Below are 230,686 nucleotides of genomic sequence, written 5' to 3' on the forward strand. Positions count from 1 at the left end.
CAGGCCGAAGGCCGACGGGCTACCGATACCATCAGTTGAATTGACGGCCGGCCTCTGCAAGCAGGTCGGAAACTTCGTGACGCTCGAAGTCTCCAGCATTTCCTGCACCGCGAGCGACAAGAACGGCAAGAAATACGAGCTGCAGTATCAGTCCGACGGCGCGCCGATGGCAGTGCGCCGCATCAAGCGGACGCGCATTGGCCGTCCCGCGGTGTCGCCGTTCGACGATGTTAAATGAAAAGGCCAGCGGCGGAAGACCGCCGGCGGCCGGTGTCGATCCACACATGGCTCGCGACTGCGCCGGCTTTACCGTGCCCTGCTTCGCTCGCGCCCGCTCCGCGTCGGCAGAATGGCGGCTGCGATATCAAACGCGATCGCCCATCTCGGCTTTTCTTCCTCCGCGCCGGGCACGTTGATCTGAACGCCACCGCCGTCGCTGACGGTATAGGAGGCGGCCAGCACGGCGGCCTCGAGGGCGGCGCCCCGCGAATCGTAGACGCCGCCGATCTTGACGTTGTCGGCAAACACCGACCAGCCCAGCGGCGCCTTCACGACTTCGAACACCGATCGCTCCATGTGGCCTCCTATACGCGTCACCTGTATCGCTTCCGCCCCTCGCCGACGCGGCGAATCCGGACGAAGGGAGCGTGGCGTCGGGACGCTGGCTTGTCGCCCATGGTCTTCGCTCTTCCCTCGGAGGCCCGCAGCTCCGTCAGCGAATTCGCCGCCGGCGCCAGCGCGATTTCCTTCCGCACAGCATCGACAATTCGATCGAACTCAACTTCGCTCATCGCACGCTCCATTGCTCCGGGCCGGCATTCTGCCGCCTGGACGATAAGAGGGACCGCGCTGACCACAGATCGCCACGCAAGTTTGTTGTTAGAAGGCTCGCCCGCGGTCGCTTCGATGGCAAAAAAGGGTCGAAATCGGGAAGCGGCCGCCTCCCGCCATGCGAAATCGGTGGGCCCGATGCCCCGCCGGGGGCCCCCTTGGCCCAACTTGCCCCATGCGTGCTAGATTCGGCCACGAATCAGGAGGGTTTGCATGCCGGTAGATAGTGACAGCGCCATTGCGTGGCACCGCGCCCAGCTCAAGAAGCTTCGCGAGACGTTGAGGGGCATCGAGACCGCCAGGTTCACGGTGGGCGAGTCCGCACAGTCGAGCAGGACCGGCAAGACCCAGAAGACCATTGCCGAGCTCGAGCAGAAAATCCGGCAGTCGCAGCACATCATCGCCGCCTATGAGCGGCAGACCCGGCGGCCGCTAGCGACCGACCAGCGAAGCCTCGCCAGTGTGAGCTGGAGCGCCTGGAACGCCCAGACTGCGGCCGCAGTTCGCGGTAGGCGTTGAAGGAAGTGGGGGCGCAGTCGTTTCTAATTCTTCGCCGTCTCTTTCTCCTTCGCCTTGGCCCTGCAGGAAATCAGAAACGTAAACCCCCGCGCATTGCGGGCGATTTCGGCCGTCTTCACCTCGGCCTTGGCGTCCGAGATCTGGCGCGATAGCGGCAGTCCGGGCCATTTTGGTACCCTTTGGCGCGGCCGTACGGGAAACGAGCGGTGCCGGCGCCCGCGGGAACGACCATACGCCCCAGGGACTACGACCATTTTCCCCCGGCCGGCCGCTCATTTTGATGGATCGCGCCTGGCATCTTGCATACGGTGCGGGCTCGTTGCCCTGGCCGTCTCCGGAATAAAGCCGGAATCAGGGACGTAAAAGACAATCGCGCCGCCGAGGGCGGACGCCAATTTGCAATACCCGGAGGAGAATACCGTGAAGTCAAGAGTTGTCCGGTACGCCCTGTTTACAGTTCTGGCGGCGGTATCCGCCGTGGCCGGTCAGGCCCAAGCCCAGTCATGGCCGGAGAAGCCGATCACCTTCATCGTGCCGTTCGCGGCCGGCGGCGGCACCGACGCCTTTGCCCGCCCGCTCGCAGCCCAGCTCGACAGCCAGTTGGGAAAACGCGTGCTGATTGAAAACCGCGCCGGCGCGGGCGGCACGGTTGGCGCATCGCTGGCGTCGAAGGCCGCGCCGGATGGCTACACCTTCTTCATGGGCGCAGCGCATCACGCCATTGCACCGTCGCTCTATCCCAATCTCGACTACAATTTCGAGAAGGACTTCGTTGCAGTTGCCCTGGTCGCGCGGCCGCCCCAGGTCGTCGTCGTCAATCCCGAGAAGGTCGCTGCCAAAACGCTGGCTGAATTCATCACCTACGCCAAGGCCAATCCGGGCAAATTGAACTACGGTTCTGCCGGAGCCGGCACCACGCATCACCTAGCGGGTGAGTTGTTCAAAATCCTGACCAAGACCAACATCCAGCACGTCCCCTATCGCGGGGCCGGGCCCGCGATGCAGGACCTCATCGCCGGCCACGTGCCGGTCGTGTTTGACGGGCTCGGCTCGTCAGCCGGGCCCGTCAGGGCCGGACAGTTGCGCGCGCTTGCGGTCGCCGCGCCGAAACGCGTGGCTGCATTCCCCGATCTTCCGACCGCCGCGGAAGCAGGCCTGCCCGGTTATGAAGTATCGACCTGGTATGGCCTGTTCGCACCAAAGAACACGCCGCCGGCAATCGTCCAGCAGATGGCCAAGGAAGTGCAGAAGGCCATGCAGACCGCCGCCATCAAGGAAGCCTGGGAGCGCAACGGCTCCGACGTCCCCGATGTCACGGGTCCTGCGTTCGCGAAAATGGTTTCATCGGAAATCGAGCGCTGGCGTAAGGTCGTGACCGAGGCGAACGTGAAGCTGGATTAGCCTAGTAGCGCAGGCGCGGCACCCGCTTTCATGGCGAGTTCGCCGCGCCGAGCGCGCTGATCAGTTATCAGCGCTCACCCCATAGCGCACGAAGTCGTCGTCGACACCGGACTGGATTGCCTTTGCTGCGGAAATGTCGGCGTCGCCGCCAGCCTTGTCGCCGCTCCTGAGCTTGGCAAGCCCGCGCCCATAGAATGCACTCGCCAGCTTCGGATCTACCCGCAGTGCGGCACTGAAATCGTCTATTGCCGCGGCAGCTTCCCCTATCTTCAAGTGAATCAGTCCGCGCGAGTCATATGTGGCGGCGTCGTTCGGCCATGACTGAAGCACCTTGTTGCAGTCCTCAAGCGCCGCCTGCAACGAGCCGAGGATGGCCCGGGTCCAGCAGCGCCCGCTCCACGCGGCTTCCAGATTGGGCTCAAGACGAATTGCCTCGTCGTAATCCCGTGCCGCGCGATCGTACTCATGCTTTTTCAGGAAGACCCCGGCCCGGTTGACGAAAGCCCGGCCATAGTTCGGCTTCAGCCTGATCGCCTCGTCAAGAGCTTGGAGGGCGAGGTCGTATTCACCCTTCCGTAGGTAAGCCCCGCCGCGGTTATTGAATGCCTTGGCGTAAGTTGGATCGAGCTTGATCGATTTATCGAAATCCAGGAGGGCGCGGTCGACTTCTCCGTTTATCGTATGGGCATTGCCGCGGTTGTTATAGGCAGTAGCAAGTGCGGTCTTTGTACCTTGCCCGGAATCGATGAACGCCGTGCAACCACCGATCCGGGCTGCAAGCGAAGTGTGTCCCGGGCCGTTGCACAGCGCGATGTTCTCGAGATAGTCGCTCTTCTTGGGACTCTGCGCCGCAGCGAGTGAGCCGAGCAGCAGCAAGGCAAAAGCGGGCGCGAAGCCGTGGACGATGCGCTTGCTTGCACTAAATTCCATATCAGGCCTTCCGATGTTGGAACTAGCGAATGGGCCCCATTGACGTGATGGTGGCACGCCCGGACTGGTTAACTGATGAATTTCTCGCACCGCAAGCGGCTTGCACCGGAGCGGCGCTTAGCACCCCCGACAGATATTCAGATTTGACTTCGGGAAAGGCTTTTGATCGGGTTGCTGCGCCGCTGGTGCCGTCGGCTTTCTTGCGACTCTGCTCTTGCCTTCTTCAATGAGAGTAGAAAATCTGACTGTCCCGTCATCCGAAATTTCGACGCGTGGCGTGGTGCCTCGAACGCCCATGGTCGCGACCGGGGTGTCGACCTTCATGTCGCCGGTCTTCGCGACTTTGCCTGCGACAAAGGTGAAGGTGCCCTTTGTCAGATTGAACAAGGACGCGTTGGACGTACTATTTGGATCGTACACGAACTCGTTCAAAACCATGCGCGCGTTGTTCGACAGATTGAAGGAAGTGCCATCGGTGAAGTTGATACCGACCCGGCCGTCGGCGCCGGTTGCAACTGCATCGCCCTGATAGACGAGATCACCGACCTTCGCCTGACCGGCTTGACCTGAGGTGCTGGCCTGAACGACCATCGCACTCGCGCGTTCAAGCGTGACCGAACCTGTGGCGACAACAATTTTTCCAATTGGTTTTGACGCTAGATCCTGAACGGCGGGCCTGGCGGAATCGCGTTGCGCGTGAGCCGGCCCAGCAAAAAGCCCGGCGGTCGCCAGAACGAAGCCTGTCACCAATGCAGCAATAGCATGCGTGCACATGATCCCCCCTTCCTGAGAAGATCTTGTCCGAGAGAGCGCTCACGGTCGCTTTGAACCGTCGGCCAGGGCGACATTAGACCCGATGTCGGGGGAAGGCATTATTCTATTACCCGCTCAAAAGGATTACTCCTTTTGAGCCTAAAGCCTACCGCCCATGGACTGGGGTAGCTTGGAGTCTTGGCGGCTAGCCTTCGGCTGGCCGCGCTAGGCTATTTTGACCTGAATATTTTGACCTCATGGGCTGGGCAAAGCCAGACCACGAAAATTTCGCACGAGGGGCGGGGTTGAAGCCATGCTTGTCGGGTCCCACGCCGAGACTGGGGACGAACGTAAGGCCGCGGCAGCTCCGCTTCCCCAAATTATCGGCAACGTTCAGGCCGCGGCCGGCTTCGGCACCGTTAGGCGCGCGGCCTGCACGGCCGCTCAAGCCGCGGCGGGCGATCCGCAAACTCGAACGCATGCCGGCAGGTTCGGCATGCTGTGGCTCACGGCACTGACCTTCTCGCTTGTGAAGGAGGCCCGGGCCGCCGATCCGAACGTCACGCTCCTGGACGACGGCAACATCACATACAAGGACCTTGAGCACGGCGCATTCGAGCTGGTCACCAAGGATGTGATCCCTCGACATATCCTCGTTGACGATCCCGGACAGACCATCATCCTGCGTTCGCAAGGGTCCACGATCAGCGTCAGTCAGAGCACAAACTCCGCTGCGCGAATGGCTGAACTGCAGGCGGCCCAGCAGGAGGCGCTCGCCATCTACGAGAAGGGACTGGGGTCGACGGGATCGAGCACGCCTCCTCCCCTTGAGCAGCTACCGGTGCAACCGATCAATTTCATTCAGATTGATGATTCTTCCCCGGAGCAGGAACTGCCTGCTTTGCCCGCGGTGATCCTCGCATCGGCCCCGGAGATGATTATCGGACAACTGCCGCCTCCGCAGCCGACGCCACCGACGCTGAATGCGGTGATCGGGCCGACCGAAATCGACACCACGGTCTTTGACCTCTTCACCGCGACAAGCGGCACTTTCCTTGCCAGTAGCCCCAACAGCGACGCTACGCTGACCTTCGGCATCAGCGGGGGAACCCCCGGCAGCACCGTCATCGACGGGGTGACGTACGATGTATCGAAACCTGGTCCCTACGGCACGCTTTACGTCGACAGCACGACCGGCGCCTATACGTTCGTTCCGGACAATAACGCGATCAATGCGCTGACCGAGCCCACCAGCACTGACTTCATGGTCACCGTATCCGACGGCACGCTCTCGGCCAATCAACTCTTTACGATCGCCATCAACGGCAGCAACGACGCGGCCATCATCTCCGGCGCAACCGATGGCACGGCGATCGAGGCCAGCGGCGTCGCCAACGTCGCGCTCGCCACGCTGAGCGCCACCGGGACGCTCACCAGCGCCGACGTCGATGACGCGCCCAATACTTTTACGACGGTTGGCACGCCGACCGCGAGCGCGCAGGGCTTTGGCACCTTCACGATGACGGCGGCCGGCGTATGGACTTACACGGTCAACGACTCCAACGGCGCGGTGCAGGCACTCAATGTCGGCGATAAACTGACCGACTCCTTCACGGTGACCACGATCGACGGCACCCCCCAGGTCGTGACAGTCACCATCAACGGCACCAACGACGCAGCAGTCATTTCCGGCACCACGACCGGCTCCGTGACCGAGGACGGCGGCACCAAGTGCGATCTGCCGACCGCGACCGGCACGCTGACCGCTACCGACGTCGACAACGCGTCCGGTTTTACGGCGGTCAATTGCCCGACGGCCAGCGACGCCGGCTATGGCACCTTCACGATAACGCCGGACGGCGTGTGGACCTACATGCTCGACGACAGCAATTGCGCGGTGCAGGCACTTAATGTCGGAGACACGTTGACCGACACTTTCAAGGTGACCGCCCTGGATGGCACCGAGCAACTGGTGACGGTTACCATAAACGGTACCAACGACGCCGCCATCATTTGCGGAACCAAGCAAGGCTCGGTCATCGAGGCTGGCAGCGTGGCCAATTCGGTATCTTGCAAACCAACCGCGACCGGCACACTCACCGACACTGATGTCGACAACGCTCCCAACACATTTACGGCGATCGATTCGCCGAAGCCGAGCGATGGCGGCTATGGCACTTTCACCATGACGACGGATGGCGTCTGGACCTATACGCTCGATAACACCAGCTCTACAGTGCAGGCACTCAATGTCTGCGACAAGCTGACCGACTGCTTTACGGTGACCACCATCGACGGCACCCCGCAGGTGGTGACGATCACCATCAACGGCGCCAACGACGACGCCGTCATTTGCGGCGCCACGACCGGTTCAGTAACCGAAGCTGGCGCCTGCACATACGGTACGCCGATCGCGACCGGCACGCTCACCGACACCGACGTCGACAACACGCCCAATACGTTCACGGAGGTGTGCAGGCCGAAGGCGAGCGATGGCGGCTATGGCACCTTCACAATGACGGCGGATGGCGTCTGGACCTACACGCTCGACAACGCCAATTGCGACGTGGAGGCGCTGAACGACTGCGACACGTTGACCGACACCTTCACGGTAACCACCATCGACGGCACCGCACAGGAAGTGACGATCACGATCAACGGCGCCGACGACACGTTCCACTTCAAGGACAAGATGTCCGACGTCAAAACTTCTGACGTCATCGACCTTTCAGGGGACATCTCATCGTCTGTCAGTTCCCCCGAAGACGCTTCAGGAGCCAGTGTACCGCCGGCGACGACAGAGACAGCCCAAACGATCGAACTGTCTGCACAATGGTCCGACGGTTTCAGTTGGAACCAGCCGGGTATCGCTGTCACTACCCAAGCGCCGCACGATCTGATCGTGTGACGGAGCTGCGCCGGATTCTAGCGCAGCCGTTCCACGCCGCACGCCCTACTTCGCTTCGCTCGCCTTGATTCCCGAGCTTTCAACGAGCTTGGCCACCCGCGTCAGATCGCTGGCGAACAGGCGCGCGTGCGCCTCGGGCGACAGCTCGTTCTCGGGAAACGGCAGCGTACCGAGCTGTTTCAGCTTTTCCAGCAGCGTCGGGTCGGCCAGTGCTGCGCGGAGCGCTGAATTCAGCGCGCCGATGGTTTCCCTGGGCGTGCCCTTCGCGACGTAGAGTCCATGCCACATCGAGTAGCTGACCTCGGGCATGCCAAGCTCGGCGGTGGTCGGCACGTCCTTCAATTGTTCGAGCCGTTCCGGCGAGGTAATGGCGATGCCGTGAAGCGTTCCGGCCTGAATCTGCGGCAGCGCGTTGGTCACCTGATCCCACAAAAGATCGATCTGCCCCGCCAGCAGATCGGAAATCGCCGGCGCCGATCCGCGATAGGCCGCGAGCGTGGGCTTGAAGCCGAGCACGTTGCCCATCATCACCGCGCACAAATGACTGTTGGTCCCGAGACCGCCATGCGCGAAGTTCGCCTTGTCGCGTTGCGTCTTGATCCAGTCCACAAAGTCCTTTGGTTCCGCGCCGGGGATCGACTTGCGGCCAATCAGAACCATCGGCGCGTTGTTGACGAGGCCGACCGCCTCGAACGCCGTTTTGGTATCATAGCGCAGGTTGGTGAACAGGCTGGGAGCCGCAAGCAGCGCAACGTGATTGATGAGGATCGTGGTGCCGTCAGGCGCCGATCGGGCCACGCGATCATTGGCCAGCGTGCTGCCGCCTCCGACCACGTTCTCGATAATGACGGACTGGCCGAGCGTGCGCGACATCCGCTCGCCGATCAGACGCGCGACGGTGTCGGTGCCGCCGCCGGCTGCAAAGGGCACCACCAGCGTCACCGTCTTGGCGGACGATTGCGCGTGCGCCTGCGGCGAGAGTGCCGCAATCAGCAGGCCAAGGCCCATGATTACACGTCTGAAGGAGAAATTGATCACGACGGCGTCCTCCCAAGTCATTCTTTTTCAAGTCATTCTTTTTGTTGTGATGCCGCGTTGTCGCGGACGTGTGCTCGTTGGCAAAGCCACGCCGCAGCAACTGCCTGGCTTCGCATGACCTCGGATCATGCTGATTGCGCTTCCGCAAAGCAAATGGAAAGCGAGCGTAGCTCGCCGGCGGATTGGCGTGATACGATGTCCTCGAGGCGCAGATAGCATCGGGACGGATCTGAAATGAGCGAGGCTGCATATGTTGCGGTCGATTGGGGCACGAGCAGTTTTCGACTTTGGCTGGTCGAGCGGACCGGCAACGTGCTGGGGGAGCGGCGCAGCCACGAGGGCATGATGGCGGCAGGCAAGCTTGGCTTCGCAACCGTGCTGCAATCGCATCTGGAAGCCGTCGGCGCCGCGGATGGGGTGCCCGTTGTCATCTGCGGGATGGCCGGCGCGCGGCAGGGTTGGGTCGAAGCCGGCTATGTCGAGACGCCGGCGCGGCTTGCATCGATCCTGAAGCAGGCCGTGGCGGTACCGGGACAGGACCGTGACATCCGCATCCTCCCGGGAATAGCGCAACGAGACCCCAAGGCGCCGGACGTCATGCGGGGCGAGGAAACACAGTTGCTCGGCGCCTTGGGCGTGGACGCGGCCGACGAGGCGCTTGTCTGCATGCCGGGCACCCATTCGAAATGGGTCAGGGCGAGTTGCGGGACCGTCGAGCGCTTCGCCACGTTCATGACGGGCGAGCTGTTCGACGTCGTGTCGCGCGAGACGATCCTGTCCCACGCGGTGGCCGGCGCCGATGAAGCCGAAGATGTCGACGCATTCAAGTCGGCGGTCACCGCCGCGTTCGAGACGCCTGCGCACGCTGCCAATCTGCTGTTTCAGGTGCGATCGGGTCAGCTCCTCTACGGCGGCAAGCCATCCTCGGCCCGCGAAAAAATATCGGGCACCTTGATTGGTCTTGAACTGGCGGCGGGGCTCGCCGGCGAAGCTCCCAAGGCGGGCATCACGCTGGTGGCGTCAGGAAGGCTCCAGATGCTTTACCAATTGGCGTTTGACACGGTTTCCGTTCCCGTCCGATCAATCGGTGCCGAGGATGCGGTCCGTCGCGGTCTTGCGATGGCCGCTCACTCGATTTGGAACGTATGAAGGATCAGACGAATGAACGTTGTCCCATTTCCCCCGATGAAGCGTCCGCTGGTCGCGATCCTGCGCGGCGTGAGGCCCGAGGAGGCAACGGATATCGTCAGCGTGCTGATCGACAGCGGCATGACGGCGATTGAGATCCCGCTCAACTCGCCGGAGCCGTTCCGCTCCATCGAGATCGCCGTCAGGAAGGCGCCCGCCGAAATCCTGGTTGGGGCTGGCACGGTCTTGACGCTGGAAGCTGTCGAGCGGCTCCACGATGTTGGCGGCCGGCTTCTCGTAACTCCCAACGTCGATCCCGAAATCATAGCCGGCGCCCGGGCACGCGGCATGGTCACGATGCCCGGCGTCTTTAGTCCAACGGAGGCGCTGCTTGCCGCCAAGGCTGGCGCCTCAAGCCTCAAATTCTTTCCCGCGAGCGTGCTTGGCGCGGCGGGCATCACCGCGATCCGCGCCGTTCTCCCCGCGGACCTGATGATCGCCGCTGTCGGCGGCGTCTCCGACAAGAACTTCGCGGATTACACGAAGGCCGGCATTCTGGCGTTCGGCCTCGGCAGCAGCCTCTACAAGCCCGGCATGACGGCGGCGGAGGTAGCCACACGCGCCAAGGCGACGATTGAGGCGTACGACATGGCTGTTCAACAGGTAGCGTAGATTAGCGAGAGTCGGTCCCGCCCGCCGTCGCTTGCCCTCCGTCGCGGACATGCCGCGTGCCGAAGCGCACGCGACGGCGGGCTGACGGAGAGAGTGTCAGTCGTCGAAAGGACTCCCGTATCGCCTCGATCCAACTAGGCCAGACTCAAGGCTGATGACCCAACTTCACGATCATCTTCGGGTGACGTTCGCTCAAGGCCTTCAACGCGAGCAAACTCTTCCGATTGCGTTCCCGGTCGTCAATGAAGCTTCCCGGCTCAACGCCGTTCTCCCAACCCCAGCGCGTGTGGCAAGTGTCGCCGGTCAGGAGCACCGGACCTGTCGTGGTGCGCGCGACAAACGCCATGTGGCCCGGAGTGTGTCCCGGACTCTGGATCGCAAAGAACGAACCGTCACCGAAGACGTCGATCACCCCTTCGAGCTTCCCGCCCGGGTCTTTCGAGAACTGGAATTCCTGAAGTGCGGGTCTTCCCTCAAGGAAGCGATCTTCCATCCCCTGGACGAACATGTTCTCGAAGTTCGAGTACTCAGGTTCGCCGGGTCCCGTGTAAATCGGAACGTCCTTGGGAATATCCGGCATCCCGGAGATATGGTCGAAATGGAGATGGGTCATGAAGACACCTTTGAGGGGCATACCTGCCGATTTGATAACCGACAAAGTGTCTTGCCGGACTTGCATCTTGTCTATTTTAGCGAACGTTCTCAGCACCCATCCGACCCCGACACCCGCGGGATTCTCCACCAACCGCTTTGAAACACCTGTGTCGATCAGGAACAATCCCTGCGTCGGGTGCCGCAAGAGATGCGCATAGATCTTGATCGGCTCCTCGCGATCCTTGAGCCCCGCTTCAACGGCTTTTGGATCTTTCAGATTGAGCAGTCCCGAAAGATCGGCAACCCAATCCGCGCCGACGACCGTCTTGAGTTCAATTGGTCCCGGCTGATCAATCAAAGCCTCCATGGCGGCCGAGCTGATTGGCTTGCCGATATCTGCGGGCTTCGCCGGATGGGTCGTCTGCGTGCATGCCGAAAGCGCCGAGATGGCAAGGGCGCCAATGAAAAGCAGTCCAGACTTACGGAGCATGATGTTTTCCTCATTTCTGCTGCCGCTTTTGCCCTGGACGGGTAGAATAGCAATCGTCTAAATTCCTATATAGCCATACATAAATGAATGGCCGCTAGCTGGGAGGAGTGAACGTGGACCTCCAATGGGATGACCTGCGGATTTTTCTCGCCGTTGCGGATGCCGGCAGCCTGAGCGGCGCCGCGCGACGCCTCAAAGTGAGCCAGCCCACCTTGAGCCGCAGGATCGCGGATATGGAGTACGGGCTGGGCCAGCCGCTCTTCGTCCGCAAGAACCAGGGCATCTCCTTGACCAAGACCGGAAGCAGGCTGCTCCCCGCCGCCCAAGGCATGGCGCAATGGGCGACGGAAGCCAATCGTTCACTCGACGCGAAGGACTCGCCCGTGAGCGGCCGCGTGCGCATCACGGCGGCACCATCGTTCGCCTTCGATTTCCTGGCGCCGATCGCGGAAAAGCTCAAGAGGAAGCATCCACAGATCACTCTCGAGGTTCTGGCCAGCACGGAGCGCCTCAATCTCTCGCGCGGCGAGGCGGACATCGCGCTCAGGAAATACCCGTCCGATGATCCTGATCTGATCACAGTCGATGAAGTTATCGTTCCGATCGGCGCCTACGCGAGCAGGGACTACGCACGGAGACTGCCCGCGAAATACGATTTCCGCGACCTCGACTGGATCGCATGGGCGGGAGAGCGCGAGATGGTGAGCCCGAATCCGGAACTCGCGGCCCGGATCCCGGACTTTCGTCCTGCTTTCACATCTGACGATTACAGCGTGCAGGTCGCAGCCTGCCAGGCCGGTGCCGGTGCGATGATCCTTCTGAAGACTTCCCATCGGCTCAAGCGACCGGGCGAGCTCGTGGAACTCAAGCTCGAGCTTCCAACCTCGCTCCGCGCAGAACTCACGATCGTTTGCCACAAGCGCATGGCAGATCTCCCCAAGGTCAGAACCGTCGTGGACCTGCTCAGGCAAGAGTTTGCCGACCTGAGGAAGAGCCAAGTTGCGGAGAGACTTCGAACGGTGACGCCAACAATCCCAAAGCAAGCCAGAGATAAGAAGGAAGCCTCATCCAAACATTCGAGGCGAGAAGTTGAGACAGGAGCGGACTTGAACGCGCCCCAATCGAGACCAGTTGCGCGCAATCGTGCGAAATCGTCCAAAATCGTAGGCTGGCCGAGGGAGAGGACCTGCGATCCAATATTCTCCACCCCCGGGCGCTCGTTTATCCCCCCGGCAGAGACCGCGCTGGCGAAACGTGTGAGTCTGAGAAGTGCCCACCAGACATTCGGTCCCGGGCGCCTATCTGTTTGTCGCCGTGGAATTGCTTTTCTGCCTAATTGTGCATCGCAATCCTGAACCGATCGCCGCGGCCATTCATCCGCTGGCACCCGGACGGCCGCTAAGCTAGCATTGGGATCATTTGAATGGAGCGGTGGCGCGCACTCCTATAGGGAAGTCCAAGGCCGGGCGCCGTCTGGGCATACTGCAATGGCCAACATATCTGCTTCGCCAAAGCCCATGCCACCGCGCGGCTATTTGGCCGTCATCCGTAGCATCGACAAGTTCACGGAATTGACCGGGTACCTCTTCGTCCTCTCGATCATTCCCCTGATTTGCGCCAATGTGGTCGAGGTTTTTGCCCGCTACGTCCTGGGGGATCCGACGATCTGGGCCCTCGATGTGACGACGATGTCCTACGCGACCTTGTTCATGCTGGGCTCGGCGTTGGCGCTCCTGAAGGGCGCTCACATCCGCACCGATGTACTGTGGGAAGCATTCTCGGATCGCACGAAAGGCATGATCGACAGCCTGGCGTTCCTGCTGTTCTTCCTGCCGACAATGGTCGTGCTGTTCTTTCTCTCGATAGACGATTTCCTCTACTCGCTCTCGATCAACGAACGCGGAAGCTCCGGCGCGTGGACGCCGGTCCTGTGGCCGCTGCGCGGGGTTATTCCGCTGACGGCCTTCATGCTGTTCTTGCAGGGCATCTCGGAGTTGATGAAGAGCCTCTGGGCTTGGCGAACCGGCGCATTCCTGGCCAAACACGAGAAGATCGAGGTCTGAACAACCATGACCGCCGCCGAAGCTCTCGGACTTGCCATGCTCGTCGGTATGGTCTTCGTCATTTTCATCGGTTTCCCGATTTCCTTCACGCTGCTGTTTCTCGCCCTTGTTTTTGGTGGCATTGGCCTCGGGTGGGAACAGACTTTCAATCTCGGCTACCTGCAGATCTGGGGCACGATGAAAGACGAGATCTTTCCCGCCGTGCCGCTGTTCATCTTCATGGGTTACATGACCGAACAGGCCGGACTCATGGAGCGGCTGTTCGTGGCTTTGCGCAGCGTTCTCGCGCCGGTGCGCGGATCGCTCTATTTGGCCGTAATTCTGACGGCGACTATTTTTGCGATGGCGACCGGCATCGTGGGCGCCGCGGTGACCGTGCTCGGCATCATGGCCGGATCGATGATGATCAAAACCGGTTATGACGCGCGGCTGTCAGCGGGTGCAATCGCCGCCGGCGGTACGCTCGGCATTCTGGTCCCTCCGAGCGTAATGCTGGTAGTCATGGGCCCGGTCATGGGTGTGCCCGTCAATCTTCTCTATTCAGCGGCGTTCGGCCCGGGCTTTCTGCTCGCTGGCTGTTATATCACCTATACACTCGTCCGCAGCTTGATCAATCCGAAGCTCGGTCCAGCCATGACCATGGAGGAGCGCACAGCCACCTATGACGCGATGACCACTGAAAAGGTAGGCTCTCCTGTAGTCGGATTGGGCCTCGTGTGCTTGGTCGCATTGGCGTATTTGCTGCTCGATTTGTTGTTGAGCCAAGTGCGTGTGCCGCGTCTGGCGTTTACGATCGGACCGTTTAGCCTATCGGCCGTCGCTTCGGTGTTAGCGATTCTGACGGCTTACCCCTACTTCCGGAACGCCTACTTCCGCGCCGTCATGCTCGGCGTTGCGCCTTTGAGCGCGCTGATTGGATTTACCCTGGGAACCATCGTCGGTGGAATCGCCACGCCGACCGAGGCAGCCTCGTGCGGAGCTTTCGGCGCTGTCCTCCTTGCACTCTTTTACGGCCGGCTCAGCATGCAATCGATCACCAATGCGGCCATCGGCACGATGGTGACTTCGGCCATGGTGCTGTTTCTGGCGGTGGCCTCGACGGTGTTCGGCGCTGTCTTCACCAAGCTGGGTACGGCGAACTTGATTACCAACTATCTGCTCGCCCTTCCGTTGAGTGACTGGTGGAAGCTGGCGTTGATCATGGTGATCTTTTTCGTCCTCGGCTGGCCGTTTGAATGGCCCGTGATCATCCTGGTCTTTCTTCCGATCGTTTTGCCGGTGGTCGAAAAGCTTCAGTTCGGCTTGAACAAGCTCGACCTGCTGATTTGGTTTGGCGCACTGACCGCCGTCAATATGCAGACGTCGTACTTGAGCCCGCCCGTTGCAATGTCGGCGTACTACCTGCGGAACGTCGTTCCGCAATGGAGCTTGAGCACGATTTACCGGGGCATGTCCGACTATATGGTGATTCAGGTCGTAGTTCTGGCGCTGCTGCTGTTGTTCCCGCAAATCGCACTGTGGTTGCCGAACCTTGTCAGGTAAGCGCGATCGGCTGCTTATCATACCAAGAAGGGCGGCCGAGGCCGCCCTTCCAGCTATGTCCTCCATTCGCCTGAACATGATCCGGAATAGTTGGTACCGGCTCTCCCTCGGGACAAACGCGAAGCGTTTGCCCGGATCATGCTCAATCAACCTGGAGCGCGATGGCGATTCAATAGAATGCCATCGCGTTCAAGGCCGTCTTATTCTTTAACGGGCCAATAGTGGTCCGCCTGCAAAGCGTAGGGCGGGAACATGAAGCGCTTGGCGGGCACGACCTTGGCGGCATAAGCCTTCTGAGATTCGTAGACTTTCTTGAAGAACGGGTTCTTCGCGACCTCCGCCGCGGCAAACTCATCCCAGGCCTTGAGGAAGGCCTGATTGACCTCGGGCGGTGTAGTCAGGAGCTTAACTCCGTGCTTCTCCCTAAACTCTGCGATCGCGTCCGCGTTTTGTCTCTGGAAGCTGGCCCACCAGCGCAGGAACGTCTCTGATGTGGCCGACTTGATGGCTTCCTTGTTCTGATCCGGCAAGCTGTCCCACACGTCCTTGTTGATCGCGATCTCAGCGACAGAGGCGCTCTCATGCATGCCGGGAGTGTAGTGGTATTTCCAGACCGTATGCAGACCGAGGCGCTGATCCTCAATTCCGCCGACCCACTCGGCACAATCGATCGTGCCGCGCTCTGCGGCGGGCAGGATCTCACCACCCGGCATGTTGACAACCGCCATACCCATTTTGGCGTAGAGCTGGGAGACGATGCCGGTCTGGCGGCACTTCATTCCCTTGAAGTCGGGCAGGTCCTTGATCGGACGCTTGAACCAGCCGAGTGCCTGCGGGCTCGGCGGAATGCTCGGAAATGCCACCAGATTGAGCTTGAGCTCCTTCTGGTAGAACTCGTTCCACAGATCGAGGCCACCGCCCTCGTAGACCCATCCAATGAAGTCGACGGCATCCATGCCGAAGATGCCGGCCGGTGTATTGGCGAACAGCGTCGCGGTGACGCTCTTGCCGTACCACCAGTAGGAGATGCCATAGGCACCGTCGATCACCTTCTTGTGCGTGGCATCGAGGATCTCAAACGGCGGAACGACCGCGCCGCCCGGCAGCGCCTCGATCTTGAGGTTGCCGCCGGTCAACTTGTCGACGCGGTCGGCAAAAAACTTGAGAGCATCGTGCGTGGTGGACGATGGCGGAACCGCCGATTGTATCTTGAGGACTCGTGGCTGTTGGGCGAGCGCTGTGCCCGCAAACGCCAACGTGGCGGAGGTTGCTGCGATCAGAGCGAATTGACTAAGCGAACTCATTTTCATCGGACGTCTCCCTCCCTTTTGCTTTTCTCCCTTTTGGCAGAGTGTGGGGGCGAGCTCAGTGGCTGGCCAGCACACGAATAGCCTACAGCGGTAAGGAGCTGTCAGCCAGTGCGGCGCTCTGGAGTTCGCTGGCCTCCAATAAGATGAACCCGCGGGCCGTTAAAACAGCCGTCCGGCCACCCCGGTTGGTGATTAGGCTAGACAGCCGCTTGCGGTGGCAAAAAGGGCCCTCTGGGCAGCGGCGAAGCTGTTCGAATAGATGGGCCGGACATTTTGAGGGCTGGCGGAGAGAGTGGGAACGAACCCCAGCCCCGTACCTTGCCTTTGATTTATTTAAGATTTTAGGCTCGCTCGGCTTAAATCGTGCACATAAGCGTGTTCGCTTGTCAACGCTGTCACACGGAACACCTGTCGCGCCGATTAACAGTCCTGGCGCACTCCCGTTGCGCACAGGGCGGCGAGAACACGTGGAAAAACCAGAGCCCCTTCGCTTTCGAATGCCGCCCTCTATTGGCAGCCGGAACGCGGGACGATCGGCGAGCCATCGGGAGGAGCGTAACGAGGAAGCCTCCGCATCAGTTCTGATTCATAAAAGCTTCGCGGCGAAGCTTCTTGGGACCCTCCTTGAAATGACCCGGCACCCACTTCGTCCAGTCCTCTTTCAGGAAGCCTGCATCGGGATCGTGGCTACCTTGTTCCTTAATTCTCTTCACCACGTATCGTGAGTAGAAGTGATCGAAAACACGCATAAACTCGCCAAAATAGACATCCGCGACACGTTGGTTGCCACGGATGACCAGCATATTCTCGTCGTTAACGTTTTGGGAAGGCCTGCTGAAGTTCGCGGTGCCCGTCACCACAATCGGATCCCTGCCGAGCGGATCAATCAGCATGAACTTGTCATGGACGTAATAATTCCGGTTGAAGCCCGTAAGCTTCTCGCCAAGGAAAAACTCGAGATCTCCCTTCGACAGCTTGGCGCCTGGGGCTATGACGGTATTCCCGATCACCTTGATCTCGTCTGCCAGCTCATCACCCGGATCCTTGTCGAAAAGCGCGTAACGCAAGGTGCTGTCTTTCCTGACAAGAACGTCATGAAAGTACTGGTCCAGATTGAAGGCAAAGGTGACACAAGCGATGCGCTTGGCGTCCGCGATCAGGCCCGCATACCACTCTAGCGTCTTTTCGTCCCCCTTGTTGTCCCGCGGCGAATAGAGCGTGAGCATGCGATCATCCGGCGGCAGGGTATGGGGTGCTGGTGTCGGCTCTGCGGCAAGGTTGGCTTTTTTTAGGGGAGCGAGCGTTACTTTCGGATTCGCAAGACGCTCCCAATACTCAAGATAGCTTCGAGCCAGATCACGATCCCAAATCACATGGCCAACGTTGGAGTGGCCGAAAATGCCGCCTGCCGAAATATTCGTTGATCCGGTCCACACCGCGACCGGTACGTTTTTGTGAATAAGGATGATGAACTTGTTGTGCCGTATGCCTTCGCGGGATTTCTGCGGCTTGCAAATGCTCTTGATGCGCGCCGCCGCTATCATCTCTTCGTTTTCTTCCTTGTAGGATTGCGCCTCATAGCGAACATCGACGTCAGCGCCAGCGTTCTTCGCTTCCTTGAACGCCAGGCCGACCGGCTTATAGCGAAATTCATAGAGCATCGCGCGCAGCTTGTAGTCGGCAGCGTCTTCTCCGGCTGCGACCCCAATGAATTTGATCAATGCCTCGAACAGGCCGCGGGAGAGCCAAGCCATCGGCTCGGAAGCCGGATCGTCTTCGTCCAGTTCGGCTTTGCCGAACTTGCGAGCAAAGGCCTGAGAACCCGCGGCGCCACGGTTAAAGTAGATGTCGTGCGATGGTTTGGCTACGTTTTCACCGCCCTGCTCGGCTTCGGTGGTTATCTCTATGGTAGTAGCCGAACCCTCATCGAGTTCAAGGAGCTTTGGCTTCCCGTAGACCGGTATAACTTTGAACTCGTACGTGGTAGAGGGCCTGGCTGTGTAGTCACCCCACTGAAATGTCTGGATCGGGTGTTCGGAGGTGGGCACTGGCGTACCAGGAGCCAGCCCCTCGTCCTTGTGCTTGAATCGTTTGATGCCGCGAATGAAATAGCGCTCGACGACCTGGCCATCCTTGATCTCCGATCGTTCGATCGCAAAGCCCAGCAGCCCCTCATGTTTGGCTTCCTGCGCTGGCACGAAGTCCCACGCCAGCGTCACGACGTGCAATCCTCCGATTGCACGCACGTGCAATACGTCGCCCTTAACGAGATTGCGCATGAATGCCCCTCCCGCCTGCTCCGACGTATGCACGCGGAGCCGCAACGTTGTCCAACGTAAACGATTGCATCTTTTCACGACGGCAATTGAAAGTCGATGGCATATTCGAGGATATTGATTCCACACTTTCAGTGTTCACAAACCCACAATCATGCGCCGACAGTGATCGCCTGCACGACGAGCAAGTTCTGCTATTGTATCAACGCTGACTTTGAGAGCGCGATCGAATGTTGCTCAGATGCGCGAGAGGATCGCGCAGCAGAGAGCGCTCGGAAAAAGCAATCGGCTACCTCAGCATCCGCTCTCAAGGAGAGGCGGAAGCTATATCGGACTCAACGCCAACTTGGCCGAGCAGTCGGATAAAACCTCTCAGACGATGAGGCAAAGGGGGATCATTCTTGCATCAAGTGCACGCGAGCACATTGGAAACACGCAACTGTAGTCTATTGTTGGCCCAGTCTCTCAATGCCGTCCCAATTGTCCGGCGGAGGCTGCTGGCGGTAGCGTGCACAACGCTCTAGGAATAGGGTGGGCAGAACGTCCTCGGGACTTTCGGAGCGAGCTCGCTCGAATGCAATTCGGGCGGCGTTGAAATCGCGGCAAAAGTACTTCTCCATCCCTGACCGGAGTAGCTCCACCGTCTTGAGCTTGATTGCACGTCGCTCAGGCGTCTCGGCGTCAAGAACCTCATATATATCGACCCCCTCGTTTTTACCCTTCACCGACACACGGTCAACCATACGGATCGCAAAGGCATTCGGGTCCTTGAGTCCCTGGAGCGTATGCTCGCTGATAAGTAGACGCGCCCGATAGACCTTGGTCAACTGCTCGATGCGCGCCGCCAAGTTTGCGGTGTCACCGATGAACGAACATTGCATGCGGTTGCGGCCGCCGATGACGCCGAGGACCATGAATCCTGTGTTTAGGCCGATCCCCATATGCAGTTGTGGTTGGCTCAAATACACCGAACGTCGATTGAGCTGGTCCAGCGCACGCCACATTCCGACGCCGGCACGCACAGGAGCGTCCGCAGGAGCGTCGAAAAGTGCCTTGATTCGATCCCCATCAAACGAATCGATAAAGCCGCCGACTTGCGAAATTTCTGGCTCCATACTTAGGAAATAACCATTGAGCAGTTCAATCACGGCCCGCGGGTCGAGGCGCTCTGCGAGCGGAGTGAAGTTACGCAAGTCTGCGAATAGAATGCTCATCGTCTTGGCCACGTACTCGCCCGCTTCGACGCGCGCTATATCGGGGCGGTGCAAGCTTTCCAGAAATTCACTTGGCACGAACCTTCGCTGGGCCTCGATCAAACGTTGCTGATCCGCGTACAGCTTTGCGTTTTCGATCGAGATGAAAACCTGTGCAGCCAGCAACTTGATGACTTCTATGCGTTCTTCTGTGAAAGCGCCGGCAGCCAATCGATTTTCCATGTAAATGGCGCCCTCGAGCTTTCCCTGACGCATTAGAGGAATGCACAGCAGCGACCGCGCCTTTCGTGCGAGCAGGTAGGCGTCTTTGGCAAAACGGCCCGCGCGCGCCACGTCGTGCACTATGACCGGGCTGTTCGTATGCAACACGTGATAGACGATCGAGATTGGCAGCGAGAGCGCGCCAGCGGCGCCGTCGATGGGAATCGATCCCGCCGCTTCAGCAACATCGCCCCCAACTTCGCTCAAGCCCTCCATCACAAACTGCCCGCCTTTGCGAACCACAAAACAGCCGCGCTGACCGCCGGCGTTCTCGAGCATGACCCGCATCGTCGTCGCCCATAATCGCTCCAACACGATCTCGCTTGAAATCGCCTGCGACGCCTTTATCACCGAGGCCATGTCAAGCGAGGCGGAATCGAAGCCCGCCGCGGTCGTCGCGGACACCTCGACGGAGCTCCGCGCCGCCTGCGGCGTCAGCAGCTGCGCAAATTCTTCGTCCATGTGCTCGATTTTGCGCTGCGCACCCCAGCGCTCGTAGAGATGTCGCGCCGCCCGGAGATACCCTTCGGCCGCTTTTGGACGCTGCGCGGCAAGCAGATGCCGCGCCGCCAACTCGTTGGCCATCGCTTCGTCACGATGGAATGCACTGGCGCGCGCGGCATCCATCGCCCGCTCGTACAGCCGCAAGGCCGGCTCAACCCGGCCGTCCAACCGCGTCAACTCCGCTTCCATGAGCAACTGCAGATGCAGGAAATTCGCTGGGCAGTGGTTCGCCCAGCGGGTCATTCGCCTGAGATCGGCCTTCATCCGCTTAAGCGTCTGGGTTTTCTCAACCGACTTCATGGCGGGCAGACACACCGCCAATGTTAGGAACGCCACGAAGTAGAAGCGCACGAGTTGGGGGAGCGACATTGCTGATGCAATCAGCTTATCCTGTTCGCGTACGTGGCTTAGTGCTTCGGCATAGTTGCCGTAAAGGAAGCAAATCTCGGCCTTGTATATGTGATAGTTAGCGACGCCAGTCATGAACTGCCGCTGCAGCATGCCCTCCACACAACGTTTTTCGTCGAAGTCGGCGTCGCTCATCGAGCAGAGGTCGTTGGTCCAACCCAAGAAGTTGCGCTGCATTTGCAGGAACAGAGAACCCGAATCAAACGAGTCCTGGTATGCGCAATCGCGAACGACGCTCATGTAGTTGGCGTGCTCTTTCACAGCCGTCTCGAGATCCAGCTTCGGGTCCCAGATTATGCAATCCTGCGCGCTGTAAGCGAGGTACAACAGGTCCCCCGATTGGTAACCGGACTCGATGCCTCTGCGGAACCATGGCGTCATGCTCGACCAGTGGTTGCTCCAGTGATGAATGAACATTGCGTATACGTAGATCACACGTGACTTCAGCGCGATGTCGTCGAAGCGGTCGTTCATCGCCACTGCGAGCTTGCCGAACTCGTAGCCTTGCGCGGGATCTTCCAGCGCGCCGCAAAGTAGCATGCCGTAGCCGGCATAGGCGAAAGCTGATTCCGGGCTGTTCCCATAGCGCAAAGAGATATTGACCGATTTCAGCACCAGGAACGGGAACAGTTCACCGCTTCCGGAGAGGAAAGCAGCCGGAAATATCTCCATCAGGAGTCGGATTGAAACCATCTTGGCGGGATCCGACAGCGCGGGCGCGTTGATCAGGTCGGCGATCCGCCGGCCGGCCAAATTGCGCTTGACCCGCATCCTTTCGCGCCGAATCGCAGCGCGGTCGGGTGATTTGGTGATGCGCACGCCGAGCAAGGACAAGCCAGTTATCGCCGCTTGGATCGAAGCCTCCATCTTGCCGGTGGTGGAGTACTGCCTTGTCCTCATCGACAAGAGTTCGGCCTTCTCAAGGTTGGTGCGCGCCTGCATGAGGAGTTGCTCGATCCATGCCTCGGCCTCGTCGTAGCGCTTGGTGAGGTAGGCGCACTGCTGGTACTCCGTCGCTAGCGCCATGGTGAGGTTGTACTCGGTAGCCCACCTATCGGCCGGTAAGAGTTCAAGACCGATGCATAGATATGACAGCGCCGTCTCGTAAGCCGAGGCTCGCTGTGAGCGAATGCCAGCAGCCAGGTTCAAGCGGGCGAGCTCATTGCGCTCAACCGGATCATCAATCAGCCGACGACCCTCGTTCAGATGGCCTACGATATCGATTAGCCGCTGCTCGCGCTCTTGCGGACTCTCGTGACGCTGCATCAGCCGTCCAACCCTGAGGTGAACCGACTGCTTATGCTCTTGGTCGATCAGGGCATAGGCAGCCTGCTGTACGTGATCGTGCTGGAAGCGATACGTCGGATTTGCTCCATCCGTTAATCCCATATGGTCAGTCGTAGTCGGCGCCTCGCCAACGAGTTTGTAGTCCTCTTGCAGAGGAACGATCACATGCTGCCGTAGTGCCGGCAACAAATGCTCGCTGGCCACACCAATCGAGCTCTCATAAATGATGGCCAAGGTCCGCAGATCGAACGTGTTGCCGATGCACGCAGCCAGCTGCAGGACACGCTGCGTCGCTGGTGGAAGCCGACGCAAGTTGACCACCATGAGCTCAATGACATTGCTTGCAAGCCCACTGCGTCGAACCGCTTCCATGTCCCAGCACCAGCGCCCCCTCTCCGGAGCGAATGCAATCGCCCGCTCCCGCTCGAGCGCCTTGAGCGTCTCAGTGAGGAAGAACGCATTTCCCAACGTCCGCTCATACAACAGCTTGCTAAGGGCCTGACATGAGGCGATGTCGCTCCGCAGGGTTTCTGCGACCAGCTGGTCAACGGCCACGAGGTCCAGCGGCTGCAGCGGAAGCTCGTGGATCGAGCGGGTTTCCTGCAACTCGTTCAGTGCTATCCGCAGCGGGTGACCCATGTCGATCTCGTTACTGCGAAAAGCGCCAATGACCAGGAGATGCGTAAGGTCGCGGGCAGTACCGAGCCAACGGATCACATTCAGCGTTGAGATGTCGCCGAACTGCAGATCGTCAAGGAAGATCACCAAAGCCTGTTCGTTGGCAATCACTTTGACGAAGTTGAGAAAGGTGATCTGAAATCGATTCTGGTCCTCCGTCCGCGGCAGCTCGGGCACCGGCGGTTGCGGGCCGATGATTAGTTCGAGATCCGGAATGAGATCAATTAGGAGCTGAGCGTTCGGCGTAAGGGAAGCCAGCAGTTTTTGGCGCCATTCTTGCTGCCGCTCGTTAGATTCGGCCAGCAACTGCTGGACGAGATCACGGAATGCGAACGCGATGGCGGAATAGGGCGTGCTTCGCTGAAACTGGTCGAATTTTCCTTGAATCAGGTAGCCCTGCCTGCCAACGAGTGGCTTGCTGATCTCGTTGACTAGGGCCGACTTGCCGACGCCCGGGTATCCCGAGACCATACAGAATTCGGTACCTCCCGCAGCGACGCGTTCGAAGAGGGCCAGCAGGACAGCGATTTCCGGCTCGCGTCCATATAGTTTTTGTGGGATCTGAAACTTGCGCGACACGTCGTGCTGGCCCAGCGCGAACATCGGGAGGACGCCAGTATTCGCGAGTTCGCGTTGGCAACGGCCGAGGTCCGAGAGCAGTCCGTAGCTGCTCTGATAACGTTCCTCGGCGTTCTTGGCCATCAGCTTCAAAACGATTGCCGACACGGCCTCTGGGATAGTCGGATCGATTTCGCTCGGGGACGGAGGTGACTTGCTTATGTGACTATGGACCCACTCTAGGACTGAATCGGCCTGGAACGGCAACCTGCCCGTCAACAGCTCGAACAGAGTGACGCCGAGCGAGTAGTAGTCCGAACGGTAATCGAGCTCACGATTCATTCGACCGGTCTGCTCCGGCGACATGTAAGGCAAATTACCTTCCCGCCGCTTGGGCAAAGCATACTGCTGGCGCTCAAGTGCGAGCTCCGACGAAATGCCGAAATCGATTAATCGCAAGGTACCCGCGGCGTCTACTAGGACGCTGTGGGGCTCAATATTCTTATGCACTACGTCAAGCTCGTGTACGCCCGCGAGCGTCTCGGCGAGCGACATCGCGATCTTGAAAAAGCCGTCGAGCGGAAAACGTTCTTTCCTCGCCGCGATCTCTTCCGCCAGTGAATGACCAAACGGCTCGAGCACAAGTGCGATATTGCCGTTCCCGTACGTTTCTAGGGCATACACGCGAATGACGCCTTCGATGGACTGCAGCCGTTGAGTGATCTGAAAATCACGCTGCAACCTCGCGACGTCGTGCTTGCTCGGATACTCAGCATTAAGCGTCTTGATGATGACCGGCAAATGATCCGCAACGCGAACTGCGGAATAGATCGATCGCACATGCGATCGATGGACAGGTGCACGGATCTCATACCCCGCTATCGTCACCATGGTGTCGTTCGTCCGGGGGCCATGCCCCACCGTCAGTGGCCGAACATTTCCTGAATCCGCGCCGTGTACGCTTCCTTGGCGGTCTCCCGCAATGGCGCGCCGTGTCCGCACAGCGCGTGCCGAAATGACAATTTGCAGAGCCGGGCGAAGTCATCCGGCTGCGGCTCGTTGATCCGCATCCACAGCGGACCTAAATTGGCCGGCTGGAAGAAGCCCATCTCCGTCATAAGCTGCCGCGACTCGTCAGAGAAGAATTCGTCGGACTCCAACCAGTTCTGCAGCGAATCAGACGAAACGAGAATGCCACCGGCACGGTCGATGCTCAGGATGCACTCCGGCCGTTTGGTTGTTTGAAAAACGAACACGCCGCAGCCCGCGAAGGGCATCTCGCCGTCCGGTCGGAGCTCCCGATCGGCCACAAGACCGTGTTCGTGCGTCATGCCAGCCAGGGCCCAAAGTTTGGCGCCGTAGCGTTGCCGGTAAAATGCATCGTCTCTACCATGCATCGAACCGATCTTAACCACGTTCGCTACGCGGCCAAGCCCTTCAAGTCGGGTCAGGCCGGTCTCGTCGAGACGGATCGAATTGATCAAGGTCAGTGCGTCGCCGTCGCGCACCACAACCATGTTGCGGTTGAATTGCCATGGGACGTCCATTAGCACCGTCTTCATCATGCCGGTGACGAAAAAGACGTCGGGAAAAACTTCCTCGAGCAAACCGTGGGGCAGGGCTGGCGGCAATTGGTCCATGGCCTATCCTCCAACACGCGCGGCTAAAGTACTTTGATCCTGTGACTACCGCAAGTGACATTGCCCAGCGCAGGACCTCAAACTGAGAAACGCATACCCTCGTCAGTCGTAAAGGTATCGGCCGGCATAGGCGTACTCGGTACTGTATTCGTGCAGATATTCATTGAGATATCGCCGCTGAGTCGGCGTCAGGCGATCATACTTGATGTCGTCGAGGGTCTCGCTGCCGTCGGAAGTATCGAGCCGCTTGAGGTGAAACAGCGTCATGTCCTTGCCGCCGAACAGACCGCGGAGGAAATGATGCTGCCGGCGTGCCCCGGCCATATCGAAGACGGCACCGGCCAGCGCCGTCAGCGTCGGGTGTCGCATCAGCGTCGCGGCCGTGAATATGGGATACTCGCCGGGAGGAGGCACGAAAACAGGAACGATTGGCGGCTGATGCACGGGATGCCGGCGCAAGGCATCTACATAGTCGGAATCAATTCCGGCTTGGGTCGCCCCCCTTACTAAGATGTTCAGGTATCGCCGGGAAGGACGGTATCCTTCTTGGACGAAAGACGGATCTCCGACATAGGTAACGGCTTCCTGCTCCCCTCGTTGGGTGAACACCCGGATCTTAATCCTATGATAGCCATGGCCGCTTGCCTCTGCCGCGTCGAGCAGCGCCAGATGCTCGTCTTCGCATAGATGAAGCACACCCCAGACGGCGTCGGTGCGATCGTTGGAGCACTCTATGTTGGCGACACCGCCTTCGTGGTCAAAAAAATGACGAACGTTGAAACGCAACCGCCAACCGGGCAAAACGGCACGCTTGGAGGCACGCGGCTCGACGCCTTTGGCGCGGAGCGAGATCAAATCCATGTTGGAGGCGTAGCCGAAGTACCAGGCCATATCACTCCTCCACGCACCCAGTTTACGTAGCGACGCTTCGCTCGATCGTTCTCGTCGACATTACCGCAACATTCCATTCGGTGAGTTCACCCGATCCCCGACGTCACACCCATTTGGGCCTATCGGGTAGCACGCCAAAATGGGTCGATATCGGCGCAAAACGCCCCTGTGATTTCCTTCACATCCTCCGAACCGTCGCCGATGCTATAATCGTACAACACTATTCAACATCTTGCGACGCTCTTGGTAATCGGCCCAAAAGCGGCCGAGAGCGCAGGGAAAGCAATTGGCCGCGTTGCGACAGCAACGCGGGTTCGTCTGCCGTCATATCCCAGGGCGCCCGACAGCGACTGTCTAATTTTCCATTCGACCGAGAGCGACAACCATGGCCTCTGGTACGTCAACATCGACAGTGGGCACTCTCTATAGACTGATTTCGGATCGAGCGAAGATCCCGCTGAAGTTTGGCGGCCGACCCAAATGGTCACTTTGCGGCTTATTCGGATCTGCGCAGCAACCATGGCGCAACGGTTTGAGATTATTGGGAGATGGCACATTGCGATCAGCCGATTGCATTATCGCCTCGTCTCGGCAAGGACAACAGAACACGCGCCATTGCGTACCAGCATTTCCTAATCTCAATTTTGGCATACAACGACATGACTGGGAGTGAACCATGCCCTTGGACCACTACGGGGTCGCGATAGGCGACCTTATCCGCTTCTATCGCGATCCGCCGGACAGCTTCGGTCGATGGTTTCACGGGCACGTTGAGATCTCGACGCCTTCCGGGATGTGGACGAGCGCGCTCGACGTCGATACGCCCACAGGGCTCGGGATCAGTTACCGGCTTAGCGGGAATCTGACGCCGGCCGATCTCGGTCCCGTCGCAAGCCTGCCAGACGGCTTTCATCTGTTACCATCGTCACCAGCCTCGGGCGCGATTGACTATCTCCGATCCGCGTTCCTGCAGGACAATTTCCTGTGGTTCTTGAAGGCAAACGCAGTGGGCCTTCCGAGATCCCCACAACCGCTGCCGCCGAAATGGCCGCCTCCGACGGCGATGAAGCCAAAACCGCCGGCGCATGAGGTTCTCCAGCAGAGATTCTTGAACTCGATGCACCGGTTCGACTATTGGCTGCCAAAGGCAATCCCGTTGCACATTCGACCGTGGCTTAGAAGCGACGGCAACAACGCTTTGACCGCACTCGAAGCGGAATTGGTCGGGAACCGAAAAGTCTATCTTTTCGGCGAACGATTCGACACTGGCCAGGGCGTGCACGACGTCCATCAGAACCAAGGCGACCCTGCCGGATCTCAATGGTGGGACGACAATGGAATCTGGCAGGACGGCGCGGTCGCCGTTCAGCGAGAGGACGCCACGCTGTTCCTCTGGCAGGTCCGCTTCAACTCACAGGCTACAAAAACCGACAATGCCGGCCACCCCGCGTAGCGTGTCGGGCGGGCTTGGGTCGAGTATGGCGTTTCTAGTCTAGTAGGCAGTGTGCAGCACGTCGAGCTCCGCGCCGCTGACGGAACGAATCATGTCAGGTCCGACATTCGTGCAAAGACATTTGGCCTCGTCCGTGGTCTTACTGAATACCTGCCGATAGGACAGCTCGCATATGTCCTTATCACGTCCGGACCAGACTTGCTTGCAGAGTGACAAGGTGGGCTCTGGGCCAGCTGTCGCGTCCATGCCCATTTTCACTTGCCAGCATGCGGCGGTGAGATCTTGCTGCATCATGAACATTGCCCGTGCGAGTTGCCTGTTGGGATCGTCCTTGACGTGCCAGATCGCGCTAGGGTGATTGGCGCCGAGTACCTGCACCTTCATCCCCGATGCCAGCGTCATCACACCCAGTTTAAGCGGCGCAAGGTCGACATTGTGTACGGCCTTAAGCCAGTTTCGCGCTGGAGCGCCGAACGCGATCATGGGCCGGCTGCCTGCTTGCCCAGATGGCGGCAGCCAGAGATTCAGAAGCGCGGTCACGTAGTCGTCGAAATGGGGATAGACGCCGGACCGCGGTGTGGTTGGATCTGCGGTTGCGCATTTCGGGGGACGAGGGTCAAGGAAGCAGGATTCCCGGTCTGGCAGCGCAATCGGCACGATGTCGATTATATTCTGAAAGAGGCCGATATCATCCGAGGCTGCGTTATTCTCTATGAGCAGCTCCGTCCACCGCTTGGTCGTGTTCGCGGCGAGATAATCCTGCTTGTCCAACAGTACGGAATCGGGCGGAAAGTGGAGAAGCTGGACGGTGCGATGCCGGACCATGGCCACGCCATGGGGCAAGAAGAAACGCCAGTTATAGCGCCAGAGCTTGCGGCCGTCGGGGCCAAGGGCGTCGAGCAGCTCACGCGCTCCCTTGAGGCCGAGTGCGCCGGCCTTCAGATATTCTGGCAGCGCTTTGGCATATTCGGCAGCGCCAGCGCCGTTTAGCCGGACGCTGATGCGTCCCGCAGATTCCGAACACATCAACTGTGGTCGCGTCAAAGCCGTCCCGCTTCAAAGAGTGGCTAAGGTAGTGTTCGATGGTTTGCGGAAGCGTTCGGTAAGCCGGGCAGACCTCGGCGCAGTTCGGATAGGAATAAAGGGTCGCGACCTCCCCGATGGGACCAAGATCGATCGTGACCGGTGTTTGGGCAAACGATGCCGTCGCGGGCAAAAGCGCCAGACAGATGCCGAGCAGAAACCGCTGCATGATGTCCTCCTCCACATGTGTTCAACTAACACCACTCCGTAGAGAACGCTCATCGATCTGGCGATGCGGTCCATAGCGAATGCACGATCGATCTCCACATGACTCGACAATGGAAAACGTTATTTCATTTGCCTTGCCAGGTCTTTAAGCATCATATTCAGCACCTTCTCGTCGGTTGCGCTCTCGAGGATTTTGTTCGCGACGTCACTCGTCTCGCGAGCGGTCCGCTTTCCTCCGACAATCGAATCGACTAGTCGCGGCACGATCAGCTGATGCAGATCGCTCAGCCCTTCGGCTGGAGTACCCGCCGCCCTCTGGGCCTCCTCCGGTGGAGACAATATCGGCGCATCTGTCCTCGGCGATTGGCATTGAAACACGCCTTCAAAGGTCGGAGCATGCTGCGTGCGGTCGCCCAAGCCCCAGCGCCCCTTGGGGATGCCGTACCACGTCAGCAGCGTCGCCAGGATTGACGTTGAGTCGTAGGCAACCTCCGTAGGCGAACGGAAGACAGTTCGTTCCTTTATCCAGGGTGAGACGAGTATCGTGGGCACCCGCACGCCCATGATGTCGTATCGGAAGCCGTCGACCATGTCATTCGGCCATGGGTTCCGGGCGTAGGGCGGCGGGACATGATCGAAAAAGCCGCCGTGCTCGTCGAACGTAATGATAAGCAGCGTCTCGTTCCAGTTTGGCCCGGTTCTCAGCGAGTCATAGATCTCGTTGAGCGCCCTTTCGCCGGGCGTCGTGCCTCCCGCCCCATGGGGATGGTACGACGTGGCCGGTTTGTCCGAGGCGATCCAAATCGGTTCTAGAAAACTGAACGCCGGCAGGCGTCCTTCGCTGGCATCTTTCTTGAATTGCTCGATATCGGCAATGTACCTTGCGCTCTGGTCTTTATCGACGGTCGGGATTTGACCTTGAAGAAACAGGTGGTAGGTCAAAACGAACTTCTGCCATTCCACCGAATTGTAGATCTTCCAGTTCTTGAAGCCATTGGCCCACAGCACCTTCCAAATCGATGCGCGGCGGGGCAGATCCGGCCAGTAAGTGTACTCGGGTCCATTCATGAAGTTGTTGAGCTCGCCGAGCGCCGAGCCGGTGAGCGCAAAAGCGCGTTGTGAGTCGGTGGCGCCTGGCATCGAGCAGAACCAACGGTCGGAAATGGCGAACGCCTTTGCCAATCCGTTGAGCACCGGGAGCTGTTCGGGCGTGAAGGTTGACATGATAGCAGAAGTGCCGTTGTTCCAAACGAAGCCGCCCATGTCCGGCGTTGCGCGCCTTGCATAGCCGTCGCGATCTTCGAAAAAGAACTGACGCATCGTGTCGGTCATGTCATGATATGGATCGGACGGTATGATGAACTCGCCTCCCTCGTGCTTTTTGAGGTGCACCTTCTTGGGAGGATCAACGTCGACGTCGAGATTGAACATGTCGGTACTGGCGCCATCGAAGGGCCCTTCGGCCCCTACGAAATTGATGTTGCCTTCACCCTTTTCATAGAGCCAACCGCAGACATGATCGAACGAGCGGTTCTCGACCATGTAGTAAACAACATGTTTGATCTTCGAGCGCATGAAATCGATCGTGCCCGGGACCTCCCTGTTCGTTTTGTCGATCGGGCGCAGCCCTTGGATTGCGGTCAGAGTCGTTTTTGAACCAAACTCCTTAGGCATCGAACCTTTGCGCACCGGACCGGTCAGAGGATTATGTTGTTCTGGATCAAATCCCCACAGTCGATACGAACCCTGCTCTACATCCCAATCGAGCAAATACTCGCCGATCGGAATTAGCTGATGGGTGTTGTCAATGTCACTCCAGTGACCTTGCTGTCTGGCCGGCCGTGCCAGTGGAGTGTCGTTCATCGGATCGAAACTCCATAGCCAATAATCGCTGCCGCCCTTTTTTCTTTTCGCATTCAGCCGATCGAGAACGTAGTTGCCCATAGGAATCAGTTCGTGGCCGAAATTAATCGTTTCGAATGCGCCAGCGACCCAGGTCGGGAACTGGTACAAAGGGTCGACTGATTGCGGATCGAAGTAAAAAAGCTTGAACGTGCCTCGTCCCGTGGTCGGGATGACATTGAGGATGTAAGAGCTGAGCGGCAGGAGCATCAGCTTCTCACCTTTGTCGAACTCCTTGGCGGGGCCCTCGGGATTGCCGAAATCTGGCCGCGATCCCCAGAACTTCTTTTTTTCCCACGTGCCAGTCTTCACCGAAGTGAGCTCACCAGGGCTGACGGCCCTGACGCCTAGAGGATTCTTGATGCTCGGGTCGAACTTGAACAGGCGAAAGGGAAAGCTGGGCTTGTAATCTCGAAGAGTGAGTGGCCCCCATTCCAAAACGTAGTCGCCTATCGGGATCAGTTGGTGGTTTCGGTCGAATTTGGCTCCTTCATGTCCCGGCATGAGCTTCAACAATTGCTCATCGTCGTCAAGGTCGACGTACCAGACGCTGTAGTCGTCGACCTCGCTTGAGCGACAGATCAGGTAATCGTTGGCGGGTGCGCCGCGATTGGCTTTGGCCGGGCGGCCTTGCGCCGAGCTGGGGCTCGGTCCGAGCGCCAGAGCGCCCAATCCGGCCATCAGGGTGCGTCGACTAAGCCCTTCGTCCGCGATGTTTTGCAGTTTGATGTTTTCGGCCATAACTGTCCTCCTCCCGAGAGTGTGCGGCCGACAGCGGATCGTGTGAGTTGAGTTTCTTATCGCGCGTTTGTCCTTCCGACCCGTTTTGGCGCCGGTCGCCACAATGCAACAACTTCGGCGGCCTTAATGGCTCGCTCCGAGGTCATGAACCCACACACGCAATGATAGCACAGTTCGGTAGCGAGTATGTGAAGGGCTTCACACTGGGAGCTGCACCGCTGGGCATTAGATAATCCTTGATCAATTGTCCCACGTGTGCGCAGCAATGGTTTTTGGCTTTGCGGCACCGAAGCCGAGCAAATCATTGAAATACCCAACATAAACTGTCGAAAAAGGCGAGCTTCGCTGGGGTAGTAAATTCTACCGAGATTTGGCATCCGAACACGTTGCAACCATCTGGATATTTGCGAATAGCAAGCATAGCCCGCCTACCTGCATTTCGGGGGGCTCGTTATTGCATGCTACTCCATATCGCTTTGGTCTCCCTCACTAGGGAAGTCTCACTGGCGCAGCCATCGCCGGTGTCTGACGCCATTCGGAAGCAGATCTCGCGCGATTTCGATCCAAAGCTCATCATAGGCCATGGCATCCGACCGCCATTGCACGCAGCTCGATCGACTTTCGCAAGCCGTCCAGCCCCGGTGTTCTGGAAAACTGAGGCGATTAGGCCTCGGCGTCGGAAATGGGTGTGCGTGGTCAGAACGCGAAGCAGGCAATTAGCAGACTTAACAGAAGCAGCCGCAAGAGTGTCAGCACAGCGCCGGTGCGGGACACAGGACCGACCGCAGTCCCGAAGCTCAATCGCCCGGGTCAGAAAACCTTGGGCGGCGGCAGGTACGGCTTGCCCCAGATGTCGAGGATGTCGACCAAAGTCCAATTATCGCGTTCGTCGGAGGCTAAGGCCAGAGCTCGCCCTGCGCGCGCCTCCTGGATGCTCATCGCAACCCGCATAAGGTGATCAGCGCCCCAAAACGCTACTCGTGGATTTTGGGCCATGAAGCACAGCGCCGCCTGCGCGATCGCGATCCGACTCTCGGCCTGCGCCTTGCGTTCGATCGGGGCGGCTTGATGCCGAGCCTGCTCGACTTGGAATTTCCGCTCCTCGCTCTCAAGCGCATGTTTCGCTCTGGTGTGATACGCGCGGGCGTAGAGGGCCTGGCGCGCTGCAATTGCTCCAGCCGAGTTTCGAGCGCTTGCCGGTCCGAATCCTTAGCCGGCCCCCAAAGCCGATGCCACATGGACTGCTTAGGGTAGTCCATTAGCTGCTGTGCCGAGGCGTCGGCCTCGGCCTCCGCGGCGCCTAGGCGTGCGGTCTCCTCTCGGAGCTTCCTCCGGGCGGCGGGCAACGATGTTGGCTCGAGGAGTTCCGTGAATTGACAGGCCGCGTTCTCTCGTTGAATGACCTCGTTGAGATCGCCCATCGTTCGCTCAAGCGGCGGCAACGCCGCACGTCGCGCCTTTGCTAAGAGGTTGATCAGCGTGCCGCTGCGCCCAGCGAGGCTGACCGAGAGGATTTTCAGCCGTGAATCCCGGCTTTGATCGCCTTGAACACTGCCGGCTCGTCCAAACGTGCCTCGAGCCTCTCCAGCCGGCCGTGAAGCCGCCCGACTCCGCTCACCACCTGCTGCAGCAGTTCGATGATTGTGTCCATCGGGTTCGGCTGGTTCAGTGCCTCCGTATCTTGCGCGAGGCGCGAAATTGGCTCTATCTGATGCGCGAGGTTGGGCAGAAGTTTGTAGGTGGCCTCATGAATGTTTAGCCGGGCCTGGGTTGGTCAGATCTCCTTCCAAAAAGTGGTTATTGCGGCTCCAAAAAACTCTGATGCTTGGAGCTTCGACCGCAAGAGCGGGTCTTTTGGGGGAGTCGAAAGAAGTTTGTTCCTTTCTCAACAAACGCGCCTGACATAAATTTGGCAGCGTAATCATCGCGCGATGTCCGCTTCGCTCCGAATGACCGAAATGCTGCGTTGCCCGAAATGACGCGATGGGCCACTTCCGGACTCATTCATCGCAACAAAACAGCATACTATTCGATCACGTCGTCGGCACGGGCGAGCAACGACTCCGAAATCGCGAGTCCAAGGTCCTTGGCAGCCTTCTGACTGATGACGAGTTCGAATTTCGTCGGCCGATAGTAGGGAATATCACCGGGCTTCGCACCCTTGAGGATTTTGTCGATGGAACGAGCGGCCTGGTGAAAAAGCTCCACAAAATCGACGCCATAGGCCATGAGCCCCTCGCCGTCTTCTATATACGAACGAAATGGATAAATGGCCGGCAACCGGTATTTCTTAGCCAACTCGCCGATCAGTTGTGCCTTCGTAATGAGTTCCGGACTCGTGTCGACGAAGAGCGCGTCGGCACCTTCCTGCGACATGAAGGCGAAGACACGCTGATATTCCGCTTCGCTTGCATCCTCGAGATAGGAGGGCCCAACGACTACTACGCCCGCTTTCTCTGCCGCCTTCTGCATTAAGGCTACTTCCGGGCTTTGGCGCAGCCCCAGAATTGCGAGCTTCGATATTTTTGGGACGACTTCCCGGAAAAGCTCAAGCCGTTTGCCCCAAATCTCGGATCCGGCATCGATGCTGACGCCCGTGATGTTCCCGCCCGGCCGTGCGATGCTCGGCATAAGGCCAAGATCGACCGGATCACCGGTCATCGCAACGATCGGTATGGTGGACGTTGCCTCTTTGAGAGGCACCACCACCCTATTCGTAAACGCAACAACAAGATTGGGATTGCTGGCTACGATATCGCGGGCGAGCTTAGGATAGATCTCCGCATGACCCTCGCCGGAATAACGCTCGATTACCAGGTTCTGTCCCTCGACGTAGCCGAGCCGGCGAATTTCCAGGAAAAGCTCGCGCCAATACCGGTTGCTGCTACTTGCGGTCAGCTCGGCGACCGGCCACAATGGATGCAGTATCGCGATCCGGTACGCCTTCGTCGATTGCTGCGCTCGTGCGCTAAGCGGCAGCATGACTCCTGACCCCATGAACGCGATGAACTCACGCCGTCGCATGTGTCCCTCCCTACAAGGATCACGTCTGTGTGGGTGGACGAGAGCCTAGCACCTTTCTGCGACGGCCGCTTCGGGCCAAAAGCGCCGTTTAGACGGCGGGTTGCCCACTTCCGGTCTTCCCCTGGAAACGGACATCGTCAGGGCCGGACGCCATGTCTCAAAGGTGCCAAAACCGGACTCATGCGCCACAGCAAGAAAACGCTATTCGATCACCTCATCCGCGCGCGTAAGCAGCGACGGAGGAATGGTGATGCCAAGCGTTTTGGCGGTCTTGAGATTCACGATTAGCTCAAACCGGGTCGGTTGCGCGACTGGCAAATCGGCCGGGCGTAAGCCCTTCAGTATCTTGTCCACGTATATGGCCACTTCCCGCCACTGGTCGGGATCAGAGGCGCCGTACGACATCAGACCGCCCGAAGAAGGAAACGAACCAACCATCGAGAACGAAGGCATCTGATGCTTCAGTGTGAGTTCGATGACATCCCTCCGTACCAAGGTTGGTTGAATAATAACTGCATCCACCTTGCTTTGGCTCATTCCCTCAAAATGACCCTCGGCATTCTCCGTTGGATGCATCATTACCCGATTGATCTCGATGCCAAGGGCCGGTGCTGCGAGCTCGATCTGACTGAGAAAGGGCTTGCTGAAGGGGTCCACCGTGTTCGCCAGAACTGCAACGCGGCGAGCGGCCGGCAACGTCTCACGAATGAGTTCGACGTTCTTAGCCATGACTTCTGCAGCGATAGCCGTATTTCCGGTGATGTTACCTTCAGGCCGTGCCAGGTTCTTCACAAGTCCGGTAGCAACCGCATCGCCGACTGCCGCCATGATGATGGGAATGCTGTTCGTGGCTTGCTTCGCCGCCATGGCAGATGGCGTTTGCCAAGCGACAATAACGTCGGCTTTGAGGCGAACCAATTCACTAGCCAAATCTCCAAGGGCTGCCGCATCGCCACCCGCGGATCGCAGCTCTAGGCGAAAACTCTGGCCTTCGATGTAGCCAATTTTTCCCAGCGCTTCTCGAAGAGCTTTCAAAAAGGGACCGGGATTAGGATTCCCCAAAACGAGTACGCCGATTGTCGGAACTTTGATTTGCTGCCCAAACGCAGCAAAGGGACATATTACGGCTCCGCCGAGGCTTAAGAGAAATTCACGCCGTTTCATCCTTGTCCCTGAGAGCAATGAAGCGCGGCTATTCATTTAACTGCCCGAAGCCCAACGTGGTTTCCGGTGCCTGTTTTAGCCGCTTAACAGCTACCTGTATATCCAATTGGACCCTGCGTGATGTCCGAGTCGGGTCAATCTCGTCATCCCGACCATGCGCCAGTCACTTCCGGTCTACCCCTGAGAGCAGATATTCTTGAGCCGGTCGGCATGTCTCAAAGGGTGCCAACTCCGGACTCATGCACCGAACTACGCCCTCATTGGATCACGTCGTCGGCGCGGCTAACGCATGCGACGGGAGGCTCTGGGTGGAGCGCTGTCAGTGTCTCCAAATTACCAAACGTCCGGGCCGAGTTTGGCTTCGAGATTGGATTGCTGCCGCACTCGCCGCAGGCAAGCGCTCGCCGTGCTGCCAAGGAATGAGATGAATTCCTTTCGTCACATGCGCCCTCCCCTCGAGGACCACGCCTATGGCACAAAGGCTTAGCAGCTTGGTGGTTGGCCGCCAGGGGTTGTAGCTTTCGGTAACTCTCAGCTGGGCGAGCAACCTCGGGTTCCATCACCGCCTGCCGGCGCCCGATCCGCAGGATGGGACAAGCTGCAGCATTGCTGCTAGATTTGAGCAATGAGCATCTCCCTCCACCCGGATACGCCACGGGGTCGGACGCTAGCGGGATCGCCGGTAGCGAGCGCGGGGTTGGGAGCGGTTTCATCCGGCGCGAGGAACCGCAGCGGGCTCTTCATCAAATACGTTGCGCTGTTTGTCGCCGTGGTTGGCGTCGCGCTGCTAGCCAACGGAAGTTTCGAGGTTTTCTTCTATTACCGCGAGCACAAGGCCTCGCTGATCCGGATTCAGCACGAACAGGCGGTGGCTGCGGCGGCCAAGATCAGCCGGTTCATCAAGGAAATCGAGAGCCAACTCGGATGGACCACCCAATTACCGTGGTCGGCGGGTTCAATCGAACAGCGCCGCATTGACGCGCTGCGATTGCTGCGTCAGGTGCCAGCGATCACCGAACTCGCGCAGGTAGATTCTGCCGGCAAGGAGCGGCTGCGCGTCTCGCGCTTGGCCATGAACGTGATCGACAGCGACCTTGACCTTTCAAAGGAGCCGAAATTCACGGAGGCCGTCGCCCACAAGGTCTACTACGGGCCGGTCTACTTCCGCAGGGAATCCGAGCCCTATATGACGTTGGCGGCGGCCGGCACCCGTAAGGATGCCGGCGTCAGCATCGCCGAGGTCAACTTGAAGCTGATCTGGGACGTGGTGTCCCAGATCAAGGTTGGCGAGCACGGCCGTGCTTATGTTGTTGCCGCGCAGGGCCGGCTGATTGCGCATCCCGACATTAGCCTTGTGCTACGCAACACCGACATGTCCAAGCTCACGCAGGTGCAGGCGGCGCAAGCTGGGCAGGCGGGCGGCACAGCCGACGAGCTGCAGGGCGCGCGCAACATCCAGGGGCAAGAGGTGTTGACCGCATCCGCGCCGATCTTGCCGCTCGGTTGGACCATGTTTGTCGAACTGCCGGTCGAGGAAGCCTATGCCCCGCTTTACACCGCCTTGCAGCGGCTAGCGTTCGTGCTACTTGCGGCATCAGTGTTTGCTGTGCTTGCAGGGATCCTGCTGGCGCGACGCATGGTCGGCCCGATCCAGGCGCTGCGCGCGGGCGCCGCACGCATCGGCGCCGGCGATCTCGGCCAGCGCATCTCAATCAAGACCGGCGACGAACTGGAAAGCCTCGCTGACCAGTTCAACGAAATGGGCGCGCGGTTGCAGGAATCTTATGCCGACCTGGAAAACAAGGTAGAGCAGCGGACAGCAGAATTGCGGGAGTCCCTGCAGCAGCAGACGGCGACCGCGGAAGTGCTCAAGGTAATCAGCCGGTCGGCCTTTGACCTGCAGACGGTGCTCGATACGCTGGTCGAATCTGCCGTACGGCTGTGCGAAGCCGATTCCGCGCTTATCTCCAACCTCGAGGGGGAAGCTTATCGGGTGGTAGCAGCCTTTTCCTTTGCGCCCGAATACTACGCGCTCATTCGAGGTCGCGTTTTGCCCGTTGGCCGTGGGAGCATGACCGGACGGGTTGCATCTGAGGGACAGGTCGTCCACATCGCCGACATCGCTTCCGACGAGGATTACTCCATAACCGAGACGGTGACGCTGGAAAAAACTCACACCATGCTCGGCGTGCCTCTACTGCGCGAGGGGGTCGTGGTCGGTACGATCAATCTCGGACGACAGCGGGTGCAACCCTTTACTGACAGGCAGATCGAGCTGGTTCGGACTTTCGCCGACCAGGCCGTGATCGCGATCGAGAATGTTCGGCTGCTCGATGAGCTTCAGGCGCGAACGGAGGAGCTCGGGCGCTCGGTCCAGGAGCTGAAAGCGCTCGGCGACGTCACGCAGGCGGTGAACTCGACGCTTGATCTCGAAACCGTGCTTGCGACCATCGTCGCCAACGCGGTGCAGCTCTCGGGTACCGATGCCGGCGCTATCTACGTGTTCGATGAGGCGCAACAGCAATTCCGGCTGAGCGCCACCTACGGAATGGACGAGGCGCTGATTGCAGCGATCCGCGACCAACGGATCGGCGCCGGTGAGAGGCTGATGCAGCAGGCCGTTTCGGTTCGCGGACCCCTGCAGGTCCCCGACCTGCGTCAGGAGCCCTCCTCGCCGACGCTGGAGCTCATCCTACGCGCCGGCTATCGATCGCTGCTGGCTATGCCGTTGCTCAGCCGCGACACCATCGTCGGCGCCCTGGTGGTACGGCGGCGTGACACCGGTACGTTCTCGGCCGGCAAGATCGACCTCCTGCAGACCTTCGCGGCCCAATCGGTGCTGGCGATCCAGAACGCCAGGTTGTTCCATGAGATCGAGGACAAGAGCCGGCAGCTCGAGATTGCGAGCAAGCACAAATCGCAGTTCCTCGCCAACATGAGTCACGAGCTGCGCACCCCACTCAACGCCATCCTCGGCTACACCGAGCTGATCCTGGACAACATCTATGGTGACATGCCCGACAAGATGCGAGCGGTGCTCGAGCGCGTTCAGAGCAACGGCAAGCACCTTCTTGGTCTGATCAACGACGTCCTTGATCTGTCCAAGATCGAGGCGGGTCAGCTCACTCTGTCGCTGACCGACTACTCACTTAGAGACATCGTACACGCCGTGGTCATCGCGGTCGAATCGCTCGCGACCGAAAAGGATCTGGCGCTCAATGTTGAAGTCGCCTCGGATCTGCCCATTGGCCGCGGCGATGAGCGTCGCCTCGCGCAGGTGCTGCTCAACCTTGTCGGCAATGCCATCAAGTTTACGGACCGGGGCTCGGTGTCGATCAAGGCTTCGGCAGCGGATGGCACATTTACGGTCGCCGTTCGTGATACCGGGCCCGGAATTTCGGCAGACCATCAAGTGAAGATCTTCGAGGAGTTTGCTCAGGCCGACACATCCTCGACCCGCAAGAAGGGCGGAACGGGGCTCGGCCTGTCGATCGCCAAGCGGATCATCGAACTGCACCACGGGCGGATTTGGGTGGAATCGGTCCCTGGCGAGGGCGCGACATTTTCCTTTACGGTTCCGGTGCGAGTCGAGCGACAGGCGAGGCAGCCATGACCAAGCGCATCCTGGTGATCGAAGATCAGGAGGACAACCGGCGAATTCTGCGGGATTTGCTTTCGAGCGTCGGATACGAGCTGATCGAAGCCGAAAATGGCGAGGACGGCGTTGCGGCCGCCGCCGTGGATCGGCCCGATCTTATCCTGATGGATATACAGCTGCCGCTTCTGGACGGCTACGAGGCGACACGCCGGATCAAGGCTCAACCGGCACTCTCCGCAATCCCCATTATCGCGGTGACCTCCTACGCCCTGAGCGGAGACGAGGACAAGGCGCGGGCTGCGGGCTGCGAGGGCTATGTCACCAAGCCCTTTAGTCCGCGTGAGCTGCTCGCCAAGATCCGGGAATATCTGCCCTGACGAGCCGAGCTCCGATGCACCATCCTCCGCGCATTCTAATCGTCGACGACAGCGAGGCGAACCGCGACATTCTCAGCGCGCGGCTGGCGCCACACGGCTATGAGCTCATGCAGGCGGCCGACGGAGAGGAAGCGCTCGCTGCCGCGAGAGAAAGGGTCCCGGATCTGATCCTGCTCGACGTCATGATGCCCAAGATCGACGGCATCGAGGTCTGCCGCCGACTCAAGCAGGACGCCGAGTTGCCGTTCACGCCCATCATTCTGGTGACGGCCAGGGCCGATACCAGGGATGTCGTCACTGGGCTCGAGGCCGGGGCCGACGAATATCTGACCAAGCCGATCGATCAGTCCGCGCTGGTAGCGCGTGTGAAATCGGTCCTGCGCCTCAAGGAGCTTCATGACAAGGTGCAGGGGCAGGCGCACGAACTCGCCAACTGGAACCGCACGCTCGAGCAGCGCGTCACTGAGCAAGTCGCCGAGATCGAACGCATGGGCCGGCTCAAGAGCTTCCTGGCGCCGCAGATTGCCGAGATCGTCCTGTCCTCGGGCGAAGAGCTCTTGGACAGCCACCGCCGAGATGTGACCGTGTTGTTCTGTGATCTGCGGGGGTTCACGGCCTTTGCGGAGACGGCCGAGCCGGAGGAGGTAATAGCGGTTCTGCGCGAGTACCACGCGGACCTCGGTGGGCTCATCCACGAGTTCGAAGGCACGTTGCACCGCTTTGCCGGCGATGGCATCATGGTCTTATTCAACGATCCGCTGCCATGTGTCGATCCTGCGTTGCGCGCCGTTCGTCTCGCCGTCGCGATGCGCGACCACGCTGCCGCGCTTGCGACCAACTGGCGCAAGTTGGGTCACGAGCTCGGGTTCGGGGTCGGCATCGCCCACGGCTACGCCACGCTCGGCCGCATCGGTTGCGAGGGCCGGTTCGACTATTCGGCCACCGGCTCGGTCGTCAATCTCGCCGCGCGACTGTGCGCCGAGGCGAAAAACGGACAGATCCTGATCGACAGCAAGGTGTTCGCGGCGATCGAGGAGCTTGCAGAGACCGAGCCTGTCGGCGGGCTCGTGCTCAAAGGCTTTCACCGTCCGATCCAAGCCTTCAATGTGAAGGTGTGCGCTTGACCGGTAAACGAACTTCAAGATTTGGTCGACTGAATCTCCCGACCGGTCGCAATTGTGTCGCTACGCCGATCTGAATCCCCATAGCCCACGCCGCGCCATTTACATGCCCTCCCCTGGGTCCCTTGGAGGTTTGCGGACGCCGGCGCCGTGTGTGCGGCACCACCATCATGGGGCCGGCATCCGAAACCCTTCGCAAACCCGGAAGTGCCGAACTTATTCGATCACCTCGTCGGCGCGGACGAGTAACGAGGGCGGCACGGTGAGGCCGAGCGCCTTGGCCGTCTTCATGTTGATCACCAGCTCGAATTTGGTCGGCCGCTCTACCGGCAAGTCGGAAGGCTTGCCGCCTTTGAGTATCTTGTCCACGTAGTCGCCCGCACGCCGGAACAGATCGGCTATATCGGCCCCATATACTGACAATCCGCCATTGGCGTAGTGTCGGAACAAGTAGATTGCTGGCAGATGATACTTCGCCGCAAGTGCGATAACTCGCGGAGCCTGGACAAAGGTCAGAGGATCGCCAAGATCAACTATGCCATCAGCGTGCTGGGCGGCGGCCGAAGCAAAGGCGGTGTCGAGTTCCTCAGCCGTGCTCGCCTCAACTGTCAGCAGAGCCACACCGAGCCTCCGGGCCATGCGGGGTATCTCTTCCGCTAAGTGCAGCATTTGCATTGGGTTGTCCGGATTGACCAAGAGCGCGATTTTCGAGGCGCCGGGGACGAATTCCCGAAGGATCTCGAGACGTTTCGCGAGGAAGTCATCGGGTACCATGGTCGTAAGACCCGTTATGTTGCTACCTGGTCGCGACAGGCTTTGCACGAGGCCGAGCCCCACGGGATCGGCCACAGCCACGAATACAATTGGAATGGTGCCAGTTGCCGATTTCAGGGCTAGGGCTGCCGCCGGTGCCGCGGCTATGAGCACATCGGGATTGAGAGCAATCAGGTCGGCGACTGAAGCTGGCAGTCGATCCGGGGGGTGGGAAAAACGAGACTCGATAATCAGGTTTTTTCCATCTATCCAGCCGTGGTTTCGCAGCCGGGCAAACATCGCTCGCTCGGCTTGATTGAGGGCCTGCCCGCTCCCATCACCTACGGCAAGAAAGCCAAGTCGACGGCGAGCCTCCTGCGCCCACGAACGCCGTAGCGAAACGAGCAGCGCCGCAGTTCCCGCTATGAACTCCCGCCGCTTCATTCAATCCTCATCGCAGCTTGAGGAGGCGGCTGCACGGTATCATGTCTCGATGGTCGTCGCACTCACTGGGCGTGCAAATGTTGCGCCGCAAATGCGGGCGCGGGGCGCATGCCCGCAGTGAGTCATCTGCGTCGATTTGGCCGAACGCAAGACATTTCCGGTCTACCCCTGACAGCCGACAAGTGGACGAATGCTGGATTTCGTCGGGCCAACAAACGGACTCATGCATCGCAGCAAGAAAGCTCTATTCGATCACCTCGTCGGCGCGAACGAGCAACGATGGCGGCACGGTGAGGCCGAGCGCTTTGGCAGTCTTCATGTTGATCACTAACTCGAATTTGGTCGGCTGCTCTACCGGCAGATCAGAGGGCGTGGCTCCTTTGAGTATCTTATCAACATATGTGCCTGCACGCCGAAACAGATCCGGTAAATCGGGGCCATAGACGACTAATCCGCCGGGGGCAAACTGCCGGAAAAAATAGATCGCGGGCAGATGATATTCGGCAGCCAGCGCGACAACCCGGGGACCTTGGAAGACGGTCAGGTAGTCGCCCAGAACGACAATTGCATCGGCATGTTGGTCGGCTGCTGAGGCGAAGGCGACTTTCAGTTCCTCCGGCTTGGTCGCCTCCACCGTCGGCAAAGCGATGCCCAGCTTCCCGGCCGTGCGAGGCAACTCGTCCGCCAATGCCAGTCTTTGCATTTGGTTTTCGGGATTGACGAAGAGCGCAATTTTCGAGGCACTGGGCACCAGTTCCCGAAGGATTTCGATTTGCTTCCCGAAGAAATCCCCGGGCACCACGGTGGTAAGACCGGTAAAGTTGCCACCCGGCCGCGATAGGCTTCGCACGAGACCGGCCCCCACAGGATCAGCCACAGCCACAAACACAATTGGAATGGTGGTGGTTGCCGCTTTTAGGGCTAGGGCTGGTTGCGGTCCCGAGGCAATTATCAATTCGGGAGTTAAGGCCAACAACTCGACGGCTAAATCTGGCAGGCGATCCGGGGCATAACGATATTCGACAAGCAAGTTCTTGCCCTCGATCCAACCCTTTTCGCGCAAGCCGCTGAGCCAAGCGGCGTGAACTCGGTCGCGAGCCGGCTCGTCTGCCCAAGCACCGAGGAAACCAATTCGCCGAGGCGTCCCCTGCGCCCACGAACGCCTTGGCGAAACGAGTAGCATCGCGGCACCCGCTATGAACTCCCGCCGCTTCATTCGATCCTCACAGCAGCTTGAGGACGACGGGACTCTCAGTATCACGTCTCGATGGTCGTCGCACTCATTGCGGGTGCAAATGCTGCGTCGCAAACGCTGCGCGTAGCGCAAACTGCTATGTGTCAAAAGCGCCGCTTTACGCCCGCGCCGATCACTTCCGATCGACCCCCTTATAAGCAGACAATTTTATAGCCAGTCAGCACTTCGCATTTCTGCCAGGAACGGACTCAGGCACCGCGGCTATTATCGTCGCTATTCGATCACCTCGTCGGCCCGGCCGAGCAGCGCAATTGGAATGTCGAGGCCGAGAGCCTTGGCGGTCTTGAGGTTGATATTCAGGGTAATGTCCGTTGCCTGCTCGACGGGAAGCTCCGCCGGACGCGCCCCTTTGAGGATGCGATCAACATAGCCCGCGGCGCGTTGCCATAGCTTGAAAAGGTTGGTCGAGTACGACATTAGTCCCCCTCGCCGGACCGAGTCGCTGAATGGATAGATCGCCGGCAAGCGCCGCTCTGCGGTGAGCGCGATCAGCCGGGGGATGAGGGTTATCAGAGATGGATCGTCGGTGACGATGAGGCCGTCGAGGCCCGTCTCTGCCAGAGCGGCGAAGCTGTTCTCGATGTCCGCCGGCCGCACCGAGAGCGCTGTCAGCTCAAGACCGAGCGCGGGTGCCGCTTTCTGCACGAGTTCGATTTGGTTAGCATTCGTCGGATTGTCAGGATTCCACAACACGGCGACACGATGCACCTTCGGTGCCGCCTCCTTCAGCAGTTCCAGCCATTTGACGCCATATTCACCGGAGAGTGGCGACAGCCCGGTGATGTTGCCGCCCGGTCGAGCAAGACTGGCCACGAGACCGGTTCTGACGGGATCTCCGCTCAGGCAGACAATCGGCACCGTGGATGTTGCACGTTGCGCAGCCAGCGAAGTGGGTGTGCCTGGAGTCACGAGAACATCGACATTGAGCGTGAGAAGTTCGGCGATCAGCGCAGGCACGTGCTCCGGTTTTCCGTCGGCGTAGCGTTCTTCTAAAATCAGGTTGCGCCCGACGACGTACCCCCGGTCCGCAAGTCCCTGACGGAATCCGGTCTGATAGTACACGTCCGTGCCGCGGGCGCCGCTCCAGACGTAGCCGACCCGTGGCACGGCTGGTCGCTGCGCGCGGGCTGCGTGGGGCAAGGCTACCACCGCGCCGCCGAGAAACGTGATAAAATCGCGGCGTTTCATTCAGTCACTGCCAGATGCGGACTCAGGCGTCGCAGTAATGTGCCACTTCATTCAATCACCTCGTCGGCCCGGGCGAGCAGCGCCGGGGGCAGGGTCAGGGCGAATGCTTTTGCCGTCTTCAGGTTGATTAGGAGTTCAAATTTGGTCGCCTGATAAATCGGAATGTCACCCGGTTTGGCACCTTTCAGGATTTTGTGCACGTCATCGGCCAACTGCCTGAACAGCTCCGTGAGATCGAGCGCATAACCCATCAGCACGCCGGCTTCGACGTAATCGCGGTACGGACATATCGTCGGCAAGCGTTTTTTCACTGCGAGCTCGGCGATGAGCTGGCGGTTGGCGTAAAGGTCGCCCTCTCCGCTCACCAGCACCGCGTCCGGTCGTTGCTCCGCTATCGCATCGAAGACGCGCTCAATCTCCGCGGGCTTCCCCTCCTGCGGGAAGACAAAAGCCAACGAAATTCCCAAACGCGCGGCGGTATCCTGCAAGACTTGCCCCACAGACCCTTCCCATCCGCCGCGCATCCCCAGGAATACGGCCTTCTGCATCGAAGGAATGGCTTCTTTCAAGAACTCCAGCCGCTTGCCCCAGATCTCGATGCCGGCATCGAGCGTGATGCCGGTGAGGTTGCCGCCGGGCCGGTGCAGGTTGGTCACCAGCCCCGCCTGCAGCGGATCCAGCATGAAAGCAACAATCGGTATCGTACCGGTTGCCGCCTTGAACACGCTCACGACGGGATTCGTTCCGGTGACGATCACATCCGGGTTGCGGGTCACGATTTCACGGGCCACTTCGGCATAACGGTCATGACGTCCCTCGGCCCAGTAGCGTTCGATGATCAGACTTTGTCCTTCCACGTAACCCAAACGGCGCAGCTCGCCGAAAAAGGCGCGCCATGCGCTGCCCCCGCCGGTTTCAGTCAGGAGCGCGGGCGGGATTGCCGGATGGAACATCGCCAGCCGCGGCGGTCTCGCCGCTTGCTGCGCGCGCGCCGCCAGCGGCCACACCACCGCCGCGCTGCCGAGCAGAGTAATCAACTCGCGTCGCCTCACTGCCATCGCCTCCCACGCTGACCAAAACGATAGCACACCTCAGTACGGTGAGAGACTGCTGCGCTGCGGAATTCCGGCCCAGCTTAGGACCGGATTGGGTCAAAATGCTAAGAACTCAAGCTAAGCAAATGTCCGCCATGCCTCACTGAGCGGACCTCAATGAGGCGGGTCGCCACTTCGCTGATGTGCCATGAGCTGACGTCCATATACCCAACGGCATCTATCCTTACACATCAGGCGACATCGATCGCTTGATCAACCTAGCTTGTTTGGATTGCGAGTACCCGAGCTGCTATCGTCGCTAAATGTGGGCACTTCCAAAAAGGGAGGTGATCATGTCAGATCATATTGCCAGCGCGAACGCTGATCCGAAAGCGAGCCGCCCGGTGGTTGGCAAACTCGAGGAAGAAGATTTGCCGGAAGCCGCGCGGATATTCCGTCTTGCCTTTGGTACCTTCCTTGGGGCTCCCAACCCGGACATGTTCTGGGCCGATCGGGACTACGTCTATGGCCGCCAGCAGGCGGCTCACGTGGCCTCGTTCGGCGCGACGCTGGATGGAAAGTTAGTCGGCTCCAACTTTGCCACCAATTGGGGAAGCGTCGGCTTCTTCGGTCCATTGACTGTGCGTCCTGATCTCCAGGAGCAAGGTATCGCCCGAGCACTGCTTGCGGTCACCATGCAGCAATTCGATATCTGGAAGACGCAGCATGTCGGGCTGTTCACATTCTCAGACAGCGCGAAACATATCGCCCTGTATCAAAGGTACGGCTTTTACGCGCGTTTCCTCACAGCAATCATGTCGGCAAGAGCGGTGCGGCAAACGGCAGCCGGATGGCTGCGCTTCAGCGAGTTGAGCCAAGTGCAGCGAGAGGAAGCTCTCCAGTCGTGCCGGGACGTAGCTGAGACAGTTTACCCAGGTCTCGACCTGTCCGGCGAGATAGGCGCCACACACGCGCAAGGTTTGGGTGATATAGTCTTGGTCGAAGGTGCCCATGGCATCGCGGCGTTCGCGGTGTGTCACTACGGGCCAAGCAGCGAAGCCGGCACAGACACTTGCTACGTTAAATTCGGCGCGGTCCGCGACGCACGATCGGCCGAACACGATTATCTTCGGCTGCTCGACGCGTGCGAGGCGTTGGCGGTCGCTGTCGGCATGTCGAATTTGTTGGCTGGTGCGAACATGGCACGCCACGAAGCCTATCGGCATCTCGTCGCCCGCGGATTTCGCACCGAAATTCTGGGCGTGACCATGCACAGACAGAACGATCCCGGCTATTGCCGCCCCGGCGCCTACATCATCGACGATTGGCGATAACATCCAATAGGCATGACTTCCGGAACGGGTCAAAATGCGACGAACTGAAGGTAAGCAAATCTAGTCCGCCATGCCTCACTGAGCGGACCTCAATGAGGCGGGTCGCCACTTCGCTGATGGGTCAGAAGAGGAAAGCCGGCTCATTCGATCACCTCGTCGGCAAACGTCAGCAGCGCGGGCGGTATTTCTAGGCCAAGCGTCCTTGCCGCTTTGAGGTTAATCACGAACTCGAATTTTGTCGGCTGCCAAATGGGAATATCAGCGGGTTTTTCACCCTTTAGGATACGACCAGTATAGATGCCGCCCTGTCGGAAAGCGTCGCTGAGACTGTTGCCATAGCTCATCAAGCCACCAGCGTCTGCGAAATCACGCCACGGATATATTGCAGGTATTGCATTTCGCGCGGCTAACTCTGCAAGCTGATGGCGCTGGCGGTTAAAAAGCGGATCGGACGTCACGAGCAGTGCCTCTCCGCGTTTTTGGACTAGCGTTGCAAACGCCGCATCAAAGTCAGACGCGCCTCGGGCCTCCAGAATGTAGAGTTGCAGCCCCGATGGCGACGCTGCTGCTCTCAAATCTCTTACATGGCTCTGGGCATTTGGATTATCTGGATTGACCAGCGCGCCAACCGACGACACTTGAGGCAAGAGATTGCGCAGCAGCTCGAACCGCTTCGGCTCTAGTGCGCTGACCCGGAATGAGACGCCGGTGGCGTTGCCGCCCGGCCGATTTATCGATGATACAAGCCCATGACTACCGGATCGAGACCGACGACAAATACGATCGGGATTCTCGACGTTGCTGCCTTGGCCGCCAGCGCCCCAACATTATTACCAGTGAAGATTATCGAAACGCCCCGTCGAACCATATCTGCCGCGAACTCCGGTAGGCGAGGAGGGTCGTCTTCGGACAGGTACTGGATTGCTACGTTCTGGCCGTCAACAAACCCCGTTTCCTTGAGGCCGCGCCGGAACGCGCTAAGCAATGGCTCTGTCTCGGAACGCCAGCGGCCGAGAACGCCGATCACTGGAACTGACGATTGCTGCGCGCGGGCCGCCAACGGCGAGGCGAGAGCCATACCACCAAGCATTGTGATCATGAACTCGCGCCGTTGCATCGCGGCTCCCGCTGAACGTACCTCTCTATACCATAGGGGCTCAAAACTGCTGGGGAGCGGTAATTGCATCCGCAGACGTCCAGTTTGGGTCAGAGGCGGACATGCTCACAACCGACGAGGCGAAACACTTCGTCGACAGGCCGCCCCTGCCCTTAATCGATGACCTCGTTCGCCGACACCAAAAGTGCTTGCGGCACGATCAGCCCCAGCGCCCTTGCGGTCTGAAGGTTGACGACGAGATCTATATTGTCTGATTGCTCGACGGGAATATCGGCCGGGCTCGTTCCCTTGAAAATCTTGTCGACGGATATCGCGGCATACCGCCAAGTTTTCGTGATGTTCGGACCGTACGACAAAAAACCACCAGCCCGAGCGAAGTCGGTAAAACCGGAAATCGCAGGAATTTTTTGCTCTGCCGTCATCCGTGCGAATTCCGCAAGATGGACATTGAATATGGGCGACGGGAACAGGATGAGCGCCTCGACCCGCGCACGACTCGCCGCCCGGAATGCGTCGGGGAGATCGTCAGGCCCATTCACCGCAATAGCGTAATGCTGCAACCCGAGCGACGGCAGCGCCACCTGCATCGCCTGGAAGCTTGGTTCGAGCGCTTGCCATAGGCGCGCATCCCACAATACGCCCACGCGCGATACGCTCGGCACCGCCTCTTTCAGTAAGGCCAGCTGTTTCGGAATCAGATCAGCATAGCGATCAACTAATCCGGTGACGTTGCCGCCAGGCCGAGAGAAGCTGGAAACGAGGCCATGCTGAACCGGGTCTTCGCCAATGCCTACGAATATGATCGGAATCGTCGTGGTCGCGTTTTTTGCAGCCAAGGCTCCGGGCAACCCCCCACCGGCCATGATGACGTCGACCTTGGCCCGGACCAGATCGGCGGCAAGGTCGGGTAACTTCTCATATCTTCCGTCTGCCGAGCGGTACACGAAGGCGATGTTCCTGCCTTCGACATAGCCGCGTTCGCGCAGAGCCTGGCGAATTGGTGCGTGCCTCGACGGGGCCTCCTGATCACTGCACCCACCGCACAGGATACCGACGCGATAGGTCTTTTCCGCCTGCTGCCCCGCCACGGGTTGCGCGGCTACGGGACTGCCGAATGCAATGCTTAGCGCGGCGAGCCAACACCCAAAACCTTGCTTCATTGCGTGCTCCGCATATTCGTGGATCGCAGCGAATGATCTCGAATGCATGCAGTACCGCCGCGGACATAGTACGGCCAATCATGTGATGACGACAAGGTCGAAGCGTCGATTAAACACCAGCGAGCATCGTGGCGTAGCTTCATCGCGCCGTACGGGGAGGCGCGGATCTGGCGCTCGGTCCGCTCAGGGTCCAGACTCGGAAGTCTCTAACAGCGCAAACGTAGTCCGTTTTTCCTCCAGCAACCGACGTAGACCCGGACTTAGCTAGTTCGTCAGGTTCATGTTGGCTTCCGGGGATGGAATAGCTCTTCGACGGACTGTTTCGGGTCCTTGATCCGAGAGCGGTCCCTGCGATCGTTCTTTTGTGCTTCGAGCTTCTGCAGGAAGCGGAAACGCGGCGATCGGGTCGCGTGCCCTGATCGGCCGTGCTTGGTCATGCCGAAGCCCTTTTGGCCGCTGTGCGCCATTTGATCACCAACGAAAGCTGTGCGGCTCATTTCTTGCCATTCACGCGCTTCGCCGAAACCACGATCGGAGAGAAAGAATAGCCCTGATCATCAAAAGGCGCGAGGGGACGGTCGGTTTGCGGGAGCGAAATGCTGCAGTGCGGCGCTCGACGAGGTGATCGAATAGAGCTCTCCTGCTGCGACGCATGAGTCCGGTTGTGTGAAGGGTTTCGGATGCCGGCCCCATGCAGGTGGTGCCGCGCACATCGGGGCCGGCGTCCGAAAACCTCCAAGGGAGGAAACCGCGCTGGGGGACGTAGGACGGAAAGACCGACCAGGCGATGCGCGACATCAAAGTCAACACGGTTGGCATCACCACCCATATGCCGATAGGCACGCCAAGCGGAGGCGCCGCCCCTCTCTCGACGACGCCTACCTTGCTGACCATCGAACAGCTTGCACCGAAGACCGCGGTCCTGATCGATCGTTATGAGCCCATGACCGATGGCGACTTCATCACGTTCTACAACGCCGCATTCATCGACCAACTGAATCAAAAGCAAATCATCCGCGCTGCGATCGGACCAGGCGGCCCCTCCGCAAAGTTCGTCGCGGTGATGGCGTAGCAGAGACGCTTCCCTCAACTCACCAACCGTATGCCGGCCGGCCGTCCAACGACAGAGATCAGTTCGCTCTTCAGGGAAACCGGGTTTGCGTACTTAAGCCTACCTAGCGGCTAGTCGTGCGATGAGAAGTATGGGCCGGGATATGGGCTGCCAAACAATCAACCTCGTGAAGCGCTGATAAATAAAAGCTTTTCGGCCTGTATGGCGGAGAGAGTGGGATTCGAACCCACGGTACGGTTTCCCGCACACACGCTTTCCAAGCGTGCGCCTTAAGCCACTCGGCCATCTCTCCGGAGGCCCTCTCTTGAAGGGGCAGCACTGATTTTGCAAGGGACGCTGGGCACAGCCGTCAAAATTTCCCCAATCCCTTGAATTTATTTGGCAATTTGGCACGTTCAGCGTCGGACGATCAGTGCTTTCCGGGCCCTTGAACCGGAATCCGGCCACGATCGACGACCACAGTGGCAACGCAATCGGTGGAGGACGGCATGATCATCGCGCGGGCGCTTCTGTTCGCTATCCTTTTATCGGCGTATGCGGGCGCCGCGGCGGGCCCGGCGATGGCACAGGCCTGCACGCGTCAGGGCGTGGATGTAAGCTGCGATGACGGCCGGCGCGGCATCTTCGCGGGCGACGCCATCGTGTGGGCCGACGGCTCGCGATCGAGGCTGGCCTCGCCGCATCCGAGCGTCATCATCGGCAACAAATCGTCCGTCGTCATCGGCCCCGGCGTGTTCGCCGGCTCAGGCAAGGGCGGCGGCATGGTGCCGATGGAAAATCCGAGCGCGCCGAACAAGGCGCGCTGCCCGGTGCTGGATGGCGTGTCATATTGCCATTAAGTGCGGCTTGGGTTGCCGGGCACTTTCATTTCGGACCTCAGGATGAGACGTTGGCTCGGTTGAGCCGGGTCCCAGAGCCTTTTCGGTTCTGATTGAATCAGAGCCGGGCTCTAGATTCCTGTTTTGACGCGTTTTCTTGACGCGAACCGGTGTCCACTTCGCTGGAAAACGCTCTAATGATACCGCGCGGTGTTGTTGCTGGCGGAACGAAGCGGCCATAGCGAGGGCTCCGCCAGGACAGGCGCCAGTTCGCTGCGATCGAGCTGACTTTCGTGCAGCGCGTCGGTGAAGTCGGCGAACCATTGCTGGATGGTATGGCCGCGCAGCTTCGCCATCATCGCCTCCCAGCGCATCCGCCGTTCTGTCAGCGGCATCGACAGCGCGATCGCAATGGTGCGCGCCATGCCGTCGATGTCGTGCGGATTGACCAACAGCGCAGTGTCGAGTTCGTTGGAGGCGCCGGCGAATTTCGACAGCACGAGCACGCCGGGGTCGACCGGGTTTTGCGCGGCGACATATTCCTTTGCGACGAGATTCATGCCGTCCTGCAGCGGCGTGACCACGCCGACCTGCGCAGTGCGATAGAGGCCGGCGAGCACGGCCTGGCCGAAGCCCTTGTTGAGATAACGGATCGGCGTCCAGTCGACTTCACCGTGAACACCGTTGACGTCGCTGACCAACCTTGCGACCTCGCTCTGCAAATTGCCGTAGGCCTCGATCGCACCGCGCGACGGCGTTGCGATCTGCAGCAACGACACCGTGCGCGCCAGCGACGGGTGCAAGGTCCACATCCGGTCGAATGCCTTGATGCGGTTGATCAGACCCTTGGAATAATCCAGCCGGTCAACCCCGATCGCGAGCTTCTCGCCATTCAGGCTGCGCCGCAGCCGCGAGACATCGGGATGGGTCGACGCCTTCGTTGCCAACTGCGCGAATAGCTGGGGATCGATGCCGATCGGAAATACCGCAGCGCGCGTTCGGCCGTAGCGCGAAATGATGACGCCGTCATGCACGACGAGGCCGAGGTCGGACTGCGCGTAAGCCAGGAAATTCTCGCAGTCTTCCTCGGTCTGGAAGCCGATCAAATCATAGGCCAGCATCGCCTCGACCAACTCGCGATGGTGCGGCACGCCGCCGATCACCGAACGGGCCGGCCATGGCGTATGGAGGAAGAAACCGATCGGCTCGGTGACGCGGAGATCGCGCAGTTCGGCGCCGAGCGCGAGGAAATGGTAGTCCTGAATCCAGAACGCGGAATCCGCTTTTCGGAATCGCAACAGCGCGCGCGCCATGAAGGCGTTCACTTCGCGATAGCTGAGATAGTCCTCATGCGACGCGCGGATCAGATCGGCGCGCGAATGCAGCGCCGGCCATAATGCGGAATTCGCAAAACCTTCGTAATAGCCGCCGTAATGCGCGGCCGGCAGGTCCAGCATCGCCAGTGCGCCGGCGCCAAGCGCTTCGATCTCGGCAAATGGTTCCTTCTGGTTCCCGTCGCGAACCCGTCCGCTGGAACCAACCCAGATAGCACCCGACTTCTCTACGATCGGCAACAACGCCGCCGCGAGTCCCCCCGTCATGGGTTCGTTGGGTTTTCCGCGCGAAACGCGGTTAGAAACGACGACGAGGTTCACAGGTCCCCTCCCGTTGGTACGCTCGCGTTAACAACCGTTCATCAATATGGTTCCTGATCACCCTTTCAACGAATTGAAACCAAATTCGGGCTGCAGCGTGCAGGAACTCACCGGAACTCACGAAAAATAAAATTTGCCGCGAACCTCGGCGCCAAGCGCGAGAATCTATGTTCGAAACTCGACGGGACGAAAAACATTATGGCAGAGATGCGTCCCTTTCGTCATCAAGCAGGTGTGTAAGGAATTCCCTGACGTCGCTGGGCGCATCGAAGTGTCCGGCCACGCCTTTGGCACGGCGGCCGACGGAGAAGGCGAGGCCATCCAGGTCGGGCATGATCGCAAAGACGCTCTCGTCGGTAACGTCGTCGCCGATGAAGAACGGACGGCGCCCCTTGAACGGCTCGCGCGTCATCAATTCGCGCACCCCGCTCGCCTTGGTGAAGCCGGAGTGCTTGATCTCGCAGACACATTTGCCGGGCAACACTTCGATCGGCGCATTGGGCAGATCGGCCCGGATCAGCGACACCGCGGCATAAATCGCCTTCTCGGCATGCGGCGCGAGGCGATAGTGCAGCGCCAGCGAGTAGCCCTTGTCCTCCAGCAATATTCCCGGGCTCAGCTTTGCGATCGCCGCCAGCCGGCGCTTCAACTCCTTGTCCATCGGCGGAGCGTGGGCGGCCACCGCCTCGCTGTCCGGTTCGATCCGCATTTCGGCGCCGTGGCCGCCGACGGCAGGGAATTGATCGGGCGCGAAAATCAGGTCGATATCGTTGAGCGAACGGCCGCTGACCAGCGCCAGCGCGCCGTTGGTCCTGACCAGCAGGCGGTTCAATGTCTTCGCCAGCCCCGGCGGCACCCACACTTCGCGCGGCGTCGGCATCAGATCGAGCAGCGTGCCGTCAATGTCGAGCAGAATGGCGGACTCGCTTAAGTGCGGCACCATCGAGCGTGGCACCGGAACTGTTTCCAGCGCGGCATCGTCTTCGCGGGCGATATCGTCTTCCAATGACATTTCGGCCAGATCCTGATTCATGTCGTCCATCTCATCCTACTCCACACATGCAAGCGGCCGTGCGACAGATTCGAGCGATTTGCGCTCGGCCGCAACGGCATACCGCCACGCGACAGCGGCGGCCACGATCATCAATGCCGACCCGAACAGGTAGCCGGCGAAAACGCTGTTGCGCGATCCGGTATCGACCAGCGCACCGAACAGCGCCGGTCCCGCTACGCCGCCGATGCCCGTTCCAATCGCGTAGAACAGCGCAATCGCGAGCGCGCGCACCTCCAGCGGAAACGTCTCGCTGACGGTCAGATAGGCCGCACTCGCCGCTGGCGAGGCAAAGAAGAAGATCACCATCCAGGCGATGGTCTGGGTCTGCGCGCTCAAGGCGCCAATCGAGAACAGGTAGCCCGATAGCGCTAGCAACAGGCCGGAAATGCCATAGGTCGCCGCAATCATCGCGCGGCGGCCGAGCGTATCGAAGAGACGGCCGAGCAACAACGGCCCGAGGAAATTGCCCGCCGCAAAGGGCAGGATGTACCAGCCGACGTCGTTTGACGGAATGCCGAAGAAATCGGTCAGCACCAGCGCGAAGGTGAAGAAGATGGCATTGTAGAAAAACGCCTGCGAGGCCATCAGCACCAGTCCAACCAGCGAACGCTGCCGATAGGTCGTGAACAGCGTTTGCGCCACCTCGCCAAGCGGCGTGTGGCTGCGCATCCGTAAGCGGATCTTCGGGAATATTTCGTCGGCCTCATGATCAGGATGTCTCTTCGACGACCTCTCGATGCCGTCGACAATCGCGTGCGCCTCCTCGGGACGGCCATGGATCATCAGCCAACGCGGGCTTTCCGGAATCCACATCCGCATCACGAAAATGACCAGGCCGAGCGCGGCGCCGATGAAGTAGGCCATCCGCCAGCCGAGATCCGGCGCGAGCACGTTGGGATCGAGCAGCACGATGGCGGCGACCGCGCCGATCGCAGCCCCGATCCAGAAACTGCCGTTGATCACGAGATCGGTCCAGCCGCGATAGCGCGCCGGCACCAGTTCCTGGATCGTCGAATTGATCGCGGTATATTCGCCGCCGATGCCGGCCCCGGTCAGGAAACGAAACAGCGCGTAACTCGCGACATTCCACGACAGCGCGGTGGCCGCGGTTGCGCTGAGATAGACCGCGAGCGTGATGAAGAACAGTTTCTTGCGCCCGATCCGGTCCGTCAGCCAACCGAAGCCGAGCGCGCCGAGCACGGCGCCGGCGAGATAGGCGCTGTTGGCAAGACCGACATCGAAATTGGAAAATTGCAGCGTCGGGCTTTCCTTCAGCGCGCCCGACAGGGCGCCCGCCAACGTGACTTCCAGCCCGTCCAGAATCCAGGTGATGCCGAGTGCGGCCACGACGCGGGTGTGAAAGCCGCCCCAGCGCAGGCAATCGAGCCGCGCCGGTATGCTGGTCTCGACGATGCGAGCATTATCCTGCTGCGTAATGGACGCGCTTTCAGCCACCGCCGCCCCTCGCCGTATCGCTTTCACATCCATCGGATTTGGCCAATGAAAAAACACCCCGGAACGCCCCAGCCCCAGGGTTTTCACGCTCAATTGCGGCAAACATGATGCCCGCCGCAAAGATAACGCCCTTCGGAGGGTGCGGTTCCGGAGACTTTCACATGGCGAAATTGCATAGCTGTTGCCGTGTGCTGTGCATGCGCGAGGGTTTCACGCCGGCCTACCCACGTCATTGCGAGCGAAGCGAAGCAATCCACCTTTCCTTATGCCGCGGCATGGATTGCTTCGCTGCGCTCGCAATGACGACGAGTGCCGAAACACCACAAGCTGTCATCCTCCGCGAAAGCGGGGGATCTACCGTGATGTTCGTCAAGAGGTCGATCATGGGCGAGAGTGCGGCATCGTGCTCGCCGGTCAAGGCGACCGCTGCGCGGCGGCGATGCCGGCCTTGACCGGCTGCGCTCGCTGCCGCGTTGGCTTGCCATGATCGAAGGCTCATGCCGCAGGCCTGGCTGCGTGTCTCCAATCTGATCGGTCACGGATCATGGCGTTGAGCGTCACCAGCATTTTGCGCATGACGGCGGTGAGCGCGACCTTGCCCAGGCGATGATTGTCATCGACCAGATGTCGGTAGAAGGCCTTCATGACCGGATTGTGCTGGATCGCGCTGCGGGCGCCGTTGAAGAGCACTTTGCGCACGCTGGAGCGGCCATGACCAATGGACGCATGCCCGTGCTGCTTGCCGCTGTCGCGCGTGTGCGGGGCAAGGCCGCAAAGGGCCGCGATTTTCTTGCCTGACAGATGTCCGAGTTCCGGCAGGTCCGCGATCAATGTTTCCGCGATGGCGGGGCCGACACCGCAGAAGGTTTGCAGCCGCCGGCTGGTCTCGGCATGCGCGGAGCTTGCGATGCGTTCGGCGATGGCCTTGTCGACCGTAGCGAGTGAACGCTCAAGGGCGGCAATGACCGCCCGCAGGCTCTTGCGCACAATGGCGCTGTCTGCCACGTCGCAGCGGCAGGTCTCGGCATGCAGCAGAGCCTGTAACTGCCGGCGCCGCGATGCGAGTTCACGTAAGACCTCATCGGCCTCTGGAACCGACTCGATGTCGCGGCGAGCGAGCTCCTCGGCGGCAAAGTCGGCCAACAATTTGGCGTCGATGCGGTCCGTCTTGGCCTTGATGCCACGCCGCCTGCGATAGGCGACGACTTCGTTCGGGTGCACCTGCTTGAAGGCGACCTTCGCGCGGCGGAGACACCGTCGCAGAAGCCGCTCATAGCCGCCCGTCGGCTCGAACGCGACCAGGCCGATCGAGCCGGCCCCGATCTGCATAAACCAAGCGTCAATCGCTCGCTCACTGTTCGCGATCCGCTTGACCCGACTGTCACCCGCGATCGCAATGTCGATCCACTCCTTGGCAACGTCCACCCCGATCACCATCTTGTCCATGTGGCTGTTCTCCGACAGAATATGCATCTGGTCGGCACGCCGGATTGCAATGCGGGCTCAGGCCCTCTCTACCGTGCGCGTGTCAGACCGTAACGCCGGCGGTCCTAAGATTCCCACGGTCTTGCAGGACCTGACCAGTACTCGAGGGGCCGCCGGCGCCCCATCCAACAGGATGGCGACGCCATCATGCAATCCAGTACGCCGCGGCTTATCGATTCGATCACTGCCGTCTCTGGGGGTCACCCGCCGGAGCCTGTCATCGGGCGCGCATTCGCGCGACCCGTTCGCGCGTGACGACGACCCAGTATGGGTTCGCGATCTCGGCGGCATCGCAACTGAAGGGAACCGAATAATCTGGCGGCCGTTTTCGGCAAAACAGCAATGGAGTCGAACATGGCGGAACGACGAAGAACCACACCACGGAAGACCGCAGCCCGGAAGAGCAGCCGCACGACAACGGCGAAGAAATCAACGCCGAAACGGTGGTCGCAACGCGTGACACAGGAAAGCGACGCGCTCGATCTGAAGCGCGGCGTCTTCAAGCAGACCAGCGCGAAGAAGATCGCGGCATCGCTCAAACGCTCCGCCGAGCACAGTACGCGTCGCAAGTCAGGCGCCTATCGCTCGGCACTCTCGATGCTGACCTTCTACATCAACCGCGCCGGCAAGACCTTGCCGAAAACGCAGCGCGCGCGGCTGGAGCGCGCGAAGGTGGAGCTGAAGCACCAGTTCGGCAGGGAGTAGTTTCGCGTCGTCCCTGCGAACGCAGGGGACCCATACGCCGCGGCCGGCGTAAGGGGCACGCGGAGAGACGGCTTTGCTTCAACGACTCCGAGCGGTGGTTATGGGCCCCTGCTTACGCAGGGGCGACGATGACGATAGAGAGTGGCGACGGCTACGCCGCCCTGATATTCGCCATGAAGCGGTCGAGCTCTTCGCGAAGGCGCGTGCTTTCGCCGGATAGCGTGCGGGCCGAATTCAGCACTTCCTCGGACGCCGATCCGGTTTCGGTCGCGCCGCGGTTGACGTGCATGACGTTGGCGGCGGCCTCCTGCGTGCCTTCCGCGACGTTCTGGACGCTGCGCGCAATTTCCTGCGTTGCCGCGCTCTGCTGCTCGACGGCGCTCGCGATCGTCGCGGCGATGTCGGAGATCCTGCCGATGGTGCCGCCGATCTCCTTGATCGCGGCGACCGATTCCTGCGTCGCGTCCTGCATGCCCGAGATGTGACTGGAAATCTCGTCGGTCGCCTTCGCGGTCTGGCTGGCGAGCGATTTGACTTCGGATGCAACCACGGCAAAGCCGCGGCCGGCATCGCCCGCGCGGGCGGCCTCGATGGTGGCGTTCAGCGCCAAAAGGTTGGTCTGCTCGGCAATCGCCGTGATCAGCTTGACCACGTCGCCGATCTCCTGCGCGGCACGCGACAGCTTGCCGATCCGCCCGTCGGTCTGTTCGGCCTGACGGACGGCGGCCTCTGCAATCTGGCTGGATTCCTTGACGCGCCGCCCGATCTCGTCGACGGAAGTCGACAGCTCCTCGGTCGCGGAAGCCACCGACTGCATGTTGGTGGAGGCTTCTTCCGAGGCGCCGGCGACCTGGCTCGCGAGGCTCTGGGTGGTTTCCGCCGTCCGCGTCAATTTGCCGGCAGCGGATTCGAGCTGCACGGCCGAGGACGACACGTTGGAGACGATGGCGCCGACCGCGGCTTCGAATTCGTCGGCGAAGCGAATGAGTTCGGCGCGGCGCGCGGCACTCGCCGCCTTGTTCTGCGCTTCCTGGGTGGCGGCGTCGCGCTCGGCGCGGGCGATCGCCTGCACCTTGAACTCCTCGACCGCGCTTGCCATCTCGCCAAGTTCGTCCTTGCGGCCGAGGCCGGGCAGCACGACTTCGAAATTGCCGGCGGCGAGTTCGCGCATCGCGTTGCACATCGCAATCATCGGCCGGGAAATACCTTTGCCGAGGAAGAAGGCCCAGACACAGCCGAGCAGAAAGCCGCCGGCGGCAAGGATCAGGATCAGCCGCTCGGTCTCGCCGATGGTCGCGTCCGACTCCGCTTCGAGCCTCTTCTGATCGGCCAGGAGGTCCGACTTCATGGCGCCCGAGCCCTTGTTGATAGCGGTGGCCGATTCCGTCATTTCCAACGTCAGCTCGTCGATCTCCTTGGAATTGTCGACCAGCTTGGCGAGCGACTTCTGGTACTCCTCCAGCATGCCGGAGATTTCCTTGATCCCCTCGCGGATCTTTTCGTTGTTCGACGAAATCGCCTTGAGCGCGTTCTCGACGAATTTCAGGCGCGCCATCGCACTGGCAGCGACCGTCTTGTCCGAATTGACCACGAACGTATTGGCAAGCGCAGTGACCGCCTGAAACTGCTCGGTCACCTTCTTCGTGCCGAGCGTGATCACCGGCATTTCGTCATCGTCGGCATTACTCGGGAGATCGTCCAGCTTGTAGCGCAGCGAGTTGCCGGTGCGGGTGAGCTGGTTCTGCGTGATGCGCGCACTCTCGTCCTTGACCTTGACGATGTCGGCGAAAATCTTGGTGAAGGCGCGGAACTCCCGCTCCAGTTTCGCGACCTGCTCGAGCCGCGTCGGATTGGTGGTCCCCTTCATCGAGGCAATGATTGCGTCCTTCAGGCCGGCTTCGGCGGCTAGCGCCGTCTTGCCGTCCTCTTCCTTTCCGGTCGCCACGAAATAGCGGGCGAGAGACCGGTACGAAATCAACTCGCGGTCGATGTCGCGCGACAGGTCGGCCTCCAGCACGCTGCGCCGGTAGGACTCCACGCCGGCCGAAACCCGCTCGAACCCGAGATAGGCAAACCCCATGCTGGCGGCCGAAATCGCCAGCACGACGGCAAAGCCGAGCATGATCTTGGCGCGGAACCGCAGGGTCGGGAGCTTGAAAGACGAGCCGCCACGCTTCAGAAATCGCACGTCACCCCCCGTTTTCGTTCTGAAAAACAGGCATCGGAGGCCCTAGCCCGATCCGGTGCGCAAAGTTAAGGCAGAATGGATAAGGGCGGGTAAATCTGGGTAAAACTTGCAAGGTGCCGCCGTCGCCTACCCTCCCCTGGAGGGGTCCGAGGCGAGCAAAGCTCGCTCGTGGGTCGACGCTCATGTAATGAGCGGCGGGGTGGGGTGACGGTCTCTCCTGCGAGCAGTACCCGAGTGGAGAGACACCCCACCCCGTCCCACATTTCGCTGCGCTCCATGCGAACCGACCCTCCCCGTCCAGGGGAGGGTAAAGAAATTCGCGTCGAGATTCTTCGGCACGAAGCACGCCGCGCCAATGTCATCACAATGACAGCGCCGACCAAAATCCTAGTTGCAAGTTCCTTCGCCGCTGTTTCTAATTGGAATAATTATAAAACATCGGGAGGTACCACGCGTGTCTACAGTCAAGCTGACGGTAAACGGCAAGGCCGTCTCGGCCGAGGTCGAAGACCGGACCCTTCTCGTCCATCTCCTTCGCGACCATTTGAACCTGACGGGCACGCATGTCGGCTGCGACACCAGCCAGTGCGGCGCCTGCGTCGTCCATATCGACGGCCGGGCGGTGAAATCCTGCACCGTGCTGGCCGGCCAGGCCGCGGGCTCGACCGTCACCACCATCGAGGGCATCGCCAAGGGCGGCGAACTACACCCGATGCAGGCGGCGTTCCGTGACAATCACGGCCTGCAGTGCGGTTACTGCACCCCGGGCATGATCATGTCGGCGATCGATATTGTGCACCGCCACAACGGCAATCTCGACGAGGCGACCGTCCGGCGCGAGTTGGAAGGCAATATCTGCCGCTGCACCGGCTACCACAACATCGTCAAGGCGGTGCTCGACGCGGCCGGACGCATGAAGGTCGCGCAGGCGGCAGAATAGCCGCCGCAGGCCAGCATTTTCCGAATTCAATACGCGTTTCGCTGGAAATCGCGGAAACAACAATTCCGGTCGGGAGGACACAATGGGCGTTGAAGGCATTGGCGCAAGCGTCGTGCGCAAGGAAGACCGCCGTTTCATCACAGGCAAGGGCCGTTACGTCGACGATATCAAGCTGGTGGGCATGACCCACGCACACTTCATCCGCAGCCCGCATGCACATGCGAAGATCAAGAGCATCGACACCTCGGCGGCGATGGAGATGCCGGGCGTGGTCGGCGTGCTGACCGGCCAGCAGGTCGTCGACGACAAGATCGGCAATCTGATTTGCGGCTGGGCGATTACCTCCAAGGACGGCACCGGCATGAAGATGGGTGCATGGCCGGCGATGGCGCCGGAGACCGTGCGCTTCGTCGGCCAGGCGGTCGCGGTGGTGATCGCCGAGACCAAGAACCAGGCCCGCGACGCGGCCGAGGCCGTGGTCGTCAACTATGAGGAATTGCCTGCCGTTCCTGACATTCGCGCCGCGATCGCGCCGGGCGCGCCGCAACTGCACCCGGAAGCGCCGGGCAACGTGATCTACGACTGGACCATTGGCGATGAAGCCGCGACCGATGCGGCCTTCAAATCGGCGGCGAATGTCGTCTCGCTCGACATCACCAACAACCGCCTGGTGCCGAACGCGATGGAGCCGCGCGCGGCGATCGCGGAATATAACGAGCCCGAAGAGCACTTTACGCTCTACACGACCTCGCAGAATCCGCATGTCGCCCGCCTCGTGCTGTCGGCGTTCTACAATATCGCGCAGGAGCACAAGCTGCGGGTGGTGGCGCCTGACGTCGGCGGCGGTTTCGGCTCAAAAATCTTCATCTACCCCGAGGAGATGGTGGCGCTGTGGGCCTCCAAGAAGGTCGGTCGTCCGGTGAAGTGGACCGGCGACCGCACCGAGGCCTTCCTGACCGACGCGCATGGCCGCGATCACCTCACCAAGGCGGAGATGGCGTTCGACAAGGACAACAAGGTCACCGGCTTGCGCGTCAAGACTTACGCCAATCTCGGCGGCTACATGTCGCTGTTCTCCTCCTCGGTGCCGACCTATCTCTATGCGACGCTGCTGTCGGGCCAGTACAACATTCCCAACATCTTCGCCGAGGTGATCAGCGTCTACACCAACACTGTTCCGGTCGACGCCTATCGCGGCGCGGGCCGGCCCGAGGCAAGTTTTGTGGTGGAACGGCTGATGGAGACGGCGGCGCGGCAGTTGAAGGTCGATCCGGCCGAGTTGCGGAAGAAGAATTTCATCACGCAGTTTCCGCATCAGACGCCTGTGATCATGGCCTATGACATCGGCGACTTCCACGCCTCGCTAGATGCGGCGATGAAGGCGATCGACTATGCAGGCTTCGCAGGCCGCAAGGCGAAAGCGAAGTCCGAGGGCAAGCTGCGCGGCATCGGCATCTCCTGTTACATCGAGGCCTGCGGCATTGCGCCGTCAAAGGCGGTCGGCAGCCTCGGCGCCGGCGTGGGCCTGTGGGAATCGGCGGAAGTGCGCGTCAATCCGGTGGGGACCATTGAGATCCTCACGGGATCGCACAGCCACGGCCAGGGCCACGAGACGACGTTCTGCCAGCTCATTGCCGAGCGGCTCGGCGTGCCCATCAGCCAGGTCCAGATCGTCCATGGCGATACCGACAAGGTGCAGTTCGGCATGGGTACCTACGGCTCGCGCTCGGCGGCCGTCGGTCTCACCGCGATCCTGAAGGCGATGGAAAAGGTCGAGGCGAAAGCGAAGAAGATCGCAGCGCACCAGCTCGAGGCCTCCGAGAACGACATCGTCATCGAGAACGGCGAGTTCAAGGTCGCCGGCACCGACAAGTCGCTGGCGCTGCCGATGGTCGCGCTCGCCGCCTACACCGCGCACAACCTGCCTGATGGCATGGAGCCGGGCCTGAAGGAGGGCGCGTTCTACGATCCGACCAACTTCACCTTCCCGGCCGGCGCCTATATCTGCGAAATGGAAGTCGATGCCGGCACCGGCAAGAGCACCTTCGTCAACTTCGTGGCGGCGGATGATTTCGGCCGGCTGATCAACCCGATGATCGTCGAAGGCCAGGTCCATGGCGGCCTCGCCCAGGGCATCGGCCAGGCGCTGCTGGAGGGCGTGGTGTACGACGCTTCCGGCCAGCTCGTGACCGCGTCGTTCATGGATTACACCATGCCGCGCGCGGATGACCTGCCGTCCTTCAAGCTGTCGCACACGACGACGCTATGTCCGGGCAATCCGCTCGGCGTCAAGGGCTGCGGCGAGGCGGGCGCGATCGGCGCTTCGGCTGCCGTCATCAACGCGATCACGGATGCGATCGGCAACAACAAACTCGAAATGCCGGCGACGCCCGATCGCGTCTGGCATGCGATCCACGGCAACGCGTAAGAGGGAGCACAGCCATGTACCAGACAACCTATCACCGCCCCTCTTCGGTCGACGAAGCGGCAAGCCTGTTCACCAAGGGTTCGGATGCGAAATATTTGGCGGGCGGCCACACGCTGATTCCGGTGATGAAGCAACGGCTAGCCTCGCCATCCGACGTGATTGATCTCTGCAAGATCAAGGAGCTGGTCGGCATCGAGCCAACCGGGGACGGAATCATGATCAAGGCGGCGACGACCCATTCCGACGTGGCCTCAAGCGAAACCGTGCAAAAGGCGATCCCGGCATTGGCTTACCTCGCCTCGCTGATCGGCGACCCGGCGGTGCGGCATCGCGGCACCATCGGCGGCTCGCTCGCCAACAACGATCCCGCGGCCGACTATCCGGCGGCGGTGCTGGCGTGCGGGGCCACCGTGAAGACCAACAAGCGTTCGATATCGGCGGATGATTTCTTCAAGGGCCTGTTCTCGACGGCGCTGGAAGATGGCGAAATCATCACTGCGGTATCGTTCCCGGTTCAGGACAAAGCGGGCTACGCGAAGTTCAACCATCCGGCGTCGCGCTTCGCGCTGACCGGCGTGTTCGTCGCAAGAACCCCGGCGGGTGACGTCCGCGCCGCAGCCACCGGCGCATCGCAAAACGGCGTGATGCGGGTGCCCGCGATCGAGGCGGCGCTGAAGGCCAACTGGTCCGCCGCCGCGCTCGATAGCATCAACATTTCCGCCGACGGCCTGATGAACGACATCCACGGCACCTCGGACTATCGCGCCAACCTGGTTAAGGTGATGGCGCAGCGCGCGGTGACCGCGGCGGGCTGATCAGCACCTGGACGCGACGTTGATATTGAGCGGCGCGCAGCGATGCGCGCCGCTTTCGTATTTTGGCTCGATTTTCGGCAAAAGAAGCTTGCCAGGGCCTCGCTTCGGCGGGACAATTTAGCTAATCAACTAATTAAGACGTTCCCTTCGACGTTCCTTTGGGAGAGAAAACAACGTGCTCGATCAACCAGCCACCCAATCCGCCACCCGCACCTCCGGCCCGCTCGCAGGCTTCCGCATCGTCGAATTCGCCGGCATCGGCCCGGGCCCGTTCGCCTGCATGATGCTGGCCGACATGGGCGCGGAAGTCGTGACGCTCGACCGCATCGGCGCGAAGAAGAATTTGAAGTCGGTGGCGGGGCGCGGCCGGAAAGTGGTCGAGCTCGACCTCAAGGACAAGGCCACGGTCGCGCAGGTGCTCGATCTGCTTAGCCATGCCGACGCGCTGATCGAAGGCTTTCGCCCCGGCGTGATGGAGCGGCTGGGCCTCGGACCCGATGTGGTGATGGCGCGCAATCCGCGGCTGGTGTTCGGCCGGATGACCGGCTGGGGCCAGGAAGGCCCGCTGGCGCACGCGGCCGGCCACGACATCAACTACATCTCGGTCACCGGCGCGCTTGCGGCGATCGGCACCAAGGAGAAGCCGGTGCCGCCGCTCAATCTGGTCGGCGATTTCGGCGGCGGCGCGCTCTATCTCGTGGTCGGCGTGCTGGCGGCGCTATTGGAAGCGTCGAAGTCCGGCAAGGGCCAGGTGGTGGATGCGGCGATGTGCGACGGCGCGGCGTCGCTGATGTCGATGTTCTTCGACATGACCGCGATCGGCCGCTGGGTGGAAGGGCGCGAGCAGAATTTTCTCGACGGCGGCGCGCATTTCTACGGCATCTATGAATGTTCCTGCGGCAACTTCATTTCGATCGGCTCGATCGAACCGCAGTTCTACGCGCTGCTGCGCCAGCATGCCGGCCTCACCGACGCCGATTTCGACGCCCAGATGGACCGCAAGGCCTGGCCGGCACTGAAGGAAAAGCTGATCAAGGTCTTCAAGAGCAAGACGCGCGAGGACTGGTGCAAGATCATGGAAGGCACCGACATCTGCTTCGCGCCGATCCTGACCATGACGGAAGCGCCGAAGCATCCGCACATGGCGGCGCGTCAGGTGTTCGTCGAGCGCCACGGCGTGACGCAGCCCGCGCCTGCCCCGCGCTTCTCGCGCACGCCGTCGGCGATCAGGGATGCGGAGATGGTGGAGCTGGCGGAATTGGCGAGCGCGTGGAAGGTGGGGAGGTAACTCTCTCGTCGTCCTCGCCTAGTGCGCAATTGCGCACGGGGCGCGGGGACCCATAACCACAGGATTTGATTGTTGGACGAAAGCCGTCGAACGGCGGCTCTCAATACAAGCGACACGGCGTATGGGTCCCGGCTCAAGGCCGGGACGACAACAGCTTACGCCGCATTCCCCACCTTCAACACGCCTCGCCGGATCTGATCCTCCTCGATCGATTCGAACAGCGCCTTGAAATTGCCCTCACCAAAGCCGTCATCGCCCTTGCGCTGGATGAATTCGAAGAAGATCGGCCCGATCGCGTTCGCGGAAAAGATCTGCAAGAGCACCTTGGTGTGGCCACCATCGACCACGCCCTCGCCATCAATGAGAATGCCGTCGCGTTGCAGGCGGGCGACATCCTCACCGTGCTGCGGCAGGCGCGCGTCGATCTTCTCGAAATAGGTGTCCGGCGGCGACGGCATGAACGGTAATCCGGCTTCGCGCAGCGTCTCGACGGTGCGGTAGATGTCCCGCGCGCCGCAGGCGATGTGCTGGATGCCCTCGCCGCGATAGATGTTGAGATATTCCTCGATCTGTCCGGAGTCACCGGCATCCTCGTTGATCGGGATCCGGATCTTGCCGTCCGGGCTGGTCAGCGCACGCGAGAACAGGCCGGACGCGCGGCCCTCGATGTCGAAGAAGCGAATCTGGCGGAAGTTGAACAGCTTTTCGTAGAAGCCGGTCCAGACGTCCATGCGGCCGCGATGGACGTTGTGGGTGAGGTGATCGATGTAATAGAGCCCGGCGCCGGCGGGCCGAGGATCGCGGGTATCAAGCCATTCGAACTCGAGATCATAGGCCGATCCCTTGGCGCCGTAACGGTCGGTGAAATAGAGTAGGCTGCCGCCGATGCCCTTGATGGCGGGAACGTCGAGCGTCTTTTGAGCGGACGAAACATCAGCCGGCTCCGCGCCGAGCGAGAGCGCACGCTCGTAGGCTTGCTTGGCGTCGACCACGCGGAACGCCATCGACGGCGCGCAAGGCCCATGCGCGGCAACCAAGCCATGGCCATGGGTGCCCGGCTCCTCGTTGACGAGATAATTGATGTCGCCCTGGCGATAGACCGTGATCTTCTTGGTCTTGTGGCGGGCGACAGGCGCATAGCCCATCAGCTTGAACAGCGCGTGCAGTTCTTCCGGGTTCGGATGCGCATACTCGACGAACTCGAAGCCGTCGGTGCCCATTGGATTGTCAGCGCTGATGGTGGCGGCCGGGGCATCGTGCGGAAACGGACCCATGGCTAAACTCCCGTAAATTGATCTAGATCAGTATCGGGCGAAGCGGGCGCAAAGTGCATGCAAACCGAAGAGCGTTAGGCTATCATCTCGCACAATTCGTGCACGAAACCGGCAATTGACGCATGATCCCCGTGGACGCCTTCGACCTCAAAATGCTGGCCGCGCTGCAGGATGACGGCCGGCTGACCAACCAGCAACTGGCCGACCTCGTCGGCCTGTCCGCCTCGCAATGCTCGCGGCGGCGGATGCGGCTCGAGGAGGAAAAGGTCATCGCCGGCTACCACGCCGACCTCGCCGGCGAGGCGCTCGGCTTCAACCTCATCGCCTTCATTCACATTACGCTGGCGACGCATTCGCCCGACAACGCCAAGAAATTCCGCGCACTGGTCAACCGCGTCGACGACATCCAGGAGGCCTATTCGCTCACGGGCGACGCCGATTATGTGCTGAAAGTGGTGCTGCGCGACCTCAAGGACCTCTCGGATCTCGTCAACAACGTGCTGATGCCGCACCAGAGTGTCGCGCATGTCCGCTCGTCGGTCGTGCTGGACCGGCTGAAGGAGAGCGTACGGCTGCCGTTGAAGTGAAGCGGTTCGATGAGGCACTGGGGCCGCATGGCCCAAATCGAGGGAATTTCGTCATTCGCGTTCCCGATCCCATTTGCGATGATCTGCAGGAATCACCCCACGAGACCACGCATGGCGCTGCAACTCCGACCGAACTGCGAATATTGCGACAAGGACCTGCCGCCGAATGCGATGGATGCGCGCATCTGCTCGTATGAATGTACGTTCTGCGCGGATTGCGTCGAGACCAAGCTGCATAATGTCTGCCCGAACTGCGGCGGCGGTTTTGAGCGGCGGTCGATCCGGCCCGCGACCGAGCGACGGCCGGGCGTGTGCGTCGTCAAGCACCCGCCGTCGGACAAGCGGGTGCATTTGAAGTACAGCCTTGAGGATATTGCCGCGCACTGTGCGCGGCTGCGGGATATACCGCCGCAGGAGCGCTGAAGTCTCCACGTCATTGCGAGCGGAGCGAAGCAATCCATCCCACCGCGCGTGAGGAGAGATGGATTGCTTCGTCGCTTCGCTCCTCGCAATGACGGGGAGGGAGTTACCCCGCCGCCAAGATCGTCCCCTCGACCTCGCCAAAACCGACGCGATAGCCGTCGCCCTGGCACCAGCCGCGCATCACGAGCGAGTCGCCATCCTCCAGGAACGAGCGCTTCACGCCCTCGGCCAGTTCGACCGGCTCGGTGCCGTTCCAGCTTATCTCCAACAGGCTGCCGCGCTGGTCCTTCTCCGGACCGGAGATGGTGCCGGAGCCTAAGAGATCGCCGACATTCATGGCGCAGCCGGATGAAGCATGGTGCACGAGCTGCTGCACCGACGACCAGTACATGTATTTGAAATTGGTGCGGCTGATGTTTTTCGGCGCGTTCATCGGCGCGGCGCGCAAGTCTACCTCTAGCGCCATGTCGTAATTGTTCGGCTGCGTCTGCTGCAGGTACGGCAGCGGCTTCGGATCCTGCGCAGGGCCATGAAGACGGAACGGCTCCAGTGCCTCGCGCGTCACCACCCACGGGCTGATCGAGGTCGCGAACACTTTTGCCTGGAACGGGCCGAGCGGGACGTATTCCCACTGCTGGATGTCGCGCGCGCTCCAGTCGTTGAGGATGACGAAACCGAAGATCATCTCTTCGGCCTGCTTCTCGGTGAGCATTTCGCCCATCACCGATGGCTGGCCGATCACCACGCCCATTTCCAACTCGAAATCGAGCCGCTTGCAGGGGCCGAAACTCGGCATGTCGGCCGTCGGCGGCTTCAATTGGCCGCGCGGCCGGCGCACCGGCGTGCCGCTGACGACAACCGTCGATGCGCGGCCGTTATAGCCGATCGGCATGTGCAGCCAGTTCGGCTGCAGCGCATTGTCCTTGCCGCGGAACATCACGCCGACATTGGTGGCGTGCTCCTTGGACGAATAGAAATCGGTGTAGCCGGAGACCGCGAACGGCAGGTGCAGCTTCACGTCCGCCATCGGCACCAGCGCGCGCTTGCGGAGTTTCTCATTGTCACGAAGTTCGGGATGATCATCCCGCAGAAGCTCGCTGATCCGCGCCCGCGCGCTCGACCAGACCTTTGGCCCCATCGCCATGAACGCATTGAGCTGCGGCGCGGCGAATACCGCCGGCTCAACGAGATCGAAGCGGCAGTCCTGCGCGAGCTGCCAGAGGTCGAGCACGTAATCGCCGATCGCTACACCGATGCGTGGGGCGAGCCCGTCCTTGGCGGAGAACACGCCGTAAGGGAGATTCTGGATCGGGAAATGGGAAGTGGGATCGACGGGGATGAAGGAGCGGAGTTTGGGATCGTTGGGGTGGGGCATGGTTTTCCCGAATATCACTAGGGCTGGTTCTTTCACCCTCCCCTGGAGGGGTCCGAGACGAGCGAAGCTCGCTCGTGGGTCGACGCTCATGAAATGAGCGGCGGGGTGGGGTGACGGTCTCTCCTCTCGAACAGTGCCCGTGTTGAGAGATCACCCCACCCCGTCTCGCATTTCGCTGCGCTCATGCGAGCCGACCCTCCCCCTCCAGGGGAGGGTAAGCGATCACGGCTTGTTCGGATCGAACCGCTTCTCGAGGCCCTTCCAGCAATCGGCGTAGTCGTCCTGCAAGGTCGCCGACGTCGCCGCGTGCTGGGTCACCCGCTGCGGAAAACGCGTTTCGAACATGAAGGCCATGGTGCCCGTCAGCTTTACCGGCTTTAGCTCGCCGTTGCTGGCATGGTCGAAGGCCTCGCGGTCGGGGCCGTGCGGCAGCATGCAGTTGTGCAAGCTGATGCCGCCCGGAACAAAACCCTGCGGCTTGGCGTCATACACGCCGTAGATCAGCCCCATAAACTCACTCATGATGTTCATGTGATACCAGGGCGGGCGGAAGGTGTTTTCGGCGACCGCCCAGCGCTCCGGGAAAATCACGAAATCGATGTTCGCGGTGCCGGCCGTTTCCGACGGCGAGGTCAGCACCGTGAAGATCGAGGGATCGGGATGGTCGAAGCTGATGGCGCCGACCGGCGAGAAGGTGCGCAGGTCGTATTTGTACGGCGCGTAATTGCCGTGCCAGGCCACCACGTCGATCGGCGAATGCGGCAGCGTCGTCTTGAACAGCGAGCCGCCCCATTTCACGTACAGTTCCGTCGGCGTGTCCTTGTCCTCATAGCTAGCGACCGGCGTGAGGAAGTCGCGCGAATTGGCGAGGCAGTTGGCGCCGATCGGCCCGCGTTCCGGCAGCGTGAAGGCGCCGCCGTAATTCTCGCAGAGATAGCCGCGCGCAGGTCCATTCGGAATCTCCACCCGGAATTTCACGCCGCGCGGAATCACCGCGATCTCGCCCGGCTCGATATCGATGCGGCCGAATTCGGTGACAAGGCGCAGGTTGCCCTGCTGCGCGACAAACATCATCTCGCCATCGGCATTGTAGAAATGCTGATCGACCATTGACTTGGTGATGAGATAGACATGCGCGGCCATGCCTCCTTGCGTATTGGCGTCGCCCGCCGTTGTCATGGTCTGCACGCCCTGCAGGAAAGTCTTGTCTTCCTTCGGGATCGGCGCCGGACCCCAGCGCAGTTGCGAGATCGGCAAGTCATACTCGTGGCACGGCGCGGTGCGCCACAGCCCGGCATCAACTTTCGCAAAGCGGCCCGAATGCTTCACCGACGGGCGGATGCGATAGAGCCAGGAGCGCTCATTGCTGCCGCGTGGCGCGGTGAACGGCGAGCCGGAAAGCTGTTCAGCGTAGAGCCCGTAGGCGCAGCGCTGCGGCGAATTGCGGCCCATCGGCAGCGCGCCGGGCAAGGCCTCGGTTTCAAAACTGTTGCCGAAACCGGACATATAGCCCGGCGTCAGTTGTGCGCTGCTGCGAACGATCTGATCAGGCGAGGTGTTGATCTTCATGGTCTATCCTCCTCCTTGCAGGGCGGCCCACATTTCCTGGTCGCGCTTGTCGGTCCAGATCACGGGATCGTCTATTCCCGAAGCCTCGTCGAACGCGCGCGAGACGTTGAACGGCAGGCAGTGCTCGTAAATGGCGAAGCTGGAAAATTTTGGATCCATCACCTCGCGCGTCGCGGCAAAGGTCTCTTTCAGCGTGCGGCCCTTGGCAACCGAGCTTTCCGCGGCGCCATAGAGCGTCGTGACGAAGTCGCGCGTCATCGCGATCGCGTCGCGCCCGGTCGACAGACCTTTCAGCGCGTCGCCGCGGCCCGGCGCGATCGCCTTCGGATTGAAGGCGCGGATTTCGTTCAGCGTCATCGGCCATTCGCGCAAATGCGCATCGCCGCAATAGCAGGCCGAGTGATATTCGATGAGGTCGCCGGAAAACATCACTTCGGCATCCGGCACCCAGGCTACGATATCGCCCGACGTATGCCCGGCACCGAGTTGCATCAACCGCACCTCGCGTTTTCCTAAGTAAATCGACATCTCGCCTTCAAAGGTCAGCGTCGGCCAGGTCAGCCCGGGAATGCTCTGTGCATCCTGGAACAGGCGGGGAAAGCGGCCGTATTCGGAATCCCAATCCTGCTGGCCGCGCTCCGCGATCAACCGATAGGTTTCGGCCGACGCCACGATGCCCTGCGCCTTGTAGGCGGAAGCGCCGAGCACGCGCACGGCGTGATAATGCGACAGCACGACATATTTGATCGGCTTATCGGTGACGGTGCGGACGCGCTCGATCACCTTGTTCGCCATCGCCGGCGTCGCCTGCGCGTCGAACACAAGGCAGCCATCGTCGCCAACGATGATCGCGGAGTTCGGATCGCCCTCGGCGGTGAAGGCGTAGAGATCAGTGCCGATTTCGGAGAAGGTGATCTTCTTCTCCGCGAGATCGGTGGTGGACGCGAAACCTTTAGCCATCAATTCGATTCCTGACTTCGTTTTAAGACGCGAGTTATTATTGCTGTTGCTGCTGCTGTTGCTGGTGGCCAGCATCGAGCATCCGCCGAGCGGCGAGCGCAATCGCCTCCTTCAGCACATCGAGATCGCCGATGTGATTGGCGAGGATGAGAACCAGTGCCGCATCGAGATCGGCGCTTTGCTCGTCGTTCAGTCCACGATGCGCCTCGACGATGGCGCGGAACGCGTCATCAGGCTTGGCAAAGTTCGAACTGGTCGATAGCGCCATGACGAAACCTCAGTTGTAGCCGGCGGCACGCGCGAGCGCGGCATCGAGTGCCCCCCGGGTCGGATGCCGAAAGCGCGCCGCGACGTAGCCATCGGGACGCAGCAGATAGGCCGTGCCTGGCTCGGCGTCGTAACGCGTGGCAGCAAGACCTGCAGAATCGGCCAGACCGCCTTTGCCGCCAATCCGGATTGTGGCTATTTCCTCAGGCGGCTCCGGCATAGCTCCATTGCTAAACTCCAGCAGCGTGAACCCCGTTCCCGCCCCGATGAAAGCATCGGTGAGATACATCGGTTCGCCGCTCCGGCCTGCAACCGGCGCGTCCGGCATCGAGGCGCCGGGACGCGGGCCGCCGCGCCAGGAATCGCTATCGGCGGTCGAAAGCGGCGTTTCGTAGATCGAGGGCGTCGAGAGACGGCCCGCATTGACCATCCGCTTGCCGAACTCGGTTTCCCGGGCGAGCGATAGCACCGCCTTGCGCAGCCGCGCCTCCTGGTGGGAGTTGGGCGCCATGAAATCGGTCGAGCGGGTGGATTCGCGGATGTTCTCGTCGGCCGCGGCGCTGCGCTCGATGTGGTAGCTCTCGAGCAGCGCCTCGGGCGAGATACCCCGCAGCACGCGATCGAGTTTCCACGCCAGATTCTCGGCGTCCTCGAGCCCGGAATTGGCGCCACGCGCGCCGAACGGCGAGACCTGATGGGCGGCATCGCCGGCAAAGATTACCCGGCCATGGATGAACTTGTTCATCCGCCGGCACTGGAATTTGTACAGCGATATCCATTCGAAATCGAACTTGTCGTGACCGAGCATCCGGGCGATGCGTGGCCGCACGTTCTCCGGCAGCTTTTCAATGGCCGGATCGGCGAAGCGATTAAGCTGCAGGTCGATCCGCCAAATGTCATCCGGCTGCTTATGCAATAGCGCGGAGCGCCCGGCGTGGAACGGCGGATCGAACCAGAACCAGCGCTCGGTTGGAAACGCCGCGGTCATCTTGACGTCGGCGATCAGGAACTGGTCTTCGAACACCTGGCCCGCAAACTCCGCTCCCACCATTTGCCGCAGCGAGGATCGGGCGCCATCGCAGGCGATCACGTATTGCGCCGCCAGCCGATAGGGGCCGTCCGGCGTCTGGATCGACAGCACCACATGGTCGTTGTGCGGCTCGAGCCCGGTCACCTTGTTGCGCCAGCGCAGGTCGATCTCGGGGAGTTCCTCGACACGATCGACCAGATAGGCTTCCGCGTAGAATTGCTGCAGGTTGATGAAGGCCGGCCGCTTGTGCCCCTCCTCGGGCAGCAAATTGAATTGATAGAGCTGGGAGTCGCCGTGAAAGATCTTGCCGACGCTCCACACCACGCCCTTGTCGACCATGCGCTGGCCGATGCCGAGCCGGTCCCAGAATTCGAGCGAGCGTTTCGAGAAGCAGATCGCCCGCGAGCCCTCGCCGATCCGGTCAGCGTCGTCGAGCAGCACGACCGCTTGCCCGCGCTGCGCCATACCGATCGCAAGCGACAGCCCCACTGGACCAGCGCCCACAATGACGATCGGGTGCTCGGCCACGTTCGCACCCGCCCGATCCTGGTCGGAGTGGCGACGATAGCCGAATTGGGTCTTAGTCAGCGCCATGCGGGTCAACCCGTGACTAGAGATCTTGTTTTGACGCGTTTTCTCGACGCGAACCGGTATCCACTTCGCTCGAAAACGCTGGCTAGCGGCCTGCAACCCTGCTAATTAGTCTCACATGCAACTATCTTAAACCCCCGGCCGGGTCCGGCGTCAACTCAAATCGAGGCGATTCTTGCCAAAAGCGATGTCAGGCGAAATGGCGGCTGGTCCGCGGGAAGAGAGCGCGCAGAAAAGGGCCGCACGACTGGACCTCTTCAAGTTCGTGCCGTTCCGGCTTAACCGACTGGCGGCCGAAGTTAGCTCCGCACTCTCGGCCGAGTATGCGGCGCGCTATGGGCTCGATATTCCGGAATGGCGCGTGCTGGCGACGCTCGGCTTCCGCCACGATGCCTGCAGCGCGCAATACATCGCCCACTGCACCCGCACCCACAAATCCACCATCAGCCGCGCAGTCACGTCGCTGATGAAGCGAGAGATCATCGAGCGCGTCGAGAACGAGGACGACCGCCGCGAATTCCGCCTGCGTCTGACGCACAAGGGCGAAGCGCTCTATGAGGAGTTGATCCCACGGCTGCTGCGCAGGGAACAGGAGATTCTCTCCTGCCTATCCACGCAGGAGCGCAAGGATTTCGCAAGGCTGCTCGGAAAGGTCGAGGCGAGCCTCGACCTGGTGCAGACCAGCGAAGAGGCGGACGCGAAAGAGGCTTACTGACCCGCTTGAGCGCTGTGCCGAGGCTCACTTCACGGCCGTCACCACGATCTCCACGATATGCGGCGGCTCGAGATCGACGCCGATGCAGGCGCGCATTGGCGGATTTTTCGTATCGACCCATTCATCCCAGGCACGGTTCATCTCGCCTTTGCGTTTGATATCGGTGATGTAGACGATAGCCGAGAGAATCTTGCTCTTGTCCGTGCCGCACAGCGCGAGGCTTTCGTCGATCCGGGCGAGCGCCTTTACGCTCTGCTCGTACATCGACGGGGTGACCGGGTCGGGCGCGACAGCCACCGTGAATACCAGATCGTCGTGAGCGACGGCACGGCTGCGGGTTGGTGTAAGCCCGGCAAAGCGTTGAATCATGATCGTCTCTCCGATTAGCGGCCGCCAATATGTTTCGCGATGACAGTGAAATAATTGTCCCCTGAGCCGGCATCGATCGCTTCCTGCAGAATCGTGCCGACCAGCTCCGCACCACGGATTTTCAATCCCGCATCAGCCGCGAGCTCCAGCGCATAGGAAAGATCCTTCAGCGCATATTCGGTCGAGAACGCGCGCTCCGGAAAATTGCCCGGCACGATCGCTTTCATGCCGTGATTGCGCAGCGCAAAACTGTCGGCCGAGCCCTTGGAAAGCGTATCGAGCAGCAGCTTTGGGTCGACACCATTATGCTTCGCGACAGCGACCGCTTCGGCCAGCGCGTTGACGGTTTCGAACAGCACCATGTTGTTGAGAATCTTCGTCACCTGCCCCGCACCAACGTCGCCGCAACGGGTGACGTCAGTGGCAAAGCAGCGGATCAGTGGCTCGATATCGGCATAAAGCGCGGGCACCGCGCCAACCATCACGCTCAGCGTGCCGTCCTGGGCCGCCTGGCGCGTGCGCGCGATCGGCGCGTCGGCCCAAGATGCACCCTTGGCCTGCAGCAGCTTGGCAAACTCCCGCGTTTGGCCGACTGACGACGTACCGAGATCGACGACGACCTTGCCGCTGCGGATGTTCGCCAGGATGCCGTCGCCCTCGAACACCGCGCGCACATGCTTGGCGCTGGGCAGGCAGAGGAACAGCAAGTCGCTTTGCCGGACGACGTGGGCGACGGAGCCTGCGGCCTCCGCGCCCTCGGCCTGCAGCCGCGCCAGCGGCTCGGCCGCAAGATCGAACGCGATCACGCGCTTACCGCTCTTCTTCACCAGATTGCGGCAGATCGGCTCGCCCATCACGCCGAGGCCGATGAAGCCGATCGTGTTGTACGCTGGCATCATGACCGTCCGCTATTTCGCGAAAGAACGCGACGGCGCCAGGTGCAGCGCGAACGCATCGACCTTGTCGCTGGCGCGCGGGTAGATCTCGCTCACGATCGGATCGTGGCCGGGAATGAAACGATCGGGATGGCCGGCCAGGCGCTCGACGATTTCCCAGCCCTGCGCCATGTCGCCGACATTGTAGACGATCGGAAACGGGCTGCGCTTGTGCAAATTGGCGTAGTAGTGCGAAGCGTCCGACGCCAGCACCACCGGCCCCCGCGCAGTTTCGACGCGCACGACCTGCAGGCCATCGGAATGGCCGCCGACGCGATGCACCGTCACGCCGGGGACGATCTCGCCGTCGCCGGAATGGAAGGTGACGCGCTCGCCATAGACGTGGCGCACCATGGTGGTGACGTGCTCGACCGAAAACGGATGCCGCAACATGCCGTTGCACATGCAGCGCCCGGTTGCGTAGCTCATCTCGCGGTCCTGCAGATGAAACCGCGCGTTCGGGAAGCGATCGAGATTGCCGGCGTGATCGTAATGCAGATGGGTGACGATCACGTCGCGAATCGTATCGGCGGCAACGCCGAAATCCGCCAGTGCGTCGACCGGATTGAGCGTGAGTTTGCGCGAACGCGCCTTCGCCTCCTCGGCGTTGAAGCCGGTGTCGACCAGGATGTCGCGGCCGCCCCCTCGGATCAGCCAGACGAAGTAATCCAGATCCTGCGCCGTGGTTTCGTGCGGATCGGGGATCAGAAAATTCAAATGAGGAGTGCGGGGCGACATCGTCGCATAGCGCAGGGCGTAGATCTCGTAGGCGTTTCCCATCGGTGTCGCTCTTCTTTTGTGCTGAACTTTTCTTTGCTGAACTTGGCCGGTCCCGGCAGCAAGCCATTGTCATCTGCGAAGGTCAAACGCGGTGCGCGAATGACGACCGCGTGGCATTGCAGAGCATTATGTGAGAAGAGTCACATTTCCATGGTGGCCGTCAACCGCGGGTGACCCAGGTATGACCGGCATATTCGGACGCAGCCGGGCATCACGAAAGGATGGTCGAGCAGATCGGGAACCGATCGCGCGGACCAGGTCCGCGCGCCGAGGTGTTGCCGCCCGTCAACATTGTTTATTCCCCTTCATCCACGCGGTGCGGTCGCGGTTAATTGCCGCAATTAGTGCCGAGATCGCAAGCGGTTGACGAGCTGTGCGCGCGGTTTGATAATGCAGAGTGCGTAGAGTAAGGTCGCCGCGGCGCAAGCTGGTATCGGCGCCATTTTGGCTGGATTGCCGTCAATATGAAAACCCGCCTTGTATTGCTCCTTTCCCTGATTTTTGCGGTCGCGTCGGTAGCCCCGTCGCTCGCAGCCGGCGAACGTTATGCGCTGGTGATCGGCAACGCGAAATATCCGGACGCCGAGGCGCCCCTGAAGGAACCGATCAATGATGCGCGCGACATCGCCGAAGAGCTCAAGCGCGACGGCTTCAATGTCGATATCGGCGAGAACCTGACCGGCGAGCAGATGCGCCGCGCATTCGAGCGGCTCTACGGCAAAATCAAGCCCGGCTCGGTCGCGCTGATCTTCTTTTCGGGCTTTGGCGTGCAGTCGAGCCGCCAGAGCTACATGATCCCCGTCGATGCGCAGATCTGGACCGAGGCCGACGTTCGCCGCGACGGTTTCAGCCTCGAAACCGTGCTGGGGGAGATCAACAGTCGCGGCGCGGGCGTCAAGATCGCGCTGATCGACGCCAGCAGGCGCAATCCGTTCGAGCGCCGGTTCCGCAGCTTTTCCGCTGGCCTTGCGCCGGTTATCGCCCCGAACGGCACGCTGGTGATGTATTCGGCCGCGCTCTCGTCCGTCGTTTCCGACAATGGCAGCGACCGCAGCCTGTTTGTGAAAGAGCTGCTGAAGGAAATCCGCACCCCCGATTTGATGGCGGAGGAAACGCTGAACCGCACCCGCGTCGGTGTCACCCGCGCCTCGCGCCAGGAGCAGGTGCCGTGGATCTCGTCGTCGCTTGCCGAGGATTTCTCCTTTATTCCCAGCGGCGGCCCGCGGCCGGCGAGCCCGCCGCCAGCTCCGGTGGCCGCAGCGCCAACCACTCCCGCGCCTGCACCCGCTCCTTCCCCTGCTCCCGCTGCCGCGCCCCAGGTGGCCGCGCCTGCTCCGCCACCGCCTCCTCCGGCGCCGCCGAAGCCGGCTGAAGCCGCGATTCCTCCGCCTCCGCCGCCCGCCAAGCCAACCGAGAGCCCCAGCCCGACGGCGGTTGCGCTGGCCGACGACCCGACCATCAAGAACCTGACCACCAGGCTCAACGACAATCCGGACGATGCCGCCGCGCTGTACCGGCGCGGACAGGTCTATGCGAGCAAGGGCGCCTACGAGCTCGCCATCAAGGACTTCAACAATTCGCTGCGGCTGAATCCGAAGGATGTGGAAGCTTACAACAACCGCTGCTGGGCCCGCACGGTGATCGGGGACCTGCAGGCGGCACTGAAGGATTGCAACGAGGCGTTGCGGCTGCGGCCGAATTTCGTCGACGCGCTCGACAGCCGCGGCCTCGTTAACCTGAAAAGCGGCCAGAACAAGAATGCAATTGCTGATTTCGACGCCGCCCTCAGGATCAACCCGAGATTGACGTCGTCGCTGTACGGCCGCGGTCTTGCCAAGAAGCGCAACGGCTCGATTTCGGAAGGCGATCTCGATATTAACAATGCGAAGGCGATGGACCCCAATATCGTCAAGGAATTCGCCGATTACGGGGTGCAGTGACGATTTTTTAGGTATGAAGGCTGGCGGCGCCTCGAACCCTGCGGCGGGCGCCCAGACTAAAGTAAAGCAGCCGGCCGCAAACCAAGGTGCGGCAGCTCATTTGGATGACCTTAGAACCGCGTGCCCGCAGGAGGGGACTGGCAATGGCAAATTTCTCAGCAACGAAGATCCTTACAGCAATCGTCTCGGTTGCGGCGCTGGGCGCCGCAATCGACTTAAGTGCGGGAACTGCCCTCGCGCAGGAGAGGAACGTCACCGAAGATCAGATCGTCCGCGCGCTGGCGCCGGAGAAGAAGCCGCTCACCCGCGGCCTTTCGGTCGGCCCGCACCAAACCGTCGATCCGACCGCGGCCGCTACCGAAACCAAATTCGTCCAGAAGATCCGTGGCCGCTCCACGCGGTCGCTCTCGACCGCCGAGCGCGAGGAAATCGCCACCATCGTCAAGGACAAGCCGAAGATCGATCTGGAGATCAATTTCGACTACAACTCGGCCGACATCAGCGCGAAGTCGCTGCCGTCGGTTCAGGCGCTCGGCCGCGCGCTCACCAACAATGATCTGAGGGGCTCGACCTTCGTGGTCGCGGGCCACACCGACGCGGCCGGCGGCGAAGCCTACAACCAGGATTTGTCCGAGCGCCGCGCCGACGCGATCAAGCGCTATCTCGTCGACAAATACGGCATCAACGGCACCGATCTCGTCACCGTCGGATACGGCAAGAGCAAGCTCAAGGACCCGAGCCAGCCGATGGCGGAAGTGAACCGTCGCGTTCAGGTCGTCAACATGGAAAACAAGGCCACGGCGTCGAACGCATCCAAGTAAGGGCGTGGCGCCGAGCATTGGTTTCCGGCTACAATAACGTCCCGCAGCACCCGTGCGGGACGTATTCGTTTTGGGCGAGATCGCAGGCCTTCGGCCAGCCAATGCGCCTTGTTTGATTTGACTTCCAGTCTGGATTGATCCGGCGATGAAATTCTCCGAATACTTCAAACCCGCGCTCGGGGTGGCCTTCGTTGCCGTTGTGGCCGTCGGCTATTACTGGTTCGAGCACCGTCCGCGCGCGGAAGAAAAGGAAACGCCGGGCCAGGCGTTGGTGATCGTGACCAAATCCACCAATGCCTGTTTCTCCGACATGGTGCGCGTCACCGGCTTTATCGTGCCGCGGCGCGAGGCCCAGATCGGCGTCGATCAGGAGGGCTCGAGGGTCACTGATCTGTTCATCAAGGAAGGCGATACGGTTACCGAAAATCAGGAGATGGCGCGCCTCACCCCGCCGCCGCAACAGCCGGGAGCCCCGGGAGGCCGGTCTGGACCGATATCTCTTCGCGCGCCGGCTGCCGGTCTCGTTACCGAAGTCAGGACTGCGGTCGGCGCGCCGGCTTCGCCGCAGGCCGGCCCGATGTTCCGTGTCTCCGTGAACAATGAAATCGAGCTCGAAGCCGAAGTGCCGAGCGTTCATCTGCTCAAGCTCAATCCGGGTGCGACGGTACGCATCAGCCGTGACGATGCGCCCGATGTCGTCGGCAAGGTCCGGCAGATCTCGCCGCAGATCGACCGCACCACCCAACTCGGCAAGGTCCGGATTTCGCTGAACAACAATCCCTCGCTCAAGGTCGGCATGTTTGCCCGCGCCAATATCGATGCCAAGCGCTCCTGCGGCGTAGCTGTCCCGCGCACCGCCATCGACCGCCTGACCCTGCAGGTCGTGAAGGGCAACACCATCGAGACGCGAAAGGTGCGGGTCGGCCTGACCTCCGAAACCTCAACTGAAATTCTTGAAGGCCTCGACGTCGGCGAAACCGTCGTGGCCGATGCTGGCACCTCGCTGCATGACGGCGACCAGGTCAAGACCATGTTCGCCGATGAACTCGAGCGCACGCGGGCACGCTAATGGCTTTGAACATCTCGGCTTGGTCGATCCGGAACCCGCTTCCTTCGATCGTCTTTTCAATCATTCTCCTGGTCTTGGGCTGGGTCAGCTTCACCAAGCTCGCGGTGACGCGGCTGCCGAGCGCCGACATCCCCGTGATCTCGGTCGCTGTCGCGCAATTCGGCGCTGCTCCCGCCGAACTGGAAGCGCAGGTCACCAAGACCATCGAGGACGGCGTATCCGGCGTCGAAGGCGTTCGGCACATTTCGTCCTCAATCACCGACGGCCTGTCGGTGACGACGATCCAGTTCGCGCTCGAGACCAACACCGATCGCGCGCTCAACGACGTCAAGGATGCCGTCACCCGTGTACGCGCCAACCTGCCGCAGAACGTCAACGAGCCGCTGATCCAGCGCGTCGACGTGATCGGCCTGCCGATCGTCACCTATGCCGCGATATCGCCGGGCAAGACGCCGGAGCAGCTTTCCTATTTCGTCGACGACGTCGTCAAGCGCGCGCTGCAGGGCGTCCGCGGCGTTGCGCAGGTCGAGCGCATCGGCGGTGTCGAGCGCGAAATTCTCGTTTCGCTCGATCCCGACCGGCTGCAGGCGGCGGGGCTCACCGCCGTCAATGTCAGCCAGATCCTTCGCGGCACCAATGTGGACCTCGCCGGCGGCCGCGCCGAAATCGGCAAGAACGACCAGGCGATCCGCACGCTGGCCGGCGCCAAGACGCTGAACGATCTCGCCGGCACGATGATCCCGCTGTTCGGCGGCGGCGAAGTCCGGCTCGACGACCTCGGCACCGTCACCGACACCATTGCCGATCGCCGGACCTTTGCCCGCTTCAACGGCGAACCGGTGGTGGCGCTCGGCATCAAGCGCTCCAAGGGCGCCAGCGACGTAGTGGTGGCGGAGGCCGTGCAGAAGCGCATCGATGCGCTGAAGGTCGCCTATCCCGACGTCGACCTGAAACTGATCGACACCTCGGTCAACTTCACCAAGGGCAATTACGATGCGGCGATCTCGACCTTGTTCGAGGGCGCGATCCTCGCGGTGATCGTCGTGCTGCTGTTCCTGCGCGATATCAGAGCCACCATCATCGCCGCGATCTCGCTGCCGCTGTCGATCTTCCCAGCGTTCTGGGCGATGGACCTGCTCGGCTTCTCGCTGAACCTCGTCTCCTTCCTCGCCATTACGCTGTCGACGGGCATTCTGGTCGACGACGCTATCGTCGAAATCGAGAACATCGTGCGCCACATGCGCATGGGCAAGTCGCCCTATCGCGCGGCGCTCGAGGCTGCCGACGAAATCGGTCTCGCGGTGATCGCGATTTCGCTGACGATTATTGCGATCTTTGCTCCCGCCAGCTTCATGTCCGGTATCGCCGGACAGTTCTTCAAGCAGTTCGGCATCACCGTGTCGGTGCAGGTGTTCTTCTCGCTGCTCGCCGCGCGCTTCGTCACGCCGGTGCTCGCCGCTTACTTCCTGAAGGATCACCCGCACGAAGACCCGCCGCCTGGGCGCATCCTGCAGACCTACTCCAAACTCGTGACCTGGTCGGTGAAGCACTACTTCATCACGGTGTTGATCGGCTTCGGCGTCTTCGCCGCTTCGATCTGGAGCATCACGCTGCTGCCGCAGGGCTTCCTGCCCGCGCAGGACACCGCGCGCTCGCTGCTGGCGATGGAGCTGCCGCCGGGCTCGCAGCTTGCATATACCGAGAAGGTGACGGAAGAAATCGTCGCCCGTCTGCGCAAGCGTCCCGAGGTGAAGAGCATCTTCGTCGATGGCGGCCGGGTGCCGCCGGGGACGCAGGAAGTCCGGCGCGCCGCGCTGATCATCAACTACACGCCGAAGGCCGATCGCAACATCACCCAGCGGCAGCTCGAACTCGAGATCGGCCAGGAGCTGGAAAACGTTCCCGATATCCGCTTCTGGTTCCTCGACGAAAACGGCCTGCGCGCGATTTCGCTGGTCGTGACCGGCACCGACAGCAACATTGTCAACAACGTCGCCAGCGAGCTGGCGACGCAGATGAAGCGGATCCCGATCATCGCCAACGTGATCTCGGAAACCGCGCTCGATCGCCCCGAGCTTCGCATCCGGCCGCGGGCCGAACTGGCGGCACGTCTTGGCGTTTCGACGGAGAGCCTGTCGCAGACGATTCGCGTCGCCACCATTGGCGACGTCGGTCCGGCATTGGCAAAATTCGACGCCGGCGACCGTCAGGTGCCGATCCGGGTCCAGCTCGAGGACAGTGCGCGCAGCGATCTGCAGATGCTGCAGCAATTGCGGGTGCCGCTCGGCCAGCGCGGCGAACGCGGCGGCGTGCCGCTGTCTGTCGTCGCCGACATCCAGCTCGATCAGGGCCCGACCAGCATCAACCGCTATGATCGGGAACGGCAGGCAACCGTCGCCGCCGACCTCGTCGGCACTGCGGCACTCGGCGACGCCACAAAGTTGATCTACGATCTTCCGGTCATGAAGAGCCTGCCGAAGGGCGTGAAGGTGAGCCCGTCGGGCGACGCCGAAAGCCTCAACGAATTGTCGGAGGGCTTTGCGACTGCGATCACCGCCGGCCTGATGATGGTCTATGCGGTGCTGGTGCTGTTGTTCGGCACTTTCCTGCAACCGATCACCATCCTGTTCTCGCTGCCGCTGTCGATCGGCGGCGCGATCGCAGCCTTGCTGCTGACCGGCAAGCAGCTCACCACGCCGGTATGGATCGGCATCCTGATGCTGATGGGCATCGTCACCAAGAACGCCATCATGCTGGTCGAATTCGCGACTACGGCGATCCGCGAGGGCAAGAAGCGCGAAGACGCCATGATCGACGCCGGCATGAAGCGCGCGCGCCCGATCGTGATGACGACGATTGCGATGGCGGCGGGCATGATGCCGTCAGCGCTGGCGTTCGGCGCCGGCGGTGAATTCCGCTCGCCGATGGCGCTCGCGGTGATCGGCGGCCTGATCTTCTCCACCATTCTGTCGCTGGTGTTCGTGCCCGCGATGTTCATGGTGATGGACGATTTCGGCGCCCTGTGCTGGCGCCTCGGCAAGAAGCTGATCGTCTCCAGCGCGGAGACGGAGCACGGTGATCACGGCAAGCCGCCGGCCAAGGGCCCACCCGCGATGTCGCCTGCGGCGGAGTGAGAAGCAGTCTTGGCCGATCCGAGCGCTTCCCGCTACCTATTGTCCGCGCGGTCGGCTTCTGTCAGTCCCTTCCATCATACCACAGCAGGCAATGCCTGACGATGGATGGGAACCTACTCGTTCCTCGCCACCGCCGTCAGCTTGGTCATATTCTGCAGCAGGATTCTCCCTCGCTGCAGGTCCAGGATGCCGTCCTTGCGCCAGAGCTGCAGTTGCCGATTGACGCTTTCGCGAGCGGCGCCGACGAAGACGCCTAGCTGCTCCTGCGAGATGTGAACTTCGGAACCGAAATCGGAAGCGAGCGCAACGAGCCTCCGCGCCAGCCGGACCGGCAGCGGCTGCAGCACGGATTCTTCCATCCGTTCGCTCTGCCAGCGGATGCGCTGACACAACAGCGTGATGATCTTGATCGCGACCTTGGGCTCGCGCTCCAGGAAGGCGAGGAAATCCTCGCGCCGCAGCACGAACAGTTCCGACGGCTCGCCGGCGGTAGCGTCCGCGGTGCGGCTCTGGCCGTCGAGCACGGCGACTTCGCCGAAGAGATCGCCGGAGCCCATGAAATTCAACGTCAGGCGGCTGCCGTCGGAGGCGCCGGTTTCGATCCGAATCTGGCCGCGGCGGACGCCGTACAGGGCGTCGCCGGGATCACCCTTCTGGAACAACATTTCGCCGACGCCGAGCTGCTGGGTATGGCAAAGGCCGGAGATACGCTGCAATTCGTCGGCGCCCAAATCCGCAAACATCGGGTTCATTTTCAAAATGACCGCAAATTCGGCCTGTTTAGTCATTGTATCGCCTTCCAGATCGGCTCCACCGCCCCCGAACGCCGTTAGCAGGATTCCCCTGCCGGCAAGTGTGTCATAAGTCACATAACTTTGCAGTACCCCCGGTTATTTTTGGCTGCTTTGGGCGCTATCCCTTTCCGGGATAAGCTCGCCCGACCGGTTGCGACGGCGTGTCGAGCCACCGAAATAAGAGCCGTTTGTGCGGTCTGGAATGTCGATATGAGAGCACTGAAAATTGCCGGCGCCATCATTGCCGCCGTGATCGTCGTCATCGCGCTGCTGCTGGTGATCGGCATCCCCTCGGGCTACCTGAAGGCCGAGATCCAGGAGCGGATCGAGCGCGAGACCGGCTACAAGCTCGCCATCAATGGCGGTGCCAAGATCGGCCTGTGGCCACAGCTCAACATCCGGCTGAACGATGTCACGCTGCAAGATCCGAAGGATCGCGACATCAACCATCGTTTCACCGCCTCGAGCATCGAGGCGGACGTGACGCTGGCGAGCCTGTGGGCCGGCCGGCCGCAGATCACCGAGCTCGTGATCATTCGCCCGGTGGTGAATTTGCCCCTGAAGCGCGAGCGCGTGAGGGAGGCCAATCCTCCCTCGAAGCCCGCCGGCGGCAAGGCGGCGGATGCCTTTTCGATCGAGCATGTCAGCGTCACCGGCGGCACCATCGTGTTCTCCAATTTGCGCGACCGCGTCGAGAACAGGATCGAGACCGTCAACGCCGACATCACGATTGATGCCGACCGCAAGGTTACGCTGACCGGCAGCGCGCGCAGCGGCGGCCATCCGCTGAAAGTCGAAGCCAAGGCGGCGCTGCCCGCCGCGCCGCTCGAACGGCAGAATATTCCGGCCGAGATCAAGATCGACGCGCCGGGCCTGTTGCACGCGCAGCTCATGGCCAAGGCCGAAGCCCGGCTCAACGGCTCGGTCGTGATGATCAACGGCGTCACCGGCGCCCTCGGCGACGGCGCGTTCAACGGCTGGGCCTCGGTCGATCTGTCGAGCAAGCCGCTGGTCAAGCTCGACCTCGATTTCCAGAAGCTCACGGTCGCGATGTCGCGCAGCACCGATTCTTCCTCAGGCCAGCCCTGGAGCAACGCGACGATCGACGTCAATGGGCTCAACTACGTCGACCTGCAGGCGCGGATTTCCGCGGCCGAACTCAAGATCGGCGACGCGCGCTTCACCCCTGCCGCGATCGACGCCACGCTCGCAAGCGGCATCTTGAAGACGCAGGTTTCCAACCTTGGCGCCTATGACGGCAACGCCAATGGCGACCTGACCGTCGATGTCTCCACCGCCAATCCCATTTATGCGATGCGGGCCGATCTCACCGGCGTGCGCGCGCTGCCGCTGCTGGATGGTCTTGCTGATTTCGACAGGATCGACGGCAGGATGCAGGCGAAGATCAGCGTGCGCTCCTCCGGCACCAGCCAGCGCGCGATCATGTCGAACATGGCGGGCACCGCCTTCGTCGTGTTCCAGGACGGCGCCATCAAGGGGCTCAATGTCGCGCAGATGATCCGCTCGCTGACAGCAAGCACCTTGTCCGGCTGGCAGGCGAGCGATGAGAAGGCGACGGATCTTTCGCAATTGTCGGCATCGTTCAAGATCGACAAGGGGCAGGCGCAGACCACCGATCTCAACCTCGTCGGCCCGCTGGTGAAGATGACCGGCGTCGGCACCGTCGATCTCGGCACCAAGCAGATCGGCTTCCGTGTCGAGCCGAAACTGGTGATGACCACCGAAGGCCAGGGCCGCGTCAGCGATCCGGTCGGGCTCGGCATTCCCGTGATGCTCGAGGGCCCATGGGGGAGCCCACGGATCTATCCGGAGATGCAAGGCATCCTCGACAATCCGGAGGGTGCCTATGCCAAGCTGAGGGAGATGGGCAAGGGCCTGTTCGGACCGAACGGCGCCGGGCTTGGCGCTGCGATCGGCAACCTGCTCGGCGGCGGACAACAGGGTGCGGCCGGCGGACAGGGCACTGCGCCCGGCAGCGGCCAGACGGGCGGCAAGCCGAATGATCCGCTCGGCGGACAGCTTGGTGAGACCATCGGCAATCTCATTCAGGGCTTGGGTGGATTGGGCCAGAATCAGCCTCAAGGCGGCGCACGCCCGGGCGGTCAACGGAGCCTGACGCCGACCTCGCCCGCCGAGGCGCCGACGCAAGTCGCGCCGGCCGAACCGGCAACTCCCGCGCCGCCAAGCGATACAACCGCGCAGCAGGACAGCCAGCCGATGAACGAGGTGTTGCGGCAGTTGTTCAATCGGTGAGTTTGATACTCCCTCGCCCCGCTCTTCGCGGGGGGAGGTTAAGCGGGGCCTGCGCATGACGACGAATCTGCGGATTCCTGCCTAAAATCGGGGCTAACCATGCTGGCGGAGGGCCCCGCCGGCCCCCTCAATTCGTGCTAAACAGGCCTCATCCGGGGCTCCCCAATAGCGCCCCGTGGCAAGCGACGAACGGATGCGCATGCTTAAGGGCGTGGCGCATGAGGGTCCGGATGAGCGAGGGCAACGATAGAGCAAAGTTTCTGCGCGAGGGGCTGTTTGCCAAATACGTCGTCGCGCTGGTCGGGCTTGTCGTGTTCGTGCTGGCCATCAACGGCGCGATGGAAATCTGGATCACCTATCGCGGCATCAAGAGCTCGCTCCACGACGGCATGTCCGACAAGGCGGAGGCGACCGCGAAGCGGATCGCGCAGTCGATCTCCGAGCTGGAGCGGCAGATCTCCTGGGTGACGCGCGCTTCCACCAAGACGATCGAGGATCGCCGCGCCGACTACTCCCAATTGCTGCGGCAGGTGCCGCAGGTCAGCCAGCTCTCGCTGCTTGGCAGCAACGGCCGCGAGCAGCTCCGCCTGACGCGACAGACCGTCACGCTCGGCAGCAACGCCGATTTCTCCCGCGATGTCCGCTTCACCGAAACCGTCTCGCGCGGCACCAGCTTTGCGCCGGCCTATCTGCGCGACCAGCAGCCATTCATGTCGATCGCGCTGTCGCATGCCGACGGCAGCATCACGATTGCCGAAATCGATCTCGATTTCCTCTCCGAATTCCTGATCGACGCCCAGGTCGGCAAGGTGGCGTACGCCTATGTCACTGACGCCAAGGGCGAAGTGCTGGCCAGGTCCTCGAACGGCCCCGAGGTCGGCAAGAATCTGTCGGCACTGCCGCAGGTCGCCGCTGTCAGCAAACCCGGCGGCGTGGCGCCAGCGTCAGGCCTGGATGCCAATGGCGACGCCGTGCTGACGACGTCGAGCCTGGTGCCGAAACTCGGCTGGCGCGTGTTCTTCGAACAGCCGACGGCGCAGGCGCTGACGCCGATCCGCGATCAATTGGTGCGGATCGCGCTTCTGATCGCGCTTGGCCTCGTGGTCGCGATCATCGCCGGCACCATCATGGCGCGGCGCCTGCTGGTGCCGATCACGGCGCTGCAGGCCGGCGCGCGGCGGCTCGGCGCCGGCGATTTCGGCCACCGCATCGAGGTGAAGACATCAGACGAACTGGAGGAGCTCGCCAACCAGTTCAACGGCATGGCCGGGCAGCTCGCCGAAACCTATTCGAACCTCGAAGCCAAGGTGAACGAGCGGACGCGGGACCTGGCGCAATCGATCAACGAGCTCAAGGTGCTCGAGGAGGTCGGCCGCGCGGTCGCCTCCTCGCTCGATCTCGACGCCGTGCTGCCCACGGTTGCCGCGCGCGCGCTCGAGATCACCCACGCCGACGCCGTGCTGATCTATGGCTATGACGCCGGCAATCACCAGTTCAGCCTGACCGAAGCCATCGGCATCGACAAGGCTGCCGAAGGCCGCCATCGCGCCATCGACGCCGACCATTCGCCGCTCGGCGAGGCCGCGACCAGCGGCGAGCCGATCGCGATCCCGCAGCTCGGCGCGACGCCCGAACATCCCTTGCGCGATGTCGCGATGGAAGCCGGCTTCCACTCGGTGCTGGTGGTGCCCTTGGTCGACCAGACCGGCATTTTGGGATCGCTGGTGGTGCTGCGGCGGAACGAGGGCGAGTTCTCCGCCAACCTGATCGGCCTGATGAAGACGTTTGCGCACCAGGCGGTGCTGGCGATGCGCAATGCGCGCCTCTTCACCGAAGTGGACCACAAGAGCCGCGAGCTGCTCGCCGCCAACGACATCGTGCGCGAACAGGCGAGCAAGCTGCAGGAGCAGACCGACCAGCTCCGCGACTGGAATCGCTCGCTGGAGGAGCGGGTGGAGACGCAGCTCGGCGAGATCGAGCGCATCCGGCGGCTGGAGCGTTTCCTGGCGCCGCAGGTGGCGCAGCTTATCGCCTCCTCCGACGGCCATGAGGGCCTGCTCGACAGTCACCGCCGCGAGGTGACGGTGGCGTTCTGCGACTTGCGCGGCTTCACCGCGTTCACCGAGACCACCGAGCCGGAAGAGGCGATGAACGTGCTGCGCGAATATCACGCAGCGCTCGGCGAGCTGATCTTCAAGTATGAGGGTACGCTCGACCGCTATGCCGGCGACGGCGTGATGATCCTGTTCAACGCGCCGATCCAGTTCGATGACCACACCGCGCGCGCGGTGCGGATGGCGGTGGAGATGCGCGACACCATCGGCGGCCTGACCGAGAAGTGGCGCAACCGCGGCCACAATCTCGGCTTCGGCATCGGCATCGCCCTCGGCTACGCCACCCTCGGCCAGATCGGTTTCGAGCAGCGCCTGGAATACGCCGCGATCGGCAGTGTCACCAATCTTGCCTCGCGTCTCTGCGACGAGGCCAAGGCCAACCAGATCGTGGTGAGCCGCCGCGTCTATGGCATGGTCGAGCCTTGGGTCGAGGGACGGCCGATCGACGATTTGAATTTGAAGGGATTCAACCATCCGATTTTAGCGGCCGAGATCACCGCCTGGCGCGAGTCGGTCGACAACGTGGTCGATGCCGCTGCGGCGCGACGGAAGAAGATGCAGTAGCCGCCGTCCCCTCCTGTCGCCCTGCGAACGTTTCCGTCGTCCCTGCGAACGCAGACCCATAACCACCGCTCCCAGTTATTGAAGCAAAGCCGTTTCCCCGTGTGCCCCTTACACCGGCCGCGGCGTATGGGTCCCTGCCTTCGCAGGGACGACAGTGAATGTGCCGCGCGTTCGCTTCGAAATTTCAAACCGCGGAAATCCTCCCGCAGCGCCGTTGCGCCCGAGGATTTGCTTCATCAATCGCCCCATGAAAATCAGAGGGCGCTGGGAACGACCGGGTGCTTGCAACCGTTGCGGCCGCCTGACAACAAGCCACGTGGACGCGCCCGCCTGTCAGTGCCAACCGGGCTGCTGCATTCGCGCGCGGGTCTGCGCCAATTCTTCGAGGCTGCTGTCGATCTGCGTGCGGTACATGCCGAGATCCTCGAGATGGCGATCGTCGAGCTTGCGCAGGGCCTCGCGCATGGCGTGCCGTTCGTGGCGCGCAATGACCGCTGCGAGGAAGCTGTTGACGAGACGGCGCAGGCGCGCGAGCCAAATCGCAGTTCGCCAGGCAAATGGCCTGATGGCGGAGGTCGGAATGGTGGTCAGCATAGTCATGGCTATTTTCTTTCAAACGGTAGCCGGAACCCGGTGAGCTTGCCGGGCACCCTTTCTATCGAAGGCCTGCTGCCAGCATGGTGTCAGCAGGCTTCGGTACGTACGCCCGAAGGCGCGAGGAGCACTGACCTCGCGGCAGCGAGGGCAGCGTCAAACATGCCCGTTGCGACCGGCCAAGACTTTCAGACCGCTCTGATTTACCGTCCAGACTCTCTTGAGATATCGCCGCGAAGCTATTGCAGATCTCAATTATCGCAGGCCCGCGCGCCGAAACCCTTCCAGGTAATGCGCCTTGTCAGCCTCGTGCTCGAACGGCAGTCCGCTGGCCAGCCAGGCGAGCGAGAAGTTGGGCTGGGCGCCGCGGAGGCCCTCGACGGCTGCTTTGGCGGCGTCAGTGTCGCCGGCCATGCCGAGGGAGGCCGTCAGCACGCGGTGGGCGCCGACGAAGTCGGCGCGCTGCCGCAGCGCTTCACGCGACAGGCGGATCGCCTCTGCGTAATTTTTGCCGACATACTGGCAATAGGCGGCGACGCCGCAATAGATCGCGGCAAAGGGATCGCGGGGTGAGAGTTTCAGCGCCTCGCGCGCCGCGCGATCACCGTCTTCCCAGCGCCCGCGATAGGACAGCGCAACACCATAGATGCCGCGCGCGGGCGAAAAATTCGGATTGAGCCGCAGCGCCAGCTCGAATTCGGCGATGCAATCATCGAAGCGCCGGTTGAACAGATAGACGCTGGCCAGCGCATAATGCGCCCACGCGTCCTCGCTGTCGGCCCGGATCGCTGCCAGCGCCGCGCGCTCCGCCGTTGGTACGGCCCTGGACATTTCCTGCCAACCCATATGGGCGCCGAACGTATGGCAGGCAGCCAGCAGGCTGAGCGCCTGGCCGTAAGAAGGATCGACGCTGATCGCCTTTTCCAAGAGCGCCTGCGCGACCAGATTGTCCTGCCGCGTCACGCGCCAATAATGCGATAGCGCCCGCATCACCAGATCCCAGGCATCCATGTTGTCAGGCGCCTTGCGCCGGGCCCGGAAATCCTCGGCAGCGTAGAGTTGCGGCTCGATCGCCGCGACGACTGCCTGCGTGATTTCGTCCTGCACGGCGAACACGTCGGCAAGATTGCGGTCGTAGCGCTCCGCCCAGAGGTGACTGCCGCTCGCCACGTCGACGAGCTGGGCCGTGATGCGCACATGGTCGCCGTCCTTGCGCACGCTGCCTTCGACGACATAGCCGACGCCGAGCTCCTCGCCGATCTGCTGGTGGTGGACGGATTTCCCCCGGTAGATGAACGAGGAATTCCGCGCGATCACATAGAACCAGCGCAGCTTCGACAGCGCGGTGATGATGTCCTCGCTGATGCCTTCCGAAAAATACTCCTGCTCCGGCTCGCCAGAGAGATTGGCAAACGGCAGCACTGCAATCGCGGTGCGATCGAGCGCCGGGAGGGGCGGGTGCAGCGGTTCGCCGGTGAGGTCGAGCGGCCGGGGCGCACCGGCACGCGCCTCGCGGCCGTTCGCGGCTTTCGGCTGCACGTCGCCGACGAAACGAAAACCCTTTCGCGCGAGCGTGCGGATCATGATTTGATCCTTGCCGCTGTCGCCGACCGCCCTGCGCGCCGCGTTGATCCGGCTCGTCAGCGTGGATTCGGAGATAATGCGGCCGTCCCACACCTTCTCGATCAGATCGTCCTTGGTGACGACGCGGTCGCGGTTTTCGATCAGATGAACCAACAGATCGAACACCTGCGGTTCGACCGCCACGCTCTGGCCGCCGCGGGTCAGCTCGCGAAGGTCGACATCCAGGACATGGTTGGAAAAGTGAAATTGCACGGCGTCATCCCGGTTAAATCGTCATAAGTCATTTCGGATCGGCACGTAAATTTCCGGTCACTTTGTCCCGCACTTCTTGTTTGACCATGATCTCCGGGCAAACCCTCCGCGCTTGTCCGAGGGAAAACCGGTATCCACTTTTCCGGATCATGCTCCCGGAAGAGGTCGAGCGAATTTCCCGGCGGGACGCTGTGAAAAATCTCACAGAAACAGGCACCTCACTGAAAAATCAGGGTCCCCTCAAGGCAAAATCAGCCCCGCATCACAGTCTTTAGGTCCGCCCAAGACCATGTTTGGTTCATCGCGGCCCTCTTCCGTGGCCGCGGCATCCCAAAAGGAGACATCGATGGCCGCCCAGAGCGCGATCGCAGCGACCCAAACCCAGGCCGATTCTGCCCAAGCCGATTCTGCCCAACCTGCCCCCGACCTTGCAGCCCTCAAGACGCGTCAACAGGCCGCATGGTCGTCAGGCAATTACGCCATTGTCGGCTCGACGCTGCAGATCGTCGGCGAAGAACTCTGCGAGGCGCTCGATCTCAAGGCCGGCTCAAAAGTGCTCGATGTCGCCGCCGGCAACGGCATGGCGAGCCTCGCTGCGGCCCGGCGGTGGTGCGACGTCACCTCGACCGACTACGTACCGGCGTTGCTGGAGCGCGGTCGGGCACGCGCCGCGGCGGAAGGCATGCCAATCGAATTCAGAGAAGCTGACGCGGAAAACCTGCCGTTCGATGATAACAGCTTTGACACGGTGCTCTCCACCTTCGGCGTCATGTTCACACCGAACCAGGACCGCGCGGCCGCCGAGCTGATGCGGGTCTGCAAGCCCAAGGGCCGGATCGGCCTGGCGAACTGGACGCCGGACGGTTTTATCGGACAGGTCTTCAGGACGCTCGGCAAATATCTGCCACCGCCCGCCGGGACCAAATCGCCGGCGCTGTGGGGAACGAGCGCGCGGCTGACCGAAATGTTCGACGCTGACGCGCGCTCGATCCGAGCGGAATCGCGCCTGTTCAGGTTTCGCTATCGCTCGCCGGCGCACTTCCTCGACGTGTTCAAGACGTATTACGGCCCGGTGCTGAAAGCGTTCGCAGCCCTCGATCCGGCGAAACAGGAAGAACTGCATAACGACCTGCATGCCCTGATCGTTCGCATGAACCGCTCCGGCGACGGCACGATGGTGGTGCCCAGCGAATATCTCGAGGTCGTCATCACCAAGCAGTGAAACGTCGCGCCAGCAATATCTTAGCGGAGCCATTGGCGTGGCTCCGCCGGTGGCGTCCCGCATAAAAATCAGCAGCATTTCAATGACCAATGTGATTCCAATCTCGCGCGCAGAGCGCGAAAAGGCTTGCGTCGTGGCGCTGCATTGCTCGCTGGGCTCGGGCCGTCAATGGAAGACGCTCGCCGATGAACTCGGGCGCGCGCATCGATTCTTCGCCCCTGACATCGCGGGCTATGGCACCAATAGCTGCTGCGCGGCGGATCTGCCGCTGACGCTCGCGGAGGAAGTTCGATGCCTGAGCGGCCAGCTCCACGATGCGGACGGCCCCATCCATCTCGTCGGCCATTCTTACGGCGGCGCGATTGCGTTCAAGATCGCGACCTGCTCCCCGTTCGCGCATCGCCTGCGCAGCCTGACGTTGATCGAGCCGGTGCTGCCGACACTGCTGTGCGAAAGCGAGGCGGACCGGCGGCTTCACGCGCGTTTCGCCCAGGTCGCGCGTGACGTTTCCGAGGACCTCTGGAATGGATCGGCGCTGGAAGCGATCGACATGTTCATCGAATTCTGGAACGGCTCCGGCCCGCAGGATCCGCTGCCGGCCAGCGCGCGCCTGCGCATGATCGAGCGCGCCGACAAGCTTGCATTCGATTTCACGGCGGCGTTCGCCGAAGCGAATGTCGCCACCGCGGCGGCCTCGCTTCGCGTGCCGACGCTATTGTTTTCGGGAGGGCTGTCGCCCTATCTCACCCAACGCATTGTGCAGCGGCTCGGCGCGATCATGGACTGCGCCGAGGTGCAACATTTGCCGGCTGCCGGCCATATGCTCCCGCTTACCCATGCCTCGTCAGTCAATCCCGCGATCGCGAAACACATCGCCCGCGCGGACGAACTGGCCGGCGTTCCGCTGGCGCTCGAAACGGCGCTGGCAGAGGCCGGCAGCCGGGCGGAGGGGTGACATTCTTGGCGCTTGGCTCTCCCGCCGGCCTTCTGGTATCGGTTAAGGCCGAAACCGGGAACGAAATGCAGATGACCATCTTCCGCACGCGCGGCCTTTCACTTACGCTGGCCCCCCTGATTGCCGCAGGCTTGATCTGCCTTTCGAGCTCCCTCCGCGCCGCCGAGGACACCGACCCCGCCGCCCCGAAGGGCGCCGCGGTCACCGTGCTCAAGGCGCAAAAATCCTGCTTCGCCAATATCGTCGAGGTGTCCGGCACCATCATTGCGCGCGAGGAGACGCAGGTGCGGCCCGAGCGGATGGGGCTGAAGGTGGCCGAGGTGATGGTGGATGCGGGCGACAGCGTCACCGCGGGGCAGGTGCTGGCGCGGCTAGCTTTGCCGGAAGGCGGGCAGATTTCGGTGCAGGCGCCGGTGGGCGGCGTGATCTCGGCCACGACGGCGTCGGTCGGCGCGATGGCGTCGGGCAAGGGCGAAGCGCTGTTCTCGATCATCGCGCGCGGCGAGTTCGACCTGGTCGGCATGGTGCCAACGCGCGATATCGCCAAACTGCAGATCAACCAGACCGCGCGGATCAAGGTGATCGGCGCCGGCGAGGTCGATGGAAAGGTGCGGCGGCTGTCGACCACGGTGGAGCCGAACAGCCAGCTGGCGCAGGTGTTCGTCGGCGTCACCACCAACCGGCGGCTGCTCATCAATTCGAGTGGCCGCGCGCAGATCAGGACCGGACAGAGCTGCGGCGTCGCGGTGCCGCTGACCGCGATCCTCTACGGCACCGCCGGCACCGTGGTGCAGGTGGTGCGGCGCGCCCGCGTCGAAACGCGGCGGGTGGAGACCGGGCTGATGTCGGCCGGCCAGGTCGAGATCACCTCGGGCCTGCAGGAAGGCGACATCGTGGTGGCGCGCGCCGGCGCGCTCTTGCGCGAGGGCGATCCGGTGCGCGCGGTGACGGCGAGCGCCGACGCGAAGTAGCTGGGCGGCAGCAACTCTCACCGTCGCCCCTGCGAACGCAGGGGCCCATAACCACCGGCTTTCGTTGTGTGATAAGGTGTCTGCTACCGCGCTTCCTCGGTAGATCACGCGGTATAGGTCCCTGCGTTCGCAGGGACGACGAGAGCCGCGCATGTACTACGTCTACATCCTCGCGAGCCGGCGTCATGGGACGCTGTATATTGGGGTGACCAATTCGCTGGCGAAACGGATGGAGCAGCATCGCAACGGCGAGGGGTCATCGTTCGTCAAAACCTACGGCGTTTACCGGCTGGTTTATGTCGAGGCGTTCGAGCGAGCGGATGAAGCGATTGCGCGGGAAAAGCAGCTCAAGCGCTGGAAGCGCGATTGGAAGATTGAGCTGATCGAGCGGGAAAATCTGGAGTGGCGGGATCTTAGTGATTTGATTGTTTAAGGCTCGCTATCACCACATTATCCGTCGCCCCTGCGAACGCAGGGGCCCATAACCACTGCACTTCGTCGTTGAAGCAAAGCCGTCTCGCCGTGTGCCATTTCCGCGGGCCGCGGCGTATGGGTCCGTGCGTTCGCAGGGACGACGGGAGATTGGCCGACACTCTATCCGTCGCCCCTGCGAACGCACTAGTGGATGCACACATGTTGCAGTGCGATTCAGGCTTCATATGCAATTTTAGAATCGAAGATGCGAGCTCATCGAAATTTTGGAATCAAGGCTGGCGTTTTCGCGCAAGATCGGAATCTCCAGCGCTTCGGTGGGGTGGAGAGCGCGCGCAGCAAAACTACGTCGCAACACTTGAGAAGTGCAAAAACCCTTGGCTTTTCATGAGTATTTGCGGCGCAACAAGTGTGCATGCCCTAGTGCGAACGCAGGGGCCCCATAACCACTGCACTTCGTCGTTGAAGCAAAGCCGTCTCGCCGTGTGCCATTTCCGCGGGCCGGGGCGTATGGGTCCCTGCGTTCGCAGGGACGACGATGTGGAGAGGTCTTGGCCTTACCCCCCGAGGCGGACGTCTTCCAGCAAGGACGATGACACCTGCGGCACCTGCTCGCCGTCGGAGGCGCGGGAGATGGAGATGCGGGTCTTGTTGAATGCGCTGGCGACGCCGGACTGCGAATTCAGATTGTTGAGCAGCTCGGTGACCAGCACGCTGTACTGGCCCTTGCCGTCGTCGGCCACCTTGCCCGGCGTGGCCGAGGTCAGGATCAGCGCGTTCTCCGGCGTGGAGATCGGGGCCAGCCCATGGGAATAGGAGCGGAAGCGGCGCTCGTAAGGATTGCGGCGGGAGGCGTCGACGACGACGAGCTTGGCGCTGGCGCCCTTCTCGGTCATCGCATCAAGCACCTGCTCGATCGAGACGCCGTCGCGGCGGACGTCGGCTTCCTTCCAGATCGCGGCGTCGACCGGGATCATAAAGCTCTCGCGTCCGACCTGGACGCCGTAGCCGCCGAAGAACAGCAGCGCGACGGTGTCCGGCTTGATCTTGTCTTTCAGGCGAGCGACGGCGCGAGCCATGTCGTCCTTGGTGGCGTCTTCGACCACGTCGACATCGAACCCCTTGGCGCGCAGTGCGGCGGTGAGGCCGCGGGCATCGTTGATCGGCTGGGACAAAGGCGCTGCGGCATCCGGATAATGGCCGTTGCCGATCACCAGGGCGACGCGGGCGGAGGTGCCGATCACGCCGGTCTGCTCGGTGCCGATTGCCTTGGCGGCGTCGAGCGAACGCTTGTTCAGCGCGGCATGGGCGCCGATCGCCAGCGACACCAGGCCGATAAAAGCAACGGCAATGGTGACGGTGCGGCGGGAAATGCAGAGCTGACCAAGGTTCATCGCGTTTCCATTCCCAAGTTTGTCCATAGCGCCAAGCAAGACCGCGCCAGTTAGTCGCGTGCGGACCGTTCAGGTTTGATGGGGTTGCCGGATGTGTGCCGTCTAATTGCGCTCAATTTGCGGCACCGCAACAACGGTCTTTTAGCCTGTCGGGCCCATCCGGACAACCTCATTCGACGCATGGAACCAATTGCAGCCGATTATGGGAGAGGGTTAACGCCAGGTAAGTGACCCATATCACATTGTGTTCCCCGCCGGATTTGGTTAGTTCTCAAGGGCTTGCAGGCCCATCCGGCCGGCGGTGGCTGCGTGGACTCCCCATCGAGCCCGTTCCAAAACCCCGGGACTACCGGGGTTTTACGGATCGTGCTCAACGTGGCCCTCCCTTCACCGTTCCGGCGGAAAGAAACTGCATGGGCTTTTCTACCATCGCCGGCGCCGCATTTCGGGCGCTGACCGCGCGGAAAGACGGCCCGTCGCTCTACGACGTCTGCGACCCCGTGCTGCTGAAATACCGCGGCGGCGACCCCCATCTGGGAAAATTCTATCGCACGGCGCTGGGCAACCCGGCGCTGCGGCCGCTGTTGCGGCGGACCGGGCACCCGGCCTTGCGCGACCAGAAGCGGCTCGGCGCCTTGCAGGAGGCGCTGCGAAGGGCGCGCGACGATGCCGAGCCGGACTGGGCCGCGGTGGGGCAGCCGATTGCCGAGCTGATGGCGGGTATTAATGTCCGCCACCCCGCCCCCGGGCCGGTGGCGGCGCGGGGGCGGGTGCCCGATGATGCCGAGATCGACCGGGTGATCCGCCACTGCGGCGCGCATCTGCTCGGCTCATTCGCCAAAAACGGCTTCATCCCGACCTATGCCGCCTTCAACCTGATCGGCGACGCCGACATGGGCGGGCGCGAGATGCTGATGGCGCTGACCGGGCTGAACTCGCGCGGCTACAAGAACTCGACGCTCCTGTTCAGCCTGGCGCGGATCTTCATCGCGCATTCGCCAGCGCGCGCGCTCATCAACCCGCCCTGGCGAGGGATTGCAGAGCCGATGTGGCAGCCGATGCAGATCCGCCACCGCTCGGCCTATTACGACGCCTTCTTCACCGAGGCGCTGCTCAGTTACGTCGAGACCGGGCTGGCGTCTTCGGACGAGGCCGCGGCCTCAAGGCGCGCGATTTCGGAGATGGTCGATTTTTGTCTCAAGACCTCAGCCGAGGAAGTGCCCGCGCATGACGGCACCACCGTGAACGTGATCACGGCCTTGGCGCCGCTGCCGCATCCGCGCTTTTCAAAATTCTTCTCGCAGATCAAGCAGGATTTGGGCTTCGGCATCTACGTGCCGGACTGCGACACCACGGCGTGCTCGTTCTCGGCCGCCACACAAGCCGGCTGCACCGATCCGATCCTCGACCAGCCGCTGCTCGACTTCTATCGCGGCTACCAGGTGCGCGAGGGCGCCAACGAGCCGCGCGTCACCGTGCCCTTGAACGACAATATCGATTACGAGGGCGGCGTCGTCACCTGGATCGATAATCTCGCGGGCGACCGGCCCTATGGCAACGATCTAGATCCGACGCTCAACCTCGATATTCTCGAGGTAAGTTTCCGCAACCTTTCGCGCTGGAAGATTTTGGAGACGCCGCAGCGGCTGCAGACGGTGCATCGCATCCTGGGCTTCCAGCGGCGGCTCGCCGAAAGCGGCGCGTTCAAGAACCCGCGCTCGCACATCTATTACCTGCCGGAACTCTACTCCGCCTATTTCGGCCGCTGCCATGCCGCGTTCATGGCATTGCCCGAGCCCGCGCGGCAGGCGATCGATCCGGACGGCACGTTTGCGTTGATCCGCGAGAAGGTGCTGGCCTATGTCGAGGGTGAACTGATCGCGCGCGAGATGAACCCGTTCGACGCCGCGCTGGCGCTGATGGCGCTGGCGCATCTCGGCGCCGACGTTTCGACATTCGCGCCGGCGCTGCACTGCATCGTCGCAAGTCTCGGCGAGGGCGGCAGGCACGGGCCGTACCGGGCGTACGAGTGGAACAAGATGAAGACGCCGACGCGGATTCTGGTCGGCGGCCCGGAAGTGACGTCGGCGTTCGTGCTGATGGGGCTGGCGTTGGCGCGGCGGGCGATGACGAAGGGCAATGCGTGACACGCGGTGCTTACCCTCCCCTGGAGGGGTCCGAGACGAGCGAAGCTCGCTCGTGGGTCGGCACGGATCGAGCGAAGCGAGATGGGTGACGGGGTGGGGTGATCTCTCCACTCGGGCACTGATCGAAACGAGAGACCGTCACCCCGCCCCGCCGCTTCGCGGCGACCCTCCCCCTCCAGGGGAGGGTGAATATCTCGCGGGAAGTTGAAAGCGGTGCGACACCCCTGCTCTGGCAAGACGGCTCCATTGTCCGCACAATATCATTTTGCCACCGGGATTGCCGATGAAACTACGGACGTTGCTTTCTGCGTTCCTGCTGCTGTCACTGCCCGTCACCTCACACGCGGCCGACATCACCGGCATTCCAAAAATCCGCGAGGGCGATCAGCTCCAGATCGGCAACCATCGCATTCGCCTCGGCGGCATCGACGCGCCGGCCGTCGATCAGCTCTGCCTCAACACGAGGGCTGAGCGCTGGACCTGCGGCGCCGCCGCGCGCGACGAGCTGATCAAGCGTTTCGGAGCCAGGAGCTGGACCTGTCACACACGGGCGGTGGCGGATCGCCGCGGCCGCACGGTGGCGCGCTGCGAGGCGGACGGCGAGGACATCCAGAAATGGCTGGTGTCGAACGGCTGGGCGCTGGCGCAGACGCGCCTCTCGCGCGACTACGAGGCAGACGAGAAGGCCGCGCGCGAGGCCAAGGCCGGCATGTGGCAGGGCGCGTTCATCGCGCCATGGGATTGGCGCATCCGCAACAAGAAAACCGCCGTTCTCGGCGCCGTCCAGCCGCCGGAGAATGCGCGGGCCGTCCTCTTGGCCTCGGCATCCGGACCGGTGGCGCCCTCGCCCGACTGCACCATCAAGGGCAACGTCAATCGCTCCGGCGAGTGCATCTATCACCAGCCGACAAGCCGCTGGTATGCGAAGATCGAAATGAAGATCTCAAAAGGCACGCGCTGGTTCTGCTCGGTCGAGGAGGCCGAAGCCGCCGGTTGTCGCGAGACGCGGCGGTAGCGGTGCTCTTCAACCGCGGCCCCGCTTGCGGGGAGAGGGAGCGGCATCTACGGTGTCCGATCAACGCATCGAAAAACGAATGCGGCAACGACGCGGCTTGCGGCGGGCAATGTTGCTCGCGCTCGTCATCCTCGGCGGTTACGGCCTGCTCGCCTATCTGGTGCTGCCGGGCTTCTGGACGCATTACGAGCATCAGCGCGGGCTGACCAGCATGCCGATGGTGACGCGCACCGCGCAGGGCATTCCCGGCGATCCCATGAATGTCGGGCTTATCGGAGACCAGCGCGACGTGGTCTGCGCCATGCACGCGGCGGGCTGGTATCCGGCCGACCGGATTACGCTGAAATCCTCGATCGAGATTATCGGCAGCGTACTGCTCGATCGCCCCTACAAGGAGGCACCTGTGAGCAACCTCTATTACCTCGGCCGCCGCGAGGATCTCGCCTATGAAAAGCCGATCGGGAGCAGCGCCGACCGCCGCAACCATGTGCGCTACTGGAAGGTGCTGGAGAGCGGCGAGGAAAAGCGACCGGTCTGGCTCGGAGCTGCGACGGAGGATCGCGGCGTCGGCGTCAGCCGATACACCGCCGCCGTCACGCACCACATCTCGCCCGATCTCGACGCCGAGCGCGCGCTGCTTGCGACTGACCTGGAAAATGCCGGCATGGTGGACGCGAAATACCAGGTCACCGGCATCGGCCCCACGATCGCAGGGCGGAACGGCGGCGGCGACGCCTATTACACCGACGGCGAAATCTGGGTGCTGCGGCTGGTCGAGGCCTGCCGAAAGCGCGAGGGGCCCGCGGTGACGATCCCGAGCCCGCGGGCGACCGAACTCAAGGATCAAATCTGGCGCGCGATCGCGAATGCCGTCGGCAAATAGCCCGCCAGGCGCGGAGCAATCAGAGCAATTTGATCTTTTTGCGACTCTGGATTGCTTCGCTGCGCTCGCAATGACCGCTGCGATCCAATATTGTGTTGCCACGTCTCCAACGCCTCCATTTCGCGTATCTGCCGATTAAGGAAAACCAACAAATGACCGTTCGTGCGGGCCGGGAATTTCTGGCCATCCCGGGACCTACCACCATGCCCGACGAAGTGCTGCAGGCGATGCATCGCCCGGCGCTCGACATCTATTCCGACCAGATGCTGGAATTGACCGACGGCCTGCTCGGCGATCTCTCAAAGCTGTTCGCCACCAAAGGCAAATCCTACATCTACATCGCCAACGGCCATGGCGCGTGGGAAGCGACGCTTTCCAACGTGCTGTCGCGTGGCGACAAGCTGCTGGTCCTGGAAAGCGGACGGTTTGCGATCGGCTGGGGCCAGGCGGCGGCGGCGATGGGCGCCGAGGTCGAGGTGCTCAGGGGCGACTGGCGCCGCGCGATCCGCGCGAGCGAGGTCCAGGCGCGGCTGCGGCAAGACAAGGACCGCACCATCAAGGCCATCGTCGCCGTGCAGGTCGACACCGCGTCCGGCGCCTATAACGACATCGAGGCGATCGGCAAGGCGATCAAATCGACCGGGCATCCCGCGCTGTTCATGGTCGACACCGTGGCTTCGCTCGGCTGCATGCCGTTCGAGATGGACGCGTGGGGTATCGACGTCGCGATGTCCGGCTCGCAGAAGGGCCTGATGACGCCCCCCGGCCTAGGCTTTGTCGCCGCCAACGACCGCGCCCGCGAGGTGCATAAAAAGGCCAACCTGCGCACGCCCTATTGGGACTGGACCGAGCGCGAGGGCAGCGAGCATTACCGCAAATATGCCGGCACTGCCCCGGTGCATCTATTGTTCGCGCTGCGCAAGGCGATCGACATGCTGCAGACGGAAGGGCTGGAGAACGCGTTTCAGCGCCATCGTTTGCTCGCCGAGGCGGTGCGCCGCGCGGTCGCGGTCTGGAGCGAGGGTCAGGTGATTGGCTTCAACATCGCGGAGGCCAATGAGCGCTCCAACACCGTGACGACCGTGACCATGAACGGCTACGATCCAGCCGCGCTGCAGCGCTACTGCAAGGAGAAATGCGGCGTGGTGCTCGGCACCGGCATCGGCGATTTGTCCGGCCAGGCTTTCCGCATCGCCCATATGGGCCATGTCAATGCGCCGATGATCCTGGGCACCCTCGGCGTCGTCGAGGTCGGCCTCAACGCGCTGAACATTCCACACGGCAAGGGCGGAACCGAGGCCGCAATCGAGTATCTCGGCGAAAACGTCGAGGCGTAGAAACTGTCGTCCCTGCGAACGCAGGGACCCATAACCACGACTGTTTGTTGTGAGATGAAGCCGTCTCGCGTAGTGCCATTTCCGCGGGCCGCGGCGTATGGGTCCCTGCGTTCGCAGGGACGACAAAAATTGCTGGTCGTCCTCCAAGCCAACTCTCTTTTCCAAGCCGCATTAGTGCGTATACTGGCATACCAAGCCGGGCGCTGATCCGTGCAAGAACAAGAGTGGGAGTGAGGCGATTGGCGTCCGTTGATTTGCGCGGCCTGACCAAGCGATTTGGCTCGCTTGCGGTGGTCGATAACGTCTCCCTGAAAATCGATCACGGACAACTGGTCTGCCTGCTGGGGCCGTCGGGCTGCGGCAAAACCACCACGCTGCGGCTGATCGCGGGGTTTCTGGAGCCTTCCGACGGCGAGATCCATGTCGGCGAGCGGCTGATGTCGTCACGCGCGCGCACGCTGCCGCCCGAACAGCGCAACATGTCGATGATTTTTCAGAGCTACGCGCTGTGGCCGCACATGACGGTGACCGAAAACATCGTCTACGGCCTGCGCCTGCGCAAGCTCGACCGCGACACCATCGCGAAAAAACTGGCGGCGATCCTGGCCACGACAAAACTCGAGGCGTTGGCGCAGCGCTATCCCGGCGAGCTCTCCGGCGGGCAGCAGCAGCGCGTGGCGCTGGCGCGCGCTCTGATCGTCGAACCGGAGACGCTGCTCCTCGACGAGCCGCTTTCGAACCTCGACGCGAATTTGCGCGAGGAGATGCGGTTCGAAATCCGCCGCCTGCACGACGAATATCGCTACACCACCGTCTACGTCACCCACGACCAGTCCGAGGCCATGACCACGGCCGACCTGATCGCGGTCATGAACGGCGGCCGGATCGACCAGCTCGGCACGCCCGAAGACATCTACGCACGGCCGGAGTCCGAATTCGTCGCCCGCTTCATCGGCGCCAGCAATGTCATCAAGGGCACCGCGCGCGATGCCAACCATGTTGCCTTCGCGGGCGCGACGCTGAAGGTGGTCGGCGCACCGCTCACCGCAGGTGAGGGCGCCGTGGTCGCGATCCGCCAGCACGATATCAGGCTTTCGACGCAGGCGCCGGCTTCACCAGAGAATGCGGTCAAGGCGGTCGTCACGCGGCAGGTCTATCTCGGCGCAGTGCGGGACTACATGGTCGAGGTGGCCGACGGCACCAGTTTGCGCGCCACCACGCCGACCGAAACCAGCGTGCAAAAGGGCAGCGAGGTCTGGCTGACGCTGCCGCCCGAGCGCTGCCGGGCATTGAGCCGATAGCCACGAAACGAGACGGGAGGACGCGATGAGGGGACGAAAGCTTTCAAGACGCGACATCCTGCAAGGCTCGGCGGCGCTGGCGGTTGGCACGGTATTCGCCTCCCCTGTTCGCGCCCAGGCGCCGGAGCCGGTCGCGATCACATCAGCGCTGGTGGATGCGGCGAAGAAGGAAGGCAAGCTGATCTTTTATTCGTCGATGGACCTGCCGGTCGGCGAAAAGCTCGGCAAGGCATTCGAGGCCGCCTTTCCGGGCGTAACCATCCAGATCGAGCGCTCCGGTTCGGAGCGGCTGTTTCAGCGTATCGACCAGGAATTTGCGAGCAACATTCGCGCCGCCGACATCGTCAACTCCTCCGACGCCTCGCACTTCATCAGTTGGAAGAAGAACGGCTGGCTGATGCCGTTCGTGCCGGAGGACGTCGCAAAACATTTTCCGGAAAGCTATCGCGATCCCGACGGCATGTTTGCGACCTCGCGGGTGTGGCTGTCGTCGATCGCCTACAACACCAATCTCGTCAAAGCGGAAGACGCGCCGAAGAGTTTTGCCGACCTGCTCGACGCCAAATGGGCGGGCAAGATGGTCAAGGCCCACCCGGCCTATAGCGGCACCATCATGACCGCGACGTTTCAGCTCGTTCGCGAACTCGGCTGGGAGTACATGGAAAGACTGGCGAAGCAGCGCGTGATGCAGGTGCAGTCGTCGACCGATCCGCCGAAGAAGCTGTCGCTCGGCGAGCGCGCCGTGATGGCCGACGGCAACGAATACGGCATCGTGCTGTTGAAGGAAGCCGGCCAGCCGGTCGAGCCGGTGTACCCGACCGAAGGCACGCCGACGATTTCGGGGCCGACCGGCATCTTCAGGAGCGCGGAGCATCCCAATGCCGCGAAGTTGTTTCAGGCATGGCTGCATACGCGCGAGACGCAACAATTCTTCATCGACTTCAGCGCGCAATATTCGGTTCACGCACAGGTGCAGTCGAAGCCGGGCCGGCGGAAGATTTCCGACATCAAGCTGATGAAGGAGGATGCCGAGGGCGTGGAGAAAATGACGGAAGAAATCAAGACGCGCTATGCGCGGCTGTTCAGGGTTTGAGGATGCAAGTGGCGACGCTCTCTGTCTTGCCTCGCCCCGCTTGCGGGGAGAGGCCGACGCGCATCGCCAGATGCGCGGCGGGTGAGGGGGCTCTCCGCGAGTCCGAATCCGCGGATAGAGCCCCTCACCCCAACCCTCTCCCCGCAAGCGCGGGGCGAGGGGGCTGCACCGCGCCTGTGGGAATAACATGACCACCATCGCCACCGACACCCCAAGATCCCGCCTCGACCTCACCCGCCCTATCCTGTGGCTGTTCGCAGCGTTCATGATCGTGCTGATCGTGCTGCCGCTGTCGTGGCTGGCGGTCTTTGCATTCACCGACAAGGCGCGGCATCCGACGCTGCAGAATTTCGTCACGCTGTTCACCGACCCCGCTTTCCTTGATCCATTGCTGACGACAGCGATCATCGCAACCACTTCCGCGGTGGCCTGCTGCCTTGTCGCCGCCCCGATCGGCTGGCTGGTGTCGCGCACCGACATGCCGGGGCGGCAGATCATCCGCGCGCTGGTGACGGCTTCCTTCGTGACACCGCCGTTTCTGGGCGCGGTTGCCTGGGAACTGCTGGCGGCGCCCAACAGCGGCATGCTGAACCAGCTCTATCGCTACCTCACCGGCGCCGAAGATCCCTTGTTCGACATCTATTCGCTGACCGGGCTGATCTTTGTGATCTCCTGCTACACCTTCCCATTTGTGTTCGTGCTGGTCGCCAATGCGCTCGACAACATGCCGGGCGAACTGGAAGATGCCTCCGCCATTCTCGGCGGCAAGGCTTGGACCACGGCGCGGCGCGTCACCATTCCGCTTGCGATGCCGGCGCTGGTCGCTGGCGCATTGATCGCGTTCCTGCAGGCGATGACGCTGTTCGGATCGCCGGCGATCCTGGCGCTGCCGGCCGGTTTCCACACCATGACGACGAAGATCTGGAGCCTGTTCCAGTATCCGCCAAAGCTCGAACTGGCGGCTGCCGCCGCCGTGCCGCTATTGCTGCTGACGATCCTGCTGCTGCAGGGCCAGAAAGTTTTGCTCGGCCGCCGCGGCTACTCCGTGCTCGGCGGCAAATATGGCCCGCCGCGGCCGATCGAAATGGGAGCATGGCGCTGGGCCGCGCTGGCATTCTGCCTCCTCGTGCTGCTCAATCCGGTGTTCCTGCCCTATTTCGCGCTGCTCAACGCAGCGTTCTCGCCGAACGCGACCACGCTGGTGACGCCGGCGACGGCGACGCTGCACAACATCGTCTTCGTGTTCACCGAATTGTCGTCGACCCAGCTCGCGCTGAAGAACACGGTGATCCTGGGTGCATCGACGGCGACCATCGGCACCACGCTCGCGCTCGTGGTCGCCTATGTCACGACCCGCCGCGTCATCGCAAGCCACCGGGTGCTCGGCTTTCTCGCCACCGCCCCGGTGGCCGTGCCCGGCATCGTGCTCGGCGTCGGATTGTTCTTGAGCTACACGCGGCCGCCCTTCGTGCTCTATGGCACGCTGTGGATCCTGCTGCTGGCGTTTCTCACCATCACCCTCCCTTCGGCCTATCAGCAATTGCAGGCGGCGTTCGCGACCATTCATCCCGAACTGGAGGACGCCAGCCGCATTCTCGGGGCGAGCCGGCTGCAATCGCTGCGCCAGATCACCGCGCCTTTGTTGCGCACCGGCGTGATCGCGACTTGGTGCTTCATCTTCATCGGCGTGATGCGGGAGTTATCCGCGGCGATCGTGCTGTTCACCTCGCAGACCAAGGTGCTGTCGGTTTTGATCTACGACCTCAACGAAAGCGGCGACCTCGCCGCGATCTCGGTGCTCGGCATCGCGATGCTGGTGATCACCTTTGCGGTGGTGCTCGCGGTGAACCGGATCCCGATGTTCGGCGGCGGCGCCGGGGCGAAGCTGCGGAATAGTTAGGATCGGCTCTGTCGGCTCGTCGTTCCTGCGAAAGCAGGGACCCATAACCACCGCTCAGCGGTGTGAGAGAAACCGTCTCCCGTTGTGCCACTTTCGCAGGCCGCGGCGTATGGGTCCCTGCGTTCGCAGGGACGACGGTTAGCACATCTGGTAATCCGCCACATTTGCCCCGATATAAGGCGCACCATTGAGCCATGTGAGGACCGCGTGACACAAGCCGCCGCCAAAAAGCCCGCCCTCTCGCCGCCGGTCGCCCCGCGCCGGCCGCATACTTTCACCACGCACGGCATCACCGTGCAGGACGACTATGCCTGGCTGAAGGAGCCGAAATGGCAGGAAGTGCTGCGCGACCCCTCGATCCTCGACCCGGACATCCGCAAATATCTGGAAGCCGAGAACGATTACACCGAGAGCCTGCTCGGCCACACCGCCGTCTTGCAGAAGAAGCTGGTCGCGGAAATGCGCGGACGGATCAAGGAAGACGATTCCAGCGTGCCGTCACCGGACGGCCCGTTCGCCTATTTGCGAAAATTCCGCGAAGGCGGGCAGCATGAAATGTTCGGCCGCACGCAGCGTGATGGCGGCGCGGTAAGAATCGTGCTCGACGGCGACGCCCTCGCCAAGGACCATGAGTATTTCAAGTTCGGCGGCGCGCGGCATTCGCCTGACCACACACTGCACGCGTGGAGCGCCGATACCAAGGGCTCGGAATATTTCTCGATCCGCGTGCGCGACTGGGAGACGGGGATCGACCGCGACGATCTTGTCGAAGAGACCGACGGCGGCATCGTCTGGAGCAAGGATTGCCAAAGCTTCTTCTATGTCAAACTCGACGACAACCATCGCCCGATGCAGGTCTGGCGCCATCGGCTCGGCACCAGGCAGGCGGACGACACGCTGGTTTATGAGGAGCAAGACTCCGGCTGGTTCACCCATCTGCACGAGAGCTCTTCCGGCCGTTTCTGCGTGATCGCCGGCGGCGATCATGAGACGTCGGAACAGCGGCTGATCGATCTCGCCAATCCCGAAGTGCCGCCGCGGCTGGTGGCGGAACGCGAAGAAGGCGTGCAGTATTCGATCGCCGACCGCGGCGATGAATTGTTCATTCTAACCAATGCGGATGACGCGATCGACTTCAAGGTCGTCACCGCGCCGCTCGCCTCGCCCGAACGCGCCAACTGGCGCGAATTGATTCCGCATCGCGCCGGCATCTATGTGCTCGATGTCGAACTCTATGCCGGCCACATGGTGCGGCTGGAGCGCGCCAACGCGCTGCCCGCGATCATTATCCGCGATCTCGGTAACGGCGAGGAACATGCCATCGCCTTTGACGAGGCGGCGTATTCGCTGGACACCATGGGCAGCTACGAATTCGAGACCACCAATCTGCGGTTTTCCTATTCGTCAATGACGACGCCGTCGGAAGTCTATGACTACGACATGGCGAAGCGAACGCGCGTCTTGCGCAAGCGGCAGGAGATTCCGTCCGGCCATGACCCGGCCGACTATGTCACCACGCGGATCATGGCGAGGTCGCATGACGGCGCGTCAGTGCCGGTCTCGATCCTGCACCGCAAGGACCTCGCGCGCGACGGTAGCGCGCCGCTGCTGCTCTATGGCTACGGCTCCTACGGCATGGCGATGCCAGCCTCGTTCTCAACCAACCGGCTGTCGCTGGTCGATCGCGGCTTTGTCTATGCGATCGCGCATATCCGCGGCGGCGCGGACAAAGGCTGGGGCTGGTATCTCGACGGCAAGCGCGAGAAGAAGACGAATTCATTCGACGATTTCGCTGCCGCCGGGCGCGCCTTGATCGAGGCAAAATACACCAGCGCCAAGCGCATCGTCGGCCATGGCGGCAGCGCCGGCGGCATGCTGATGGGAGCTAGCGCCAACCGCGCCGGCGAATTGTTCGCCGGCATCGTCGCCGAAGTGCCGTTCGTCGACGTACTCAACACCATGCTCGACGACACGCTGCCGCTGACGCCGCCGGAATGGCCGGAATGGGGCAACCCTATCGAGAGCGAAAAGGATTTTCGCACCATCTTGTCGTACTCGCCCTACGACAATATCGCGGCGAAGGAATATCCCGCTGTGCTCGCGATGGGCGGCCTGACCGATCCGCGCGTCACCTACTGGGAGCCGGCGAAATGGATCGCGCGGTTGCGCGCGACCATGACCGGTGGCGGGCCGGTGCTGCTGCGCACCAACATGGGCGCCGGCCACGGCGGCGCGTCGGGCCGCTTCAACCGGCTCGATGAAGTGGCGATTGCTTATGCGTTTGCGCTATGGGCGGTGGGGCTGGCGGAGAAGGGTGAGGCGTGAGGCGCTCGTGTCCCGGACGCGATGCGGCGTGCAACGTTGCATCGCAGAGCCGGGACCCACCAACGCATGGGCCCCGGCTCTGCAGCGCATCGCTTTGCGCTGCGCTGCGTCCGGGGCACGCAGTTAACGCCCGTTCTTCTTTCGCCACTCCGCGAAATCGGTCAGCGTCTGCGGATCGGTCGCCGGATAGAGCCCGAAAATGCCGCGGCCGTTCTGGACCTGCTCTGTCACGAAATCCTCAAACGCCGTCATCTCGACCGCCTCGTCGGCGATTTCGTCGGCCAGATGCGCGGGGATCACGATCACGCCGTCGGCATCGCCAAGAATAACGTCGCCGGGAAACACCGGCGCGTCGCCGCAACCGATCGGCACGTTGATCTCGATCGCCTGATGCAGCGTGAGATTGGTCGGCGCGCTTGGGCGGTGGTGATAGGCAGGGAAGCCGAGCTTAGCGATCTCGGCGGAGTCCCGAAAGCCGCCGTCGGTGATGACGCCGGCGCAGCCACGCTGCATCAGCCGCGTCACCAGGATGGCGCCGGCGGACGCGGCGCGGGCGTCCTTGCGGCTGTCCATCACCAGCACTGCGCCGGGCGGGCAATCCTCGATCGCCTTGCGCTGCGGGTGGCTGCGGTCGCGAAACACGTCGATCTTGTTGAGGTCCTCGCGCGCCGGCATGTAGCGCAAGGTAAAGGCCTCGCCGACCAACGCCGGTTGATCGGGACCCAAGGGGTGCACATCCTGGATCATCTGAATGCGGAAGCCGCGCTTGAACAACGCGGTGGCGACGGTGGCAGTGGAAACGGTCTTGAGTTTGTTGCGGGTAGCGTCGCTCAGTTTTGTCATTGTGTTCTCGCTTTCTTGGTCGTCATTCCGGAGCGCTCGCGTCAGCGAGCGAATCCGGAATCTCGAGATTCCCCGGTGCGCAATTGCGCACCTGAGGTCTGGTCCTTCGGACCATCCCGGAATGACGGGATCAATCACACCGCCCCGTGCGACTCCACATACAGCGCATAGACCGAGTGGCAGCTCGTCATGTAGAGGCGGTTGTTCTTCGGGCCGCCGAAGGTGAGATTGGCGCACCGCTCCGGCAGGCGGATGTGGGCTAGCGGCTTGCCGGCCGGGCTGAATACCATAACGCCGTCGAGATCCTCCGGCTTGCCCTTGAGCTGATACACCCGGCGGCCGCCAACCTCCGTCGGCTCGGGCTGCAGCGCGCCGTTGGAGCCCCAGCCGCACCATAGATTGCCGTCGCGGTCAACGCGGAAGCCGTCGAGTGCGCCTTGATCGGCGGCGTCGATCAGCTTGGTCTTGCCGCCCACCGTGCCGTCGGCGTTGACGTCAAAACTCCAGATGCTGCGGTTCGGCGTGCCCTTCCATTCCACGACATAAAGCTTCTTCTCATCCGGCGAGAAGGCGAGCCCGTTGGGATTGACGATGTCGGTAATGACGGCGGTGAGCTTGCCGTCCTTGGTCAGGCGATAGACGTTGGTAGTCGCCTGCTCGGGCTTTTCCTTTTTGCCTTCCCACTCGCCGTTGATGCCGAACAGGGGATCGGTGAACCAGATGGTGTCGTCGGATTTCACCACGATATCGTTCGGCGCGTTCAACCGCTTGCCCTCGAACTTGTCGGCCAGCACGGTGATCTTGCCGTCCTTCTCCGTGCGGGTGACGCGGCGAGTGACCGAATGCTCGCAGGTGACGAGGCGGCCCTGACGATCGCGCGCGTTGCCGTTGGCGTAGTTGGCATTGGCGCGGAAGACCGAGGTCTGGTTGGTTTTCTCGTCGAACTTCATGATGCGGTTGTTGGGAATGTCGGAGAACAAGAGATAGCCTCCTTCCGGAAAATACGCCGGCCCTTCGGCCCAGCGCATGCCGGTCGCAACCTGTTCGATGGTCGAGGAATAGATCCGATACTTTGCAAAACTCGGATCGAGGATCTGCACCGCCGGATCGGGATAGCGCTGGTTCGGCGTGAACGGGAACGATTGCGCGAGGGCGGTGCGCGCGAGCAGCGTCGTGGCGGCAGCGGTGCCGGCGCCGGCGCCGGCGCCGGCGAGCAGGTTGCGTCGGGTGATGTTCATTTGTCGTCCTCCCCTGTGATGCTTTTTGTTTGGTGTCGTCTATCCCGTCATTGCGAGGAGCGAAGCGACGAAGCAATCCATTCTTTCTTTGGGTCGTGAGATGGATTGCTTCGCTGCGCTCGCAATGACGGAGGGCTAGTAAATCGGCGGCTCACTCACCGGTGCTCCAAATCCGGTCTCCAGAAAATCGAAGTCGCAGCCTTCATTGGCCTGCTTGATGTGGCGGGTGAACATCCAGCCATAGCCGCGCTCGTAACGCGGCTCCGGCGCCTTCCACTCGGCGCGGCGCATTGCGAGCTCCGCCTCCGGCACATCGAGGTTGATGGTACGGGCGTTGACGTCGAGCGTGATCTTGTCGCCGGTTCGCACCAGCGCCAGCGGCCCGCCGATGTAGGATTCCGGCGAGACGTGCAGGATGCAGGCGCCATAGCTGGTGCCGCTCATGCGCGCATCCGACAGCCGCACCATGTCGCGCACGCCCTGCTTCACCAGTTTGGTCGGGATCGGCAGCATGCCCCATTCCGGCATACCCGGCCCTCCCTGCGGACCGGCATTGCGCAGGATCAGCACGTGATCCGCCGTGACGTCGAGATCGGGATCGTCGATCGCTTTCTTCAGCGAAGGGTAATCGTCGAACACCAGCGCCGGCCCGGTGTGCCTGAGGAAGCGCGGCTCACAGGCACTCGGCTTGATCACGCAGCCATCGGGCGCGAGATTGCCCTTGAGCACCGCAAGCGCACCTTCCTTGTAGATGGGATTCTCGATGGTGCGGATAACGTCGTCATTATAGACTTCGGCGCGCGCGATGTTCTCGCCGAGCGTCTGGCCAGTGACCGTCATGACGTCGAGATGCAGATGCTCCTTGATGCGGCTCATCAGGCCCGGCAGGCCGCCGGCGTAGAAGAAATCTTCCATCAGATATTTGTCGCCGCTCGGCCGCACATTGGCGATCACAGGCACCTTGCGGCTGGCCTTCTCGAAATCGTCGAGCCCGATGTCCTGGCCGGCACGGCGCGCCTGCGCGATCAGATGGATGATCGCATTGGTCGAGCAGCCCATCGCCATCGCGACCGTAATCGCGTTCTCGAAGGCTTTTCGGGTCTGAATCTTCTCCGGCGTCAGGTCCTCCCACACCATCTCGACGATGCGGCGGCCGCATTCGGAGGCCATGCGGATGTGGCCGGCATCGGCTGCGGGAATCGAGGAGGCGCCCGGCAGCGTCATGCCGATCGATTCCGCAATCGCCGTCATGGTCGACGCCGTGCCCATCGTCATGCAGGTGCCGTAGCTGCGGGCGATGCCGGCCTCGACGTCAACCCAGTCCTTGTCGGAGATTTTTCCGGCACGGCGCTCGTCCCAGTATTTCCAGGCATCCGAGCCCGAACCCAGCGTCTTGCCCTTCCAGTTGCCGCGCAGCATCGGCCCGGCCGGCAGATAGATCGTCGGCAGGTTCATGCTGGTGGCACCGAGCAGCAGGCCGGGCGTGGTCTTGTCGCAGCCGCCCATCAGCACCACGCCATCGACCGGATGGCCGCGCAACAATTCCTCGGCATCCATCGCCAGCATGTTGCGGTAGAGCATGGTGGTCGGCTTCAGGAACGATTCCGACAGCGACAGCGCCGGCAGTTCCATCGGGAAGCCGCCCGCCATCAGGATGCCGCGCTTGACGTCGTCGACGCGGCTCTTGAAATGCATGTGACAGGGCTGCGCATCCGACCAGGTGTTGAGGATCGCTATGACAGGCCGGCCCTTCCATTCCTCCGGCGCGTAGCCCATCTGCATGGCGCGCGAGCGGTGGCCGAAGGCGCGGAGATCATCAGGCGCGAACCAGCGCGCGCTGCGGAGATCAGCGGGGTTCTTCTTGTTGCTCATGACTGAGTCCCCCATTTCTGGACGGTGTTGCGCTCGATCGTGCGGAAGATCAGGTTCTCCACGATCAGGCCAATGACGATCACGGTCAACAGGCCGGCGAACACGGCGGGGATATCCAGCAAGTTGCGGTTCTCGAAGATGAACCAACCGAGGCCGCCCTGCCCCGACGACACGCCGAACACCAGTTCGGCGGCGATCAGCGTACGCCAGGCAAACGCCCAGCCGATCTTCAGGCCCGTCAGAATCGAGGCGAATGCCGCGGGGATCAGGATGCGGAATACGTAGGGCAATCCGCGCAGGCCGTAATTGCGGCCGACCATGCGCAGCGTGTTCGAGACGCTCTTGAAGCCGGAATGGGTGTTGAGCGCGACCGGCCACAGCACCGAATGGATCAGCACGAACACGAGGCTGCCGTTGCCGAGACCGAACCAGATCAGGGCCAGCGGCAACAGCGCGATTGCCGGCAAGGGATTGAACATCGCCGTGATGGTTTCGAGGAAATCCGTGCCGATCCGGGTCGAGATCGCGAGAATCGTGAAGATGGCGGCCAGCGCAATGCCTGCGGCATAGCCCATGAACAGCACCTTCAGCGACGCCCAGGCACGCAAGGGGATGGTGCCGTCGCGCACCTTGTCGAACATGGTGACGATGGTGTCGTGGAAGGTCGGGAACAGCAGCGGATTGTTCAGGATGGTGCCGTAGGCCTCCCAGGCCGCGGCGAGGAAGATGATGATCACGGCCTTGCGTACAAAGCCGTCGTTCCACAACAGCTCCAGCACCGTCAGCTTGCGCTCGACCTCGGCCGGCACCGCCGCCGTCAGTTCGGCGGCATCGCGCAACAGAATTCTGGCCTCACCCATCGCGCGCTCCTTTAGTGTGCCGTGACAGCGTCGGCGAACAAGAGATCATGGATCTGCTTTTCCAGCCGCGCCGCGCTGCCGTCCTCGCCGGAAACCTTGTCGACGTCGATCACCTCGGCCTTGACCCGGCCGGGATGCGGCGACAGCAGCAGGATGCGGTTGCCGATCTTGATCGCCTCCGCGATCGAATGGGTGACGAACAGCACGGTGAATTTGGTCTCCGCCCAAAGCTGCAGCAGTTCGTCCTGGCAGGTGCGCCGCGTCAGCGCATCGAGGGCTGCGAACGGCTCGTCCATCAGCAAAATATCCGGCTCCATCGCCATGCCGCGCGCGATCGCGACGCGCTGCTTCATGCCGCCGGATAGGGTGTGCGGATAGGCATCGACGACGCGGGTGAGGCTGACTTTTTCGATATAGGCGCGCGCCCGCATCTCCGCTTCCTTGCGCGGCAGTTTCCGTGTCATCAGCAGCGGAAACATCACGTTCTCCAGCACCGTTTTCCACGGCAGAAGCTGGTCGAACTCCTGAAAAATCATCATGCGGTCGGCGCCGGGCTCGGATATTTCGCGGCCCGAGATCCGCATCTTGCCCTCGCTCGGCCTCATGTAGCCGCCGACGGCTTTCAACAGCGTCGACTTGCCGCAACCGGAGGGGCCGAGCAGCACGAAGCGATCGGAACGATCGACCGTGAAGCTGACCCGCTCGGTCGCGGTCACGACCGCGCTCGAGGTCTTGTAGCGCAGTGTTACGTCACTGACGTCGAGAAGCGCGGCCATGTCGATCAATTACCCTTCAGGTCGTGCGCGACCGGCAGGTAATAATCGGTCCACGCCTTGGGCATGGTCTTCAGCGTGCCGACCTTGAACAGATGCGCGGCGAACTTCATGGTACCCTGCGGCTGCAGGTTCCATTCCATCATGCCGGGCTCCTTCAGCCAGGCCAGCAGGTCCTCGACGCTGGTCTTGTCGCCGGTGACTTCCTTGTAGATCTCGACCGCGGCCTTGGTGTCGCCGCGGATCAGATCCTGCGCTTCCTTGGTGGCGTCGCGCACGGCCTGCACGATCTTCGGATTGGCGTCGGCGAATTTGGTCGTGGTGAAGAACTGCGCCTGGCTGAGCGGGCCGCCCATCACGTCCGACGACGACAGCACCACATGCGCGCCGGGAACGTTCTTCAGTTCGAGGAAGGTGAACGGCGGGATCGCAAAATGGTTGCGGACCTCGTGCTGGGCATTGGTCATCGCCACATAGGCGTCGGGATGGCCGAGCTGTACCGTGCTGGCATCGAGCTTCGACCACTGGTCGGCGCCGAAGATCTCGCTTGCCGCGATCTGCAGCACGATCGCCTGCGTCGAGACCTTCACCGTCGGCACCGCGATCTTGTCGTTCGGGCCGAAATCCTTGATCGACATGATATTCGGATCGCGGCTGATCAGCGTCATCGGTTGCGCCGAGGTGGCGACGATGCCCTTGACGCCGCCGCGGGTGCGATCCCACAGCAACAAGAGATTGCCGGTCCCGGTGTTGAGGATATCGACGCTGCCTGCCAATAGCGCGTCGGTCTGCGCGCCGCCGCCGCTTAAGTTGATCCACTTGGTGGTGACGCTGGGCACGCCGAGCGAAGCTGCGTGCTTCTCGATCAGCTTGTGTTTTTCCATGATGTGCGAAGGCATGTAGAAAATGCCCGGCTGCCGCGACAGCGAAATCTCCGTTTTCTGCTGGGCTGCGGCCTGAGAGCCCGGCAGCACCATGGCAAGCGCCGCGACGGCGCCCGCGCAGGCGCTCCACATTCTGTTTCTCATTGTGCATCTCCTCCGGCGTTTCATTGACGCATCGAAGGAAATGCACTAATGTATTAGTGCATTTGAAGCAAGCGCCTTCTGAGGCCGATTCGTTCGATGGCTGCATCCCAGATCGTTTCCCGCCGGACCGTGCCGCGCTCCGCCGATCGGCTCGATCGCGATCGTCAGGCCGCGCCGCAGGTGTTCGAGCGCCTGCGCGGCATGATCATTTCGCTGGAGCTGCCGCCGGGATCGCCGCTATCGCGCGCTGCGCTGGCCGGGCAATTCGGGGTGAGTTCGACACCGATCCGCGATGCGCTGATGCGGCTCGAGGAGGAAGGGCTGGTCGACGTCTTTCCGCAATATGCCACGGTGGTCAGCCGGGTCGACGTGCGGCTGGCGCAGCAGGCGCATTTCCTGCGGCAGGCGGTCGAGCTCGAAATTGTCCGCATGCTGGCAATGCGCCATGACGAAGCCTTGGCGGCCGAGCTCCATGCGACCATCGTCCGCCAACAGCAATTCGCGAAAGCCGGCGACTTCGAAAAATTCATGGCCGCCGACAACGAGTTCCATGCCCAGCTCTACGCCGCCACCGACAAGCAGGACATCTGGTCGCTGGTGCGCAGCCGCAGCGGACATATCGACCGGCTGCGCCGGCTGCATCTGCCCTCCCCCGGCAAGGCGCAGGATATCCTGCGCCATCACAAGCTGATTGCAAAAGCGATCGAGGCCGGCCAACCCGAAGAGGCGCAGAAGCACCTGCGTACCCATTTGTCGGGAACACTGAGCGAACTCGACCAAATTCGCTCGCGCTATCCGGAATATCTCAGCAACTGACTGCTGCGACATCAGGAATCACGCTCGCAGGCGCGAGGTTCCGAATCTGCTTGCCATACCGGCATTTTGCGCCGGCTTTTTTGACCGCCCACCCGGAACGTTCCTGCCGGGGGAGCAGTTGCGGCAATACGAGGATTCGGCAAAACTCGCAGCCTGCCGTGACTTGATTCCAGCGGGGCCCGGAGAACCTTTCAATTTGGCAAAGATTCTCGTCGTGGATGACGATGTGGCGGTCCAGATGACCGTCCGCCTGCTGCTGGAGCGCGCCGGGCATAGCGTGGTCACCGCCGGTGACGGGCGACACGGCCTCGCATTGTGCCAGAGTGGCGATTTCGATTTGCTGTTCCTCGACATTTTTATGCCTGGAATGGACGGATTTGAAACCATGCGGATGGTTCGCCAGCAGCGGCCGCACATGCCGATCATTGTCATCTCCGGCCGGCCGATCTCGCCCGAAGCGGAATCGGCGCCCGACTTCCTGACCATGGCGACCAAGCTCGGGGCGATTTCGAGTCTGCAGAAGCCGTTCCGGCCGGCCGACCTTTTGGCTGCCGTCACGGGCTGCCTGGAAGCCGTTGAACGTGGCTCGCCGCCACGCCCCGCGGTGTTGCGTCCTCCCCGTAATGCGCCATAGCATCCGATTCGTCCGGTGGATTGCTGGATTGGAGCGGGAGGGCGAGCGAACACCGACATGACGCTCACAACCAGGCTAGCCATCGCGATGATTGCGTTGGTCGCGATCGCGGTTACCGCGGTCGGATGGCTGAGCTATCACAACCTGGAACAGGCGCTCCTGCAGCGTGCCCGCGACCGCATCGAGACGCATTCACGGCAGCTTGCGACCGATCTGGAATATTACGCGGCGAGCGCGACCGGAGATGTTGCTGGCTTTCGCTCGGCGGTGGCGTTGCACGGACTGGTCCGCGCCCGCCAAGCGGGCGGCATCGATCCGGTCGATGGCGTCTCCGAAAAGATCTGGCGCGACCGGATAGCGTCACGTTTCGCTGCGGAACTTGAAGCCAAGCCGACATACGCGATGTTTCGAATTGTCGGCCTCGACGACGACGGCCGCGAGCTGGTCCGCGTCGACCGCAATGGACCGAACGGCACGGTTCGGATCGTCCCTGAAGCGGGCCTGCAGAAGCGAGGCGATCGCGGCTATTTCCAGGAAACGATCCGGCTCGGTCCTAAACAGCTCTACGTCTCGCCGCTCGATCTCGGCCGCTTCAACGGTCTGATCGAAGAGGTGCACCGGCCGACAGTCCGCGTCGCGACGCCGATTTTCACGACCGACGGCAAGCCGTTCGGAATTTTCATGATCAATGTCGACATGCGGCGCGCGTTCGACCGTATCAGAGCATCGGCGTGGCCGGGCGAGACGATCTACGTCGTCAATCGGCAGGGCGACTATCTCATTCACCCCGACCGGTCGCGCGAATTCGGCTTGTTGCTCGGCAAACCCAACGACTGGAAAGCTGACTTCCCGCATCTGGCGTCGCAGGCCGGAGCAAAACAAGGCAGTGCCGAAATCGTTGCGGACCAGGCTGGGCGGTCCAACGGTGTCGCGTTTGCTCCCGCCGTCCTGGCCGGTTCCGAATGGGTTGGGGTCATCGAGACCGCCCCGAATGCCGTGATCATGGCCCCGGCAGCAAGCATCCAAAATACCTCGTTTCTGGTCGGGGCGATCGCGGTGTTGTGCGCAGCAGTGCTGGCGCTGCTGATCGCGAGGTCGCTGGCCCGGCCGATCGTCCGGCTGACCGAAGCCGTTCAGGGCGTGGCCAAAGGGAAGGCGGCCATCCCGGTCGATGCGCGCGGCGAGACCGGCGTGCTCGCGCGGGCGTTTGCGCACGCGATCGAGGAGATCAATGCAAAAACCGCAGCGCTCCAACAGGAGGTCGAGGAGCATCGCCGCACCGTAGCTGCGCGCGATCATCACGCGGAACGGGAACGGCTGTTCAGCGCAGCGGTCGAATCCTCCAGTGACGCCATCGTCACGACGTCGCTCAATGGCACGATCACCGGCTGGAATTCGGCCGCGGAGCGGCTGTACGGGTACACGGCTGCGGAAACTGTGGGCAAGAGCATCACCCTTGTCGTTCCGATGGACCGGCTGCCCGAGTTGCATGACACGTTACGCCGGATCGGCTCGGGCGAACGCATCGAGCAACATGAAACCGTCCGCCTGAAAAAAGACGGCAGCCGGATCGAAGTGTCGCTCAGCGTCTCCCCGATCAAGGCCCCCTCAGGCGCGACCATCGGCATCTCGAAGGTGGCACGCGACATCACCGAAACCAACAAGACCAGGCAGGTGCTGCGGCAACAGACCGAAGAGCTTCGCCGCATCTTCGAGACCTCGCAGGATCTGATCATGGTGATGGATTCCCGAGGATTCCTGGTTCAGATCAGCCCGAGCTGCGAGGCCATATTGGGTTATCGGCCGGAAGAAATGATCGGACGCAGCGGCGAGGATTTCATCCACACCGACCACCTCGAGACCTCGCGTCGGGAAATGCGTGCAGCACGGCGCGGGCTGCGCCCGAAGATGTCCGATACCCGCTGCATTCACAAGGACGGACGAGAGGTGTGGTTGTCATGGCTCGGGACATGGTCCGAGCCGGTCAAGCGCTTCTTCTTCGTCGGCCGTGACATGACCGAGGGCCGGTTGGCGCAAGAGACGTTGCGCGAAAGCGAACAGCTCGCGCGCGGCATCATCGACACCGCGCTCGATGCCTTCGTGCAGATGGACGATCAGGGCATCGTCACCGACTGGAACTCGCAGGCGGAGAAGATATTCGGCTGGTCGCGCGCGGAGGCGATCGGCACCAAACTGAGCGAGCTGATCATTCCCGATGTCCATCGCGCCGCCCACAAGGTCGGCCTGGAGCGGTTTCTGCGCACCGGCGAGGCCGCCATCCTCGGCCGCCGCTTCGAAATCGAGGCGATGCGGCGAGATGGAAAGGAAATCAAGGTCGAGCTCAGCATTACCGCGCTTCGGCGACGCAACGGATTCGTGTTCAACGGCTTCATGCGCGATCTCACCGACAGGATCGCGGCCGAGGACAGGATCCGGCAGGCCGAGAAGATGGAGGCGATGGGACAGCTCACCGGCGGCATCGCGCACGACTTCAACAATATCCTGACGGTGATCACCGGAACGATCGAAATTCTGGCCGACGCCGTCAAGGGCGAACCGCAGCTTGCCGCCATCACGCGAATGATCGACGAGGCGGCCTCACGCGGCGCCGACCTCACCCAGCACCTGCTCGCCTTCGCGCGCAAGCAGCCGCTGGAGCCGAAGGTAACCGACGTCAACACGCTGATCATCGACACGGCGAAACTGCTACAGCGGACGCTCGGCGAGCATGTCGAGATCGAATCCGTGTTCGAAGACGAAACGTGCGCTGCGATCGTCGATCCCAATCAACTCGCCACCGCGATCCTCAATCTGGCCCTAAACGCCCGCGACGCGATGCCCGATGGCGGCAAGCTCATCATCGAAACCGGCTTCGTCATGCTCGACGACAATTATGCGAGGATGCACAGCGACGTCCGGCCCGGTCGCTACGCCATGATTGGGGTGAGCGATACCGGAACCGGCATTCCGACTGCGATGCTCGACAAGGTATTCAATCCGTTCTTCACCTCGAAGGGGCCCGGCAAAGGTACCGGCCTCGGGCTGAGCATGGTGTACGGCTTCATCAAACAATCGGCCGGCCACGTCATGATCTACAGCGAAGAAGGCCATGGCACGACGATCAAGATGTATCTGCCGCCGGCCACGGGCGCATTGCCGGCGGCCGAGGCTACACTGGCGCCGGCTGTCGAGGGCGGCCATGAAACAATTCTGGTAGTGGAGGACGACAAGCTGGTGCGCGACTATGTGCTGGCGCAACTGCATTCACTCGGTTACGTCACGCTGGATGCGGCGAACGCCACTGAAGCCCTCGCGTTGGTCCATACCGGCCGTCCGTTTGATCTGCTGTTCACCGACGTGATCATGCCCGGCATGAACGGCCGCCAGCTCGCCGACGAGATAGCGAAGGCCAGGCCCGGACTAAGGGTACTGTTCACCTCGGGCTATACCGAGAATGCCATCATTCATCACGGGCGACTCGACGAAGGCGTATTGCTGCTCGCCAAGCCCTATCGGAAATCGGATATGGCGATGATGATCCGCAAAGCGCTCGCCGATTGATCGCAACGGTGGCACCTGCATCCAGCGCAAGGCTACGGTGGATCCGGCCTGCGATCAGCCTTGACCAGCCTTGGATCAGATCTGGCCCTGTCGCTGGGTGGTCATCACGATGCGAACCAGATCGGCGGCATTCCGCGCGCCGAGTTTCTTCATGATATTGGCGCGGTGGTCCTCAATCGTGCGCGGGCTGATCCCGAGATGCCGTCCTGCTTCCTTGTTGGAAGCGCCGGCGGTGAACTGCTCCAGCACCTCGCGTTCGCGTCGCGTGAGCGGTTCCCGTCCCGGAAAATGCAGGGCCGCGATGCGCGACGACGTACTTTGCGCCTGCCGGCGAGCATAGGCCTCGATCGCCTCATCGAGTCTTGCTACGATTTCGCTGCCGCGAAACGGCTTTTCGATGAAGTCCAGCGCGCCGTTCTTGATGGCGCTGACCGCCATGGCGATATCGCCCTGCCCCGAGACCATGAAGATCGGTGCAGGGTAGTCCTCACCATGAAGCTCTTTCAGAATATCGAGGCCGGACTTACCGGGGATATGCACGTCGAGCAGGATGCAGGCTGGCGTCCGTGTTCGTGCAATCGCCAGCAGCGCGGCGCCGTCGGCGAAACAGATGACCTGATAGCCGGCTGCCGACAGCACCATCGAAAGCGTGTCGCGAACGGCTGGATCGTCATCGACTACGAAAATTTCCCCGCGGGAGGGGGCTTTTTCAGCCATGTTCCATCGTCCATGCGTGGTTGAATGTGACGCACACTCGGATAACGGTATTGAACTTCATACCGGACCGTATTTGTACGGGACCGCGGCATAACGCACAAGTAGCAACGCATCAACTTGGTCGAACACGTCCAGAACAGCCTGCGACTGATTGAACAAATGATTGGAAGTTTCGCCCGGCGCTCCCGAGAGTTCCATCAACGTCATCGTGCTTGACGACGTATCTCCCCGCTACACAAAGGCGGCAGGCACCGCCTATCGCGACCTCGGACAATACGGATCGAAACTGCTGACCAAATCGTCTGCGCTCTCCGGGGGGCCTTTGGCCCCGCAGAGCCATCCGCTTCAGCTCATCGCCTCTTCGGATTTTGACGACGCGCCTGACTTTTTCTTGCTGTGCTTGCCTCTCAGGAAGCGGATGTCCATTTCCGTGCCGTTGACACGAACGAGCTCGCACCGGCGATAGGCGAGGCCGGTCGACGACAGCAGCAGGAAGAACTCCTTGAGATTGAGGCCTTGAATGGAGCCTTCCACAGTCAGTTCGGCGTCGGTGTCCGAGATCGCGTTGAGCTGGCAGTCCCTGCGCCAGGTCCCGTCGATCGCCATGATGCAGACATCATAGCCGCGGCTGAATGTAACCCGCTCCGTGCCTTTGCCGTCCTCTGTCATCGCTCACCGTCCCGCCATTGCCGCGATTTTTGGCATTGCCGCTGCGCCCTGCGGAGATGCGGCACACGCGCCGCTCGGCCGATAGAGGCCGCGCCTGTCCGGGAACGGCTTGAAGACATCAGTCAGGCCGACGACCGTTTCCGCCGCGCCCAGCACCAGGAAGCCATCGCCTTCCATTGTCTTGGCGAGGCGGCCAAAGATATTGATCTTGGTCTCCTGATCGAAATAGATCAGGACGTTCCGGCAGAAGATGACGTCGAAGGTGCCGAGCTGGGAGAAATCGTGCAGCAGATTGAGCTGGCGATGCTGCACCATGCCGCGCAGTTCCGGACTGATCTGCCACAGTTCGCCGTTCTGCTTGAAATATTTGACGAGAAGCTGAATCGGAAGGCCGCGCTGGACCTCGAACTGGCTGTAGACGCCCGACTTCGATTTTTCGAGCACTTCCTGCGACAGGTCGGTCGCGATGATCTCGATCCGCCAGCCGGCAAGCGCCGCGCCCATTTCCTTCAGCGACATGGCAAGCGAATACGGCTCCTGGCCGGTCGAGCCGGCGGCACACCATATCCTGATGCTCCTGCGGCTGGCGCGCGCCTTCAACAGCTCCGGCATGATCGTATCGCGGAAGTGTTCGAATGGCACCTTGTCGCGAAAGAAGAAGGTCTCGTTGGTGGTCATGGCCTCGACCACCTGGACGGTGATCGATGACGATCCGCCCTTCATTTTCTGCACGAGTTCGCCGATGCCCGACACACCGCATTTGCGCGAGAGCGGAAGCAGGCGGCTTTCGATCAGGTATTGCTTGTCTGCGGACAGGTCGAGACCGGAATGATCCTTCAGGAGCTTACGCAGATACTCATAGTCTGGCGGGGTCACGGGAGCCTCTCAAGGACAAGCGATAAGATTTAGATCGGGCTCTGTTCCGGGAGCGCGACGAGGCCGACTTCCTGGAATTTTGCCGCGACGATGTCCTTGTCGAACGGCTTCATGATGTATTCATTGGCGCCGGCATGCAGCGCGCGAGAAATATGATCCATGCCGTTCTCGGTGGTGCAGAACACCACCTTGGGCGCGTCGCCGCCGGGCAGGCGGCGCAGATGGCCGAGGAATTCGTAACCGTCCATGACCGGCATGTTCCAGTCGAGCAGAACTGCCGTGGGCATGGCACTCTTGCAGGCTTCAAGCGCCTGCTCGCCGTCCTCGGCTTCAGTAATTTGGAAGTCCAGCTCTTCCAGGATGCGGCGCGCGATCTTTCGCACGACGCTGGAGTCATCGACGACAAGACAGGTTTTCATCTCGGCCTCCTTGCTTGACGAGCGCTACGCTGCGAGGGTTGTTTTCGGTATGATTTCGAGAACGCGATCGACGTCGAGGACGACCATGAGCTGGCCGTCGAGGCGGTGCACGCCGCCGGCGAGCTTGGCGAAGCGGGGGTCGAGGTTGACGGGGTTTTCCTCGCGGCCATTGTCGGGCAGCCGCAGCACCTCGCCGATCTGGTCGATCAAGAGGCCGTAGGACTCGCCGCGCAAGTCGACGCCGACCGCCATCGGCGGCTTGCCGTCGTCGTTCTTCGGCAAGCCGAGCCGGGCGCGCATGTCGACCACGGTGACGATGCGGCCGCGCAGATTGAGCACGCCGGCGATCTCGGCGGAGGACAGCGGCACCCGCGTCAGCCGTTCCGGCATGAACACGTCCTGGACGCGGGAGATCGGCAGGCCGAACAATTGCCCGCCGATCACGGCGGTGACGTATTCGGCCACGGTGCCCTCGATGGTCTCGGTCTTGGTTGTCATGGTCTGTTACCGTTCTCTCGTTTTGAGCATGATCATTTCGGAAAACCGGTTCCCACTTTTCCGGATCATGCTCTAGGCCGCGCGCCGGGTCTCGGCGGTCTGTTCCTTCAGCGCCGCGATCAGGCCGGGGCGGTCGAACTTGGCGACGTAGTCGTGGAAGCCGGCCTGCCGGCCGCGCTCGATCGCCGCCGGCGACACCAGCGAGGACAGCGCGATGATCGGCAGCGTGCCCAGATTGTTGTCGGCGCGGATGACTTCCGCGAACTCGAAGCCGTTCATGTCGGGCATCTCGATGTCGGTCAGCACCACGTCGAAGGTCTGGCCCGAGCGCAGCGCCGAGAGCCCCTCCTGGGCGTTGACGGCGACCCGCACCTTGTAGCCGGCGGCCTTCAAGACCGGCGCCAGCATGTTGCGGAAGAAGGCGGAGTCGTCGACCAGCAGCACCGATTGCGCGGTCGAGGAGGCCCGCATCTCCTTGCGCGAGAACCAGTCGGCAAACGCCATCGGCAGGAAGTGGCCGACGTCGATCACCTCGGTGGCCTGGCCCTTGATCACGGCGGAACCCAGAATGCCGTCCTGCTGGCCGGCGACCTCGATGTGCAGCCGCTCCTCGACGATGTCGATGATCTCGTCGACCACGAGCCCCATCGAGCGGCCGTCGTCGGCGAACACCAGGATCGGCTGCGAGCCGGTGCTCTGGACCGTGACGCCGGCCATCTGCACCAGCGGCATGAGCTGGTCGCGGTACTGCACCATGTAGCGGCCGTTGGAGAGCTCGATCTTGTCGGTGGCGATCTCTTCCAGCCGGGTGACGAGGCCGAGCGGCACCGCCTTGGGCTGCGAGGAGCCGGCGCGGAACACGAGCAGCGAGGTGAGCTGTTCGCCGGACATGGCATGCGCCGCGGAGGCTTCGTCGGCCATCTCATGGGCCGAGGCGCCGGAGGCGCCGAGCGCCTTGGCAATGCCGTTGGGGTCGATGATCATGATCACGGCGCCATCGCCCAGAATGGTGTTGCCGGAGAACATGTCGATGTGCCGCAGCTTGGTCGACATCGGCTTGACCACGATTTCTTCGGTGTGGAACACGCCGTCGACCACGATGCCGAAGGTCTGGCTGCCGACCTGCGTCACCACGATGAAGCCGTTCTCGGGGTCGCTGGACGAGCCGTCGTCGATCTTCAACAGCTTCTTCAGGTGCATCAGCGGCAACAGCTTGTTGCGCAACCGCAAGACCGCGGTGTCCTTGATGCGCTCGATGCGGTGTTCGGAGTTGGCGCGGGCGCGCACCAGCTCGACCACCGACAATTGCGGGATCGCAAAGCGGTCGCCGGCGGCTTCCACGATCAGGGCCGAGACGATCGCCAGGGTCAGCGGGATCTTGATGGTGACGGAAGAACCTTCGCCGGCCACGCTCTTGATGTCGATGGTGCCGCCGATCTGGTCGATATTGGTGCGCACCACGTCCATGCCGACCCCGCGGCCGGAGACCGAGGTGACGGCGGCGGCGGTGGAGAAGCCCGGCGCGAAGATGAACTTGTGGATCTGGGCTTCGGTCATCTTCTCCAGTTCGGCCTCGGTGACGAGACCGTTCTGCAGCGCTTTGGCCTTGATCCGCTCGGTGTTCAGCCCGCGGCCATTGTCGGCGATGCAGATGATGATGTGGCCGCCCTCGTGATAGGCGGAGAGCCGGATCGTGCCCTGCTCGCCCTTGCCGGCCGCGAGCCGCTCGGCCGGGGTCTCCAGGCCGTGGTCGGCGGAGTTGCGCACCATGTGCGTCAACGGATCCTTGATCAGATCGAGCACCTGGCGGTCGAGCTCGGTGTCGGCGCCGTGCATCTCCAGTTCGATCTGCTTGCCGAGTTCGCCGGAGAGGTCGCGCACGATGCGCGGCAGCTTCTGCCAGGCATTGCCGATCGGCTGCATCCGCGTCTTCATGACGCCTTCCTGCAGCTCGGCGGTGACGTTGGAGAGCCGCTGCAGCGGCACCTTGAACTCGGTGTCCTCGTTGCGGCGGGAGATTTCCAGGAGCTGGTTGCGGGTCAAGACCAGCTCGGAGACCATCGTCATCAGATGTTCGAGGGTGTCGACGTTGACGCGGATCGACTGGTTGGCGATCTTGTCGGCGACCTCGCCGTCGACTTCGGCGGCGGCGGCGCGCTTGGCCGGTTTTGCCTTTACTTCCTTAACCTCCGGCGCCGGCGCAGCCTTGGCGACGGGTGCCGGCGCGGCTTCGGTCGCGGTCTCGCGGAAGGCGCGCTCGAGGTCGTCGAGCGAGACTTCGCCCGGACGCAACGGGCGTTCCAGCACCTGCTCGACCAGCGTGCCCTTGGTCATCGCGGGCGCAACCGGCGGCGCCGCCACGACGGGCGCGGGCGCGGGCTCGGGCGGCGCTGCCGCCGCATGGTGACCGCCTTCGGCCATCGCGTGCAGCTTCTCGATCAGGTCTTCGTCGGTGCCCTCGGGCTCGGTCTCGGTGGCTTCCAGACCTGCGAGGATTTCCTTGATGCGGTCGATGCTCGACAGGATCAGCGTCACGGCTTCGGCCTTGACCGGCATGCCGTCGCGGAATTTGCCCATCAAGGTCTCGCCGGCATGGGCGAGTGCTTCCAGCCGCGGCAGGCCCAGGAAGCCGCAGGTGCCCTTGATGGTGTGGACCAGGCGGAAGATGTTATCCAGGATCTTCGCGTCGCTCGGGTCCTGCTCGAACCGCACCAACTGATTGTCGACCGTATCCAGGCTCTCGCTGGTCTCCGTCAGGAACTCCCGCAACAGATCATCCATATGAGCACGCCCTCTAAATCAGATACTGGCCTTCTGTAGAAATAACCCTTCGGTTTTCACGGCTGCGTTAATTTCACCGTCCGTGCTAATACGGATATGGTGAATAATTTCGTGAGCTGTGCGTTTGCGGTGATGCGACTGCGCGATCGAGAGACGATCGACGACGCGCATCCCGTGCGGGATGACAATATTGAACGCTCATAAAAAAACGGCGGGGAGATCCCCGCCGTTTTGATCTTGTATTTGCCGCTTATTAGCGGAGCAACTGCAGCACGCTCTGCTGGCTCTGGTTGGCCAGCGCCAGCGCGGACACCGCGATCGACTGGCGGGTCGACAGCGCCTGGCTGTTCGCCGCTTCCTCGTTGGTGTCGGCCAGCGTCAGGTTGGACGAGCCGGTCTGCAGCACGTTGATCAGGTTCTTCGAGAAGTCCTGACGGATCTGCACGATCGAGAGGTTCGAACCCAGGGCAGAAGCCTGGGAGCGCAGCAGGGTCGAGGCCGAACTCAGGTTGGCAATGACCTTGTTGGTGGCGGAGTTGTCGATGAAGTCGACGCCGCTCGTCAGGTTCGCCAGACCGAGACCGGCGGCATCGAAGTTGACGCCGGTGATGCTCAGGGTCGACTTGCCGGTTTCGTTGAACGTCAGCTTGAGCTGATCGCCGCCGAGCAGGTTGACGCCGTTGAACGACGCGTCCGCTGCGGTGGTGGTGATCTGGGCCAGGATGCCATTGAACTGGTTGACCAGACCGCTGCGAACCGTCTGCGCCGCATTATCGACGACGGGAGCCGACGCGGTGGTGAAGCTGATCGCGCTGGTGAGCGTGCCGCCGATAGCACCACCCGATGTCGCCGAACCGATGGTGGTCGACGCATAGTCGTTGGTGGCCGAGATCGTCAGCTTGCCGGTCGAGTCCAGCGTCGCACTGAGGTTGTTAGCCAGCAGCGCGGCGTTGAGCTGGTCGAGCGTCTTGACCGTGCCGTTGGAGCCGTCGCCGAAGGTGACGTTGACCGCCGTGCCGCCATTGAAGGAGGTGAAGGACAAGGTCTTCCCGGCGACGCCGCCAGCGAGAGCAGTACGGGTGGCCTCGAAGCTCGTAGCCGTGCCCTGGTTGCCGCCGAGGCCGAGCGCGGAGAGCGCATTGCCCGTGCCGGTGATGTTGAGGTCCGAGGCAGTGCCGGTGCTGATCTGCAGCTGGCCGTTGGCGGCGATCGAGGAGGCTGTCACACCTTGTGCGGTCGACAGCGTCGCGGTGCCGCCTGCGTTGACGGTCGTCTTGACGCCGGTCGCCAGGTCGATGGCGTTTAGCACGTCAGAGATCGCCGCGCCCTGCAGGTAGACGGTCGAGTTACCGGCGCCATCGGTCACGATGTTGCCGCTGACGCCGGAGCCGGCCGGGACGGCCGCTGCGGCAGGCGCCTTCGCCGACGTAAAGGTGATGGTCCTGCCGTTGACGTTGAGCGTCGAGCCGTCCTGCACCAGGTTGGCCGTCGTGTTCGAGCTGGTCACGCTGCCCACCGTGACGGTGCCGGTGCTGGAACCGGTCGCGCTGGTCAAGCCGAAGAACTTCAGAATGTCGTTGGCGCCGGTGATAGTGGTGGTGCCGCCGCCTGTGGACGAGATCGCCAGTTCGCCTGCCGCGGTGACGCTGCTGGCCTGGGTGTTCGAAGCCGTCGTATATGCCGCCACACCGGCGGTGTTGACTGAGGTCTTGACGCCACTGGCAAGGTCGATCGCGTTCAGGATGTCGCCAACGGTCGTGGCGCTGGTCGCGGCGGTGCCGAGATGAACGGTCGAATTGCCGTTGCCGTCGTTCACGACGTTGCCGAGCACACCCGAACCGGCGGGGAGAGTGGCGGCAGCGGGGGTAGCCGTTGCCGAGAACGTAATCGTCTTGCCATTAACGGTGATGCTCTTGCCGGCCAGGCCGGTCGCCGCAACGGTATCAGCAAGGGCGTCCGACGCAGCGGCGGAAGTCGCAGCAATCACGGTCGCGGAGGTGATCGCGCTCGGCGACGTGTTGTTGTTCAGCTTAACACCGAACGCAGTCGATCCGCCGACACCGCCGATCAGAGCTGTAGAGCCGGCTGCAGTGGTGCCACCCGCGGCACCGGTGTACAGCACGTTGCTGCTCGCGGTCGCATTGGTGTAGCTGTTGGTGCCGCGCAGGTCGGTGGCGGTGGCGCCGGCGATCGTCGCGGAGACGTTCGACTTGGTCGAGTAGCCGACCGCGCTCTGCAGCGCCTGGTTGGCGATCGACTTTGCGGTATCGACCAGCTTCTGCAGCGAGGTAATGCCGGTGTTGGCGGCCTGCAGCACCTGCACGCCGTTGCCGATGCCGTCGAGGAGGTTGTTGATGTCACCGGCGCGCGAATCGAGCGACTGCGCGGTGAAGAAGTTCGTGGGGTTGTCGAGGGCCGTGTTGACCTTCTTGCCGGTGGCAAGGCGGTTCTGCGTGGTGGCGAGCAGATCAGCGGTCGACTGGAGGGAGAGGAGGTTCTGGCGAACCGACGCGGAGAGGACAATGCCTGACATGTCTATTTCCTTCTGGTTTCGAAGCCATTTCTTTGGCCATGCCAGCAATACAGAGCGAGATTTAACAATGCCTCAACTTGACGGCTCTGATTTGCAGCAATCGGACACTGAACTGCCGATGGTTAAAGCTGAGCTAAGCAGCAAACCGTAAAAGTACGGTTAAGTGGCCGTGACCGCGGCTTGCAAAAATTCTGGCGATTGCTGCGGAGAGAAATTCGCCGGCCGCTAGTTCGACTGGGCGATGCCGCTGATACGGGAGCGGGCTTCGGCGAGACATTCGTTGACGACCGCCAGCAGCGCGCCCGGCGTGAACGGCTTGCGCAGGCAGCGCGTGGCACCGAGCTCGAGCGCCATGCGCAGGAAGTCCGGCGCCGGCGAATCGAGATTGGCAAAGGCGTATCCCGACATCGCAACCAGGGGAATCGTCGGCGCACGCTCGTGAAAAATCCTGATCGATTCGAAGCCGCGCATGTGCGGCATGAAGATATCGACGAGCATCAGGTCGAAGCCGGAATCTTCCAGCGCACGCAGCCCAGCTTCGCCGCCATCGGCGATGGTCACCTCAAAGCCGTGACGTTCGAGATAGACCTCGATGGCCGAGCAGACCATGGGATCGTCATCGACCACCAAGATGCGACGCATGACCCATCTCCCTCGCGGCGTAGGACGCGCTCCGTCCACCGGCGGTTCCACAAAGGGAACCTCTCGGCTGATCGTGCGGCAGTTTTATCTTGCGAATCAGTGCACTACCGCATTTCCGCTAAAAACAGGCCACTCTGTCTGCCCTCTACAGTGTATAAGGCCGGTTCCACAACCTGGGCTGATCCGGATTGCGAATTTGTAGCTCGCCAGCCACGTGGCAACTCGCGCGGTCGCTGCTCCGAAGATGTTCGCAAGGTTGCCGGCGGCGAGTTCGCATCGCTGTGCCGACATAGCAAAGCGTCGCAGCGGTTAAGGCCCACCTGGCCGACCCGATGCCCGGTGCCACCAACCTACGTTTGCCAGTTTTTCTTGCCAATATAATGTGCGAGGATCATCCTGCAGTTCGGACTGTACGCAGCAGACGCCAGAGACCGGCTTGGCCGTAAGGCAGGAGACTGCTTTGGATTCAGCCCCTCGTTCTCCAAATGGATTCTTGTCCTCGCTGACCACGGACGATTTCGAATTGATCCGCCCGCATCTGCGCGCCGCCGATCTCAGCCAGGAGATGGTGCTGGTCGAAGTCGACGAAACGCTCAAGCGTGCGTACCTTCCGCACAAGGGCGTCATCTCGCTGGTCGTGAAGCTCGCGCGCGGCGAGCACGTCCAGATCGCGATGATCGGCCGCGACAGCATCTTCGGTGCATTCGCTGCCCTCGGCGACGCCGTGGCGTTGAACACCGCCGTGGTGCTGGTGCCGGGCGCGGCCTCGACGATCGATCTCGACCAGCTTCGTGCTGCCGCCGACCAGAGCGCGACGTTGCGCACCGCGCTGACGCGGCATGGCCTCGCCGTCTATGCGCAGATCCAGCAGACCGCCGGCTGCAATGCCTCGCACACGGTGGAATCCCGGCTGGCGCGATGCCTGTTGCATACACGCGACCTCTCCGGCAGCGACAAGCTGGTCCTGACCCAGGAAGCGATGGCCCAGATGATCGGCGCACGCCGCAACAGCGTTTCGCTGGTGGCCCATACGCTGCAGCAAGCGGACTTCATCCACTACAGCCGCGGGCATATCGAAATCACCAACGTGGACGGCCTGATCAAGACGTCCTGCGAATGCTACGCGACGGTCAGGGCGCAGTACACGAGGCTGCTGCATCCGCGCATCCACAGCGCGGCCGCGTAATCGCTTTGCTGCGATCGACCACGGCCGCAGCCCGATCTGCGGTACGCCTCGCATCGCCGTTGCGCGCGAAGATTGCGACCCCCCCCTGCCTCACCGTATTACTACGGCCAATCGCGACTTCTGCGGCGTTTCGGTCCCGCAGGGGATTAACGCGCTGTTCAACGAGCCCTGATAGTTGTCACGGTGCTGACGGGTGCGGGTTCGAGACTCTTTCGCGTGCAACGCGCATTCACCTGTGTTCGGCGGCATATTGTTTGCTTGTTTGCGCGGAGTACGAACATGGCTTTTGATCTGTCGATGCCGATCCTGGTGGTCGATGACTACAGCACCATGATCCGCATCATCCGCAACCTTCTCAAGCAGCTCGGATTCGAGAATGTCGACGAGGCCAGCGATGGATCGGCTGCGCTCGCCAAGATGCAGACCAAGCGATACGGCCTCGTGATCTCCGACTGGAACATGGAGCCGATGACCGGTTACGACCTGCTCAGGGAAGTCCGCGCCAGCCCGGAATTCTCCAAGACGCCCTTCATCATGATCACCGCTGAATCCAAGACCGAAAACGTGATCGCCGCGAAGAAGGCCGGCGTCAACAATTACATCGTCAAGCCGTTCAACGCCGCAACGCTGAAGACCAAGATGGAAGCGGTGTTTCCCGACGCAGCCGGCTGACACCATCCCGGAAGAGCGCGCTGCACACCGCAGACGCGCAGTTAGCCGTACTTCTACGGTTTGAGATTTTCACCTCCGGATAACGTTGACTGAGGATAGTTGCGTGGACCAAGGGAGTGCCCTCATGTTCACGTTTGAAACGAGCGATCAGAAAGAAGTGCGGCGTCTCCGTATCGCCCAGTTCAATGGCAGGACTGCAACCGTGCATTCGGCCGGATCGGCGGTCACCGGCCACGTTCGATCGATCGTGGCAAGCAAGTCGAGCGTTCCGGCGGCGTGGACCATCACGATCATCCCGGAAGAGCCCAAGCCGACGCGCTCGCCGCGCCCCGCGGCGCGCAGCCGCTCCTTGATGGAAGATTTTTGCTGAACGGCAGAACGGCCCGATCGCGCAGAATCGCAAGCCCCGATTCCGGCAGCGCAAAACCGCGCCGCTCAGCCGCGCATCGCAAGCTTCGCTTCGGGATAGATCAGGCGGGCTGCAGCAGCGCCTTGCGAACCAGATCCGCGGTGTTGCGGGCGCCAAGCTTGCGCATGGCCTCGGCGCGATGGCTCTCGAATGTTCTTGGGCTGATATTCATCCGCAAGGCGCCTTGCTTGTTGGAGCAACCTTCGCTGATCAGGCTCAGCACCTCGCGCTCGCGCCTGGTCAGAGGCTTCTGGCCTGACCCCGGGGCCAACATCAGGCCCGGCCTGCGGGCGCCATCCGCGGAGCGGCCGGGCTGGCCCTCGCCCGCCTGCTTGCGAACGGCGTCGGACACCGGATGATTGTCCGACATCTGCTTCACCAGAGCGCAGACGCGCTCGGTTTGCTGAAGCGCGTTCTCCACCACCTGTTGCAGGTAGAGCCGGTTGCCGGATCCCTGCGAAAGCTGGTGGCTGTGCTGCTTGATCTCATTCATGTAGAGCAGCAGCGCTGTCAGCGGTCCGTTCAATTGCCGGGCGATCGCCGCTCCCGCCTCTTCCGCGGCACGCGAGCGCGCGGCGGATAGCTGCACGATCTCAGGATTCTCTTCGAGAGGTGTGACGTTTTCCATCCACTTCGTGAAGTGCGAATCAGCGGCGCGATGATCTTGTCCCGACATATAACTATTTTATCGGTTCCACCCTCTTTCATGGTTAACTTCTTAACCGGTAAGAATACGGAGAAGTCCGCCAGCCCGTCTCGCCGCCGGACTAAATCGGGCTAAAATCATTCGAAATCAGGTGTCTTCAGCCGAAATACATGCTCCGAACATAAAAGCCGTTGCACGCCAGCCCCGTATTTTAACGGTGAGCGCATTTGCTTTGTTAATAGACCTCCGCCGGTTCTCGGTGTGATTTCCTGTCGGCGCCCCAAGCCGGCGTCTCCCTTCCCCCTCGACGCCCGTTGCGCGCGACGGCTTGCTCGCGGCATCGCCCTGATTACATGCGCCGGCAGCCCCGCAATGATCGAGGCCCAAATCATCCCGCAACGAATCCAAAAAGGGAGACCGCGATGTCGCAGGCAAAGGGATTATGGATGGCGATGGCCGTGCTGGCCGGCGTCCTGACGTTCAGCTCGGGCGTGGCGGCGCAAAACCCACCGGCAGCGGCGGAGAACGCCCCGCCGACGGCCGACAACGCCGTGATGCTCACCGTATTCCTCAAACATGACCAGTCGCGGCCCCTGAGCGAACTCAACGCGCAGCTTCAGCGGCAGGGATACTACAAGGCTTTCCCGCCTGACGGCGTCGAAGTCGTGAGCTGGTATGTCATGATGGGGATCGGACAGGTGGTCACGCTGCGGCTGCCGGCGTCGCGATTGCGCGAGGTCAACCGCATCCTCGAGAACACGGCCTGGGGCAGTTACCGCACCGAGTTCTATCCGACCTACGATTACAAGGCGATCGGCACCGCAGCGCACGAGAAGGCGCAGTAGGCTTGAGGTCAGCCGAGCCTGGAGATCTGCTCCTCGGTCACGACGCGCTCGACATTCTCGGATTTGCTCCTGATGCGATAGCGCGGGCGGCCGTCGGCTTCGATCGGCAGGCAGGAAACGATGGTGTAGACGCTTCGTTCCTTCGCCACGGCGCGGCCCTGCGGCCCCTGCTGCTGGTGATGAACGTCGTCGTTGATCGCGAAATTATGGGCCATCGTCGGTCTTTCCGCTGAAAAAGCGCTTGTAGTCTCAACGGCCTGGCAACGCAACACCTTGTGCGCCTGATGTGCTTCGGATTTCGGGGTCCACCGCGTCAGGCCGTCAGGAGCGCCTTTCGCTTGCCGACGCGCGCGATCGATTTCTCGATCGCCGAACCGGACAAGGTTCCCTCGCGCAGGCTGTCTGCGATGTATTCGGCAATCCCGGCCATCTGCTGTTCCTGATCGAACAAATTGTTGCCGATGCAGAGCATGTCCATGCCGGCTTTGAGCGATTGCAGGCTGGCTTCCCGCGTGCCCAACGCCTTCTGCAATCCCTGCATCTGCATATCGTCGGTGATCAAGAGCGTATCCGGAAGGCGCTTGCGCAAGCGGCCAAGCCCCGCCGCGGACAGCGTCATCGGGCAATGTTCGTCCCATTGTCTGACGATGGCGTGGCTGACCAGCACCGCATCGCCGAACATTGCTGGTGCAAGCGAATAGAACAGCTCTTCCTGCTCCCCGCGAAGGGCCTCGGAGATATCCATGAATTCCTGATGCGAATCCACCACCGCGCCGCCGATGCCGGGGAAATGCTTCAGGCACAGGCCGATGCGCTGCGTCCGCGCCACCTCGCTTGCCAGCAACGCATTGGCTTCCACCTCGGCGATGTCGGCGGAGTAGGAACGCTCGATCCTGCCGATATTGGGGCTGTCGGGATTGTAGTCGACGTCGATGACCGGCGCGAAATCATAGTGGATGCCGAGCCGCCGCATCTCGGCAAAGCTCGTGGTGAGGATCGCGTGCTTTTGATCCGATGCGAGGAGATTGAATTCCCTCGCACTGGGAAGCGGCGCAAACCCGCGGTTTTCCTTCAGCCGCCGTACCAATCCACCTTCCTGGTCGATGAACACCATCGGCCGCGACGGCAGCGCGGAAATCTCCGCGCAAAGGCGTTGCACCTGTTCAGGCGATTCAATGTTGTTGTCGTATTCTCGCGTCCGGCAGGAATAATCGAACAGGATCACCCCGCCGAGACCGTAGCGGGCCGCAAATTCCTTCAGCCAATTGGGAACGATCTTGCCGAAGAAGCCGAGAATGAAGAGTTCGCCGATGGGCATGCTGGCAGCTCCAAGAGCAATCCTGCCAATACTGCGTCCTGAAGTCGACCATCTTGGTCGCAATTGCACCAACGCAGTCACGTTAGGGACCACGCCTTAGGTTCCAGCCGCGGCTAGCTGGATATGTGATGGGTCGCACATTTGTCAGCGCGCGAATGGGCTAGGCTTTTGGTCGCGAGAGGTGCTGTGCCAGGCGCGGCTTGGGCGCTTCTGGGGCGAAAGACACAAGCTGAAGGCGTGTACGCAATGTGGCGCATTCTGAATTTCCCATCGATCAATCCAGTCTCAACCCGCTCATGTCGGCCGGGCGTTCGTGACGCGATTTCGAGGCCCATGAAGCGAGCCGTCGTCGTTATGGCTTGCTGCCTCGCTGTGCTGACGGCCCCCCACGCCGCACTTGCCGACGCCGCGTCCGATCGGGACATGGCCACTCGCTACGAGCAGGCGGCGCAAGCGGGCGATGATGAGGCCCAGTTCTATCTCGGGGCGCTCTATTCGTCAGGCGTCGGTCGTCCGCGCAGCGACCAGGAGGCATTTCGCTGGTTCTTGCGCGCGGCCGATCAGGGGCATGCCCACGCCATGCTGATCGTTGCCGGCCTCTACGCGAGCGGGCGCGGCGTAGCGAAGGAAAATGTGAAGGCCTATTCCTGGGCCCACATCGTCGCTTCCGCCAGCAAGCTCGACGAGGACCGCAACGGTGCGCGGCAACTGATGTCCCTTCTCATGAAGAAGATGACGAGCGACGAGATCGGCCGTGCCGTGGTGGCCGCAAGAGAATGGCGCGCCGTTCGGGTTGCTGGCGCGCCAAAGGACTCCGTCAAGGCTTCCGACAAGGCGTCGAAAATCGAAAGAGCACTAGACAGCCCGGACCAACCCGCGCCGGCCGCGCCCCCACCTGCGCCCGCCGTCGTGCAGCCAGCGCCCGCCGCCACGCCGTCGCCTGCTATCCCGCAGCCGGCGCCATCCAACACCACGGTATTGCAGGCATCTCCCAAGGCCACGTCGGCAGCTCCAATGAAGAATGCAAAGAAAGAAGACGTTCGTGATCTGCTCGACCAGGTTCCATCGGGCCTGCGCAAGCGGTTTGGTTTCTGAGTCAGGGGAGGCACCATGAAGTTGCAGCATCTGATCGCAACCGGCATTCTGGCCGTCGCCACGGCAGGGGTTGGCTATTACGCCTATCCCCACTTGCTTCGTGCACCGTTGGTGACCACCAGCATTGCGGGCCTCGCGCCGGTTTCCGAAGCGGTTTACGGAACCGGCACCGTCGAGCCCGAGCGCTGGGCCAAAGTAGTGCCGCTGCAGCGCCGCCGGCTGGTCGAGCTTTGCAGATGCGAGGGACAGGTGGTGAAGGCCGGCCAGGTCCTCGGTCGCCAGGACGACGCCGAGGAGCGCAGCGCGCTGGATCAGATGGAAATCAATCGCGGCCAGCTCGAACGCGATCTGGCGCGCGCCGAGAAGGATCGCGACAAGAGCGACGCCGCGCGCACCGACTACGAGCAGCGCTGGACCAAGCTCGAGGAAACAAAATCGCGGATCGCCGCGCAGAAGGTACGGCTCGACTCGCTGCTGCTGAGAGCTCCGCTCGACGGCATGGTGCTGCGGCGCGACGGCGAGGTCGGCGAGATCGCCGGCCCCACCGATGTCTTGTTCTGGGTTGGACCGCCTGCGCCGATGCAGGTCGTTGCCGAAATCAATGAGGAGGAAATCAACCGCATCGCGACCGGCCAGAAGGCTTTTCTGCGAAGCGAAGCTTTCCCCGGAAGGGCCCTGCGAGCCACGGTCTCCCAGATCACGCCAAAGGGCGACCCGACCCGCAAAACCTTCCGCGTCTATCTGCGGCTGCCGCAGGACACGCCGCTGCGAATTGGCATGTCGGCCGAGGTCAATATCATCTTCCGCGAGAAGCAGGCGGCCATTGTCGTACCGGCGGAGGCCGTCGCAGCCGGTTCGGTTCAGATGGTCGATGACGGCCGGATCAAACGTGTGCCGGTGACGGTCGGCATCCGTGGCAACCGCAATATCGAGATCCTCGGCGACATATCCAAGGGCACCGCGGTGCTTTCGCCCGCCCGCACGGATCTCGCCGAGGGCGCCAGGATTCGCATCGACAGCAACTCGGCCAAAGTTGTGGAGCCGGCGCCCACGAGTGAACCGACCGATCAGCCAGCCGGGACACCCGAATCTGTCGCGGTAGCTTCGGCCACCACAGCTCCTTCGGATCCCGATGATGCGGTGATCTCGGCAGCCATGACCGCCCACATCGATTCCGTCGTCAACGACGCCCGTCGCAACCTCATCAGCAACAGCCGGTAAGTGCCGTGAAGCTTCTGTTCAACATCGCATGGACCCATGTCAGCGCCCGGGTACGCCAGACTCTGGTGGGTATGGCCGGCGTCGCCATGGGGGTCGGCTTCACCATCATGATGGCCGGCCTGATGCAGGGCTCGCAGATCGATTTCCTGCGGCAGCTCGTCGACACCATGCCGCACATCACGGTCGATGATGAACGGCGCTCCGTGCCCACGCAACCCGCAGAGCAGGAATATGCAGCGGTCCAAATGGCCGACATCGCCAATGTCGGCAAGCGTCCCGGCATCAAATATCCGGAATCGGTGATGAGCTCGCTGCGCTCCTGGATACCCGGCGACGTGACGCCCTCGGTGGCGACCAGCGCGATCATCGATCATGGCGGCGCCCGCATCGGGATCACCTTGACCGGCATCGACCCCCGCCGTGAGATCCAGGTCTCGAAACTCGGCTCGCAGATGCGCGAGGGAAAGCTCGACGATCTTTCACGCGCGCCGAACGGCATCATCGTCGGCGAGGCGCTCGCCGAAAAACTCGGCGTGAAAACCGGCAACACTGTCCTCCTGGTCGGCGGCCAGGGCACCCGGCTGAATTCGACGGTGGCCGGGCTGTTTCGCTCCGGCTTGAAGCGCGTCGATGAGAGCCAGATCTATTCGCTGGCCGGGACGGCGCAGCTCATGATGGGGCAAAGCGGGGTCGTCAACCAGTTGCGGCTGCGGTTGAACGATCCGATGTCGGCGCAAAAGGTTGCCGCCCAGGTCGAAGCGCAAACCGGTTACAAGTCGGTGTCCTGGCAGGAAGCCAATGCCGACTTGCTGTCGACCTTTACCGTGCGTGATTTCATCGTGCTCACGGTGATGGCAGCGATGCTGCTGACATCGTCCTTTGCCACCTACAACATCATCTCGACGATCACGCACGAGAAGCGTCAAGACATCGCAATCATGAAATCGCTGGGCATGCGCGAGTATGCAGTGCGGCGGATCTTCATCATCGAATCCATCATTATCGGCGTGGTCGGCATCCTGTTCGGGTGGATCCTCGGTTACCTGCTCTGCTACGGCTGGTCGAAGATCACGATCTTCAATCCGCTGACCGGCACGACCGTTCCGCTGCAAATCTATTACTCTGCGATGCACTATGTGGTCGCCGGCGGCATATCGCTGCTCTGCTGCGCAGGCGCGGCCTATTTCCCCGCACGCAAGGCAACGCGCGTGCATCCAGTCGACATCATCCGGGGGGCATCATGACCGAAGTCGCTTTGCAAGCAGTGGAGCTGGTTCGCCGCATCGAAGGCGTCGTTTTGCAAACCCTCGTCAACGGCATTGATCTTGCGGTGAACAAAGGCGAATTCGTCGCCATTACCGGGCCGTCGGGATCGGGCAAATCGTCGCTGCTCTATCTCCTGGGCCTGCTCGATGCTCCCAGCGAAGGCGAGATCATGATCTGCGGCCAACCGACCTCGAAATTGTCGGAGACGGAGCGAGCCGACGTTCGCCTAACCAAATGCGGTTTTGTGTTCCAGTTTCATTTCCTGCTGCCGGAGTTCACCTCGCTCGACAATGTGCTGCTGCCGATGCGCGCAGCCGGCAGGATGACCGAAGGCGAGATGCGCGAGCGCGGCCTTGCGCTGCTGGGCTCGCTTGGGCTTGGCGAGCACGCCAACAAGCGTCCCAACCAGCTCTCCGGCGGCCAGCGCCAGCGCGTCGCGATCGCCCGCGCGCTTGCCAACCGCCCCGATATCATCGTCGCCGACGAGCCGACAGGCGCCCTCGACACGGCATCGACGGAACAGGTGTTTTCGATCCTCCGCGACATCGCCGACCAGGGCCAGACCGTGGTTGTGGTAACCCACGATCCAGCGCTCGCCGCCCGCGCCGACCGCCGCATCCACATCGTCGACGGCAAGGTTGCGGAGATCATCGGACGGGGTGAAGGCGGGCGGGTGTGCGAGATGGCGAGTTAGTCGGAGGCAGCCCACCGTCGCGGCTCCGTCGCCATGGTACGGCCAGCTTCAGCCTGGCTCGTTGCGCCGAAGAGCAAGCGAAGGAGGGTAGCGGACCGAGGGATTCTCAAGCTCCTCTTCGGATGAAACGCTCGCTATCGAGTCGTTGCACGTCCAGGCGGAGATAGTGCCTGCGACCATCAACCTTGATCCAATTCCCCGGTCCACCGATCTCGTCCCTTCCAATACGGGCATCGGGGGCAAGATTCGCCCATCGGATAATCGATCCCTTCTTCGTGAGGACAGCCCATGATTCCATCCGCCATCGCTACCGACCGCGCCGAATGCTGGCGCAAATACGCGGTGATCTCGGCGAGAATAGTCTTGTCCGTCCGCACATCGCCGGCTTCCGAAAACCACCGGTGCAGTTTGGGCTCGGCTCCTTCCTGCGGAATGACAGAAACGGCAACTTTCGAAGCGCGCTGGTTGTCAGGACCATAGAAGGCGATCGTGCCGACGGGATAGCCGCGCATGCCTTGCTTGGCTTTCTTTCGGAGCCATTTGTCCGGCTGCGGTCCAATCTTCATTGCCGCTCCGTGCATTCGGCTCGGACAATTTGCTTGGAAAGAACCAGCGCGCTGGCGGAGAGGGAGACAAACTTAATACATATCACCCTCATTCGCTCACGTTCGCCGAAATTCACGAAACTCCTGCGTGACAGGCATTTGATGTACGTCAACCGTCGCGCGCGTTCGTTCCAATTCGTTTGCAATCCCAGCGCAAATATGGCCTGGAGTATGGGCAAGACCGTTCGACGGAAGGTTTGGATTGGTTGGAAATAATCTAGTCACTGAATTGCCGACTTCAGCTCTTCGGCCTGTGCTCCCCTGCCAGATTGAGCGGCGACGGGATCATGGTAGAAGAGGTAGAAAGCGCCACGTATCCGCGATCTTCAGTTGCAATACGCGAGAGCTAGTAACGGGCCAATTTATGGAGGCCAAGAAAGCAACAGGGGCGTCGCCGCACCTAATTACCTCTGGCGAGTGGGGCCATTCGCCAAGAAAGCCCTTCTCTCGATTCAATTCTGTGGCCTGTGTGAACTAGCTCGCAAATACGTTGCAAGTTGCCCGCTATAGCTACAACCTCCGACTGCAATCAACGAAGTTGGGAGTAGCAACCCTTGTTGTTCTCCACAGCAACTCTCAGCTGCATTGTGCGCGTTTGCGGCATGTGTTCGCCGCGCGCGGAGCCCCGAGCAGCGAAGGGATTAACAGGGGACATTTCGATAGCTCGGTGTGCACTTATTAGTGCCGGCGCGCTACCCTGGCCGGAACCCGATGTCGGTAGCGCAAATGGGGCGGCGCCACATGGAGATTGATCGGCCTACAGAGCTTCGCATTAACGCGTGGGACGGATCTCAAAGCCCAACGCTCGAATTTCCTGACCGGACTCCGGGCGACGCCTCGAAAGAAGTGTTGAGACTTCCCACGCTCGCGCCAGCTCGCGTCGCCGAGATGCGCGATTGGCGATCGCGGGATGTGGGCTGGGGATTAGTGCTCCGTGACAACGATAGCATTCCGGCCAAGGACAAGGCCGTTGGCGCAGATGCGCCGGAACCATTGCGCCGCTTGCTTGGTGCACGGGCACACGCGCCTGCGGAAACTGCGCCGGTCCTGCGGTACCGTGCCAACAAGCCGCCCGGTCTCTTGTATCGCTACTACAAAGACGGAGAGTGCGAGCCACTGTCGACAGCGGCCCCCGATCGCGGCGTGCGCGCGGGACAAATTCCTCAGTATCTACTGCTCTATGGCGCGCCCGCGGAAATCCCCTGGGCCGTACAATACGGGCTTAATCTCTCGGCATTTGTCGGCCGACTCGACCTCTCTGTCGAAGAGGGACTGGGCAACTATGTCGACGCGCTTATCGACGATTGGAAGGCCGCCGGCACCACCGACCTCGCCCGGCCGGTCGTCTGGAGCACCAACTGGGGAGTGCCCGACATCACCTTTCTAATGGCACGCATTATCGGCGCCGAGCTCGAAGGCCGGTTTGCGCAAGATGACGAGACCCAAGGCCGCACCTGGATCACCGGCAGGAGCGCGACTTGCGAGGCACTTGTGAATGCTCTTCAGGAGCGCAAACCGGGGTTCATCTGCACGACCAGCCATGGCATGACGGGTCCGTTAAAGGACAGTGCCGCGACCATTGCCAATCTCGGGTCGCCGGTGGACGCGTTCCGACAGTGCCTGGCAGCAGGAGCGCTCGATGCTTGGTCGCCCGGGGGGGCGATCTGGTATTCGCACGCCTGCTGCTCGGCCGGCTCCGACGGCGTCACGCGCTACCTGGATCTGTTCACGCCAAACGAGAAGAATGCTGCGCTGACGCGTGGCGTGGCGACGGTCGCTGGGGCGCGTGTTGCGCCGCTTCCGCGCAATTTGCTCGGGAGACCCAACCCCCTACGCGCATTCATTGGCCACGTCGAGCCGACCTTCGATTGGACGCTACGGGACCCGCTGACCAAGCAGGAGCTAGCTCACACAATCGTGCGCTGCCTCTACGACAGCCTCTACGCAGCCGTTCGACCAGTGCCGACGATCGGTTGGGCGCTGGCGGACATCTTCAAGGAGTCGGGCAGTTTCTTCGGCCTGTTTCAGCCTCCGCCTGACGCCGATGATCGTAACACATTGCAGGTCTATCGTCGGCTAGCTGCAATGGATCGCCAGAATCTGGTGGTTCTGGGCGATCCGACTGTCTCTCTGCGTCGAATGCCTGATGAGACCGTCTGACCATCGCCGTCAAACTCGAAAGGGGCGATCATGGAAATCGTGATATTCGTACCGGGAATCTTCGGCTCCAAGTTAAGAGCGCCTGACGGAGAGGAGGTTTGGCCGCCGACCCCCATCGAGGCGATGAGTGGCTACCGGCGTATCGAAAAGCTTCTGCAGACGAATCTTCAGGCGGCCGGTGTGGTCGAAAACGTCTGCATCGACGTCTACGGCTCGATCGTCAAGGCGATCGAGCGGTTTGGATATTCCGAGACCCACGCGCGGCGGCGCTTCGCGAAATTCGACTACGACTGGCGGCGCGATTTGAATCAGCTCTCCGACCAGTTCGGTCAGATGCTGGCCGACCTTGTGAAACAGCATGGCGCCGACGTCGAGATCAAGCTAATCTGTCATTCGATGGGCGGCTTGGTGGCGCGCGGCTGTCTCGAAAAGCCCGGCACGGCTGCCGAGCCGTGGGCAGCCGCGGTCAAGATGGCCGTGTTTCTGGCGACGCCGCATGAGGGCGCGCCACTCGCCTTCGCGAGGGCTGTTGGTGTTGGAGGCTCCACCATGGGTCTTTCCGCGGAGCAGCTCAGCCGAATTGCAGCCGCAACCGGCTTCCCGGCGTGCTTTCAGCTCTTCCCCTCCGCAGCCCTCCTGCCGATCTGGAAGCTCGACGATCCTTCGCCATTCAAGGCGATCAGCGTCTTCGATCCTGCGGTCGTCGCCAACTACCGGCTGAACTCGGACCATTTGGCGGCAGCGACGACATTCCAGGCGCGCCTGGATCCGACACGGCGCCCACCCAGCTGCCGATATTTTGCGGTGGCCAGCGCCGCTCACGAGACCGTCACGCGACTCGATCAGGACCACAATGTGGCGGCCGCGGTCACGGTCAAGAGCTCGGGCGATGGTACCGTGCCCATCCAAAGCGCATGTGCCCTTCGCGTGCAGACAGCCTATGTAGAGGCCAATCATCTTGGTGTGGCGCAGAAGTCGCTTACGCACAAGATCGTCGGAATGCTGCTTGGCGCGATACCCGTCGAAGCGGTCATCGCGACGTTCGGCGTCGAGGACGCCGCCCTGAATCTTTCGCTAAGCGAACGCACGATCGAGGAGGACGCGCACTACGAGATTGTCGTTACTATGCTGCCCCAGCCCGAGTTGCGAGCGCGCATCCGCGTGCAGAGAGATATTGGAGGCAACCAGATGGAGGCCGTCACGGACATTCCGCTTGAAGCTCGGGCGAACGGGCTCGAACGGCTCTCGATCCAGGGACCGCCGCTGAAGCGCGGGAAGTATGTGTTCGAGCTCCTGTCCAGCGACGACCAGATTGCGGATCAAGAGGAACTGCTGGTTTCGTCGGTGCCGACATAACCGAAATATGGGAGGCCGTCTCGGAAGCGGTGGGGTTCCGTCGTCGGCGCGTTGAAGAGAGTCTGGCATGACCATCAGAGCGGTGATCGTCGGTATCGAACAGTACAAGATCGACGACATGAAAGTGTCGGCCCCTGCAGCGAATGCCGTTGCGGTCGCGAACTGGGCACTCACGACGGGCGTTGAGCCCAAGGACATCTATTTCTTCGCAACAGCGCTTGGCGCAGAAGCGACGACGGAAATTGAGAAGGCCGGCGTCGAGGTCAGGGGTACGACCTTGCGCGACATCGATACCGTCTTGCGCGAGGAACTGCCTAGCGCGGAAGACGGATCAGCATTGCTCTTTTACTGGTCAGGCCACGGCATGACCGACAACAAGGGGCAGCGGCTGCTGTTTTGCTCCGATTACACTGAAACCCTGCGCGACCGTGTGTTCAACGCCTCGCTTTTCTTCCGCAAATTGCGGACCGATCAATATCCCGGTCTACGGCGGATGCTAGCGCTCCTCGACGTGTGCGGCACAAACAGCAGGTTGCCGGTGGAACCCGCATCTTACGAGATCGACCAGGTATTTCCGCGCCATCATCACATCTTCTTTGCGACGCCCGAGGGCGGCTTCGCGATCGCCGCTACCGGCCAGGGCGCCTTCACCTACTGCGCGCTACAGGCGCTGAAGACGTTCTCCGGCTTTCCGAACCTGAAGACTTTCAAGACGCGACTCGACGCCGAGTTGGACGGCTCTCAGCTCGATCGCTTCCTTCTGTCGGTCGACACCGAAGAAGGCCAGCACGAGAAATTCGTTGGCATCGCACGCCGTAGCGATGACCAGATAGCCGACGATCTGACCGAGTTGGTCATTAAACTGGGCATTTCTCGCAGTGCACTGGAACGTCAATTCCGTGCAACGGCCAGGGCCATGAAGAACGATCGCCTCCTGCTGGCGCAGGGTATCGCTGGCATGATTCGCGAACTTAACGGCGTGGGCGATCGTGCGCCGCGCGCCACCTATGCGACTGTGCAGTTCGTGCTTCGGCTCTGTGACGATCCGTCCGTCGCAAACAACAAATCCGCGCTGAAAAACTGGCTGGAGCTCAATGCCAGGAAAGCCGTGATCGCTGACGCAGGGCATGAGCTTGCGATTGAGAGGAGTCGCAAGTTGCTGATCTTCGACGTGCAGGCCGACTCGAACGGGGAGCTCAGAAATTTGCAGCCATTCCTGCGAAATCTCGACCTGACCGAAGTGCAAGGTCGCGTCTTCGACCCAATTCCGGTTCAGTCTTGGGACGACACCGGGCGTGCGGTCCTTTCGCTACTGGAGAGACTCAGCGCCGAACAACTTGCCAACGATCTGGAAATTCATTTTGTCCTCGAGCCGGTCGCGTTCGATTGGCCCTTTCATCGACTTCCTGGGCTCAAACAAGGTTATGAGCTTGGTGAGGAGCACGCGGTCATCCTGCACCATGGCCCACGGGTAAAGCCGACGCCGACCGCCGCAAAACGCGCGTGGGTCGAGCGGTTCAATGACATAAGCAAACTGTCTGTGTCAGAGCTGTGCTGGACACTATGCCGGCCGGGGCAGTCGCTACCTCGGCAACCCACGCTGTGCCTCGCGGCTACGGCGATCAAACGAGGTCCAGTGGGGTCTTCAGGCAAAAAGGTGCTGAACGGCCTGATCCAACTCGGAGCGCCATATCTCTATTGGCCGCACGATGACGATGAGCCAGATGCCGAACAGCCCCTTACGGAACTCGTTCGTGGCTTGAAAACACTAGCCGAGATGCCGCAGGCCATTTCGCAAAAGCGGATTGCCGATGCCGGAGTTGTGCGATCGGGATCGCTGCTATGGGATCAGCCGACATTCCAACCGTTCGCCAAGCATTCGGAGAAAGTGGATGAGTGACCAGGATTGGAAGATTTTTCGCGGACGCGGAGAGCCGCATGATGGACTCGACGGCCTTCCCGATCCACCACCCTGGCGATTTGCGCGCGCGATGGCGGCTATCGGCCCGCCGGACGCCGACCTCGACTTGAAGGCACCGGCTTCCAAGGCGACGACCTTTCTGCCGAGTGAAGCGATGATCATTGCGGTCAACACCGCTCTCTATCTGCGAAGGCCTTTGCTCCTCACTGGCAGGCCAGGGACAGGGAAATCGACGCTGATCAGCAAGGTTGCCTACGAACTCAAGCTTGGGCCGGTCCTGAAGTGGTCGGTCAGCTCGCGCTCCACGGTGCGAGGCGGCGTCTATGAGTATGACGCGGTTGGACGGCTGCAGGCCGGCAAGGGTATCGACCCGCCGGTGGAGGAATATTTGACACTGGGTCCGCTTGGCGCCGCGCTTATGGCTCACAGCCGCCCTCGTGCGCTATTGATTGATGAGATCGACAAGTCGGACTTCGACTTTGCAAATGACCTCCTGAATGTAATCGAGGATGGCGAGTATGATATTCCGGAGCTTCAGCGCCTTGGAGGGCGGCCGTTGGTCACTATCAAAGACGCGTCCGGGCGGAGCGTCCAGATCGAGAAAGGCCGCTTGATCAGTCAGCAGTTCCCGTTCGTCGTCATGACCTCGAATGGCGAACGCGAGTTTCCCGCGCCATTTCTCCGGCGTTGCGTGCGATTGACGATCGATCCGCCAACAAAAGACGAACTCACTGCGATTATCTATGCACACCTGGAGAAATTCATTTCGATGGAGAAGCGAGAGGAGATGACCGCGTTGATTGACAAATTTCTGGAGGATCGTCAGCAGAGCGATGTCTCGACGGACCAGTTGCTCAACTCGATTTTCCTGACGGTCGCGATGCGGAACAGAGATGCCCGCAGTTTCAGCCACGAAGAGCTGGTGGCCGTCCGAACAGCCCTCGCCCGACCGTTGAGTGGCGCGACCGCGTGAGGGTCAAAGCTGACCAAAGGCTCACGGAGTTCATCACGATCCTGCGTGATGCCGACTTTGATGCGAGCTGGGAGAATGTGCTCGACGCGCTCTGGCTCGCGAGCCTCGGCCGCAAACTTGATCTTGGCGGTGCGTCTTCGGCGATCAAACCTGGGGGCGCCGCTCTGCGTGACGGCCCCGGTTCGCACAGCGGACCTTCCTTCAGCCAGAAGGCAGATGCGCGAAAGAACCGCGAGCGGGGTCGGCAGCGGGAGGAGCGCGCAAATGACAAAACAGACGGAGATGAGGCTCGCGCCCACGCCGGCCTTTATGCCCATGGAGACGTCACGTCGGAAGATCGGACCGTAACGGCTTCCCCGATCCTGTTACCGGCAGCGCGAACACTTCCGGACCGGCTTGCCGTTGCGCGTGCGCTGAGGCCATTTCGACAACGTCGACAGTCGGACGTACGACTCGAACTGGATGAAGCACGTACGGCGGAACTCACCGCCGAACTGCGGCTAGTGCTCGGTGAAGGGCTCTTCGCGGCGCTGCGTCCGCAGCAGGAGCGTTGGTACGAAGCTCACCTTGTGTTGGAGGACGAGCCGGCGGTCGAAGTCTGGGGCGCGCCACTGCGCGAGTTTACCGATCTGCTGCGTCAAACCGGGGCTTTCCGGCTCGTGCGCATTTGGCGGCTTCGATTGGATCAGGCCAAGCCTCGCGATCCACAAAAGGCGCGGCTCGAAACTCCCGCCGGTGCTCTGATTTCGCCGCGAATTCTCGCTGGCGACGAGCGGCGCCTAGTACTTTTTGCCAGTCACGGCGACTCCCTGCATTGGGTCGACGGAACCTATGCCAGTCTCCTGAAGTCCTGGTCGGCGGCAAGCCTCGTGTTGCTGCATCTGCTGCCTCGGCATCGCTGGACATACACGCTATTGGGTGAGCCACAGGCGCTCGCGCGCGCAAGCCGTCCGGGCAGTGCGGCAGAAGCTCTGGACGTAGAGACGTTCTGGTGGCGGCTCAGTCCGGATCCCTCGCAGCCTCGAATACTTCGTTTGCCTGCGGTGCCGATCGTGCCGCAGGCCCTTCGTGCCTGGTCGCGGATGCAGATGGGATTGGGCCAGGGCAGCGAAGCGTTCCTGATCGATCCGGCCGAGGCGTTGACGGATACTGAACTCGCCAAACTCCTGCCGGAAAAGCTCGAGCCCGCCCGCGCGCTCACCAATTTGCGTGAAAGATCGGTCGCTGCTTTTGACCTCGCAGTCATGCTTGCCAGCGCGCCTTTTACATTGCCGGTCGCGCGGCTGGTTCAGGAGGTGACTCAGGGAGGGCGAACTGATTTCTCGGTTTTGGCCGAGCTTATGCTCAGCGGAGTTGTGGTTGCCTGCGGCAGCGAGGAGGCCAGTCGGAGAACCAGCGAGACGACCTACTTCGAAATAAGCGGCGCGGTACGCCCGCATCTTCTTCGATCGCTCCGCAATGCTGACGCCGTCGCGCTGGCAGTCGCGCTCGATCAGCGCGTCTCAGCACACCTCAGCGCGATCGCAGGTCGCAACCTTCAGTTCTCCGCCCTCCTTGTGGACGAACAAGGCGATACCAGGCTGCCAGTTTGGGCCCGCGCATTTGCGCACCTGACCACCGCCCTGCAAGGACGTCGCAAGCCCCTTTCCGATTGGAGCCTCCAAGAAGCGCTTGAGGTGCTCGACCAACTGAGCAGACCGTTGCTCGGTCAGCTTGCACGCCTCGCCGCCACGGACGCTTCTTTCGCCGCTGACAATGTCCGGCCGGACCTTTGGCCCCTCGTCAAGGACCCTCGCTTCGTTGCGGCGACGCCCATCGGGCTCAAGTTCCGACCGGCGGTCGCCGCCTATCTTGCGGATCGGTTGAACGAAAAGCCCTTCCTTGGGTTGCGCCTACTCTGGGTAGACGACAATCCCAGCAACACCGCCGGCCCGGCTGCAATGCTCGAACAGGGAGGTGCAGAGCCGATCCAGTATGCGCTCACAACGGAACAGGCCTTGCAACACCCTGCCCTTGATCAGTTTGATGTGATCCTGAGCGATATGACGCGCAATGACGACCACGATGCGGGCTACGAACTCTTGCGGGAGCTGCGCGCGAGCGGACTCACGACCCCACTGATCTTCGCCGCCAGCACGATGAACACTGAGGAACTTCGCGCACGCGCTGTCGCCGCTGGCGCATTCGGCGGCACTAATGGCACCGATACACTTCTTCAGTTAATAAAGCAGGCAGCGCGAAGCGCAACGCTTCCCCGCAAAACGGACGCCTCTACGTCTAAAACCCGGGTCGACGACGAAGCACAGGCGGCCAAAGGTATCAAGGCGCCACCCGCGTCACCGCGAACATCGACACCCTTGCGTGACGCCGCGATCCTGTGGGTCGATGATCGTCCAGACAATAATGTCACGGAACGCGCATTTCTGGCTCGCAGCGGCGTTTTTGTGACGTTGGCGCTCTCGACCAATGATGCATTACAAGCCATCTCAGAGCACCGATTCGACGCGATTATCTCGGATCTCGGTCGCCCGGAGGGGAACCGCGCCGGCCTCGACTTGTTACGGCGTGTGCGCCAGAGATCCAATCTGCCTTTCGCCATCTATGCGGGTGCCCGCGGCGTGCAGCTTGCCGAGGAAGCCAAGCGGCTCGGGGCGACGATTTCAACCGATCATTTCGAGTCAATAACGGAAGCGCTGAGTGACGCCCTCGGTTCTGGCGTGTCGCACGCAATGTTGTCCGAAACGCAGTCAGCGCGGCTTCGCGAACTCCTGAAGCTCTACGACACAGCATCCTGGCCTGATCAGCACGGACTGATTGGCGCTGCAGACCACTGGGTGTCGGTCTGGCAGACTATGGAGCCGTACGATCGCATCGCGGCGCTTGCGGTAGCGGTCGTCGATGCGGTCGCAAACACCGGTTATTGTCAGCTCTTCAGAGTGAGGAACGACCGGATCGTCTTGACGGCAAGCCGTATCGCGACGCCCAAGGCGGAGTACAGCGAGGCTTCCTGGGAAGGTGTGATCGGCCGGGCTGCACGCACGGGCACAACGATTCACCTTCCTGACGTCACCGAGGATCCGGGATACATCCCAGCAGAGTCGTCGACGCGGTCTGAACTCGCAATTCCGATCATCGGGATCAATGGCAGGGCGATCGGCGTCATCAATATCGAGTCGCCACGCCTTTCAGCATTTTCCGGCCATCAATCACAATGGCTTATGGCATTCGCCGCCACCTTAATCGACTATCTCTCGGGAGAGGCTTCTAGCAGCCCAAGCAGGTCCACACGGTCGACGAATTCGGCCCATGAGTCGCCAATGATCGACGGCGGCGGCCTCAGTGAGGGTCGCGGCGATATCGCCCGCTTAGTGGCAGAGGAGCCTGACCTCGATAAGCTCTTCAAAGGATTGATGGCGATAGTAAAGCCCTTTGTCGACTTTGACGAAGCCAATGTAAGCATCCTTTCGTCGGACCAAGAGCATTCACGTGTAATCTGTGTACTCGGTGCGCCTAAGCGCCATACGGCGCGCCGGTTGCGAATGAGCCCAGAGTTTGTCAACTGGATTAAGCAGCCGCAAACCTGGGTGGCGGATTTCGGAGATGTCCTCAGCGCCGCGCCGCAGATGCTCGATGCACCAGATGCGACGGCTGCGATCGATGCCGGATATCGCGCGTTGATTGCGCTACCCGTGCACCAGGGGAGTGAAACGAGGGGATGGCTCTGCCTGCTGTCGCGAAAGCCGGGGATCTACAACAGCGAGACTTTGAGGACACTGCAACAACTCGTGCCCAATGAGGCGCTCGGAGCGGTGATCTATGCGGCGGAGCGCGCGGAGAACCTGTTCGTCGCCAATCTGTTGAAAAAAATGGAGGCAAGCAGTCTACTGGATGCAGCTCAAACCGCTGTAAAGGATATTGGAGACTTCTATTCCTTCGAGAACACCTCAATTTTTAGAGTAGATGAGTCGCTTGGGCGGTTCGAACTTCTTGCCCAGGCCGCCTTCGATGGCGCGTTTGTAGTTAAGCATGGCTATACGCAACGGCTGGATCTGGGGTTGCTCGGCCTGGCTTATCGGCGCGGCGAGCCGGTCATTCTCGACGATGTGGATGATGACAGTGAGGATGCCAAACACTATGTGCGAGTCGCGTCTGAAGTGCGATCGGTACTATGCAATCCGATCCGTCAGTTCGGCCGAATTGTTTGGATTCTATCTGTGGAGGACCGACGGCGCGCCGCGTTCACCCCGATGGATGTCGAGACGTTGCAGCGCATCATCCAACAAATGGAGATGGCACTCGAGCGTAGAGAGAACAGCACCTATGTAGCGGACGTGCACGAGGCTCTCCATCACGCGACGCAGCCTCGGGTCTCGGACCAGCCGGAGCGCCGGGAGTATCTAATCAGCGGTCGCGTACAGGGCGTCGGATTTCGTGCTTTCGTCAAGAAGCAACTTGCAGCGCTGGGACTCGCGGGCATCGCCGAGAACCTGAGCGACGGCCGCATCCGTGTGATAGTGACTGGTCCCGCCGTGCAGCTCGATCAGTTGGAACCTCGGTTACGTCAGGGGCCACCCGCCTCAAGGATCGACGACGTGTTCGTTCAGCGTGACGATAACGTAGGAGCGCCTGAATCGTCACGCGCGACGCCGACACCTCAGCGTCCGGCTCCTCCGCACGGCAACCGGCGGGCCGTGATCGCGATCGGAGTCGATCGGGTCGCGAGCTTACCCACTCTTAGAGCTGCGGCCTCGGGCGCGCGGCAATTCGCTCGATGGTCGCGCGAGAACCAGAAGATACCCTCCGAGAGAGTGTGGCTGTTCACCGACGAGGATAAACCCGTCGGCGTCAACGAGATCCGCAAAGCCGTCACAACCTGCGTTCTGGGTGGCGACCTTGACCAAATCATTGTGTACTTCTCCGGTCACGGTACCAACATCGCGCAGCAAGACTTGTGGCTGCTCTCTGACGCGTCGCAGGATCTCAATGAGGCCGTCGGCGTCGAGCAGAACGTACAACTGGCACGCTACTCGGGTATCCCACACGTCGTCTTTATTTCGGACACATCACGCACGGCCGAAGCAGGTGCGAAAGCGTTAGTAAGCCCGATGGGCTCTCTCATCTTCCCGAACGTTCCTGAGCATCGGACCACAAGCGTCCGGTGCGTAGTCGATCGCTTCTTTGCCGCCAGGGTGGCGCAGCTGGCATACGAGGTCGAAGGCGAGTCGGTGTTCACAAGCGTTCTGCTGTCGGCATTGTCGGGAAACGAGTCGTCTGTGCTAACAGAGCACGACGGCCGGCAGGTCGTCACTAGCCGGTCGCTCTCCCGCTTGCTCCGGCAAGCTGTTCCGGAGAGGCTAGCGCAGGTCGCCGTCTCGCTGCATCAGGCTCCTGATACGATCATTGAGTCCGGCGACGACTCCTGGCTTGCCGCCTTCGAGAGCTAGCAACCATCCGTGCCGCCAACCGATCAAATTACCACCCGCCGCCGCGCGCTGCTTGATGACATTTGCAGCTCAAAGGTTGAACCACGTTTTGCGCCGGTGCAGATCGCCGCCGCGGAAGCGATTGATGTAAATGCTGATCGAAAAATGGTCCCATCGGGATCATGGCAAGCCCGCCAGGCCATTGATTTTATTGTTTCCAAGTTAAGGGGTACCCTGCGCCGATCAGGATTGAGACTCCGCGCCGAAACACATGACGCCGTCCCAAACTAGGGCAGCATTCATCGACAGCTCCGCTACCATGCAGATGGCTGTATCACTACGCCGTGGCTGAAGGTGATTGGCAGAGGCCTCCAGCGTCGTAAACAGAATCTACCACTAGCGTCCTCCAAGCCACCAGGCTCGAAACTTCCTCGGCCCTCGACTGAATCCAGCCTCCTATATGGGCTCGGACAAGAGGCGGAAGTTTTGGAATGGCTCGCATACGAGTGCTCACCGCACTCAAAATTAGACAGAATCTCAAACCGGGCATGTATGCCGATGGGCTTGGTCTTTACATGAAGATCCGCCCCGGCAACTCCAAAAGCTGGATTTACCGATATCGCATCGGTGGCAAGCTGCGGGATATGGGCCTTGGCCCGCTTCATACGGTGTCGCTTGCCGAGGCCCGCGAGAAGGCGGAGGTCTGCAGGGCTATGCGCCTCAAAGGCCTCGATCCGCTGGAGGAACGCCTCAAGGAGAAGCAAGCCAAAATCACCGAAGCGACTGACGCCATCACCTTCGAGAAGTGCGCCGAGACTTATCTCGCCACCCACAAGGACGGCTGGAAGAACAGCAAGCATGCAGATCAGTGGACGACGACCCTCCAGACGTATGTCTATCCCATCTTCAAGGACCTGCCAGTCGCCGCTATCGATGACGATCTGGTTCTGAAGGTTTTGCAGCCAATCTGGAAGGAAAAGACCGAGACAGCCTCCCGCATCCGAGGCCGCATCGAGCGCATTCTCGATTGGGCTCGCGTCATGAAATACCGCACCGGCGACAATCCGGCCCGCTGGCGCGGACATCTCGACCACCTTTTGCCAAAGCGGTCGAAGGTGGCAGCCATCATCCACCACGCGGCTTTGCCCATCGATGAGACGCCCGCATTTATCCAAATCCTCCGCCGAGAAGCAACTGTCACCGCCCGAGCGTTTGAGTTCTGCATCCTGACGGCGACTCGAACCAGCGAGACCCTCGGCATGCGGTGGGACGAGGTCGACGAAAGTGCCCAGCTATGGACCGTTCCGGCCGCCCGTATGAAAGCCAATCGGAATCACCGCGTTCCACTGGCGCCCGAATCGCAAGTGATCCTCGCTGAGATGAGGGAAATCCGAACGAGCGAATTCGTATTCCCCGGCGGTCGCGCGCATAAGCCTCTAAGTAGCATGGCGTTTCTCATGATGCTCCGGCGCCTCAACCGCACGGACATCACTGCGCACGGGTTTCGTTCGACGTTCCGCGATTGGGCAGCCGAGCGAACCGCATTTCCGAACGAAGTGGTCGAGATGGCACTTGCACATACCATTGGCAACAAGGTCGAGGCCGCCTACCGGCGTGGCGACCTGTTCAACAAGCGACGACAGCTCGCAGAAGCCTGGGCCTCCTTTTGCAGCGGGACCACAGGCAAGGCTTCCGATCTCTGACACCGGATTTCGGTCCGGAAACGCTGGCAGCTAGGCGCGTCAAACCAATCCGCAGGCGTCCGCTCTCGTGCGTACCGCAATTTATATCCTTCCGGAGCCAATTAAGGCCTTCAATAAGGAGCGTCAAATGTCCCAACAACTACAGCCACCGGTCGGCGCGATGTCCGTCAACGCGTTCGCCATATGGGCAGGCATCGGCCGCACCACGGCATGGAAAGAAATCCGCGACGGCAACCTCCGAGCGGTCAAGGTCAGCGCCCGAACAATCGTAAGATTTGAGGACGCAAGCAGTTGGCTCGCATCCCGACCGCCGCTGCAAAGCCGACCTGAACGATCGAAGCGCTGATAGGCAGGGGCCAGAAAAGCCCATCATTCAACACCCAGCAGGATAGTCTCGATGAACAAACGCATTGGCCCCCTTTTCTTTGAAAAAGATCCGCCGGAGTGGCGTAGGTGGATTTCCATCCTGAGGGTTGAGCTCGGTTACTATGTGAAAAGATGCAGCGAACATCACATCAAAATCTCCAAGATCAATTTTTGGCCGGCTAAAGGCACGATCACGTTGGATGGCCGCGAAGCTGTCGAGCACGGCGATTGGCTCGGATTCCTTCATATCGTGCTCAAGACGTACCCTCGCCGCCCGAACAAGAAAAATCGAGGCGAACTGATCGCCCCGCCGATTGATAGGCCGCATGCACTCAATCCTTTCTCGGCTGCATTGCTAAGTGACGTGCCCACTGATCAGGACGAAACAATCGTTTGCGTCGACCTCGATTCCGGCGAGCTGCCGTAAGACGGTGAGTGGCCATGCCCGTAACGGGAGTGAGCCACGAAGATCCGAGCAACTTCCGAAGCTCGTCCATACGCCCTTCACTCTGAACGATCCCGGGACAATTCCAATTTGGCCGAGATCTAATTGTTCTTCACTACCTACATAGCCGGCCCCCTATGGGCACCGGTCCTCGGCGCTAACCAGGCGGAGCGGGGGTAGCCGGTCGATCTTGAGTGGCATCAGCAGAAGCTCAACATTGTTGAGCAGGAGCGGGCTCCGGGACGCCCCGACCCACAGATGACAAGTTCGCTGATTGATTGTGCGAGATTGTCCATCCGCGTCAGAATGAAGCAGCGCATAAAGGCCGACCGCCTGACCCCGGCCTCCCCGTAGAAGGGTTGCGTTCAATCAAACAGCTTACCGACGGCGTGGCTCCGAGGTTCGGATACAAAGGTAAGAAGGCTTCGCCCTCGCAGGCGAAGCCTTGCCCTTCGGTCAAGAACAGCCCCTCAAGCGTTCACCAAGGTTCGATTGATCGCTCCTCTGCAGCGCTGCTCCTACACCTCTCGATGAAGAGAGGTATCCCTGCAGAGCAATTCTTGCCTGTCAGGCAGAGTGAAATGGGGGTGACGGACTGCAGCCCCGAAACGGATTCCTTGGCGGGGGGCCCTGCGAACAGAACGGGACTTTCGGTCAGCTAGCTTTGATGCGGCAGTTCGGCGTCTCCTTTAGAGCTGCCCGCTCACGCGGCAGATCTGGAGCGAACGACTGATCCGGCCTTTGGCCCGAAATCGCCAGCCGCTTTCTTCTCGTCGGACGCACTCTAACCGCTTCATTTTCAATCATAATTCTTTGCGCACCGGGCCAGCACTTCCAAAAACACAACTTTTTCCTTCCGAAACCGAAAGGACCGCGCCTTCTGGCACGCAGTCTCGCCCCTCAAATAAGGCAATGCGGCCCCGGGGAACCATTTATTGCAGCACCTCGGGTAAAGTCCGGCCCCTATCGCTTCATAGCTGCCGCTCGCGTAAACGATCTATAGTCCAATCGAACAGATCGGTGGACCTCGAAAAAGATGGCGGCGGCTGCTCGCTGGGAAAAAGAACGGCCTTGAGCAGATGGGACACCACTTCAAGGGCAGGACTGTCCGCTGAGGCGCCGAAGTATTGAGAAATGCGCTGCACCCTTACATGCGCTGGCGGGTGCTCGGGCGCTCCGCCGGGTGGCTCCATCAGTAATAACCATGCTAGGGCAATGCCCGCGACAAGGATCCGAAACTCACGCTGACGCGGATCAGCCACGTCGGCGAAGATCCAGGATCCGGCGAAGTCGTCCGCCTCGTTCTCTTGACCAATCTTCAGGTTCTCCGGAAGATGGATCTGGTGTCGCTTGCTCATGTGCGCGATCTCATGAAGCAAGATTAGCCCCATTGCGCCAAAGAATATGTTGTTCACATCTGCCAGTAAAGGATCGCTCAAAGAGGGACGAACAGCGAGATTGGAAGGCCAATCTAGATCGTTCAGACGAAGCTTCCGTACGAACTCGATGTACTCCTGAGCCTCAGCAAGAGCGCGGCCTAGATCAACCGGGCCTTCGTGCGTCCCGCTAAGTGTACTGACGATGCGGATGAGACAGGCGGCATAAAGGCTCACGCACCAAACCGACGTTAAGCCAGCATAGGTCACCCACAAGTATTTCTTGGGCGGGTTCGAACCGAAATGCTGAACTTGCGAAGCAGGTGAACTTTTCAACGCTTCAAACGTCCACTCCTGGCCATTAAACACCAATCTTGCAAGCTGGCCGCTCTTTTCTGAAGCCAAAAGGAATGGGACGCTTCGCAGCTGATCTACGAAGGGCTCCATCAATACAGAAGTGGCTATTCGCGTAGCCGCAGTCATTGGCTCACCTTAGAATGATGTCCATCTCTCTGAGTCAATTCTAAACTCATGCCTGCGATTTCCCCAGGCGCCTCAAGCAGCGGTGTATCCAAACTCGCGATTTCCGGCAGTGCCTTGCCAGCAATGCCCTGCAGGTCGCCATACATGCCTGCGGTCGTCTCGATCACGCTGATGATCTGCCCTTCGCGCTTCGCCCACTGCTTGGTCATGAATTTGCGCTCTTTGTCGAGATCGTCCTTCATGTCGCCGAATTTCTCGATCGCCGCCTCGATTCGTTGGCGGAAGCGCGGGCCGGTCAGATACTGGTAGACCTGCTCCATCTTGGTTTGCTGGCCCTGCTGGGCGGTGCGCGAGGCGGCAACGCCGATGAGAGTTTGGCGAAGCGAGACTGCCACGGGAATGGCGCAGCGAGTGTGAGCGACCCATACGCCGTCGACTAGGTCAAACGTTTCGACATCCCTGGGAAGGGCTTGCGAGATGATGAGCGCGACGTCGGCCTTCGCTGCGCGCTGGTCCTCTCTTAGCTTAGCAAGCCAGCCATCGCTCCAGTTTTTGGTCCGTTTGAATTCCCACAGGATGACGCCGGCAGTGTCACCAAGGGCGGCATTGACACGCTGCACGATATCGCCGCCAAACTCGCCCTTGCCAACCGGCTCGATAATGTCGGCTGGGAATTTGTTCTTGAGCAAAGCCTCAAGCTCAAGCTCAAGGACTTCGCCCTGCGCCTGCTGCGAGCCCTGTTCGGCCCTGCGCTTGAGTTCCTCGATCTGCTTGGTCATGGCTAGCAGCTGCTGGTCTTTCTCGGAGAGCTTGAGTTTGAGCGAGTCCTCGGCCTCCAGCTTGGCCTTGGCTAGAATTTCAGTCTGGGTCGCCTGGACGCGCTTCTCGATCGTAAGCTCCAACTCGCGCCTTTCATCGTCAAGTGCGCGCTGTTTGCGGAGCAGTTCCGCCTGGGCCTGCTGAGCCTCAGCGAGCTTCTGGTTGTTTTGGGCTAGCGTCTGCTGAAGTTCGTTCAGCTCCTTGCTTTTAGTTTCCAGTTCAGCCGCCGTCGCTTCGCGAGCCTTCTTTGCCTCAATCGCCACGATCTGGCTGCGTTCGGTCTTTAGTCGACCGTTCACCTGGTCCTCAATCGTCTCGCGGGCTCGCGCAATCTCTTCTTGCTGCTGACGAAGCGCTTCCTCCTTCTTCGAAACCTCGGCGTCCTTGGCCGCAAGTTGCTCCTGATGTCTCCGCTGCATAGCATCAATGAGCGGAGCCGCAAGAGACTCGGTTAGTTTGATAGGGTGATGGCAGTTCGGGCAGTGTAGAGTGGGCTCATGTGCCGATCCCGCCGCGGTCGCTTTAATATTCATGAGCCCTCCTTTGATTCGCGCGTTCTAGGCTGCCGGAACAAAGGTGATCCGGCCAGTCTCATCGCGCTTGTGATAAGGCTTTACCGCGATTTCCACATCCGGGTCGAAGCCGGTCAGCATGCCCATGAGCTTTTCCACCGAAACCAGCCGGAACAGCTGCGCATCAGCTTCGGCAAGTCAGGCTACTCGAAACGCATAGAGGGCCCCCACAGGTATGCCATCAAATCATCGCGGATCCCTTTCAGGCCCATCAGGGAATCGGCATTGAATCTCTACGATGGAGCAAGCGTCGGTCGACGATACTGGTACGACGAGAGTGGCTGGCTCAGGTTTTCGGCGGGACGTCGAATCATTGGAATGGACGATGCGGCGTCTTTGATCCGGTCGACTTTGAAGACCGCAGGGTAACTTCCTACAGCGCACGGATGACGCGGGGCACGACGGCAATCGAAAACGACTTCCTGACCCCCGCCAGGGTCCGAGCCAGATTGGGTGTCCCTAGGCGGCCGCCAGGACCGTTTCTACAGAGAACTACTCGAGTGAGCCCGTGATCGGTGAGAGTCCGCTTTGCCACCAGGCGGCCATTCAGTTGGGCGCGGCGGAGTGGCCGGCCTCACCCAGATTGATCGATCATCGGCCAAACGTGTAATCATACAAGTTGCACTATCTCTCCGACTCAAGAGACAGTACATCTAGTTAGTGGCCATAGGTATCTTCATGCGCATCAGCCGTATCGTCATCCGTAACTTCAGATCGTTCGAGCACTTGGATGTCAGCCTCAGTCAGAACACGACCTGCGTCATCGGCGAGAACAACGCGGGAAAGTCGAACCTCCTCCATGCACTGCGCCTGTGCTTGGACGTGAACCTGCCATCTTCCTACCGGGCTCTGGCGCTGAAGGATATACACTCGGACGCCGACATCAGCGAGCCGACGCAGGTCCTGATCGGGGTGGAGATCACCGACTATCAAGGCAAGATCAACGAAGAGGCACTAGCAGGCGCGTGGCAGATTAAACCCGACCTCGCTCGCCTCATCTATCGGTTCAGGCCCAAACATGGGGTCCGCGAAGACCTGGAGGCGGAGGAGCGCCACGCCGGCGACCTGACACTCGACGATTACCAATGGGAGATCACAGGCGGCGGCGATCCCAAGTTGGATATGGCGGAGGCCGATTGGCGCGACGACATTGGCATGTCTATACGATTCCCCGACCTCCAGTCTTTCCTAGTCGTCTTCCTGCCAGCTCTGCGCGACGTCGAAAGCGACCTACGTCAGACTCGGACGTCGCCACTGGCGCGCCTAATCGACGTGAGCGACATCGGGTCGGCCGAGCAGGAGACATTGATCGACGCTCTACGAAAAGCGAACGCGGCGATCGCAGCCTCCCCCACCATCGCCAGCTTGGCAGAGGCTATTGACAAGTCGTTCAAGGCCGTTAGCGGGCCGGCCTTCGAGATGGACGTGGGGCTCGGTCTTGCCGAACCCTCGTTCCCAATCATCGTCCGCGCCCTACGTATCCTGCTGACGAACATCGCAGTTGAGAACTTTGACCCCGCCAACAATGGGCTCGGCCTCAACAACATCCTCTACATCTCTATCCTGATCGAGTATTTCCACAAGCGGCTGGCCCAGCAGAAGTCGGCCGGACAGATCATCCTCTTCGAGGAGCCGGAAGCACATCTTCATCCACAGCTGCAGCTCGCGCTTTACAACGCGCTAAGTGCGCTTCCCTTCCAGTCGATCCTCACGACCCACAGTACGCACATCACCGCACAGGCGGGGCTCAACACATTCGTGGTGCTGACTCACACTGGCGATCCGGCGACCGCGTCAGGTGTGCCGGCTCTCAATCCATCGCTCTCACCGACAGATGTGCATGATCTGGAGCGTTTCCTAGACGCCACCAAGTCGAACCTGCTGTTCGCGCGCAAAGTGATGCTCGTCGAAGGACCGGCCGAGCTCTTTCTGATACCGCCGTTAGTCAAGACAGTGCTGGGTCTCGATCTCGACCGAGCGGGCATCTCGGTGATTCCAATCTATGGCGTACATTTCGATGTCTACAGCAAGCTTTTCTGCGAAAGCTGCTTGCCGAAGAAATGCGCTATCGTTGGTGACGGTGACTTGAAACCCAGCGACGCAGTCCTCTCGGGGGACGATGGCGAAGATGATCTTCCGCCCCCGCCCGATTTGAAGTCTTTGGAGAGCGATCACGTCAGGGCGTTCGTCTGCCAGACCACATTCGAGCGGGCGATCACGATGACGGGCACACTGCCGATGTTCATCGCAGCGGCCGAGGAGCTCGGGCTTCCGGGGGTTAAGTCTAAGCTCAAGAAGGGCCTCAAGGCGCTCCAGGCCGATGGGCTTGGCCAGGAAGCCAAGTTTGAAATCCTTGACCCGCTTCGCGCGACGGTCCTCAGCACCGCTAAGCGCGTCGGAAAGGCCCGTTTCGCGCAGATCGCCGCCCGTCATACCGAGAAGGCTACGGCGCTTCCCAAATATCTTAAGGACGCCGTCGCCTGGCTAGGTGAAGCATGAGTCTCACCGCGGAACAGCGCACCGCCATCGACCACGATGGTCATGTTATGCTCTCAGCCTGCCCAGGCAGCGGCAAGACGCACGTAATTGTCTCCAAGCTCCTACGCGCGGTCGACACATTGCGGGGCACTCCGCGCGCAGCGGCCTGCATCACGTACACAAACGCGGCAGTGTTGGAAATCGAGGCGCGACTGCGTCGGCAGCTGCAAGTCGGCGATGAAACGCATTTCGAGATCAGCACCATCCACGCATTTTGTCTGCAGTACGTGTTCCGGCCATATGCCTATCGAGTAAAGGGCTATGCGAAGGGCTTCGAAGTTCTGAGCCAGGATAATCCGGCATTCGCTAAATTCGTCGAGGCGACAACGCGGGAAAGTGGCCGTTACAACCTTCGTCAAACCGATTACGACGAGTTCGCCCAGATCCAGATCAACGAGACCGGCACCCCCATTGGCTCTGCGCTCACCAACGGCGCCATCTCTACCCGAGAGGCAAAGCGCTATTGGCAGATGGTCCGCGAAGCAGGGTACGCGGACTTTGCGCTTATCGTCTACTTCTCGCTGCTGCTACTGAAAAAATTCCCAGAAATAGCCGATCATCTTGCCTCGCGCTTCGCGTTTATCCTCATTGACGAGTTCCAGGATACGAGCGATCTCCAAGTCGAGATCCTGACGCTGATCGCCTCGCGCCAACGAACCCGCTTCTTCTTGGTCGGCGATCCAAACCAATCGATCTTCAGCTTCGCCGGGGCGCGCCCCGATCTTGCCGATGTCTTCGCCAAACGGATCAACGCCAGGACCGACCTGTCGCTGTCCGGAAACTTCCGCTGTAGCCCACAGGTCATCGCCCATGCCGAAACGTTGATCCCTCGTGCACCCCCAATGACGGCAGTCGGCAAGGCTAAGGTCTATACGGAAACGCCAAAGCTTCAGAAGACAGCGACGCCATTCGAACTTTTGACGGACTATTTTCTCCCTGCGCTTGACGAGCTAAAAATCCCACTTGGTCAAGCTGCCATCCTTGCTCCGACCTGGTTCAGCCTATTCCCGCTCGGACGCAAGCTACGTGAGTACGGCATAGCCGTGGTCGGGCCCGGCGCTAGACCGTACAAACGCAACCGGCTTTTTGCGCCTTTGGCTGAGCAGATCTGCGGCTATCTCATCGAGCCGAAGCCCGACGCGCTAGTCGGCATCGAACGCCGCCTTTTCGAGACCGTGTTGAACGCAACAGCACAGCCGCGGTTTGATATCTTTTCTTATGACGGGCGGGCGGTCGTATTTCGACTGCTCGCTGAGGCTCGACGTCTGGAAAAACTCCATACAGGCGCGGAGGATTGGCTCAAGGCCGCTGTCGAGACCTTTGGTATAATTCTCCGTGAAGGCGGGCTTCTAACTGCGCCCGCGACCTCACGCCTAACCTCCTCAGTTGACGAAATCCTAGGCGATATACGCTCAAACAGGGTGGATGTCGCGAACTTGACCTTGGCCGATCTCGGTCTATACGCAAGTCATGGTGCTGCCTTGAAGCTCTCGACGCTTCATAATGCCAAAGGTCGTGAGTTCGATGCTATCGCAATGATAGACCTGCACAATGGACGCATCCCGTTCTTCCGTGCCGAAACGCAAGAGCAAATCGAAGAAGCGCGACGGCTCTTTTACGTTGGAATCACGCGCGCGAAGCGGTACTTGCTTTACGGCATTGATCGCACGGATCTGAGGAACGCCCCATCTCCATTCCTCACTACGGCCGGGGGGCTCGGTCTTTGCTGATTTCTGATATCGACAAGGCTTTCAGCATAAAGTCGGGACTCAAGAGTCGGAAGCAGCGCGACACTGCGGCGGAAATCACTGCCGGTAGGGCGCAACATCATAGGCTGCAGAGTGGAGCTCGCGATTTACGTCTTTCTTTCAGAAAATAGCGTACTGCGTCATCCAGCTGGCAATTAGATCAGCACTTCGACGTCCATCCGATCTAATTTGCATCAGACCGTCAGCATCGCTAAGGTGCTACCGGCATCCACAGGCTCTAGGCAGGGGGAGCTGCCGGTAATTGGTCGATGCTTTGCGAACTAGCCCATTCCTTCTCACCCCGGATCGCCGAACTGCTGGAGCGTGACCGAGGCCTCACTCGCAACTTCCGCGAGGAGACTGTTACCGATCTGTTCATGGCCAGCCTCGTCGGGCTCGAAGCCTTTGGCGTTCGGGTCGACTTTCCAGACGAACCAACCACGGGCGGCGACATGGACTGGATCTATGCCGCCCCACTCGAGCTCAACGGAGGCCGCTACCTCCGCCTGATTCTTCAGGCCAAGCGCGCGCAGTTCGCGAAGCTAAAGAGCGGCGGCTACTGGTACTACCACCACCTCGACCACGGTTCCCCTTCTGGTCAGCAGGCCCAAACGCTCATTGCATACGCGTCCACCACGCCGGCCGGTATGGCCACACTACCGCTTTATATCCTTTACCACCCGACCTCCGCCCTCGCTCCCGCCACGCACAATCGCCCCGCGATCGAGGGCGTGAACTTGGTTTTCGCGCATCACGTAGCACCGGTTGTCTTCGGTGGTTGCGCAAGGACGCAGAAGAAGGTGGACTATTGGCGCGACCGCTTCATGCCGCTCTCCGAGATCCTGTGTTGGCCGGCCGCTGTGACGGAGCAGCGCGACCCCGCCGCTGCCGGCACAACGCAGTTCATGGTCGGGCTAGAGCGAGCGGTTCTGCCCGGTCTGACGGGCGCTTTCCATCCTGACGTGGTCGCCCGTCGGCTCGGAGAGCAGAGGGCGCGAACTGCAGTAGCTGCGGCGCCGGACGCGCCTACCCCGCCCCCCATCAAGCCGGTCGACGGTATTCCCGAGGACATCCGGCGCGCGATCGAGGGGCAAGTGACGAAAAAGGACAGAAAGGAGCTGAAGCGCCCGCGAGTGATTCTTTCGACACGAATGCGGCGCGACAGCCCAAACTTCGATCTGGCTGAACAGCTCAGTCGGCGCCGAGACTAAGCAGCGCCCGATCCGTCGCCGCCTGTCCGCTTTGCGCCGATACTGTTGACGAAATCTTTTCAGGTTGAAGAACAAACTTTCGTGGCTCCGCTCGCGAGCTTCTGATGTGGCGACCTCCGTACCGGCCTGCGAAAGCTTTCAGCGGCGGACCGCTGAAACACTCTTCTCGGCGCGATTTTAGAAACCGGCCAGTCTTCACCTTTTTCGGAATTTTCGTCAAAAGGGGAAGCTAGCCACGTTGCGACGATCAAATCTGTAAAGTCTTCAGCAGTTCTTCTTGCTCAGCCTCTTGCTCTCGGTAGCTCTTGCCCTCTTCCAGTTCCAGTCCAGCGTACAGATTGTCGATATCGGATCGATAGAGTCTGGATCTGAACCCATCCTGATCTCGAGCCTTCTTACCGATATTGTGTGACGCGCCAGTCAATTTGATCTGCTGCACGTCGATAGCCGTTCGTACGGACCACGGATTGAGAATATCGCGGCCGTTCATCTGCACAATTTCCCGCGCAGCATGATCCTTCCATGCAAATTGCTCATTCGGGTGAAGTTGTTTGACGACGTAGCGGAACCATCGCCACGCGGTACGCACCTCTTCGGCTTTGGTCTTCCCATAGCTGCGCACCAGGCGGTATGCATCGCGGTGAATGTTGCGCCCCGTTAGCCTGACCAGACATGAGCGGGACCAAGCATCAAACTCGTTGCGCAGCACGGGGGGCAAATTCATCAGCACATGCGAATGAAAGCCACGGCCGGGTGCATTTTCATGAACATAGACATACTTCAACTCGACTTTCGTCAGGGGGCTTCGAGCAGACAGCCGCCGACCGCGAAATCCGCCGCCGACATTCACCCATTTCCGTGCTTCGTTAAGATAACGCCCCAAGATGTCGCACCCTTCGAGCTCGCTGAGTCCCATCATTGACCAAATGATGACCGCGTGAGCATTCAGCACGGTGCCGTCCTTCCACATGCCGTAGGCCATCGCATCGTAGACCTTCTGAACATCCTTTGACGTGAGGAAGGAGGACTTCATCTGTCGCGGCACCGATGTGACCCTAAAAGGGTTGACCATCGCCCCAGGACGCTGATATCGGGGCGGCGGTGCATACGGCAGAGGCCCAATGAAGTGCGGCCACATCTCCCGAGCGTGTTCGTAAAGGTGCCGGCCTAAAGCCGCCGCCAATGGATCCGGATCGAACTGGATTACTTTGGCGCTTGCGCTCCCCTTTTCAGCCGGCAGCGTCGTTCCATACTCCTTCTCCGCGGATTCCTCGTCCTGCGCCAGCGCCGCCGCCATCACCCAAGGGCACGGTTTGGTCAGGGGATAGTGGTGACGCACCCGCTGCCATCGCCGGTCGTGCTCGAACTGCTCTCGCGTCCGCCGAGGCGGCTGAGGCATTATCGCGCTCAATCGTCTCGACCATTCATTGCCGCTTCCTGCAGCCGCGTTGCAAAGCCGCGTCAGATCGGGATCGGTGGTGTCATACAAGCCGGCCAATCCAGCTTCCCAGAGGACGCGCGCGCGATCCGGGCCGTCTACGCTTTCCAGATACGTTACCAGTTCACTTTTCGTCTCATTCATCTGCATTTCTCCAGAAGGTTTTGTTGAGTCTGAGGACAGATAACCTGCTGTGAGAGCTAGATTTCTTCGTTGATCCCCGAGCCCAAATTCCAAAGTGGACAATCAACGCTTCCAAAAGCGTGCACGTGCTTCCGAAAGTCGCGACAGCAAAGCAGACGGTCGAGCCGAAGCTCGAGCCGTTTACCAGCCGCATGGACCGCATTTCGTCTCGCTTTGGGAGCGCGTTCATCTGCTCTCACAGGTTGCAGAGAGCCCCGACGGCTTCAGGCTGAAGCCGTCATCGATGACGCACTGCTGAGTAATATAGTGTTCAGGAGGCAAAAAACGCAGTTGGCGGCCCCTTGGCCCGCAACCGCTCTACATGCAGCGCGATCAACCCAAGTTGTCACAATATGTAGATCACGCCGCACCGGTATCCCGCCCGGCGCCGGCTCGCGTCCACCGGACCGCTGCTTCAACCGTTAATTGAGTGGCCACTCACAATGGATCCGATCAGAGCAGCAACTTCTGAACGCTCCGTCCGAATTCCTGTTGCCAACCAGGCGCACAGGAATCGCAATGAAATCTCACGTTTCGACAATCGAATGTCACCTCTACACTCCCATGACGCGCGTTCCGCTCGTTCCAGAAAACGTCCTCCGTCGCCACAATGTTCACTTCAGTATCGACACTCGCTTCCGCCGCGCGGCCCGGTTGCTCCAGTACCTCTGGCTTTGCGAGCAGGGCATCCCGACTGGCATTCACGTCCAGGGAACAGCCGATGCCGCGATCACGATGGAGCTCGGCTCTTGTCTAAGTCCAGAAGCAGCCGATGCTGGGAGGAATTTCCTGTCTCCTGCCATTCATGGACTGGTCCGGCGTGAGCTGGTGATGCGCGAAGAAGGCGCCATGATCGATGAGGATCGGCTGTTCAGAAATGCGCTGAGTTCGATGCCGCTGGTCTTCAATTTGTTCGGGCCAATGGTCATCGACCCGCGTCTCGCGACAAGCGTATTCCGGCGTCTCCTGCCCGACTTCGTTCACACTGTCGAAGGTATCACTTTCGAGCACTCCCCGGGCCGCCATGAGGACCGATTCCTCGCCGATGGCACTGCTTTCGATCTGGCCATGCGTGTCGTCACGCCGGATGGCGAAGAGGCGACCGTATTCTTCGAGATCAAGTATTCCGAAGACATGGCTGGTCCGGCCGCTCGGATGCGCCCTCGCTATGACGAAGCGTCCCGCGAAGTGCGCTTGTTCAAGGATCCGCAGAGCCACAGGCTGCGTGCCTTGGCGCTTGAGCAATTGTGGCGCGAACACATGCTGGCACAGCTCACAGTGGACCAGGGTATCACCACACGCGCACTATTTGTTGCTGTCGGTCCTCGCCTCAATCGGCGCGTCAACGCCGCTTTTCGCATCTACGAAAGCGAACTGATCGGCGAAGAGGACCGCGACAGCACCCGCGTCGGGTTCAAGGCATTGACACTGGAAGCTGTTATCGCGGTCTTGGCCGACGCCGGAGCATCGGAGATCGCAACTGCGCTTTGGCGGCGTTATTGCGACTTCGAGCGTGTCTATGACTTCGCGCTACATGAGTTTGCCGCGACCAATCTCACCTCCTCGAACAATTCAGAAGGACGGCCCGGTCGGGAGGGCGATGCTCCCAAGGCGGTTGGCAAGATCGCGAACCCGGTCCCCGCCAGTGCTACCGGGCGGTCAAAGGTCCACCCACGTTCGTCGAAAGCCAGCCGTGGAGGTGCCTCTTGAAAGCAGATCGCACCCTGTTCACCGTCGCCGATCAAGTCCAATTGCTCGTGAACGCACTCAACGGAGGCGACCATTTTCCAGTGGTGAAGCTGTTCACACCGGATGCTGGAGCTACGTGGCTCATCAGCGAAGTTGATCCTGACGATCCGGATCGGTTGTTCGGCCTCTGCGATCTCGGTCTCGGCTATCCAGAACTCGGTTATCTCAGCCTGGCTGAGATCACGGCAGTAAAAGGTCCGCTCGGTCTGCCGATCGAACGCGATCGCACTTTCGTCGCGGACAAGCCCCTGTCTGCCTATGCTGAAGAAGCGCGGACTAACGGCCGCATCGTGGCCTAGGAACCAGACCGACCGTAATCGACATGACTTTCGTCACGGATATAACGCCCGATGGCGAGCCGGGAGCAGCTCTGGGCCGTCATCGGCGGCGATCTTCGGGTTCTGCGCCCCGGGAGAGCGCGGTTACTTGTTAACAATGGGGGCCAGGCCAAATTGGTCGGAAGTTTACGCGGACAACCCTCCCCGAATGCGGTATGGGAGGACTTCTCGGGCAGGAGAAGTTCCAATCTTTCGGCCATTGCCGCGCGTCACCGACGGGCGGCCCGAAAAACCAAGCCGCCCGATCTAGTGGGCGGGGCCATGTCAATCGCAACAATAAAACAACTTTGCGTTCCGAACGCAGTCGTTTCAACGGACAGCCTGGTCGAACAGGTCGCTCAGATCGAGGATTTCGCGGCCAGCAAGATAGACGGTCGGGACTTCTTCAAGCGGAACCATTTCACTGCTGGCCTTGAGCTGCTGGTCAAGCGCGGCTTCGATCGCTTGGCTGGCAGGTCCGAAGATGGCGCCTTCTATCTGACCCAAGCTATGGGCGGCGGCAAGACGCACAGCCTGATCGCGTTCGGCCTCCTCGCCTCCGATCCAGGGCTTCGCCGCGAGGTAGTTCCGAAGATCGCACACGGCAATGATTTCGGCGCGGCGAAGGTCGTGATTTTCAACGGACACCAGAACCCCGACACCCTGCTCTGGGGCTATATCGCCGAACAGCTTGGCCGCGGCGACGTCATGGCCCCGTTCTGGCGCAATGGGGCGAGGACGCCTGGCGTCGACGAATGGGTTTCCATCCTTGGCGAGGAGCCTGTCCTGATCCTCCTGGACGAATTGCCAAGCTATCTCCAGATGGCGCAGGGCGAAGCGGTGGGGAACACGACCCTTGGCGATCTCACGATCGGGGCGTTGGAGCGCCTCTTCAATGCCCTTCCACGGTGCCCGCGCGCCTGCGTCGTGGTCACGAACCTGAAAGACGACGTTTATCTCGACGGCTCGGGCCAGCTGCGCACGCTGATCGAAAGCCTGACGAAGCACTACGATCGCAACGCGCAGGCAATCACCCCCGTCCAGCAGAACACGGGCGAGGTCTTCGCCATCGTTCGGAAGCGGCTGTTCGACGCCTTGCCCTCGGCCGACAAGATCGATGAGGTCGCGCAGGCCTATGTTTCAGCGCTTCAGAAGGCGAAGCGCGTCGACACGATCCCGACGACGCCCGAGACGTTCATCGAGCGCATACGCGAGACCTATCCGTTTCACCCTTCCATTCGGGACATCGTTGCGCGCTTCGCCGAGAATCGCGGCTATCAGAAGACCCGCGCGCTCATTCGCCTGATGCGCTTGGCAGTTCGCGGCGCGATGGCCGGCAACAGCAATGCGTTCCTGATCGGGCTGCAACACCTCGATTTCAATGACCAGGCGACCATTGAGGAAATCCGAAAGATCAATCCAGGCTACTCCAATGCCATCTCCCGCGACGTGGCCGACCGGGGTAACGCGCTCGCCGAGAAGATTGATGCAGCCGATGGCAACCCGACGGCTTCAGCGGTCGCCAAGGTGTTGCTGATGTCGTCCCTTTCGGCAGCCGAATCGCCCTTGCGAGGCCTCACCGACGGCGAGCTGATCGAGACGCTCGTCGATCCACTGCTCGACGTGTCCGAGATCAAGGGGAGTCTGAGTCGCCTTGAAGGCCAAGCGTGGTATCTCTTCAAGGGCGTCGACAACCGCGTCTTCTTCGGCCAGACCGCCAACGTAACGGCGGAGATCACCGAGATTGCCGGAAATATCGCAACCGAGCAGGTCGACCAGACCCTCCGCGAGAAGCTCAAGGAGGTATTCAAGCCGCGCAGCGGCGCGCTCTACTCCGAGAACATCGCCATACTGCCAGCCCTCGATGACATCAAGCTCGACGACGAGCGCCCGACGCTGATCATACTCGAGCAGCCCGCCGACAAACTTCCCGATGAGTTCGTCAACTGGTGGAACAAACAGGAATTGCAAAATCGTGTCCTTGTGCTCACGGCTGACCGCAACGCCGTCGCAACGCTCAGGACCAGCGCGCGACGTCAACGGGCTATCGCGAAAGTAGAAGAGCGAATCAAGGCGCAGCATGGCCAAGGCTCGCCGCAGATGGCCGAGCTTGATGGTGTTCGCGCACGCGAGGCCGCAGCCTTTACGAGCGCGTTGCGCGAAACGTTCAAAAGTATCGTCTTCCCGATGCGGGATCGAACCAAGAAAAGTTATCTGCGCTCAATTGATGATTTCCGCATGGAGTTCGACCGCAACGATTATTCCGGCGAGCAACAGATCATCGATACTCTGGCGAAGCGCGGCAAATTCATATCCAGCGACAAATTTGACGCCGAGTTCGAGACTCTGCGTCTAGATGCCGAAGAAATCCTGTTCGACGCGGACGCGGTCCAACACGCTTCGCTCCGGCGCAACGCAGCCGTCCGCTCCGGCTGGTTCTGGCTACCGAAAGGCGGCCTAGAGCAGTTGACACGAGCAGCCGTTCAGCGCGGCTTCTGGCGCGAAAAAGACGGCCTCGTTGCGAAGAAATGGGAGCGCGTCACACGAGTCACAGCCCGGCAGGATGATTTCGCGCAAGACCCAATGGTAACGGGCCGTTTTCAGGTGAACGTCTCACCGGAAGATGCGGACATCGTTTATGTCTCGGAGAGCGGTCCGCCCGATCCGGCACGGGCGCAAAAACTCGACGGCCGCGTGTACGAGACAATGGCACCGGCAGTATGGTTTCTCGGCGTCGACTCGAAGGGTGTAGCCAAGATGGGTGACCCCTGCGAGTGGCGCGCGCCGATCCGTGTCAAACCGGACGTGAAACGCACCTCCACAGGTTATCGCGTATCGCTCGTAGCGATTCCGCGGGCGGCGGCCATTCGCGCGACCTTCGACGGGTCCGACCCGAAGAGCGGCCCCGAAGTACCCCATGGCGACATGGATGCGCCTACGGGGGCAAAGCAGCTTCGCGTCGTGGCCGAGGTGAACGGCCTGTTCAGTCAGGAGGAGACGGCGCCGCTTGCGTCAGGTATGGACGATACCGGCGGTACGCGCTTCCAGCCAAAAGCTGCGTTGAAGCCGGACACCGCCGCCATCATGACCTCGCGTTTCGAACCAAAGGACACGGCGGCCGCCTTCTCGGCGCTTGACCGGCTGGCCAAACTGTCGGACGCGAAGGTGTTCGGAGGCACTGTCGATCTCAACGGCACGCGCTCGGAAGGCGATTTCCTGACGCTCCGCCTCGGGCGCGATGTCGCCGTGCCTGTGGCGGCGCTCGACCAAAAGGTCAAGGAGCTGGCCGCCCTTCTCGCTGCATCCGCACCGACAGTGAAGCTTCGTCTGGACGGCATTGCCTTTTCGTCCGGACGCGATCTGATGACGTTCTGCGATGCGTTCGAGCTTGATTTCGATCGTGTTGAATGGAAGCAGGAGTGAAAGTATGAGCACTGCACCTGCGAATTTCGACTGCGCCGACATCTATCAGGAGCACGGTTATCTCGTGCGCCTCACGAAAGGGCGCGACGCAAAGGTGCAGGTGTTCGAGGTATTCGGCCGCCCGCCAAGCGACCGCGAACCGCAATGGGCGCCAGAGACGGTGTTCCGCTGCGAGGCCGCGCGCGACGTTTGGGATGTGGTCTCGCCCGAGGCGCGCACCGAGTTCAACCGCCGCCTCAAGCTCGAAGGCAAGCCCGCCGGACGTTGGGGCGCGGATGAGACTGCTGTGCAGAGGCTGTTCGGCAAGGAACTGCTCGTACTGCTTTGGGCGATCGAGGCGCCAGATGTGAAGCCCGAGGAGATCGCGGTCGCCATCCGTAACTGGCACGGGCTGAAGCCCGAGGAGCGATGGTGGCTCTACACCATGACGGCAGCGGCGACTGGCCTCGCTCATCAAGCCGGCATGGGCTGGCGCGGCGCACTGCGGCAGGCGCTCTGCTTCGGCACGCGCTCAGACACCTTCCACCTCGGCGCGGTCGCAGGGCGCGGCACGCTGGAGCCGCGGGTTAATACCGGCTTCGTGCAGCCAAAGAAAAAATCGAAGCCGAAGAAGAATGAGGGGCCGGGCTTCCTGTTCGCGCCCGTTCCAGCCGAGTGAGTCTTTATGAAGGTCGCCGCCGCTATCGCCTCGCCAACTTCAGGTCTTGCACCGTTCTCCCTGAAGGATGCTCCGTCCTTAATTGAACGACAGCTTCCGGTCGGGCGCCTCTCAGCAGAGGCCTATAAAGAGCGCAAGGCCGGCGCGGGACAGACGCTAACGGCGCTCGGCTCCTATTGGAAAGGGCGCAAGCCTCTCATCCTCGTGCGGGCTGTGGTGCTCGGCTCCCTGCTACCGGCAAGTGACGCGGCGGCCGATCTCGAAATCTTCCTGAAGCTGATGGCAATGGACGACGGGGCGTTCGGACGACGCTTCAACGGCAGCGCCTCCGAGTTTGCTCGTCTGTTTCCTGAACATGCGGAGACGGTCGCCTTCAATCGCACGCGAGCTTGGCGAAGCGATCTTCGAGTAGAGGAGCTAAGAACTAGAGCGGCCTCCGTTCGGACTCCAATTGAGCCGGGCGACCCGCGAGAGCGTTTGCTCAAAGCCCTTGCGACTTTCGCCAAGAGCGGTCGAGCAACAAAACCGTCCGCGAGCGCCGTTGAGTTTGCCGAGCTCTTTCCCACCTTGGCAGACGAATTGACGGAGGAGGTCGAAACAGGTTGGCGTTGGCGCGCCGACCTAGACGAAGTTGATCGGCAGGCGCGGGTGGCGGAGGCGTTCGCGAGCCTCCCGTACGCCGAACGATTGAAACACGTCCGCCGCCCGGAGGAGTGCGACGAGTCGGATCTGCTCAGCCCCGTTTGGCCCTCGATCAATCGCCATCTCGGAACGACCGCGCAAAGCATTCCCGAGCTTGTCGAGCAGTTGGGCGTATCGCGCTTCGGGCAGCGCCCCAAGCTGGCGGATACGTTCTGCGGCGGCGGGTCGATTCCCTTCGAAGCGGCGCGCATGGGCTGTGACGTTTACGCATCCGACCTCAATCCCATCGCCTGCATGCTCACCTGGGGCGCCTTTAATATCATCGGCGCGTCGAACGAGCGGAGGGCGGAGATCGACGCCGCGCAGCGTGAGGCTGCGGCTGCAGTGGACGCTGAGGTCGCCCGGCTTGGCATCGAGCATGACGCCGAGGGCAACAGGGCGAAAGCCTATCTCTACTGCCTGGAGACGCGCTGCCCGCGCACCGGTTGGATGGTCCCGATGGCGCCGTCGTGGGTCATTTCCAAGACGCGCAATGTTGTAGCGAAGCTTGTGCCGGACCATGCGGCGAAGCGGTACAAGATCGAGGTCCACTCCGGCGCATCGGCGGCGGAAATGGCCGTAGCCGAGCAAGGCACGGTGCGCGACGGACGGCTCGTCCACCCGCTGAATCCGGAGCGCTCGGGCGTCGAGATCAAGACGATTCGTGGCGATTATCGCGATGTCGACGGCGCCACACGAAACCGGTTACGCCTCTGGGAGAAGTCAGATTTTGTGCCGCGGTCGGAGGACATTTTTCAGGAGCGACTGTATTGCATCCAGTGGATCTCGAAGGAGACCCTCGGAAAGGGTCGACAGGAGACCTTCTTTGCCCCCGTTACGGAGGACGATCTGGGTCGCGAGCGCAAGGTCGATGCAATCGTCCGCGAAAGCCTCGCGCGCTGGCAGCACGAGGGCCTTGTGCCCGACATGCCAATCGAGCCGGGCGAAAAGACTGACGAGCCAATCCGCACCCGCGGATGGACGCATTGGCATCATCTGTTCGGAGCGCGTTCTCTTCTTCTTGGAGCGTTGATCCGCTCATCTGTTGGCACGGCCTCCGCTGAGTTGCAAACGTCCAAAGCGCTCGACCGCATGACCAAACTCTGCAGGTGGAACCCTGGCCATCCGGGACGGCCGGGCGTTGCGGTTACAGCGGAAAAGCCTGGCGAGACATTCGATAATCAAGCTCTAAACACGCAAATCAATTACGCTATACGGAGCGCCAACGAGATCGTTGCCTTTCTCGATCGCTATGAGACTGCTAGCTTTCCGCTTTCGGTAGACTCGAAGGTGGAAACCTCGCCAGCCGTTGACACGGATCATTCTGCGAACATCTTTGTCACTGACCCCCCATACGCAGACGCCGTCAACTACCACGAGATCACCGAGTTCTTCATCGCTTGGCTGCGCAAGAACCCGCCGCCGCCCTTCGATCAATGGATCTGGGATTCGCGGCGCAACCTCGCAATCAAAGGCAAAGACGAGCAATTCCGCCGCGACATGGTTGCCGCTTATGCCTCCATGACCCGCCACATGCCCGACAACGGCCTACAGGTGGTCATGTTTACACATCAGGACGCTGGCGTCTGGGCCGATCTCGGCGCCATCCTCTGGGCCGCGGGGCTCTCGGTCACCGCCGCCTGGAACGTGGTGACTGAAACCGAGAGCGCCCTTAAGGAGGGTAACTACGTCCAGGGCACCGTCTGCCTTGTGCTGCGCAAGCGGCTCGGCGAAGCGAATGCCCGGCGCATGGAGATCGAGGCAGAAATCGAGGAGGCCGTCGCCGACCAGCTCGCCCGCCTCACCGCCCTCGACGATAGCTGGCACGAACGCGCCAACGCCGAGACCCTCTACACCGATGGTGACCTGACTCTCGCGGCCTATGCGGCGGCGCTTCAGGTCGTGACCGCCTATTCCACCATCGACCGCCAGCCGCTCGACCGCGACCTTTACCGCAAGCTCACCAAGGGCGAGACGACGATGTTGCGCGAGCTTATAGGCTATGCTGAGAGCGTCGCCAACAACCTGCTCGTCCCCGAAGGTTTCCCGCGCGAGATGTGGCGCGACCTGAAGACGCCCGAGCGCTTCTATGTGCGTATGCTTGACATGGAGGCGAAGGGCTCCGCCAAGGTTGCGGACTTCCAAAACTTCGCAAAGAGCTTCGCCTTCGGTAACTATGCCGAACTGATGGCATCGACCGCCGCCAACGCCGCCGCGCTAGCCGGCGCCGCCGACCTAAAAGGCCGAATGCTCGCCGACCATGGAGATTCGCGCGAAGGCTTCGCCGCCTCGCAGCTACGGCAAGTGCTGTTCGCGATTTGGAAGACGATGGAGGGTGGCGTGCTCGAACCGAAGCGCGGCGTCACCATTCTCAAGACCGAATATGCTGCCGACTACTGGCAGCGGCGACAGAAACTGATCTCGCTTGCAAGCTACGTCGCGCTGAAGACCAAGCGCGCTAGGTCGGCGGAAAGCGACGCCGCCCACGAGCTCGCCGAAGCACTGAAGCTCGATCGGGTGTAAGCGATGGCGATCGAGCGCTATTCCTCACGCCGCGAAGCGCTCGGCCCGGTTCTGACCGCGCGGCTCGCGGGCGCGTCACGCTACCTCCGCATCGCCGGCTACTTCCGCTCGTCCTTGCTCGAAGTTGTGGGCGAGGCGCTGGAGACGGTTGGCGAGATCCGCGTCGTCTGCAACGGCGATCTCGACCCGTTCGACGTGAAGGTCGCAAAGGCCGCGCGCGACGGGCAGGAGGCGCTGGCTCGCACGCTCGTTTCATCCTGGCAATCGACCGAGGACGGATTAGACCTGCTGCTTGCTCGCGAACGTTACCGACGCCTGCACGATCTTCTCGGCTCCGGACGCATGAAGGTGCGCGTCGTGCCCCGCGATACGAACAACGTTTTCGTTCACGGCAAGGCCGGAGTGATCGAACACGCCGATGGGCGCGTCTATTCCTTCGTCGGCAGCGTCAACGACAGCGCCTCCGGCTTCCGCCACGCCTACGAGATCCTTTGGGGCGATGAAGACGCCGCCGCCGCCCATTGGGTGCGCGACGAATTCGAGCATTTTTGGCGGCAGGGCGTCGATCTGCCCGATGCCGTGGTTAAGCACGTTGCTGCGATGGCGAGCCGGATTGAGTATCGCTCGATCGAGGCCGCCCGCGTTGCGGACGGCAGCGTTCCAGTTGAAGCGGTGCTGGCCGAACGGCCGATCTACAAGGGCGGACAGATATTGCGTCCCTGGCAAAAGCGCTTCGTCCAGACATGCGTCGAGGATTGGCGTCTGCATGGCAAGGCACGGTACCTGATCGCCGATGACGTGGGCCTCGGCAAGACTTTGTCCATGGCGGCGGCGGCACTGGTGCTCTCACTGCTCGACGACAAGCCTGTGCTGATCCTCGCGCCGGCGACCCTGATCTGGCAATGGCAAGAAGAGCTTGAAGATAAGCTTGGCGTGCCGGCGGCGGTCTGGTCGACTACAAAGAAATGCTGGCTCGACAGCGAGCGCCGACCGCTGACTCAGAAAGGTGATCCGAGCTTTGCGGCGAAGTGCCCTTGGCGCGTCGGCATCATCTCGACCGGCCTCATCGTCAACGGCGACGATGAAGCCGAACGCGGCGCTCTGGCGCGGAAGCGGTTCGGTGTCGTCATTCTCGACGAGGCGCACAAGGCACGAGCCTCGCGAGGGCAGAACGGCCGCGATGCGCCGAAGCCGAACAACCTGCTAACGTTTCTGCGGACGGTCTCGCGCGAAGCGACGAACGTGATCCTCGGCACAGCGACTCCGATCCAACTCAATGCCGTCGAACTCTGGGATTTGCTGATGGGTTTGGGGCAAGGAGCACCGCAGGTGCTCGGCGCGCCATTCGATGGCGGAGAATGGGTTCGCGAAGAGTCCATCCGCTTCCTCACCGGCGATCGAGCGTGGCCGACGAACGATACCAACAGGTGGAGCCTCTTCCGCAATCCTTTGCCGCCTGCAGCCGAGCATACGGTTTTTCGCGACATCCGCAGTGACTCAGGCCTTGCATCGCGTGAGGTGCTTGGGCCCCGTTATGACGAGTTGAGCGCCGATATTCGCACAGAGTTCTTGAACGACTTCCGCACCCTCGCCGAGCGGCACAATCCGATCGTCCGCCGCGTCGTACGTCGTACCAGACCGATGCTGGAAGCCGAGGGACTGTTGAAGCGCGTTGGGGTGATCGTCCACCCGCGAGGGGACGATGGATTGCCGGCTGCGCTGTTCAATGGCAATGGGCTGCAGATGAGCTTCGCCTTTCAAGCCGCCTACGAGGCGGCGGAGGCGTTCAGTCAACTTTACGCGCAAAGATACCCCAGTGCAGGCTTTCTGAGGACAATTCTGCTACGGCGGATCGGTTCGTCGGCCTTAGCGGGGCTAGAGACCGCCAAACGCTTGCTTGGTCGAATCGATGAACCGCTCCTGTCGGAAGACGAAATTGGCGACGAGGGTGAGCCCCGTGAGAGTGCGCCTCCTGACCCGCAGGAGATCCATTACCTCCGCGAGGTCGAGCGCAATCTCACCGCAGTGATCGAGGGGTCGGATGTCGATCCGAAAGTACAGGTGATACTGCACTTCCTCCGGGAGCGTCGGTGGCTTGAGGACAATGGTGCGATTATCTTCAGCCAGTATCGGACCACTGCTGAGTGGGTACTAGACGCGCTCTGCGACGCCTTTCCCGACGAGCCCGTCGCCCTCTATGCCGGCGGTGCGGCATCGTTTGTCGCCCGCGGTGGAGAGCGCAGGACGGCGACACGCGAGCAAATCAAACGGCGCATTCAGGACGGAGAAATCAGGCTTGTCTGCGCGACCGATGCCGCTTGCGAGGGTTTAAACCTTCAACGTCTTGGCGCCCAGGTGAATGTCGATATGCCATGGAATCCATCGCGGCTAGAACAGCGCAAGGGGCGCGTACAGCGGATCGGCCAAATCCGCGACAACGTGCACGTTCTGAACCTGCGCTATGCCGGCACGGTGGAGGACGATGTCTACACCGCACTGTCGAACCGGTTTGGAGATATCTTCTCGGTTCTGGGCCAGCTCCCGGACGCCTTCGAGGACGATTGGATCGCGGCGATCCTCCAGGACCGATCTGCCGTTGTGAATTTTTCACAACGAGTTCAGATGACAAAGCCGCCGATGGAGCTTCGCTACAATCAGGACATGGACGATCACGGGCTCGACTGGGAGTATACGGAACGGGTTCTATCGTCACGCGATCTCGACGCCTGGATGCGTCAGGGTTGGTAGGACAAGTCCGGGGCGCGACCCGGCCATTCGCGCATTGCGATGCAAATGCACTATTAACTTCACTACCAGTTTTCTGAATTTCGCAATTAGGCGGCGCCGAGCGCAGCTTCATTGTTGTGAGTTCCTCCGCAAAGACAGAGACGTCGCATGCTGGACTGGACGATAGCTGCATTCACCCATCGTGGTCGCGTGCGTCCGGACAATGAGGACGCCATCGCTATTGGTACCCGTATCCTCGCTGGCGATATGGACGCGCCGTTGGTCATGACGGCGCCGAACGACAGCTGCCTTCTAATGATCGCGGACGGCATGGGTGGCCACGCGCATGGCGCGATAGCCAGCCGAGCGGCTCTCGATTACCTGGTTGCGGCTGCCGATCGGCTCGCGATTCCCCGCTGCTGCGGGGACGTGATTGAGGCGGCGAATCAAAATCTCTTTGCACTGATGCAGGAAGATGAGGCAACGCTAGGTATGGGCACGACGGTAGTGGGAGCCGTTCTGAGCCCCACCAGACTGCTCACTTTCAACGTTGGCGATAGCCGCTGCTACCTTTTCAGCGCAGGCGAGCTAGTGCAACTCAGCAAGGACGATGTGCCTAAAGCTAAAGACAAGCAACCAGGTCCCCGCACGTCCCACGCGATCACTCAGGCATTAGGAGGGTCTTGGCTTCGCGTCGCTACAAGACCACACATCACCGTCGACGCTCCGCTTGAATCCGGAGAAACCCTTCTCCTGTGCAGCGACGGTCTGACGGATATGGTCGGCGATCATGTCATCGCCAACATCCTAAGGGCGATCCATGACCCTCTTCGATCTACGCGTGAACTTGCCGCAAAGGCGTTCAGCGCGGGCGCCGTAGACAACATCTCTGTAGTTCTCGCGCGACGTTCGGATATCCCAGGTGCCATACCGGGGCCATTGAGGAACGTTTAGGCCCGTGAGGGTGGTTTCTTTTTCGCCCTTCGTTTCCCGAGCCACTTCTTTCTTATTGGCTTTGCGCAGGCGCTCACGCCCGTCCTTTTCGGCGGAGGGACCCAGTCGTTTGCCTTACGCCCCGTTTCCTCGCTGCTCGTGGTAGGAGACCATCAACTCCCTTAGGCCCGCGGTTCCGAGCTCCAAACGTACGTTTGCTGAATATTCGACCCCTGGGTCTCAGCAGTCAGCGCTCTTGGGCCAGTCGATCGGCCGTGCGCAAGGGCTCCCCAAAGACCTGATCCGCAACTACTCTACCGTAATGTGGAGCGTCAAACTTCCGAAACGCTAAGCTTGCGCTTCCAAAACCGCGTGGCCTTCTCTGGCTCCTAGGCGCATCGTCGATCGTACTTGGTATGGGCTGAAGTATGGGCGCCATGAAAGCCCAATCTCGAAAGCCTTGGAATATAAAGGAGTTTTTGTCCAGTTTGGCGGAGAGGGAGGGATTCGAACCCCCGATAGGCTTGCACCTATGCCGCATTTCGAGTGCGGTGCATTCAACCACTCTGCCACCTCTCCAGGCGCCAAGGCGGGCCGGATTCGGCCCTGCGGTCGGGGCGTGTTCTAGGCGAGGAAGCCGGGGCAGACAAGGCGCAGGGTGGAGAAATTCGCCAAAAGCGGCCCCAGTCGGCTGTTGGAAAAGAGGTGGGACCGCCAGACGCGACAAAAACTGACGGTCCCGTGCCGCTGCTTTGAAATCCTGGCCGGGAAGTGCGGCTTCGCCGGTCAGCCGGAGCGACGAAATGACGGTAGCAAGGCGGCGCGAAACGGCAACGCGAACCCGGTTTTAACCTAACCAGTCAACCTTACTACCCGCGTAAAAGCTACTAATCCCGGCCCTTCTTGGCCTTCTTCTCATCCTTGCCATTGTCCTTTCGCCGGTTGGTGAAGCGCGCATTGCCGAGGCCGGTGCCGATGGTCAACACGCCCCAGTGCTCGACATCCTGCATGAAGGGAACTTCGGAGAGGCCCTGCACCACGCCGTCATTGTGCATCACCACGGCGGTGTCGTGATCGCCGATCTGCGGGATCGCTTCCACCAGGCTTGTCGGCAGGTTGAACGTGCTGCTCTCCCAATTGCCGGGCAGGTTCTGCGCGCCCTTCTCGATCGAGCCGTCCTCGTCGATCACGCCGGGACAAGCGATGCCGATGAAGGGCGCAAGCTTCAGGCCTTCGGCCTCTGTGGCCGCGATCAGGTCCTTCAGCATCTTGACCAGCCGCTTCACCGCACCTTCGCGCGTCGGCTCATCGTCGGCATGCCGCCACAGTTCGGACGTCCACACTTCAGCCCTGGAAAGATCGGGTGCTTTCTTCCAGCGCGTCTCGACCACGCCGCAACGGATGTTGGTGCCGCCGATATCGACGCTGAGGATGCTGTCATGGGCCTCGAAAATCCAGGACGGCGCCAGATGCAGCGTGCCGATCAGGCCGGCATCGTCGGGATGAAAGCGGATCGGCACCACATCGACCTCAAGCCCCTCCGCCTTGAGGATGATGTCGGTGCGGGCGATCGCGAGCTCGCCTACCCGGCTCTGCCTGAAGCCACCGCCCACCACTATGCGCTCGGTATCGGCCCACGCTTTGGTCTTGAGGAACCGCCGCGTCACATAGGCCAGTTCCTGGGCGAATTCCTCGATCGCGCTATGCACCAGCGCGGCGGCGCCGACATCGGCGCCGACCAACGCCTCATCGAGATCGTCCTTGGGAATCTCGCCGGCGGACTTCTTGCCCAAGGGATCGTCGCCGTTCTTCCTGAGCGGCTTGCGCAAGCTGTCCAGGATCTTGCGGAAGGCTCCCTTGCTGGCGCGGTCGCCGAGAAAGCCCTCATCGTCCTTCAACTCGATGTTGAAACTGTCGACCTCGACCGACGGCAGGCGGGTGGCCCCGTGGCGGGCAATCCCCGTGGTCGTTATGCTGTCGTCTGCCATGTGCCGAGCCCCTGCCGGATCTTCGCTGGCGACAACGGGCGGGGAACCCATTGGTTTCATGGAAGGGCGAGTAGCCATTCGCGCTTTTTTGGCCCAAATCCTTCATTGTTGGCCGGTTTTGGGGCCTCTTTGCCTTGACTCACGGCATTCTGCGGCTATAAGTCCCCGCATCCGGCGCGGGATTTCTCGCGCCGCTTGTTTTGCGCGAAATCTTAAGGGGTTTGCTCCCCGGCCGCGCGAAAATCGTACCCATAACGACTGACCAAAAAGCCGACCCGGACAGCCCTTTCGGGAATACGTCCGAGGCCGGGATCGAACACGAAGGAAAAAAACGATGTTCGCAGTCATCAAAACCGGCGGCCGGCAGTACCGCGTCGTTCCGGATGATGTGCTCGAGATAGGCAAGATCGCCGGCGAAGTCGGCACGATCGTGCAGCTTGGTGAAGTTCTGGTGGTCGGCGGTGACACGCCGATGCTGGGCGCGCCGACGGTGGCAGGCGCTTCCGTTGCGGCCGAAGTGCTGGACCACAAGCGCGGCCCCAAGGTGATCGCGTTCAAGAAGCGTCGCCGCAAGAATTCGCGCCGCAAGCGCGGCTATCGCGACGAGATCACGGTGCTTCGCGTCACCGAGATCCTGACCGATAACGCCAAGCCTTCGATCGGCCCGCGGCCGAAGAGGGAAAAGGTCGCCGCACCGGCTGCCAAGGACGACTAGGCGGCGAAGGCCGCCAAGAAGTAGCGGCCAGGAAAGCCGCCGCGAACGGCTAGAGCGATCGGAAGTAATGCGCCTCGACGAAAGTTGAGGCGTGAGAAAAAGTGAAATGATTCCGTCAAGGAATTGATCTAGAAATATTCGAGAGATCGGAGACGGGCCATGGCTCACAAAAAAGCAGGCGGTTCATCGCGAAACGGACGCGATTCAGCGGGCAAGCGCCTTGGTATCAAGGCGTATGGCGGCGAACACGTGATTCCCGGCAACATTATCGCGCGTCAACGCGGCACCACCTGGCATCCCGGCCTTAATGTCGGCATGGGCACCGACCATACTCTCTTTGCCAAAGTCGAAGGTCATGTCGAATTCCGTGCAAAAGCCAATGGCCGCACCTTCGTATCGGTAGTTCCGATGACGGAGGCGGCCGAATAGACGGTGGACAAAATTCGAGTCTGCCGGATCCTGTTGAACCGGCGGAGTCGAAATGGGCTCCAGGGGAGGCGGGAAACCGGCCTCCCCTTTTTAATTTGCGCATATTCGCAATCAGGAGCCCGACATGTTGCAGGACATCCCGATCCAGACCCCGACGCTGCGTCAGACGAGTAGTTGCGTCCTCGAGACCGAACGGCTGACACTGCGCCGGCCGACGCTCGCGGACGTAAAAGCGATTGCGCATCTCGCCAATGATCGCCGCATTGCGGAAAACACCCGCCGCCTGCCGCATCCCTACCTGCAGGACCACGCGGTCGAATTCGTGCGGGCGAACGCCACCGATAACAGCGAGACGGTGTTTCTGATCGAACACAACTATTCGCCGATCGGCATGGTCGGCATCGACCGCGCTGACCCGGATGCACCGGAACTCGGCTATTGGCTCGGCGTCGCGCATTGGGGCCAGGGTTTCGGCACCGAAGCCGCACGCGCCGTGATCGATTTTTTCTTCGAGGAGTTCGACGCCGAACATCTGATTTCGGGCGCCCGCTGCGCCAACCCGGGGTCGCGAAACATCCTGGAGAAATGCGGCTTCCAGTGGAGCGGTGTCGAGTTGCACCGCTTCGAAGCGCTGGGATGCTCGACCCCGGTCGACCGCTTCCGCCTGACACGCAGCGTGTGGGCATCACTGAAGAACTGGGGAAGTTCGACGCGAAGGGAGCGATAGGCTCGCTCGACAACAACACCGTCGTCCCTGCGAACGCACTAGGGCATGCACACTTGTTGCGCCGCAAATACTCATGAAAAGCCAAGGGTTTTTGCACTTCTCAAGTGTTGCGACGTAGTTTTGCTGCGCGCGCTCTCCACCCCACCGAAGCGCTGGATTCCGATCTTGCGCGAAAACGCCAGCCTCGATTCCAAAATTTCGATGAGCTCGCATCTTCGATTCTAAAATTGCATATGAAGCCTGAATCGCACTGCAACATGTGTGCATCCACTAGTGCGAACGCAGGGACCCATAACCACAGGACCACGTTGTTGAATCAAGCTGTTGAATCAAGCTGTCGCTCCGGCTCGCTTCTACAATTGATGATGGTGGGTATGGGTCCCGGCTCGCGCTTCGCTTGGCCGGGACGGCGGCTGTGGTGGATCTCACGCCGGCGGATTGACCACCGCTTCTTCACGCCCGAGCTTCTGTTCTCGCAGGAAGATATAAATGCCCGCGCCGATGATGATGGCGGCGCCGACGAGGGTCGAGATTGACGGCACGTCGCCGAACACGACGAAGCCGAAGATCACTGCCCACACGATCATCGAATATTGATACGGCACCACGACGCTGGCCGGCGCAAGTTTCAGCGACCGGTTGATGCACAAGAGTGCAACGACGGAAACCACGCCCGCCGCGGCAAACAGGCCGAGACTGCCGGCGCTCGGCGTCACCCAGCCGATCGGCGACATCAGCGCGCCGAGCAGGAACGTGCCGCCGAACTGCGTGGTCGTCAGCACGATATCCGGCGTGTCCCGCAGCGAGCGCGTGATCAGCATCAGGAACGCGAACGACAGGCTGCCGCCGAGCGCGATCATTGCCGGCCAGCTTACCGTTTGCGTGGACGGGCGCAGCGCAATCAGGACGCCGCAGAATCCGACCAGGATCGCGGTCCAGCGCCGCCAGCCGACCCGCTCGCCGAGCACGATGCCGGAGAGCGCGGTGACGAAAATCGGCGAGGCCAGATAATAGGTGATGACGTCGGCGAGCGGCAGATAGACGGTGGCGAGAAAGAACGCCGCAACCTCGAGCGTCGAGAGCGTCACGCGCAATAGCTGCAGCCACGGCCGCTCGAGGCGCGAGAACTCGGCGCGCTGCTTCCAGATCACCGGCAACAGCACCAGCAGCGCCGCGCAGGCGCGCAGCCACAGCAACTGCCCGACCGAATAGGTCGCGACCATGAATTTCCCAAGCGCATCGCCGAACGAGAACATGAAGATTGACAGCAGCATCAATCCAATGCCGGCCAAGCGCGCGGAGCGCTCGTCATAGGTCGAGATTTTGCCGAACAGGCTCATGACGTTTCCTGCTTGTTGCTCTTCGTCATGGCCAGCGCGTCCGGCCATCCACTTTTTTTGTGCTAGCCACGTTGTCGAGACGCGGATGCCCGGGGACATTTAGCGCGAAGACGCGCTTCGCGCTATTGCCCGGGTATGACCAATTGAGATGGATCGATTTGCCGCAGCTACAGCGCTGCGATACCGGTATCGCTCCAAAAACGGCAGGAAATCCGAGATGACCGAGTTCGACCCCGCCCAGCATCGCATGGTGAGCGAACAGCGCTGGTTCGAGGATTTCGTGCTCGGCGAACGTTTCGTCATTCCTAGCCGGACCCAGACCTCGGCGGTGTTCGCCGCGTTCCAGACCGCGAGCGGCGATACCCATCCGATCCATTACGATGTCGAATATTGCCGCGCCCGCGGCATGCCTGACCTGCTCGCCCATGGCTTCCAAACGCTGGTCCACACCGCGCCGGGTGCAGGCCTGTTCCCCTATCTCGTCGAGGACTCGCTGGTCGGCTTCCTCGAGCAATCGAGCAGGTTCCTGAAACCGGTCTATGCCGGTGACACCATCTACCCCGCGCTCGAGGTGATCGAACTCGTCCCCGGTCGCACCACCGGCGTCGTGACGCTGCGCTCGACGGTGTTCAATCAGCGCAAGGAGCTCGTGCTGGAAGGAATGCAGAAATTCCTGGTTCGCCGGCGACCGCCCTCATAGGAGGCCGTGGCTTCCGGTTCCGAAAAAGGCCCGAAAATTAAGGCTTTTCGCCAATGTTGCGGTGCTTGAGGGTTGCCGCGCGGGAGCCCCTGCCCTAACTACAGACTGGTTCTGATTGAACCAGTCTGTAAAGTCTTTGTTTTGACGCGTTTTCTTGACGCGAACCGGTGTCCACTTCGCTCGAAAACGCTATAGTAGAAATCATGAAATTCCTTGACGAGGCAAAGGTCTATATCCGCTCCGGCGACGGCGGCAACGGCTGCGTGGCGTTCCGCCGCGAGAAGTTCATCGAGTTCGGCGGGCCCTCCGGCGGCAATGGCGGTCGCGGCGGCGACGTCATCGTCGAGGTGGTCGATGGGCTGAACACGCTGATCGACTATCGCTACCAGCAGCACTTCAAGGCGCAGAAAGGCACCAATGGCATGGGCAAGGACCGCCATGGCGCCAACGGCAAACCGATCGTTCTCAAGGTGCCGGTCGGCACGCAGATATTCGACGAGGACCGCGAGACGTTGATCCACGACTTCACCGAACTCGGCGAAAAATTCGTGCTCGCCGAAGGCGGCAATGGCGGTTTTGGCAACGCGCATTTCAAATCCTCCACGAACCGCGCACCACGCAATGCCAATCCCGGGCAGGAAGGCGAGGAGCGCTGGATCTGGCTGCGGCTGAAGCTGATCGCGGACGCCGGCCTCGTCGGCCTGCCCAATGCCGGCAAGTCGACTTTCCTTTCCGTCGTCAGCGCGGCCAAGCCGAAGATCGCCGACTACCCCTTCACCACGCTGCATCCGCAGCTCGGCGTCGTGAACGCGCAGGGCCGCGAGTTCGTGCTCGCCGACATTCCCGGCCTGATCGAAGGCGCGCATGAAGGCGCCGGCCTCGGCGATCGGTTTTTGGGCCATGTCGAGCGGTGCCGCGTGCTGCTGCATTTGATCGATGCAACCTGCGAACACGCCGGAAAAGCGTACAAGACGGTGCGGACCGAGCTCGAAGCCTATGAGGGGCATCTCGCCGAGAAGATCGAGATCGTCGCGCTCAACAAGATCGATGCAGTCGCGCCGGATGAACTGAAGAAGCAGAAAGACCGGCTGAAACGCGCGGCGAAGAAGGCGCCGCTGTTGCTCTCCGCCGCCACCGGCGAAGGCGTGCCGGAAGCGCTGAAAGCGCTGGTCGAAGTCATCGGCGAGGCCCCGGTTTCTCTGAAGGCCAAGGGCGGTCAGGACCCGTGGGCGCCGGCCCCGCCGCCGCAGGGCTGATACAAAGTTAGCCTTCCCGCGGCCGCGCCACTTCCAAATCAGGGGACTGGCGCGTATTGCTTCCGACCATCCGCATCAGCCGACCGCATCATGAAACGCCCCGCGCTCAAAAACTTCCGCCGCATCGTCGTCAAGGTCGGCTCCTCGCTGCTGATCGACTCCAATGCTGGCGAAGTCCGTTCGGCATGGCTGTCGGCGCTGGCCGCCGATATTGCCAAGCTGCACGGCGAGGGCCGCGATGTTCTCGTCGTCTCGTCAGGCTCGATCGCGCTCGGACGCAGCCGGTTGAAACTGCCGCGTGGCCCGCTGAAGCTGGAAGAAAGCCAGGGCGCCGCCGCCGTCGGGCAGATCGCGCTGGCACGGATCTGGTCGGAGGTGCTCGCCGCTCATGGCATCGGCGCCGGGCAGATCCTGGTAACGCTGCAGGACACCGAGGAGCGCCGCCGCTATCTCAACGCGCGCTCGACCATCGCCAAGCTGCTGGAGTGGCGCGCAGTACCCGTGATCAACGAGAACGACACGGTCGCCACCAACGAGATCCGCTACGGCGACAATGATCGTCTTGCCGCGCGCGTCGCCACCATGACGAGCGCCGATCTGCTGATTCTGTTGTCCGATATCGACGGGCTCTATGACGCGCCGCCCGGCGCCAATCCCAACGCAAAGCTGATTCCGATCGTCGAGTCCGTCACCTCGGAGATCGAAGGCATGGCGGGCGCCGCCGAATCCGAACTGTCGCGCGGCGGCATGTTCACCAAGATCGAGGCGGCGAAAATCGCGACGACATCAGGCACGCATATGCTGATCGCGTCGGGCAAGATCGAACATCCGCTGCAGGCGATATCAGACGGCGGACGCTGCACCTGGTTCCTGACGCCGGCCAATCCCGTCACCGCGCGCAAGCGATGGATCGCGGGCTCGCTGGAGCCGAAGGGCACGCTGACCATCGATGCAGGTGCGGTCGCAGCGCTCCGCGCGGGAAAAAGCCTGCTGCCGGCCGGCGTGATCCGGATCGACGGCCAGTTCGCCCGCGGCGATGCGGTGGTGGTGCGCGGCCCCGATACCCACGAGATCGGCCGCGGCCTCGTCGCCTACGACGCCGAGGATGCGGAGAAGATCAAAGGCCGCTCCTCGCCGGACGTGATGGCAATCCTTGGCATCAGCGGCCGGGCAGAGATGATCCACCGCGACGATCTGGTGGTGGGCCCTAGTGGAGCCATTCCAGCCAAGTAGGCCAATGGCCGAGTGGTACCGGCAGCCAGCCATGCCGGTTCCGGACCTCGCAAAAGCGGGATTTCCGTGCTAGCACATAACCTTACTCTTGACCCTGAGACCTCCGATGACCGCGCCGCTCAAGGCTATCGACGGTAACGCCGATTTGCCCGCTTTGATGACCGACCTCGCCTCCCAAGCGCGCGACGCCGCGCGGATGCTGGCGCTGGCGCCGCCGGAGCAGAAGGACCGGGCGCTGGAGGCGATCGAGCGGGCGATCCGCGCCAACGCGGCAAACATTCTTGCGGCCAATGCCGAGGATGTCGCGGAAGTCCGCGCCACAGGCGCGACCTCGGCCTTCATCGACCGCCTGACGCTGACACCGGCGCGCATCGACGCGATGGCCGATGGCGTTGCGACTGTGCGCGGCATCCCCGATCCGGTCGGCGCCGTCACCGAAAGCTGGCAGCGGCCGAACGGCATGACCATCGAGCGCGTGCGCGTGCCGCTCGGCGTGATCGGCGTGATCTTCGAGAGCCGCCCCAATGTCGCGGCCGACGCCGGCGTGCTGTGCCTGAAGTCCGGCAATGCGGTGATCCTGCGCGGCGGCTCAGACAGCTTCCGCTCCTGCCGGGCGATTCACGAAGCCTTGGTACAGGGCCTGCGCGAGGCCGGTCTGCCGGAAGCCGCGATCACGCTGGTGCCGACGCGCGACCGCGCGGCGGTCGGGCTGATGCTGTCAGGCCTGAACGGCGGCATCGACGTCATCGTGCCGCGCGGCGGCAAGAGCCTGGTGGCGCGGGTTGAAACGGAAGCGCGCGTGCCGGTGTTTGCGCATCTCGAAGGCGTCAACCACGTCTATGTCGACGGCACCGCCAATCTCGATATGGCCAAGTCGATCGTGTTGAACGCCAAGATGCGACGGACCGGCGTCTGCGGCGCCGCCGAGACGCTGCTGGTCGATCGCGCGGGCGCCGCCGCCAATCTGAAGCCGCTGATCGAAATGCTGATCGCATCCGGCTGCGAGGTACGCGGCGACGACGCCGTGCAGAAGGTCGACGCGCGGGTGAAGCCGGCGTCCGACGATGACTGGGATACCGAGTATCTCGATGCCATCATCGCCGCGCGTGTCGTCGACGGCGTTGACGGGGCCATCACGCACATCCGGAACCACGGCTCGCGCCACACCGATGCGATCGTGGCCGAGGATGCCAAAGCGGCCGAGAAATTCCTCAGAGAGGTCGATTCGGCGATCGTGCTGCATAACGCGTCGACACAGTTCGCCGATGGCGGCGAGTTCGGCTTCGGCGCCGAGATCGGGATTGCCACCGGCAAATTCCACGCCCGCGGGCCGGTCGGAGCCGAGCAACTGACCAGCTTCAAATACCGCGTTCACGGCACCGGGCAGACGCGGCCGTGACCGCAAGCCCGCGCCCGCGGTGACCCGTCCGATGAAGTTGCAATCCGCCGCGCAAGCCATTCCCTTCCATACCAATGGCATGCGCGTCGGCCTGCTCGGCGGCTCATTCAATCCGCCACACGCGGCGCATCGCGCCATCAGCCTGTTTGCGCTGAAGCGCTTGAAGCTCGATCGCGTTTGGTGGCTGCTGACCCCCGGCAATCCGCTCAAGGATACCGGCCGGCTGCACGGCCTTGGCGAACGGGCGAGTGCCGCGCGCGACGTCGCCGACGATCCGCGCATCGATATCAGTTGTCTCGAAGCTGTCATCGGCACCAAGTACACTGTCGACACGATCATTCATTTGCGTCGCCGCGTTTCCGGCGTGCGCTTCGTCTGGATCATGGGCGCCGACAATCTCGCGCAGTTCCATCGCTGGAAGGATTGGCGGCGTATCGCTGCCGAGGTGCCGCTCGCCGTGATCGATCGTCCGCCGCAGAGTTTCCGGGCGCTCGCCGCGCCGGCTGCCCAGGCGCTGGCGCGGTATAGGTTGCCCGAGAATCAGGCGGCCCGGCTAGCCGATCAGCAGGCGCCGGCCTGGGTTTTCCTCCCCGGCATGAAACTGAACCTGTCGTCGACGGGCCTGCGGAACTCCGACGGGAGCTGGAAGGCAAAAAAGAAGTGACAGTTCGGTCTGAACCGGCGGGTGGGGTCACTGGAATATTGAAACCATTAACCCCACATGCCTAATATGGTCCGCGGACGTCGGGATTCGGCGTTCGCGATACAGTGAAAGGAATGGTCCCTGGCCACATCTGTATTGTCCAAGTCCAAGTCTGTTTTACCCAAGGCAACTAGCAAGACTTCTGGCAAGTCCGCCAAGAACACGGGTAAAACATCGACACAAGCTGCAGCCTTGAAGGCGCAACCCGACGCCGACAAGACGCTGAATATGATCCTCTCCCGCCTCGACGATATGAAGGCGGAAGAAACGATCACCATCGACCTTCGCGGCAAATCCGCCTTTTCCGACTACATGATCGTCACGTCAGGCCGGGCCAACCGGCATGTCGGCGCGATTGCGGAAAACGTCACGAAAGCCCTGAAGGAAACCGGCATCAGGAACATCCATGTCGAGGGCTTGCCCAATTGCGACTGGGTGCTGATCGATTCCGGCGATGTGGTCGTGCACGTGTTCAGACCCGAGGTGCGCGAATTCTACAATCTTGAAAGGTTGTGGACGCAAAACCCGGCGGCGGCAGCGATCTGAAACCTCGGCCGATGCGAATCGGCTAAGGCGCACGTAGTTTGCCAGCGCGCGCGAAAAGCGCGCGCGCCGAAACGCGTGCCGGAAAGTGCACGCCAGAAACAGCATTCATGCGCCTCGTCGTGGTTTCAATAGGCCGGCTGAAGCAGGGCCCGGAGCAGGAGCTGGCCGAACGCTACCGCGAGCGCTTCGAGGACATCGGCCGCAAGCTCGGTTTTCGCGGTCTTTCGATCCATGAAATTCCCGAAAGCCGCGCACGCGATACTGCGACCCGGATATCGGAGGAGGCCGCCGCGATCGCGGCGGCGATACCGGAGAAATCCATGCTGGTGGCGCTGGACGAGCACGGCAAGAACATCGATAGCGCGACCTTCGCCCGACAGCTCGGCGATTGGCGGGATGAAGGGGTCGCCAACACAATTTTCGCCATCGGTGGCGCGGACGGACTTTCGCCCGATTTGCAGCGCAAGGCTAAATTACGCATTGCGTTCGGCTCGGCGACCTGGCCGCATCAAATGGTTCGCGTCATGCTTCTTGAACAGATTTATCGGGCCGCCACCATTCTGGCCGGCCACCCCTACCACCGCGCGTAAGGCACGGTGACGTGAATACAGAGAACGCTGAATAGGCCGGATGCATTCAACGCAGCACATTCATTCATACCCTGACACCGGCCATCGCGGCGTACCGCTGATGTCAGCCGTCTCGCTTCCCCTGATTCTGCTGTCCGCAAGCTTTGCCATGACGTCGCTTTTGCCGGCGGCGGCGCAACCCGCCGCAACCGCGCAGCAAGCAACTGCCGTTTCGCCTGATGCCATCAAGCAGCGTGAGCAGGAGCTGGAAGCCGCGCGCGAGGAGCAGCGCAAGGCGGCCGAATTGCAACAGAAGCTAAAGGCCGACATCGCCGCGATCGGGCAGGACCGCTCCAAGCTCAACCAGCAACTGATCGACATCGCTACCCAGGTGCGCAACATCGAAACCCGCATCGGCGAGACCGAGGGACGATTGCGTCCGCTCGACAGCCGAGAGCAGCAGGCCCGCGCTTCGCTCGATTCACGCCGCGCTGAAATCATCGAGGTGCTGGCGGCCTTGCAGCGCGCCGGCCGGCGCACGCCGCCGGCGCTGCTGGTCCGGCCTGAGGACGCACTGCAGTCGCTGCGCACCGCCATGCTGCTCGGCGCGGTCGTCCCCGAGCTGCGCGGCCGCGCGGAGAAGCTTGCCGCCGACCTCGGCGAGCTCGTGACCCTGCGCAAGAACATCGCCACCGAGCGCGACATACTTGCGCGGGACCGCGACAGGCTGAAGGATGATTCCATCCGACTGGCGGCGCTGGTGGAAGAACGACAGCGCAAGCAGAGCGCGATCGAAAAGGACATGGAGGCCGAAGGCGCACGCGCCATCAACCTGTCCAGGCAGGTCGACAGCCTGCAGGGTCTGATCGGGAAAATGGAACAAGATCTGAAGAGCGCCGCCAAGGCGGCCGCGACCGCCAGCCTGCAGGGCGCCCCGGCTGCCCCGGGCGGCAAGCCCAATTTGGGAGCATTGAAAGATCCCGCCCGGCTGAGCCCGGCGATCGCCTTTGCCTCCGCCAAGGGGCTGTTCGCCTTTCCGGTCAATGGCCGCAAGATTCGCAATTTTGGCGGTTCCGACGGCGCGGGCGGCGTGGAAAAAGGCATTTCTTTGGCGACGCGCGCCGGGGCCCAGGTCACAACACCGTGTGACGGCTGGGTTGTTTATGCCGGACCCTTCCGCAGCTACGGACAACTCTTGATCCTCAATGCCGGGGGCGGGTATCATGTCCTGATCGCCGGGATGGAGCGCATTTCGGTAAACATCGGCCAGTTTGTACTTACGGGAGAGCCGGTCGCGACCATGGGAACAACGTCCCAAGTCGCATCCATCCTCGCGACGACCGCGAGCCAGCCGGTGCTCTACGTCGAGTTCCGCAAAGACGGCACTCCAATCGACTCAGGCCCATGGTGGGCCGCAAGTGAAGGCGAAAAGGTTCGCGGATGATGCGCAAGACTTCTGTAATTCTTCTCAGCGCCGCCACCGGTGCGGCTTTGACGCTCTTCGTCACGCAGCCTCGTTCCGTGCTGATGGGATCGAGTGCGCGTGCTGCAACGTCGGACACCTACCGCCAGCTCAATCTGTTCGGCGACGTGTTCGAGCGCGTGCGCAGCGACTATGTCGAGAAGCCCGACGACTCCAAGCTGGTCGAATCGGCGATCTCGGGCATGCTGACCGGCCTCGATCCGCATTCCAGCTACATGGACGCCAAGAGCTTCCGTGACATGCAGGTACAGACCCGCGGTGAGTTCGGCGGGCTCGGCATCGAGGTCACGATGGAAGACGGGCTGATCAAGGTCGTCTCGCCGATCGACGACACGCCAGCGTCGAAGGCCGGCATCATGGCCAACGATATCATCACCAATCTCGACGACGAAGCCGTGCAGGGTCTCACCCTCAACCAGGCGGTCGAGAAGATGCGCGGACCGGTCAACACCAAGATCCGTCTCAAGATCATCCGCAAGGGCCAGGAAAATCCGATCGAAGTGACGCTGGTGCGCGACAACATCCGCGTCCGCTCCGTACGCGCGCGCATCGAACAGGACGACATCGCCTATATCCGCGTCACCACCTTCAACGAGCAGACCACCGAAGGCCTGAAGCGCGAGATCGGCAACCTCTCGAACCAGATCGGCGACAAGCTGAAGGGCTACATCATCGACCTGCGCAATAATCCCGGCGGCTTGCTGGAGGAAGCGGTCACCGTTTCCGACACCTTCCTGGAGCGCGGCGAGATCGTCTCGACCCGCGGCCGCAATGCCGAGGAGACCCAGCGCCGCGCCGCCCATGCAGGTGACCTGACCAAGGGCAAGCCGATCATCGTGCTGGTCAACGGCGGCTCGGCTTCGGCTTCCGAAATCGTCGCCGGCGCGCTGCAGGACCACAAGCGCGCGACGCTTGTCGGCACGCGCTCATTCGGCAAGGGCTCGGTGCAGACCATCATCCCGCTCGGCAGCGGCAACGGCGCGCTGCGCCTCACCACCGCGCGCTACTTCACGCCGTCGGGCAAGTCGATCCAGGCCAAGGGCATCGTGCCCGATATCGAGGTGCTGCAGGACGTGCCGGACGAATTGAAGGCGCGCACCGACACCAAGGGCGAGGCCTCGCTGCGTGGCCATCTGAAGACCGACGGCGACGAGAAGACCGGCTCGCAATCCTACGTGCCGCCCGACGCCAAGGACGACAAGGCGCTGAAGACCGCCGCCGACCTGCTGCACGGCATCAAGTCGACGGCAAGCAGCGCACCGGCGCCCGGCGACAAGGCGGCAGTCGACAAGCCCGCCAAGGCGGCGAACTGATCATAGCCCCGTAAATTTCCTTGAAGAAAAGGCGGCCTCCGGGCCGCCTTTTTGTTGCGCTTCGGGCCGTTCGCTTGCCCTGGCGAGGGCCAGGCGAGGCGCTTTTGCGCGCGGCGCAGCGCTCGAATCCGACTCCTCGTGGTATCGTCAGCGCGGTTGATTCGGGGAGGTCTATGACGGAAACGGCCGACGAACTGAGCACGCCGCTTGGACAGAAGACGGAGCGCCAGAAGCGGCGGTTTCGGCTGCCGTTCACCGCGGTGCAGGCGCTGGCCATGCTGCTCGGCCTGTTCCTGATCGCCTTCCTGACGATCGCTCTGTTTACCGACCATCCGTTGGGTGGCGAGCCCGTCGCCCACGTCGCATTGCGCGGGCCTGCGGGGGAGGACAAGCAGCCGGCGGCTTCCGGCCACACCGAACAGGCCGCAAAAAGGCCATCCCCGGCCGCCGACAATAGGGGCGATAACAAGACCGTCACCATCATCGATGGCTCCAGCGGCAAGCGCCAGGACGTCGTGATCGGCAGCGATGCCGCCGACAAGCCCGGCTCGGACTCCGCGCCGGCAACCGCGATGGCCGGCATCGATCAGCGACTCCTCGAAAAGTCGCGCTACGGCATGATCCCGGCGGTTGCCGACGGTCTGAAACCCTTCACTGTCTATGCGGCCGACGCCGACCGCACCAAGGCCGCGAAGATGCCGGTGGTCGCCATCGTCATCGGTGGCCTCGGCGTCGGCGCTGCCAAGACGACCGATGCCATCATGAAACTGCCACCGGCCGTGACCCTGGCGTTTACGCCGTATGGGGCAGATCCCGCCAAGTTGGCCGAGCGGGCCCGCGCGCAGCGCCACGAGATCCTGCTGCAGGTTCCAATGGAGCCGTTCGATTATCCCGATAACGATCCCGGCCCGCAGACCCTGCTCACGACGCTGACGTCAGAGCAGAACATCGACCGGCTGTACTGGCACCTCAGCCGGTTCCAGGGCTATGCCGGGATCGCCAATTTCATGGGGGCGCGTTTCACGGCCACTGACGCAGTGATGCAGCCGATTATCCGGGAGGCAGCCAAGCGCGGCCTCGGCTATCTCGATGACGGCTCCTCGCCGCGGAGCGCCGCGCCGTCCCTGACGGCAGCCCAATCGATGCCCTTCGCCACGGCCGATTTCACCATCGATGCCGTGCCGACCTCGGCCGAAATCGACCGGACGCTGGTGAAACTGGAAACGCTCGCCAAGGAGCGCGGACTGGCTGTGGGCGTCGCCTCGGCGCTACCGGTTTCGATCGAGCGGATTGCCGCCTGGATCAAGACTCTCGAGGCCCGCGGCATCATGCTTGTGCCATTGACAACGGCGATGCTGAAATCAAAATCAGGCTAGAGATCAACCTGATGGCAGCAATCCGGGCTCCCTCGGATTGCGCCGCCCCGGCCGGTTTGCGGGTGACTTGCTGCAGCTATAGGAGTCCTGACGGAAATGGCGCGCTACGAGGACCTGCCCTACCGGACCTGCGTCGGCATGATGCTGATCAATGCAGCCGGGCTGGTTTTCATTGGCCGGCGCGCTGGCGGCATCGAACATGTCGACGAATCCCACGTCTGGCAGATGCCGCAGGGCGGGGTCGATCCCGGCGAGGATACTTGGGAGGCCGCCAAGCGCGAGCTTTACGAGGAAACCAGCGTTCGCTCGGTGGAGAAGCTTGGTGAAGTCCCGGATTGGCTGATCTACGACATTCCACGTACGGTGGCCGGCCGCGCCTGGAAGGGCCGTTATCGCGGGCAACGGCAGAAATGGTACGCGGTGCGTTTCACCGGCAAGGATAACGAGATCAACGTCGCCAGCCCCGGCGGCGGGCACAAGGCCGAATTCGTTAGCTGGCGCTGGGAGCCGATGAAGAATCTCCCGAACCTGATCGTTCCGTTCAAACGGCCAGTCTATGAGCGTGTGGTCAAGGAATTCGCCAGCCTAGCGGGCGGCTAGCCACTTTCTTTGTGACGCGTCTATCGTGACGCGAACCGGCACTTATCAGGACATGTCCGACAAGCCCTATCGCCCCAACGTGGGAATCGCGCTGTTCAATACCTCGGGTCAGGTGCTGATCGGCCGCCGCTTCCGTGACGACGGGCCGGAAATCATCTTGCCGGGTCTGGAATGGCAGATGCCCCAGGGCGGCATCGACGCCGACGAGAACCCGCGCGATGCTGTCATGCGCGAACTCTGGGAAGAGACCGGGGCGGTCAGCGCCGAATACCTCGGCGAGACCGATTGGATGAATTACGAATTTCCACCGTATGATGGGCCGGTCGACCATCGCTTGGCGAAATTCCGCGGCCAGCGGCAGAAATGGTTCGCATTGCGGTTCACTGGCCGCGATGAAGAGATCGACCCACTGACGCAGCGCAACGGCCAGCCGGCCGAATTCGATTCTTGGCGCTGGGAACGGCTCGACCGTGTCGCGGACCTCGTGGTGCCATTCCGGCGCGACGTGTACCGGTTGGTGGTGCAGCAGTTCGCGGAATTCGCCCGCTAGATTCTATCGAACCGAAAGGCTCTAGACTGCGTCTAACCACACGGTGGATGCGAGGCGCTTGACAGTGGTTTGTCGCTGAATATTTTTTACGCAAAGCGGATTCTCCGCCGTAACCCACTCAGAGGAAACGATAGAGCGACCGTCAAGGGATGACGAAGATGATCGACGAAAAACTGGCCCGTTTGCGTACACATCGCAACAATATCGACCGTTATCGCCGTCTTCTTAAAACCAGGCTGACAGAGCTTGAACAACAGTACATCGAAAAGCGGCTCTCCGAAGAACAGTCGGCTCTGGAAAGACTCGCTGCCTCTACGTTTCCGCTCACCTTCCAGGCCCCGGAACAGCATTCTCACCGACCGGAGCCGCCGATCTCGTCGGCGGCCTGAGATGCCCGTTGCGGCGCGGCGCTTGTCAGCCGATCCGGCCACGGCCGGGAATGGCGAGCGTGATGCGATGTTTGCCTGACATGAAGGACGTGACCGTAACCAAGCGCCGCCGGAGTTGGGAATGGCGGGTAACAGACGAGAGCGGCAGGCTGATCATGAGCGGCCGAGAACGCAGCCGGCCGGCTGCCCGCTATCAGGGCTACCGAGCCTTGTTCATGCTGCTCGCCGTCGGCCAAAGGCCGGGTGAAATGCAGGCCCAGCCCGCGGGCCGCAATATCGGGCAAATGGCTGCGCGCGCCCGGCCTCACCCGGTTGTGCGAACGGCGCCTTCGACATCGGCAGGACCGGGGTCGGGCGGCTTAACGCCCGACTAAGCATCCGACGACCGCGTGACGGTGCAAAATTTTGGCCCGCCGGTCTTGAAACTTTTCGATCGATTTCTAATTCGATTTCTGCCGCCGACAGCGGTGCCGGATGCCAGCCTGGGTCCGGCGAGTTGAGCGGGCGCCGGACGGTGTCCGACGCTCCTTCGTATCCATCTTGCTCTTAGGAGGACTTGGTTATGAGGACCTTTGACTTCTCGCCCCTGTGGCGTTCCACGATCGGCTTCGATCACCTGGCCGACCTGCTCGACAGCAGCTTGCGGCACTCGGCCGACGACAATTACCCGCCCTATAATGTCGAACGCTGCGGCGAAGACGCCTACCGGATTTCGCTCGCGGTTGCCGGTTTCGGCATGGACGATATTGCCGTAACCGCAGAACGCGACACACTGATCATCGAGGGCAAGAAGCCCGACGCCGAGCAACGCGAATACCTCTATCACGGCATCGCGGCCCGGCCGTTCCGGCGGGTGTTCAATCTCGCCGACTATGTGCAGGTCAAGCAGGCCTCGTTCAAGGACGGGCTGTTGATCGTCGATCTCGTTCGCGAAGTGCCCGACGCGATGAAGCCGCGGCGCATCCCGATCGGCAACGCCGGCGCTTCCCACCAGATCGAGCAGAAGGCGGCCTGAGCCGCTTCGGCAATGCCGGCTCGGTGCGCGGATAACCGGCCGCGCCGCGAGCCAATGCAAAGCAACATAGCAATCTCTGTGAGGAGGATATTATGGCTTTTCGTGATTTGATCCCCTGGTCGAGAAACCAGGAGCTTGTGCCTACGCGCGACAGCTTCGATCCTTTCTTCACCCTGCACCGGGAGATGAATCGGCTGTTCGATGACGTTTTCCGTGGCTTCGCGACGCCTGCCCGTTTCGGCACGCCGCTGATGGAAGGTCGCTTCGGATGGCCAAGCATCGAGCTCAACGAAACCGACAAGGAGCTGAAGGTATCGGCTGAGCTGCCCGGACTGACCGAAAAGGACGTCCAGGTCGAGATCGCCAACGGCGTTCTGACGCTGCGCGGCGAGAAGAAATCCGAACGGACCGATAATGGCGGAAGGTACTTCACCGAGCGCTATTACGGTGCGTTCGAGCGGCAGATCCCGCTCGATGGCGTCGTCGAGGATAAGGCTGAAGCCAAATTCCATGACGGTGTCTTGACCATCACGCTGCCGAAATCCGAACAAGCCCGTTCGGCCATCAAGCGTATCCCCATCGTCAATCAGTAACGAGAATGGCGGCGGCGCAGTGCGCCGTCGCCACCACCACCAACGTCTCGATCGAAAGGAGAGCAAGGAGACGCGTCGATGAGCAAGGCCGATCTGAGCACCACTGAATTTGCGTTATTTCATCCCGCCGCACATTACGGCTCCCCAAATGAAGTATTGAACGACCAGCAGCTTTCCGACGCCGAGAAGCGGGTGATTTTGTCGTCGTGGGCATCCGACATCTTCGCGGTCGAATCCTGCCCGAGCCTGCGCGAGATTCCGGGCATGGGTCACACCATCCGCCTCGCCGACATCCTCGCCGCTCTGCGCCAGCTTGACGGCGATGAAGAACTCCGGCCGCGTGCCGAAATCAGCACGCGACGGCGGCCGCGTTGGAAATTGCAGGGGCTCTCATCATGCTAACACCCGCTATTCTGGCCATTGCATGGATCAACCACGCAGCCGCCTTGTGGGCGGCGCCATGGCTTGCCTCGCAGCACGGCGCGGCACCGCATGCCGGCTCCTGATCCGAACCCTTCTCAATCCGCGGACGAGAACCCACGTGAACCGACTTTTCGCGATTGTGCTGGCGGGCCTGGTCGGCGCCGCGACTATTGCAGCTCCGGCCTCGGGACAAATTCCGAACCTGCGAACCGGCGGCACAGTACCGACGCTGGCGCCCTTGGTGCGCGATGTCACGCCGGCTGTAGTCAACATCGCCGTGCACGGCAAGATCCGCCAGGACAATCCGCTCTATCGCGATCCGCTGTTCCGGGAGTTTTTCGACGTCCCGAAACAGCTCGAGAAGGAAATCAACGCCACCGGCTCTGGCGTCATCGTCGATGCGCAGAAGGGCTATGTCCTGACCAACAACCATGTTGTCGACCAGGTCGCCACGGTTCAGATCAAGACCAAGGACGGTCGGCAACTCTCGGCCAAGGTGCTCGGGCGCGATCCCGGCACGGACATTGCAGTGTTGCGGATTCAATCGCCGGCCGCGCTGAAGGCGATCGCATTCGGCGACAGTGACGCGCTCGAAGTCGGCGATTTCGTCCTCGCCATCGGCAACCCCTTTGGCCTTGGCCAGACCGTGACCTCGGGCCTTGTCAGCGCGCTTGGCCGCACCGGGCTCGGCAAACAGGGCTATGAGGATTTCATCCAGACGGATGCGGCGATCAATCCCGGCAATTCGGGTGGCGCGCTGGTCAATCTGAAGGGCGAGCTCGTCGGCATCAATTCAGCGATCATTTCGCCGGCCGGCGGCAATGTCGGCATCGGCTTTGCGATCCCCGTCAATATGGCGCGTCGCGTAATGGAACAGATTGTCGAGAACGGCCGCGTCGAGCGTGGCCGGATCGGCATCTCCCTGCGCGAACTAAATCCCGCGACCGACGGCGGACGCAGCGCGGGAGCGCGGATTGCCGAAGTCAGCCCGGGCTCGCCGGCCGAATTGGCAGGCCTGCGTAAGGGCGACATCGTGCTGAAGGCGGACGACCGCCCCATTCACTCTGCCGCGCAGTTGAGAAACCGGATCGGACTCGCGCGGATCGGCGAACAGGTGCGATTGACCGTCGAGCGTTCCGGCGCGCCGCAAACCGTTACCGTTGCGGTTGGACCGGCCACCGAAGCAAGCAGCAGCCACAGCAGCGGCTCGGTTCAGCGACGTTAGCTGGAGCGATGCCGAGCCGTGCCCGGGCAGCAGCGTTACGAGAGAAATACTGCCACAAGAAGCTCAGCGCCCGTCACGGTGTGACGAGCGCTGGCGTTTCAGGGCCTTCACTAAGCCCCGGAGCGGTGCCCCGGGGCTTAGTGCATAGCGGTGGCGTTGAGCTCGATCTGGATGCTCTTGAAGTGGTCCAGCCGCTCGATGGCGTGATCGAGCTCGGTGCCTTCCTTCTCGGCAAGCTTGGCTTCCATCTCGGCGATGGTCTCGGCGAACTGCGCGCGGTCGACCTCGGCCATCGAGGTAGCGACATCGGCCAGCACGGTCAGTCCGTCTTCCGACATTTCGGCAAGGCCGCCGAGCACGATGATCTTCTGATGTGCGTCGCCTGACGTGATGGTCAGGATACCCGGGCGGATCGCCGCCACGACCGGCGCGTGGCCGGCCAGCACGCCGAAATCGCCTTCCACGCCGGGAACGTCAACCTGATCGACCTCGCCGGAGAAGGCGAGCTTTTCGGGGGAGACGAGATCGAAATGGAAGGTAGCCATGGTCTTTCCGTTCTTTTCTGCTGTCACCCGCTGGCAGTGACCAGCGGGTCCATCAGACGAAAGTTTTCTTGGGCCGATGGACTGCCGGGTCAAGCCCGGCAATGACGGCATCAAACTTAGGCTGCCTCGGCAGCCAGCTTCTTGCCCTTCTCGACGGCTTCCTCGATGGTGCCGACCATGTAGAACGCCGCTTCCGGCAGATGGTCGTACTTGCCTTCGCAGAGGCCGCGGAAGCCCTTGATGGTGTCGGCGAGATCGACGAACTTGCCCGGCGAGCCGGTGAAGACTTCGGCGACGTGGAACGGCTGCGACAGAAAGCGCTCGATCTTGCGGGCACGGGCCACCGCGATCTTGTCCTCTTCCGACAGCTCGTCCATGCCGAGAATGGCGATGATGTCCTGCAGCGACTTGTACTTCTGCAGCACCTGCTGAACCATGCGCGCGGTCTGATAGTGCTCGTCTCCGACGACGAGCGGGGAGAGCATGCGCGAGGTGGAGTCGAGCGGGTCCACCGCCGGGTAGATGCCCTTTTCCGAAATCGCGCGGCTCAGCACCGTGGTCGCGTCCAGATGGGCGAACGAGGTGGCGGGCGCCGGGTCGGTCAAGTCGTCGGCCGGCACATAGATCGCCTGCACTGAGGTGATCGACCCCTTGTGCGTGGTCGTGATGCGCTCCTGCAGCGCACCCATGTCGGTGGCGAGCGTCGGCTGATAGCCCACCGCCGAGGGGATGCGGCCGAGCAGCGCCGACACTTCGGAGCCTGCCTGCGTGAAGCGGAAGATGTTGTCGACGAAGAACAGCACGTCCTGGCCCTGGTCGCGGAAGTGCTCAGCGACCGTCAGACCCGTGAGGCCAACGCGGGCGCGGGCGCCCGGCGGTTCGTTCATCTGGCCGAACACCAGCGCGCATTTTGACTTCACGCTCGGATCGGGATTGCGTGGATCGGCGTTGACCTTGGACTCGATGAACTCGTGATAGAGGTCGTTGCCTTCGCGGGTACGCTCGCCGACGCCGGCGAACACCGAGTAGCCGCCATGGGCCTTGGCGACGTTGTTGATCAATTCCTGAATCAGCACGGTCTTGCCGACGCCGGCGCCGCCGAACAGGCCGATCTTGCCGCCCTTGGCGTAGGGAGCGAGCAGGTCGACGACCTTGATGCCGGTCACAAGAATTTCGGCTTCAGTGGACTGGTCAGTGTAGGTCGGCGCTTCCTGATGGATGGCGCGCTTGCCTTCGGACTTGATCGGACCGGCTTCGTCGATCGGTTCGCCGATGACGTTCATGATGCGCCCGAGTGTGCCATCGCCGACCGGAATTGCGATGGGCTCGCCGGTGTCGGTCACTTCCTGACCGCGCACCAGGCCTTCGGTAGCGTCCATCGCAATCGTGCGCACGGTGGACTCACCAAGGTGCTGCGCGACTTCCAGCACCAGACGGTTGCCCCCGTTCTTGGTCTCCAGCGAATTGAGAATGGCCGGCAGGTGACCTTCGAACTGCACGTCGACAACGGCGCCCATGACTTGGGTGACCCGACCGATCTGGTTAGCTGCTGTGGCCATGAATTGCTCTCCTTCGAAATTCTGTACTTGAACGACCGTCGGTTGGGTTCGTGCGCTAGACCGCCTCGGCGCCGGAGATGATCTCGATCAGCTCCTTGGTGATCTGGGCTTGACGGGTTCGGTTGTAGACCAGGGTTTGCTTGCGGATCATTTCGCCGGCGTTGCGGGTGGCGTTATCCATCGCGCTCATCTGCGCGCCGTAGAAAGAGGCGTTGTTTTCCAGGAGCGCGCGGAAGATCTGTACCGCAAGATTGCGCGGCAACAGCCGGGCCAGAATCTCGTCTTCTTCCGGCTCATATTCGTAAGCGGTCGACGGACGGGCATTGGCGGCCGGCTCTTCGACCACCAACGGAATGACCTGCTGGGCGGTCGGGATCTGCGCGATGACGGACTTGAAGCGCGAGTAGAATAGCGTGCAGACGTCAAACTCGCCGGCTTCGAACCGTGTCAGGATCCTCTTGGCGATATCCTCGGCGTTGACGAAGCCGAGCTGGCGAACCCCGCGCAGATCGACGTGCTCGACGATCTGCTTATCGAAGGTGCGGCGAAGCTGGTCGTAGCCTTTGCGGCCGACGCAGAAAATCTTGACGTCCTTGCCCTGGTTGATCAGGGAGAGCGCGCGCTCACGGACCAGACGCACGATCGCCGAATTGAACGCACCACACAGGCCGCGTTCGCCGGTGCAGACGAGCAGCAGATGCACCTGGTCCCTGCCAGTGCCGGCCAACAGCGGCGGAGCGCCGGGCGAGGCGGCGGCAGCAGCGGCGATGTTGGAAATCACCGCATCCATCTTTTCGGCGTAGGGCCGGGCCGCTTCGGCGGCGCTCTGCGCGCGCCGCAGCTTCGACGCCGCGACCATTTGCATGGCCTTGGTGATCTTCTGCGTCGCCTTGGTCGAGGCGATGCGGACACGCATATCTTTAAGTGAAGCCATTCTCAGTTCACCCCGGCGATCAGACCTTGAGGATCCGACCGCAAGCCACTCTTTCGTCGGACCCGGCTAGCAGCCGGGCCTCAACGGCAAAATCGTCAAGAAAATGTCTTGGCGTAACCTTCGACCACGGTCTTCAGCTTGCCGGCGAGATCGTCAGAGAGATCCCGGCTGTCGCGGATGCCGTTGAGGATCTCGACGTTCTTGCCGCGCAGCAGCGACAACAGGCCGTCCTCGAAGGCGCGCACCTTGTTGAGCGGAAGCGGGTCGAGATAGCCGTTGGTGCCGGCCCAGATCACGCAGACCTGCTCTTCCATCTTCAGCGGCGAGAACTGCGGCTGCTTCAACAGTTCAGTCAGGCGCGAGCCGCGGTTGAGCAGGCGCTGGGTCGAAGCGTCGAGGTCGGAGCCGAACTGCGCGAAGGCCGCCATTTCGCGGTACTGCGCCAGCTCACCCTTGATCTTGCCGGCGACCTTCTTCATCGCCTTGGTCTGCGCCGAGGAGCCCACGCGCGACACCGACAGACCGACGTTCACCGCGGGACGGATGCCCTGGAAGAACAGGTCGGTTTCCAGAAAGATCTGACCGTCGGTAATCGAAATCACGTTGGTCGGGATGTAGGCCGACACGTCGTTGGCCTGGGTTTCGATGACCGGCAGCGCCGTCAGCGAGCCCGAGCCCTGGTCCTTGTTGAGCTTCGCCGCGCGCTCGAGCAGGCGGGAGTGCAGGTAGAACACGTCGCCCGGATAGGCTTCGCGGCCCGGCGGGCGGCGCAGCAGCAGCGACATCTGGCGGTAGGCGACGGCCTGCTTGGACAAGTCGTCATAGATGATGACCGCGTGCATGCCGTTGTCGCGGAAGTACTCGCCCATCGTGCAGCCGGTGAACGGTGCGATGTACTGCATCGGCGCCGGGTCGGACGCGGTGGCGGCGACGACGATCGAATATTCCAGCGCGCCCTGCTCTTCCAGCACCTTGACGAACTGGGCAACGGTCGAGCGCTTCTGGCCGATCGCGACGTAGACGCAATACAGCTTGATGTTCTCGTCCGGCTGCGCGTTGAGCGGCTTCTGGTTCAGGATGGTGTCGAGCGCGATTGCGGTCTTGCCGGTCTGACGGTCGCCGATGATCAGCTCGCGCTGGCCGCGGCCGACCGGGATCAGCGCATCGATCGCCTTGAGGCCGGTCGCCATCGGCTCGCTCACCGATTTGCGCGGAATGATGCCGGGTGCCTTGACGTCGACGCGCTTGCGTTCGGCAGCCTGGATCGGGCCCTTGCCGTCGATCGGGTTGCCGAGCGCGTCGACGACGCGGCCGAGCAGACCCTTGCCGACCGGCGTGTCGACGATGGCGCGGGTACGCTTGACGGTCTGGCCTTCCTTGATCTCGCGGTCGGCGCCGAAGATCACGATACCGACGTTGTCGGTTTCGAGGTTCAGCGCCATGCCGCGGGTGCCGTTCTCGAACTCGACCATTTCACCGGCCTGGACATTGTCCAGACCGTAGACGCGGGCGATACCGTCACCGACGGACAGCACCTGCCCGACTTCGGTAACCTCAGCCTCCTGGCCGAAATTCTTGATCTGGTCCTTGAGGATCGCGGAAATTTCCGCGGCGCGGATGTCCATCAGCCTGCCTCTTTCATCGCGTGCTTGATCGAATTGAGTTTGGTGCGAAGCGAGCTATCCACCATGCGGCTGCCGAGCTTGACCACAAGGCCGCCAATGATGGAGGGATCGACTTTCACGTTGAGCGCGACGTCCTTGCCCGTCACCGATTTCAGTGCGGTCTTCAGCGCGTCGAGATTCTTGTCACTGAGCTGTTCGGCGACGGTGACGTCGGCGGTCGCCTCGCCTTTGAACTTGGCCACCAGCGCGCGGAAGGCGCGGATCACATCGGCCACGGCGAACAGCCGGCGGTTGGCGGTCAACACTTTAAGGAATTTGGCGGAGATGCCGGTAATTCCGGCCTTGTCGAGCAGGGCAGTGAGCGCCTTGGCCTGCGCATCTGCCGAGAAGACCGGGCTGCGGACGAGGCGCTTGAGATCGGCGCTTTCGTTCAGCATGGCCTCGAATTTATCGAGATCGGCCCTTACCGCGTCGACGGACTTCTCCTCGCGCGCCAACTCGAACAAGGCCGTAGCATAACGGCCGGACACTCCCGAAACGGACGGATCTTCAGCAGCCACAGAGACGCTCTTTTCAGATGTCAAACTCGCAAGGGAAAAACCGTCGCCACGGGTAGCGGCGCCTAGCGATCCAAGCCCTTGGAATTCAAGCGGGACTTCGATTTTCGACCGGCACGAGAGGTGCCGGGATCGTTAAAATCGCGGCTTTGCTAACATAGCAAGCGCGCAGGTGCAACATGACGCCGCATGCGGGCGATGCCTTGTCGCACGTCAATTTTCAGGCCCGGTCGAATGCAGCTGGATGGGATCAGCGCGCCGGAATTTCGACTCCCGCGGTTGCAGGCGATCTGGAGTGTCCCCGACCAGCCAATTTGTTCCACCCATATTTGCATGGCCGCTATGACCGCTAGCGTTCGGAACGAATCGCGCGGCTCGCCTCCATTCGATCATTACTTGCGCAAATCTTTACTCGATGTGTGATGACTGTATTGTTAAGTAATAATGAGTATTGATTTTGTTAAAAGTCTATTAACGCGCAAGATTACGGGATATCGCTCGACGGTAACAAGATATGTCAGCGCGATACATTCCCGATTTACTGCCCAATTCATGCCTCATTGCCTCATCAAACGGCCCCCTGAAGTTGGGACGGGGGTTCCATTTGTCACGTATGTGGCAAATACTATCTGAGGGACTAGTTTAATGTTGCATACCAATAATGTGGTGCCGGGAACTCTAACCCGGTCGCGTACGGCGCTCGCCTTGATCGCCGCAACTCTCCTGGTCGGTGGCGCCGTCACCGAAGCTTCTGCAAAATCCAGGCATCATCGTCATCACCACCATCACGCCAGCAAGGCCAAGGCCGCCGGCAACTGGCTGAACGCCAACGCCTCGATCGGCCAGAGCACCGGGCGCGGCTTCTCGGGAAAGGCCTCGTTTTACGGCAATGAATCCGGCAGCAAGACCGCCTCTGGACAGCGCTTCAATCAGAACGCCATGACCGCGGCCCACCGCTCGCTGCCATTCGGCACCAAGCTCCGCGTCACCCATCGCGGCCAGAGCGTAATCGTCACGATCAACGACCGTGGTCCCTTCATCAAGGGACGCGTGCTCGACCTGTCCACGGGTGCTGCCCGGGCCATCGGCCTGACCGGCGCCGGCGTCGGCCACGTCACCGCCGAGGTCATCTAAGGCGCGCGATCGCGCGCCGTTTTCCGGTCCATCAGATCGCGTAAGCGTTGCGTTGCGTAACTGCCTGCGGAACTTTCCGCGGCAACAAAGGCCTGCCGTCGCAAATGACGGCAGGCTTTTTTGTTTACCCTCCCCTGGAGGGAGAGGGTCGGCTCACATGAGCACAGCGAATGTGAGACGGGGTGGGGTGATCTCTCCACTCGGGCACTGATCGAAAGGATGGACCGACATCCCACCCCGCCGCTTCGCGTCGACCCACGAGCGAGCTTTGCTCGTCTCAGACCCCTCCAGGGGAGGGTGTTACAAAAAGCTCTGCGGATCGACGTCGACTTCGAGTTTGAGATTGCCCTTGGTCTTCGGACCCGCGGCGAGCCACTCGCGCAAATATTCCGAGAGGTCGACATTGCGCAGCGACTTCACCAGAATCCGGAACCGATAGCGGCCCTTGATCACCGCAAGCGGCGCTTCGGCAGGTCCCAGCACCTGGATGCGCTCGTCGATCGGCGCCACAGCGGCAAGGCGGCGCGCAAAGCCTTCCGCGGTCGGCCGGTCGCCTGCGGAAATGATCAGGCTGGCGAGCCGGCCGAACGGCGGATAGCCGGTGCGCTCGCGGGAGTCGATTTCGCTGGCGTAAAACGCCTCACGGTCGTTGGCGACCAAGGCCTTCATCACGGGATGTTCGGGCTGATGGGTCTGCAGGTACCCGACGCCGCGGCCCTGATCGCGCCCCGCACGCCCGATCACCTGATTGAGCAGTTGGAACGTGCGCTCAGCAGCGCGCGGATCACCATTGCCGAGGCCCAGATCCGCATCGACCACGCCGACCAGATTGAGCCGCGGGAAATTATGGCCCTTCGCGACCAGTTGCGTGCCGATGATGATGTCGACGCGACCTTCGGCGATTTCGTTCAGCTCGCTGCGCATGGTCTCGATCGAGGTGATGAGATCGCTCGACAGCACCATGGTGCGCGCTTCCGGAAACAGCGCAGCCGCCTCCTCCTGCAGGCGCTCGACACCGGGGCCGACCGCGACCAGCGATTCCTCAGCCTGGCAATGCGGGCAGATATTCGGGCGCGGCATCGAGAAGCCGCAATGGTGGCAGACCAGCCGCTGGCGAAACCGGTGATCCACCAGCCAGGCGTCGCAGACGGTGCAGGCAAAGCGATGGCCGCACGCGCGGCATAGCGTCAGCGGCGCGTAGCCGCGGCGGTTGAGAAACAGCAGCGCCTGCTCGCGCTTCTCGATGGCGAACCGAATCTGCTCGGCGAGCGGCGGCGAGATGAAGCGGCCGCGTGGCGGTGGTGCACGGCGCAAATCGATCGCCTCGATATGCGGCATGTGCTGGCCACCGAAACGCGACGGCAGCGCGACGCGCTGATAGCGCCCCTTGCGTGCATTGACTTCCGATTCGACCGACGGCGTCGCGGACGCCAGCACGATCGGGATTTTGGCGATATGCGCGCGCACCACTGCCATGTCGCGGGCATGGTAATGCGCGCCGTCGTCCTGCTTGTAGGCCTGGTCGTGCTCCTCGTCGACAATGATGAGACCCAGATCCGCATAGGGCAGAAACAGCGCCGAGCGCGCGCCGACCACGACCGGCGCTTCACCCGCCGATATCGCCGCCCAATTGCGCTGCCGTGTGCGCGGCGTCAGTTCGGAGTGCCATTCCAATGGACGCACGCCGAAACGCTGGGCGAAGCGGTCGAGGAATTGCCCGGTCAGCGCGATCTCCGGCATCAGGATCAGCGTCTGCTTGCCGCGCCGGACGACTTCCGCAATCGCCTCGAAATAGACTTCCGTCTTGCCCGATCCGGTGACGCCGTCGAGCAGCGCGACGTGAAACGTGCCGTTGGCGGCAAGCGCGCGCATCATGTCGACTGCCGCGCGCTGCTGGTAGGAAAATTCCGGCTGCGCAAAGGACGGATCGGGCGCCGGCGGCGCCAGCGGCGGCGGCATCGCCTCGACGGCAAGGGTTCCCTCATCGACAAGGCCGTCGACCACGCCTGAGCTGACGCCCGCCTCCCGCGCCGCATCCGACTTGCCGTGCAGCAGGCCGTCCGACAGCACCTCGATCAGCCGCCGTCGCGCCGGTGTCAGGCGCTGTGGCGGCTCGCCTACCAGCCGCACGCCGAGGCGCATCCGTTCGGGCCCGAGGTTTTCGCCCATCCGCAAGGCCATGCGCAGCACCATGCCGCGCGCGGACAGCGTATAGTTGGCGACCCAATCGACCAGGCTGCGCAATTCCTCCTTCAGCGGCGGCACGTCGAGCTTTTCGCCGACGTCCTTCAGGCGGTTGTGCAGGCGCGGATCGGGATTGGCGTTCTCCGCCCACACCACCGCCACCACCTCGCGCGGCCCGAGCGGCACGCAAACGACATCGCCTGCCCTCAGCTCCATGCCGCGCGGCACGCGGTAGGAATAGTTCTGATTGAGCGCGACCGGCACCAGCACGTCGACGACGCGGGTCGACGAGGCCGATGAGCTGATTTGGCGGGTGGCGTGGTCCATCGGGGGAATCAGGCTTGCGGTATCTGGAGCGACGCTAGCGCGGCGCCGGTGAGTTAGCGAACGGTAAACGAAAGAGGTGCGATATAATGCGCTGAATCACCGTCTCCAAGACAAGCTCTCAAGACAGGCTCTCGAAGGCAAGGATGATGGCCAGGGAAGTTCCGGCACTGCAAGCGATCGAGCTCGAATGCGCCGACGAAGGTCTCGCGCGGGAGATGACCCGCTGGCTGACGCATCTGCGCGCCGAACGGCGGCTATCGCAAAAGACGCTCGAAGCCTACGCCCGCGACCTCCGCCAATGCCTCACTTTCCTTGCCGAACACTGGGGTGAGAAGGTCACGCTGAAACGATTTGCAGCGCTGGAGGCCACCGACGTCAGGGCTTTCATGGCGATGCGCCGTGCCGACGACATCGCCGGGCGCTCGCTGATGCGGGCGCTGGCGGGGTTGCGGTCGTTCGGCCGCTACCTCGAACGGGAGGGCAAGGGCAAGGTCGGAGCTCTGTCCGCGATCCGCGCGCCGAAAATTGCAAAAAGCCTGCCGAAGCCGATCCAGATGGCCGCCGCCAGGCGCTTTGCCGATGCCGACGAGCGCGCCGGCGAGGAACGTGATCCCTGGATTCTCGCGCGCGACGCCGCGGTGATGGCGCTGCTCTATGGATCTGGCTTGCGTATCTCCGAAGCGCTGGGACTGAAACGCCAGGACGTGCCCAAACCGGGCGAAGGCGACGTCATTATCGTCACCGGCAAGGGCAACAAGACCCGCATGGTGCCGGTGCTGCAAAACGTGCTGGCGCTGATCGCCGATTACGTTGCGATGTGCCCGCATTCATTGCCGCCGGCCGGCCCGATCTTCGTCGGCGCGCGCGGCGGACCGCTTTCCCCACGGATCATCCAGCTCACCATGGAGCGACTGCGCGGCGCGCTGGGGCTACCCGACAGCGCCACCCCGCACGCGCTGCGGCATTCTTTCGCAACCCATCTGCTCAGCCGCGGCGGCGATCTGCGCGCGATCCAGGAACTGCTCGGCCACGCCTCGCTCTCGACCACCCAGATCTACACCGGGATCGACAGCGAGCGGCTCTTGGAAGTGTACAAGAGTGCGCATCCGCGCGGCTGAATCTCGGCGCTCGGCGTCGACATACTCCCGTCACATCGGTGGCTTCCTTAGCTGACCTCTTGCGCTCGCGTTGCGGTTCCGGCAATCGTGCGCGCGTCAACCGACAGGAGGGGAGTATAAATGGGCGCACATGAAAGCATGGAGCATGCGGAGCATGCCGAGCACGCTTCGGGGTCGAACAAGAAGATCGCGTTGCTGATCGCGGTGATCGCCCTGTTTCTGGCGCTGTCGGAAACGCTGGGCAAGGGCGCACAGACCGAAGCCATCAGCAAGAATGTCGAGGCTTCGAATCTCTGGGCATTCTTCCAGGCCAAGAGCATCCGCCGCACCGTGGTGCAGGCCACCGCCGAACACGCCAAGCTCAGCCTCGGCACCGTCGGGGACGATGGCGCAAAGGCGGCGCTGCAGAAGCAGATCGACGACTGGAACAAGACTGCGCAGCGCTATCGCTCGGAGCCGGACACCGGCGAAGGTTCGGAAGAGTTGGCAAAACGCGCCAAGCACGCCGAGCACGAGCGCGACGAGGCGACCGCAAAATATCACCACTACGAAATCGCTTCAGCCGCCTTCCAGATCGGCATCGTGCTGGCGTCCGCCACCATCATCACCGGCATGATCGTGCTGGCCTGGGTCTCCGGCATATTGGCGATCGCCGGCATCGGCATCACCGCGCTCGGCCTCTACGCCCCGCATCTTTTGCATTTGCATTGAGTGGTCATGCCCCGCGAAGGCGGGGCATCCAGTACGCCGCGGCTTCTCGACTCAATCACCGGCGCCTCTGGAATACTGGGCGCCGGTCAAGCCGGGCGACGACAGCAAGAAGCTACCGCGCTTCGTGCACGCTCCTGCGGAAGCGCGCGATCGTGCGCAGCATGCGCGATGACCAGCTATCACCGTCGCCGCGCAAAATTTCCCGGATGCGCTGCTTGATTGGATGGACCAGGGCGGCTGCCTTGGCGCGCATCGCCATGACGAATTCATAGGTCTTCTTGAACCACGCCATCTGCAGCAGCTTCGGCCGCGTCACGTCGAAGATGAACGCGGTGACGCCGACGCCGAGCAATTTGCCGAACACGATCACGACCGCCGCGCTGAACCAGTATTGGTGCGCCAGTAGCCAGAGCCCGGCCAGCTTGAGCGGAAACAGCGGGATGACAGGCACGGCAAACACGATCAGCGTCATCGCCGGCGACAGCGCATCGACCCGGTCGGACAGCCATCGCTTGAAGGCGCGAAGCGGAATCAGCGCAACGATGCGCTCGACGATCGGCTCGAGATGATCCCACAGCCAGGCTTCGATCAGGAAGATGACCGCAAGCAGGACCCAGAACGGCTGAAGTAGGCGGCGCATCATCGATCGTGATCTTTAGAGAGGAATGACATTCTTGATTCGTCGCTCCGCTCTATCTCTACGTTCAAAGCATGGTCTTTTCGAGAATGGATAGCCGCTTCTTCAATCATGCTCTGCCGGACGTCGATCACATATGGATGGCGCGTTTGCCGACCGCAAGCGCGGCTTCCTTGATCGCTTCCGAGCGGGTCGGATGCGCGTGACACGTCCGCGCCAGATCCTCGGCAGAACCGCCAAACTCCATGAGAACAGCAGCTTCCTGAATCATTTCGCCGGCCTCGCGGCCGACAATGTGCACGCCGAGCACGCGATCGGTCTTCGCATCCGCGAGAACCTTCACAAAACCGTCAGTGGTCTGGTTGACCTTGGAGCGGCCGTTGGCGGTGAACGGGAATTTGCCTGAGGTGTAGGCAACGCCGGCCTGCTTCAGCTCTTCCTCGGTCTTGCCGACCGATGACACTTCCGGCGTCGTATACACGACGCCCGGGATAACATCGTAGTTCACGTGGCCCGCCTGCCCCGCAATGATCTCGGCGCAGGCAACGCCTTCATCCTCGGCCTTGTGCGCGAGCATCGGCCCCGCCACGACGTCGCCGATCGCATAGACGCCTTTCAGGCTGGTAGCGAAATGCGCGTCGATCTGCACGCGGCCGCGATTGTCGAGTGCAATGCCGGCTTCCTTGCAGCCGAGCCCTTCGGTGTAGGGCACGCGGCCGATGCAGACCAGCACCACGTCGGTCTCAATCGTTTCCGCTGCGCCGCCCGCCGCCGGCTCCACCGTTGCCTTCAACGTCTTGCCGGAAGCGTCGACCGCCGTCACCTTGGCGCCGAGCTTGAATACAAAGCCCTGCTTTTCGAGGATGCGCTGGAATTGCTTGGCGACTTCCCCATCCATACCGGGCAGGATGCGATCGAGGAATTCGACCACCATGACCTCGGCACCAAGCCGTTTCCAGACCGAGCCGAGCTCCAGCCCGATCACGCCTGCGCCAATGATCAGAAGCTTCTCCGGCACTTTCGCGAGCGACAGCGCGCCGGTCGACGACACCACGCGCTTCTCGTCGATCTCGATGCCCTTCAGCCGCGCGATGTCGGAGCCAGTGGCGATGACGATGTTCTTGGTCTCGACCGTCTGCGACTTGCCATTACCGCTGACCTCGACCTTGCCTGCGCCAAGAATCTTGCCGGCGCCGTAGAGGACGTCGATCTTGTTTTTCTTCATCAGGAACTCGACGCCCTTGACGTTGCCGTCGATGCCCTGCTGCTTGAAATTCATCATCGCCGGCAGATCGAGCTTCGGCGCGGAAATGCTGACGCCCATTTTGGCAAAGGAGTGCCCGGCCTCTTCGAACATTTCGGAGGCATGCAGCAGCGCCTTCGACGGCATGCAGCCGACGTTGAGGCAGGTGCCGCCCAGCGTCGCGTTTTTCTCGACCACGGCCACCTTCATGCCGAGTTGCGCCGCGCGCACCGCGCAGACATATCCGCCCGGACCGGTGCCGATGACGACGAGATCGTAGGAAGCCATGATGAAGTCCTGTAGCTGAGATAAGGTGTCAGGTATTACCGGCCGCCCGATACATCCAGGATGGCGCTGGTGACGTAGGAAGCCTCGTCCGAAATCAACCAGACGATGGCATTGGCGATTTCTTCGGCGGTGCCGACGCGCTTCATCGGCACCATATGCGCGAGCCGATGCGCGCGGTCGGGCTCGCCGCCGGAAGCATGAATATCCGTATCGATCAGTCCAGGCCGGATCGCGGCGACCCGAATGCCCTCTCCGGCAACCTCATAGCCAAGGCCGATGGTGAAGGAATCAACCGCGCCCTTGGACGCCGCATAATCCACATACGTATTGGGCGAGCCGAGTTTCGCCGCGACCGAGGAAAGATTGACGATGACGCCGCCCGCGCCGCCGTTGCGGGTCGACATCCGCTTCACGGCTTCGCGCGCGCATAAAATGCTGCCGGTGACGTTGACTGCCATCATGCGCTGGATGCGCTCGGCCGACATCTCCTCGACACGTATCGTCGGGCCGACAATGCCGGCATTGTTGACGAGCGCCCCAAGCGTCCCGAAGTCATCGGCGGCCTTGAACAGCGCGAGAATGTCCGCCTCGCTGCCAACGTCGCACTTCACGGCGATCGCCTTGCCGTTCTTGCGTTCGATCAGCGAGACGACCTCATCGGCCGCCGCCTTGTTGCTGGCGTAGCCGACCACGACGCGAAAGCCGCGCGCGGCGGCGGCGATGGCGGCCGCACGGCCGATGCCGCGGCTGCCGCCGGTGATCACAACAACCTTGTCCGTCACATCAGGCCCCACAAATCAACGTGCATGATCCACGGCTTGCGGCGCAGGCATGAGCGCCGACGCCGGCAAGCGTGTTGTGTCAGAGATCCAGCACCAGCCGCGCGGGATCCTCCAGGCTCTCCTTGACGCGCACCAGGAACGTCACCGCCTCCTTGCCGTCGATCACGCGGTGATCATAGGACAGCGCCAGATACATCATCGGGCGCACCTCGATCTTGCCGCCGACCACCATCGGCCGCTCCTGGATCTTGTGCATGCCCAAGATGCCGGATTGCGGGGCGTTGAGGATCGGCGTCGACATCAGCGAACCGTAGATGCCGCCATTGGTGATGGTGAAGGTGCCGCCCTGCATCTCGTCGATCTTGAGCTGGCCGTCGCGGGCGCGGCGGCCGAAATCGGCGATCGATTTTTCGATGTCGGAGATCGACCTGTGGTCGCAGTCGCGCACCACAGGCACGACCAAACCCTTGTCGGTGCCGACGGCGACGCCGATGTGGTAATAGTTCTTGTAGATCAAATCGGTGCCGTCGATCTCGGCATTGACGGCCGGGATGTCCTTCAGCGCCTGCACCACTGCCTTGGTGAAGAAGCCCATGAAGCCGAGCTTGCTGCCATGCTTCTTCTCGAACACGTCCTTGTACTGCGCGCGCATCGCCATGATGTGGCTCATGTCGACCTCGTTGAAGGTCGTGAGCATCGCGGCCGTGTTCTGCACGTCCTTCAGCCGCCGCGCGATGGTCTGGCGCAGCCGCGTCATCTTCACGCGCTCTTCGCGCGCGGCATCATCGGCCGGCGACGGCGCGCGGACCTGCACGGAAGCGGCCGGCTGATTGACCGGGGTCGGCGCCGACGCCGCCTTCTCGATCGCGGCCAGCATGTCGCCCTTGGTGACGCGGCCGTCCTTGCCGGAGCCGGGCACAGTCGCCGCATCGATGCCGCTCTCGGCGGAAAGTTTGCGAACCGACGGCGCCAGCGGCGCATCTGCTGCCGCAGCCTTCGGAGCCGCAGCAGGTGCCGCGGCGGGCGCTGCAGCCGGAGCGGTGGTCTTGGCGGGTGCGGCCGCGGCCGGCTTGGCGGCGCTGGCGGCACCTTCATTGATCTGCCCGAGCAGCGCGCCGACGGCGACGGTCTCGCCGTCCTTGGCCGCGATCTCGCCGAGCACGCCGGCGGATGGCGCCGGCACTTCGATGGTGACCTTGTCGGTCTCGAGCTCGACCAGCGGCTCATCCACCGCCACCGCCTCGCCGGCCTTCTTGAACCAGCGGCCGATGGTGGCTTCCGTCACGGACTCGCCGAGCGTCGGAACACGAATTTCAGTCATGGTATTTTTCCTCTTTGCGTCATGGCCGGGCTCGTCCCAGCCATCCACGCCCTAAGACAATTTTGACAAGCAAGACGTGGATGCCCGGGACATTGGGGCGAAGACGGCACTGCGCGCCTTTGCCCCGGGCATGACGACTTGGGGCAATTGCTAGTTCAGCGCCTCATCCAGCATGGCCTTGAGTTGCGCCAGATGCTTCGACATCAAACCGGTGGCGGTTGCCGCCGAGGCGGCGCGGCCGGCGTAACGCGGACGCCGGTTCGGCGCGTGGATCTGGTTCAGCACCCATTCGAGGTAGGGCTCGATGAAATGCCATGCGCCCATGTTGCGCGGCTCTTCCTGGCACCACACCACTTCGGCGTTCTTGAAGCGGACGAGCTCCTGCACCAGCGCCTTCAGCGGCACCGGATAGAGCTGCTCGACGCGCAGGATGTAGATGTCGTCGATGCCGCGCTTCTCGCGCTCCTCGTAAAGATCGTAATAGACCTTGCCCGAGCACAGCAGGACGCGGCGGATCTTGTCGTCAGGCGCCAGCTTGATCTTCTCGTCGGGCAGCATCTGCGCGTCATCGTACAGAATGCGGTGGAACGTCGTGTCCTTGCCTAGCTCATCGAGCCGCGAGACCGCGCGCTTGTGGCGCAACAGCGACTTCGGCGTCATCACGATCAGGGGCTTGCGGATCTCGCGATGTAACTGGCGCCGTAGCACGTGGAAGTAATTCGCCGGCGTGGTCGGATACACCACCTGCATGTTGTCTTCGGCGCACATCTGCAGGAAACGCTCAAGCCGCGCCGAGGAGTGCTCCGGTCCCTGCCCTTCATAGCCATGTGGCAGCAAGCAGACGAGGCCGGACATGCGCAGCCATTTGCGTTCGCCGGAAGAGATGAACTGGTCGAACAGCACCTGCGCACCATTGGCGAAGTCGCCGAACTGGGCTTCCCACATCGCCAGCGCCTTCGGCTCGGCCAGCGAATAACCGTACTCGAAGCCGAGCACCGCCTCTTCGGACAGCAGCGAGTTGATGACCTCGTAGTGGCCCTGATCGTGGCCAAGGTGGTTGAACGGCGTGTAGCGGCTCTCGTCTTCCTGGTCGATCAGCACCGAATGGCGCTGCGAGAAGGTGCCGCGTTCGGAATCCTGGCCGGATAGCCGGACGTGGTGGCCTTCCTGCATCAGCGTGCAGAACGCCAGCGCTTCGCCGGTCGCCCAGTCGATGCCGACACCGTTGTCGATGGCCTTGGCGCGGTTTTCCAGGAAACGCTGGATCGTGCGGTGAACCCGGAAACCGTCCGGCACCTTGGTGATCTTGCGCCCGATATCCTTGAGGATACCGACATCGACGCCGGTGACGCCGCGGCGAGCGTCTTCTTCCTGGTCGGCGGATTTGAAGCCGGCCCATTTGCCGTCGAGCCAGTCGGCCTTGTTGGGCTTGTAGCCGGAGCCTGCCTCGAGCTCGGCATCGAGCCGCGCGCGCCAGTCGGCCTTCGCCTTCCCGACCTCGCCTTCGGTCAGCACGCCGTCGGCGACCAGGCGCTTGGCGTAGAGTTCGAGCGTCGACGGATGCGAGGCGATGTGCTTGTACATCACCGGCTGGGTAAACGCCGGCTCATCGCCCTCGTTATGGCCGTGCCTGCGATAGCAGAACATGTCGATCACGACCGGCTTGTGGAATTTCTGCCGGAACTCGATCGCGACCTTCGCCGCGAACACCACCGCTTCCGGATCGTCGCCGTTCACGTGGAAGATCGGCGCATCGATCATCTTCGCCACGTCGGACGGATATGGCGAGGAGCGCGAATAGCGCGGATAGGTGGTGAAACCGATCTGGTTGTTGACGATGAAATGCAGCGAGCCGCCGGTGCGGTAGCCCTTCAGGTCGGAGAGGCTGAAGCATTCCGCCACCACGCCCTGGCCGGCGAACGCGGCGTCGCCGTGCAGCAGCAGCGGCAGCACCGAGATGCGCATGTCGGGCGGATCGCCGTGCTGGTCCTGCTTGGCGCGCACCTTGCCGAGCACGACGGGGTCGACGATTTCCAGATGCGACGGGTTGGCGGTCAGCGACAGATGGATCTTGTTGCCGTCGAACTCGCGGTCGGACGACGCGCCGAGGTGATACTTCACGTCGCCCGAGCCTTCGACGTCCTCGGGATTGGCGGAGCCGCCCTTGAATTCATGGAACAGCGCGCGGTGCGACTTGCCCATCACCTGCGTCAGCACGTTGAGGCGGCCGCGATGCGGCATGCCCAAAACGATTTCCTTCACGCCGAGATTGCCGCCGCGCTTGATGATCTGCTCCAGCGCGGGGATCAACGACTCGGCACCGTCGAGGCCGAAACGCTTGGTGCCGGTGAATTTGAGATCGCAGAATTTTTCGAAACCTTCGGCTTCGATCAGCTTGTTGAGGATGGCGCGGCGCCCTTCCGGCGTAAAACTGATTTCCTTGTCCGGCCCCTCGATGCGCTCCTGGATCCAGGCCTTCTGCGCCGCGTTGCTGATGTGCATGAACTCGACGCCGAGCGTCTGGCAGTAGGTGCGTTCACAGATCGCGACGATCTCGCGCAGCGAGCCGTATTCGAGCCCGAGCACATGATCGAGGAAGATCTTGCGGTCGAAATCGGCCTCGGTGAAGCCATAGGTGCGCGGATCGAGCTCTTCGCGATCGCGCGGCGCTTCGATGCCGAGCGGATCGAGCTTGGCGTGGAAATGACCGCGCATGCGGTAGGCGCGGATCAGCATCAGGGCGCGAACCGAATCGCGCGTCGCCTGGTTGACGTCGGCAGGGGATAGTTCGGCGCCCTTGGCCTGCGCCTTGGCGGCTAGCTTGGCGCCGACGGCCCTCTCGACGGTGACCCAGTTACCGTCCAGCGCCGAGGTCAGTTCGTCCTGCGGCGTGATCGGCCAGTTGTCGCGGCCCCAGGAAGGCCCCTCGGCGTTCTTCTGGACGTCGGCCGGGGTGTCTTTCAGGCTCTTGAAGAATTGCTGCCAGTCGTTGTCGACCGAGCCGGGGTCCTGCTCGTAGCGGGCGTAGAGCTCGTCGATATAGGTGGCGTTGGTGCCTTGCAAAAATGAGGAAAGGGCAAATGCTGCGTTCGCGTCCTGGCGAGACATGATGGCGTCCTGGTGAGTTTCGCTTTGCGCGTGGAAAACGGCGCTGTAGCCGGTCCGGGAGGCCCGAACCAGCTCGGTAAGAAGCTTTACCCTATTTAAGACGGATATTCCCGCCTAAAAGGACCAAGAACTGAATTAAGATTTCAACTTTTCGGCAAGGGTATGTCCGAGCCGTGCCGGCGACGGAGACACCGTAATTCCGGCCGCCTCCATGGCCGCCGTCTTGGAGCCTGCGTCACCCTTGCCGCCGGAAATGATGGCGCCGGCATGCCCCATGCGGCGGCCGGGAGGGGCGGTGACGCCCGCGATGAAGCCAACCATCGGCTTTTTCCGGCCGCGCTTGGCTTCGTCCTTGATGAATTGGGCGGCGTCTTCCTCGGCCGAGCCGCCGATTTCACCAATCATGATGATCGAGGTGGTTTTCTCGTCCCTGAGGAACATCTCCAGCACGTCGATGAATTCGGTACCCTTGACCGGGTCGCCGCCGATGCCGACCGCGGTGGTCTGACCGAGGCCCTCCTGGGTGGTCTGGAACACGGCCTCATAAGTCAACGTGCCCGAACGGGAAACGATCCCGACGCTGCCCGGCTTGAAGATATTGGCCGGCATGATGCCGATCTTGCACTCGCCCGCCGTCATCACGCCCGGGCAGTTCGGCCCGATCAGCCGGGATTTCGATCCCGACAACGAACGCTTCACGCGCACCATGTCCAGCACCGGAATGCCCTCGGTGATGCAGACGATCAGCGGAATCTCCGCATCGATCGCTTCGCAGATCGCGTCTGCCGCACCCGGCGGCGGGACATAGATCACGCTGGCGTCAGCGCCGGTCTTCTCGCGCGCCTCACGAACGGTGTCGAAGACGGGCAAGCCGAGATGCGTCGAGCCGCCCTTACCCGGCGAGGTGCCGCCGACCATCTTGGTGCCATACGCGATCGCGGCTTCCGAATGGAACGTGCCGTTCTTGCCCGTAAAACCCTGGCAGATGACTTTGGTGTTGCTGTCGATCAGAACGGACATGATTGCGAACGCTTTCTTCGGTGACCGTGAACGAGGGGGTTAATGAATGCGACGGTACGTGCCGGTGAGCACGTCGGCCCATCCTTCGGCATCAGGCGAGAACTGGATCTTCATGGTGTAGTTGTTGTCGTCGACGACTTCATAGACGTGGCGCGCATTGCCGCGCAGCGAGCCGCGCACCAGGGTCAGCTTGTTGCCGACCCAGGCGCCGGAGGCTGGTGCCGGCGAATAGTAGCCGAGCGAATCGTGCCAGAATAATTTGTAGGTCCGGTCGTCGCGGTCATAGGTGAACACGCCGTGGGTGGCGAAAGCCTCCTTGCCGTCGCGCATCTGACGGGTGTCCTGAATCAGGTAAAAGCCGTTGAGATCGACGCGCGCGACCACATGCGAGGTCGCCGGACCGCCTGCGGTCCAGCGCGACGGATAGACCATTTCCTCGCCCGCCCACTCGCCCGCAAAAACCGCGAGCCGGCGGTGTTCTTCCAGCGGTGTCGGTGCGGCGAGATGGTCAGCCATCGCTAGCCTCCCTTGACGGCTTTCACGATTTTCTGTGCGGCATCGTCGAGATTGTCGGCAGGTACCACGTTGAGGCCGGATTCGCGGATGATCTGCTTGCCGGCGTCGACATTGGTGCCTTCGAGCCGCACCACCAGCGGCACTTTCAGGCCGACTTCCTTCACGGCGGCGACCACGCCTTCGGCGATGATGTCGCACTTCATGATGCCGCCGAAGATGTTGACCAGGATGCCCTTCACGTTCGGGTCGGCGGTTATGATCTTGAACGCCGCCGCCACCTTCTCCTTGCTGGCGCCGCCGCCGACGTCGAGGAAGTTGGCGGGCTCCATGCCGTAGAGCTTGATGATGTCCATGGTCGCCATCGCAAGGCCGGCGCCGTTGACCATGCAGCCGATGGTGCCGTCGAGCGTGACGTAATTGAGGTCGTACTTCGACGCCTCGACCTCCTTGGCATCTTCCTCGGTCAAATCGCGCAACGCCACCGCCACGTCGGGATGGCGGAACAGCGCGTTGTCATCGAACGACACCTTGGCATCGAGCACGCGCAGTTCGCCCTGCTTGGTGACGACGAGCGGATTGATCTCCAGCATCGCCATGTCCTTGGCAACGAAGGCCGTGTAGAGCTGCGTCACCAGCTTCTCCGCCTGCTTGGCGAGATCGCCGGTGAGCTTCAGGGCTTTCGCGACCGTGCGGCCGTGATGAGCCATGATGCCGGTTGCCGGATCGACGGAGAATGTCACGATCTTCTCAGGCGTGTTGTGGGCGACGTCCTCGATATTGACGCCGCCTTCGGTCGAGACCACGAACGCGACTTCGGAAGTTTCACGGTCGACCAGGATTGAGAGATAAAACTCCTTGTCGATGTCGGAGCCTTCCTCGATGTAGAGGCGATTGACCTGCTTGCCCTGCGGCCCGGTCTGCACCGTGACCAGCGTCGCCCCCAGCATCTGCTTGGCGAATTCGTTGACCTCGGCGACTGATTTCGCGATGCGGACGCCGCCCTTGTCGCCGGCGGAAGCTTCCTTGAATTTGCCCTTGCCGCGGCCGCCGGCATGGATCTGGCTCTTCACCACCCAGATCGGGCCGGGAAGCTGTTTGGCGGCGGCTTCCGAATCCGAGGCCTTCAAGACAGGCACGCCACGCGAAATCGGCACGCCGAATTCATGCAGCAGAGCCTTGGCCTGGTATTCGTGGATATTCATTTGGACGCTCCCCAAAACCCTTAGCGGCGAGTTCTACAGTTCACCGGCATTGGTAGTTGGCATACCACATACCAAGATAACTGCAACCCTGAAAACGCTTTCGCCCCCGGCAAGGGGCGAAAGCTGAGCAAAATCAACGACCGAGCAGGTCGGGCGCGATCTTCTTGCAGGCGTCGACCAGGCCCTGAACCGCGCCGACCGACTTGTCGAAGGCTTCGCGATCCTTGCCGGCCAGCTCGATCTCGACGATGCGCTCGACGCCCTTCGAGCCGATCACGACGGGGACGCCGACATACATGTCCTTCACGCTGTACTCGCCGTTGAGATAGGCGGCGCAGGGCAGCACGCGCTTCTTGTCCTTCAGATAGCTCTCGGCCATCGCGATCGCCGAAGCGGCCGGGGCGTAGAACGCCGAACCGGTCTTCAGGAGATTGACGATCTCGGCGCCGCCGTTGCGGGTTCGGTCGACGATCTCGTCGATGCGGGTCTGCGAGGTCCAGCCCATTTTGACGAGGTCGGGCAGCGGAATGCCGGCGACCGTGGAGTAGCGCGTCAACGGCACCATGGTGTCGCCATGGCCGCCGAGCACGAAAGCGGTGACGTCCTCGACCGAGACGTGGAATTCGTCGGCCAGGAAGTAGCGGAACCGCGCGGAGTCGAGCACGCCGGCCATGCCCACCACCTTCTTGTGCGGCAGGCCGGAAGCCTTCTGCAGCGCCCACACCATCGCATCCAGCGGGTTGGTGATGCAGATGACGAACGCATCGGGCGCATACTTCTTGATGCCGGCGCCGACCTGCTCCATGACCTTGAGATTGATGCTCAGAAGGTCGTCGCGGCTCATGCCGGGCTTGCGCGGCACGCCAGCGGTGACGATGCAGACCTTGGCGCCATCGAGCGCCTCATAGGAATTGGCGCCTGTCAGATGGGCGTCGAAACCGTCGACCGGCGAAGATTGCGCGATGTCGAGCGCTTTACCCTGGGGGACGCCCTCGGCGATGTCGAACATCACGACGTCGCCAAGCTCCTTCAGGCCGACGAGGTGAGCCAGCGTTCCGCCGATCTGACCGGAGCCAATCAAAGCAATCTTGTCGCGCGCCATGGGAAATTTGTCCTTCTGAGACGAAGAGTGAGGGTGGATAATCAGTCGGATGGCTGGTTATCCCTTTCGAATGGCCGGTTCAAGCCGGGGCATGCCCGATTCTAAGGCCGCGCCTTGAATTCGGTCAGGTATGCCACGACCGTCATCCCCGTCATTGCGAGCGAAGCGAAGCAATCCACCTCTCCACTCGGGGATAGATGGATTGCTTCGTCCGCTTTGCTCCTCGCTATGACGGGGAAAGACCAATGACGGAAGAGACTACGTCTCCACCAGCCCGGTGCTCGATCCGCTGGCCGCGGAATCCTTCCTTCCGTGTGGAAGCGCCAAATAGGATTCGGAACTCATTTCGATCAGACGCGACGCGGTCCGCTTGAACTCGTTGGCTTCAACGCCCTCGGCAGCGACATACAGCGACACCGGATCGGCCTCGGCCGAGGCCATCAGCTTCACCGCGTTGTCGTAGAGCGTGTCGATCAGCGAGATAAAGCGCTTGGCGGCGTTGCGCTCGGCGTAATCCATCACTGGAATGCGATCGATCAGGATGGTGTGATAGTCGTGCGCCAGCCGCAGATAGTCCGACGCGGCCAGCGGCTTTTCGCAGATATCGGCAAAGGAAAATCGCGCCACGCCGTGCGCCGAACACGGCACCCGCAGGACGCGGCCCTTGATCGCAATGTCGCGCGGCTTGCACGGCGCGTTGCCGGTCATCTTTCTCCAGGCGCGGTCGAGGGCGGCGCCGGCTTCATCATCCGGCGGCACCAGCCACATCTTGACACCGGCCAGTTTTTCCAGCCGGAAATCGGTGCGGGCATCGAGCCGCAGCACATCCATGCGGTCTTCGATCTGCGAAATGAACGGCAGGAACAGCGCGCGGTTGAGCCCGCCCTTGTAGAGGTCTTCGGGCGCGACGTTGGAAGTCGCGACCACGACGGTGCCGAGTTCGAATAGTTTTGAGAACAGCCGGCCCAGGATCATGGCGTCGGCGATGTCGGTGACGTGGAATTCGTCGAAGCACAGCAGCCACGCCTCGTCGAAGATCGCGTTGGCCGTCAGCTCGATCACGTCGCTATCTTCGATTTCACCGCGCGCGATGTTCTGGCGGTAGGCGTAGATCTTCTCATGCGCCTCGGCCATGAACTCGTGGAAGTGGGCGCGGCGCTTGCGCTGGACCGGGCTCTGCTGAAAGAACAGGTCCATCAGCATGGTCTTGCCGCGGCCGACCTCGCCGTGAATGTAAAGCCCGCGCGGCGGCGGCTCGCTTTTGTCGCCGAACAATCGGCCGAGCAGGCTCACCTTGCGCGCCGGCTTGTAGCTCGACAGCCGCTCCTCAAGTGCGGCAAACGCCTCGGCAGCTTCCGCCTGCGCGGGATCGGCCTCGATCGCGCCGGAGGAAACCAGAGCCTGATACTGTGCGCGGAACGAGGTGGGGTCAGTCGACAGCATGGCCCCTTTCGGCCTCAAGCGAGCGGAAATTGCAAGCCGTGAATTGGTGCTGGGGGTATGCAAACACTACTCGTCATACCCGCGAAAGCGGGTATCCAGTACGCCGCGGCTCCTCGGTTCTATCGCAGGTGTCTCTAGTATACTGGATCATCCGCTTTCGCGGATGATGACAGCGGTGGACGTGACGCGCACCAAGCCCTCACGCACTCAGCGCATAGGAATCCTCGACCACATAAGGCCCGCCGCCGGTGGACGCGCGGGACGAGAACAACACGAAGCGCGAAGCCCAGAACGTGCGGCTCGGGAAATAGCCGCGCACCGAGAGATAATCGGCAACGTCCTGGCTGGAGGCGTCGTGCAGCCGCGCCAGCGTCACATGGGGAATGAATTTGCGCCCCTCCGGGTCGAGCCCGAGCCGCTGCATCAGCCGTTCGAGTTCGGCCTGCAGCTCGATCAGCGGCCGGCTCGGCTCGACGGAAGCGACCACTGCGCGCGGTTTCTTGCCGCCAAAGCTCTGCAGGCCCTGCACCTTGACCTCGAACGGCTTGCGGTTGACCCGAAACAGCATCGAGGCGATTTCATTCGCCGACATGCCGTCGATATCGCCGATGAAGCGCAAGGTGACGTGATAATTTTCGGGATCGATCCAGCGTGCGCCGGGAAGGCCGCCACGCAAATTGGAAAGGCTCTGGCCGATCTCGGCCGGAATTTCCAGTCCAGCAAACAAACGTGGCATCGCATGACTCCCGATGCTTGGGCATGACCTTAAAAAGGACCATGTCCTGTAACAGCGCCCGGTGACGAATCACCGATAGTTATTTTCTATCCGACTTATGTGACTCTGCGAAGCACGCGGGGCGAGCACTCCGCAATGCTACGGGAAAACCTTGGGGTAACCTCATTCGTTGCTGCTTTTTCAACTCCGCTGCCCGGAGATCGTGCCGATAAATGCCTCCACCATGGGCAGAATATTCTTCACGATGACATCGATGCCCTCGGCGGTCGGATGAATTCCGTCGGCCTGGTTGAGCTTGGCCTCGCTCGCAACCCCCTCCAGGAAAAATGGGTAGAGCGGCACGCCGAACGATTTGGATAGCTCCGGATAGATGGCGTTGAAGCGCGCCGCATATTCGCTGCCGTAATTGGGCGGCGCCAGCATCCCGCACAAGAGAACCGCGATCTTGCGCGCCTTCAGCCGGGTCAGGATATCGCTCAGCGCCGCGCGGGTGACGGCGGGGTCGATGCCGCGGAGCGCATCGTTGGCGCCGAGTTCGAGAATCACAGCCTCAGTTCCCTCCGGGATCGACCAGTCCAGCCGGTCGCGACCGCCGGACGTGGTATCGCCGGACACTCCGGCGTTGATCATATCGACCTTTATCCCCTTGTCGCTTAACGCTTTTTGCAGGCGGGCGGGGAACGCTGCCGGCGCAGACAGGCCGAGGCCAGCGCTCAAGGAATCACCGAGGACGACCATTTTGACCGGTTTGGCGGGTGCAGTGGCCGGGGCTTGAGTCTGGGCCAAAACCGGCCCGGCCGTCATCAAAGCCACAATCAACACGCGTATGTGCGCAAACATCCGTTTCAAGCCCTCGACCCGAGCGGTGGAAGTGCCATATGACCGAGCCATGGACAGTCTCATCGAACCCTCTTCACTGACCGGCGTCGGGCCGGACACCATTTCCATCTCCAACGTCAACCTCTCGCTCGGCACAGGCGCCGCACGCGTTCATATCCTGAAAGATATCAGCCTTCGTGTGGCATCCGGCGAGGCGATCGGCCTGATCGGGCCGTCAGGTTCGGGCAAATCGACCTTGCTGATGGTGATGGCGGGGTTGGAACGTCCTGACAGCGGAGAGGTGGTGGTCAACGGCACGCCGTTCAATGCCCTCGACGAGGACGCCCTCGCCCGCTTCCGCGGCCGCCAGGTCGGCATCGTGTTCCAGTCGTTTCATCTGATCCCGACCATGACGGCGCTGGAAAACGTGGCCGTGCCGCTGGAGCTTGCCGGTAGCCCCGACGCGGCGGAGCGCGCGGCGAAGGAATTGGCGTCGGTCGGCCTCGGCGAGCGCCTGCATCATTACCCGACCCAATTGTCCGGTGGCGAACAGCAGCGCGTGGCGCTGGCTCGCGCCCTGGCACCCGATCCCGCCATTCTCGTCGCGGACGAGCCGACGGGCAATCTCGATGAAACCACCGGCAAGCAGATCGTCGACATGCTCTTCACCAAACATGCCGAGCGCGGCATGACGCTGGTGCTGGTGACGCACGACAGCTCGCTGGCGCAGCGCTGCGACCGCGTGGTGCGGCTGCGCTCAGGCCGGATCGACGGGCACTCATGACCGCGATTTCCGAGCCGGTCTACAAGAGCCGCGCATCCTCGCTGGCGCCGCGTTACGCGCTTCGCGAATTGCGCGGCGGCTTGCGCGGCTTCTACGTCTTCATCGCCTGCATCGCGCTCGGCGTCATGGCAATTGCCGGCGTCGGCTCGGTGGCGGCAAGCCTTAGCGAAGGTCTGACCCGCGAGGGCCGAACATTGCTCGGCGGCGACGTCGCATTCTCGCTGATCCAGCGTGAGGCCAAGCCGGAGGAACTCGCTTTCCTGCGCGCGCGCGGCCAGGTGTCGGTCGCGGCCGCGCTGCGGGTGATGGCCCGCGCCAGCGACGGCAAGCTGGCGCTGGTCGAGCTCAAGGCGGTCGACGGCAACTATCCGATGCTCGGACAGTTGACGCTTGATCCCCAAATGCCGACGTCGGATCTGCTGGCTGAACGCGATGGCGCGTTCGGCGCGGCGGTCGATTCCACCCTGCTGGCGCGGCTCGATCTCAAGCTCGGCGACCGCATCGGCATCGGCAATGCCACGGTCCAGATTCGCAGCGTGGTTGGCGCCGAGCCGGACAAGCTCGCCGGCAATGTCGGCCTGGGCCCGCGCGTACTGGTCAGCGAGCAGAGCCTGCGCGCCAGCGGATTGCTGCAGCCGGGTAGCCTGGTGCGCTGGATGTACCGGGTTAAATTGCCGGACAATGCGGCCGACGAACGCGCCGCCGCCCAATTGGTCAACAGCGCCCGGAGCGCCTTGCCGGAAGCCGGCTGGTGGATCCGCAGCCGCGACAATGCCTCGCCGCAGCTCGAACGCACCATCAACCGCTTCACCCAATTCCTGACGCTGGTTGGCCTCGCGGCCCTTCTGGTCGGCGGCGTCGGCGTCGCTAATGCCGTCAAGAGCCATATCGATCGCCGACGCGACGTCATCGCCTCGTTCAAGGCGCTTGGCGCCACCGGGCGCGACGTCTTCACCATCTACCTGACGCAGGTGATCGTGCTCGCCGGGATCGGCTCGATGATCGGGCTTGCCGCCGGCGCGGCCTTGCCGTTTGTCATCGTCGGCCTGTTCGGCAAGCTGCTGCCGCTGCCGGTGATCCCTGCCCTGCACGCCGACGAACTGGCGCTGTCGTTCCTCTACGGCCTGCTCACCGCGCTCGCCTTCGGGCTGTGGCCGCTCGGCCGGGTCCATGATGTCCCGGTCGCGGCATTGTTCCGCGAAGAGGTCGCCCGCGAATGGCACCGTCCGCGCTGGAGCTATCTCGCGCTGATGGCCGTGGTGATCGTGCTCCTGGTCGCGGTCGCGATCGGGCTGGCCTATGACAAGCGGGTCGCCGCCGTGTTCGTCGTCGCTTCGGTTGCGGTGTTTGCACTGTTGCGCGGCGTCGCTGCCGGCCTGATGGCGCTGGCGCGGCGCCTGCCGCGGTCCAGCATCACCATGCTGCGGCTGGCGATCGCCAATATCTACCGGCCCGGCGCGCTGACGCCGTCGGTTGTGATGTCGCTCGGGCTGGGGCTCGCGGTCCTCGTCACCATTACCCAGATCGACGGCAACCTGCGCCGGCAGTTCCTGGCCGCGCTGCCGGAGCGGGCGCCCTCATTCTACTTCATCGACATTCCGACCGCCGACGCCGACCGCTTCGGCGCCTTCCTCAAGCAGATCGCGCCGCAATCTACCGTCGACGACGTGCCGATGCTGCGCGGGCGCATCGTTGCCGCCCGCGGCGTCAGGGCGGACGAACTCAAACCCTCGCAGGATACCGAATGGGTGCTGCAGAGTGACCGCGGCCTGACCTATACCGGCGAAGTTCCAAAAGGCTCGAAGGTGGTCGAAGGCGAATGGTGGAGCGCGGACTACAAGGGGCCGCCGCTGGTCTCGCTGGAGAAGAAGATCGCCGACGGGCTGAAGCTCAAGATCGGCGACGAGATCGTCGTCAACGTGCTCGGCCGCGACATCGCGGCCAAAATCGGCAATCTGCGCAACGTCGACTGGCAGGGGCTCGGCATCAATTTCGTGCTGGTGTTCTCACCCAACGCCTTCAGGGGCGCGCCGCACAGCCATGTCGCGACCCTATCGGAGCTCCACCCCGACCCGGCAGGCGACGCCCGAATCATCAAGCAGGTGGCGGACGCCTTTCCGATGGTGACCAGCGTTCGGGTCCGCGAGGCGCTCGATACCGTCGGCACCGTCGTCACCAACCTCGTGCTCGCCATCCGCGGCGCCAGTGCAGTGACGCTGATCTCGGCGATCCTGGTGCTCGGCGGCGCGCTCGCCGCAGGCCATCGCCACCGGGTCTATGACGCGGTCATCCTGAAGACGCTCGGCGCAACCCGGGCGCGCCTGCTCGGGGCCTATGCGCTCGAGTATCTCATGATCGGCCTCGCGACGGCCATATTCGGCGTGATCGCGGGCTCGATCGCGGCATGGCTGATCGTGACCAGGCTGATGACGCTCAGCTTCATCTGGCAGGCCGGCAGCGCGGCCGGGGTGGTCGCAGCCGCCCTGATCGTCACGGTGGGGCTGGGGCTCGCCGGAACGTTGTTGGCCCTGAACCAAAAGCCGGCCAGCGTGTTACGGAATTTGTGACAATTTGTAGCGGCGGAAGGCAGGGGTTAATACTGCTTTTACCCGGAAATCGTCGCGAGAAGCGACATTCAGCCGCGCGTGGAAGCTTGCATCGAATGTGCTAGTTTCCCACATACCAGCCAAGATCAGTGGCCGGGTTGATGACGTAAGATTAACGTCGGCAGATCGGGACATCTGAGATAGAAATCTAACCGGCGCCGCAAACCCTTGCGCTCCGCCGGGCAACCAACGGGAATTCGACCATGTCGGACCTAGACCGTAACTACGCTTCTCCTTTCGGCCGGGCTGCCGGACGCGTTGACGCTGCGGCCGTCGATGCCGGTCTGCGCGCCTACATGCTGCGCATCTACAACTACATGAGCATCGGCCTGGCGATCACCGGCCTTGCGGCGCTCGGCGTCTACATGGCCGCGGTGACCACCGACCAGGCCGGCGCCGTCGCCAGGTTCGGCAACGCCTACCTGACGCAGTTCGGCTACGCGATGTATGTCAGCCCGCTGAAGTGGCTGTTCATCCTCGCGCCGCTGGCGATGGTGTTCGCGATCTCGGCGGGCATCAACCGGCTGCGGCCCGCGACCGCCCAGATGCTGTTCTGGGTGTTCTCGGCGCTGATGGGCATTTCGCTGTCGTCGATCTTCCTGGTGTATACGCACACCTCGATCGTTCGGGTGTTCTTCATCACCGCGGCGACCTTCGGTGCGCTCAGCCTTTATGGCTACACCACCAAGCGTGACATGAGCGGCATGGGGTCGTTCCTGTTCATGGGTCTGATCGGCGTCATCATCGCGAGCCTGGTAAACCTGTTCCTGGCGAGTTCGATGCTGCAGTTCATCGTCTCGGTGGTCGGCGTGCTGGTGTTCGCGGGCCTCACCGCCTGGGATACCCAGCGGCTGAAGAACGAGTACATCTACGGCTACGCTTCGGGAGGCGCTGACGTTGAAGAGCGTGCGGCGATTACCGGCGCACTGTCGCTCTACCTGAACTTCATCAACCTGTTCACGCTGCTCCTGCAGCTCCTCGGCCAGCGCGACTAAGCGCCGCCGATCAGGTTCAAGGGTTAAAGCCCCGGCCTCGCGGCCGGGGCTTTTGTTTTGCTCAGTCACCGTCAGTCCCGGCTTGCCGCCTTCACTAAAGCTTCGGCGACCGGGTGCGCTTGGGCCCGGCGAAGCCTTGGCGGAGAAGCCTCGGCGGAGACGGGACCCGGGCATCCACGCCCTGCGCCGTGGCGACAAAGACGTGGATGGCCGGGCATAGGCGAGCGGAAGCGACGCCGTCCTTCAGACGGCTATGCCCGGCCATGACGGAAAGAGCGTTGATCCAGATTTGTCGCCTGATATCCTTTCCCCATGTCCGCTGCCGAAATCCGGCCCGCCACCGAGGCCGACCTCCCCGCCATCACCGAGATCTACGAGCACGCGGTGCGCTACGGCACCGCCACGTTCGAACTCATCCCGCCCGACCTCGCCGAGATGACCCGGCGATTCAGGGCGCTGTCGGATGGCGGCTTTCCCTATTTGGTCGCCGCCGTCGAAGGCCAGGCGATCGGATACGCCTATGCCGGCCCCTACCGGCCACGGCCGGCCTATCGCTTCACGGTGGAGAATTCGGTCTATTTGAAGCCGGCCACGCACCGGCGCGGTATCGGCCTGCAACTGATGCAGCGGCTGATCGCCGAATGCGAGGCGCGCGGCTACCGGCAGATGATCGCGGTCATCGGCGACTCCGCCAACGCCGGCTCGATCGGCGTTCACACCAAATGCGGCTTCCAGATGATCGGGACGCATCCCAGCGTCGGCCTCAAGTTCGGCCGCTGGCTGGACACGGTCATGATGCAGCGCGCGCTCGGCGAAGGCAGCACGACGGTCCCCGCCTCGTAGTCTGGCCACGCGTGCACCTCTTTGGCGGTACACCGCAGGGCCCAGACTCAAAATCGCGAAAACAACCCCATGCAAAGTAGAATGGGCCCCGGCTCGCAGCAGCCCGGCCGATTAAACCACCGCCAGCTTGCGGTCGATCACCAGCAGCACGCGCTCGAGTTCGTGGCCGCGGCGCAGGATCAGTCCGGTCGCCGAGATCACGCTGTACATGCCCTGCTTGCGCGCGAGCCGCGGATCTTTCTCGATGCGATAGATCGGAACTTCGGAAGCGCGGCGGAATACGGAGAACACCGCGCGGTCTTTCAGAAAGTCGATGGCATAGTCGCGCCACTCGCCGTCGGCGACCATGCGCCCATACAGATTGAGGATACGGTTGAGTTCGAGACGATTGAACGTGACGCGATTCGGCGGCGTGCTCGCAGTGGCGACGCGCGCCACTGCGCGGCTATCGCTTGGATCGGTGTCCTCCGATATCAGGGTCATGGAGCGCCTCCTGTCATCCAATTTACATGATCGCGCTAACCGCGGGGCGCCGCAAGGGGGTGCAAATACGAAGGAAACTGCGGCGGATGGCCCGATATCGCTGGAAATATCGATTCACGGGATCGTTAGCGGAATCTTATTGCTGCCCTACTTCCGCCAACCGTCCGCCCCGCTAGATTGCGAAAAGAAAATCCTGCGTTGGCCCGGTCCTTTCGGTTCCGGATTCCTCAGCCCCCAGCCCCCCGGGGCCGTCGGGATCGGGCCTGTTCGCAGAGGGAGTTAATCCCGATACTGGGCCAACGAAAGTTGGTCCTTTTTCGTTTGGGGGACTGTTCTCGCAGATGTTACGCGCGGCCCTGACTTCGCCGATTATGCGACGCTGATTCAAGGTGGGAGAAAAAGTTAGGCCGCGTAGTCCGGAGCTAACTAATGTAATAACAATAGCTGCAGCGAAGGTTGCAGGCGCGAATGGCCTTGATCACCACCAAGTTGATCATGATGATGCCTCCTCCGCTCGCGGACGGACACCTTCGAAGCCATAGTAAAAGGCAAATGCTGGCGGGCGACAACCCACAGGTTAGGACCATGGGCCCCTCAACCCCGGCTTGGAACTCGCTAAAGCCGCTTTGCTTGACCGCGCCGCTGTTACAAATCAATCAGGCGCGACTGGTGCTCCGACCTATCCTTCTGCGATCTTGTGGTTACGGCGGAGTCGATTTAAGCAAACCGTAAGGTCAATTGCCGCCGATCAGGCCCATCATGGCGCTCGACAGAATCTGAGAGCGAGGAGGGCAGTTCGCGCATCTGCAGATCGCACCGGCGGCGTAATTCTCTGGCGACATCTTCGGGCCACCGCTCGGCAGTATTGAAGGCAATGACGTCAAGGGATTGCTGTATTGGCCGCTCATCAGATCCTGAATGACCGTTCGAGATCGGTGGCTTCGTAGTCGGCTTCCCGCAAAGCCCGTCCCAGTCGGCCGGAATAATCTGCCATCAGGTAGATTGTTTCGTCAAACTCATGGGGCAATCGATGGCGTCCAGTTGGACCTACGCATTTCGAAACTCCACGCCACTCACAATGCCGCCTCAACTCGCCAGTGCCAAATCGTTCCCGCAAATCCGGCTCGCTATGCGTAAGTGAGCTCCGCGTCAGTCACGCTTCCGCGAAAGGTCTATTTGATTGACGACCTCGTTGATTTGACACACATTAAAGTTGTGCATTAGCTCGCTCGGGTTCGGGGCGCAGCCCGGAATTCTTCTCTCGATTGATCACTCGCCTCCGTTCCCATTTTAAGAGGAGAGATGTGATGGCAAGGACGACAAGAGAAAGTGATGCTGGAAACGAAGCTTTCGGAATCAGCAAAAACGTCGCACAGCACAAGCCAGGCGTGGATGTCGCGGCCGAAGTGAAAGACGAAGGCGCCGGCAACGATCGGTTCCAACGCAGCGAAAAAAAGGATATTCCGCGCGGCACACTTGCAGAACGCATCGCCAAGTCCACAAAGGGACGCTGACGATGGGAACCGGCCATTCTCAAGTGACCTTCACCAACTCGTATGGGAAAAAGTTGTTCGTCGCTTACATGCGGCGCGATTTTGCCTGCCAGGACCAGTGCGGCGGCATCTGGGACGTTCTCGGCTGGATCAATCTAGATCCGGGCGAGACGGAGACCCGCGCGAACCCGACTAGTAATCGGTGGTATTATTACTACGCGGAAGCCGTGGACGGGGCGGTATGGAACGGTCCATACGTGGCCGAAGTCACGCAATCAAAATTCGAGAAATGCACGTGTCTTGGCGTTGTTATCGTCAACGGACCATCTACTAACCCCTACCACGACGTGGGTTTCCGAGAACTCGACAATAAAACCTATTCTGGCGTGAATTTTGTTCCCTAGCGATGGTTGAGCGGGTCGACCCCACCAACGCGGCACTCTTTCGGGGAAACACTTTTCGGGGAATACGGCCCGACTGTCTCTGAGGAGTCAGAGTGAGCAGCCAGAAGTGATAATCGGCCTCGGCGGGCACGCCGGCGCGCCGCCCGATGGATATGGACGTCGTGGAAGAAGAACTATCATGGAAGTCCGGCCGCACGTCCGCGCCGCGCTTGCCGCAGGCTTGGCAGACATAACTAGCGCAGCGCCGTCATGGCGGCGCCGAGCATCGCGCCCGGCTTCTCGCGACTGCCGTCCTGGACGTAGACGACCGCGGCGTCCACGCCGTCGCGGGAAATATTCTCAAGCGGAATGGTCCAGTTTCCCGAACCTCCGTTCCAGTCGCCAACCTTCACGAGGTTGCGCACCACGTTGTAGTAGGTGATCTGCTGGCCGCGATTCTCGCCGCGCCCGATCGAGATCGGCACCGCCTTCGAGACCGAGCAGATCCAGACTTCGCCCCGGCCCGCCGTCGGCACCTTGCTCGCCTCTATCGAGACATTGAGCAGCTTGCCCGACAACGTCATCTTAACCGGCACAGACATCACGCCTTCAGTCTTGCTGGTATTCTTGATGGCGCCTTCGATGGCGGCGCGATCGCTGCCGATCACCTGCGCCGAGCCGTTGACGATCATCTGCGGCGTGTAGAGGTTACGATCGCCACGCACATGCGAATAGGCCTTCTGGCGCGCGCTGAAACGCGAGTCCGCCAGCGTGTCCTTCCAGCCAAGATAGTCCCAGTAGTCGATCGGCATGCTCAGCGCGATGATGGACGGGTCCTTGGCGAGTTCGCCGACGATCTGGTCGGCCGGCGGACACGACGAACAGCCTTGCGAGGTGAACAATTCGACCACGGTGCGCGGATCGGCATGAGCCGGACGGATGATGGCGATGATCGCGCAGACGCCGAGCGCACCGGACCATCGCGATATGCAGTTGTAGGCCATCATCGCTGTCATCGTGCGAACCAGGCGTAGCGTTTTCCATCCGTAATTGTACGGGGCATGATTTATTATCCCAAAGGTGTGCCCCAGACGCACGAAAGCGGCCCTGTCATAGGCCGCCTTCTCCTTGCTCGCTACTCACTTCGAAGTGAGGCACCGATCACAAATCCGCGTTAAGCTGCGAGTTTGCGCAGCACGTAATGCAGAATGCCGCCGTTTCGGTAATACTCCAGCTCATCGAGGGTATCGATGCGGCAGAGCAGCGGCACGCGCTGCAGCGAACCGTCGCCGGACACGATCTCGGCCGTCAGGGTCTGGCGCGGCTTCAAATCACCCTGGAGCCCGCGAATCGTCACCGTCTCGTCGCCCTTGAGGCCGAGCGATGTCCACGACGTGCCGTCTTCGAAGGTCAGCGGCAACACGCCCATGCCGACCAGGTTGGAGCGATGGATGCGCTCGAAGCTCTG

Annotated in this window: 186 protein-coding genes, 2 tRNA genes and 1 pseudogene (2 of these 189 only partly in view); 101 read left to right on the forward strand and 88 right to left on the reverse strand. The window is 61.8% G+C overall.

The annotated features are described in order from the left end of the window. A protein-coding gene (locus tag V1273_RS32830; RefSeq protein ID WP_334365481.1) for a hypothetical protein crosses the window boundary here: on the forward strand, nt 1-238 show its 3' portion. It extends 323 nt beyond the left edge of the window; the window shows 238 of its 561 coding nt (coding positions 324-561); its start codon lies beyond the left edge, outside the window; it ends in the stop codon at nt 236-238. A 68-nt stretch (nt 239-306) separates the two neighbouring features. On the opposite strand, the gene V1273_RS32835 is transcribed toward V1273_RS32830, so the two are convergent. Together V1273_RS32835 and V1273_RS32840 are read right to left on the reverse strand one after the other, a co-directional pair. Beyond that, nucleotides 307-597 carry a hypothetical protein gene (locus V1273_RS32835; RefSeq protein ID WP_334412004.1) on the reverse strand — a complete coding sequence of 97 codons (291 nt, stop codon included), beginning with the start codon at nt 595-597 and terminating at the stop codon, nt 307-309. Beyond that, nucleotides 594-791, reverse strand: coding sequence for a hypothetical protein (locus V1273_RS32840; RefSeq protein ID WP_334365483.1), 198 nt, complete (start codon nt 789-791; stop codon nt 594-596). Before V1273_RS32840 ends, V1273_RS32835 begins: the two co-directional genes overlap by 4 nt. Before the next feature lie 253 nt (nt 792-1,044). Between V1273_RS32840 and V1273_RS32845 the strand changes: the two genes are divergently transcribed. Both V1273_RS32845 and V1273_RS32850 read left to right on the forward strand, forming a co-directional pair. Further along, a complete protein-coding gene (locus V1273_RS32845) occupies nt 1,045-1,350 on the forward strand; it encodes a hypothetical protein (protein WP_334412005.1) in 306 nt (101 codons plus the stop codon). Nucleotides 1,351-1,770: 420 nt separating this feature from the next. Further along, nucleotides 1,771-2,751: a Bug family tripartite tricarboxylate transporter substrate binding protein gene (locus V1273_RS32850; RefSeq protein ID WP_334412006.1), complete on the forward strand. Its 981-nt coding sequence runs from the start codon at nt 1,771-1,773 to the stop codon at nt 2,749-2,751. 60 nt (nt 2,752-2,811) lie between these two features. Here V1273_RS32850 and V1273_RS32855 read toward each other — a convergent pair whose 3' ends face one another. Beyond that, entirely contained in the window at nt 2,812-3,681 is an 870-nt protein-coding gene (locus tag V1273_RS32855; RefSeq protein WP_334412007.1) for a tetratricopeptide repeat protein, read from the reverse strand. 117 nt (nt 3,682-3,798) lie between these two features. After that, nucleotides 3,799-4,455, reverse strand: coding sequence for a FecR family protein (locus V1273_RS32860; protein ID WP_334365486.1), 657 nt, complete (start codon nt 4,453-4,455; stop codon nt 3,799-3,801). A gap of 292 nt (nt 4,456-4,747) precedes the next feature. On the opposite strand from V1273_RS32860, the gene V1273_RS32865 reads away from it, so the two are divergent. Beyond that, nucleotides 4,748-7,342, forward strand: a complete 2,595-nt coding sequence (locus tag V1273_RS32865) for a VCBS domain-containing protein (protein WP_334412008.1) — start codon at nt 4,748-4,750, stop codon at nt 7,340-7,342. 45 nt (nt 7,343-7,387) lie between these two features. On the opposite strand, the gene V1273_RS32870 is transcribed toward V1273_RS32865, so the two are convergent. Beyond that, nucleotides 7,388-8,401, reverse strand: coding sequence for a Bug family tripartite tricarboxylate transporter substrate binding protein (locus V1273_RS32870; protein WP_334412009.1), 1,014 nt, complete (start codon nt 8,399-8,401; stop codon nt 7,388-7,390). Nucleotides 8,402-8,614: 213 nt separating this feature from the next. Here V1273_RS32870 and V1273_RS32875 point away from each other — a divergent pair, with 213 nt between their 5' ends. Then, nucleotides 8,615-9,529 (forward strand): 2-dehydro-3-deoxygalactonokinase, encoded by a 915-nt coding sequence (locus tag V1273_RS32875; protein ID WP_334412010.1) that lies wholly within the window; start codon nt 8,615-8,617, stop codon nt 9,527-9,529. A 12-nt stretch (nt 9,530-9,541) separates the two neighbouring features. Then, nucleotides 9,542-10,180, forward strand: coding sequence for a 2-dehydro-3-deoxy-6-phosphogalactonate aldolase (locus V1273_RS32880; protein ID WP_334412011.1), 639 nt, complete (start codon nt 9,542-9,544; stop codon nt 10,178-10,180). 145 nt (nt 10,181-10,325) lie between these two features. Here V1273_RS32880 and V1273_RS32885 read toward each other — a convergent pair whose 3' ends face one another. Then, nucleotides 10,326-11,264, reverse strand: coding sequence for an MBL fold metallo-hydrolase (locus V1273_RS32885; RefSeq protein WP_334365491.1), 939 nt, complete (start codon nt 11,262-11,264; stop codon nt 10,326-10,328). A 113-nt stretch (nt 11,265-11,377) separates the two neighbouring features. Between V1273_RS32885 and V1273_RS32890 the strand changes: the two genes are divergently transcribed. The 3 genes from V1273_RS32890 to V1273_RS32900 all read left to right on the forward strand — a co-directional run bounded on the left by V1273_RS32890 (nt 11,378) and on the right by V1273_RS32900 (nt 14,869). Next, nucleotides 11,378-12,619, forward strand: a complete 1,242-nt coding sequence (locus V1273_RS32890; protein ID WP_334412012.1) for a LysR family transcriptional regulator — start codon at nt 11,378-11,380, stop codon at nt 12,617-12,619. Between the two features lie 132 nt (nt 12,620-12,751). Then, complete coding sequence (locus V1273_RS32895; RefSeq protein WP_334412013.1) at nt 12,752-13,327, forward strand: TRAP transporter small permease subunit; 576 nt, start codon at nt 12,752-12,754, stop codon at nt 13,325-13,327. A 6-nt stretch (nt 13,328-13,333) separates the two neighbouring features. Then, nucleotides 13,334-14,869 carry a TRAP transporter large permease gene (locus V1273_RS32900; protein ID WP_334412014.1) on the forward strand — a complete coding sequence of 512 codons (1,536 nt, stop codon included), beginning with the start codon at nt 13,334-13,336 and terminating at the stop codon, nt 14,867-14,869. Between the two features lie 200 nt (nt 14,870-15,069). Here the strand turns inward: V1273_RS32900 and V1273_RS32905 are convergent, their stop codons facing one another. From V1273_RS32905 to V1273_RS32925, 5 genes are all read right to left on the reverse strand, one after another. Next, entirely contained in the window at nt 15,070-16,179 is a 1,110-nt protein-coding gene (locus tag V1273_RS32905) for a TRAP transporter substrate-binding protein (protein WP_334412015.1), read from the reverse strand. Between the two features lie 575 nt (nt 16,180-16,754). Then, nucleotides 16,755-18,458, reverse strand: a complete 1,704-nt coding sequence (locus tag V1273_RS32910; protein ID WP_334379873.1) for a phospholipase D-like domain-containing protein — start codon at nt 18,456-18,458, stop codon at nt 16,755-16,757. 443 nt (nt 18,459-18,901) lie between these two features. Beyond that, on the reverse strand, nt 18,902-24,256 hold the full coding sequence (locus tag V1273_RS32915; protein WP_334379872.1) for an AAA family ATPase: 5,355 nt from the start codon (nt 24,254-24,256) through the stop codon (nt 18,902-18,904). A 32-nt stretch (nt 24,257-24,288) separates the two neighbouring features. Then, nucleotides 24,289-25,005, reverse strand: coding sequence for a hypothetical protein (locus V1273_RS32920; RefSeq protein WP_334412016.1), 717 nt, complete (start codon nt 25,003-25,005; stop codon nt 24,289-24,291). 102 nt (nt 25,006-25,107) lie between these two features. Further along, nucleotides 25,108-25,896 (reverse strand): gamma-glutamylcyclotransferase, encoded by a 789-nt coding sequence (locus V1273_RS32925; protein WP_334412017.1) that lies wholly within the window; start codon nt 25,894-25,896, stop codon nt 25,108-25,110. A 676-nt stretch (nt 25,897-26,572) separates the two neighbouring features. On the opposite strand from V1273_RS32925, the gene V1273_RS32930 reads away from it, so the two are divergent. After that, nucleotides 26,573-27,349 (forward strand): DUF2278 family protein, encoded by a 777-nt coding sequence (locus tag V1273_RS32930; RefSeq protein WP_334412018.1) that lies wholly within the window; start codon nt 26,573-26,575, stop codon nt 27,347-27,349. A gap of 39 nt (nt 27,350-27,388) precedes the next feature. Here the strand turns inward: V1273_RS32930 and V1273_RS32935 are convergent, their stop codons facing one another. The 6 genes from V1273_RS32935 to V1273_RS32960 all read right to left on the reverse strand — a co-directional run bounded on the left by V1273_RS32935 (nt 27,389) and on the right by V1273_RS32960 (nt 35,431). Beyond that, nucleotides 27,389-28,393: a hypothetical protein gene (locus tag V1273_RS32935; protein ID WP_334412019.1), complete on the reverse strand. Its 1,005-nt coding sequence runs from the start codon at nt 28,391-28,393 to the stop codon at nt 27,389-27,391. 327 nt (nt 28,394-28,720) lie between these two features. Continuing rightward, nucleotides 28,721-31,243: an alkaline phosphatase family protein gene (locus tag V1273_RS32940; protein WP_334412020.1), complete on the reverse strand. Its 2,523-nt coding sequence runs from the start codon at nt 31,241-31,243 to the stop codon at nt 28,721-28,723. Nucleotides 31,244-32,053: 810 nt separating this feature from the next. Next, on the reverse strand, nt 32,054-32,182 hold the full coding sequence (locus tag V1273_RS32945) for a hypothetical protein (RefSeq protein WP_334412021.1): 129 nt from the start codon (nt 32,180-32,182) through the stop codon (nt 32,054-32,056). Nucleotides 32,183-32,759: 577 nt separating this feature from the next. Continuing rightward, nucleotides 32,760-32,894, reverse strand: a complete 135-nt coding sequence (locus tag V1273_RS32950) for a hypothetical protein (RefSeq protein ID WP_334412022.1) — start codon at nt 32,892-32,894, stop codon at nt 32,760-32,762. A 374-nt stretch (nt 32,895-33,268) separates the two neighbouring features. Then, nucleotides 33,269-34,267 (reverse strand): ABC transporter substrate-binding protein, encoded by a 999-nt coding sequence (locus V1273_RS32955; RefSeq protein WP_334412023.1) that lies wholly within the window; start codon nt 34,265-34,267, stop codon nt 33,269-33,271. A 201-nt stretch (nt 34,268-34,468) separates the two neighbouring features. Next, nucleotides 34,469-35,431 (reverse strand): ABC transporter substrate-binding protein, encoded by a 963-nt coding sequence (locus V1273_RS32960; protein WP_334412024.1) that lies wholly within the window; start codon nt 35,429-35,431, stop codon nt 34,469-34,471. A 625-nt stretch (nt 35,432-36,056) separates the two neighbouring features. On the opposite strand from V1273_RS32960, the gene V1273_RS32965 reads away from it, so the two are divergent. The 3 genes from V1273_RS32965 to V1273_RS32975 are packed head-to-tail and all read left to right on the forward strand — an operon-like array spanning nt 36,057 to nt 40,530. Further along, nucleotides 36,057-39,044, forward strand: a complete 2,988-nt coding sequence (locus V1273_RS32965; protein ID WP_334412025.1) for a GAF domain-containing protein — start codon at nt 36,057-36,059, stop codon at nt 39,042-39,044. Next, nucleotides 39,041-39,406, forward strand: coding sequence for a response regulator (locus V1273_RS32970; RefSeq protein WP_334379861.1), 366 nt, complete (start codon nt 39,041-39,043; stop codon nt 39,404-39,406). Before V1273_RS32965 ends, V1273_RS32970 begins: the two co-directional genes overlap by 4 nt. 14 nt (nt 39,407-39,420) lie before the next feature. Beyond that, entirely contained in the window at nt 39,421-40,530 is a 1,110-nt protein-coding gene (locus V1273_RS32975) for a response regulator (protein ID WP_334412026.1), read from the forward strand. A gap of 213 nt (nt 40,531-40,743) precedes the next feature. Here the strand turns inward: V1273_RS32975 and V1273_RS32980 are convergent, their stop codons facing one another. The 4 genes from V1273_RS32980 to V1273_RS32995 form a co-directional block, all read right to left on the reverse strand. Continuing rightward, the gene (locus tag V1273_RS32980; protein WP_334379859.1) at nt 40,744-41,724 is read right to left on the reverse strand and encodes an ABC transporter substrate-binding protein; all 981 of its coding nucleotides are present in this window, start codon (nt 41,722-41,724) and stop codon (nt 40,744-40,746) included. Between the two features lie 244 nt (nt 41,725-41,968). Continuing rightward, the gene (locus V1273_RS32985) at nt 41,969-42,940 is read right to left on the reverse strand and encodes an ABC transporter substrate-binding protein (RefSeq protein WP_334412027.1); all 972 of its coding nucleotides are present in this window, start codon (nt 42,938-42,940) and stop codon (nt 41,969-41,971) included. Between the two features lie 252 nt (nt 42,941-43,192). Further along, nucleotides 43,193-44,167 carry an ABC transporter substrate-binding protein gene (locus V1273_RS32990; RefSeq protein ID WP_334412028.1) on the reverse strand — a complete coding sequence of 325 codons (975 nt, stop codon included), beginning with the start codon at nt 44,165-44,167 and terminating at the stop codon, nt 43,193-43,195. A gap of 47 nt (nt 44,168-44,214) precedes the next feature. Further along, a complete protein-coding gene (locus V1273_RS32995) occupies nt 44,215-45,204 on the reverse strand; it encodes an ABC transporter substrate-binding protein (RefSeq protein WP_334412029.1) in 990 nt (329 codons plus the stop codon). A gap of 350 nt (nt 45,205-45,554) precedes the next feature. Between V1273_RS32995 and V1273_RS33000 the strand changes: the two genes are divergently transcribed. Continuing rightward, complete coding sequence (locus tag V1273_RS33000; protein WP_334412030.1) at nt 45,555-46,535, forward strand: GNAT family N-acetyltransferase; 981 nt, start codon at nt 45,555-45,557, stop codon at nt 46,533-46,535. A gap of 140 nt (nt 46,536-46,675) precedes the next feature. Here the strand turns inward: V1273_RS33000 and V1273_RS33005 are convergent, their stop codons facing one another. The 3 genes from V1273_RS33005 to V1273_RS33015 all read right to left on the reverse strand — a co-directional run bounded on the left by V1273_RS33005 (nt 46,676) and on the right by V1273_RS33015 (nt 48,812). Further along, nucleotides 46,676-47,314 (reverse strand): ABC transporter substrate-binding protein, encoded by a 639-nt coding sequence (locus V1273_RS33005; protein ID WP_334412310.1) that lies wholly within the window; start codon nt 47,312-47,314, stop codon nt 46,676-46,678. Next, nucleotides 47,266-47,652 carry a hypothetical protein gene (locus tag V1273_RS33010; protein WP_334412031.1) on the reverse strand — a complete coding sequence of 129 codons (387 nt, stop codon included), beginning with the start codon at nt 47,650-47,652 and terminating at the stop codon, nt 47,266-47,268. The genes V1273_RS33005 and V1273_RS33010 overlap by 49 nt, the downstream gene beginning before the upstream one ends. A 152-nt stretch (nt 47,653-47,804) precedes the next feature. Beyond that, nucleotides 47,805-48,812, reverse strand: a complete 1,008-nt coding sequence (locus V1273_RS33015) for an ABC transporter substrate-binding protein (protein WP_334412032.1) — start codon at nt 48,810-48,812, stop codon at nt 47,805-47,807. Nucleotides 48,813-49,599: 787 nt separating this feature from the next. Between V1273_RS33015 and V1273_RS33020 the strand changes: the two genes are divergently transcribed. Next, the gene (locus tag V1273_RS33020) at nt 49,600-49,884 is read left to right on the forward strand and encodes a hypothetical protein (RefSeq protein WP_334379851.1); all 285 of its coding nucleotides are present in this window, start codon (nt 49,600-49,602) and stop codon (nt 49,882-49,884) included. 202 nt (nt 49,885-50,086) lie between these two features. Here the strand turns inward: V1273_RS33020 and V1273_RS33025 are convergent. Then, nucleotides 50,087-50,176 (reverse strand) — tRNA-Ser (locus tag V1273_RS33025). A gap of 196 nt (nt 50,177-50,372) precedes the next feature. Here V1273_RS33025 and V1273_RS33030 point away from each other — a divergent pair. After that, complete coding sequence (locus V1273_RS33030; RefSeq protein WP_442893687.1) at nt 50,373-50,723, forward strand: hypothetical protein; 351 nt, start codon at nt 50,373-50,375, stop codon at nt 50,721-50,723. 173 nt (nt 50,724-50,896) lie between these two features. On the opposite strand, the gene V1273_RS33035 is transcribed toward V1273_RS33030, so the two are convergent. From V1273_RS33035 to V1273_RS33050, 4 genes are all read right to left on the reverse strand, one after another. Beyond that, on the reverse strand, nt 50,897-52,357 hold the full coding sequence (locus V1273_RS33035; RefSeq protein ID WP_334412033.1) for a trehalose-6-phosphate synthase: 1,461 nt from the start codon (nt 52,355-52,357) through the stop codon (nt 50,897-50,899). A gap of 196 nt (nt 52,358-52,553) precedes the next feature. Beyond that, a complete protein-coding gene (gene otsB, locus V1273_RS33040; RefSeq protein WP_334369061.1) occupies nt 52,554-53,390 on the reverse strand; it encodes a trehalose-phosphatase in 837 nt (278 codons plus the stop codon). 15 nt (nt 53,391-53,405) lie between these two features. Continuing rightward, entirely contained in the window at nt 53,406-54,899 is a 1,494-nt protein-coding gene (locus tag V1273_RS33045; protein ID WP_334365498.1) for an MFS transporter, read from the reverse strand. 462 nt (nt 54,900-55,361) lie between these two features. After that, a complete protein-coding gene (locus tag V1273_RS33050; protein WP_334408422.1) occupies nt 55,362-56,339 on the reverse strand; it encodes an IS110 family transposase in 978 nt (325 codons plus the stop codon). Nucleotides 56,340-56,705: 366 nt separating this feature from the next. Here V1273_RS33050 and V1273_RS33055 point away from each other — a divergent pair, with 366 nt between their 5' ends. Further along, on the forward strand, nt 56,706-57,056 hold the full coding sequence (locus tag V1273_RS33055; RefSeq protein WP_334379849.1) for a DUF3175 domain-containing protein: 351 nt from the start codon (nt 56,706-56,708) through the stop codon (nt 57,054-57,056). Between the two features lie 151 nt (nt 57,057-57,207). Here the strand turns inward: V1273_RS33055 and V1273_RS33060 are convergent, their stop codons facing one another. After that, nucleotides 57,208-59,178: a methyl-accepting chemotaxis protein gene (locus V1273_RS33060; protein ID WP_334412311.1), complete on the reverse strand. Its 1,971-nt coding sequence runs from the start codon at nt 59,176-59,178 to the stop codon at nt 57,208-57,210. A gap of 520 nt (nt 59,179-59,698) precedes the next feature. Between V1273_RS33060 and V1273_RS33065 the strand changes: the two genes are divergently transcribed. The 4 genes from V1273_RS33065 (at nt 59,699) to V1273_RS33080 (ending at nt 64,715) form a co-directional block, all read left to right on the forward strand. Further along, nucleotides 59,699-60,184 carry a (2Fe-2S)-binding protein gene (locus V1273_RS33065; RefSeq protein ID WP_334412034.1) on the forward strand — a complete coding sequence of 162 codons (486 nt, stop codon included), beginning with the start codon at nt 59,699-59,701 and terminating at the stop codon, nt 60,182-60,184. Between the two features lie 82 nt (nt 60,185-60,266). Next, a complete protein-coding gene (locus tag V1273_RS33070; protein WP_334412035.1) occupies nt 60,267-62,612 on the forward strand; it encodes a xanthine dehydrogenase family protein molybdopterin-binding subunit in 2,346 nt (781 codons plus the stop codon). Between the two features lie 14 nt (nt 62,613-62,626). Next, a complete protein-coding gene (locus V1273_RS33075; protein ID WP_334379846.1) occupies nt 62,627-63,427 on the forward strand; it encodes an FAD binding domain-containing protein in 801 nt (266 codons plus the stop codon). A gap of 175 nt (nt 63,428-63,602) precedes the next feature. Then, nucleotides 63,603-64,715, forward strand: a complete 1,113-nt coding sequence (locus V1273_RS33080) for a CaiB/BaiF CoA transferase family protein (protein WP_334412036.1) — start codon at nt 63,603-63,605, stop codon at nt 64,713-64,715. 155 nt (nt 64,716-64,870) lie between these two features. On the opposite strand, the gene hppD is transcribed toward V1273_RS33080, so the two are convergent. Beyond that, a complete protein-coding gene (hppD, locus tag V1273_RS33085; protein WP_334412037.1) occupies nt 64,871-65,989 on the reverse strand; it encodes a 4-hydroxyphenylpyruvate dioxygenase in 1,119 nt (372 codons plus the stop codon). 122 nt (nt 65,990-66,111) lie between these two features. On the opposite strand from hppD, the gene V1273_RS33090 reads away from it, so the two are divergent. Both V1273_RS33090 and V1273_RS33095 read left to right on the forward strand, forming a co-directional pair. Then, a complete protein-coding gene (locus tag V1273_RS33090; protein WP_334365507.1) occupies nt 66,112-66,576 on the forward strand; it encodes an Lrp/AsnC family transcriptional regulator in 465 nt (154 codons plus the stop codon). A gap of 111 nt (nt 66,577-66,687) precedes the next feature. Further along, a complete protein-coding gene (locus tag V1273_RS33095; protein WP_334412038.1) occupies nt 66,688-66,999 on the forward strand; it encodes a DUF1272 domain-containing protein in 312 nt (103 codons plus the stop codon). 103 nt (nt 67,000-67,102) lie between these two features. Here V1273_RS33095 and fahA read toward each other — a convergent pair whose 3' ends face one another. From fahA to V1273_RS33120, 5 genes are all read right to left on the reverse strand, one after another. Continuing rightward, a complete protein-coding gene (gene fahA / locus V1273_RS33100) occupies nt 67,103-68,374 on the reverse strand; it encodes a fumarylacetoacetase (protein ID WP_334412039.1) in 1,272 nt (423 codons plus the stop codon). A 222-nt stretch (nt 68,375-68,596) separates the two neighbouring features. Beyond that, on the reverse strand, nt 68,597-69,943 hold the full coding sequence (hmgA, locus tag V1273_RS33105; protein WP_334412040.1) for a homogentisate 1,2-dioxygenase: 1,347 nt from the start codon (nt 69,941-69,943) through the stop codon (nt 68,597-68,599). 3 nt (nt 69,944-69,946) lie between these two features. Beyond that, nucleotides 69,947-70,903: an MBL fold metallo-hydrolase gene (locus V1273_RS33110; protein WP_334412041.1), complete on the reverse strand. Its 957-nt coding sequence runs from the start codon at nt 70,901-70,903 to the stop codon at nt 69,947-69,949. 37 nt (nt 70,904-70,940) lie between these two features. Then, the gene (locus V1273_RS33115; protein ID WP_334412042.1) at nt 70,941-71,171 is read right to left on the reverse strand and encodes a DUF2783 domain-containing protein; all 231 of its coding nucleotides are present in this window, start codon (nt 71,169-71,171) and stop codon (nt 70,941-70,943) included. 9 nt (nt 71,172-71,180) lie between these two features. Then, nucleotides 71,181-72,794, reverse strand: coding sequence for an FAD-dependent oxidoreductase (locus V1273_RS33120; RefSeq protein WP_334412043.1), 1,614 nt, complete (start codon nt 72,792-72,794; stop codon nt 71,181-71,183). A gap of 184 nt (nt 72,795-72,978) precedes the next feature. Here V1273_RS33120 and V1273_RS33125 point away from each other — a divergent pair, with 184 nt between their 5' ends. Then, complete coding sequence (locus V1273_RS33125; protein WP_334412312.1) at nt 72,979-73,506, forward strand: MarR family winged helix-turn-helix transcriptional regulator; 528 nt, start codon at nt 72,979-72,981, stop codon at nt 73,504-73,506. 24 nt (nt 73,507-73,530) lie between these two features. Here V1273_RS33125 and V1273_RS33130 read toward each other — a convergent pair whose 3' ends face one another. Genes V1273_RS33130 through V1273_RS33140 form a run of 3 tightly spaced genes read right to left on the reverse strand, consistent with a single transcriptional unit; the run spans nt 73,531 to nt 75,590 of the window. Next, entirely contained in the window at nt 73,531-73,875 is a 345-nt protein-coding gene (locus V1273_RS33130; protein WP_213290108.1) for a RidA family protein, read from the reverse strand. Between the two features lie 14 nt (nt 73,876-73,889). Further along, on the reverse strand, nt 73,890-74,771 hold the full coding sequence (locus V1273_RS33135; RefSeq protein WP_334412044.1) for an NAD(P)-dependent oxidoreductase: 882 nt from the start codon (nt 74,769-74,771) through the stop codon (nt 73,890-73,892). Between the two features lie 12 nt (nt 74,772-74,783). Beyond that, on the reverse strand, nt 74,784-75,590 hold the full coding sequence (locus V1273_RS33140) for an N-acyl homoserine lactonase family protein (protein WP_065747884.1): 807 nt from the start codon (nt 75,588-75,590) through the stop codon (nt 74,784-74,786). A 464-nt stretch (nt 75,591-76,054) separates the two neighbouring features. Here V1273_RS33140 and V1273_RS33145 point away from each other — a divergent pair, with 464 nt between their 5' ends. The 4 genes from V1273_RS33145 to V1273_RS33160 all read left to right on the forward strand — a co-directional run bounded on the left by V1273_RS33145 (nt 76,055) and on the right by V1273_RS33160 (nt 82,554). Continuing rightward, nucleotides 76,055-77,530, forward strand: coding sequence for a caspase family protein (locus V1273_RS33145; RefSeq protein ID WP_334412045.1), 1,476 nt, complete (start codon nt 76,055-76,057; stop codon nt 77,528-77,530). A 143-nt stretch (nt 77,531-77,673) separates the two neighbouring features. Beyond that, nucleotides 77,674-78,351 carry an OmpA family protein gene (locus V1273_RS33150; RefSeq protein WP_334365518.1) on the forward strand — a complete coding sequence of 226 codons (678 nt, stop codon included), beginning with the start codon at nt 77,674-77,676 and terminating at the stop codon, nt 78,349-78,351. A gap of 145 nt (nt 78,352-78,496) precedes the next feature. Continuing rightward, nucleotides 78,497-79,420 (forward strand): efflux RND transporter periplasmic adaptor subunit, encoded by a 924-nt coding sequence (locus V1273_RS33155; RefSeq protein WP_334365519.1) that lies wholly within the window; start codon nt 78,497-78,499, stop codon nt 79,418-79,420. Further along, entirely contained in the window at nt 79,420-82,554 is a 3,135-nt protein-coding gene (locus V1273_RS33160) for an efflux RND transporter permease subunit (protein ID WP_334412046.1), read from the forward strand. The genes V1273_RS33155 and V1273_RS33160 overlap by 1 nt, the downstream gene beginning before the upstream one ends. A gap of 113 nt (nt 82,555-82,667) precedes the next feature. Here V1273_RS33160 and V1273_RS33165 read toward each other — a convergent pair whose 3' ends face one another. Continuing rightward, a complete protein-coding gene (locus V1273_RS33165) occupies nt 82,668-83,342 on the reverse strand; it encodes a Crp/Fnr family transcriptional regulator (RefSeq protein WP_065747796.1) in 675 nt (224 codons plus the stop codon). A gap of 216 nt (nt 83,343-83,558) precedes the next feature. Here V1273_RS33165 and V1273_RS33170 point away from each other — a divergent pair, with 216 nt between their 5' ends. After that, entirely contained in the window at nt 83,559-85,622 is a 2,064-nt protein-coding gene (locus V1273_RS33170; RefSeq protein ID WP_334412047.1) for an AsmA family protein, read from the forward strand. A gap of 230 nt (nt 85,623-85,852) precedes the next feature. Continuing rightward, nucleotides 85,853-88,300: an adenylate/guanylate cyclase domain-containing protein gene (locus V1273_RS33175; protein WP_334412048.1), complete on the forward strand. Its 2,448-nt coding sequence runs from the start codon at nt 85,853-85,855 to the stop codon at nt 88,298-88,300. Between the two features lie 333 nt (nt 88,301-88,633). Here V1273_RS33175 and V1273_RS33180 read toward each other — a convergent pair whose 3' ends face one another. Further along, a complete protein-coding gene (locus V1273_RS33180) occupies nt 88,634-88,900 on the reverse strand; it encodes a DUF1127 domain-containing protein (RefSeq protein ID WP_334412049.1) in 267 nt (88 codons plus the stop codon). A gap of 249 nt (nt 88,901-89,149) precedes the next feature. Continuing rightward, on the reverse strand, nt 89,150-90,730 hold the full coding sequence (locus V1273_RS33185; RefSeq protein ID WP_334412050.1) for a winged helix-turn-helix domain-containing protein: 1,581 nt from the start codon (nt 90,728-90,730) through the stop codon (nt 89,150-89,152). 346 nt (nt 90,731-91,076) lie between these two features. Here V1273_RS33185 and V1273_RS33190 point away from each other — a divergent pair, with 346 nt between their 5' ends. The 4 genes from V1273_RS33190 to V1273_RS33205 all read left to right on the forward strand — a co-directional run bounded on the left by V1273_RS33190 (nt 91,077) and on the right by V1273_RS33205 (nt 94,311). After that, nucleotides 91,077-91,952 (forward strand): class I SAM-dependent methyltransferase, encoded by an 876-nt coding sequence (locus tag V1273_RS33190; protein ID WP_334379830.1) that lies wholly within the window; start codon nt 91,077-91,079, stop codon nt 91,950-91,952. Between the two features lie 82 nt (nt 91,953-92,034). Next, a complete protein-coding gene (locus tag V1273_RS33195; protein ID WP_334412051.1) occupies nt 92,035-92,907 on the forward strand; it encodes an alpha/beta fold hydrolase in 873 nt (290 codons plus the stop codon). A gap of 71 nt (nt 92,908-92,978) precedes the next feature. Beyond that, a complete protein-coding gene (locus V1273_RS33200; protein ID WP_334412052.1) occupies nt 92,979-93,878 on the forward strand; it encodes an efflux RND transporter periplasmic adaptor subunit in 900 nt (299 codons plus the stop codon). Between the two features lie 151 nt (nt 93,879-94,029). After that, the gene (locus V1273_RS33205; protein ID WP_334365528.1) at nt 94,030-94,311 is read left to right on the forward strand and encodes a GIY-YIG nuclease family protein; all 282 of its coding nucleotides are present in this window, start codon (nt 94,030-94,032) and stop codon (nt 94,309-94,311) included. Between the two features lie 556 nt (nt 94,312-94,867). Here the strand turns inward: V1273_RS33205 and V1273_RS33210 are convergent. Continuing rightward, nucleotides 94,868-95,704, reverse strand: coding sequence for a caspase family protein (locus V1273_RS33210; RefSeq protein WP_334365529.1), 837 nt, complete (start codon nt 95,702-95,704; stop codon nt 94,868-94,870). A 413-nt stretch (nt 95,705-96,117) separates the two neighbouring features. Between V1273_RS33210 and V1273_RS33215 the strand changes: the two genes are divergently transcribed. The 8 genes from V1273_RS33215 to V1273_RS33250 all read left to right on the forward strand — a co-directional run bounded on the left by V1273_RS33215 (nt 96,118) and on the right by V1273_RS33250 (nt 107,705). Beyond that, nucleotides 96,118-97,851 (forward strand): hypothetical protein, encoded by a 1,734-nt coding sequence (locus V1273_RS33215; RefSeq protein WP_334379828.1) that lies wholly within the window; start codon nt 96,118-96,120, stop codon nt 97,849-97,851. Between the two features lie 283 nt (nt 97,852-98,134). Next, nucleotides 98,135-98,866 carry a thermonuclease family protein gene (locus V1273_RS33220; protein WP_334412053.1) on the forward strand — a complete coding sequence of 244 codons (732 nt, stop codon included), beginning with the start codon at nt 98,135-98,137 and terminating at the stop codon, nt 98,864-98,866. Nucleotides 98,867-98,945: 79 nt separating this feature from the next. Continuing rightward, a complete protein-coding gene (locus tag V1273_RS33225) occupies nt 98,946-99,749 on the forward strand; it encodes an LssY C-terminal domain-containing protein (RefSeq protein ID WP_334412054.1) in 804 nt (267 codons plus the stop codon). A gap of 152 nt (nt 99,750-99,901) precedes the next feature. Further along, nucleotides 99,902-101,086: a pyridoxal-phosphate-dependent aminotransferase family protein gene (locus V1273_RS33230; RefSeq protein ID WP_334412055.1), complete on the forward strand. Its 1,185-nt coding sequence runs from the start codon at nt 99,902-99,904 to the stop codon at nt 101,084-101,086. 230 nt (nt 101,087-101,316) lie between these two features. Continuing rightward, complete coding sequence (locus tag V1273_RS33235; protein ID WP_334412056.1) at nt 101,317-102,387, forward strand: ABC transporter ATP-binding protein; 1,071 nt, start codon at nt 101,317-101,319, stop codon at nt 102,385-102,387. Between the two features lie 25 nt (nt 102,388-102,412). Next, nucleotides 102,413-103,480 (forward strand): substrate-binding domain-containing protein, encoded by a 1,068-nt coding sequence (locus tag V1273_RS33240; RefSeq protein ID WP_334412057.1) that lies wholly within the window; start codon nt 102,413-102,415, stop codon nt 103,478-103,480. A 187-nt stretch (nt 103,481-103,667) separates the two neighbouring features. Beyond that, nucleotides 103,668-105,380 (forward strand): ABC transporter permease, encoded by a 1,713-nt coding sequence (locus V1273_RS33245; RefSeq protein ID WP_334412058.1) that lies wholly within the window; start codon nt 103,668-103,670, stop codon nt 105,378-105,380. A 207-nt stretch (nt 105,381-105,587) separates the two neighbouring features. Next, nucleotides 105,588-107,705 (forward strand): S9 family peptidase, encoded by a 2,118-nt coding sequence (locus tag V1273_RS33250; protein ID WP_334412059.1) that lies wholly within the window; start codon nt 105,588-105,590, stop codon nt 107,703-107,705. 123 nt (nt 107,706-107,828) lie between these two features. On the opposite strand, the gene V1273_RS33255 is transcribed toward V1273_RS33250, so the two are convergent. The 6 genes from V1273_RS33255 to V1273_RS33280 form a co-directional block, all read right to left on the reverse strand. Then, entirely contained in the window at nt 107,829-108,548 is a 720-nt protein-coding gene (locus V1273_RS33255; protein WP_334412060.1) for a ribonuclease activity regulator RraA, read from the reverse strand. Nucleotides 108,549-108,682: 134 nt separating this feature from the next. Further along, nucleotides 108,683-109,786, reverse strand: coding sequence for an SMP-30/gluconolactonase/LRE family protein (locus tag V1273_RS33260; RefSeq protein ID WP_334412061.1), 1,104 nt, complete (start codon nt 109,784-109,786; stop codon nt 108,683-108,685). Between the two features lie 135 nt (nt 109,787-109,921). Further along, the gene (gene araD / locus V1273_RS33265; RefSeq protein WP_334412062.1) at nt 109,922-111,658 is read right to left on the reverse strand and encodes an L-arabinonate dehydratase; all 1,737 of its coding nucleotides are present in this window, start codon (nt 111,656-111,658) and stop codon (nt 109,922-109,924) included. Beyond that, the gene (locus V1273_RS33270; protein WP_334412063.1) at nt 111,655-112,518 is read right to left on the reverse strand and encodes an ABC transporter permease; all 864 of its coding nucleotides are present in this window, start codon (nt 112,516-112,518) and stop codon (nt 111,655-111,657) included. Before V1273_RS33270 ends, araD begins: the two co-directional genes overlap by 4 nt. 11 nt (nt 112,519-112,529) lie before the next feature. Continuing rightward, the gene (locus V1273_RS33275; RefSeq protein WP_334369064.1) at nt 112,530-113,294 is read right to left on the reverse strand and encodes an ABC transporter ATP-binding protein; all 765 of its coding nucleotides are present in this window, start codon (nt 113,292-113,294) and stop codon (nt 112,530-112,532) included. Nucleotides 113,295-113,299: 5 nt separating this feature from the next. Further along, nucleotides 113,300-114,307 carry an ABC transporter substrate-binding protein gene (locus V1273_RS33280; protein ID WP_442894177.1) on the reverse strand — a complete coding sequence of 336 codons (1,008 nt, stop codon included), beginning with the start codon at nt 114,305-114,307 and terminating at the stop codon, nt 113,300-113,302. Between the two features lie 108 nt (nt 114,308-114,415). Here V1273_RS33280 and V1273_RS33285 point away from each other — a divergent pair, with 108 nt between their 5' ends. The 3 genes from V1273_RS33285 to V1273_RS33295 all read left to right on the forward strand — a co-directional run bounded on the left by V1273_RS33285 (nt 114,416) and on the right by V1273_RS33295 (nt 119,330). After that, a complete protein-coding gene (locus tag V1273_RS33285; protein WP_334365542.1) occupies nt 114,416-115,135 on the forward strand; it encodes a GntR family transcriptional regulator in 720 nt (239 codons plus the stop codon). 196 nt (nt 115,136-115,331) lie between these two features. Further along, nucleotides 115,332-115,769 (forward strand): response regulator, encoded by a 438-nt coding sequence (locus V1273_RS33290; protein WP_334412064.1) that lies wholly within the window; start codon nt 115,332-115,334, stop codon nt 115,767-115,769. Nucleotides 115,770-115,826: 57 nt separating this feature from the next. Further along, nucleotides 115,827-119,330, forward strand: a complete 3,504-nt coding sequence (locus V1273_RS33295) for a PAS domain S-box protein (protein ID WP_334379815.1) — start codon at nt 115,827-115,829, stop codon at nt 119,328-119,330. A gap of 75 nt (nt 119,331-119,405) precedes the next feature. On the opposite strand, the gene V1273_RS33300 is transcribed toward V1273_RS33295, so the two are convergent. From V1273_RS33300 to V1273_RS33330, 7 genes are all read right to left on the reverse strand, one after another. Beyond that, complete coding sequence (locus V1273_RS33300; protein ID WP_057841383.1) at nt 119,406-120,047, reverse strand: response regulator transcription factor; 642 nt, start codon at nt 120,045-120,047, stop codon at nt 119,406-119,408. A 345-nt stretch (nt 120,048-120,392) separates the two neighbouring features. Beyond that, entirely contained in the window at nt 120,393-120,716 is a 324-nt protein-coding gene (locus V1273_RS33305; protein ID WP_334365545.1) for a PilZ domain-containing protein, read from the reverse strand. A 3-nt stretch (nt 120,717-120,719) separates the two neighbouring features. Further along, nucleotides 120,720-121,592 (reverse strand): CheR family methyltransferase, encoded by an 873-nt coding sequence (locus tag V1273_RS33310; protein ID WP_334412065.1) that lies wholly within the window; start codon nt 121,590-121,592, stop codon nt 120,720-120,722. 29 nt (nt 121,593-121,621) lie between these two features. After that, complete coding sequence (locus tag V1273_RS33315) at nt 121,622-122,011, reverse strand: response regulator (protein ID WP_334412066.1); 390 nt, start codon at nt 122,009-122,011, stop codon at nt 121,622-121,624. A 24-nt stretch (nt 122,012-122,035) separates the two neighbouring features. After that, on the reverse strand, nt 122,036-122,509 hold the full coding sequence (locus V1273_RS33320) for a chemotaxis protein CheW (protein ID WP_334372052.1): 474 nt from the start codon (nt 122,507-122,509) through the stop codon (nt 122,036-122,038). 72 nt (nt 122,510-122,581) lie between these two features. Further along, a complete protein-coding gene (locus V1273_RS33325) occupies nt 122,582-125,290 on the reverse strand; it encodes a hybrid sensor histidine kinase/response regulator (RefSeq protein ID WP_334412067.1) in 2,709 nt (902 codons plus the stop codon). A 253-nt stretch (nt 125,291-125,543) separates the two neighbouring features. Continuing rightward, nucleotides 125,544-127,823: a DUF1522 domain-containing protein gene (locus V1273_RS33330; protein WP_334412068.1), complete on the reverse strand. Its 2,280-nt coding sequence runs from the start codon at nt 127,821-127,823 to the stop codon at nt 125,544-125,546. Here V1273_RS33330 and V1273_RS33335 point away from each other — a divergent pair. Beyond that, nucleotides 127,813-127,974, forward strand: a complete 162-nt coding sequence (locus V1273_RS33335) for a hypothetical protein (RefSeq protein WP_334412069.1) — start codon at nt 127,813-127,815, stop codon at nt 127,972-127,974. The two genes, V1273_RS33330 and V1273_RS33335, sit on opposite strands and share 11 nt — an antisense overlap. Nucleotides 127,975-128,048: 74 nt before the next feature. Here the strand turns inward: V1273_RS33335 and V1273_RS33340 are convergent, their stop codons facing one another. Then, nucleotides 128,049-128,465, reverse strand: a complete 417-nt coding sequence (locus V1273_RS33340; RefSeq protein WP_334412070.1) for a response regulator — start codon at nt 128,463-128,465, stop codon at nt 128,049-128,051. A 460-nt stretch (nt 128,466-128,925) separates the two neighbouring features. Between V1273_RS33340 and V1273_RS33345 the strand changes: the two genes are divergently transcribed. From V1273_RS33345 to V1273_RS33355, 3 genes are all read left to right on the forward strand, one after another. Continuing rightward, complete coding sequence (locus tag V1273_RS33345; protein ID WP_334412071.1) at nt 128,926-129,651, forward strand: Crp/Fnr family transcriptional regulator; 726 nt, start codon at nt 128,926-128,928, stop codon at nt 129,649-129,651. Between the two features lie 279 nt (nt 129,652-129,930). After that, nucleotides 129,931-130,323 (forward strand): response regulator, encoded by a 393-nt coding sequence (locus V1273_RS33350; RefSeq protein WP_028348548.1) that lies wholly within the window; start codon nt 129,931-129,933, stop codon nt 130,321-130,323. A gap of 124 nt (nt 130,324-130,447) precedes the next feature. Further along, on the forward strand, nt 130,448-130,693 hold the full coding sequence (locus tag V1273_RS33355; RefSeq protein ID WP_334365554.1) for a hypothetical protein: 246 nt from the start codon (nt 130,448-130,450) through the stop codon (nt 130,691-130,693). Between the two features lie 100 nt (nt 130,694-130,793). On the opposite strand, the gene V1273_RS33360 is transcribed toward V1273_RS33355, so the two are convergent. Next, nucleotides 130,794-131,360, reverse strand: coding sequence for a response regulator transcription factor (locus V1273_RS33360; RefSeq protein WP_442894129.1), 567 nt, complete (start codon nt 131,358-131,360; stop codon nt 130,794-130,796). A 464-nt stretch (nt 131,361-131,824) separates the two neighbouring features. Here V1273_RS33360 and V1273_RS33365 point away from each other — a divergent pair, with 464 nt between their 5' ends. Next, the gene (locus V1273_RS33365; RefSeq protein ID WP_334379808.1) at nt 131,825-132,223 is read left to right on the forward strand and encodes a hypothetical protein; all 399 of its coding nucleotides are present in this window, start codon (nt 131,825-131,827) and stop codon (nt 132,221-132,223) included. An 8-nt stretch (nt 132,224-132,231) separates the two neighbouring features. On the opposite strand, the gene V1273_RS33370 is transcribed toward V1273_RS33365, so the two are convergent. Then, nucleotides 132,232-132,438 carry a hypothetical protein gene (locus tag V1273_RS33370; protein ID WP_028348539.1) on the reverse strand — a complete coding sequence of 69 codons (207 nt, stop codon included), beginning with the start codon at nt 132,436-132,438 and terminating at the stop codon, nt 132,232-132,234. 98 nt (nt 132,439-132,536) lie between these two features. Continuing rightward, nucleotides 132,537-133,541, reverse strand: coding sequence for a glycoside hydrolase family 3 N-terminal domain-containing protein (locus tag V1273_RS33375; RefSeq protein WP_334412074.1), 1,005 nt, complete (start codon nt 133,539-133,541; stop codon nt 132,537-132,539). 333 nt (nt 133,542-133,874) lie between these two features. On the opposite strand from V1273_RS33375, the gene V1273_RS33380 reads away from it, so the two are divergent. Genes V1273_RS33380 through V1273_RS33395 form a run of 4 tightly spaced genes read left to right on the forward strand, consistent with a single transcriptional unit; the run spans nt 133,875 to nt 137,817 of the window. Beyond that, nucleotides 133,875-134,636 (forward strand): tetratricopeptide repeat protein, encoded by a 762-nt coding sequence (locus tag V1273_RS33380; protein WP_334412075.1) that lies wholly within the window; start codon nt 133,875-133,877, stop codon nt 134,634-134,636. A 15-nt stretch (nt 134,637-134,651) separates the two neighbouring features. Further along, nucleotides 134,652-135,857, forward strand: a complete 1,206-nt coding sequence (locus V1273_RS33385; protein ID WP_334412076.1) for an efflux RND transporter periplasmic adaptor subunit — start codon at nt 134,652-134,654, stop codon at nt 135,855-135,857. A gap of 5 nt (nt 135,858-135,862) precedes the next feature. Then, complete coding sequence (locus V1273_RS33390) at nt 135,863-137,101, forward strand: ABC transporter permease (protein ID WP_334412077.1); 1,239 nt, start codon at nt 135,863-135,865, stop codon at nt 137,099-137,101. After that, complete coding sequence (locus V1273_RS33395) at nt 137,098-137,817, forward strand: ABC transporter ATP-binding protein (protein ID WP_334412078.1); 720 nt, start codon at nt 137,098-137,100, stop codon at nt 137,815-137,817. Before V1273_RS33390 ends, V1273_RS33395 begins: the two co-directional genes overlap by 4 nt. Nucleotides 137,818-137,996: 179 nt before the next feature. On the opposite strand, the gene V1273_RS33400 is transcribed toward V1273_RS33395, so the two are convergent. Beyond that, on the reverse strand, nt 137,997-138,383 hold the full coding sequence (locus tag V1273_RS33400; protein ID WP_334365566.1) for a hypothetical protein: 387 nt from the start codon (nt 138,381-138,383) through the stop codon (nt 137,997-137,999). Nucleotides 138,384-139,163: 780 nt separating this feature from the next. Here V1273_RS33400 and V1273_RS33405 point away from each other — a divergent pair. The 8 genes from V1273_RS33405 (at nt 139,164) to V1273_RS33440 (ending at nt 152,751) form a co-directional block, all read left to right on the forward strand. Beyond that, complete coding sequence (locus V1273_RS33405) at nt 139,164-140,582, forward strand: hypothetical protein (RefSeq protein WP_334412079.1); 1,419 nt, start codon at nt 139,164-139,166, stop codon at nt 140,580-140,582. A gap of 30 nt (nt 140,583-140,612) precedes the next feature. Continuing rightward, nucleotides 140,613-141,938 carry an esterase/lipase family protein gene (locus tag V1273_RS33410; RefSeq protein ID WP_334412080.1) on the forward strand — a complete coding sequence of 442 codons (1,326 nt, stop codon included), beginning with the start codon at nt 140,613-140,615 and terminating at the stop codon, nt 141,936-141,938. A gap of 67 nt (nt 141,939-142,005) precedes the next feature. Continuing rightward, entirely contained in the window at nt 142,006-143,838 is a 1,833-nt protein-coding gene (locus V1273_RS33415; RefSeq protein WP_334412081.1) for a VMAP-C domain-containing protein, read from the forward strand. Beyond that, nucleotides 143,831-144,832 (forward strand): AAA family ATPase, encoded by a 1,002-nt coding sequence (locus V1273_RS33420; RefSeq protein ID WP_334412082.1) that lies wholly within the window; start codon nt 143,831-143,833, stop codon nt 144,830-144,832. The genes V1273_RS33415 and V1273_RS33420 overlap by 8 nt, the downstream gene beginning before the upstream one ends. Then, the gene (locus V1273_RS33425; protein WP_334412083.1) at nt 144,829-150,276 is read left to right on the forward strand and encodes an SAV_2336 N-terminal domain-related protein; all 5,448 of its coding nucleotides are present in this window, start codon (nt 144,829-144,831) and stop codon (nt 150,274-150,276) included. Before V1273_RS33420 ends, V1273_RS33425 begins: the two co-directional genes overlap by 4 nt. A 9-nt stretch (nt 150,277-150,285) precedes the next feature. Next, nucleotides 150,286-150,546: a hypothetical protein gene (locus V1273_RS33430; RefSeq protein WP_334412084.1), complete on the forward strand. Its 261-nt coding sequence runs from the start codon at nt 150,286-150,288 to the stop codon at nt 150,544-150,546. Nucleotides 150,547-150,746: 200 nt separating this feature from the next. After that, nucleotides 150,747-151,958, forward strand: a complete 1,212-nt coding sequence (locus tag V1273_RS33435; protein WP_334412085.1) for a tyrosine-type recombinase/integrase — start codon at nt 150,747-150,749, stop codon at nt 151,956-151,958. Nucleotides 151,959-152,355: 397 nt separating this feature from the next. Continuing rightward, nucleotides 152,356-152,751 (forward strand): hypothetical protein, encoded by a 396-nt coding sequence (locus V1273_RS33440; protein WP_334412086.1) that lies wholly within the window; start codon nt 152,356-152,358, stop codon nt 152,749-152,751. A gap of 989 nt (nt 152,752-153,740) precedes the next feature. On the opposite strand, the gene V1273_RS33445 is transcribed toward V1273_RS33440, so the two are convergent. Together V1273_RS33445 and V1273_RS33450 are read right to left on the reverse strand one after the other, a co-directional pair. Further along, entirely contained in the window at nt 153,741-154,628 is an 888-nt protein-coding gene (locus tag V1273_RS33445) for a phage exclusion protein Lit family protein (protein ID WP_334412087.1), read from the reverse strand. Next, entirely contained in the window at nt 154,625-155,980 is a 1,356-nt protein-coding gene (locus tag V1273_RS33450; protein ID WP_334412088.1) for a DUF2130 domain-containing protein, read from the reverse strand. The genes V1273_RS33445 and V1273_RS33450 overlap by 4 nt, the downstream gene beginning before the upstream one ends. Before the next feature lie 717 nt (nt 155,981-156,697). On the opposite strand from V1273_RS33450, the gene V1273_RS33455 reads away from it, so the two are divergent. The 3 genes from V1273_RS33455 to V1273_RS33465 all read left to right on the forward strand — a co-directional run bounded on the left by V1273_RS33455 (nt 156,698) and on the right by V1273_RS33465 (nt 161,516). Beyond that, a complete protein-coding gene (locus tag V1273_RS33455; protein WP_334412089.1) occupies nt 156,698-158,518 on the forward strand; it encodes an ATP-dependent nuclease in 1,821 nt (606 codons plus the stop codon). Further along, nucleotides 158,515-160,287: an ATP-dependent helicase gene (locus V1273_RS33460; RefSeq protein WP_334412090.1), complete on the forward strand. Its 1,773-nt coding sequence runs from the start codon at nt 158,515-158,517 to the stop codon at nt 160,285-160,287. Before V1273_RS33455 ends, V1273_RS33460 begins: the two co-directional genes overlap by 4 nt. Before the next feature lie 287 nt (nt 160,288-160,574). Then, nucleotides 160,575-161,516, forward strand: a complete 942-nt coding sequence (locus V1273_RS33465; protein ID WP_334412091.1) for a DUF6615 family protein — start codon at nt 160,575-160,577, stop codon at nt 161,514-161,516. A gap of 247 nt (nt 161,517-161,763) precedes the next feature. Here V1273_RS33465 and V1273_RS33470 read toward each other — a convergent pair whose 3' ends face one another. After that, nucleotides 161,764-163,098 (reverse strand): hypothetical protein, encoded by a 1,335-nt coding sequence (locus V1273_RS33470; protein WP_334412092.1) that lies wholly within the window; start codon nt 163,096-163,098, stop codon nt 161,764-161,766. Between the two features lie 558 nt (nt 163,099-163,656). Between V1273_RS33470 and V1273_RS33475 the strand changes: the two genes are divergently transcribed. The 7 genes from V1273_RS33475 (at nt 163,657) to V1273_RS33505 (ending at nt 176,169) form a co-directional block, all read left to right on the forward strand. Then, the gene (locus V1273_RS33475) at nt 163,657-164,847 is read left to right on the forward strand and encodes a PGN_0703 family putative restriction endonuclease (protein ID WP_334412093.1); all 1,191 of its coding nucleotides are present in this window, start codon (nt 163,657-163,659) and stop codon (nt 164,845-164,847) included. Between the two features lie 14 nt (nt 164,848-164,861). Next, nucleotides 164,862-165,185 carry a DUF2958 domain-containing protein gene (locus V1273_RS33480; RefSeq protein WP_442894178.1) on the forward strand — a complete coding sequence of 108 codons (324 nt, stop codon included), beginning with the start codon at nt 164,862-164,864 and terminating at the stop codon, nt 165,183-165,185. Nucleotides 165,186-165,236: 51 nt separating this feature from the next. Next, on the forward strand, nt 165,237-168,626 hold the full coding sequence (locus tag V1273_RS33485) for a DUF499 domain-containing protein (RefSeq protein WP_334412094.1): 3,390 nt from the start codon (nt 165,237-165,239) through the stop codon (nt 168,624-168,626). Between the two features lie 4 nt (nt 168,627-168,630). Further along, nucleotides 168,631-169,284, forward strand: coding sequence for a DUF3780 domain-containing protein (locus V1273_RS33490; protein WP_334412095.1), 654 nt, complete (start codon nt 168,631-168,633; stop codon nt 169,282-169,284). Between the two features lie 6 nt (nt 169,285-169,290). Continuing rightward, nucleotides 169,291-172,488, forward strand: a complete 3,198-nt coding sequence (locus V1273_RS33495) for an anti-phage-associated DUF1156 domain-containing protein (protein ID WP_334412096.1) — start codon at nt 169,291-169,293, stop codon at nt 172,486-172,488. A gap of 3 nt (nt 172,489-172,491) precedes the next feature. Beyond that, nucleotides 172,492-175,236, forward strand: a complete 2,745-nt coding sequence (locus V1273_RS33500; protein WP_334412097.1) for a helicase-related protein — start codon at nt 172,492-172,494, stop codon at nt 175,234-175,236. A gap of 147 nt (nt 175,237-175,383) precedes the next feature. Next, nucleotides 175,384-176,169, forward strand: a complete 786-nt coding sequence (locus V1273_RS33505; RefSeq protein ID WP_334412098.1) for a PP2C family protein-serine/threonine phosphatase — start codon at nt 175,384-175,386, stop codon at nt 176,167-176,169. A gap of 468 nt (nt 176,170-176,637) precedes the next feature. Here the strand turns inward: V1273_RS33505 and V1273_RS33510 are convergent. Both V1273_RS33510 and V1273_RS33515 read right to left on the reverse strand, forming a co-directional pair. After that, a tRNA-Ser gene (locus V1273_RS33510) sits at nt 176,638-176,727 on the reverse strand. Between the two features lie 308 nt (nt 176,728-177,035). Beyond that, the gene (locus V1273_RS33515) at nt 177,036-178,136 is read right to left on the reverse strand and encodes an ROK family protein (RefSeq protein ID WP_334365567.1); all 1,101 of its coding nucleotides are present in this window, start codon (nt 178,134-178,136) and stop codon (nt 177,036-177,038) included. A 334-nt stretch (nt 178,137-178,470) separates the two neighbouring features. Here V1273_RS33515 and rplU point away from each other — a divergent pair, with 334 nt between their 5' ends. The 3 genes from rplU (at nt 178,471) to V1273_RS33530 (ending at nt 180,007) form a co-directional block, all read left to right on the forward strand. Continuing rightward, nucleotides 178,471-178,851, forward strand: a complete 381-nt coding sequence (gene rplU, locus V1273_RS33520) for a 50S ribosomal protein L21 (protein WP_334365569.1) — start codon at nt 178,471-178,473, stop codon at nt 178,849-178,851. A 159-nt stretch (nt 178,852-179,010) separates the two neighbouring features. Beyond that, nucleotides 179,011-179,280: a 50S ribosomal protein L27 gene (rpmA, locus tag V1273_RS33525; protein WP_028348532.1), complete on the forward strand. Its 270-nt coding sequence runs from the start codon at nt 179,011-179,013 to the stop codon at nt 179,278-179,280. A 124-nt stretch (nt 179,281-179,404) separates the two neighbouring features. Beyond that, entirely contained in the window at nt 179,405-180,007 is a 603-nt protein-coding gene (locus tag V1273_RS33530) for a GNAT family N-acetyltransferase (protein ID WP_334379802.1), read from the forward strand. A 425-nt stretch (nt 180,008-180,432) separates the two neighbouring features. Here V1273_RS33530 and V1273_RS33535 read toward each other — a convergent pair whose 3' ends face one another. After that, entirely contained in the window at nt 180,433-181,347 is a 915-nt protein-coding gene (locus V1273_RS33535) for a DMT family transporter (protein ID WP_334365570.1), read from the reverse strand. A 217-nt stretch (nt 181,348-181,564) separates the two neighbouring features. Here V1273_RS33535 and V1273_RS33540 point away from each other — a divergent pair, with 217 nt between their 5' ends. The 17 genes from V1273_RS33540 (at nt 181,565) to V1273_RS33620 (ending at nt 196,720) form a co-directional block, all read left to right on the forward strand. Then, on the forward strand, nt 181,565-182,047 hold the full coding sequence (locus tag V1273_RS33540; protein WP_334365571.1) for a MaoC family dehydratase: 483 nt from the start codon (nt 181,565-181,567) through the stop codon (nt 182,045-182,047). A 203-nt stretch (nt 182,048-182,250) separates the two neighbouring features. After that, nucleotides 182,251-183,303 (forward strand): GTPase ObgE, encoded by a 1,053-nt coding sequence (gene obgE, locus V1273_RS33545; protein ID WP_334365572.1) that lies wholly within the window; start codon nt 182,251-182,253, stop codon nt 183,301-183,303. 90 nt (nt 183,304-183,393) lie between these two features. Then, the gene (gene proB / locus V1273_RS33550; RefSeq protein ID WP_334365573.1) at nt 183,394-184,536 is read left to right on the forward strand and encodes a glutamate 5-kinase; all 1,143 of its coding nucleotides are present in this window, start codon (nt 183,394-183,396) and stop codon (nt 184,534-184,536) included. Nucleotides 184,537-184,642: 106 nt separating this feature from the next. Further along, a complete protein-coding gene (locus V1273_RS33555) occupies nt 184,643-185,935 on the forward strand; it encodes a glutamate-5-semialdehyde dehydrogenase (RefSeq protein WP_334365574.1) in 1,293 nt (430 codons plus the stop codon). 31 nt (nt 185,936-185,966) lie between these two features. Further along, nucleotides 185,967-186,599 carry a nicotinate-nucleotide adenylyltransferase gene (locus V1273_RS33560; RefSeq protein ID WP_334365575.1) on the forward strand — a complete coding sequence of 211 codons (633 nt, stop codon included), beginning with the start codon at nt 185,967-185,969 and terminating at the stop codon, nt 186,597-186,599. A gap of 231 nt (nt 186,600-186,830) precedes the next feature. Further along, nucleotides 186,831-187,184 (forward strand): ribosome silencing factor, encoded by a 354-nt coding sequence (rsfS, locus tag V1273_RS33565; RefSeq protein WP_334369066.1) that lies wholly within the window; start codon nt 186,831-186,833, stop codon nt 187,182-187,184. Between the two features lie 107 nt (nt 187,185-187,291). Beyond that, nucleotides 187,292-187,774 (forward strand): 23S rRNA (pseudouridine(1915)-N(3))-methyltransferase RlmH, encoded by a 483-nt coding sequence (gene rlmH, locus V1273_RS33570; RefSeq protein WP_334379799.1) that lies wholly within the window; start codon nt 187,292-187,294, stop codon nt 187,772-187,774. Nucleotides 187,775-187,922: 148 nt separating this feature from the next. Next, nucleotides 187,923-189,197, forward strand: a complete 1,275-nt coding sequence (locus tag V1273_RS33575; RefSeq protein WP_334384095.1) for a murein hydrolase activator EnvC family protein — start codon at nt 187,923-187,925, stop codon at nt 189,195-189,197. Then, nucleotides 189,194-190,549 (forward strand): S41 family peptidase, encoded by a 1,356-nt coding sequence (locus tag V1273_RS33580; RefSeq protein WP_334412099.1) that lies wholly within the window; start codon nt 189,194-189,196, stop codon nt 190,547-190,549. Before V1273_RS33575 ends, V1273_RS33580 begins: the two co-directional genes overlap by 4 nt. 173 nt (nt 190,550-190,722) lie before the next feature. Further along, nucleotides 190,723-191,925: a divergent polysaccharide deacetylase family protein gene (locus V1273_RS33585; RefSeq protein WP_334412100.1), complete on the forward strand. Its 1,203-nt coding sequence runs from the start codon at nt 190,723-190,725 to the stop codon at nt 191,923-191,925. A gap of 96 nt (nt 191,926-192,021) precedes the next feature. Then, complete coding sequence (locus V1273_RS33590) at nt 192,022-192,525, forward strand: RNA pyrophosphohydrolase (RefSeq protein ID WP_057842610.1); 504 nt, start codon at nt 192,022-192,024, stop codon at nt 192,523-192,525. 52 nt (nt 192,526-192,577) lie between these two features. Next, nucleotides 192,578-193,075 (forward strand): RNA pyrophosphohydrolase, encoded by a 498-nt coding sequence (locus tag V1273_RS33595; RefSeq protein ID WP_334412315.1) that lies wholly within the window; start codon nt 192,578-192,580, stop codon nt 193,073-193,075. Between the two features lie 158 nt (nt 193,076-193,233). After that, the gene (locus V1273_RS33600; protein ID WP_334365578.1) at nt 193,234-193,464 is read left to right on the forward strand and encodes a hypothetical protein; all 231 of its coding nucleotides are present in this window, start codon (nt 193,234-193,236) and stop codon (nt 193,462-193,464) included. Nucleotides 193,465-194,026: 562 nt separating this feature from the next. Continuing rightward, nucleotides 194,027-194,479: an Hsp20 family protein gene (locus V1273_RS33605; protein ID WP_213250974.1), complete on the forward strand. Its 453-nt coding sequence runs from the start codon at nt 194,027-194,029 to the stop codon at nt 194,477-194,479. Between the two features lie 92 nt (nt 194,480-194,571). Further along, nucleotides 194,572-195,072 (forward strand): Hsp20/alpha crystallin family protein, encoded by a 501-nt coding sequence (locus V1273_RS33610; RefSeq protein WP_334365579.1) that lies wholly within the window; start codon nt 194,572-194,574, stop codon nt 195,070-195,072. Between the two features lie 78 nt (nt 195,073-195,150). Next, the gene (locus V1273_RS33615) at nt 195,151-195,474 is read left to right on the forward strand and encodes a hypothetical protein (protein WP_334412101.1); all 324 of its coding nucleotides are present in this window, start codon (nt 195,151-195,153) and stop codon (nt 195,472-195,474) included. A 139-nt stretch (nt 195,475-195,613) separates the two neighbouring features. Further along, nucleotides 195,614-196,720: a trypsin-like peptidase domain-containing protein gene (locus tag V1273_RS33620; RefSeq protein WP_334412102.1), complete on the forward strand. Its 1,107-nt coding sequence runs from the start codon at nt 195,614-195,616 to the stop codon at nt 196,718-196,720. 137 nt (nt 196,721-196,857) lie between these two features. On the opposite strand, the gene V1273_RS33625 is transcribed toward V1273_RS33620, so the two are convergent. From V1273_RS33625 to V1273_RS33645, 5 genes and pseudogenes are all read right to left on the reverse strand, one after another. Further along, a complete protein-coding gene (locus V1273_RS33625; protein ID WP_334365582.1) occupies nt 196,858-197,265 on the reverse strand; it encodes a F0F1 ATP synthase subunit epsilon in 408 nt (135 codons plus the stop codon). Nucleotides 197,266-197,381: 116 nt separating this feature from the next. Then, a pseudogene (gene atpD, locus V1273_RS33630) lies at nt 197,382-198,806 on the reverse strand (F0F1 ATP synthase subunit beta); the annotation flags it as partial. A 73-nt stretch (nt 198,807-198,879) separates the two neighbouring features. Continuing rightward, complete coding sequence (locus V1273_RS33635; protein ID WP_334412104.1) at nt 198,880-199,758, reverse strand: F0F1 ATP synthase subunit gamma; 879 nt, start codon at nt 199,756-199,758, stop codon at nt 198,880-198,882. Nucleotides 199,759-199,853: 95 nt separating this feature from the next. After that, complete coding sequence (atpA, locus tag V1273_RS33640; protein ID WP_334365584.1) at nt 199,854-201,383, reverse strand: F0F1 ATP synthase subunit alpha; 1,530 nt, start codon at nt 201,381-201,383, stop codon at nt 199,854-199,856. Further along, nucleotides 201,383-201,943, reverse strand: a complete 561-nt coding sequence (locus V1273_RS33645) for a F0F1 ATP synthase subunit delta (protein WP_334412105.1) — start codon at nt 201,941-201,943, stop codon at nt 201,383-201,385. Before V1273_RS33645 ends, atpA begins: the two co-directional genes overlap by 1 nt. Before the next feature lie 642 nt (nt 201,944-202,585). Between V1273_RS33645 and V1273_RS33650 the strand changes: the two genes are divergently transcribed. After that, nucleotides 202,586-203,074 (forward strand): septal ring lytic transglycosylase RlpA family protein, encoded by a 489-nt coding sequence (locus V1273_RS33650; protein ID WP_334365586.1) that lies wholly within the window; start codon nt 202,586-202,588, stop codon nt 203,072-203,074. Between the two features lie 300 nt (nt 203,075-203,374). Here the strand turns inward: V1273_RS33650 and V1273_RS33655 are convergent, their stop codons facing one another. Further along, on the reverse strand, nt 203,375-205,585 hold the full coding sequence (locus tag V1273_RS33655) for a primosomal protein N' (protein WP_334412106.1): 2,211 nt from the start codon (nt 205,583-205,585) through the stop codon (nt 203,375-203,377). A gap of 146 nt (nt 205,586-205,731) precedes the next feature. Here V1273_RS33655 and V1273_RS33660 point away from each other — a divergent pair, with 146 nt between their 5' ends. Together V1273_RS33660 and V1273_RS33665 are read left to right on the forward strand one after the other, a co-directional pair. Next, nucleotides 205,732-206,703 (forward strand): tyrosine recombinase XerC, encoded by a 972-nt coding sequence (locus tag V1273_RS33660; protein ID WP_334412107.1) that lies wholly within the window; start codon nt 205,732-205,734, stop codon nt 206,701-206,703. A gap of 120 nt (nt 206,704-206,823) precedes the next feature. Next, nucleotides 206,824-207,414, forward strand: a complete 591-nt coding sequence (locus tag V1273_RS33665) for a DUF4337 domain-containing protein (protein ID WP_334365588.1) — start codon at nt 206,824-206,826, stop codon at nt 207,412-207,414. A gap of 112 nt (nt 207,415-207,526) precedes the next feature. Here the strand turns inward: V1273_RS33665 and V1273_RS33670 are convergent, their stop codons facing one another. From V1273_RS33670 to V1273_RS33725, 12 genes are all read right to left on the reverse strand, one after another. Further along, nucleotides 207,527-208,057 carry a hypothetical protein gene (locus V1273_RS33670; protein WP_334379793.1) on the reverse strand — a complete coding sequence of 177 codons (531 nt, stop codon included), beginning with the start codon at nt 208,055-208,057 and terminating at the stop codon, nt 207,527-207,529. A 124-nt stretch (nt 208,058-208,181) separates the two neighbouring features. Continuing rightward, complete coding sequence (gene lpdA / locus V1273_RS33675; RefSeq protein ID WP_334412108.1) at nt 208,182-209,582, reverse strand: dihydrolipoyl dehydrogenase; 1,401 nt, start codon at nt 209,580-209,582, stop codon at nt 208,182-208,184. A 35-nt stretch (nt 209,583-209,617) separates the two neighbouring features. After that, nucleotides 209,618-210,364 carry an SDR family oxidoreductase gene (locus V1273_RS33680; RefSeq protein WP_334412109.1) on the reverse strand — a complete coding sequence of 249 codons (747 nt, stop codon included), beginning with the start codon at nt 210,362-210,364 and terminating at the stop codon, nt 209,618-209,620. A gap of 79 nt (nt 210,365-210,443) precedes the next feature. Beyond that, on the reverse strand, nt 210,444-211,685 hold the full coding sequence (odhB, locus tag V1273_RS33685; protein WP_334412110.1) for a 2-oxoglutarate dehydrogenase complex dihydrolipoyllysine-residue succinyltransferase: 1,242 nt from the start codon (nt 211,683-211,685) through the stop codon (nt 210,444-210,446). Nucleotides 211,686-211,835: 150 nt separating this feature from the next. Next, nucleotides 211,836-214,793, reverse strand: coding sequence for a 2-oxoglutarate dehydrogenase E1 component (locus tag V1273_RS33690; protein ID WP_334412111.1), 2,958 nt, complete (start codon nt 214,791-214,793; stop codon nt 211,836-211,838). Between the two features lie 135 nt (nt 214,794-214,928). Continuing rightward, a complete protein-coding gene (gene sucD / locus V1273_RS33695) occupies nt 214,929-215,813 on the reverse strand; it encodes a succinate--CoA ligase subunit alpha (protein WP_334412112.1) in 885 nt (294 codons plus the stop codon). 39 nt (nt 215,814-215,852) lie between these two features. Beyond that, nucleotides 215,853-216,329 (reverse strand): DUF1579 family protein, encoded by a 477-nt coding sequence (locus V1273_RS33700; RefSeq protein WP_065744742.1) that lies wholly within the window; start codon nt 216,327-216,329, stop codon nt 215,853-215,855. Between the two features lie 2 nt (nt 216,330-216,331). Continuing rightward, nucleotides 216,332-217,531: an ADP-forming succinate--CoA ligase subunit beta gene (gene sucC / locus V1273_RS33705; RefSeq protein ID WP_334365594.1), complete on the reverse strand. Its 1,200-nt coding sequence runs from the start codon at nt 217,529-217,531 to the stop codon at nt 216,332-216,334. Nucleotides 217,532-217,664: 133 nt separating this feature from the next. Next, nucleotides 217,665-218,633, reverse strand: a complete 969-nt coding sequence (gene mdh / locus V1273_RS33710) for a malate dehydrogenase (RefSeq protein WP_065744744.1) — start codon at nt 218,631-218,633, stop codon at nt 217,665-217,667. Between the two features lie 258 nt (nt 218,634-218,891). Further along, nucleotides 218,892-220,076, reverse strand: a complete 1,185-nt coding sequence (gene zapE / locus V1273_RS33715; protein ID WP_334412113.1) for a cell division protein ZapE — start codon at nt 220,074-220,076, stop codon at nt 218,892-218,894. Nucleotides 220,077-220,275: 199 nt separating this feature from the next. Further along, nucleotides 220,276-220,812, reverse strand: a complete 537-nt coding sequence (gene thpR, locus V1273_RS33720; RefSeq protein WP_028348494.1) for an RNA 2',3'-cyclic phosphodiesterase — start codon at nt 220,810-220,812, stop codon at nt 220,276-220,278. A 180-nt stretch (nt 220,813-220,992) separates the two neighbouring features. Beyond that, on the reverse strand, nt 220,993-221,703 hold the full coding sequence (locus tag V1273_RS33725; RefSeq protein ID WP_442894179.1) for an arylesterase: 711 nt from the start codon (nt 221,701-221,703) through the stop codon (nt 220,993-220,995). On the opposite strand from V1273_RS33725, the gene V1273_RS33730 reads away from it, so the two are divergent. The 4 genes from V1273_RS33730 to V1273_RS33745 all read left to right on the forward strand — a co-directional run bounded on the left by V1273_RS33730 (nt 221,702) and on the right by V1273_RS33745 (nt 226,859). Further along, the gene (locus V1273_RS33730; RefSeq protein WP_334371954.1) at nt 221,702-222,415 is read left to right on the forward strand and encodes an ABC transporter ATP-binding protein; all 714 of its coding nucleotides are present in this window, start codon (nt 221,702-221,704) and stop codon (nt 222,413-222,415) included. The genes V1273_RS33725 and V1273_RS33730 overlap by 2 nt on opposite strands. Next, nucleotides 222,412-224,982 (forward strand): ABC transporter permease, encoded by a 2,571-nt coding sequence (locus V1273_RS33735; protein ID WP_334412115.1) that lies wholly within the window; start codon nt 222,412-222,414, stop codon nt 224,980-224,982. Before V1273_RS33730 ends, V1273_RS33735 begins: the two co-directional genes overlap by 4 nt. 242 nt (nt 224,983-225,224) lie before the next feature. Continuing rightward, nucleotides 225,225-226,016 carry a Bax inhibitor-1/YccA family protein gene (locus V1273_RS33740; protein ID WP_334365598.1) on the forward strand — a complete coding sequence of 264 codons (792 nt, stop codon included), beginning with the start codon at nt 225,225-225,227 and terminating at the stop codon, nt 226,014-226,016. Between the two features lie 312 nt (nt 226,017-226,328). Then, the gene (locus tag V1273_RS33745; RefSeq protein ID WP_334412116.1) at nt 226,329-226,859 is read left to right on the forward strand and encodes a GNAT family N-acetyltransferase; all 531 of its coding nucleotides are present in this window, start codon (nt 226,329-226,331) and stop codon (nt 226,857-226,859) included. Nucleotides 226,860-226,970: 111 nt separating this feature from the next. Here V1273_RS33745 and V1273_RS33750 read toward each other — a convergent pair whose 3' ends face one another. Continuing rightward, on the reverse strand, nt 226,971-227,342 hold the full coding sequence (locus V1273_RS33750; RefSeq protein ID WP_334379785.1) for a DUF2794 domain-containing protein: 372 nt from the start codon (nt 227,340-227,342) through the stop codon (nt 226,971-226,973). Nucleotides 227,343-228,649: 1,307 nt separating this feature from the next. Between V1273_RS33750 and V1273_RS33755 the strand changes: the two genes are divergently transcribed. Next, nucleotides 228,650-228,856, forward strand: a complete 207-nt coding sequence (locus tag V1273_RS33755) for a hypothetical protein (RefSeq protein ID WP_334365601.1) — start codon at nt 228,650-228,652, stop codon at nt 228,854-228,856. Between the two features lie 2 nt (nt 228,857-228,858). Beyond that, complete coding sequence (locus V1273_RS33760) at nt 228,859-229,239, forward strand: DUF1036 domain-containing protein (protein ID WP_334365602.1); 381 nt, start codon at nt 228,859-228,861, stop codon at nt 229,237-229,239. A gap of 233 nt (nt 229,240-229,472) precedes the next feature. Here the strand turns inward: V1273_RS33760 and V1273_RS33765 are convergent, their stop codons facing one another. Together V1273_RS33765 and acnA are read right to left on the reverse strand one after the other, a co-directional pair. Next, complete coding sequence (locus tag V1273_RS33765) at nt 229,473-230,234, reverse strand: DUF1223 domain-containing protein (RefSeq protein WP_334412117.1); 762 nt, start codon at nt 230,232-230,234, stop codon at nt 229,473-229,475. Between the two features lie 158 nt (nt 230,235-230,392). Further along, nucleotides 230,393-230,686, reverse strand: partial view of an aconitate hydratase AcnA gene (gene acnA / locus V1273_RS33770; protein ID WP_334379783.1) — the 3' end only. The gene runs 2,427 nt beyond the window's last position; the window shows 294 of its 2,721 coding nt (coding positions 2,428-2,721); its start codon lies beyond the right edge, outside the window; it ends in the stop codon at nt 230,393-230,395.

It is taken from the genome of Bradyrhizobium sp. AZCC 1721 (assembly GCF_036924715.1).
Taxonomy (GTDB): Bacteria; Pseudomonadota; Alphaproteobacteria; order Rhizobiales; family Xanthobacteraceae; genus Bradyrhizobium.

What these genes read in the sequence shown, in the direction of transcription:
- V1273_RS32840 (WP_334365483.1), bottom strand. Translation starts at nt 791, where the DNA reads ATGAGCGAAGTTGAGTTCGATCGAATTGTCGATGCTGTGCGGAAGGAA.
- V1273_RS32845 (WP_334412005.1), top strand. Translation starts at nt 1,045, where the DNA reads ATGCCGGTAGATAGTGACAGCGCCATTGCGTGGCACCGCGCCCAGCTC.
- V1273_RS32855 (WP_334412007.1), bottom strand. Translation starts at nt 3,681, where the DNA reads ATGGAATTTAGTGCAAGCAAGCGCATCGTCCACGGCTTCGCGCCCGCT.
- V1273_RS32860 (WP_334365486.1), bottom strand. Translation starts at nt 4,455, where the DNA reads ATGTGCACGCATGCTATTGCTGCATTGGTGACAGGCTTCGTTCTGGCG.
- V1273_RS32865 (WP_334412008.1), top strand. Translation starts at nt 4,748, where the DNA reads ATGCTTGTCGGGTCCCACGCCGAGACTGGGGACGAACGTAAGGCCGCG.
- V1273_RS32870 (WP_334412009.1), bottom strand. Translation starts at nt 8,401, where the DNA reads ATGACTTGGGAGGACGCCGTCGTGATCAATTTCTCCTTCAGACGTGTA.
- V1273_RS32875 (WP_334412010.1), top strand. Translation starts at nt 8,615, where the DNA reads ATGAGCGAGGCTGCATATGTTGCGGTCGATTGGGGCACGAGCAGTTTT.
- V1273_RS32880 (WP_334412011.1), top strand. Translation starts at nt 9,542, where the DNA reads ATGAACGTTGTCCCATTTCCCCCGATGAAGCGTCCGCTGGTCGCGATC.
- V1273_RS32885 (WP_334365491.1), bottom strand. Translation starts at nt 11,264, where the DNA reads ATGCTCCGTAAGTCTGGACTGCTTTTCATTGGCGCCCTTGCCATCTCG.
- V1273_RS32895 (WP_334412013.1), top strand. Translation starts at nt 12,752, where the DNA reads ATGGCCAACATATCTGCTTCGCCAAAGCCCATGCCACCGCGCGGCTAT.
- V1273_RS32900 (WP_334412014.1), top strand. Translation starts at nt 13,334, where the DNA reads ATGACCGCCGCCGAAGCTCTCGGACTTGCCATGCTCGTCGGTATGGTC.
- V1273_RS32905 (WP_334412015.1), bottom strand. Translation starts at nt 16,179, where the DNA reads ATGAAAATGAGTTCGCTTAGTCAATTCGCTCTGATCGCAGCAACCTCC.
- V1273_RS32910 (WP_334379873.1), bottom strand. Translation starts at nt 18,458, where the DNA reads ATGCGCAATCTCGTTAAGGGCGACGTATTGCACGTGCGTGCAATCGGA.
- V1273_RS32915 (WP_334379872.1), bottom strand. Translation starts at nt 24,256, where the DNA reads ATGGTGACGATAGCGGGGTATGAGATCCGTGCACCTGTCCATCGATCG.
- V1273_RS32920 (WP_334412016.1), bottom strand. Translation starts at nt 25,005, where the DNA reads ATGGACCAATTGCCGCCAGCCCTGCCCCACGGTTTGCTCGAGGAAGTT.
- V1273_RS32925 (WP_334412017.1), bottom strand. Translation starts at nt 25,896, where the DNA reads ATGGCCTGGTACTTCGGCTACGCCTCCAACATGGATTTGATCTCGCTC.
- V1273_RS32930 (WP_334412018.1), top strand. Translation starts at nt 26,573, where the DNA reads ATGCCCTTGGACCACTACGGGGTCGCGATAGGCGACCTTATCCGCTTC.
- V1273_RS32940 (WP_334412020.1), bottom strand. Translation starts at nt 31,243, where the DNA reads ATGGCCGAAAACATCAAACTGCAAAACATCGCGGACGAAGGGCTTAGT.
- V1273_RS32945 (WP_334412021.1), bottom strand. Translation starts at nt 32,182, where the DNA reads ATGAGCATCCAGGAGGCGCGCGCAGGGCGAGCTCTGGCCTTAGCCTCC.
- V1273_RS32950 (WP_334412022.1), bottom strand. Translation starts at nt 32,894, where the DNA reads ATGGACACAATCATCGAACTGCTGCAGCAGGTGGTGAGCGGAGTCGGG.
- V1273_RS32955 (WP_334412023.1), bottom strand. Translation starts at nt 34,267, where the DNA reads ATGCGACGGCGTGAGTTCATCGCGTTCATGGGGTCAGGAGTCATGCTG.
- V1273_RS32960 (WP_334412024.1), bottom strand. Translation starts at nt 35,431, where the DNA reads ATGAAACGGCGTGAATTTCTCTTAAGCCTCGGCGGAGCCGTAATATGT.
- V1273_RS32965 (WP_334412025.1), top strand. Translation starts at nt 36,057, where the DNA reads ATGAGCATCTCCCTCCACCCGGATACGCCACGGGGTCGGACGCTAGCG.
- V1273_RS32970 (WP_334379861.1), top strand. Translation starts at nt 39,041, where the DNA reads ATGACCAAGCGCATCCTGGTGATCGAAGATCAGGAGGACAACCGGCGA.
- V1273_RS32975 (WP_334412026.1), top strand. Translation starts at nt 39,421, where the DNA reads ATGCACCATCCTCCGCGCATTCTAATCGTCGACGACAGCGAGGCGAAC.
- V1273_RS32980 (WP_334379859.1), bottom strand. Translation starts at nt 41,724, where the DNA reads ATGAAGCGGCGGGAGTTCATAGCGGGAACTGCGGCGCTGCTCGTTTCG.
- V1273_RS32985 (WP_334412027.1), bottom strand. Translation starts at nt 42,940, where the DNA reads ATGAAGCGGCGGGAGTTCATAGCGGGTGCCGCGATGCTACTCGTTTCG.
- V1273_RS32990 (WP_334412028.1), bottom strand. Translation starts at nt 44,167, where the DNA reads ATGAAACGCCGCGATTTTATCACGTTTCTCGGCGGCGCGGTGGTAGCC.
- V1273_RS33000 (WP_334412030.1), top strand. Translation starts at nt 45,555, where the DNA reads ATGTCAGATCATATTGCCAGCGCGAACGCTGATCCGAAAGCGAGCCGC.
- V1273_RS33010 (WP_334412031.1), bottom strand. Translation starts at nt 47,652, where the DNA reads ATGCAACGGCGCGAGTTCATGATCACAATGCTTGGTGGTATGGCTCTC.
- V1273_RS33015 (WP_334412032.1), bottom strand. Translation starts at nt 48,812, where the DNA reads ATGAAGCAAGGTTTTGGGTGTTGGCTCGCCGCGCTAAGCATTGCATTC.
- V1273_RS33020 (WP_334379851.1), top strand. Translation starts at nt 49,600, where the DNA reads ATGCGCGACATCAAAGTCAACACGGTTGGCATCACCACCCATATGCCG.
- V1273_RS33030 (WP_442893687.1), top strand. Translation starts at nt 50,373, where the DNA reads ATGATCATCGCGCGGGCGCTTCTGTTCGCTATCCTTTTATCGGCGTAT.
- otsB (WP_334369061.1), bottom strand. Translation starts at nt 53,390, where the DNA reads ATGAATCAGGATCTGGCCGAAATGTCATTGGAAGACGATATCGCCCGC.
- V1273_RS33045 (WP_334365498.1), bottom strand. Translation starts at nt 54,899, where the DNA reads ATGGATGTGAAAGCGATACGGCGAGGGGCGGCGGTGGCTGAAAGCGCG.
- V1273_RS33050 (WP_334408422.1), bottom strand. Translation starts at nt 56,339, where the DNA reads ATGCATATTCTGTCGGAGAACAGCCACATGGACAAGATGGTGATCGGG.
- V1273_RS33055 (WP_334379849.1), top strand. Translation starts at nt 56,706, where the DNA reads ATGGCGGAACGACGAAGAACCACACCACGGAAGACCGCAGCCCGGAAG.
- V1273_RS33060 (WP_334412311.1), bottom strand. Translation starts at nt 59,178, where the DNA reads ATGCTCGGCTTTGCCGTCGTGCTGGCGATTTCGGCCGCCAGCATGGGG.
- V1273_RS33070 (WP_334412035.1), top strand. Translation starts at nt 60,267, where the DNA reads ATGGGCGTTGAAGGCATTGGCGCAAGCGTCGTGCGCAAGGAAGACCGC.
- V1273_RS33075 (WP_334379846.1), top strand. Translation starts at nt 62,627, where the DNA reads ATGTACCAGACAACCTATCACCGCCCCTCTTCGGTCGACGAAGCGGCA.
- hppD (WP_334412037.1), bottom strand. Translation starts at nt 65,989, where the DNA reads ATGGGTCCGTTTCCGCACGATGCCCCGGCCGCCACCATCAGCGCTGAC.
- V1273_RS33090 (WP_334365507.1), top strand. Translation starts at nt 66,112, where the DNA reads ATGATCCCCGTGGACGCCTTCGACCTCAAAATGCTGGCCGCGCTGCAG.
- V1273_RS33095 (WP_334412038.1), top strand. Translation starts at nt 66,688, where the DNA reads ATGGCGCTGCAACTCCGACCGAACTGCGAATATTGCGACAAGGACCTG.
- fahA (WP_334412039.1), bottom strand. Translation starts at nt 68,374, where the DNA reads ATGCCCCACCCCAACGATCCCAAACTCCGCTCCTTCATCCCCGTCGAT.
- hmgA (WP_334412040.1), bottom strand. Translation starts at nt 69,943, where the DNA reads ATGAAGATCAACACCTCGCCTGATCAGATCGTTCGCAGCAGCGCACAA.
- V1273_RS33110 (WP_334412041.1), bottom strand. Translation starts at nt 70,903, where the DNA reads ATGGCTAAAGGTTTCGCGTCCACCACCGATCTCGCGGAGAAGAAGATC.
- V1273_RS33115 (WP_334412042.1), bottom strand. Translation starts at nt 71,171, where the DNA reads ATGGCGCTATCGACCAGTTCGAACTTTGCCAAGCCTGATGACGCGTTC.
- V1273_RS33120 (WP_334412043.1), bottom strand. Translation starts at nt 72,794, where the DNA reads ATGGCGCTGACTAAGACCCAATTCGGCTATCGTCGCCACTCCGACCAG.
- V1273_RS33125 (WP_334412312.1), top strand. Translation starts at nt 72,979, where the DNA reads ATGTCAGGCGAAATGGCGGCTGGTCCGCGGGAAGAGAGCGCGCAGAAA.
- V1273_RS33130 (WP_213290108.1), bottom strand. Translation starts at nt 73,875, where the DNA reads ATGATTCAACGCTTTGCCGGGCTTACACCAACCCGCAGCCGTGCCGTC.
- V1273_RS33135 (WP_334412044.1), bottom strand. Translation starts at nt 74,771, where the DNA reads ATGCCAGCGTACAACACGATCGGCTTCATCGGCCTCGGCGTGATGGGC.
- V1273_RS33140 (WP_065747884.1), bottom strand. Translation starts at nt 75,590, where the DNA reads ATGGGAAACGCCTACGAGATCTACGCCCTGCGCTATGCGACGATGTCG.
- V1273_RS33145 (WP_334412045.1), top strand. Translation starts at nt 76,055, where the DNA reads ATGAAAACCCGCCTTGTATTGCTCCTTTCCCTGATTTTTGCGGTCGCG.
- V1273_RS33150 (WP_334365518.1), top strand. Translation starts at nt 77,674, where the DNA reads ATGGCAAATTTCTCAGCAACGAAGATCCTTACAGCAATCGTCTCGGTT.
- V1273_RS33155 (WP_334365519.1), top strand. Translation starts at nt 78,497, where the DNA reads ATGAAATTCTCCGAATACTTCAAACCCGCGCTCGGGGTGGCCTTCGTT.
- V1273_RS33160 (WP_334412046.1), top strand. Translation starts at nt 79,420, where the DNA reads ATGGCTTTGAACATCTCGGCTTGGTCGATCCGGAACCCGCTTCCTTCG.
- V1273_RS33165 (WP_065747796.1), bottom strand. Translation starts at nt 83,342, where the DNA reads ATGACTAAACAGGCCGAATTTGCGGTCATTTTGAAAATGAACCCGATG.
- V1273_RS33170 (WP_334412047.1), top strand. Translation starts at nt 83,559, where the DNA reads ATGAGAGCACTGAAAATTGCCGGCGCCATCATTGCCGCCGTGATCGTC.
- V1273_RS33175 (WP_334412048.1), top strand. Translation starts at nt 85,853, where the DNA reads ATGAGCGAGGGCAACGATAGAGCAAAGTTTCTGCGCGAGGGGCTGTTT.
- V1273_RS33180 (WP_334412049.1), bottom strand. Translation starts at nt 88,900, where the DNA reads ATGACTATGCTGACCACCATTCCGACCTCCGCCATCAGGCCATTTGCC.
- V1273_RS33190 (WP_334379830.1), top strand. Translation starts at nt 91,077, where the DNA reads ATGGCCGCCCAGAGCGCGATCGCAGCGACCCAAACCCAGGCCGATTCT.
- V1273_RS33195 (WP_334412051.1), top strand. Translation starts at nt 92,035, where the DNA reads ATGACCAATGTGATTCCAATCTCGCGCGCAGAGCGCGAAAAGGCTTGC.
- V1273_RS33200 (WP_334412052.1), top strand. Translation starts at nt 92,979, where the DNA reads ATGACCATCTTCCGCACGCGCGGCCTTTCACTTACGCTGGCCCCCCTG.
- V1273_RS33205 (WP_334365528.1), top strand. Translation starts at nt 94,030, where the DNA reads ATGTACTACGTCTACATCCTCGCGAGCCGGCGTCATGGGACGCTGTAT.
- V1273_RS33210 (WP_334365529.1), bottom strand. Translation starts at nt 95,704, where the DNA reads ATGAACCTTGGTCAGCTCTGCATTTCCCGCCGCACCGTCACCATTGCC.
- V1273_RS33215 (WP_334379828.1), top strand. Translation starts at nt 96,118, where the DNA reads ATGGGCTTTTCTACCATCGCCGGCGCCGCATTTCGGGCGCTGACCGCG.
- V1273_RS33220 (WP_334412053.1), top strand. Translation starts at nt 98,135, where the DNA reads ATGAAACTACGGACGTTGCTTTCTGCGTTCCTGCTGCTGTCACTGCCC.
- V1273_RS33225 (WP_334412054.1), top strand. Translation starts at nt 98,946, where the DNA reads ATGCGGCAACGACGCGGCTTGCGGCGGGCAATGTTGCTCGCGCTCGTC.
- V1273_RS33230 (WP_334412055.1), top strand. Translation starts at nt 99,902, where the DNA reads ATGACCGTTCGTGCGGGCCGGGAATTTCTGGCCATCCCGGGACCTACC.
- V1273_RS33240 (WP_334412057.1), top strand. Translation starts at nt 102,413, where the DNA reads ATGAGGGGACGAAAGCTTTCAAGACGCGACATCCTGCAAGGCTCGGCG.
- V1273_RS33245 (WP_334412058.1), top strand. Translation starts at nt 103,668, where the DNA reads ATGACCACCATCGCCACCGACACCCCAAGATCCCGCCTCGACCTCACC.
- V1273_RS33255 (WP_334412060.1), bottom strand. Translation starts at nt 108,548, where the DNA reads ATGACAAAACTGAGCGACGCTACCCGCAACAAACTCAAGACCGTTTCC.
- V1273_RS33260 (WP_334412061.1), bottom strand. Translation starts at nt 109,786, where the DNA reads ATGAACATCACCCGACGCAACCTGCTCGCCGGCGCCGGCGCCGGCGCC.
- araD (WP_334412062.1), bottom strand. Translation starts at nt 111,658, where the DNA reads ATGAGCAACAAGAAGAACCCCGCTGATCTCCGCAGCGCGCGCTGGTTC.
- V1273_RS33270 (WP_334412063.1), bottom strand. Translation starts at nt 112,518, where the DNA reads ATGGGTGAGGCCAGAATTCTGTTGCGCGATGCCGCCGAACTGACGGCG.
- V1273_RS33275 (WP_334369064.1), bottom strand. Translation starts at nt 113,294, where the DNA reads ATGGCCGCGCTTCTCGACGTCAGTGACGTAACACTGCGCTACAAGACC.
- V1273_RS33280 (WP_442894177.1), bottom strand. Translation starts at nt 114,307, where the DNA reads ATGTGGAGCGCCTGCGCGGGCGCCGTCGCGGCGCTTGCCATGGTGCTG.
- V1273_RS33285 (WP_334365542.1), top strand. Translation starts at nt 114,416, where the DNA reads ATGGCTGCATCCCAGATCGTTTCCCGCCGGACCGTGCCGCGCTCCGCC.
- V1273_RS33295 (WP_334379815.1), top strand. Translation starts at nt 115,827, where the DNA reads ATGACGCTCACAACCAGGCTAGCCATCGCGATGATTGCGTTGGTCGCG.
- V1273_RS33300 (WP_057841383.1), bottom strand. Translation starts at nt 120,047, where the DNA reads ATGGCTGAAAAAGCCCCCTCCCGCGGGGAAATTTTCGTAGTCGATGAC.
- V1273_RS33305 (WP_334365545.1), bottom strand. Translation starts at nt 120,716, where the DNA reads ATGACAGAGGACGGCAAAGGCACGGAGCGGGTTACATTCAGCCGCGGC.
- V1273_RS33315 (WP_334412066.1), bottom strand. Translation starts at nt 122,011, where the DNA reads ATGAAAACCTGTCTTGTCGTCGATGACTCCAGCGTCGTGCGAAAGATC.
- V1273_RS33320 (WP_334372052.1), bottom strand. Translation starts at nt 122,509, where the DNA reads ATGACAACCAAGACCGAGACCATCGAGGGCACCGTGGCCGAATACGTC.
- V1273_RS33325 (WP_334412067.1), bottom strand. Translation starts at nt 125,290, where the DNA reads ATGGATGATCTGTTGCGGGAGTTCCTGACGGAGACCAGCGAGAGCCTG.
- V1273_RS33335 (WP_334412069.1), top strand. Translation starts at nt 127,813, where the DNA reads ATGCCTGACATGTCTATTTCCTTCTGGTTTCGAAGCCATTTCTTTGGC.
- V1273_RS33330 (WP_334412068.1), bottom strand. Translation starts at nt 127,823, where the DNA reads ATGTCAGGCATTGTCCTCTCCGCGTCGGTTCGCCAGAACCTCCTCTCC.
- V1273_RS33340 (WP_334412070.1), bottom strand. Translation starts at nt 128,465, where the DNA reads ATGCGTCGCATCTTGGTGGTCGATGACGATCCCATGGTCTGCTCGGCC.
- V1273_RS33350 (WP_028348548.1), top strand. Translation starts at nt 129,931, where the DNA reads ATGGCTTTTGATCTGTCGATGCCGATCCTGGTGGTCGATGACTACAGC.
- V1273_RS33355 (WP_334365554.1), top strand. Translation starts at nt 130,448, where the DNA reads ATGTTCACGTTTGAAACGAGCGATCAGAAAGAAGTGCGGCGTCTCCGT.
- V1273_RS33360 (WP_442894129.1), bottom strand. Translation starts at nt 131,360, where the DNA reads ATGGAAAACGTCACACCTCTCGAAGAGAATCCTGAGATCGTGCAGCTA.
- V1273_RS33365 (WP_334379808.1), top strand. Translation starts at nt 131,825, where the DNA reads ATGGCGATGGCCGTGCTGGCCGGCGTCCTGACGTTCAGCTCGGGCGTG.
- V1273_RS33370 (WP_028348539.1), bottom strand. Translation starts at nt 132,438, where the DNA reads ATGGCCCATAATTTCGCGATCAACGACGACGTTCATCACCAGCAGCAG.
- V1273_RS33375 (WP_334412074.1), bottom strand. Translation starts at nt 133,541, where the DNA reads ATGCCCATCGGCGAACTCTTCATTCTCGGCTTCTTCGGCAAGATCGTT.
- V1273_RS33380 (WP_334412075.1), top strand. Translation starts at nt 133,875, where the DNA reads ATGAAGCGAGCCGTCGTCGTTATGGCTTGCTGCCTCGCTGTGCTGACG.
- V1273_RS33385 (WP_334412076.1), top strand. Translation starts at nt 134,652, where the DNA reads ATGAAGTTGCAGCATCTGATCGCAACCGGCATTCTGGCCGTCGCCACG.
- V1273_RS33395 (WP_334412078.1), top strand. Translation starts at nt 137,098, where the DNA reads ATGACCGAAGTCGCTTTGCAAGCAGTGGAGCTGGTTCGCCGCATCGAA.
- V1273_RS33400 (WP_334365566.1), bottom strand. Translation starts at nt 138,383, where the DNA reads ATGAAGATTGGACCGCAGCCGGACAAATGGCTCCGAAAGAAAGCCAAG.
- V1273_RS33405 (WP_334412079.1), top strand. Translation starts at nt 139,164, where the DNA reads ATGGAGATTGATCGGCCTACAGAGCTTCGCATTAACGCGTGGGACGGA.
- V1273_RS33410 (WP_334412080.1), top strand. Translation starts at nt 140,613, where the DNA reads ATGGAAATCGTGATATTCGTACCGGGAATCTTCGGCTCCAAGTTAAGA.
- V1273_RS33415 (WP_334412081.1), top strand. Translation starts at nt 142,006, where the DNA reads ATGACCATCAGAGCGGTGATCGTCGGTATCGAACAGTACAAGATCGAC.
- V1273_RS33420 (WP_334412082.1), top strand. Translation starts at nt 143,831, where the DNA reads ATGAGTGACCAGGATTGGAAGATTTTTCGCGGACGCGGAGAGCCGCAT.
- V1273_RS33435 (WP_334412085.1), top strand. Translation starts at nt 150,747, where the DNA reads ATGGCTCGCATACGAGTGCTCACCGCACTCAAAATTAGACAGAATCTC.
- V1273_RS33440 (WP_334412086.1), top strand. Translation starts at nt 152,356, where the DNA reads ATGAACAAACGCATTGGCCCCCTTTTCTTTGAAAAAGATCCGCCGGAG.
- V1273_RS33445 (WP_334412087.1), bottom strand. Translation starts at nt 154,628, where the DNA reads ATGACTGCGGCTACGCGAATAGCCACTTCTGTATTGATGGAGCCCTTC.
- V1273_RS33450 (WP_334412088.1), bottom strand. Translation starts at nt 155,980, where the DNA reads ATGAATATTAAAGCGACCGCGGCGGGATCGGCACATGAGCCCACTCTA.
- V1273_RS33455 (WP_334412089.1), top strand. Translation starts at nt 156,698, where the DNA reads ATGCGCATCAGCCGTATCGTCATCCGTAACTTCAGATCGTTCGAGCAC.
- V1273_RS33460 (WP_334412090.1), top strand. Translation starts at nt 158,515, where the DNA reads ATGAGTCTCACCGCGGAACAGCGCACCGCCATCGACCACGATGGTCAT.
- V1273_RS33465 (WP_334412091.1), top strand. Translation starts at nt 160,575, where the DNA reads ATGCTTTGCGAACTAGCCCATTCCTTCTCACCCCGGATCGCCGAACTG.
- V1273_RS33470 (WP_334412092.1), bottom strand. Translation starts at nt 163,098, where the DNA reads ATGAATGAGACGAAAAGTGAACTGGTAACGTATCTGGAAAGCGTAGAC.
- V1273_RS33475 (WP_334412093.1), top strand. Translation starts at nt 163,657, where the DNA reads ATGAAATCTCACGTTTCGACAATCGAATGTCACCTCTACACTCCCATG.
- V1273_RS33485 (WP_334412094.1), top strand. Translation starts at nt 165,237, where the DNA reads ATGGCGAGCCGGGAGCAGCTCTGGGCCGTCATCGGCGGCGATCTTCGG.
- V1273_RS33490 (WP_334412095.1), top strand. Translation starts at nt 168,631, where the DNA reads ATGAGCACTGCACCTGCGAATTTCGACTGCGCCGACATCTATCAGGAG.
- V1273_RS33495 (WP_334412096.1), top strand. Translation starts at nt 169,291, where the DNA reads ATGAAGGTCGCCGCCGCTATCGCCTCGCCAACTTCAGGTCTTGCACCG.
- V1273_RS33500 (WP_334412097.1), top strand. Translation starts at nt 172,492, where the DNA reads ATGGCGATCGAGCGCTATTCCTCACGCCGCGAAGCGCTCGGCCCGGTT.
- V1273_RS33505 (WP_334412098.1), top strand. Translation starts at nt 175,384, where the DNA reads ATGCTGGACTGGACGATAGCTGCATTCACCCATCGTGGTCGCGTGCGT.
- V1273_RS33515 (WP_334365567.1), bottom strand. Translation starts at nt 178,136, where the DNA reads ATGGCAGACGACAGCATAACGACCACGGGGATTGCCCGCCACGGGGCC.
- rplU (WP_334365569.1), top strand. Translation starts at nt 178,471, where the DNA reads ATGTTCGCAGTCATCAAAACCGGCGGCCGGCAGTACCGCGTCGTTCCG.
- rpmA (WP_028348532.1), top strand. Translation starts at nt 179,011, where the DNA reads ATGGCTCACAAAAAAGCAGGCGGTTCATCGCGAAACGGACGCGATTCA.
- V1273_RS33530 (WP_334379802.1), top strand. Translation starts at nt 179,405, where the DNA reads ATGTTGCAGGACATCCCGATCCAGACCCCGACGCTGCGTCAGACGAGT.
- V1273_RS33535 (WP_334365570.1), bottom strand. Translation starts at nt 181,347, where the DNA reads ATGAGCCTGTTCGGCAAAATCTCGACCTATGACGAGCGCTCCGCGCGC.
- V1273_RS33540 (WP_334365571.1), top strand. Translation starts at nt 181,565, where the DNA reads ATGACCGAGTTCGACCCCGCCCAGCATCGCATGGTGAGCGAACAGCGC.
- obgE (WP_334365572.1), top strand. Translation starts at nt 182,251, where the DNA reads ATGAAATTCCTTGACGAGGCAAAGGTCTATATCCGCTCCGGCGACGGC.
- proB (WP_334365573.1), top strand. Translation starts at nt 183,394, where the DNA reads ATGAAACGCCCCGCGCTCAAAAACTTCCGCCGCATCGTCGTCAAGGTC.
- V1273_RS33555 (WP_334365574.1), top strand. Translation starts at nt 184,643, where the DNA reads ATGACCGCGCCGCTCAAGGCTATCGACGGTAACGCCGATTTGCCCGCT.
- V1273_RS33560 (WP_334365575.1), top strand. Translation starts at nt 185,967, where the DNA reads ATGAAGTTGCAATCCGCCGCGCAAGCCATTCCCTTCCATACCAATGGC.
- rlmH (WP_334379799.1), top strand. Translation starts at nt 187,292, where the DNA reads ATGCGCCTCGTCGTGGTTTCAATAGGCCGGCTGAAGCAGGGCCCGGAG.
- V1273_RS33575 (WP_334384095.1), top strand. Translation starts at nt 187,923, where the DNA reads ATGACGTCGCTTTTGCCGGCGGCGGCGCAACCCGCCGCAACCGCGCAG.
- V1273_RS33580 (WP_334412099.1), top strand. Translation starts at nt 189,194, where the DNA reads ATGATGCGCAAGACTTCTGTAATTCTTCTCAGCGCCGCCACCGGTGCG.
- V1273_RS33585 (WP_334412100.1), top strand. Translation starts at nt 190,723, where the DNA reads ATGACGGAAACGGCCGACGAACTGAGCACGCCGCTTGGACAGAAGACG.
- V1273_RS33590 (WP_057842610.1), top strand. Translation starts at nt 192,022, where the DNA reads ATGGCGCGCTACGAGGACCTGCCCTACCGGACCTGCGTCGGCATGATG.
- V1273_RS33595 (WP_334412315.1), top strand. Translation starts at nt 192,578, where the DNA reads ATGTCCGACAAGCCCTATCGCCCCAACGTGGGAATCGCGCTGTTCAAT.
- V1273_RS33600 (WP_334365578.1), top strand. Translation starts at nt 193,234, where the DNA reads ATGATCGACGAAAAACTGGCCCGTTTGCGTACACATCGCAACAATATC.
- V1273_RS33605 (WP_213250974.1), top strand. Translation starts at nt 194,027, where the DNA reads ATGAGGACCTTTGACTTCTCGCCCCTGTGGCGTTCCACGATCGGCTTC.
- V1273_RS33610 (WP_334365579.1), top strand. Translation starts at nt 194,572, where the DNA reads ATGGCTTTTCGTGATTTGATCCCCTGGTCGAGAAACCAGGAGCTTGTG.
- V1273_RS33615 (WP_334412101.1), top strand. Translation starts at nt 195,151, where the DNA reads ATGAGCAAGGCCGATCTGAGCACCACTGAATTTGCGTTATTTCATCCC.
- V1273_RS33625 (WP_334365582.1), bottom strand. Translation starts at nt 197,265, where the DNA reads ATGGCTACCTTCCATTTCGATCTCGTCTCCCCCGAAAAGCTCGCCTTC.
- V1273_RS33635 (WP_334412104.1), bottom strand. Translation starts at nt 199,758, where the DNA reads ATGGCTTCACTTAAAGATATGCGTGTCCGCATCGCCTCGACCAAGGCG.
- atpA (WP_334365584.1), bottom strand. Translation starts at nt 201,383, where the DNA reads ATGGACATCCGCGCCGCGGAAATTTCCGCGATCCTCAAGGACCAGATC.
- V1273_RS33650 (WP_334365586.1), top strand. Translation starts at nt 202,586, where the DNA reads ATGTTGCATACCAATAATGTGGTGCCGGGAACTCTAACCCGGTCGCGT.
- V1273_RS33655 (WP_334412106.1), bottom strand. Translation starts at nt 205,585, where the DNA reads ATGGACCACGCCACCCGCCAAATCAGCTCATCGGCCTCGTCGACCCGC.
- V1273_RS33660 (WP_334412107.1), top strand. Translation starts at nt 205,732, where the DNA reads ATGGCCAGGGAAGTTCCGGCACTGCAAGCGATCGAGCTCGAATGCGCC.
- V1273_RS33665 (WP_334365588.1), top strand. Translation starts at nt 206,824, where the DNA reads ATGGGCGCACATGAAAGCATGGAGCATGCGGAGCATGCCGAGCACGCT.
- V1273_RS33670 (WP_334379793.1), bottom strand. Translation starts at nt 208,057, where the DNA reads ATGATGCGCCGCCTACTTCAGCCGTTCTGGGTCCTGCTTGCGGTCATC.
- lpdA (WP_334412108.1), bottom strand. Translation starts at nt 209,582, where the DNA reads ATGGCTTCCTACGATCTCGTCGTCATCGGCACCGGTCCGGGCGGATAT.
- odhB (WP_334412110.1), bottom strand. Translation starts at nt 211,685, where the DNA reads ATGACTGAAATTCGTGTTCCGACGCTCGGCGAGTCCGTGACGGAAGCC.
- V1273_RS33690 (WP_334412111.1), bottom strand. Translation starts at nt 214,793, where the DNA reads ATGTCTCGCCAGGACGCGAACGCAGCATTTGCCCTTTCCTCATTTTTG.
- sucD (WP_334412112.1), bottom strand. Translation starts at nt 215,813, where the DNA reads ATGTCCGTTCTGATCGACAGCAACACCAAAGTCATCTGCCAGGGTTTT.
- V1273_RS33700 (WP_065744742.1), bottom strand. Translation starts at nt 216,329, where the DNA reads ATGGCTGACCATCTCGCCGCACCGACACCGCTGGAAGAACACCGCCGG.
- sucC (WP_334365594.1), bottom strand. Translation starts at nt 217,531, where the DNA reads ATGAATATCCACGAATACCAGGCCAAGGCTCTGCTGCATGAATTCGGC.
- mdh (WP_065744744.1), bottom strand. Translation starts at nt 218,633, where the DNA reads ATGGCGCGCGACAAGATTGCTTTGATTGGCTCCGGTCAGATCGGCGGA.
- zapE (WP_334412113.1), bottom strand. Translation starts at nt 220,076, where the DNA reads ATGCTGTCGACTGACCCCACCTCGTTCCGCGCACAGTATCAGGCTCTG.
- thpR (WP_028348494.1), bottom strand. Translation starts at nt 220,812, where the DNA reads ATGCCACGTTTGTTTGCTGGACTGGAAATTCCGGCCGAGATCGGCCAG.
- V1273_RS33730 (WP_334371954.1), top strand. Translation starts at nt 221,702, where the DNA reads ATGGACAGTCTCATCGAACCCTCTTCACTGACCGGCGTCGGGCCGGAC.
- V1273_RS33725 (WP_442894179.1), bottom strand. Translation starts at nt 221,703, where the DNA reads ATGGCTCGGTCATATGGCACTTCCACCGCTCGGGTCGAGGGCTTGAAA.
- V1273_RS33735 (WP_334412115.1), top strand. Translation starts at nt 222,412, where the DNA reads ATGACCGCGATTTCCGAGCCGGTCTACAAGAGCCGCGCATCCTCGCTG.
- V1273_RS33740 (WP_334365598.1), top strand. Translation starts at nt 225,225, where the DNA reads ATGTCGGACCTAGACCGTAACTACGCTTCTCCTTTCGGCCGGGCTGCC.
- V1273_RS33745 (WP_334412116.1), top strand. Translation starts at nt 226,329, where the DNA reads ATGTCCGCTGCCGAAATCCGGCCCGCCACCGAGGCCGACCTCCCCGCC.
- V1273_RS33750 (WP_334379785.1), bottom strand. Translation starts at nt 227,342, where the DNA reads ATGACCCTGATATCGGAGGACACCGATCCAAGCGATAGCCGCGCAGTG.
- V1273_RS33755 (WP_334365601.1), top strand. Translation starts at nt 228,650, where the DNA reads ATGGCAAGGACGACAAGAGAAAGTGATGCTGGAAACGAAGCTTTCGGA.
- V1273_RS33760 (WP_334365602.1), top strand. Translation starts at nt 228,859, where the DNA reads ATGGGAACCGGCCATTCTCAAGTGACCTTCACCAACTCGTATGGGAAA.
- V1273_RS33765 (WP_334412117.1), bottom strand. Translation starts at nt 230,234, where the DNA reads ATGACAGCGATGATGGCCTACAACTGCATATCGCGATGGTCCGGTGCG.